The sequence below is a fragment of the Duganella sp. OV510 genome, from assembly GCF_900100205.1.
Taxonomy (GTDB): domain Bacteria; phylum Pseudomonadota; class Gammaproteobacteria; order Burkholderiales; family Burkholderiaceae_D; genus Rugamonas.
This window is the reverse complement of sequence record NZ_FNEQ01000003.1, coordinates 1-228962: the sequence shown is the minus strand read 5'-3', so window position 1 is coordinate 228962 and position 228962 is coordinate 1. Positions and strand designations below refer to the sequence as shown.

Annotated in this window: 202 protein-coding genes, 1 tRNA gene and 2 pseudogenes (1 of these 205 running past the window's edge); 124 read left to right on the top strand and 81 right to left on the bottom strand. The window is 64.1% G+C overall.

Annotation, left to right across the window (positions count from 1 at the left end):
* The 3 genes from BLS51_RS10860 to BLS51_RS10850 all read left to right on the top strand — a co-directional run.
* Nucleotides 1-1178: the 3' portion of a lipase family protein gene (locus BLS51_RS10860; RefSeq protein WP_090182875.1), read on the top strand. It extends 364 nt beyond the left edge of the window; 1178 of the gene's 1542 nt are visible here — the last part of the coding sequence; the start codon falls outside the window, past its left edge; the stop codon is at nt 1176-1178.
* A gap of 175 nt (nt 1179-1353) precedes the next feature.
* Nucleotides 1354-2730 (top strand): SGNH/GDSL hydrolase family protein, encoded by a 1377-nt coding sequence (locus BLS51_RS10855; protein WP_090182878.1) that lies wholly within the window; start codon nt 1354-1356, stop codon nt 2728-2730.
* A gap of 73 nt (nt 2731-2803) precedes the next feature.
* Nucleotides 2804-3487 carry an OmpW/AlkL family protein gene (locus BLS51_RS10850; protein WP_090182881.1) on the top strand — a complete coding sequence of 228 codons (684 nt, stop codon included), beginning with the start codon at nt 2804-2806 and terminating at the stop codon, nt 3485-3487.
* Nucleotides 3488-3567: 80 nt separating this feature from the next.
* On the opposite strand, the gene BLS51_RS10845 is transcribed toward BLS51_RS10850, so the two are convergent.
* Both BLS51_RS10845 and BLS51_RS10840 read right to left on the bottom strand, forming a co-directional pair.
* Nucleotides 3568-4752, bottom strand: a complete 1185-nt coding sequence (locus BLS51_RS10845) for an acyl-CoA dehydrogenase (protein ID WP_090182884.1) — start codon at nt 4750-4752, stop codon at nt 3568-3570.
* Between the two features lie 92 nt (nt 4753-4844).
* Complete coding sequence (locus BLS51_RS10840; RefSeq protein ID WP_090183503.1) at nt 4845-5348, bottom strand: flavin reductase family protein; 504 nt, start codon at nt 5346-5348, stop codon at nt 4845-4847.
* A gap of 100 nt (nt 5349-5448) precedes the next feature.
* On the opposite strand from BLS51_RS10840, the gene msrA reads away from it, so the two are divergent.
* Nucleotides 5449-5982, top strand: a complete 534-nt coding sequence (gene msrA / locus BLS51_RS10835; RefSeq protein ID WP_090182887.1) for a peptide-methionine (S)-S-oxide reductase MsrA — start codon at nt 5449-5451, stop codon at nt 5980-5982.
* Here msrA and BLS51_RS10830 read toward each other — a convergent pair.
* Entirely contained in the window at nt 5951-7186 is a 1236-nt protein-coding gene (locus BLS51_RS10830) for an SAM-dependent methyltransferase (RefSeq protein ID WP_090182889.1), read from the bottom strand. The two genes, msrA and BLS51_RS10830, sit on opposite strands and share 32 nt — an antisense overlap.
* Nucleotides 7187-7259: 73 nt before the next feature.
* Nucleotides 7260-8495, bottom strand: coding sequence for a pyridoxamine 5'-phosphate oxidase (pdxH, locus tag BLS51_RS10825; RefSeq protein ID WP_090182891.1), 1236 nt, complete (start codon nt 8493-8495; stop codon nt 7260-7262).
* 60 nt (nt 8496-8555) lie between these two features.
* Between pdxH and BLS51_RS10820 the strand changes: the two genes are divergently transcribed.
* The 5 genes and pseudogenes from BLS51_RS10820 (at nt 8556) to cysK (ending at nt 11548) form a co-directional block, all read left to right on the top strand.
* Entirely contained in the window at nt 8556-8846 is a 291-nt protein-coding gene (locus BLS51_RS10820; protein WP_090183504.1) for a nucleotidyltransferase family protein, read from the top strand.
* 28 nt (nt 8847-8874) lie between these two features.
* Nucleotides 8875-8958: pseudogene (locus tag BLS51_RS10815) on the top strand (HepT-like ribonuclease domain-containing protein); the annotation flags it as partial.
* A gap of 185 nt (nt 8959-9143) precedes the next feature.
* The gene (gene tcdA, locus BLS51_RS10810) at nt 9144-9983 is read left to right on the top strand and encodes a tRNA cyclic N6-threonylcarbamoyladenosine(37) synthase TcdA (protein WP_090182893.1); all 840 of its coding nucleotides are present in this window, start codon (nt 9144-9146) and stop codon (nt 9981-9983) included.
* A 48-nt stretch (nt 9984-10031) separates the two neighbouring features.
* A complete protein-coding gene (locus BLS51_RS10805; protein ID WP_229207537.1) occupies nt 10032-10553 on the top strand; it encodes an FKBP-type peptidyl-prolyl cis-trans isomerase in 522 nt (173 codons plus the stop codon).
* A gap of 62 nt (nt 10554-10615) precedes the next feature.
* On the top strand, nt 10616-11548 hold the full coding sequence (gene cysK, locus BLS51_RS10800) for a cysteine synthase A (protein WP_090182895.1): 933 nt from the start codon (nt 10616-10618) through the stop codon (nt 11546-11548).
* Here the strand turns inward: cysK and BLS51_RS10795 are convergent.
* The 5 genes from BLS51_RS10795 to BLS51_RS10775 form a co-directional block, all read right to left on the bottom strand.
* Nucleotides 11545-12543, bottom strand: coding sequence for a cation diffusion facilitator family transporter (locus BLS51_RS10795; protein ID WP_090182897.1), 999 nt, complete (start codon nt 12541-12543; stop codon nt 11545-11547). The genes cysK and BLS51_RS10795 overlap by 4 nt on opposite strands.
* On the bottom strand, nt 12540-12866 hold the full coding sequence (locus BLS51_RS10790) for an ArsR/SmtB family transcription factor (RefSeq protein WP_090183511.1): 327 nt from the start codon (nt 12864-12866) through the stop codon (nt 12540-12542). Before BLS51_RS10790 ends, BLS51_RS10795 begins: the two co-directional genes overlap by 4 nt.
* Before the next feature lie 105 nt (nt 12867-12971).
* Nucleotides 12972-13433 (bottom strand): hypothetical protein, encoded by a 462-nt coding sequence (locus BLS51_RS10785; protein ID WP_090182899.1) that lies wholly within the window; start codon nt 13431-13433, stop codon nt 12972-12974.
* A gap of 6 nt (nt 13434-13439) precedes the next feature.
* Nucleotides 13440-14180, bottom strand: a complete 741-nt coding sequence (locus BLS51_RS10780) for a P-loop NTPase family protein (RefSeq protein WP_090182902.1) — start codon at nt 14178-14180, stop codon at nt 13440-13442.
* Between the two features lie 65 nt (nt 14181-14245).
* Nucleotides 14246-14734 carry a CinA family protein gene (locus BLS51_RS10775; RefSeq protein ID WP_090182905.1) on the bottom strand — a complete coding sequence of 163 codons (489 nt, stop codon included), beginning with the start codon at nt 14732-14734 and terminating at the stop codon, nt 14246-14248.
* Between the two features lie 158 nt (nt 14735-14892).
* Here BLS51_RS10775 and BLS51_RS10770 point away from each other — a divergent pair, with 158 nt between their 5' ends.
* Complete coding sequence (locus BLS51_RS10770; protein ID WP_090182908.1) at nt 14893-17499, top strand: EAL domain-containing protein; 2607 nt, start codon at nt 14893-14895, stop codon at nt 17497-17499.
* Here BLS51_RS10770 and thiL read toward each other — a convergent pair.
* Together thiL and BLS51_RS10760 are read right to left on the bottom strand one after the other, a co-directional pair.
* On the bottom strand, nt 17484-18458 hold the full coding sequence (gene thiL / locus BLS51_RS10765; protein WP_090182910.1) for a thiamine-phosphate kinase: 975 nt from the start codon (nt 18456-18458) through the stop codon (nt 17484-17486). The genes BLS51_RS10770 and thiL overlap by 16 nt on opposite strands.
* 18 nt (nt 18459-18476) lie before the next feature.
* A complete protein-coding gene (locus tag BLS51_RS10760) occupies nt 18477-18875 on the bottom strand; it encodes a hypothetical protein (RefSeq protein WP_090182913.1) in 399 nt (132 codons plus the stop codon).
* Between the two features lie 307 nt (nt 18876-19182).
* Between BLS51_RS10760 and BLS51_RS10755 the strand changes: the two genes are divergently transcribed.
* The 8 genes from BLS51_RS10755 (at nt 19183) to BLS51_RS10720 (ending at nt 29310) form a co-directional block, all read left to right on the top strand.
* Entirely contained in the window at nt 19183-21501 is a 2319-nt protein-coding gene (locus tag BLS51_RS10755) for an NADP-dependent malic enzyme (RefSeq protein WP_090182915.1), read from the top strand.
* Nucleotides 21502-21673: 172 nt separating this feature from the next.
* Nucleotides 21674-22717 (top strand): GDP-mannose 4,6-dehydratase, encoded by a 1044-nt coding sequence (gene gmd / locus BLS51_RS10750; protein ID WP_090182917.1) that lies wholly within the window; start codon nt 21674-21676, stop codon nt 22715-22717.
* A gap of 14 nt (nt 22718-22731) precedes the next feature.
* Complete coding sequence (locus BLS51_RS10745; protein WP_090182919.1) at nt 22732-23637, top strand: GDP-mannose 4,6-dehydratase; 906 nt, start codon at nt 22732-22734, stop codon at nt 23635-23637.
* The gene (locus BLS51_RS10740; protein ID WP_175472550.1) at nt 23634-24800 is read left to right on the top strand and encodes a glycosyltransferase family 4 protein; all 1167 of its coding nucleotides are present in this window, start codon (nt 23634-23636) and stop codon (nt 24798-24800) included. Before BLS51_RS10745 ends, BLS51_RS10740 begins: the two co-directional genes overlap by 4 nt.
* A 5-nt stretch (nt 24801-24805) precedes the next feature.
* Complete coding sequence (locus tag BLS51_RS10735; protein WP_090182925.1) at nt 24806-25921, top strand: glycosyltransferase family 4 protein; 1116 nt, start codon at nt 24806-24808, stop codon at nt 25919-25921.
* A 33-nt stretch (nt 25922-25954) separates the two neighbouring features.
* Nucleotides 25955-26659: a winged helix-turn-helix domain-containing protein gene (locus BLS51_RS10730; protein WP_090182927.1), complete on the top strand. Its 705-nt coding sequence runs from the start codon at nt 25955-25957 to the stop codon at nt 26657-26659.
* Entirely contained in the window at nt 26652-28013 is a 1362-nt protein-coding gene (locus BLS51_RS10725; protein WP_090182929.1) for a sensor histidine kinase, read from the top strand. The genes BLS51_RS10730 and BLS51_RS10725 overlap by 8 nt, the downstream gene beginning before the upstream one ends.
* Nucleotides 28014-28092: 79 nt before the next feature.
* Nucleotides 28093-29310, top strand: a complete 1218-nt coding sequence (locus BLS51_RS10720) for an aminotransferase class I/II-fold pyridoxal phosphate-dependent enzyme (RefSeq protein ID WP_090182932.1) — start codon at nt 28093-28095, stop codon at nt 29308-29310.
* On the opposite strand, the gene BLS51_RS10715 is transcribed toward BLS51_RS10720, so the two are convergent.
* From BLS51_RS10715 to BLS51_RS10705, 3 genes are all read right to left on the bottom strand, one after another.
* Entirely contained in the window at nt 29307-30305 is a 999-nt protein-coding gene (locus BLS51_RS10715; RefSeq protein ID WP_090182934.1) for a response regulator, read from the bottom strand. The two genes, BLS51_RS10720 and BLS51_RS10715, sit on opposite strands and share 4 nt — an antisense overlap.
* The gene (locus tag BLS51_RS10710) at nt 30302-33673 is read right to left on the bottom strand and encodes an MHYT domain-containing protein (protein WP_090182937.1); all 3372 of its coding nucleotides are present in this window, start codon (nt 33671-33673) and stop codon (nt 30302-30304) included. The genes BLS51_RS10715 and BLS51_RS10710 overlap by 4 nt, the downstream gene beginning before the upstream one ends.
* Before the next feature lie 104 nt (nt 33674-33777).
* Entirely contained in the window at nt 33778-34473 is a 696-nt protein-coding gene (locus tag BLS51_RS10705; RefSeq protein WP_090182939.1) for a dienelactone hydrolase family protein, read from the bottom strand.
* A gap of 216 nt (nt 34474-34689) precedes the next feature.
* Here BLS51_RS10705 and BLS51_RS10700 point away from each other — a divergent pair, with 216 nt between their 5' ends.
* From BLS51_RS10700 to BLS51_RS10690, 3 genes are read left to right on the top strand one after another with little or no spacing between them, the layout of a single operon-like run.
* Nucleotides 34690-35931, top strand: coding sequence for an efflux RND transporter periplasmic adaptor subunit (locus BLS51_RS10700; protein WP_090182942.1), 1242 nt, complete (start codon nt 34690-34692; stop codon nt 35929-35931).
* Complete coding sequence (locus BLS51_RS10695; RefSeq protein ID WP_090182944.1) at nt 35928-36662, top strand: ABC transporter ATP-binding protein; 735 nt, start codon at nt 35928-35930, stop codon at nt 36660-36662. The genes BLS51_RS10700 and BLS51_RS10695 overlap by 4 nt, the downstream gene beginning before the upstream one ends.
* A gap of 16 nt (nt 36663-36678) precedes the next feature.
* Nucleotides 36679-37902, top strand: coding sequence for an ABC transporter permease (locus tag BLS51_RS10690; protein WP_229207538.1), 1224 nt, complete (start codon nt 36679-36681; stop codon nt 37900-37902).
* Between the two features lie 12 nt (nt 37903-37914).
* Here the strand turns inward: BLS51_RS10690 and BLS51_RS10685 are convergent, their stop codons facing one another.
* Nucleotides 37915-38376 carry a hypothetical protein gene (locus tag BLS51_RS10685; protein ID WP_090182946.1) on the bottom strand — a complete coding sequence of 154 codons (462 nt, stop codon included), beginning with the start codon at nt 38374-38376 and terminating at the stop codon, nt 37915-37917.
* Between the two features lie 113 nt (nt 38377-38489).
* Here BLS51_RS10685 and BLS51_RS10680 point away from each other — a divergent pair, with 113 nt between their 5' ends.
* On the top strand, nt 38490-39770 hold the full coding sequence (locus BLS51_RS10680; RefSeq protein WP_229207539.1) for a BNR repeat-containing protein: 1281 nt from the start codon (nt 38490-38492) through the stop codon (nt 39768-39770).
* 38 nt (nt 39771-39808) lie between these two features.
* On the top strand, nt 39809-41341 hold the full coding sequence (locus BLS51_RS10675; protein ID WP_090182950.1) for a S10 family peptidase: 1533 nt from the start codon (nt 39809-39811) through the stop codon (nt 41339-41341).
* 34 nt (nt 41342-41375) lie between these two features.
* On the opposite strand, the gene BLS51_RS30510 is transcribed toward BLS51_RS10675, so the two are convergent.
* Nucleotides 41376-41837 carry a glycine zipper 2TM domain-containing protein gene (locus BLS51_RS30510; RefSeq protein ID WP_090182952.1) on the bottom strand — a complete coding sequence of 154 codons (462 nt, stop codon included), beginning with the start codon at nt 41835-41837 and terminating at the stop codon, nt 41376-41378.
* A gap of 330 nt (nt 41838-42167) precedes the next feature.
* Here BLS51_RS30510 and BLS51_RS10665 point away from each other — a divergent pair, with 330 nt between their 5' ends.
* From BLS51_RS10665 to BLS51_RS10655, 3 genes are all read left to right on the top strand, one after another.
* The gene (locus tag BLS51_RS10665; RefSeq protein WP_090182954.1) at nt 42168-45257 is read left to right on the top strand and encodes a TonB-dependent receptor; all 3090 of its coding nucleotides are present in this window, start codon (nt 42168-42170) and stop codon (nt 45255-45257) included.
* 77 nt (nt 45258-45334) lie between these two features.
* Nucleotides 45335-46996 (top strand): GH35 family beta-galactosidase, encoded by a 1662-nt coding sequence (locus BLS51_RS10660; RefSeq protein ID WP_090182955.1) that lies wholly within the window; start codon nt 45335-45337, stop codon nt 46994-46996.
* Nucleotides 46997-47025: 29 nt separating this feature from the next.
* Nucleotides 47026-48372: an enolase C-terminal domain-like protein gene (locus BLS51_RS10655; protein WP_090182957.1), complete on the top strand. Its 1347-nt coding sequence runs from the start codon at nt 47026-47028 to the stop codon at nt 48370-48372.
* Here BLS51_RS10655 and BLS51_RS10650 read toward each other — a convergent pair.
* Together BLS51_RS10650 and BLS51_RS10645 are read right to left on the bottom strand one after the other, a co-directional pair.
* Entirely contained in the window at nt 48364-48645 is a 282-nt protein-coding gene (locus BLS51_RS10650; protein ID WP_090182959.1) for a hypothetical protein, read from the bottom strand. The two genes, BLS51_RS10655 and BLS51_RS10650, sit on opposite strands and share 9 nt — an antisense overlap.
* 77 nt (nt 48646-48722) lie before the next feature.
* On the bottom strand, nt 48723-49622 hold the full coding sequence (locus BLS51_RS10645) for a LysR family transcriptional regulator (RefSeq protein ID WP_090182961.1): 900 nt from the start codon (nt 49620-49622) through the stop codon (nt 48723-48725).
* A gap of 104 nt (nt 49623-49726) precedes the next feature.
* Here BLS51_RS10645 and BLS51_RS10640 point away from each other — a divergent pair, with 104 nt between their 5' ends.
* From BLS51_RS10640 to BLS51_RS10630, 3 genes are all read left to right on the top strand, one after another.
* Nucleotides 49727-50485, top strand: a complete 759-nt coding sequence (locus BLS51_RS10640; protein WP_090182963.1) for an SDR family oxidoreductase — start codon at nt 49727-49729, stop codon at nt 50483-50485.
* 2 nt (nt 50486-50487) lie between these two features.
* A complete protein-coding gene (locus tag BLS51_RS10635) occupies nt 50488-50844 on the top strand; it encodes a nuclear transport factor 2 family protein (RefSeq protein ID WP_090182964.1) in 357 nt (118 codons plus the stop codon).
* A gap of 95 nt (nt 50845-50939) precedes the next feature.
* Nucleotides 50940-51401 carry a VOC family protein gene (locus BLS51_RS10630; protein WP_229207540.1) on the top strand — a complete coding sequence of 154 codons (462 nt, stop codon included), beginning with the start codon at nt 50940-50942 and terminating at the stop codon, nt 51399-51401.
* A gap of 304 nt (nt 51402-51705) precedes the next feature.
* Here BLS51_RS10630 and BLS51_RS10625 read toward each other — a convergent pair.
* A tRNA-Leu gene (locus tag BLS51_RS10625) sits at nt 51706-51790 on the bottom strand.
* A 175-nt stretch (nt 51791-51965) separates the two neighbouring features.
* Between BLS51_RS10625 and BLS51_RS10620 the strand changes: the two genes are divergently transcribed.
* A complete protein-coding gene (locus BLS51_RS10620; protein ID WP_090182967.1) occupies nt 51966-52337 on the top strand; it encodes a hypothetical protein in 372 nt (123 codons plus the stop codon).
* Here the strand turns inward: BLS51_RS10620 and BLS51_RS30435 are convergent.
* Nucleotides 52327-52461: a hypothetical protein gene (locus tag BLS51_RS30435; protein ID WP_255369058.1), complete on the bottom strand. Its 135-nt coding sequence runs from the start codon at nt 52459-52461 to the stop codon at nt 52327-52329. The genes BLS51_RS10620 and BLS51_RS30435 overlap by 11 nt on opposite strands.
* 2 nt (nt 52462-52463) lie before the next feature.
* Nucleotides 52464-54362, bottom strand: coding sequence for an AAA family ATPase (locus BLS51_RS10615; protein ID WP_090182970.1), 1899 nt, complete (start codon nt 54360-54362; stop codon nt 52464-52466).
* A 377-nt stretch (nt 54363-54739) separates the two neighbouring features.
* Between BLS51_RS10615 and BLS51_RS10610 the strand changes: the two genes are divergently transcribed.
* A complete protein-coding gene (locus tag BLS51_RS10610) occupies nt 54740-55129 on the top strand; it encodes a hypothetical protein (protein WP_090182972.1) in 390 nt (129 codons plus the stop codon).
* A gap of 11 nt (nt 55130-55140) precedes the next feature.
* Here BLS51_RS10610 and BLS51_RS10605 read toward each other — a convergent pair whose 3' ends face one another.
* The 8 genes from BLS51_RS10605 to hutC all read right to left on the bottom strand — a co-directional run bounded on the left by BLS51_RS10605 (nt 55141) and on the right by hutC (nt 65709).
* Nucleotides 55141-55872, bottom strand: a complete 732-nt coding sequence (locus tag BLS51_RS10605) for a substrate-binding periplasmic protein (protein ID WP_090182975.1) — start codon at nt 55870-55872, stop codon at nt 55141-55143.
* Between the two features lie 59 nt (nt 55873-55931).
* A complete protein-coding gene (locus BLS51_RS10600; RefSeq protein ID WP_090182978.1) occupies nt 55932-57656 on the bottom strand; it encodes an ArnT family glycosyltransferase in 1725 nt (574 codons plus the stop codon).
* Between the two features lie 100 nt (nt 57657-57756).
* Nucleotides 57757-58026, bottom strand: coding sequence for a type B 50S ribosomal protein L31 (locus BLS51_RS10595; protein WP_090182981.1), 270 nt, complete (start codon nt 58024-58026; stop codon nt 57757-57759).
* A gap of 166 nt (nt 58027-58192) precedes the next feature.
* Complete coding sequence (gene rho / locus BLS51_RS10590) at nt 58193-59455, bottom strand: transcription termination factor Rho (protein ID WP_090182983.1); 1263 nt, start codon at nt 59453-59455, stop codon at nt 58193-58195.
* A 121-nt stretch (nt 59456-59576) separates the two neighbouring features.
* On the bottom strand, nt 59577-59903 hold the full coding sequence (gene trxA / locus BLS51_RS10585) for a thioredoxin TrxA (RefSeq protein ID WP_090182984.1): 327 nt from the start codon (nt 59901-59903) through the stop codon (nt 59577-59579).
* 198 nt (nt 59904-60101) lie between these two features.
* Nucleotides 60102-60506, bottom strand: a complete 405-nt coding sequence (locus tag BLS51_RS10580) for a response regulator (protein WP_090182987.1) — start codon at nt 60504-60506, stop codon at nt 60102-60104.
* 1 nt (nt 60507) lies between these two features.
* Nucleotides 60508-64782 carry a PAS domain S-box protein gene (locus BLS51_RS10575; protein WP_229207541.1) on the bottom strand — a complete coding sequence of 1425 codons (4275 nt, stop codon included), beginning with the start codon at nt 64780-64782 and terminating at the stop codon, nt 60508-60510.
* A 204-nt stretch (nt 64783-64986) separates the two neighbouring features.
* The gene (gene hutC / locus BLS51_RS10570) at nt 64987-65709 is read right to left on the bottom strand and encodes a histidine utilization transcriptional repressor HutC (protein ID WP_090182992.1); all 723 of its coding nucleotides are present in this window, start codon (nt 65707-65709) and stop codon (nt 64987-64989) included.
* Between the two features lie 127 nt (nt 65710-65836).
* Between hutC and ada the strand changes: the two genes are divergently transcribed.
* Nucleotides 65837-66898: a bifunctional DNA-binding transcriptional regulator/O6-methylguanine-DNA methyltransferase Ada gene (ada, locus tag BLS51_RS10565; RefSeq protein ID WP_090182994.1), complete on the top strand. Its 1062-nt coding sequence runs from the start codon at nt 65837-65839 to the stop codon at nt 66896-66898.
* Nucleotides 66891-67805: a 2OG-Fe(II) oxygenase gene (locus BLS51_RS10560; RefSeq protein ID WP_229207542.1), complete on the top strand. Its 915-nt coding sequence runs from the start codon at nt 66891-66893 to the stop codon at nt 67803-67805. Before ada ends, BLS51_RS10560 begins: the two co-directional genes overlap by 8 nt.
* Nucleotides 67806-67894: 89 nt before the next feature.
* On the opposite strand, the gene msbA is transcribed toward BLS51_RS10560, so the two are convergent.
* The gene (msbA, locus tag BLS51_RS10555; protein WP_090182996.1) at nt 67895-69736 is read right to left on the bottom strand and encodes a lipid A export permease/ATP-binding protein MsbA; all 1842 of its coding nucleotides are present in this window, start codon (nt 69734-69736) and stop codon (nt 67895-67897) included.
* Between the two features lie 97 nt (nt 69737-69833).
* Here msbA and BLS51_RS10550 point away from each other — a divergent pair, with 97 nt between their 5' ends.
* The 9 genes from BLS51_RS10550 (at nt 69834) to BLS51_RS30180 (ending at nt 83361) form a co-directional block, all read left to right on the top strand.
* On the top strand, nt 69834-71495 hold the full coding sequence (locus BLS51_RS10550; RefSeq protein ID WP_090182998.1) for an amidohydrolase: 1662 nt from the start codon (nt 69834-69836) through the stop codon (nt 71493-71495).
* Between the two features lie 76 nt (nt 71496-71571).
* Complete coding sequence (hutU, locus tag BLS51_RS10545; RefSeq protein ID WP_090183000.1) at nt 71572-73275, top strand: urocanate hydratase; 1704 nt, start codon at nt 71572-71574, stop codon at nt 73273-73275.
* A gap of 95 nt (nt 73276-73370) precedes the next feature.
* Nucleotides 73371-74909, top strand: coding sequence for a histidine ammonia-lyase (gene hutH, locus BLS51_RS10540; RefSeq protein ID WP_229207544.1), 1539 nt, complete (start codon nt 73371-73373; stop codon nt 74907-74909).
* A gap of 12 nt (nt 74910-74921) precedes the next feature.
* Complete coding sequence (gene hutG, locus BLS51_RS10535) at nt 74922-75704, top strand: N-formylglutamate deformylase (protein WP_090183004.1); 783 nt, start codon at nt 74922-74924, stop codon at nt 75702-75704.
* Entirely contained in the window at nt 75701-77095 is a 1395-nt protein-coding gene (locus BLS51_RS10530) for a formimidoylglutamate deiminase (RefSeq protein ID WP_090183006.1), read from the top strand. Before hutG ends, BLS51_RS10530 begins: the two co-directional genes overlap by 4 nt.
* Nucleotides 77092-77667, top strand: coding sequence for a HutD/Ves family protein (locus BLS51_RS10525; RefSeq protein ID WP_090183009.1), 576 nt, complete (start codon nt 77092-77094; stop codon nt 77665-77667). The genes BLS51_RS10530 and BLS51_RS10525 overlap by 4 nt, the downstream gene beginning before the upstream one ends.
* Before the next feature lie 25 nt (nt 77668-77692).
* The gene (gene hutI, locus BLS51_RS10520) at nt 77693-78904 is read left to right on the top strand and encodes an imidazolonepropionase (protein WP_090183011.1); all 1212 of its coding nucleotides are present in this window, start codon (nt 77693-77695) and stop codon (nt 78902-78904) included.
* Nucleotides 78905-78964: 60 nt separating this feature from the next.
* Nucleotides 78965-81625 carry a zinc-dependent metalloprotease gene (locus BLS51_RS10515; protein ID WP_090183013.1) on the top strand — a complete coding sequence of 887 codons (2661 nt, stop codon included), beginning with the start codon at nt 78965-78967 and terminating at the stop codon, nt 81623-81625.
* Nucleotides 81626-81627: 2 nt separating this feature from the next.
* On the top strand, nt 81628-83361 hold the full coding sequence (locus BLS51_RS30180) for a glycine betaine ABC transporter substrate-binding protein (protein ID WP_229207545.1): 1734 nt from the start codon (nt 81628-81630) through the stop codon (nt 83359-83361).
* 122 nt (nt 83362-83483) lie between these two features.
* Here the strand turns inward: BLS51_RS30180 and BLS51_RS10500 are convergent, their stop codons facing one another.
* Both BLS51_RS10500 and BLS51_RS10495 read right to left on the bottom strand, forming a co-directional pair.
* Nucleotides 83484-83975 (bottom strand): GNAT family N-acetyltransferase, encoded by a 492-nt coding sequence (locus BLS51_RS10500; RefSeq protein WP_090183015.1) that lies wholly within the window; start codon nt 83973-83975, stop codon nt 83484-83486.
* A 5-nt stretch (nt 83976-83980) separates the two neighbouring features.
* Nucleotides 83981-84883, bottom strand: a complete 903-nt coding sequence (locus tag BLS51_RS10495; protein ID WP_090183017.1) for a DMT family transporter — start codon at nt 84881-84883, stop codon at nt 83981-83983.
* 164 nt (nt 84884-85047) lie between these two features.
* On the opposite strand from BLS51_RS10495, the gene BLS51_RS30430 reads away from it, so the two are divergent.
* The gene (locus tag BLS51_RS30430) at nt 85048-85182 is read left to right on the top strand and encodes a hypothetical protein (RefSeq protein WP_255369057.1); all 135 of its coding nucleotides are present in this window, start codon (nt 85048-85050) and stop codon (nt 85180-85182) included.
* Here the strand turns inward: BLS51_RS30430 and BLS51_RS10490 are convergent, their stop codons facing one another.
* Nucleotides 85183-85620 carry an Mpo1 family 2-hydroxy fatty acid dioxygenase gene (locus BLS51_RS10490; RefSeq protein WP_090183019.1) on the bottom strand — a complete coding sequence of 146 codons (438 nt, stop codon included), beginning with the start codon at nt 85618-85620 and terminating at the stop codon, nt 85183-85185.
* A gap of 70 nt (nt 85621-85690) precedes the next feature.
* Between BLS51_RS10490 and BLS51_RS10485 the strand changes: the two genes are divergently transcribed.
* Together BLS51_RS10485 and BLS51_RS10480 are read left to right on the top strand one after the other, a co-directional pair.
* Nucleotides 85691-86188, top strand: a complete 498-nt coding sequence (locus tag BLS51_RS10485) for a DNA-deoxyinosine glycosylase (protein WP_090183021.1) — start codon at nt 85691-85693, stop codon at nt 86186-86188.
* 168 nt (nt 86189-86356) lie between these two features.
* Entirely contained in the window at nt 86357-88057 is a 1701-nt protein-coding gene (locus tag BLS51_RS10480) for a DUF4214 domain-containing protein (protein ID WP_090183024.1), read from the top strand.
* Here the strand turns inward: BLS51_RS10480 and BLS51_RS10475 are convergent.
* The gene (locus BLS51_RS10475) at nt 88048-88734 is read right to left on the bottom strand and encodes a GNAT family N-acetyltransferase (RefSeq protein WP_090183026.1); all 687 of its coding nucleotides are present in this window, start codon (nt 88732-88734) and stop codon (nt 88048-88050) included. The two genes, BLS51_RS10480 and BLS51_RS10475, sit on opposite strands and share 10 nt — an antisense overlap.
* A gap of 89 nt (nt 88735-88823) precedes the next feature.
* Between BLS51_RS10475 and BLS51_RS10470 the strand changes: the two genes are divergently transcribed.
* Nucleotides 88824-89201, top strand: a complete 378-nt coding sequence (locus tag BLS51_RS10470) for a Rossmann-fold NAD(P)-binding domain-containing protein (protein WP_090183028.1) — start codon at nt 88824-88826, stop codon at nt 89199-89201.
* 68 nt (nt 89202-89269) lie between these two features.
* On the opposite strand, the gene BLS51_RS10465 is transcribed toward BLS51_RS10470, so the two are convergent.
* The 4 genes from BLS51_RS10465 to BLS51_RS10450 all read right to left on the bottom strand — a co-directional run bounded on the left by BLS51_RS10465 (nt 89270) and on the right by BLS51_RS10450 (nt 95368).
* A complete protein-coding gene (locus BLS51_RS10465) occupies nt 89270-91879 on the bottom strand; it encodes a BACON domain-containing protein (protein ID WP_090183030.1) in 2610 nt (869 codons plus the stop codon).
* A 102-nt stretch (nt 91880-91981) separates the two neighbouring features.
* Nucleotides 91982-93178, bottom strand: coding sequence for a tetratricopeptide repeat protein (locus BLS51_RS10460; RefSeq protein WP_090183032.1), 1197 nt, complete (start codon nt 93176-93178; stop codon nt 91982-91984).
* A gap of 117 nt (nt 93179-93295) precedes the next feature.
* Entirely contained in the window at nt 93296-94483 is a 1188-nt protein-coding gene (locus BLS51_RS10455) for a hypothetical protein (RefSeq protein WP_090183034.1), read from the bottom strand.
* A gap of 18 nt (nt 94484-94501) precedes the next feature.
* Nucleotides 94502-95368: an HDOD domain-containing protein gene (locus tag BLS51_RS10450; RefSeq protein WP_090183037.1), complete on the bottom strand. Its 867-nt coding sequence runs from the start codon at nt 95366-95368 to the stop codon at nt 94502-94504.
* A 184-nt stretch (nt 95369-95552) separates the two neighbouring features.
* Here BLS51_RS10450 and BLS51_RS10445 point away from each other — a divergent pair, with 184 nt between their 5' ends.
* A complete protein-coding gene (locus BLS51_RS10445) occupies nt 95553-96131 on the top strand; it encodes a DNA-3-methyladenine glycosylase (protein WP_090183039.1) in 579 nt (192 codons plus the stop codon).
* Here the strand turns inward: BLS51_RS10445 and BLS51_RS10440 are convergent.
* Entirely contained in the window at nt 96030-97703 is a 1674-nt protein-coding gene (locus BLS51_RS10440; protein WP_090183041.1) for a methyl-accepting chemotaxis protein, read from the bottom strand. The genes BLS51_RS10445 and BLS51_RS10440 overlap by 102 nt on opposite strands.
* 13 nt (nt 97704-97716) lie before the next feature.
* The gene (locus tag BLS51_RS10435; protein WP_090183043.1) at nt 97717-98163 is read right to left on the bottom strand and encodes a cache domain-containing protein; all 447 of its coding nucleotides are present in this window, start codon (nt 98161-98163) and stop codon (nt 97717-97719) included.
* A gap of 132 nt (nt 98164-98295) precedes the next feature.
* Here BLS51_RS10435 and BLS51_RS10430 point away from each other — a divergent pair, with 132 nt between their 5' ends.
* The 4 genes from BLS51_RS10430 to BLS51_RS10415 are packed head-to-tail and all read left to right on the top strand — an operon-like array spanning nt 98296 to nt 102909.
* Nucleotides 98296-99660 (top strand): KamA family radical SAM protein, encoded by a 1365-nt coding sequence (locus BLS51_RS10430; protein WP_090183044.1) that lies wholly within the window; start codon nt 98296-98298, stop codon nt 99658-99660.
* Entirely contained in the window at nt 99657-101105 is a 1449-nt protein-coding gene (locus tag BLS51_RS10425) for an MFS transporter (protein ID WP_090183047.1), read from the top strand. Before BLS51_RS10430 ends, BLS51_RS10425 begins: the two co-directional genes overlap by 4 nt.
* A 4-nt stretch (nt 101106-101109) precedes the next feature.
* Nucleotides 101110-102021 carry a 2OG-Fe(II) oxygenase gene (locus BLS51_RS10420; protein WP_229207547.1) on the top strand — a complete coding sequence of 304 codons (912 nt, stop codon included), beginning with the start codon at nt 101110-101112 and terminating at the stop codon, nt 102019-102021.
* Between the two features lie 33 nt (nt 102022-102054).
* Entirely contained in the window at nt 102055-102909 is an 855-nt protein-coding gene (locus BLS51_RS10415) for a fumarylacetoacetate hydrolase family protein (RefSeq protein ID WP_090183050.1), read from the top strand.
* On the opposite strand, the gene BLS51_RS10410 is transcribed toward BLS51_RS10415, so the two are convergent.
* On the bottom strand, nt 102884-104224 hold the full coding sequence (locus BLS51_RS10410) for an aspartate aminotransferase family protein (protein ID WP_090183054.1): 1341 nt from the start codon (nt 104222-104224) through the stop codon (nt 102884-102886). The two genes, BLS51_RS10415 and BLS51_RS10410, sit on opposite strands and share 26 nt — an antisense overlap.
* Before the next feature lie 98 nt (nt 104225-104322).
* On the opposite strand from BLS51_RS10410, the gene BLS51_RS10405 reads away from it, so the two are divergent.
* Nucleotides 104323-104889: a carboxymuconolactone decarboxylase family protein gene (locus tag BLS51_RS10405; protein ID WP_090183057.1), complete on the top strand. Its 567-nt coding sequence runs from the start codon at nt 104323-104325 to the stop codon at nt 104887-104889.
* 45 nt (nt 104890-104934) lie between these two features.
* On the opposite strand, the gene BLS51_RS10400 is transcribed toward BLS51_RS10405, so the two are convergent.
* The 3 genes from BLS51_RS10400 to yjgA are packed head-to-tail and all read right to left on the bottom strand — an operon-like array spanning nt 104935 to nt 106845.
* A complete protein-coding gene (locus BLS51_RS10400) occupies nt 104935-105600 on the bottom strand; it encodes an alpha/beta hydrolase (RefSeq protein WP_090183059.1) in 666 nt (221 codons plus the stop codon).
* 8 nt (nt 105601-105608) lie between these two features.
* Nucleotides 105609-106244, bottom strand: coding sequence for a molybdopterin adenylyltransferase (gene mog / locus BLS51_RS10395; protein WP_090183062.1), 636 nt, complete (start codon nt 106242-106244; stop codon nt 105609-105611).
* Nucleotides 106234-106845, bottom strand: coding sequence for a ribosome biogenesis factor YjgA (yjgA, locus tag BLS51_RS10390; RefSeq protein WP_090183065.1), 612 nt, complete (start codon nt 106843-106845; stop codon nt 106234-106236). The genes mog and yjgA overlap by 11 nt, the downstream gene beginning before the upstream one ends.
* Before the next feature lie 94 nt (nt 106846-106939).
* On the opposite strand from yjgA, the gene pmbA reads away from it, so the two are divergent.
* The gene (pmbA, locus tag BLS51_RS10385) at nt 106940-108292 is read left to right on the top strand and encodes a metalloprotease PmbA (RefSeq protein WP_090183067.1); all 1353 of its coding nucleotides are present in this window, start codon (nt 106940-106942) and stop codon (nt 108290-108292) included.
* Here pmbA and BLS51_RS10380 read toward each other — a convergent pair.
* The 4 genes from BLS51_RS10380 to BLS51_RS10365 all read right to left on the bottom strand — a co-directional run bounded on the left by BLS51_RS10380 (nt 108289) and on the right by BLS51_RS10365 (nt 112310).
* Nucleotides 108289-108678, bottom strand: coding sequence for a hypothetical protein (locus BLS51_RS10380; protein ID WP_139168686.1), 390 nt, complete (start codon nt 108676-108678; stop codon nt 108289-108291). The two genes, pmbA and BLS51_RS10380, sit on opposite strands and share 4 nt — an antisense overlap.
* 214 nt (nt 108679-108892) lie before the next feature.
* Nucleotides 108893-109981 (bottom strand): hypothetical protein, encoded by a 1089-nt coding sequence (locus tag BLS51_RS10375; RefSeq protein WP_090183072.1) that lies wholly within the window; start codon nt 109979-109981, stop codon nt 108893-108895.
* Between the two features lie 96 nt (nt 109982-110077).
* Nucleotides 110078-111208 carry a M14 family metallopeptidase gene (locus BLS51_RS10370; RefSeq protein WP_090183075.1) on the bottom strand — a complete coding sequence of 377 codons (1131 nt, stop codon included), beginning with the start codon at nt 111206-111208 and terminating at the stop codon, nt 110078-110080.
* Nucleotides 111209-111338: 130 nt separating this feature from the next.
* Complete coding sequence (locus BLS51_RS10365) at nt 111339-112310, bottom strand: PaaX family transcriptional regulator (RefSeq protein WP_090183079.1); 972 nt, start codon at nt 112308-112310, stop codon at nt 111339-111341.
* 147 nt (nt 112311-112457) lie between these two features.
* On the opposite strand from BLS51_RS10365, the gene paaA reads away from it, so the two are divergent.
* The 12 genes from paaA to paaZ all read left to right on the top strand — a co-directional run bounded on the left by paaA (nt 112458) and on the right by paaZ (nt 124652).
* Nucleotides 112458-113438, top strand: a complete 981-nt coding sequence (gene paaA / locus BLS51_RS10360; RefSeq protein ID WP_090183081.1) for a 1,2-phenylacetyl-CoA epoxidase subunit PaaA — start codon at nt 112458-112460, stop codon at nt 113436-113438.
* An 11-nt stretch (nt 113439-113449) separates the two neighbouring features.
* On the top strand, nt 113450-113734 hold the full coding sequence (gene paaB, locus BLS51_RS10355) for a 1,2-phenylacetyl-CoA epoxidase subunit PaaB (RefSeq protein WP_090183082.1): 285 nt from the start codon (nt 113450-113452) through the stop codon (nt 113732-113734).
* 10 nt (nt 113735-113744) lie between these two features.
* Nucleotides 113745-114497, top strand: a complete 753-nt coding sequence (gene paaC / locus BLS51_RS10350) for a 1,2-phenylacetyl-CoA epoxidase subunit PaaC (protein ID WP_090183085.1) — start codon at nt 113745-113747, stop codon at nt 114495-114497.
* 12 nt (nt 114498-114509) lie between these two features.
* Complete coding sequence (paaD, locus tag BLS51_RS10345; protein ID WP_090183086.1) at nt 114510-115202, top strand: 1,2-phenylacetyl-CoA epoxidase subunit PaaD; 693 nt, start codon at nt 114510-114512, stop codon at nt 115200-115202.
* Nucleotides 115203-115207: 5 nt separating this feature from the next.
* Nucleotides 115208-116290 (top strand): 1,2-phenylacetyl-CoA epoxidase subunit PaaE, encoded by a 1083-nt coding sequence (gene paaE / locus BLS51_RS10340; protein WP_090183088.1) that lies wholly within the window; start codon nt 115208-115210, stop codon nt 116288-116290.
* Nucleotides 116291-116303: 13 nt separating this feature from the next.
* Complete coding sequence (gene paaG, locus BLS51_RS10335; RefSeq protein ID WP_090183091.1) at nt 116304-117104, top strand: 2-(1,2-epoxy-1,2-dihydrophenyl)acetyl-CoA isomerase PaaG; 801 nt, start codon at nt 116304-116306, stop codon at nt 117102-117104.
* A gap of 1 nt (nt 117105) precedes the next feature.
* Nucleotides 117106-118797, top strand: a complete 1692-nt coding sequence (locus tag BLS51_RS10330) for a 3-hydroxyacyl-CoA dehydrogenase (protein ID WP_090183092.1) — start codon at nt 117106-117108, stop codon at nt 118795-118797.
* A 151-nt stretch (nt 118798-118948) separates the two neighbouring features.
* A complete protein-coding gene (gene paaI / locus BLS51_RS10325; RefSeq protein WP_255369060.1) occupies nt 118949-119380 on the top strand; it encodes a hydroxyphenylacetyl-CoA thioesterase PaaI in 432 nt (143 codons plus the stop codon).
* 14 nt (nt 119381-119394) lie between these two features.
* Nucleotides 119395-120705 carry a phenylacetate--CoA ligase PaaK gene (gene paaK / locus BLS51_RS10320; protein ID WP_090183094.1) on the top strand — a complete coding sequence of 437 codons (1311 nt, stop codon included), beginning with the start codon at nt 119395-119397 and terminating at the stop codon, nt 120703-120705.
* 10 nt (nt 120706-120715) lie between these two features.
* Nucleotides 120716-121927, top strand: coding sequence for a 3-oxoadipyl-CoA thiolase (pcaF, locus tag BLS51_RS10315; RefSeq protein WP_090183097.1), 1212 nt, complete (start codon nt 120716-120718; stop codon nt 121925-121927).
* A gap of 2 nt (nt 121928-121929) precedes the next feature.
* Nucleotides 121930-122541: a phenylacetic acid degradation protein PaaY gene (locus BLS51_RS10310; protein ID WP_090183099.1), complete on the top strand. Its 612-nt coding sequence runs from the start codon at nt 121930-121932 to the stop codon at nt 122539-122541.
* Nucleotides 122542-122603: 62 nt separating this feature from the next.
* Complete coding sequence (paaZ, locus tag BLS51_RS10305; protein WP_090183101.1) at nt 122604-124652, top strand: phenylacetic acid degradation bifunctional protein PaaZ; 2049 nt, start codon at nt 122604-122606, stop codon at nt 124650-124652.
* Nucleotides 124653-124726: 74 nt separating this feature from the next.
* Here paaZ and BLS51_RS10300 read toward each other — a convergent pair whose 3' ends face one another.
* The 3 genes from BLS51_RS10300 to argH all read right to left on the bottom strand — a co-directional run bounded on the left by BLS51_RS10300 (nt 124727) and on the right by argH (nt 129998).
* Complete coding sequence (locus BLS51_RS10300) at nt 124727-125953, bottom strand: M24 family metallopeptidase (RefSeq protein WP_090183104.1); 1227 nt, start codon at nt 125951-125953, stop codon at nt 124727-124729.
* Between the two features lie 68 nt (nt 125954-126021).
* Nucleotides 126022-128499: a M4 family metallopeptidase gene (locus BLS51_RS10295; RefSeq protein WP_090183108.1), complete on the bottom strand. Its 2478-nt coding sequence runs from the start codon at nt 128497-128499 to the stop codon at nt 126022-126024.
* Between the two features lie 104 nt (nt 128500-128603).
* Nucleotides 128604-129998 carry an argininosuccinate lyase gene (gene argH / locus BLS51_RS10290; RefSeq protein WP_090183111.1) on the bottom strand — a complete coding sequence of 465 codons (1395 nt, stop codon included), beginning with the start codon at nt 129996-129998 and terminating at the stop codon, nt 128604-128606.
* Between the two features lie 95 nt (nt 129999-130093).
* Between argH and BLS51_RS10285 the strand changes: the two genes are divergently transcribed.
* Entirely contained in the window at nt 130094-130519 is a 426-nt protein-coding gene (locus tag BLS51_RS10285; RefSeq protein WP_229207548.1) for a GNAT family N-acetyltransferase, read from the top strand.
* Here the strand turns inward: BLS51_RS10285 and BLS51_RS29300 are convergent.
* From BLS51_RS29300 to BLS51_RS10275, 3 genes are all read right to left on the bottom strand, one after another.
* Nucleotides 130455-130694 (bottom strand): hypothetical protein, encoded by a 240-nt coding sequence (locus BLS51_RS29300; protein WP_139168685.1) that lies wholly within the window; start codon nt 130692-130694, stop codon nt 130455-130457. The genes BLS51_RS10285 and BLS51_RS29300 overlap by 65 nt on opposite strands.
* A gap of 117 nt (nt 130695-130811) precedes the next feature.
* Nucleotides 130812-132209: a YfcC family protein gene (locus BLS51_RS10280; protein ID WP_090183115.1), complete on the bottom strand. Its 1398-nt coding sequence runs from the start codon at nt 132207-132209 to the stop codon at nt 130812-130814.
* Entirely contained in the window at nt 132206-133345 is a 1140-nt protein-coding gene (locus tag BLS51_RS10275; protein ID WP_090183118.1) for a succinylglutamate desuccinylase/aspartoacylase family protein, read from the bottom strand. The genes BLS51_RS10280 and BLS51_RS10275 overlap by 4 nt, the downstream gene beginning before the upstream one ends.
* Before the next feature lie 161 nt (nt 133346-133506).
* Here BLS51_RS10275 and BLS51_RS10270 point away from each other — a divergent pair, with 161 nt between their 5' ends.
* The 5 genes from BLS51_RS10270 to BLS51_RS10250 all read left to right on the top strand — a co-directional run bounded on the left by BLS51_RS10270 (nt 133507) and on the right by BLS51_RS10250 (nt 141124).
* Nucleotides 133507-136245 (top strand): TonB-dependent receptor, encoded by a 2739-nt coding sequence (locus BLS51_RS10270; protein ID WP_229207549.1) that lies wholly within the window; start codon nt 133507-133509, stop codon nt 136243-136245.
* A 106-nt stretch (nt 136246-136351) separates the two neighbouring features.
* On the top strand, nt 136352-137671 hold the full coding sequence (locus BLS51_RS10265; protein ID WP_090183120.1) for a cyanophycinase: 1320 nt from the start codon (nt 136352-136354) through the stop codon (nt 137669-137671).
* Between the two features lie 55 nt (nt 137672-137726).
* On the top strand, nt 137727-139022 hold the full coding sequence (locus BLS51_RS10260) for a cyanophycinase (RefSeq protein WP_229207550.1): 1296 nt from the start codon (nt 137727-137729) through the stop codon (nt 139020-139022).
* 133 nt (nt 139023-139155) lie between these two features.
* Nucleotides 139156-140565, top strand: a complete 1410-nt coding sequence (locus BLS51_RS10255) for an IgA Peptidase M64 (RefSeq protein WP_090183122.1) — start codon at nt 139156-139158, stop codon at nt 140563-140565.
* Between the two features lie 91 nt (nt 140566-140656).
* Nucleotides 140657-141124 (top strand): hypothetical protein, encoded by a 468-nt coding sequence (locus BLS51_RS10250; protein WP_090183124.1) that lies wholly within the window; start codon nt 140657-140659, stop codon nt 141122-141124.
* 105 nt (nt 141125-141229) lie between these two features.
* Here the strand turns inward: BLS51_RS10250 and parC are convergent, their stop codons facing one another.
* The gene (gene parC / locus BLS51_RS10245; RefSeq protein ID WP_090183529.1) at nt 141230-143545 is read right to left on the bottom strand and encodes a DNA topoisomerase IV subunit A; all 2316 of its coding nucleotides are present in this window, start codon (nt 143543-143545) and stop codon (nt 141230-141232) included.
* Nucleotides 143546-143908: 363 nt separating this feature from the next.
* Entirely contained in the window at nt 143909-145906 is a 1998-nt protein-coding gene (locus BLS51_RS10240; protein WP_090183126.1) for a DNA topoisomerase IV subunit B, read from the bottom strand.
* Between the two features lie 210 nt (nt 145907-146116).
* Here BLS51_RS10240 and BLS51_RS10235 point away from each other — a divergent pair, with 210 nt between their 5' ends.
* Together BLS51_RS10235 and BLS51_RS10230 are read left to right on the top strand one after the other, a co-directional pair.
* Nucleotides 146117-146407, top strand: a complete 291-nt coding sequence (locus tag BLS51_RS10235; RefSeq protein WP_090183129.1) for a hypothetical protein — start codon at nt 146117-146119, stop codon at nt 146405-146407.
* Between the two features lie 37 nt (nt 146408-146444).
* Entirely contained in the window at nt 146445-147194 is a 750-nt protein-coding gene (locus tag BLS51_RS10230) for a TorF family putative porin (protein WP_090183131.1), read from the top strand.
* On the opposite strand, the gene BLS51_RS10225 is transcribed toward BLS51_RS10230, so the two are convergent.
* From BLS51_RS10225 to dapA, 3 genes are all read right to left on the bottom strand, one after another.
* Nucleotides 147191-147862: a hypothetical protein gene (locus BLS51_RS10225; protein WP_090183134.1), complete on the bottom strand. Its 672-nt coding sequence runs from the start codon at nt 147860-147862 to the stop codon at nt 147191-147193. The two genes, BLS51_RS10230 and BLS51_RS10225, sit on opposite strands and share 4 nt — an antisense overlap.
* Before the next feature lie 190 nt (nt 147863-148052).
* On the bottom strand, nt 148053-148643 hold the full coding sequence (locus BLS51_RS10220; protein ID WP_090183137.1) for a hypothetical protein: 591 nt from the start codon (nt 148641-148643) through the stop codon (nt 148053-148055).
* Complete coding sequence (gene dapA, locus BLS51_RS10215) at nt 148640-149755, bottom strand: 4-hydroxy-tetrahydrodipicolinate synthase (protein WP_229207551.1); 1116 nt, start codon at nt 149753-149755, stop codon at nt 148640-148642. The genes BLS51_RS10220 and dapA overlap by 4 nt, the downstream gene beginning before the upstream one ends.
* 193 nt (nt 149756-149948) lie before the next feature.
* Here dapA and BLS51_RS29975 point away from each other — a divergent pair, with 193 nt between their 5' ends.
* The 7 genes from BLS51_RS29975 to kdpE are packed head-to-tail and all read left to right on the top strand — an operon-like array spanning nt 149949 to nt 158459.
* The gene (locus BLS51_RS29975; RefSeq protein WP_217636440.1) at nt 149949-150041 is read left to right on the top strand and encodes a potassium ABC transporter ATPase; all 93 of its coding nucleotides are present in this window, start codon (nt 149949-149951) and stop codon (nt 150039-150041) included.
* Complete coding sequence (gene kdpF, locus BLS51_RS10210) at nt 150038-150127, top strand: K(+)-transporting ATPase subunit F (protein WP_072786137.1); 90 nt, start codon at nt 150038-150040, stop codon at nt 150125-150127. The genes BLS51_RS29975 and kdpF overlap by 4 nt, the downstream gene beginning before the upstream one ends.
* Nucleotides 150127-151920 (top strand): potassium-transporting ATPase subunit KdpA, encoded by a 1794-nt coding sequence (gene kdpA / locus BLS51_RS10205; protein ID WP_090183140.1) that lies wholly within the window; start codon nt 150127-150129, stop codon nt 151918-151920. The genes kdpF and kdpA overlap by 1 nt, the downstream gene beginning before the upstream one ends.
* Nucleotides 151921-151929: 9 nt before the next feature.
* Entirely contained in the window at nt 151930-154167 is a 2238-nt protein-coding gene (gene kdpB / locus BLS51_RS10200; protein WP_373994424.1) for a potassium-transporting ATPase subunit KdpB, read from the top strand.
* A 10-nt stretch (nt 154168-154177) separates the two neighbouring features.
* Entirely contained in the window at nt 154178-154765 is a 588-nt protein-coding gene (kdpC, locus tag BLS51_RS10195) for a potassium-transporting ATPase subunit KdpC (RefSeq protein WP_090183143.1), read from the top strand.
* Nucleotides 154766-154783: 18 nt separating this feature from the next.
* Nucleotides 154784-157768: a DUF4118 domain-containing protein gene (locus BLS51_RS10190; protein WP_090183145.1), complete on the top strand. Its 2985-nt coding sequence runs from the start codon at nt 154784-154786 to the stop codon at nt 157766-157768.
* The gene (gene kdpE / locus BLS51_RS10185) at nt 157761-158459 is read left to right on the top strand and encodes a two-component system response regulator KdpE (protein WP_090183148.1); all 699 of its coding nucleotides are present in this window, start codon (nt 157761-157763) and stop codon (nt 158457-158459) included. Before BLS51_RS10190 ends, kdpE begins: the two co-directional genes overlap by 8 nt.
* A 4-nt stretch (nt 158460-158463) precedes the next feature.
* On the opposite strand, the gene BLS51_RS10180 is transcribed toward kdpE, so the two are convergent.
* The 3 genes from BLS51_RS10180 to BLS51_RS10170 are packed head-to-tail and all read right to left on the bottom strand — an operon-like array spanning nt 158464 to nt 161083.
* Nucleotides 158464-159633 (bottom strand): vWA domain-containing protein, encoded by a 1170-nt coding sequence (locus BLS51_RS10180; protein WP_090183151.1) that lies wholly within the window; start codon nt 159631-159633, stop codon nt 158464-158466.
* The gene (locus tag BLS51_RS10175) at nt 159633-160238 is read right to left on the bottom strand and encodes a GNAT family N-acetyltransferase (RefSeq protein ID WP_090183154.1); all 606 of its coding nucleotides are present in this window, start codon (nt 160236-160238) and stop codon (nt 159633-159635) included. The genes BLS51_RS10180 and BLS51_RS10175 overlap by 1 nt, the downstream gene beginning before the upstream one ends.
* Nucleotides 160235-161083 carry an AAA family ATPase gene (locus BLS51_RS10170; RefSeq protein WP_090183157.1) on the bottom strand — a complete coding sequence of 283 codons (849 nt, stop codon included), beginning with the start codon at nt 161081-161083 and terminating at the stop codon, nt 160235-160237. Before BLS51_RS10170 ends, BLS51_RS10175 begins: the two co-directional genes overlap by 4 nt.
* A 201-nt stretch (nt 161084-161284) precedes the next feature.
* On the opposite strand from BLS51_RS10170, the gene BLS51_RS10165 reads away from it, so the two are divergent.
* Entirely contained in the window at nt 161285-161623 is a 339-nt protein-coding gene (locus BLS51_RS10165) for a c-type cytochrome (RefSeq protein ID WP_090183159.1), read from the top strand.
* Complete coding sequence (locus BLS51_RS10160) at nt 161620-161967, top strand: c-type cytochrome (RefSeq protein ID WP_373994327.1); 348 nt, start codon at nt 161620-161622, stop codon at nt 161965-161967. Before BLS51_RS10165 ends, BLS51_RS10160 begins: the two co-directional genes overlap by 4 nt.
* A 75-nt stretch (nt 161968-162042) precedes the next feature.
* On the opposite strand, the gene BLS51_RS10155 is transcribed toward BLS51_RS10160, so the two are convergent.
* Together BLS51_RS10155 and BLS51_RS10150 are read right to left on the bottom strand one after the other, a co-directional pair.
* On the bottom strand, nt 162043-162468 hold the full coding sequence (locus tag BLS51_RS10155; protein ID WP_090183162.1) for a DUF1841 family protein: 426 nt from the start codon (nt 162466-162468) through the stop codon (nt 162043-162045).
* Nucleotides 162469-162524: 56 nt separating this feature from the next.
* A complete protein-coding gene (locus BLS51_RS10150) occupies nt 162525-163154 on the bottom strand; it encodes an RNA pyrophosphohydrolase (protein WP_090183165.1) in 630 nt (209 codons plus the stop codon).
* 202 nt (nt 163155-163356) lie between these two features.
* Between BLS51_RS10150 and BLS51_RS10145 the strand changes: the two genes are divergently transcribed.
* Both BLS51_RS10145 and BLS51_RS10140 read left to right on the top strand, forming a co-directional pair.
* Nucleotides 163357-165093: a proline--tRNA ligase gene (locus BLS51_RS10145; protein WP_090183168.1), complete on the top strand. Its 1737-nt coding sequence runs from the start codon at nt 163357-163359 to the stop codon at nt 165091-165093.
* Nucleotides 165093-165689 carry a lytic transglycosylase domain-containing protein gene (locus BLS51_RS10140; RefSeq protein ID WP_090183170.1) on the top strand — a complete coding sequence of 199 codons (597 nt, stop codon included), beginning with the start codon at nt 165093-165095 and terminating at the stop codon, nt 165687-165689. The genes BLS51_RS10145 and BLS51_RS10140 overlap by 1 nt, the downstream gene beginning before the upstream one ends.
* 90 nt (nt 165690-165779) lie before the next feature.
* Here the strand turns inward: BLS51_RS10140 and BLS51_RS10135 are convergent, their stop codons facing one another.
* Complete coding sequence (locus tag BLS51_RS10135; protein ID WP_090183172.1) at nt 165780-166151, bottom strand: SWIB/MDM2 domain-containing protein; 372 nt, start codon at nt 166149-166151, stop codon at nt 165780-165782.
* Nucleotides 166152-166320: 169 nt separating this feature from the next.
* Nucleotides 166321-167688, bottom strand: a complete 1368-nt coding sequence (gene ffh / locus BLS51_RS10130; RefSeq protein WP_090183538.1) for a signal recognition particle protein — start codon at nt 167686-167688, stop codon at nt 166321-166323.
* Nucleotides 167689-167941: 253 nt separating this feature from the next.
* On the opposite strand from ffh, the gene BLS51_RS10125 reads away from it, so the two are divergent.
* The 13 genes from BLS51_RS10125 (at nt 167942) to BLS51_RS10065 (ending at nt 184422) form a co-directional block, all read left to right on the top strand.
* Nucleotides 167942-169123: an efflux RND transporter periplasmic adaptor subunit gene (locus BLS51_RS10125; protein ID WP_090183174.1), complete on the top strand. Its 1182-nt coding sequence runs from the start codon at nt 167942-167944 to the stop codon at nt 169121-169123.
* Nucleotides 169120-171378 carry a MacB family efflux pump subunit gene (locus tag BLS51_RS29970; protein ID WP_229207552.1) on the top strand — a complete coding sequence of 753 codons (2259 nt, stop codon included), beginning with the start codon at nt 169120-169122 and terminating at the stop codon, nt 171376-171378. Before BLS51_RS10125 ends, BLS51_RS29970 begins: the two co-directional genes overlap by 4 nt.
* A gap of 179 nt (nt 171379-171557) precedes the next feature.
* Entirely contained in the window at nt 171558-172526 is a 969-nt protein-coding gene (locus BLS51_RS10115) for an ABC transporter substrate-binding protein (RefSeq protein ID WP_090183177.1), read from the top strand.
* Nucleotides 172526-173356 carry an ABC transporter permease gene (locus tag BLS51_RS10110; protein WP_090183179.1) on the top strand — a complete coding sequence of 277 codons (831 nt, stop codon included), beginning with the start codon at nt 172526-172528 and terminating at the stop codon, nt 173354-173356. Before BLS51_RS10115 ends, BLS51_RS10110 begins: the two co-directional genes overlap by 1 nt.
* A complete protein-coding gene (locus BLS51_RS10105; RefSeq protein WP_090183181.1) occupies nt 173356-174147 on the top strand; it encodes an ABC transporter ATP-binding protein in 792 nt (263 codons plus the stop codon). The genes BLS51_RS10110 and BLS51_RS10105 overlap by 1 nt, the downstream gene beginning before the upstream one ends.
* A 22-nt stretch (nt 174148-174169) precedes the next feature.
* Complete coding sequence (locus BLS51_RS10100) at nt 174170-174973, top strand: cytochrome C assembly family protein (protein ID WP_090183184.1); 804 nt, start codon at nt 174170-174172, stop codon at nt 174971-174973.
* The gene (locus tag BLS51_RS10095) at nt 174970-175275 is read left to right on the top strand and encodes a PP0621 family protein (RefSeq protein ID WP_090183187.1); all 306 of its coding nucleotides are present in this window, start codon (nt 174970-174972) and stop codon (nt 175273-175275) included. Before BLS51_RS10100 ends, BLS51_RS10095 begins: the two co-directional genes overlap by 4 nt.
* Nucleotides 175276-175290: 15 nt before the next feature.
* Complete coding sequence (locus BLS51_RS10090; RefSeq protein WP_090183190.1) at nt 175291-176970, top strand: sensor histidine kinase; 1680 nt, start codon at nt 175291-175293, stop codon at nt 176968-176970.
* The gene (locus BLS51_RS10085) at nt 176970-178367 is read left to right on the top strand and encodes a sigma-54-dependent transcriptional regulator (RefSeq protein ID WP_090183193.1); all 1398 of its coding nucleotides are present in this window, start codon (nt 176970-176972) and stop codon (nt 178365-178367) included. The genes BLS51_RS10090 and BLS51_RS10085 overlap by 1 nt, the downstream gene beginning before the upstream one ends.
* Nucleotides 178364-178975, top strand: a complete 612-nt coding sequence (ampD, locus tag BLS51_RS10080) for a 1,6-anhydro-N-acetylmuramyl-L-alanine amidase AmpD (protein ID WP_090183196.1) — start codon at nt 178364-178366, stop codon at nt 178973-178975. The genes BLS51_RS10085 and ampD overlap by 4 nt, the downstream gene beginning before the upstream one ends.
* Nucleotides 178976-179145: 170 nt before the next feature.
* Entirely contained in the window at nt 179146-182070 is a 2925-nt protein-coding gene (locus BLS51_RS10075) for a ribonucleoside-diphosphate reductase subunit alpha (protein WP_090183199.1), read from the top strand.
* A 69-nt stretch (nt 182071-182139) separates the two neighbouring features.
* The gene (locus BLS51_RS10070; protein ID WP_090183202.1) at nt 182140-183249 is read left to right on the top strand and encodes a ribonucleotide-diphosphate reductase subunit beta; all 1110 of its coding nucleotides are present in this window, start codon (nt 182140-182142) and stop codon (nt 183247-183249) included.
* Between the two features lie 147 nt (nt 183250-183396).
* Entirely contained in the window at nt 183397-184422 is a 1026-nt protein-coding gene (locus BLS51_RS10065) for a PDDEXK nuclease domain-containing protein (RefSeq protein ID WP_090183204.1), read from the top strand.
* Here BLS51_RS10065 and BLS51_RS10060 read toward each other — a convergent pair.
* The gene (locus tag BLS51_RS10060) at nt 184411-185889 is read right to left on the bottom strand and encodes an FAD-dependent oxidoreductase (RefSeq protein ID WP_090183207.1); all 1479 of its coding nucleotides are present in this window, start codon (nt 185887-185889) and stop codon (nt 184411-184413) included. The genes BLS51_RS10065 and BLS51_RS10060 overlap by 12 nt on opposite strands.
* Nucleotides 185890-185955: 66 nt before the next feature.
* Between BLS51_RS10060 and BLS51_RS10055 the strand changes: the two genes are divergently transcribed.
* From BLS51_RS10055 to BLS51_RS10045, 3 genes are all read left to right on the top strand, one after another.
* Nucleotides 185956-186441, top strand: a complete 486-nt coding sequence (locus BLS51_RS10055; protein ID WP_229208061.1) for a MarR family winged helix-turn-helix transcriptional regulator — start codon at nt 185956-185958, stop codon at nt 186439-186441.
* A 928-nt stretch (nt 186442-187369) separates the two neighbouring features.
* Nucleotides 187370-188437: a hypothetical protein gene (locus BLS51_RS10050; RefSeq protein ID WP_175472549.1), complete on the top strand. Its 1068-nt coding sequence runs from the start codon at nt 187370-187372 to the stop codon at nt 188435-188437.
* 81 nt (nt 188438-188518) lie between these two features.
* Nucleotides 188519-189052: a YggT family protein gene (locus BLS51_RS10045; RefSeq protein WP_229207553.1), complete on the top strand. Its 534-nt coding sequence runs from the start codon at nt 188519-188521 to the stop codon at nt 189050-189052.
* Between the two features lie 33 nt (nt 189053-189085).
* Here the strand turns inward: BLS51_RS10045 and BLS51_RS10040 are convergent, their stop codons facing one another.
* From BLS51_RS10040 to BLS51_RS10005, 9 genes and pseudogenes are all read right to left on the bottom strand, one after another.
* Complete coding sequence (locus tag BLS51_RS10040) at nt 189086-190024, bottom strand: carbohydrate kinase family protein (protein ID WP_090183211.1); 939 nt, start codon at nt 190022-190024, stop codon at nt 189086-189088.
* Nucleotides 190025-190033: 9 nt separating this feature from the next.
* Nucleotides 190034-191554, bottom strand: a complete 1521-nt coding sequence (locus tag BLS51_RS10035) for a DUF3426 domain-containing protein (RefSeq protein WP_229207573.1) — start codon at nt 191552-191554, stop codon at nt 190034-190036.
* 108 nt (nt 191555-191662) lie between these two features.
* Nucleotides 191663-191731 (bottom strand): annotated as a pseudogene (locus BLS51_RS30425) (MJ0042-type zinc finger domain-containing protein); the annotation flags it as partial.
* 9 nt (nt 191732-191740) lie between these two features.
* Nucleotides 191741-192673, bottom strand: a complete 933-nt coding sequence (gene prmA, locus BLS51_RS10030; RefSeq protein ID WP_090183218.1) for a 50S ribosomal protein L11 methyltransferase — start codon at nt 192671-192673, stop codon at nt 191741-191743.
* A 16-nt stretch (nt 192674-192689) separates the two neighbouring features.
* Complete coding sequence (accC, locus tag BLS51_RS10025; RefSeq protein WP_090183220.1) at nt 192690-194069, bottom strand: acetyl-CoA carboxylase biotin carboxylase subunit; 1380 nt, start codon at nt 194067-194069, stop codon at nt 192690-192692.
* 109 nt (nt 194070-194178) lie between these two features.
* Nucleotides 194179-194643: an acetyl-CoA carboxylase biotin carboxyl carrier protein gene (accB, locus tag BLS51_RS10020; RefSeq protein ID WP_090183222.1), complete on the bottom strand. Its 465-nt coding sequence runs from the start codon at nt 194641-194643 to the stop codon at nt 194179-194181.
* Between the two features lie 87 nt (nt 194644-194730).
* A complete protein-coding gene (gene aroQ, locus BLS51_RS10015; RefSeq protein WP_090183546.1) occupies nt 194731-195168 on the bottom strand; it encodes a type II 3-dehydroquinate dehydratase in 438 nt (145 codons plus the stop codon).
* A gap of 84 nt (nt 195169-195252) precedes the next feature.
* On the bottom strand, nt 195253-195807 hold the full coding sequence (locus tag BLS51_RS10010) for a TlpA family protein disulfide reductase (RefSeq protein ID WP_090183224.1): 555 nt from the start codon (nt 195805-195807) through the stop codon (nt 195253-195255).
* Nucleotides 195804-196430 carry a hypothetical protein gene (locus BLS51_RS10005; RefSeq protein ID WP_090183226.1) on the bottom strand — a complete coding sequence of 209 codons (627 nt, stop codon included), beginning with the start codon at nt 196428-196430 and terminating at the stop codon, nt 195804-195806. Before BLS51_RS10005 ends, BLS51_RS10010 begins: the two co-directional genes overlap by 4 nt.
* Nucleotides 196431-196514: 84 nt before the next feature.
* Here BLS51_RS10005 and mpl point away from each other — a divergent pair, with 84 nt between their 5' ends.
* The 8 genes from mpl to corA are packed head-to-tail and all read left to right on the top strand — an operon-like array spanning nt 196515 to nt 204518.
* Entirely contained in the window at nt 196515-197879 is a 1365-nt protein-coding gene (mpl, locus tag BLS51_RS10000; protein WP_090183229.1) for a UDP-N-acetylmuramate:L-alanyl-gamma-D-glutamyl-meso-diaminopimelate ligase, read from the top strand.
* Nucleotides 197879-198457: a YqiA/YcfP family alpha/beta fold hydrolase gene (locus BLS51_RS09995; protein WP_090183232.1), complete on the top strand. Its 579-nt coding sequence runs from the start codon at nt 197879-197881 to the stop codon at nt 198455-198457. The genes mpl and BLS51_RS09995 overlap by 1 nt, the downstream gene beginning before the upstream one ends.
* A gap of 23 nt (nt 198458-198480) precedes the next feature.
* Entirely contained in the window at nt 198481-199047 is a 567-nt protein-coding gene (locus tag BLS51_RS09990; protein ID WP_373994328.1) for a chorismate--pyruvate lyase family protein, read from the top strand.
* Complete coding sequence (locus BLS51_RS09985) at nt 199044-201059, top strand: ribonuclease catalytic domain-containing protein (RefSeq protein WP_090183238.1); 2016 nt, start codon at nt 199044-199046, stop codon at nt 201057-201059. Before BLS51_RS09990 ends, BLS51_RS09985 begins: the two co-directional genes overlap by 4 nt.
* A 32-nt stretch (nt 201060-201091) precedes the next feature.
* Complete coding sequence (locus BLS51_RS09980; protein ID WP_090183240.1) at nt 201092-201979, top strand: TonB family protein; 888 nt, start codon at nt 201092-201094, stop codon at nt 201977-201979.
* Between the two features lie 4 nt (nt 201980-201983).
* Nucleotides 201984-202802 carry a shikimate dehydrogenase gene (gene aroE / locus BLS51_RS09975; protein WP_090183243.1) on the top strand — a complete coding sequence of 273 codons (819 nt, stop codon included), beginning with the start codon at nt 201984-201986 and terminating at the stop codon, nt 202800-202802.
* On the top strand, nt 202799-203503 hold the full coding sequence (gene mtgA / locus BLS51_RS09970) for a monofunctional biosynthetic peptidoglycan transglycosylase (RefSeq protein ID WP_090183246.1): 705 nt from the start codon (nt 202799-202801) through the stop codon (nt 203501-203503). Before aroE ends, mtgA begins: the two co-directional genes overlap by 4 nt.
* A 49-nt stretch (nt 203504-203552) precedes the next feature.
* Nucleotides 203553-204518: a magnesium/cobalt transporter CorA gene (gene corA / locus BLS51_RS09965; protein ID WP_090183250.1), complete on the top strand. Its 966-nt coding sequence runs from the start codon at nt 203553-203555 to the stop codon at nt 204516-204518.
* Here corA and BLS51_RS09960 read toward each other — a convergent pair whose 3' ends face one another.
* Nucleotides 204519-205022, bottom strand: a complete 504-nt coding sequence (locus BLS51_RS09960; protein ID WP_090183252.1) for a hypothetical protein — start codon at nt 205020-205022, stop codon at nt 204519-204521.
* Nucleotides 205023-205157: 135 nt separating this feature from the next.
* On the opposite strand from BLS51_RS09960, the gene BLS51_RS09955 reads away from it, so the two are divergent.
* The gene (locus BLS51_RS09955) at nt 205158-206888 is read left to right on the top strand and encodes an ABC transporter permease (RefSeq protein WP_090183254.1); all 1731 of its coding nucleotides are present in this window, start codon (nt 205158-205160) and stop codon (nt 206886-206888) included.
* A 10-nt stretch (nt 206889-206898) separates the two neighbouring features.
* Complete coding sequence (locus BLS51_RS09950) at nt 206899-208224, top strand: ABC transporter ATP-binding protein (protein ID WP_090183256.1); 1326 nt, start codon at nt 206899-206901, stop codon at nt 208222-208224.
* Between the two features lie 73 nt (nt 208225-208297).
* On the opposite strand, the gene hemL is transcribed toward BLS51_RS09950, so the two are convergent.
* Together hemL and BLS51_RS09940 are read right to left on the bottom strand one after the other, a co-directional pair.
* A complete protein-coding gene (gene hemL / locus BLS51_RS09945) occupies nt 208298-209590 on the bottom strand; it encodes a glutamate-1-semialdehyde 2,1-aminomutase (protein WP_090183257.1) in 1293 nt (430 codons plus the stop codon).
* 17 nt (nt 209591-209607) lie between these two features.
* Nucleotides 209608-210471 (bottom strand): bifunctional hydroxymethylpyrimidine kinase/phosphomethylpyrimidine kinase, encoded by an 864-nt coding sequence (locus tag BLS51_RS09940; RefSeq protein ID WP_090183260.1) that lies wholly within the window; start codon nt 210469-210471, stop codon nt 209608-209610.
* A gap of 52 nt (nt 210472-210523) precedes the next feature.
* On the opposite strand from BLS51_RS09940, the gene BLS51_RS09935 reads away from it, so the two are divergent.
* From BLS51_RS09935 to BLS51_RS09910, 6 genes are all read left to right on the top strand, one after another.
* Nucleotides 210524-210715 (top strand): rubredoxin, encoded by a 192-nt coding sequence (locus BLS51_RS09935; RefSeq protein WP_301547057.1) that lies wholly within the window; start codon nt 210524-210526, stop codon nt 210713-210715.
* Nucleotides 210716-210794: 79 nt separating this feature from the next.
* Nucleotides 210795-211190: a response regulator gene (locus tag BLS51_RS09930; RefSeq protein WP_090183262.1), complete on the top strand. Its 396-nt coding sequence runs from the start codon at nt 210795-210797 to the stop codon at nt 211188-211190.
* A 19-nt stretch (nt 211191-211209) separates the two neighbouring features.
* Nucleotides 211210-211575 carry a response regulator gene (locus tag BLS51_RS09925; protein WP_090183265.1) on the top strand — a complete coding sequence of 122 codons (366 nt, stop codon included), beginning with the start codon at nt 211210-211212 and terminating at the stop codon, nt 211573-211575.
* A gap of 2 nt (nt 211576-211577) precedes the next feature.
* Entirely contained in the window at nt 211578-212117 is a 540-nt protein-coding gene (locus BLS51_RS09920) for a chemotaxis protein CheW (RefSeq protein ID WP_090183267.1), read from the top strand.
* Between the two features lie 29 nt (nt 212118-212146).
* Entirely contained in the window at nt 212147-214447 is a 2301-nt protein-coding gene (locus tag BLS51_RS09915) for a methyl-accepting chemotaxis protein (RefSeq protein ID WP_090183270.1), read from the top strand.
* An 18-nt stretch (nt 214448-214465) separates the two neighbouring features.
* Nucleotides 214466-220219 carry a hybrid sensor histidine kinase/response regulator gene (locus tag BLS51_RS09910; RefSeq protein WP_229207555.1) on the top strand — a complete coding sequence of 1918 codons (5754 nt, stop codon included), beginning with the start codon at nt 214466-214468 and terminating at the stop codon, nt 220217-220219.
* Here the strand turns inward: BLS51_RS09910 and BLS51_RS09905 are convergent.
* The gene (locus BLS51_RS09905) at nt 220203-221639 is read right to left on the bottom strand and encodes a cryptochrome/photolyase family protein (RefSeq protein ID WP_090183272.1); all 1437 of its coding nucleotides are present in this window, start codon (nt 221637-221639) and stop codon (nt 220203-220205) included. The two genes, BLS51_RS09910 and BLS51_RS09905, sit on opposite strands and share 17 nt — an antisense overlap.
* A 154-nt stretch (nt 221640-221793) precedes the next feature.
* Here BLS51_RS09905 and BLS51_RS09900 point away from each other — a divergent pair, with 154 nt between their 5' ends.
* The 6 genes from BLS51_RS09900 to BLS51_RS09875 are packed head-to-tail and all read left to right on the top strand — an operon-like array spanning nt 221794 to nt 226385.
* The gene (locus BLS51_RS09900; RefSeq protein ID WP_090183275.1) at nt 221794-222453 is read left to right on the top strand and encodes a YqgE/AlgH family protein; all 660 of its coding nucleotides are present in this window, start codon (nt 221794-221796) and stop codon (nt 222451-222453) included.
* On the top strand, nt 222454-222843 hold the full coding sequence (gene ruvX, locus BLS51_RS09895) for a Holliday junction resolvase RuvX (protein WP_175472548.1): 390 nt from the start codon (nt 222454-222456) through the stop codon (nt 222841-222843).
* Nucleotides 222840-223346, top strand: a complete 507-nt coding sequence (gene pyrR, locus BLS51_RS09890; protein WP_090183278.1) for a bifunctional pyr operon transcriptional regulator/uracil phosphoribosyltransferase PyrR — start codon at nt 222840-222842, stop codon at nt 223344-223346. The genes ruvX and pyrR overlap by 4 nt, the downstream gene beginning before the upstream one ends.
* A gap of 4 nt (nt 223347-223350) precedes the next feature.
* Nucleotides 223351-224316: an aspartate carbamoyltransferase catalytic subunit gene (locus tag BLS51_RS09885; RefSeq protein ID WP_090183281.1), complete on the top strand. Its 966-nt coding sequence runs from the start codon at nt 223351-223353 to the stop codon at nt 224314-224316.
* Entirely contained in the window at nt 224313-225626 is a 1314-nt protein-coding gene (locus BLS51_RS09880) for a dihydroorotase (RefSeq protein ID WP_090183284.1), read from the top strand. The genes BLS51_RS09885 and BLS51_RS09880 overlap by 4 nt, the downstream gene beginning before the upstream one ends.
* 9 nt (nt 225627-225635) lie before the next feature.
* A complete protein-coding gene (locus BLS51_RS09875; RefSeq protein WP_090183287.1) occupies nt 225636-226385 on the top strand; it encodes a lysophospholipid acyltransferase family protein in 750 nt (249 codons plus the stop codon).
* Nucleotides 226386-226414: 29 nt separating this feature from the next.
* Here the strand turns inward: BLS51_RS09875 and BLS51_RS09870 are convergent, their stop codons facing one another.
* Entirely contained in the window at nt 226415-227287 is an 873-nt protein-coding gene (locus tag BLS51_RS09870) for a symmetrical bis(5'-nucleosyl)-tetraphosphatase (protein ID WP_090183291.1), read from the bottom strand.
* A 92-nt stretch (nt 227288-227379) separates the two neighbouring features.
* Here BLS51_RS09870 and rfbB point away from each other — a divergent pair, with 92 nt between their 5' ends.
* Complete coding sequence (gene rfbB / locus BLS51_RS09865) at nt 227380-228450, top strand: dTDP-glucose 4,6-dehydratase (protein ID WP_090183293.1); 1071 nt, start codon at nt 227380-227382, stop codon at nt 228448-228450.
* Nucleotides 228447-228962 (top strand): sugar nucleotidyltransferase (locus BLS51_RS09860; RefSeq protein ID WP_175472547.1); only part of this gene is annotated, 516 nt, incomplete at its 3' end. The genes rfbB and BLS51_RS09860, both read left to right, overlap by 4 nt.

Here is a 228962-nt window from a genome sequence, read left to right as displayed (position 1 = left end):
CGGATCCAGCCTGCCAGGGTGCTCGCCCGGTGATGCTGTACGCGCACGGCACCTCGGTACAGAAGAGTTTCGACATGGCGAAGCTGACTTCCAACGAGCCACGCCTGATTGCCGCACTGTTTGCCGCCCAGGGCTATATCGTGGTGGCGCCGAACTACGTCGGCTATGCCGGCTCGAACGCCGGCTACCATCCCTACCTGGACGCTATGCAGCAATCGGCCGACATGATCGATGCCTTGCGCGCCGCCCGCAGCGTGTTCGGCAGCATCAACGCCGGCGCGTCCAGCCGGCTGATGGTGACTGGCTACTCGCAGGGCGGTTTCGTGGCGATGGCCACCCAGCGCGCCATGCAGACCCAGTTCGCCAGCGAATTTGCAGTGACGGCGGCGGCGCCATTGTCCGGCCCGTATGCGCTGACGCTGTTCGGCGACGGCATCTTCAACGGCGCGCCGACCATCGGCTCGGCAGGCTTCATCCCGATGCTGATCAATGCCGGCCAGCGCGCCGGCGCCGGGCTGTACGCCAGCACCAGCGATATCTACGAACCGAAGTACGCCAGCGGCATCGACAACCTGCTGCCCGGCACGCAAAGCCTGAGCGAGCTGGTGGCGGCAGGCAAGCTGCCGAACGATGTGCTGTTTGCCGCCGATTCGCTGCCGCAGGCGTCGGGCTACCGCAGCTTCTTCGGCGCCGATCACCTGATCAAGACCAGCTACCGCGACAGCTATCTGGCCGACCTGCAAGCTAATCCCTGCAACGCCGGCAGCGTGACGCCGCTGAACTGCAAGCCGGCCCAGGCGCTGCGCCAGTGGCTGCTGAAGAATGATTTGCGCACCTACACGCCGAATGTGCCAATGTTGCTGTGCGGCGGCGACGCCGATCCGCTGGTGCCGTACACCAATACCACCTCCGCTGCCGCCTATTTCCGCGCGCAAAACGTCGCCGGCCTGCAATTGACGGTGCTGGATGTCGATGACAGCGCGCTCAGCGGTCCCTACCTGTCGACGCGGGCGCAGTTTGCCGCTGCCAAGGCGCTGGTGCGGCGCGCCGCCATCGAGGGTGGGGCGACCTCGGCGGCGGCCGACAAGGCGGTCAAGGACGCGTATCACGCCGGACTGGTGGCACCGTTCTGCCTGCGCGAGGCGCGCGCCTTCTTCGATTCTGCACCATCCCGATGACTCAGGATTTGACATAGCTTAATAAATGCCGAGCAAGCGTTCTTTTTTGCTCACAAACCCTGCTTTTTAGTGGCGTTCCTCTATACAAGAGTTGTTGGTACTGGCATATTAGTTGGGTTGCGAATAGCACGGCCGTTCGTATAACAAGCCTAAAAAAAAATTTTGAGGAGACAACATGCGTCATACTAAACTTGCACTTGCTGCAATGGCTCTGGCCGTCCTTGCGGGTTGTGGCGGCACCGATCCAGCCCCAGGTGATCAATCCCTGAAAGTCAAATACGCATCCCAGGTATCGTTCGGCGATAGCCTGTCGGATGTCGGTTCCTACAATGTCGGCACCGTCGCTGCGCTGAAGGGCGGCAAATTCACCATCAACGGCGACAATACTTCGATCAACGCTACCCTGACCGGCAAGAACTGGACCGAGTTGATGGCCGCCCAGATCGGCGTGGCCGCACCTTGCGCCGCCGTCACCGGCCTGGATGGCGACGCCACCAAAGGCTTCTCGGTGCCGGCCAAAGCCAATTCCGGCTGCTACGGTTACGCCATGGGCGGCTCGCGCGTGACCAATCCGGTCGGTCCGAACAACAAGCTGACCGGCAGCGCGCTGGGCGCACTGACCTATCCGGTCGCCACCCAGATCGCCAACCACCTGAAAGCCGTCGGCGGCAAATTCAAGGGCGACGAGCTGGTGCTGGTGATGGCTGGCGGTAACGATGCGCTGTTCCAGCTGGGCGCCTTGAGCACCGCCGCCACCGCTGCCGGCACTGCCGCCGCTGGCCCGGCCTACCTGGCCAGCCTGATTCCACAACTGGCCGCTGGCGCCACCAATCCGCAAACGGCGGCTGTCGCGATCACCACCGCAGCGCAAACCGCTGCGCAGAGCGGCGCAACCCAGACCGTCATCACCCAGGCCGCGATCGGCGCTGCGGCGGTTCAGCCAGGCAACTCGGCCGTTGCCCAAGCCAGCGTCTACGGTCCGATGGTGGCCAAGGCTACCGCTGACGCCACTGCCGCCGGCCAGAAAGCCGGCGCCGCCTACGCCACCACCCACGGTCCTGAACTGGTCGCCGCCATGGGCCAGGCTGGCACCGAACTGGTGGCGCTGGTAAAGAGCCAGCTGCTCGCCAACGGCGCCAACTACGTGGTGGTCAACAACCTGCCTGACGTGGCCACCACGCCAGCCGGCCGCGCCAAGGATGCCTCGACCCAGGCGCTGATCAACGCCATGGTGAGCGCCTTCAACACCGCACTGACCAGCGGCCTGTCGAGCGAAGCCAAGGTAGTGGTGGTGGACGTGTTTGCCGTCAGCCACGACCAGGCCACCAATCCTGGCCCATACGGCCTGACCAATGTGTCCGAGACGGCCTGCAACCTGACCGATACCACCAAGAACCCGCTGGGCAGCTCGCTGACCTGTAACGGCAGCAACCTGGTGTCGGGCGATGTCAGCCACTACTCGTTCGCCGACGATGTGCACCCAACCCCGTACAACAACCTGCTGCTGGCGCGTTATGTGTCGAAAGCGCTGGTGACCAAGGGCTGGCTGTAATTCAGTCGTCGCAGGCCGCCGCGTCCACGCAGGGCGCGGCGGCCGGACTAACAAAACAATATCTGGAGACGATATGAAGAACACGGTAAAACTGCTGGCGCTGGCCGCCGCAATGACGGTAGCTTCGGCTGCCTCGGCACAACAAGGCGCGGGTACCTGGATCGGTACGCTGGGCGTCAATAAAATCACCCCGAAAGTGGAGTCGGGCGACGTTTCGGCGCCGGCCCTGCCTGGCACCAAAACCGATGTCGGCACCGACACCAAGCCACGCTTCACCATTGCCTACATGCTGACTGACAACGTGTCGACCGAGCTGGACCTGGGCCTGCCGTACAAGCACGACTTGCATGGCGCCGGTTCGATCGAAGGCACCGGCAAGCTGGCGACCGCCGAAGTGCTGCCGCCGACGGCTTTCATCCAGTACCGCTTCTTCCAGCCGGACGCGGTGGTGCGTCCGTATGTGGGCCTGGGCTTTACCTACGCCATGTTCCAGAAGGAACGCGGTTCGGGCCAGCTGACGGCGATCCTGAATACCGGCAGCAGCTCGGGCGCGACCTTCAAGCTGGATAACAAGGCTGCGGTCAGCTTCCAGATCGGTGGTACGGTGAAGATCAATGAGAAGTGGTTCCTGGATGCGTCGGTCATCAAGACCAAGCTGAAAACCAAGGCCCACTATTCGACGGGCCAGGTGCAGGATGTGCGCCTTGATCCGCTGGCGGTCAACGTCAGCGTAGGCTACAACTTCAAAGGCTGGTAAACCCGCCCCAGCGAACCGGAGACCTAGGGTCTGATCCCGTACGTACGGGGTCAGACCCTTGCCGCAGTGCAGGTTCAGTGTTACTGGAAGGCTTGAATGCCGGTCTGGGCGCGGCCCAGGATCAGCGCGTGGATGTCGTGCGTGCCTTCATAGGTGTTCACGACTTCCAGATTCACCATGTGGCGGATGATGCCGAACTCATCCGAGATGCCATTGCCACCCAGCATATCGCGCGCCATGCGGGCGATGTCCAGCGACTTGCCGCACGAGTTGCGCTTCATCATCGAGGTGATTTCCACCGCCGCCGTGCCCTCATCTTTCATGCGGCCCAGGCGCAGGCAGCCTTGCAGGCCCATGGTGATTTCGGTCTGCATGTCGGCCAGCTTCTTCTGGATCAGCTGATTCGCGGCCAATGGACGGCCAAACTGCACGCGGTCCATCACATACTGGCGTGCCGTGTGCCAGCACGATTCCGCCGCGCCCAGCGCGCCCCAGGCGATGCCGTAGCGGGCCGAGTTCAGGCAGGTGAATGGACCCTTCAGGCCGCGCACATCCGGGAAGGCGTTTTCTTCCGGCACAAACACATTGTCCATGACGATTTCGCCGGTGATCGAGGCGCGCAGGCCGAACTTGCCGTGGATGGCAGGCGCGCTCAGGCCGGCCATGCCTTTTTCCAGCACGAAGCCACGGATCGCGCCTTCGTCATCCTTGGCCCAGACCACGAATACATCCGCCACCGGCGAATTGGTGATCCACATCTTGGCGCCGCTTAGTGCATAGCCGCCCGGCACTTTCTTAGCGCGGGTAATCATCGAGCCCGGATCGGAGCCGTGATTCGGCTCGGTCAGGCCGAAGCAGCCGATCCACTCGCCGGTGGCCAGTTTCGGCAGGTATTTCTGTTTTTGCGCCTCGGTGCCGAACTCGTAGATCGGCACCATCACCAGCGACGACTGCACGCTCATCATCGAGCGGTAGCCGGAATCGACGCGTTCGACTTCCCGCGCGATCAGGCCATAGGCTACGTAGTTCAGGCCGGGGCCGCCATATTGCTCGGGGATGGTCGGGCCCAGCAGGCCCAGCTCGCCCATCTCGCGGAAGATGGAGGTGTCCATCTGTTCATGGCGGAAGGCTTCGAGGATGCGCGGTTGCAGCTTGTCCTGGCAGTAGGCGGCGGCGGCTTCGCGCACCATGCGTTCGTCATCGGACAGCTGCTGGTCCAGCAGCAAAGGGTCATCCCAGTGGAATTGGGCGCGGGCTTGGCTCATAGATAGTCTCTCATTATGGTGATGAATGCTGCCAGCATTCTATGCCGCCGCCCCGGTGCCGGCTTTTCAAAGAGCGACACCAATTTCCGTTTTTAGCCCAGGCCGGCGAATTGGCCACTGTGGTAAATCAGCGGCGGGCACGGCGAAAACGCGCAGAATTCCACTTCGCCGACAAAAATCACATGGTCGCCTTCAGGATAGCGGCTACGGTTATGACACTCAAACCAGGCCGACGCGCCTTTCAGGATGGGCTGGCCGGTGCGCGACAGTTCATACTCCACGCCTTCCCACGGATTGATGCCACGGGTGGCAAAGCGCTTGGCCAGGTGCGCCTGCTCGGCGTTGAGCACATTGATAACGTAGTGCGAGTTGCCGGTAAAGATAGGCATGGAATTGGCGCCATTGGCCAGGCTCCACAGCACCAGCGGCGGGTCCAGCGACACCGAGTTGAAGGAGCTGGCGGTCAGGCCACGGAAGGTGCCGTCGGCCAGACGGGTGGTAATAATGGTCACGCCGGTCGCAAACTGGCCCAGCGCCTGGCGGAAATGGGCGGTGTCGAAGCTGCGCTCTTCGGCGCGTGGAGAATTCGTGTTCATGTAGCTCATTATGCCAAAGATTTGTAACGTCATAGCAGATTGGTCTGGTTTGCGTTACAGTGGGTATCACGGGGGTGAGTCTTCTACGCAAGGGGGAGTCATGGCGGGCAATACTGAAACAGCGATACTGGGCGGCGGCTGCTTCTGGTGCACCGAGGCGGTGTACCTGGAGGTCAAAGGCATCGCGTCCGTCGAGTCCGGCTACATGGGCGGCCACGCCGAACACCCTAGCTATGAGCAAGTCTGTGCCGGCACCACCGGCCATGCCGAAGTAGTAAAGCTGCAATATGATCCGGCTGTCATCAGCTACCGCGACCTGCTGGAAATCTTCTTCACCATCCACGATCCGACCACGCTCAACCGCCAGGGCAACGATGTCGGCACGCAGTACCGTTCGGTGATCTTCCACCAGTCGCCGCAGCAGGAAGCGACGGCGCGCCAGGTGATTGCCGAGATGGCCCATGTGTGGGACGCGCCCATCGTCACCGAGCTGGCCCCGGCCCAGGCTTTCTACAAGGCCGAGGATTACCACCAGGATTATTTCCGCCAGCATCCGCTGCAGGGCTATTGCGCTTTCGTGGTGGCGCCCAAGGTCGACAAGTTCAAGAAGATATTTGCCAGCCGCCTGCGCTAGCTTGCGGATACATATGCTGGCGCGACCACGGCAGCACCGCTGAACGCTGGCCCGCCTTGCGGCCGACAATCTGGTACAGGCTGATCCAGTCCTGCTCGAACGCATAGCTGCAACCGGCCAGGTAGACATGCCAGATGCGGTAGCGCCGGTCGCCCGCCAGTTCGCGCACGCGTTCGCCGTGCGCCTCGAAATTATCGGTCCAGATGGCGCAGGTGCGGGCGTAGTGGCGGCGCAGGTTTTCCACGTCGGTGACTTCCAGCGTGCCTTGCTGCATGGCTTTCAGCACATTGCCGATGTGGGCCAGCTCGCCGTGCGGGAACACATACTTTTCGATGAACTCGCCGCCGCCGTAGGGCGTCTCGCCGTTGTTCGGATCGGTGCTGGTGATGCCGTGGTTCATGACGATGCCGTCGGGCGCCAGCAGCCGGTTGATGGCGCCGAAGTATTCCGGCAGGTGCTTCAGGCCCACATGCTCGAACATGCCGACGCTGGTAATGCGGTCGAACTGGCCTTGCACATCGCGGTAATCCTGCAAGCGGATCTCGACCAGGTGCGCCAGCCCGGCTTCGCGCACGCGCTGCCGCGCCAGCGCATACTGGTTTTCCGACAGCGTGACGCCGACGCAGCGGGCCTTGTACTGCTGCGCCGCGCGTATCACCAGCGCGCCCCAGCCACAGCCGATGTCAAGCAGCGTCTGGCCCGGCTGCAATTCGATCTTGCGCAGGATGTGGTCGATCTTCTTCAGCTGCGCGGTGGCCAGGTCTTCGTCGCCGTTCTCGAAGTAGGCGCAGGAGTAAACCATGTGCGGGTCGAGGAACTCCTGGTAGAAGTCGTTGGAAACATCGTAGTGATAGCGGATCGCCTCGGCGTCCTTCTGCTTGCTGTGGGTAAAGCTGCGCACCATGCGGGCGAACTTGCCTTCCGCCTTCAGCGAGGTGCGGGCCAGCGCATTGACCACGGCGATCATGTCCTTGGCCTTGCCCCTGACCTCGATCGCCCCTTCCACGTAGGCGGCGCCGAGGTTGGACAGCGACGGCGTCAGCAGGTAGCGCGCCGCCGCCACGTTGGGCAGCTTGATGGTGACGCGCGGCGTTTCGCTGGACAGGTCGACCTGCTGGCCGTTCCACAATTCGATGCGCAGGGGCAGCGTCAGCTGCTGGCGGATGCCGTCGATCCAGTGACTGAGTTGATTCTGTACGAACAAGATATCCTCCCGATGTTCAGAAAACAAAAAGGCCATCGCACGGCGATGGCCCGGGAGGTTGGCGGCGTCCTGCTTACGGTTGCAGGCGTTCCTTCACCCAGCTGCCATCAGCTTGCTTCACATACACGATCCGGTCGTGGAAACGCGAGCGGCGTCCCTGCCAGAATTCAATGCGCTGCGGATCGAGGCGGTAGCCGCCCCAGTGCGCCGGCCGCAGCGGATGCTCGCCGCTGACTGCCGCAGCGGCGTCGTAATTGCTTTCCATCTGTTCGCGGTTGGCGATGGGCGCGCTCTGCTGCGAGGCAATCGCAGCGATCTGGCTCTTCACCGGCCGGCTGTAGAAATACTTGTCGCTTTCCTCGGCGGCGGTTTGCACCACCTTGCCTTCGATCCTTACCTGTCGTTCCAGTTCACTCCAGAAGAACAGCAGCGCCGCATGCGGATTGGCGCGTAGCTGCTGGCCCTTCTGGCTGTCGTAATTGGTGTACCATGTGAAGCCGCGCTGGTCGTATTGCTTGATCAGCACGATGCGCGAGGTCGGCTTGCCGTCGGCATCGACGGTGGCCACGCTCATCGCGTTGGGTTCGTTGACCTTCGCATGCATGGCTTCTTCAAACCACTTGCCGAACTGATCGATCGGATCGTCCAGTACATCGTTTTCCGTCAGGCTGGCGCGGCCGTAGTCGAGCCGCAAGTCGGCCAGCACTACGCCATCGGCGACGGTATTGTCGACGGCTTGGGTGTGCTGCTCCGGCACCTGGCTGGTGGGCAGGACGGGGGAGATGCCGCGCCGTACCTGCATCGCACTGCCGAGTTGCGCCATTTGTTCCGGGCTGAACAGACGCTTGGCCATGGGGGCGATATTGCCTTCCTCCACCACCATGTGGGCGGCGTAGGTGTCGCAGAAGCGCGTCACATCGTCGGCCGACAGGGCAGCACTGCTACCGTTGGCGATTTGTTCAAGTTGCGACTTCAGTATAGACCAGTCTCTATCCATTTGCTCGTGACCGGCCAAAATGCCGGGCGCCAGCTCTTGCAGAAGAGAGGCATCGGCGTCGCGCGCTGTGGCGTGCAGCATCGGCAGCAGGTTCTGCTCCTCGTCCTGGTGGTGCAGGTGGGCCGCATTGTTGAAGTATTTCAGCACCGCTTGTGCGGCTTTCTGTGCATCAACATCGGCGCCATGTTGCGGCAGGTGGTCGAGCAGTTTCTGCATCGTTTGCAACTGCTTGCGGATGCGGTCGTGGCAATGTTTCAGCACGGCGATCGGCTGGCTGAAATCAGGGGCGGTATCGAACAAGGTATTGCTCATGGCGTGGGCTCTGGCTGTTAACAAGCGTATTCTAGGATACTTCGCCAAATGGAGGTTTTAGTGAAACCATCGGAGGCCTTGCGCCGTCATCGTCACGCTATTCGACATATCGTCGAGGCACATCGCGCAGGCAACGCGCGAGTCTTTGGCTCGACCGCTCGCGGCGAGGATCAGGACGGAAGCGATCTCGATATCCTGGTTGATCCCTCGGCGGAAACCACACTGTTTGATATCGGTGCCATTCGTCACGAATTGCTGGAGTTACTAGGCATACCTGTCGATGTACTAACGCCGAGCGCTTTGCCGGAAAAATTTCGTTCGGAAGTCGTAGCACAAGCGGTGCCGATATGACTCTGTCCCCCCGGAAGCTGGCAGATTATCTGGAGCATATCAGATGCGTAACGTCATTGCTCATGGCTACTTTCAGTTGGACTTCCGCATAGTATGGAGAACAGTGAAGTAAGATTTGCCTGGTATGCGTGATGAGCTTATTCGCCAGGGCTATAGTTAAATCGCTCTTTTCCAGCGTTAGGAGGCATCTGGCGGAAGGATTTTTTTGGCCTTTACCCGCCAAACTTCAATGTGCATTGTTTTCATCTTTAATCTTTTGACCATATTCACGTTGCCGTAGTCCGGTAAAATGCCGGGATGAACAGTATTACTTCTCCTGATTTTGATGACGTCGACTTCGAGCGGCGGTTTGGCGGCATTGCTCGCCTGTATGGCGCGCATGCGCTGGCGCGCTTTCGCAGCGCGCACATCTGCGTGGTCGGCGTCGGCGGCGTCGGCTCGTGGATCGTCGAGGCGCTGGCGCGCAGCGCGATCGGCGAGTTGACGCTGATCGATCTGGATAACGTCGCCGAGTCGAATATCAACCGCCAGATCCAGGCGCTGAGCAGCACCGTCGGCATGGCCAAGATCACCGCGCTGGCCGAACGCATCGCGCAAATCAATCCCTTCTGCAAGGTCAACCAGATCGAGGACTTCGTCGACCCGGACAATGTCGCGCAGATGATCGGCACCGGCAAGTACGATTACCTGATCGATGCCACCGATTCCGTCAAGGCCAAGGCCGCCATGCTGGCCTGGGCGCGCCAGCACGACCTGCCAGTGATTACCATCGGCAGCGCCGGCGGCAAGACCGACGCCGCGCAGATCTCGGTGCGCGACCTGGCCAGGACCGAGCAGGAGCCGCTGCTGAAGAAAGTGCGCAAGATCATGCGCGCCCAGTACGGCTTCCCGCGCGGCGAAAAGACCAAATTCCATATCGATGCCGTGTTCTCGACCGAACCGCTGATGTATCCGGAAAGCGGCGAAGTGTGCGCGGTCGATGGCGACGATCGTGGCGGCGGCGTGACCGGCCTGAATTGCGCCGGCTTCGGTTCGGCCATGGTGGTCACCGCCACCTTCGGCATGGTGTGCGCCGGCCACGCGCTGCGCAAGCTGGCCGATGGCGCACTGACAACAACAGCCCCGGACGCTGCCTAGTTTGCTATCATGGCAAGCTGTCGACCGACCTCATTGAAAGAAAACCACATGAAGCGTAGTTCCGTTTTCGTCGCCATGCTGTTTGCCGCTGCTGTCGCCCACGCGCAAGAATCAGCGTCACCACAGGCTCCACAACAGGCACCACAGCCGGCGCAAGCAGACGCACCAGCAGCCCCGGCCGCTCCGGTTGTCGTAGGTTCCGCCACGCCAGGCCCGGCTGCCGAGCAGCTGATCGTCACCGACACCAAGGTCGGCACCGGCAAGGAAGCCACCGTCGGCGCCACCGTCTACATGCACTACACCGGCTGGCTGTACCGTCCGCTGGCCAAGAATATGCACGGCAAGCAGTTCGACTCGTCGATCCCGCGCAACGAGCCGCTGGACTTCGTGCTGGGCGCCGGCCGCGTCATCAAGGGCTGGGACCAAGGCATCGCCGGCATGAAAGTGGGCGGCAAGCGCACGCTGATCATTCCGTCGGAGCTGGCGTATGGCTCGCGTCCATCGCCGGGCAGCGGCATTCCGCCGAATTCGGCGCTGATCTTCGACGTCGAACTGGTCGACGTCAAGTAAATGGAAACCGCCGTGCGAACAGGGGTAGACTAGCAGTTCTCTCCCTCTTCGCCGGAGGTTCCATGAAAGTAGCAAACGACGTTACTGAACTGATCGGCCGTACCCCGCTGGTACGGATCAACCGGCTGGCCAAGGGCAGCACCGCCCAGGTGCTGGTCAAGCTGGAATACTGCAATCCCGCGCACAGCGTCAAAGACCGCATCGGCCTGGCCATGATCGAAGCGGCGGAAGCGGCAGGACAGCTGCGCCCCGACACCATCATCCTCGAACCCACCAGCGGCAACACCGGCATCGCCTTGGCCATGGTATGCGCCGCGCGCGGCTACCGCTGCACGCTGGTCATGCCGGACACCATGAGCCGCGAGCGGCGCATGCTGCTGCGCGCCTATGGCGCCGAACTGGTGCTGACGCCCGGCAGCGAAGGCATGCTGGGCGCGATCCGCCGCGCCGACGAGCTGGCCGCGTCCGACCCGCGCTACCTGATGCCGCAGCAATTCAACAATCCCGCCAATCCCGAGGTGCACCGGCGCACCACGGCGGAAGAAATCTGGAACGATACCGATGGCCGCGTCGACATCCTGGTGGCTGGCGTCGGCACCGGCGGCACGATTACCGGCGTGGGGGAAGTCATCAAGGCGCGCAAGCCTGAGTTTCGCTGCATCGCGGTGGAGCCGGAAGCGTCGCCGATATTATCCCAGGGGACCAAGGGACCGCATCCGCTGCAGGGCATCGGCGCCGGCTTCGTGCCGGCCGTGCTGAACACCCAGGTGTATGACGAAGTGGTATGCGTCAGCAACGAGGACGCGTTCGCGACTGCGCGGCAGGCGGCCAGCCAGGAAGGGCTGCTGGTGGGAATCTCCTCCGGCGCCGCGCTATGGGCCGCGTTGCAGGTGGCGCAGCGGCCGGAGCATGCCGGCAAGATCATCGTCACGGTGATCCCATCGTTTGGCGAGCGCTATCTCAGCACCGCCCTGTACGCCAACCTGGCGGATTAGTGCGCGTGCTTGTGCGCCGGCGCGGCGGCCGGTGCTGGCGCTTGCAGGCAGCATTCCACCTCATTGCCGCCCAGCCGCACTTGTAGTGTGCTGTGCTGGATGGCGTAGTCTTCGCGCAGTGCCTTGCTGATGGCGTCGATGGCGGCGTCGCCCGGATAGCCGGCCGGCATCACCAGCTGCACGGTCAGCGCGTTCTCGGTGGTGCTCATGGCCCAGATGTGCAGGTCATGCAGCGCGCTGACGCCGGGCTGCTGGCGCAGCCAGGTTTCGATGTTGGCGCGGTCGACATTGTCCGGCACCGCCGCCATCACCAGCCGCAGCGACTGCTTCATCAGGGCCCAGGTGCTGAGCACGATAATCACCACGATCACCATGCTGACCGCCGGGTCGATCCAGTTCCAGCTGGTATAGCCGACGATGACGCCAGCCACCAGCACGCCCAGCGAAATCGCCGCGTCGGCCGCCAGGTGCAGGTAGGCGCCGCGAATATTGATATCGTCCTTGCTGCCGGCCATGAACAGCCAGGCCGAGAAACCGTTGATGAGGATGCCGATGCCCGCCACGATGGACACGATAGTGCCGGCCACAGGATCGGGATGGATCAGCTGCTGTACCGCTTCCCAGGCGATACCGCCGCAGGCTGCCATCAGCAGCATGGCGTTGAACAGCGCAGCCAGGATGGACGAGCTGCGCAGGCCGTAGGTATAGCGGCTGGTCGGCACGCGCTTGGCCAGGATGGCGGCGCCCCAGGCCAGCATCAGGCCCAGCACATCGGACAGGTTATGGCCGGCGTCGGCCATCAGCGCGGTGGAGTTGGCCAGGAAGCCGTAGAAGAATTCGACCGCCACGAACACCGAGTTGAGCACGATGGCGATGACGAAGGCGCGGCCCATGGTGTTGGGATCGCCGTGATGATGATGGCCGTGCGCGTGGCTGTGGTCATGCCCGTGATGGCCATGGTCGTGATGATGATCGTGATCGTGGTGCTTGCTCATGCTTCGTTCCCGATGGAAGGTTCGGCGATATGTTCCAGCATATCGTTGAGAACGCCGCTGATATGCGCATCGGCGACGGAATAGAAAACCTGCTTGCCCTGGCGCTCCGACTTGACGATGCGGGCGGCGCGCAGCAAGCGCAGGTGGTGGCTGACGAGCGAGCTGCTCAGTTCCAGTGTCGCCGCGATCCCGCTGACAGCAATCGGCGCCGCCACGCAGGCGAGGACGATGCGCAAGCGGGTCGGATCGCCCAGCAAATGAAACAAATCAGCCAGCTGCGCGATTTGCGGATCGCAAAAAGAATGGTCGTGTAAGCAGCTCATCATCACCAACATATGAATAGGTGTTCACATGTTAGCACAAAATCCGGGGTCAGTTCTGCCAAACGTACACAAGCTCATGTACATTTGGCAGAACTGACCCCGGATTTATTTTTGTAGCTCGGCCTGGAGTTGGGCGCGGGTGGGGGCGTCGAGTTTTCGGATGGCTTGTTCGAGTTTGGCGGCGCGCTGCAGCGCTTGCTCCTGCTCGGCGCTCAGGCCGGGCTTGCGGAACGCGGCCTGGCCGCCGAGGACCACCAGTGCACTGAGCAGGGCGATGGCGGCGGCGGCGCCCAGCAACCGCAGTTCGCGCGGTGTGACCATCGGCGATTGCGTCGAGATCGGTCGGACCGGGCCGGCGGAGGGCGTGGGGACGTAGCCGGGCGGGTGGCCGCCGGCCAGCTGGGCCGTCAGCGCTTGCGAGGCGGCGTCGATGCGGGCGATGTGGCGTTCCACCGCGTCTTCCAGCACCGCTTCGTTCAGCGCCACCAGCGCGAAGACCGGGTCGTCGACGTCGATACGGACGCCGGTCTTTTCAAATACCAGGGCACGCAGCTTTTGCTGATCCATGGCCGCTTACCACTGCACTTTGTCGAGTTGCTCGAACAGGTCGCGGAATACTACCTTGATGCGCTGCTTTTCCATGACGTTGAATTTGTCGCTCTCGCGCACCTCGGCCGCCGTCAGGCGCGCGGTGTTCATTTTCTTCAGGTCGGCGCCGAAGGTGTCGGCGTTGCGCGCCGCCAGCACCACGCGGCCGATCACCCGCGCGGAGTTGTCGGCATAGGTCTGCGAGTCGACGAATTGCTTGCCGGCCGCCGATTGCAGCAGGCCGAAGTGCTCGTTTTCCCACAGCACCAGCGGTACATTGGTGGCCTTGGCGGTGGAGACGAAGCCGGTGGCGGTGTCGTGCAGCGTGTCGCCGCCGCCGACAATGGTGTGGATGTAGACCTTGCGCCCGGATTCCTGCAGCAGCGAGAAGCAGTCGTTCTCGATCAGGTAGCCCATCAGCGGCGAGAAGGTGTTGGCGCCGTTGTCGATGACGCAGTTGCCTTCTTCTTCCAGCAGGTCGATCATCAGCGCGTCAAAACGCTTGGGGTCGATGGTGCGGCTGTCGGTCATCACCGGCACGTGCTTGACGTTCATGGCCTTGTAACGCGAGAAGGTCGGGTTCTCCTGGTCGGTGTCGTAGCAGCGCAGCGGCTGCTGGCCTTCGGCGATATCCTTGCTGGCGATCCACTGCGCAAGAATGGTCGACACCAGCGTCTTGCCGATGCCGCCTTTGCCCTGAAGAATAAAATGTACCGTGTTTTGCATCAACCACTCCCAAACGCATTTTTTTCAATGCGTCGAGAGTAATTGTTTTATGGCTCGAAGGCAACCTAGTTGATGAAGCGGAGCAGGCCTTGCAGCGCGTGGATCACGGTTTGCTCGCGCACCGCGCGGCGGTCGCCGGTGAATACCAGCCGTTCGGTATGCACGGTGTCGGCATTCGCCCAGCCAAAGCAGACCGTGCCCACCGGCTTGCCGGGCACCGCGCCGGTCGGCCCGGCGATGCCGGTGGTGGAGACAGCAATGTGGGCGTTGCTGGAACCGAGCGCGCCGGCGGCCATGGCGCCGGCCACTTCTTCCGAGACGCTGCCCATCTGCGCGATCAGCGCCGCCGGTACTTCCAGCATTTCGGTCTTGGAGGCATTCGAGTAGGTGACAAAGCCGCAGTCGAACCAGCCGGTGGAGCCGGCGATTTCGGTGATCGCCTGGGCCACGCCGCCGCCGGTGCACGATTCCGCCGTGGCCAGTATCAGCCCTTTGTCTTGTAACGCTTTGCCGACTTGCGCGGCCAGGTCGAGGATGGTGTCGCTGTTGCTCATGGCTTCTCCTTCTCGGTATGAGGGGCTGTAGGGGCTTGCTATCACTGTACCATGCAGTTTGCCATCGTCGCAACGCCACAAAAAATTACCCAGCCGTGCGCCACTGTTTGCGAAGACTGGTAAGCTTATTGAAGAGTATGTACCCATTCGGAGGCGCAATGATCAGCCAGACCGACATCCACCACGCCCGCATCCTGATCGTCGACGATCAGCCGGTCAATGTCGAATTATTGGAATACCTGCTCACTTCCACTGGCTATAAAGATGTCAGCGCCACCACCGATCCGCGCGTGGTGGCTGCCTGGCATGCCGACCAACACTACGATCTGATCATTCTTGACCTGCAAATGCCGGGCATGAGCGGCTTCGAGGTGATGGAGGCGCTGAAGCCGCTGGAGCCGGACGGCTGGCTGCCGGTGCTGGTGGTCACCGCCCAGCCCGACCACAAGATGCGCGCCTTCGAGTCCGGCGCGCGCGATTTCATCAGCAAGCCTTTCGATCCGATAGAAACGCTGATGCGCATCAATAACATGCTGGAGATGCGCCTGCTGCATGCGCGCGAGCGCAGCTATAACGCCCGGCTGGAGCAATGCGTGCGCGAGCGCACCGCCGAATTGCAGCGCTTCCGCAGCGCCATGGACGCCACCGCCGACGCCATCTTCCTGTTCGACGCTGCCAGCGCCGATCTGGTCGACGTCAACGAGGGCGCCTGCCGCATGCTGGGCTATGCGCGCGGCGAGATGCTGGGCCAGAGCGCCAGCCGCCTCGGCCTCGGCACGCCGGACGCCTTGCGTGCGCAAGCGGAGCGGCTGGCCGACTACGCCGCTGCCGTCGGCCCGGCGCGCTCGCCGGAACTGAACGAACTGGAGCTGATGCGCAGCGACTTGATCACCGTGCCGGTCGAGTTGTACTGGCAACTGCTGCAACGTCCAGGACAGCCGGCCGTGATGCTGGGCGTGGCGCGCGACATCAGCGAACGCCGCCAGGCGGAAGAACTGCTGCAGCACATGGCCCACTACGACAGCCTGACCGGCCTGCCGAACCGCACGCTGTTCTTCAAGATCGTCGCCGATGCCATCGCCGTGGCGCAGGACAAGTCATGGCGCATCGTGGTGCTGATGATCGGCCTGGACCGCTTCAAGAACATCAACGATTCGCTCGGCACCGCGCTTGGCGACGACCTGCTGCGCCAGTTCAGCAACCGGCTGGTGCAGACCGCGCGCATCCGCGACACGGTCGGCCGGGTTGGCGGCGACGAGTTCGCCCTGATCCTGACCATGAGCCGTGACCAGCAGGACGGGGTGCAGGCGGCCCACGATGTGCGCGAGGTGCTGCGCCAGCCGTTCGAACTGGATGGCCATCAGGCCATCCTCAGCGCCAGTATCGGTATCTCGGTCTATCCGGACGACGCCATCGATCCGGAAACCCTGGTCAAGTATGCCGACACCGCGATGGAGCGCGCCAAGCAGGCTGGCCGCGACGGCTACCGCTTCTTCACCGCCGGCATGAATGTGCAGGTGCTGGCGCGGCTGGACATGGAGCTGGCGCTGCGCCGCGCCTTCGACAACAATGAGCTGCTGCTGCACTTCCAGCCCAAGGTCAACCTCAACACCGGCAAGTTCTGCGGCGTGGAAGCGCTGCTGCGCTGGCAGCGGCCCGGTTTCGGCCTGGTCTATCCGGCCGAGTTCGTGCCGGTGCTGGAGGATACCGGGCTGGTGGTACGCGTCGGCGCCTGGATCATCGACGCCGCCTGCAAGCAAATCGTCACCTGGCTCAACGATGGCACCGGGCCGGTGCGGGTGGCGGTCAACGTCGCCAGCCGCCAGTTTGTCGAAGGCGACCTGGAAGCTGTGGTGCGCGAAGCGCTGCAACGCAACAAGACGCCGCCGGAACTGCTGGAACTGGAGCTGACGGAAACCGCGCTGATGGTCAATGCCGAACGCACCATCACCGTGCTGAAGAACCTGAAAGCCATCGGTATCAAAGTGGCGATCGATGACTTCGGCACCGGCTATTCGTCGCTGTCCTATCTGCAGCGCTTCCCGATCGACAAGCTGAAAATCGATATCGCCTTCGTGCGCGACATCACCACCAATCCGAATGACGCGGCAATCGCACTGGCCATCATCAGCATGGCGCACAGCCTCAAGCTGCAGGTGATCGCCGAGGGCGTGGAGACGCGCGCGCAACTGGAGTATCTGCGGCGCAGCCGCTGTGATGAGGTGCAGGGCTATTTCTTCAGCAAGCCGCTGGCGGCGGACGCGCTGGGCCAACTGGTGCAGTCAGGCCGCAGCCTGCCGCCGGCGCCGGGCGCGGCCAGGCAACCGGCGCAGACCTTGCTGATTGTCGATGACGATGTGAATGTGCTGTCGTCGCTGCACCGGCTGTTCCGCCGCGACGGTTACCAGATCCTGACCGCCACCTCGCCCACCGAAGCGTTCGAGATGCTGGCGCTGCATGCGGTGCAGGTGATCGTCTGCGACCAGCGCATGCCGGCCATGAGCGGCACCGAGTTCCTCAGCAAGGTCAAGGAGATGTATCCCGACACCATCCGCATCATCCTGTCCGGCTACACCGGGCTGGAGGCGGTGCTGGATGCGATCAACCGCGGCGCCATCTACCGCTTCTACACCAAGCCCTGGGACGACACGCAATTGCGTGACAACATCCGCCTGGCTTTCCACCACTACTGGCTGATGAATGGCAGCGGCATGCGGGTGGGGCAGCCGGACGAGGATGTGACCGCGATTCAGGACGTGAAGTGATCGAAGCTGGCGAGCTGGAGGTCGAGCGGCGCGCCGCTGGCGTCGACCAGCTTCAGGCCGCCACCGGCATCGATGCTGCCGACGCGCGTGACCGGCGTGGCAACGCTGTCTGCCGCCGCGAGGACGGCGGCGCGCGCTGAGGCCGGCGCAGTGAAGCACAGTTCGTAATCATCGCCACCGGCGGCGGTGTAGGCGCGCCGCAGCGGCGTTGCCTGCGTGGCGAGGATGTCGCCGGCCGGCAGCGCGTCAACGTCCAGCGTGGCGCCCACCTGCGACAGCTTGAGGATGTGGCCGAGGTCGCCGATCAGGCCATCGGAAATATCGATCGCCGCGTGGGCGATGCCTTGCCCGGCCAGCAGCACGCCCAGTTCAACGCGCGGCACCGGCGTATGCATGCGCACGGCGGCAGCGCGCTGGCTGGCGGCGTCCAGCTGTTGCGGCAGTTCCAGGCGGTAGCCGGCCAGCGCCAGGCGGGCGTCGCCCAGCGTGCCGGAAATCCAGATGTCGTCGCCCGGCTTGGCGGCGTTGCGGCGCAGCGCCTGGCCCGGCTTCAGTTCGCCAAACACGGTGATGCAGATATTCAGCGGGCCCTTGGTGGTGTCGCCGCCGATCAGTTCGATGTTGAAGGCGTCGGCCAGCGCGAACAGCCCTTGCGAAAAGCCTTGCAGCCAGGCGCGGTTGGCCTCCGGCAGCGCCAGCGCCAGCGTGAAGCCGACCGGGCGTGCGCCCATTGCCGCCAGGTCGGACAGGTTGACCGCCAGTGCCTTGTGCCCCAGCCGCAGCGGGTCTTCGTCGGCGAAGAAATGCCGGCCTTCGACCAGCATGTCGGACGAGATGGCGGTCTGCATGCCGGGCGTGGGCGCGATCAGCGCGCAATCGTCACCGATGCCCAGCACGGCGCGGCTGGCATGCTGGGGACGCTGGAAGTATTCCTTGATGAGGTCGAATTCGGAGAGCATGGCGGTATTGTACCGCCGCTAGGCTATCCTTTTTTGCAGACTTTCCATGCCCAGCGCCGGCAGCGATTCGTCGGACAGGAACAGCCAGTCATGGTTGGCCAGCCGCACCGCCACGCCGTTGACGTGGAAGCGGCTCAGCAGGTTGGGGGTGAAGAATAGCTGCGGCCCGGCTTCGTAGGAGGCGCCGGCCAGCACGATGTACAGCTTGCTGCTGCCGGCCTCGATGGTGGTGGCGTCCAGCGTCAGCTGCTCCAGCCGGCCCTGGCCGGTGTGGATCAGGCCACCCAGCGAGCGGGTGTAGACGAAGGCCAGCGGCTGACTATTTTCATGCCAGCGAAGCAATTGTTGCCAGGCGGCACCCTGCAATGAGGCGCCGGCCGGCTCAGGCAGGCGGGCGGAAACGATCAAGTCGGACATGGCGTTCTCCCAGCAGCGTTGGTGGCTATAGCTTAGTCCAAATCAGCCTGCGTCCGCTTCGCATAGTGAAATATTGATAATTTCAATTAAATTTCATCGATTGATAGCTAAACGTAATTAGTTCGAAAAATTGATTATATTGGCTCTATCTGGGGTTGATTAGCCTAAAAATTCGGCTAACCCCCGAGTTGCTCATAAAAAATGCTGATAACCCTTCTTGCTCTGCGTGAAAATACCTACTTATGTGCAAGAACTGGTCTGCTAAAATCACAGGCCTTCGATCGTAGATATGGGAAGGCTGTACAGCATGGATTCGTCACCTGAGAAAAAAGAAGCAATTCGTCAACAACTGCGCGCTTCCGCGCTGGAATACCACGAGTTTCCGACACCGGGCAAAATCAGCGTAACGCCGACCAAGCAACTGACCAACCAGCGCGACCTGGCGCTGGCCTACTCTCCGGGCGTGGCTGCGCCATGCGAAGAGATCGTCATCGATCCGGCCAACGCCTATAAATATACCGCGCGCGGCAATCTGGTTGCCGTCATCACCAACGGCACCGCCGTGCTGGGCCTGGGCAATATCGGCCCGCTGGCCGCCAAGCCGGTGATGGAAGGCAAGGGCGTGCTGTTCAAGAAATTCGCCGGCATCGATGTGTTCGACATCGAAATCAATGAGTCGGACCCGGACAAGCTGGTGGATATCATCGCCTCGCTGGAGCCGACGTTCGGCGGCGTCAACCTGGAAGACATCAAGGCGCCGGAGTGCTTCACCATCGAGCGCCAGCTGCGCGAACGGATGAAGATTCCGGTCTTCCACGACGACCAGCACGGCACCGCCATCATCGTCGGCGCGGCTATCCTGAACGGCATTTCGCTGGTCGGCAAAGACATCAAGAAATGTAAGCTGGTCGTCTCCGGCGCCGGCGCGGCCGCGCTGGCCTGCCTGGACCTGATCGTCGACCTCGGCTTCCCGCTGGAAAACATCTACGTGACCGACCTGGCCGGCGTGGTCTACAAGGGCCGCACCGAGCTGATGGACCCGGACAAGGAGCGTTTCGCCCGCGAAACCGACGCCCGCACGCTGGCCGAAGTCATTCCGGACGCGGATATCTTCCTTGGCGTCTCGGCCGGCGGCGTGCTGAAGCAGGACATGGTCAAGGCCATGGCGCCTAATCCGCTGATCCTGGCGCTGGCCAATCCGAATCCGGAAATCCTGCCGGAAGACGTCAAGGCCGTGCGCGGCGACGCCGTCATCTGCACCGGCCGTTCGGACTATCCGAACCAGGTCAACAATGTGCTGTGCTTCCCGTATATCTTCCGTGGCGCGCTGGATTGCGGCGCCACCACCATCACCCGCGAAATGGAAATCGCCGTGGTGCACGCGATCGCCGAGCTGGCCCACGCCGAGCAGTCGGACATCGTTGCCACCACCTACGGCTTTACCAATCTGTCGTTCGGCCCGGAATACCTGATCCCGATGCCGTTCGACCCGCGCCTGCTGACCAAGATCGCGCCGGCCGTGGCCAAGGCTGCCGAGGATTCGGGCGTCGCTACCCGTCCGATCAAGGATCTGGTCGCCTACGAAGAAAGCCTGCAGCAGTTCGTCTACCGTTCGGGCACCTTCATGAAGCCGCTGTTCGCGGTGGCCAAGAAGGCGCCGCTGGATGCCAAGCGCATCGTCTACGCCGAAGGCGAGGAAGAGCGCGTACTGCGCGCGGTGCAGGTGGTGGTCGACGAGAAACTGGCGCGTCCGATTCTGGTGGGCCGTCCGGCCGTGCTGGAGACGCGTATCGCCAAGTTCGGCCTGCGCCTGAAGCTGGGCGTGGATTTCGACGTCATCAATCCGGACCACGACGACCGCTACCGCGACTACTGGAGCACCTACTACGAGCTAACCGCCCGCAAAGGCGTGACGCAAGAGTACGCCAAGCTGGAAATGCGCCGCCGCCACTCGCTGATCGGCGCCATGATGATCAAGAAGGGCGACGCCGACGGCATGATCTGCGGCACCTTCGGCACCACCCAGCTGCACCTGCACTATATCGACCAGGTGCTGGGCCGCCGCGAAGGCGCTTGCGTGTACGCCGCCATGAACGTGCTGGTGCTGCCGCAGCGCCAGCTGGTGATGGTCGACACGCACGTCAACGAAGATCCGGACGCCAACGAGCTGGCCGCGATCACCGTCATGGCTGCCGACGAGATGCGCCGCTTCGGCCTGTCGCCACGCGCCGCGCTGCTGTCGCACTCCAATTTCGGCTCGTCCGACAGTGCCTCGGCCCGCAAGATGCGCGCCGCGCTGGAACTGGTCAAGCAACGCGATCCATCGCTGGAAGTAGATGGCGAGATGCACGGCGACACCGCGCTGGACTCGAAACTGCGCAACGCCATCATGCCGAACTCGACCCTGACCGGCGATGCCAACCTGCTGGTGATGCCGAACATCGAATCGGCCAATATTGCCTACAACCTGGTGAAGACTTCGTCCGGCAACGGCATCGCGGTCGGTCCTATCCTGCTGGGTTGCGCCAAACCGGTGCACATCCTGACGCCGTCGGCCACTGTGCGCCGTATCGTCAACATGACCGCGCTGTGCGTGGTCGACGCGGTGGCCCAGCGCAAGGCCTAAACTGAAGAATCGAGGCCGGTCGCCCGCTCAGCGCGGGTGACCGGCTTTTTTATTTCTTCTGTAACAAGATGTAAGTGATGTAAAACGAGGATTTTCGTTAGAAATGCTCATGTTTCGGTCTGTTACAATATCGGGCTACTAAGATTCCCCACGATTTGGATTGTCATTCATCATGCAGAAAACAAAAAAAGCCCTGGTTACGGGCATCACCGGCCAAGACGGCGCCTATCTGGCGGAATTGCTGCTGGAAAAAGGTTATGAAGTCACCGGCACCTATCGCCGTACCAGCTCGGTAAATTTCTGGCGCATCGAAGAACTCGGCATCCAGTCGCACCCGAACCTGAAACTGGTTGAATACGATTTGACCGATCTCGGCTCCAGCATCCGCCTGATGCAAACCGCGCAGCCGGACGAGGTATATAACCTGGCGGCGCAGAGCTTCGTCGGTGTGTCGTTCGAGCAGCCGGTGACCACCGCTGAAATCACCGGCGTCGGCCCGGTCAACCTGCTGGAAGCCATCCGCATCGTCAATCCGAAGATCCGCTTCTATCAGGCGTCGACCTCGGAGATGTTCGGCAAGGTGCAAGCCGTGCCGCAGAAGGAAGATACGCCGTTCTACCCGCGCAGCCCTTACGGCGTGGCCAAGCTGTACGCCCACTGGATGACGGTCAACTACCGCGAGTCGTATGGCATCTTCGGCGCTTCCGGCATCCTGTTCAACCACGAGTCGCCACTGCGCGGCCGTGAGTTCGTCACCCGCAAGATCACCGACTCGGTGGCCAAGATCCATCTGGGCCAGCTGGACGTGCTGGAACTGGGCAACCTGGACGCCAAGCGCGACTGGGGCTTTGCCAAGGAATACGTCGAAGGCATGTGGCGCATCCTGCAGGCCGACCAGCCTGACACCTATGTGCTGGCCACCAACCGTACCGAAACCGTGCGCGACTTCGTTTCGATGGCCTTCAAGGCAGTCGATGTGGCGCTGGAGTGGAGCGGTTCGGCCGACAATGAAATCGGCACCTGCAAGAAAACCGGCAAGGTGCTGGTACGTGTGAATCCGAAGTTCTACCGTCCGGCGGAAGTGGAACTGCTGATCGGCGATCCGGCCAAAGCCACCAGGGAACTGGGCTGGAAGCCATCGACCACGCTGGAGCAGCTGTGCCAGATGATGGTGGAAGCTGATCTGCGCCGCAACAAAGCCGGCTTCTCGTTCTGATCCAGGGAGTACCCATGGCTGCTGAAGGTGCGGGCAAGCGCGCCCTGATTACCGGTTTGTCCGGCTTCACCGGCCATTACGTCGCGCAGGAACTGCGCGCGGCCGGTTATCAAATCTTCGGCACCATCACGCCCGGCCACACGCCGGGCGAAGGTGAGTTCGCGGTCGACCTGCTGGATCGCGCCGGCCTGGCCGCCGTGATCAGGGAGGTGCAGCCGGATGTGGTGGCGCATCTGGCAGCGATTGCCTTCGTCGCCCATGGCGACGTCGAGCAGATTTATCGCGTCAACGTGGTCGGCACGCGCAACCTGCTGGAAGCGCTGGCGGCGGCCGAAAAGAAACCGTCGGCAGTGCTGCTGGCGTCCAGCGCCAATATCTATGGCAATACCGATGTCGGCGTGATCGACGAGAGCGTCCCGGCGGCGCCGGCCAACGACTACGCGGTCAGCAAGCTGTCGATGGAGTACATGGCGCGCCTGTGGCAGGACAAGCTGCCGCTGATCTTCGTTCGTCCCTTCAACTACACCGGTGTCGGCCAGGCGGAAAACTTCCTGCTGCCGAAAATCGTTGCGCATTTCCGCCGCAAGGCCAGCGACATCGAGCTGGGTAACCTGCACGTGTGGCGCGATTTCTCCGACGTGCGCATGGTCGCGGCCAGCTACCGCAAGCTGCTGGCCGCGCCGGCGGCGCTCGGCGGCACCTTCAATATCTGCTCCGGCCATGCTTATTCGCTGGGCGAGGCGCTGGACATGATGGCCGATATCGCCGGCTACCAGATCAACGTTCACGTCAACCCGGCCTTTGTGCGCGCCAATGAAGTGGTGCGCCTGACCGGCGACAACCGCCGCCTGATCGCTGCCACCGGCCCCCTGGCCGGCGTGCCGCTGGCCGACACGCTGCGCTGGATGTATTCCGCTTGAACACGCAGACCGCCTTGCGTGCCGGCCTGTCCGTCACGACCGCCGAACCGCAGCTGACCGGTGGCCGCCTGGACGGCCTGGGCGTCTACAGCCGCGCGCTGCTGGAGCATTTGCCCGGCGCCGGCGTCGAGGTGTTGCCGCTGTCTTTCGCACCGCATGGCGATGCCCGCAAGGTGCAGCTGGGCCGCGCGCTGCCGCTGTCCTTTCCGCTGGCGACACTCGGCGACCTGATCCTGCCGGCATCGGTGCACCTGAGCACCCAGGTCGCGCTGGGCAAGGGCGCGGCGCCGCTGGATATCTTCCACGCCACCGATTACCGCATCGTGCGCATGGACTGCCCGGTGGTGGCGACGCTGCATGACGCGCTGCCGATTTCGCATCCCGAGTGGGCCAGCCCGAAACTGCGCAAGCTGAAGAACTGGCTGCAGGCCAAGGCCGCGCGCAAGGCGCAGCATGTGATCACTGGCTCGCATTACTCGATCCGTGAACTGGTCGCGCATTTCGGCGTCGATGAAAAGCGGATCAGCGTGGTGCACCACGGCGTGGCCGCGCACTGGTTCGAATCGCCGTCCACCGGTGAGCGCGACGTCACGCTCGGCCTGCATGGCCTGCGCGAAGGCTACTTCCTGTTCGTCGGCACGCTACAGCCGCGCAAGAATGTCGAGCGCCTGCTGGACGCTTATCTCGGCCTGCCGCCCGTGCTGCGTTCGGCACGCCAGCTGGTGATCGTCGGCCAGCCGGGCTGGCGCAGCGAGGAACTGGTCAAGCGCCTCAAGGATGCGCAGCAGCGCGGCGAGAATGTGCTGTGGCTGGACCAGCTGACCGATGACCGTCAGCTGCGCCACATCTACGCTGGTGCCGGCGCCTTCATCTTCCCGTCGCTGCACGAAGGCTTCGGCCTGCCGCTGGTGGAAGCCTTTGCCGCCGGCGTGCCGGTGGCCTGTTCCAATACGACCTCGCTGCCGGAAGTGGCCAGTGGCGCGGCGCTGGAATTCGATCCGCTGTCGGTGGACGACATCACCGCCGCCATGACCACGCTGGCGCGCGACGACGCCACGCGCCAGCGCTGCATCGCCGCCGGCCAGCGCCGCGCGCTGGAGCTGACCTGGGATCAGGCGGCGCGCCGCACCGCCGACGTTTATCAAGCAGTCCTGTCTCACTGAATACCATGCGCGTCCTCCATTTTTTCAAGACTTATTATCCCGATAGCTGGGGCGGTATCGAGCAGGTGATACGCCAGCTGTGCGTGGGCACCGGACGCCTGGGCGTAACCAATGAAGTGCTGACGCTGAGCCCCAGCGGCCCGTCCGAAATCCAGATCGACGGCCACACCGTGCACCGTGCGCGGCTGGACTTCGAGGTGGCATCGACCGGCTTTTCGTTTTCCGCCATCCGCAAGCTGGCGCGCCTGGCGCGCGACGCGGACGTCATCCACTACCACTTCCCGTGGCCGTTCATGGACATCGCGCACTTCGCCGCGCGCATCAACAAGCCTAGCGTGGTGACCTACCACTCGGACATCGTGCGCCAGAAAAACCTGCTGCGCGTGTATAGCCCTTTGAAACGCCGCTTCCTCGCCAGCGTCGATACGGTGGTCGCCAGTTCGCCCAACTACATGGCCTCGTCGCCGGTGCTGAAGCGCTTCGCGCACAAGACCCGCATCATCACCTATGGCCTGGACAAGGCGGTCTACCGCCAGCCGTCGGAGCAGGTGAAGGACAAGTGGCGCGCCCAGTGCGGCGAGCGCTTCTTCCTGTTCATCGGCGTGCTGCGCTACTACAAGGGCCTGCACATCCTGTTGGACGCCATGGCCCAGGTCGATTACCCGGTGGTGATCGCCGGCGCCGGCCCGATTGAAAAAGAACTGAAAGAGCACGCAAAGCGCCTCGGCCTGACCCACGTGCAGTTCATCGGCGCGGTGGACGAGGAAGACAAGGCGGCGCTGCTGGAACTGAGCTATGCGATGGTGTTCCCGTCGCACCTGCGCTCGGAATCGTTCGGCATATCGCTGCTGGAAGGCGCGATGTTCGGCAAGCCGATGATCTCCAGCGAGATCGGCACCGGCACCACCTACATCAATATCGACAACGACACCGGCCTGGTGGTGCCACCGGACGATCCGGCGGCGCTGGGCGTGGCGATGCGCACGCTGTGGGAAAATCCGGAGATGGCGGCCGAGATGGGCCGCCGCGCCGAGGCGCGCTACTGGGAACTGTTCACCGCCGACAAGATGGCCGAGAACTACCATGCGCTGTACCGCGAGCTGCTGGCCAAGCCAAGGTAGAATACGCGCTTACACTGAATTCTGGAGACTCGCGTGCGCTGCCTGGTGATTGAAGACGAAGCCGAAACCTCCAACTACATCTGCAAGGGTTTGCGCGAGGCCGGCTATGTGGTCACCGCTGCCGCCACCGGCCCGGATGGCCTGGACTACGCCACCAGCGAGGAATGGGACATCATTATCCTCGACCGCATGCTGCCGGGCCGCATCGACGGCCTGTCGATCGTCGACAAGCTGCGCGCACTGGGCAAGCACACGCCGGTCATCATCGTCAGCGCGCTGACCACCATCGACGCCCGCGTCACCGGCCTGCGCGGCGGCGCCGACGATTACCTGTCCAAGCCCTTTGCCTTCTCCGAACTGCTGGCGCGCGTGGAAGCGCTGCTGCGCCGCAGCGCCCCCGGCGCCGACAGTACACAATTGCAAGTGGCCGACCTGCGGCTCGACCTGCGCACGCTGCGCGTCACGCGCGGCAACAAGGTCATCACGCTGCAGCCGCGCGAATACCGCCTGCTGGAATACCTGATGCGCAACGAGAACCAGGTGGTGACCCGCACCATGCTGCTGGAATCGGTGTGGGACTATCACTTCGACCCGCAGACCAATGTGATCGATGTACAGATCTCGCGCCTGCGCGCCAAGGTCGACAAGGACTTCCCGGTGATGCTGATCCATACGCTGCGCGGTGTCGGCTACCGCATGGGCGTGGCGCCGCCGGAAGAGGTGGAGCAGGGTGCTTAAAATCCGCGGCTCCATCGTCGCCAAGCTGGTGCTGGGCTACGGCCTGCTGGGCATCGCCTCCATCGTCGCGGTGTCCATCGTGTTTTACAGCGGCACCATCGGCGTGATCGACCAGAACATCGACGGCAAGATCACCGAACAGACCGAACACCTGCTGGACAATGTCGCCGATGGCGGCCAGGCCGCGCTGCGGGCCGAAGTGAAGCGCCTGCTGAGCGACGGCATCGACAACGACCGCGAAATTTTCCAGATCGTCGATGCCGACGGCGCGCCTGTCGCCGGCAACCTGTCGTCCTGGCCCAGCCTCGATGAAGCGCCGGACATGGTGACCTCGGACGTGCTGCGCAACGGCCGCGTCGCGCCGGCGCGCCTGTATCTGCGGCCGCTGGTGCTGGGCGGCGTGCTCATCGTCGGCCGTGACCTCAGTGAGGAAGAGGCGGTGCGCGAAGTGATCTGGCGCGCGCTGCTGGCTGGCGCCTGCGTGTCGCTGATGCTGACCATCGCTGGCGCCATGCTGTTCCGCCGCAGTATCGAGGCGCGGCTGGGCGAGATCCGCCGCACGGCGGCGCAGATCGAGGCCGGCGATTTGAGCCGCCGCATCCCGGTCACCGGCAGCGACGAATTCGCGCTGCTGAACCGCGACATCAACCGCATGCTGGACCGCATCGAACTGCTGATGGAAGGTATCCGCAACGTCTCCAACGCCATCGCCCACGACCTGCGCACGCCGCTGAGCCGCATCCGCGGGCGGCTGGACGACGCGCTGCGCCACGAAGCGACGGTGCCCAGGCTTTCCAGCGCCGCGCATGACGCCATCGACGATATCGATGACCTGATACGCCTGTTCGAGCGCCTGTTGCAAATCGCCGAGGCGGAAGCCGGCATGCGTGCACGCTTATTCGAGCGGCTCGACCTGGGGCGGGTGGTGGCCGATATCGGCGAAATGTACGAGGCCATCGCCGAGGACAGCGAGATCACGCTGACCGTGGACGCGCCGGCGTCCCTGTACGTGGATGGCGACCGCAACCTGCTGGCCAGCGCCATTTCCAGCCTGATCGAGAACGCCATCAAGTACGCCGGCGCTGGCGCCGTGATCCATGTGCGCGCCGGCCTGCATCACGGTGAAGCGTCGATTTCGGTGCATGACAATGGTCCCGGCATTCCCGCAGCGGAGCGCGACAAGGTGACGCAGCGCTTCTACCGTGTCGACAAGAGCCGCCACCTGCCGGGCAATGGCCTGGGCCTGTCGATCGTCAGCGCCACCGCCAAGTCGCATGACGGCCAGCTGGTGCTGGAAGACGGCGCACCGGGACTGATCGCGCGCATCGTGCTGCCGCTGGCGCCGGCCAGCTAACCAACTCGTAATGTGACCGCAAGCTTGTGGAAAGCCGCACAGCTCTAAGATGGGCTGATACTATTTCGGCGCCCACACCATGCATGACTTAAGCGACATCGCCAGCTGGCTCAAACACCATCCCATCCATCACGACTCGTCGGTGCACAGCACGCTGCCCGATCCGACCTTCGTCACCGAAGGCGAGACGGTGGTTTCCTTCAGCACCAACAACTACCTGGCATTAGCCAACCATCCGCGCCTGGTGGCGGCGGCCAAGCAGGGGCTGGACCGCTATGGCGTCGGCAACTGCGAATCGCGGCTGCTGGGCGGCGACCTGGAAGTCTACCGCGAACTGGAACGCCGCCTCGGCGCGCTCAAGCACAAGAGCGACGCGGTGCTGTTCGTCACCGGCTACATGACCAATATCGGCGTGCTGTCGTCGATTGTCAAGGCGGCCACGCTGGCGCGCCTGCATGGCTTCCGCGCCCGCACGCGCCACAAGTATGCCTACTACTCGGACGAGTTCAATCACATCTCGATCCGCGAAGGCATCCAGATGTCGGGCGCGCTGCGCTACAACTACCGCCATTGCGATATGAACCACCTGGAGTCGCTGCTGCAGGCCGGCGCCGTCGACGGCACCACGCCGATCATCGTCAGCGACGGTGTGTTCAGCATGGAAGGCACGATCGCGCCGCTGCCAGAGCTGGTGGCGCTGGCCGAGCGCTTCGGCGCGCTGCTGTACATCGATGACGCGCACGCCACCGGCATCCTCGGCGCCAACGGCGGCGGCACGTCGGAGCACTTCAACTGCTACAGCGCCAATATCATGCAGATGGGGACCTTGAGCAAGGCGCTCGGTTCGATCGGCGGCTTTGTCGCGGTGGAGAAAGACGTGGCGGACGTGATCCGCCTGACCAGTTCCGCGTATGGCTTCACCTGCCCGCCGCCACCGGACCAGGCGGCGGCGCTGCTGGCCGCACTGGATATCCTGGAAGAAGAACCGCAGCGCCGCCAGCGCCTGTGGGACAACCAGCGCTACTTCATCGAGCAGATGGAACCGCTGGGCTACACCATCATCTCGACTGCCACGCCGATCCTGCCAGTGCTGATCGGCGACGCCGAAACCTGCCAGCGCTATGCGATCGCGCTGCGTGCCGAAGGCGTGCATGTGGACGCGATCCAGTTCCCGGCGGCGCCGGTGGGGCAGGCGCGTTTGCGCTTCATGATGAACGCCGGCCACACCAGGGCGCAGATCGATCACGCGGTCAGCGTGATGGCGCGCCTGGCGGGCCGCAGCGCGCGCCTCAACTAACGCTCTGCCCAGCGCTCCTTGACTTCAAGCAGCGCGGGCATCTGTTTCAGGAAGAGGTCGACCAGGCGGCCTTCGAAATGCTGGTCGCGCTGCGCCAGCATGTGTTCGACCGCCTTTTCCACCGGCCAGGCTTCCTTGTAGGGACGCGCCGACGTCAGCGCGTCGAACACATCGGCGATGGCGATGATGCGGCCGACCAGCGGGATCTCGTCGCCTTGCAGGCCGTTCGGGTAGCCGCTGCCGTCCCATTTTTCGTGGTGGGTCATGGCGACGTCGTAGGCCATGGCCAGCATGCCGTGCGGGTGCTTGCCGATGATGTCGCCACCGATGCTGGCGTGGGTCTGCATGACTTGCCATTCGTCGGCGTCGAGCGGTCCCGGCTTGCGCAGGATGTTGTCCGGGATGCCGATCTTGCCGACGTCGTGCATCGGCGCCGCATGCAGCAGGTCTTCCGCTTCCGCTTCGGTCATGCCGATTGCCAGGCCGAGGATCTGCGCGTAATGGCTCATGCGGATCACGTGCAGGCCGGTTTCGTTGTCCTTGTATTCCGCCGCCAGGCCGAGGCGCTGGACGATTTCCAGCCGGGTCTTCTTCAGCTCATCCACGCCGACCAGTGACAAGTGGTTGCGCACGCGCGCCCGCACGATGGGTGGACTGACAGGCTTGGTAATGTAGTCCACCGCGCCGGCTTCAAAGCCGATCACTTCATCGTCGGCGTCGTTCAGGGCGGTGACGAAAATCACTGGGATGGCGGCGGTGACTGCTTCGGCCTTCAGCAAACGGCAGGTTTCGTAGCCGGTCATGCCCGGCATCATCACGTCCAGCAGGATCAGCTGCGGCTGTTCGGAACGCGCCAGTTCGAGTGCGCGCGGGCCGTCCTTGGCGAACAGCAGGCGGTAGTGGTCTTGCAGGATGTGACGCAGCAGTTGCAGGTTGCTGGCTTCGTCGTCAACCACCAGGATCTGTGGCTGGTGGGGTTGGTGCGTGGTTATCATGGGTTCTCCGTGGTCAGGCTGGCCTGTAGTGCTTGCAGGGCAGCGTGGGCCTGCGGGAAATCAAAATCGTTCAGCGCATCGAGTACGGCGCTCAGTTGTTGCGTCAAGTCGGGCGGGGCGCCGGTGAGGGCGGCTTGCAATGCGGTGAGGGCGGCGTCGTTGAGGGCGCCCTTTTGCAGCGATGGTAACAGAGCGGCGGCTTTGTGGCGCGCTATTGCCAGGTCGAACACGGCGGCCGGCGGCGGCGCTTCCAGTCGGGAGCCGGAGCCGCGCGGCGGCGCCAATGCGTGGATGGCGCTCAGCGCGGCGTCCAGTTGCGCCGCCAGCGTGCGCTGTGCCTGTGCCAGTTCGGTTTGCAGCGTCCCGCCATCCCGCTGCGGCGAGCCACACAGCTTTTCGATCTGCGCCAGCGTGGCAGTCAGCTGTTCGAGGCCGATGTTGGCGGCGACGCCGCGCACCTTGTGGCACCAGGCTTGCGCTTCGGCCAGCCGCAGTTCGCTGAGGTCGGCCAGCAGCTTGGCCAGCGTGGCGGCGGCGGTGCTGTAGTCGGTGACGAAGCGGTGCAGCGCCTGTTGGTAAGTGGTTTCGTCATCGCCCCAGCGCGACAGGCCGGCCTTGTTATTCAGTACGCGCTGGCGCGGCGCTTCGGCTGGCGGCGGCGCGGTGGGCACCGGTGCCAGCTTGAGCACCTTGGCGATCTCGTGCGACAACGCGTGCCAGTCGACCGGCTTGGAAGCAAAGCCATTCATGCCGGCGGTGGCGGCGGCCTCGCGGTGTGCCGCCAGCACGCTGGCGGTCATGGCGACCACCGGCAGCTGCGCCGTGCCGCCTTGCTGTTCGCGCGCGCGGATGGCGCGGGTGGCGGCCAGGCCGTCCATCAGCGGCATTTGCATGTCCATCAGCACCACATCGTAATGGCGGGCGGCGCTCCTCTCGACCGCCTGTGCGCCATCATGCGCCACGTCCAGCGTGTGGCCGCGCCTGGCCAGCAGCAGCGACAGCAACTCCAGGTTCTGCGGCACGTCATCGGCGGCCAGGATGTGCAGTGGCGGCAGCGGATAGTCGAAACGCTCGCTGCTCTGCTGCTGGCCGTTGCGCGCCGGTTCCAGCGGCAGCAGCACGTGGAAAGTGGTGCCCTGGCCCGGCGTGCTCTCGGCCCAGATCTTGCCGCCCATCAGGCTGACCAGCTGGCGGCTGATGGTGGTGCCCAGGCCGGTGCCGCCGAAGCGCCGTGTCATCGAGGCGTCAGCCTGTGTGAACGGATCGAAGATGGCATTGATGCGCTCCGGCGCGATGCCGATGCCGGTGTCCTGCACGGCGATGTGCAACTGGCCTTGCTGCTCGCAGGCGCTCAGGCTCACCTTGCCGGCGGCGGTGAACTTGATGGCGTTGTCCAGCAGGTTGCCGAGGACCTGGCGCATGCGCAGCTCGTCGCCGTGCAGCCAGGCTGGCAGCGCTGGATCGTAGTTGATGTCGATCGCCAGTCCTTTGCTGCGGGCGTTGCTGCCAAAAGTGGAGGCCAGTTCGTCGATCAGGTTGAGCAGGCTGTAATCGTCCGGCTCCAGTTCCACCGCGCCTTTATCCAGTTTGGCCGTATCGAGGATTTCGTTCAGCAGGCGTAGCAGCGAGCGGCCTTCCTTGCGCACCGTGTCCAGGTGGCGCTGCTGCTCGGCGTTCAATTCGGTATCCAGCAGCACGTCGGTGAAGCCGAGGATGGCGTTCATCGGCGTGCGGATCTCGTGGCTCATGTTGGCGACAAAGCTGGCGCGCGCCGCTGCTGCCTGCTCGGCGGTTTCCTTGGCCTGGCGCAGCTGTTGCTCCATCTCGCGCCGCTCGCTGATGTCGAGGATGACGCCGTCGATCCAGCGGATGTCGGGATGGCTTTCATCCTGCGTCACCGCGCCGTGTTCCCACACATAGCGGCGGCTGCCATCGGCGTGCAGCATGCTGTATTCGATCTGATAGGCGGCCAGCTGGTCGATGCTGTGCGAAATCTCGCTGGCCACGCGTTCGCGGTCCTCGTCGCAGATCAGGGAACTCAGCGTGCGCTTGCGGCTGGCGCCGACGAAATCGGCGGCTGGATAGCCGGTCAGCTGCTCGATGTAGTCGCTGATGAACAGCGGCGGCGCATCGAACGCCATGCTGCTGCGGAAGGAGATGCCGGGAATGTTGCCGATCAGCGAGCGGAATTGCTGCTCGCTGTCGCGCAGCGCCTGCATGATGGCCCGGCGCTCGGTGATATCGGTGACGAACATGACGAACAGGTCGCGGTCGGCCATGCGCGCGTAGCCCATGGCGCGGCGGATCGGCACCTGGCTGCCGTCCTTGCGCACAGCGATCACTTCACGGCCCTGGCCAGGTTCCGACGACTGTTCGCTGCGCAGGTAGTTCAGCAGGCCCTCGCGCTCCGACTGCTCGACGTCCTCCACCACCAGGCGGATGTTGCGGCCGATGATTTCATCGCGGGTCCAGCCGAAGATGCGTTCCGCCGAGGCGTTGAATTCGTGGATCACGCCGGCGCGGTCGACCGTGATGACACCGTCGATGGTGGTGGTCAGCAGTGCGCGCATCCAGGCCTGGCTCTCGGCCTGCTGGCGATACATCTCGCGGTAGCGCAGCATGCCGTTGGCGGCCATGACGAAGGCGGTCACCGCCACCGTGATGACGGCAATCGCCAGCGCCACGAACAGCGAATTCTGTTCCGGCGAAGCGTCCACCGGCATCACGCCGACGAAGCGCGCCGCCGCCATGCCGGTGTAGTGCATGCCGGCGATGGCGCAGCCCATGACGATGGCGCTGATGCTGGCGATGATGGCGCGCGGCAGGCGCAGCACGCGCAGGCCGAAGCGTATCCACAGCGCCAGCGTGGCCAGCACCACGGCCACCACGATGGACAGGCCGAACATGAAGGGATCGTAGTACAAGCTCAACGCCGTGCGCATCGCCGCCATGCCGGTGTAATGCATGGCACCGATGCCGGCGCCGACCAGCACACCGCCGCTGATCAGCGAGAAGGCACTGAGGCGGCGCATGCTGATGATGTACAGCGCCACCCACGACGCCGCAAGGCTGGGCAGCACCGACAGCAGTGTCAGGCCGTGGTCGTAGTCGGTGTCGATGCACAGGTCGAAGGCCAGCATGCCGATGAAATGCATGGCCCACACGCCGCAGCCCAGCGCCAGGCTGCCGGTGGCCAGCATGGCGGTGCGCAGCGCGCGCGTGCCGGCCAGGCGCGCCTGGCCGGCGACTTGCAATCCCATCCATGATGAGAAGATGGCAACGAGTATCGAGAGAATAACCAGCAGCGGCGAGTAGGTGCCGTAGTGGAGCAGGGACGGTGTGTCCGGCGGCGTAAAAAGTTCCATCATGGTAACGGAACCTTAACACATAAAAAAACCGCCCGTAGGCGGTTTTTATGCTCAGGCTTTGGCGAAATGCCTTGATCGTTTTGCTCGGACAGGGTGTTCTCCCCTTACAGGTGTTGTTTAAAGAATGCGTCGGTGCGGGCGTTGGCCAGTGTGGCGGCAGCGGTGTCGTAGTGGTTGCCGCCAGGACGCGCGAAGGCGTGGTTGCAACCAGGGTAGCTATGCAGTTCGATGTGCGGGTTGGCACGGAAGGCGGCGCTGATGGTCGCTTGCGCTTCCTTGCCGATGTATTCATCTTCTTCTGCCAGGTGGTACAGCAGCGGCTTGCCGACCTTGCCTGCTTCGGCAGCGTATTTTTCGGTGCCGCCGCCGTAGTAGGCGACGAAGGCGTCGGCGTCGGCGCGGGCGGCGGCCAGATAGGTCATCAACCCGCCAAGGCAGTAGCCGGTGACGCCGACCTTGCCCGATGCGCCATGCAGCGTGCGCGATTCCGCCACCACGGCGGCGATGTCGTTGACGCCGCCATCAAAGTCGTAAGCGCTGTACAGCGCGAAGCCGCGTGCCCAGTCGCCCGGCTCGTCTTCCGACATGTCGAGGCCGGGATCGGCGCGCCAGAACAGGTCCGGGGCAACCGCGATATAGCCCTTGGCGGCGTAGTCGTCGGCGATGCTGCGGATGCCGGCGTTGACGCCGAAGATCTCTTGCAGAACCACCACCACTGGTGCGCTGGCGGCGTTGGCGGGACGCGCCACGTAGCAGCTGAAGCTGCCGTCGGCGACCTTGATGGTAAGCGTTTCTGACATGGTGTCCTCCGTGTTTGGAGCAGCCATCTTAGGGAGGAAAGCGCGCCGTGAGAACGGACAAAGCTGCAAAGTTACATTGCAATTTTGCATATCCCACAGCCTGGGTATCGGCCCCTTCCCCGGAAGAGGTAGTATTGCTTAAAAGATAAATCTGTCTGATACTTGCCGGGTTGGCCCGCACGTCGTCGGGCCTCACTACGGAACATATTGATAACAATGGCTTTTTTGACAAAGAAGAAGATTGCGCTGGCCATCGGCCTGCTGGTGATCGCTGGCGCTGCCGGCTCTTACTATTCCAAAAGCAGGACCCCTGTGGTGGAGGCGCCACGCTTCCGCACCGCAGCCGTCGATACCGGCAATATCACGCAGACGGTGACGGCGACCGGCACCATCAATCCGGTGGCGCTGATCAATATCGGTTCGCAAGTGTCTGGCACGGTGAGCGAGCTGAAAGCGGATTTCAACGACCGCGTGACCAAGGGCCAGGTACTGCTGAAACTCGACCCGACCATCTTCAACGCGCAGATCCGTCAGGCCGATGCACAGCTGGCGTCGGCCAAGGCGTCGCTGCGGCTGGCGCAGGCCACCTATCAGCGCAACCAGTCGCTGCTGGCGCAAAATTATTTGTCGCCGCTGGCGCTGGACCAGTCCAAGCGCGAGGTTGATGTGGCGCAGGCGAACATCCAGCTGGCGCAGGCGCAGCTGGCGCGGGCGCAGGCAGATTTCGATAACTCGGTGATCCGCTCGCCGATCGATGGCGTGATCATCAAGCGTACCGTGGACCTGGGGCAGACGGTGGCGGCGTCGTTCACCACGCCGCAGCTGTTCCAGATTGCGCGTGACCTGACCAAGATGCAGATCGACACCAGCGTGTCGGAGGCGGATGTCGGCTCGCTGAAGGAAGGCCAGGAGGCGCGCTTTGTGGTCGACGCCTATCCGGACAAGGAATTCAATGCGCGCATGCGCCAGTTCCGTTTGGCCGCCAATGTGGTGCAGAACGTCGTCACCTATAACGTGGTGCTGGATGTCGACAATCAGGACGAGCTGCTGAAGCCGGGCATGACGGCGCAGGTGCGGCTGCTGGTCGGCAATCGCCAGAATGTGCTGCGCGTGCCGACCGCCGCGCTGCGCTTCCGCTTGAGCGACGAGGAAATCGAGAAGCAGAAGAAGGCTGCTGCCGCCGCCAAGGCGGGATCGGCCAGCGCGAGTGCCAGCGCCGCCGCCGCTGCCGCCGCCGCCGAGTCGCCGGCCGATGATGACGCTTCGTTCCGCACCAAGGCTGACCTGTCGCGTACCTTCCGCATCTACACGCTGGACGCCAAAAACCAGCCGAAAGCCACCGACGTGAAAATCGGCCTATCCAACTTCCGCTACACCGAGGTGGTGGGCGGCGAATTGAAGAAGGGCGATCAGGTCATCACCCGCGCCATCGTCAGTGGCCAGGAAGGTGGGCTGTGAGTGCGGCGGCCAATGAGCTGCTGATCGACATCCGCCAGGTCACCAAGAGCTACTTCTCCGGCAGCGTCGAAACGCAAGTCCTGCACGGCATCGACCTGGCCGTGCCACGCGGCGATTTCCTGGCGGTGATGGGGCAGTCCGGCTCGGGCAAGTCGACGCTGATGAATATCTTCGGCTGTCTCGATCAGGCCAGCGGCGGCAGCTATTTTCTTGACGGCGTTGACACGCTGACGCTGTCACGCAATCAGCTGGCCAGCATCCGCAACCGCACCATCGGCTTTGTGTTCCAGAGCTTTAACCTGATCAAGCGCATGAGCGTGGCGGAGAACGTGGCGCTGCCGCTGATCTATGCCGGCGTATCGCGCTCCAGGGCGCACGCCAAGGCGCTGATCGAACTGGAGCGGGTAGGCCTGGGGGCGATGGCCAAGCGCACGCCGAACCAGCTGTCCGGCGGCCAGCAGCAGCGCGTGGCGATCGCCCGCGCGCTGGTGGGCGATCCGCCGCTGATCCTGGCCGATGAGCCGACCGGCAACCTGGATACACAGACCAGCGAGGAGATCATGCGCTCCTTCCAGCAGTTGAACCAGGAACGCGGCATCACCATCCTGCTGGTGACGCACGAGCCGGATATCGCCGCCTACAGCAAGCGCCTGATGCGCCTGAAGGATGGCCGCGTGCTGTACGACGGCCCTGCCGCCGAAGGCTTGCAGCAACTGGCCATGAGTCATTGAAAACGGTATAAACAATATGAATTTATTACAGATCGTGGTAGAAGCGTTTCGCTCGATGCTGGCGAACCGGCTGCGCACGCTGCTGACCATGCTGGGCATCATCATCGGCATCACCTCGGTGGTGCTGTTGCTGGCGGTGGGCGACAGCATGAAGCGCTTTATCGGCAAGGAACTTGAACAGCTGGGTACCAATATGCTGTTCATCTCGCCCGGCGGCGACCGCGCGCAGCAGCAGCGCATGCGCAGCGGCGCGCAGCCGGCGTTGACGGTACGCGACGCCGAGGCGCTGAACCAGCTGCCGTCGCTGTCGGGCGCGGCGCCGGTGCTGCAAGGCAGCTTCAATCTGTCGGTGGGCAACGAGAACGCCGGCAAGACCGTGCACGGCGTATCGCCGGCGATGTTCAAGATCCGTGGCTGGAAGATCGACAAGGGCAGCGCCTTCAGTGATGCCGACGTGCGCGCGTCCGCCCGCATGGTGGTCATCGGCCGCAAGATCGCCGACCAGTTCTTCTACAAGCAGGACCCGCTGGGCAAGTACATCCGCATCGAGAACGTCTCGTTCCAGGTGGTGGGCGTGCTGTACGGCGAGGGCAAGCAGGTGGATGGCGGCGACTTGAGCGAATATGTCATCGTGCCGATCACCGCTGCTGCCGCCAACCTGGTGAAGATGCAGTTCCCCGGCAATGTGCACTATGTGGTGGCGCAGGGTAAATCCGGCGGCAACCTGCAGGATGCCATCCTCGACATCGGTGAAACGCTGCGCGACCGCCACCATATCAAGATCGACCAGCCGGACGATTTCCGCATCGATAACCTGGCCTCGTTCGCCGAGACGGCGCAGAAGATCAGCGCCGGCATCGCCGCGCTGCTGGCGCTGATCGGCGCGATCTCGCTGGTGGTGGGCGGCATCGGCATCATGAATATCATGCTGGTGTCGGTGACCGAGCGCACCCGCGAAATCGGCATCCGCATGGCGATCGGCGCCAAGCCGCGCGACGTGCTGCTGCAGTTCCTGACCGAGGCGGTGGTGATCTGCCTGGTGGGCGGCATCTTCGGCATCGTGCTGGCCAGCCTGGCGGCGGCCGGCATCACGGCCACCGGCAAGTTCGATGTCGACATTACCTTGCAGGCGGTGATCGTGGCGTGCGGCTTTTCCAGCCTGGTGGGCGTGTTCTTCGGCTTCTATCCGGCGCGCCGCGCATCGAAACTGTTGCCGGTTGACTGCTTGCGCTACGAATAATCACGAAGTTGATCAGTATTCGAATTTCTTGCTGCGGCCGGTCGCCTTGAAGTAAATGGTGTGCTCTTCACGCTCCTGGCGCACCTGTTCGCGGCGTTCGCGATTGGCGCGGCGCCGCTCCTCGATGCGGGCGTTTTGCTCGTCGATGCGTTGCTGGGTTTTCAGGCCCTGCTTGCTGTTTTGCAGCAGCCCGGCCTTTTGCCGCATGGCGGCCGCCCACAGCAGGAACACCAGGATCAGCGACAGCAGGTAGGCGGACTGCCAGATGCCGTAGTTCTGGCTGATGAAGGGGAAGATCGGCGCGGCTTTTTCCAGCCAGCCCTGGCCCAGGACGCCCAGCCCGGCCGCTAGCGCGCCCAGGCAGATGGTTTTGACGATCATCCAGCGGCAAGCCCGTATCCGCGATTTCCAAAAACTATGCGGATCGTCGTGCAGCTGATCGAGGTAGGGGGTATGGTCGTGTTCGGTGGTCATAGCGACAATTTTTTAGGGCGCCAGTTTTACGGCAGGAATTATCTCATATTTTCCACCTGGAAATTGTTGAGGTATTGATCTATATCTGTGGTTTGCGTAGCATGAATTGCATGATGAAACGACTTCTCCTGGCGGCCTTGGCGGCTGCGTCCCTTCAGGCGGCTGCGGCGCCGGTGTTGTCCACCGTTGGCGATGGCTGGGCCAATAACTCGGTCAACGCGGTGGTGTTCCGCAAGAATTCGCTGGTGACGCAGGGCGATACGCAGTACGTCGCCTACTACGACGCCGAGCGCTATCTGGTGCTGGGCAAGCGCAAGCTGGGCAGCAGCCGGTGGACTGTGCGGCGCAGCGCCTGGCAAGGCAATGCGGCCGACGCGCACAACACCATCAGCATCATGGCCGATGGCGCCGGCTATCTGCATGTGTCGTGGGATCACCACAACAATCCGCTGCGCTATGCGCGCAGCGTGGCGCCGGGATCGCTGGAACTGGGGCCGAAGCAGGCCATGGTCGGCAGCGACGAAGACGAGCTGTCCTATCCCGAGTTCCACCGCCTGCCGGATGGCAGGTTGTTGTTCTTCTATCGCCTGGGCGGCTCCGGGCGTGGCGACCTGATGATCAACCGCTACGATCCGGCCACGCAGAAGTGGACGCGGCTGCACAGCAATCTGATTACCGGCGAGGGCAAGCGCAACGCCTACTGGCAGGCATTTCTCGATCATCGCGGTACGCTGCACCTGTCGTGGGTGTGGCGCGAATCGCCGGACGTGGCCAGCAACCATGACATGGCGTATGCGCGCTCGCGCGACGGCGGTGTGACGTGGGAACGCTCGGACGGCACGCCGTACACGCTGCCGGTCAGCGCCGCCAGCGCCGAGTATGCGCTGCGCATTCCGCAGAACAGCGAGTTGATTAACCAGACCTCGATGGCGGCCGACCAGCACGGCCGTCCCTACATCGCCAGCTACTGGCGCGACGCCGGCGCCAGCGTGCCGCAGTACCATGTGATCTATCACGACGGCGCGGCCTGGCAAGTGCGCGCGCTGGAATTCCGCAAGACCTCGTTCTCGCTCAGCGGCCAGGGCACCAAGCGCATTCCGATCGCACGGCCGCAGATCATGGTCAACGATGGCGGCGCGTTGCTGGTGTTCCGCGACGAGGAGCGCGGCAGCAAGGTGTCGGTGGCCAGCACCGCTGATATCGCGCGCGGCGCGTGGCAGGTGCGCGACCTGACATCGTTCAGCGTCGGCGCGTGGGAGCCCAGCTTCGACACCGAACTGTGGCGCCGCAACGGCACGCTCAGCCTGTTTGTCCAGAACGTACAACAGGTCGATGGCGAAGGGCAGGCAAGTGTTGCGCCGCAGTCAGTACAAGTGCTGGACTGGAAACCTTAGAACTTCTACTATAGGTTCTTTCCACCTTGAGAGATGCCATGAAATCCAAGCTTGCCCTCATTGCGCTGCTGGCTGTCAGCACCGTTACCCACGCACAGGACGCCGACAAGGCGCCCGCACTCAGCAAGGAACGCGCTGCGGAGCTACAAGCAAGCGAGCGTTTACTGAAAGCAGATTCACAGGTCAGCAAAACCGGGCAAGTCACCATCAAGGGCAAGGTGGTGCCGTACAAAGTGACTGCCGGCACGCAGCCGGTGTGGGACAAGGATGGCAAGGTGACCGCGTCGCTGTTCTACACCTACTATCAGCGCAGCGATGTCAGCGACAAGAGCAAGCGCCCGCTGGTGCTGTCGTTTAACGGCGGCCCTGGTTCGGCGTCGGTGTGGATGCACGTCGCCTACACCGGCCCTAAAGTGCTGAACCTGGATTCAGAGGGCTATCCGGTACAGCCTTACGGCGTGAAGGACAATCCGCATTCGATCCTCGACGTGGCCGACATCATCTACATCGATCCGGTCAACACCGGCTTCTCGCGCATCCTCGACGGCAAGGCCGACCGTGCGCGCTTCTTCGGCGTCAACGCCGACATTCAATACCTGGCCGAATGGGTCAGCACCTTCGTCTCGCGCGAGGGCCGCTGGACGTCGCCGAAATACCTGATCGGCGAAAGCTATGGCACCACCCGCGTGGCCGGCCTGGCGCTGGAACTGCAAAACGCGCAGTGGATGTACCTGAACGGCGTGGTGCTGGTGTCGCCGACGGAGCTGGGCCTGAAGCGCGATGGCGTGGTGGACGATGCACTGAAAGTGCCGTACTACGCCGCCACCGCCTGGTATCAGAAGGCGCTGCCGGCCGACTTGCAGGCGCGCGACCTGAAAGACCTGCTGCCGGAAGTGGAGGCTTTCACCACCGACGAACTGCTGCCGGCGCTGGCCAAGGGCGGCTTCCTCGATCCGCAGAAGCGGGTGCAGATTGCGGCCAAGATCGCGCGCTATTCCGGCTTGTCGCAGGAGTATGTGTTGCAGAATAATCTGTCGGTGCAACCGCAGCAGTTCTGGAAAGAGCTGCTGCGCAAGCAGGGCAAGACTGTCGGCCGCCTCGACTCGCGCTACCTCGGCATCGACAAGCGTGACGCCGGCGACAAGGTCGATTACAACGCCGAGCTGACCTCGTGGCTGCATTCGTTCACGCCGGCCATCAACCAGTACCTGCGCAATGACCTGGGCTTCAAGACCGACATCAAGTACAACCTGTTCGGCGATGTGCATCCGTGGGACTTCAAGAACGAGAACACCGGCGAGAACCTGCGCCTGGCGATGGCCGCCAATCCTTACCTGAAGGTGATGATACAGTCGGGCTACTACGATGGCGCCTGCACCTACTTCGACGCCAAGTACACCATGTGGCAACTGGACCCGAGCGGCAAGATGAAGGATCGGCTGCGCTTCGAGGGCTACCGCAGCGGCCACATGATGTATCTGCGTTCGGAAGACCTGGCGACCTCCAACGACGACCTGCGCGATTTCATCCGCTCTGCGACCCCGGCGCCTAACGCGCCAGCCAAGTACTGATGTAGCAAAGCCCGGCTCTCGCCGGGCATTTTTTTTATTGCTGCTGCTGGTTGCGTTTGGCAATTTCGTTGCCGGCGTAAGCGCCGCCTACCGCGCCGGCAACCGTCGCCAGCTTGCGGCCATTGCCGCTGCCGACCTGGTTACCGAGCAGGCCGCCGACCACTGCACCGATGCCCATGCCCAGCGGGCTGTTTTGCGCGACCGGAGCGGGAGCGGGCGCCGGGGCTGGCGCTTGCGCATAGCTGTGATGTACCACAGTTTTATGTTCGACCACACGGCGCGGGGCTGGCGCGGGAGCGGCAGGCTTGGCAGAAGCAGAAGGCAAGGGCGACGCGGCAGGTACAGCGGCTTGCGCGGCCACCGGCGCCGTCATCTCGTTCTGCTTTGCCTGCGAATTAGGCAGAATGCCGGCAATGGAAGCGGCGCCAAGCAGGCTGACCAGGGTTACCGAGGTGGCGGCCACAATCATCATCGGGTGCATGCGGGAATTTTCCATTTGATTTCTCCTGAATACGCCATCAGTGGCGCTTTCCCCTACAACGCAGCGGCCGACACAAGCGGTGACCTAAAAAGTGTTTCGATCGTAAGCAGTTGTTACGCCGCCACACCTGTCCTTTTCCTCCCCCAAACGTGTTTCCCCTCTGGACATGCGCCTGTTGCGATAGCACTTTAATATCAAATGGTAGCGTATAACATTTTGCGATTAATTTTGGTTGACAATAACTTTTAAAAACTTTTACACTCAAATGATCGCGCAACCATTTATGCAGCAAGTTGCGTGATTCATAACAATAACCACGGTGATCTACCCCGAAGGAGACTGGCAATGTTAGTTAAACAACACAAATCCCGGCATGCTGGCCGGAAAGTCGCGTTCACCCTGACCGTCATGGCAGGTTTGATAGCGCAATCATACGCTCAGGAAGCGCCACAAGCCGCTGCGCCAGCGGCACAAGACGCTGCCGTGCAGGATGACGCCGGCATGACCGTCGTCAAGGTCAGCGGCTACCGCAACTCGCTGCTGTCGTCGGCCAAGGACAAAAAAGAGTCCGTTGGCTTCCAGGATTCGATCAACGCCGAAGACATCGGTAAATTCCCGGACAAGAACATCGCTGAATCGCTGAGCCGCATCCCAGGCGTTGGCGTGTCGCGCGACATCACCGGCGAAGGCGCCACCATCCAGATCCGTGGCCTGGGTTCGAGCTTCACCAAGATCCTGCTGAACGGCGCGCCGGTGGCCGTGGCATCGTCGGGCCCGATCGACGGCGCCAACACCAACCGCGAGGTCGACCTCGACCTGCTGCCAACCGACCTGTTCACCAAGCTGACCGTCAGCAAGAGCCCGACCGCCGGCATGATCGAAGGCGGCGCCGCTGGTGTGGTCAATCTGCGCAGCGCCCGTCCGTTCGACAAGGAAGGCAAATACGTCAGCGCCAGCTACACCGCCACCAAGCAGAAGATCGCTGACAAGACCGGCGGCCGCGGCTCGATCATCGCCAGCCAGACTTTCGGCAACTGGGGCATCCTGGGCGGCATCGCCCTGTCGCGCCAGCAAATCCACACCACCGGCTGGGAAACCGTCGGCTACACCAACGCCAACCTGTCGGCTGCGCAAAACACCGGCCCTGGCCGCAACAGCACCGGCGGCGGCAACTGGACCATCCCTGCCACCGTGCCAGCTGGCGCCGGCAACGGCCTGGTCACCGGCGAAGTGATCGACCAGGCATGGCTGCTGGCGCACAACCCGGGCCTGACCATCGACCAGATCAACAAGGGCATCGTGCCGCGCCTGGGCCGTACCATGGATTACTACGGCACCAAGGACAAGGGCTCGGCGATCTTCAGCGCCGAATACCGTCCGTCGGACGCGCTGCACTTCTACCTGGACACCATGTACAGCAAGCGCGACGACAACATGACGCGTATGGACTACGACTGGTCGGTGCGTAACGGCGGCATGATCCCGCTGAACATGACGGTCGACAAATCCGATTGCAGCAACGGTTGCACGGTCACCGGCGGCACCTTCGCCAACACGCAGAACTTCTTCGAGCACGGCTACCGCCGCGACAAGGTCGACATGCTCGGCATCAATCCGGGCATGGAGTGGAAGATCACCCCGACCCTGAAACTGGATGCGCAAGTCAACTACACCAAGAGTAAGTTCAGCCACGAAGCGCCGACGGTTTACCTGATCACCGCACCGAACAGCGGCAACACCGTCACCTACGCCAACAACGGTGGCATTCCGTCGATCGTCTCCAGCACCGATCTGAACAACCCGGCCAACTATGTGTGGAACACCGGCCGCGTCAACATCCAGAACGAGTTCCGCGACACCAAGACCAAGGGCTTCCACAGCGATCTGACCTGGGGCGACGAGAAGTTCAACCTGAAGGGCGGTATCGCTTACGACGACATCACCCGCACCATCCGCGCCTCCGACAACTCGGCCGCATGGCAAGCTGCGGTGTGCGGCAACAATCCTAGCGTGTTCCTGCAAGGCCCGAACGGTGCACCAGCCTGTAACGGTGCGTCGACCCCGGGCGCCAGCGCTGCTGCGCTGTATCCAGGCTACGGCACCGGCTACACCGCCGGCGCCACCACGCCGCTGACCTACGGCGGTTCGCTGATTCCGCAAAGCGCGCTGGCTAGCTACATCGTGCCTGGCCCGTATGGCAAGGTGGTCGTGGACTGGGACCGGTTCGCCAAGGATTCGAACTATCAGTCGTTCTATAACAACGCACCGGCCAGCGGCGCGTCGTCGACCGGCGCCAGCTCGGGCTTCATCGGCGAGAAAACCACCGGCCTGTATTTCGAAGCCAACGGCAAGACCGAACTGGCCGGCTTCCCGACCCGCTACAACGCCGGCGTACGCTACGTCCGCACCAAGCAGTCGGTGGGCTCGCTGAACTCGATCGCCGATCCGCGCAACGCCAGCCTGACGCTGAACGGCAGCAAGTATCCAAACATGGATCAGTGGGTGTATCAGGAAACCACCTACAACAACACGCTGCCATCGGGCACCATCGCTGTCAATCTGCGTGAAAACCTGGTGGCGCGCGCCGCCCTGTCGCGCAGCATGACCCGCGCCGACCCGAACGCGCTGCGTCCTGGCGTGAACTTCTCGTCGGTCTCGGCGGACATCGGTTCGGTCGGCAATCCAGCGCTGAAGCCTTACCTGTCGGATAATATCGACCTGGGCATCGACTGGTACACCGGCCGCGAAGGCTACGTCAGCCTGACCGTGTTCCAGAAAAACGTTGAAGGCTTCACCATCAACGAGAACGTCACCGCGCCATTCAGCTCGCTGGCCGCCTACGGCATCAACTACGGCACGCTGACGCCTAACCAGCAGACCGCGATCAATTCGCGTGGCGGTCCTGACGCTGCCACCGTGGTGCTGACCCGTGCCCGCAACGCCGATGGCGACCTGCGTATCCGTGGCCTGGAGCTGGGCTGGGTGCAACCGCTGGACAAGATCCTGCCTATCCGTGGCTTCGGCATCAGCGAGACGGCAACCTTCATCAACCAGCGCGCCAGCGGCGAAGGCTCGGCCGGCTTCGTGGCCCTGGGCGTACCTAAGCGTACCAACAACTTCTCGATCTACTACGAGAACCACGGCTACATGGCGCGCCTGGCGCACACCTTCTCGAAAGGCAGCCAGAACGCCTCGGCCAACCAGAACGGCATCACCCAGGCCGCGCTGTATGGCAACGACTACAAGCAGCTGGACTTCTCGTCGAGCATCGACCTGGCGGAAGTGTTCGACAAGGACAACTGGCCTACGCTGAACTTCGACATCGTCAACCTGGGCAACAATTCGCGTAGCGGTTACTTCCAATACTCGAACGCGCTGTTCACGCAGTACTCCCCAGGCCGTACCTACTCGCTGGGCCTGCGCGCCAAGTTCTAAATCGTCTGGCCCCCCCGTCTCCCTGCGGGGCCTTTTCCGCCCGCCCCTTTATGGGGCGGTTTTTTTTAGGAGCAGCCATGCATGCACCGACCCGCAAAGTACGCGCCGCCGCTTGCGCAGTCGCTGTCGCCTTGCTGGGCTGGACGGCCATCAGCGCCGCCAATGCCGCCAATGCCGCCACGCCGCCGCACCTGCGCAAGCAGGGCAGCGCCACCCAGCTGATCGTCGACGATCAACCGTTTTTGATTCTTGGCGGGGAGTTGAACAACTCGTCCGCTTCCCAGCCTGAATACCTGAATACCTTGTGGCCGACCTTGAAGGCGGCCGAAGTCAACACCGTGCTGGCGCCGGTCGAGTGGGACCAGATCGAGCCGGTCGAAGGGCGCTTTGATTTCAGCGTACTGGATGGCATGCTGAAACAGGCGCGCGCCAACAACACCAAGCTGGTGCTGCTGTGGTTTGGCGCGTGGAAGAATTCCATGTCGACCTATGTGCCGGCCTGGGTGAAGAAAGACAGCCAGCGCTTCCCGCGCGCACGCACACGCGCCGGTGTCGCGCAAGAGATCCTGACGCCGTTCGCGCCGGCCACGCTGGCCGCCGACACCGCTGCTTATCGCGCGCTGATGGCGCACCTGAAGCAGGTCGACACGCAGCACACGGTGCTGATGGTGCAGGTGGAAAATGAAATCGGCATGCTGCCGGAAGTGCGCGACTACAGCGCTGCCGCCAATGCCGCCTGGCGGGAGCCGGTGCCTGCCGCGCTGACCAGCTATCTGGCCGCCAACCGCGCCACCTTGCAGCCAGCGCTGAAAGCGGCGTGGGAGTCGCGCGGCGCACGCGCCTCGGGCAGCTGGGCGGACGTGTTTGGCGACACCATCGAGACCGAGGAAGTGTTCCAGGCCTGGCACTATGCGCGCTTTGTCGAATCGCTGACCGCCGCAGGCAAGGCCGTGTATCCGCTGCCGATGTATGTGAACGTGGCGCTGCCACGGCCGGGCAAGCGGCCGGGCGAGTATCCGAGCGCCGGTCCGCTGCCGCATCTGTTCGATGTGTGGAAGCCGGGCGCGCCGTCGGTGGACGTGCTGTCGATCGACATCTACTTCCCTAACTTCGCGCACTGGGCCAAGCAGTTCAAGCGTCCGGACAATCCGTTGTTTGTCCCGGAAGGCAACCAGGCCGACCGCAGCGATGCCGGCGCCGATGCGTTCTACGCGATCGGCGAGCACGACGCGTTTGGCTTCTCGCCGTTTGCCATCGATGAGGTCAAGGACGGCAGCTATTCGCTGCCACAGGCCTATCGCGTGCTGAAGCAGATCGCGCCGGTGATCAACCAGTACCAGGGCAGCGGCAAGATCCGCGGCTTCAAGGCGCCGATGTCGTTTGAGGGCGAAGTCGATACCGCGCCGCAGACGGTGCAGCTGGGCGGCTACACGCTGACCGTCAGCTTCAACGCGCCATGGGAAAAACTCAAGCCTGCCGAAGTGCAGACGCGCGGCGGCCTGGTGATCCAGACCGGCGACGATGAATTCCTGGTGGCGGGCAAGGGCCTGACCTTTGTTTTCGGCGGCAGCGACGGTTCGCTGGCCGGTATCGAGAAGGCGGTCGAGGGCACGTATGAAAAAGGCCGCTGGAAGGAAGGGCGCTGGCTGAACGGCGACCAGACCCACCAGGGCCGCCACATCAATTTGCCGGGCGATGGCTACACCATGCAGCGCGTGAAGCTGTACCGCTATCGCTGAAATGAACTGAACTTATCTGGAGTAGAACCATGAGCAATTCCCCTGTCATCACCGCCATGCGCGTCGTCCCGGTAGCGGGCTACGACAGCATGCTGCTCAACCTGTGCGGCGCGCACGCGCCTTATTTCACGCGCAACCTGGTGCTGCTGACCGACAGCGCCGGCAATACCGGCATCGGCGAAGTGCCGGGCGGCGCCGGCATCCTGGCGGCGCTGGAGCGCTCGGTGCCGCTGGTGGTGGGCACGCAGATCGGCCTGTACAACCGCACGCTGAACGCGATCCGCGCGGCGATCGGCGGCCACCATCAGGTGACGTCGGCGGCCGAAGCGGAAGTGCTGAAACAGCCGCACGAAATCAATCTGCGCCTGGATAACGTGGTCACTGCCGTGGAAGCGGCGCTGCTCGACCTGCTGGGCCAGCACCTGGGCGTACCGGTGTGCGAACTGCTGGGCTCCGGCCAGCAGCGCGACAGCGTGCCGATGCTGGCTTACCTGTTCTACATCGGCGACCGGCAGCGCACTGACCTGCCGTATCAGGCCGGCGAAGGACAGAGCGGCTGGTACAAGCGCCGCAACGAAGAGGCAATGACGCCAGCCGCCATCGTCGAACTGGCGGAAGCCACGGTGGAGAAATACGGCTTCCAGGATTTCAAGCTGAAGGGCGGCGTGATGGCGGGCGCGGTGGAAATGGAAGCCATCGCCGCGATCAAGAAGCGCTATCCGGATTCGCGCGTGACGCTGGACCCGAACGGCGCCTGGTCGCTGCGCGAGGCGATCGAGATCTGCAAGGGCCAGGGCCACATCATGGCGTATGCCGAAGATCCCTGCGGCCCGGAGAATGGCTACTCGGGCCGCGAAATCATGGCCGAGTTCCGCCGTGCCACCGGCATCCCGACCGCCACCAATATGGTCGCCACCGACTGGCGCCAGATGGCGCATTCGCACCTGTTGGGCGCGGTGGATATTCCGCTGGCCGATCCGCACTTCTGGACCATGCAGGGTTCGGTGCGCCTGGCGCAGCTGTGCGAACAGTGGGGGCTGACCTGGGGCTCGCACTCGAATAATCACTTCGATGTTTCGCTGGCGATGTTCACCCACGCGGCCGCTGCGGCGCCGGGCAACATCACCGCCATCGATACGCACTGGATCTGGCAGGAAGGCCAGGAGCGCCTGACCAAGGAACCGCTGCAGATCGTCGGCGGTGCGGTGCAGGTGCCGCAGAAGCCGGGCCTCGGCATCGAGCCGGACCTGGATCGCATCGAAGCGGCGCACCAGCTGTACAAAAAAGTCGCCACCACCGCGCGTGACGATGCGATGGCGATGCGCTACCTGGTCCCAGGCTGGACCTACTCGCCAAAGCGCCCGAGCTTAGGTTAAGCGCAGCAACAAAGCTGCAATCAGCGATGATTGCAGGATGCCGACACTGACGACCCACTTGATGATTTCGGTCCGGGTGTCGGCGATCTTCGCTTCCAGTTCTGCTTTGAGAACGGCGAGCTTGTCGTCCGTACGTTGCAGGCGCGAGTCCAGCGCCTGCAACGCTCTCATGACGTCCGCCGTCATTTCAACGTGAATGTCTGCGAGTGCTGGCGACATGCCTGCCTCGGTTAAGCGCATTGCGTATTTGCGGTTATCGAAACTAATGTTCATGATGGCGCTCCTGCGGATGAGCTCTCATCCTGTTCCCTCATCCATTGCAAGCTTTGATCTGGCTCAAAGGTGCGGCCTCACAATCGCTGCGGGAAGCTCTCCAGCAGCCAGTCGATGAAGACGCGCAGGCGGTGCGAGACATGGCGGTTCTGCGGATAGACGACGTGGAACGGGTAGGGCGGCGGCCGCCATTTCTTCAGGATCTCGACCAGCGTGCCATCCTTCAGCGCGGGTGCGGCTGCGTAGGCGAAAGTCTGGATGATGCCCAGTCCCGCCAGGCCGGCCGCCATATGGCCATTGCTTTCGTTGACGCCGACCCGGTGCTCGACCTTGATCTCGGTTTTTTCGCCGGCGTGGAAAAAGCGGAACGGCACTGCGCGATTGCTCTGCGCCAGCATATAGGCAACCAGGCGGTGGCCGTTCTTCAGCTCGTCCGGATAGGCCGGCACACCATACTGCTTCAGGTAGGCCGGCGTGGCGCAGGTCACCATCGCCGCCTGGCCGATGGGGCGGGCGATCAGCGAGGAATTGTCCAGCGGGCCACCGCGTATCACGCAATCGACGTTATCGCTGATCATGTCGACCGATCGGTCCGACACGCCCAGATCGATGCGGATATCCGGGTAGCGCGCCAGGAACTCCGGCAGCGCCGGAATCAGTACATCGCGCGCCGTTGAACCGCCGACATCGATGCGCAACTGCCCGCGCGGCTTGCTCTGCGCGATATTGAACGAGCTGTCGACGTCCTCCAGCGTGCGCAGGATCAGCGCCGTCTTCTCGTAGTAATGCTGGCCTTCCGGCGTGACCGTGACGCGCCGCGTGGTCCGCTGCAGCAGGCGCACGCCCAGATGCGCCTCCAGCTCCTGCACCAGCTTGCTCAGCGTGGCATTCGGCATGTCGAGCGAATCGGCGGCGCGCGTGAAACTGCCCGCCTCGACCACGCGGGCAAACGCCCGTATCGCCAGCAACTGATTCATCGATTATTCCTCTGTATGGATAGTGATTTTAATTTTACACGGTTTATAAATAAACCGCGCGGCGTTAAAGTTCACCCATCCCAACTGACTTCAAGGAGTAAATCATGAACAAGCAACTGCACCAACTGAACGGCAAAATCGCACTGGTCACCGGCGGCACCTCGGGCATCGGCCTGGCCACCGCGCAGGAACTGGCAGCACAAGGCGCACGCGTCTTCATCACCGGCCGCCGTCAGGCCGAGCTGGACGCCGCAGTTGCCACCATCGGCGCCGCCGCCACCGGCATCCGCGCCGACGCCTCGGTGCTGACCGACCTGGACACGGTCTACACGCAAATCGCCAAGAGCGCCGGCAAGCTGGACATCCTGTTCGCCAACGCCGGCGGCGGCGACATGATGCCGCTGGGCGCCATCACCGAAGAACACTTCGACCGCATCTTCGGCACCAATGTACGCGGCGTGCTGTTCACCGTGCAGAAAGCCCTGCCGCTGCTGGTGGATGGCGCCTCGGTAATCCTGACCGGTTCGACCGTCTCGATCCAGGGCACGGCCGCGTTCAGCGTCTACAGCGCCAGCAAGGCCGCCGTGCGTAACCTGGCGCGTTCGTGGGTGATGGATTTGAAAGACCGCCGCATCCGCGTCAACGTCGTCAGCCCAGGTCCGATCCGCACGCCTGGCCTCGGCGGTCTGGTGCCGGACGAAGCACGCCAGGGCCTGTTCGACGCGCTGGCTGCGCAAGTACCGCTGGCACGCCTCGGTGAGCCGGAAGAGATCGGCAAGGCCGTCGCCTTCCTGGCGTCCGACAACGCCGCGTATATCAACGGCATCGAGCTGTTCGTCGATGGCGGCATGGTGCAGGTGTAAGCATGGACATCGCCATCGTACAACAGCTGATCGACCGTCATTTCGAGATATGGAATGACACCGACGCGGCGCGCCGCAACGCCAGGTTCGCGCAGGTTTATACCGACAACTTCTACGTCGCCGACTACGACGGCGTGGTGACCGGCTACGCGGCGGTGACCGCGCTGATCGACAAGGTGCAGGGCGGCCACGCCGGCTTCGTCTTCACACCGGAGCCGGTGGCGTGGAACCACGATATCGGCCGCGTGACCTGGGGCTACGGCCCGCGCGACAAGCCCAACCTGATACGCGGTGAGGACATCTTCACCATCCGCAACGGCAAGCTCGCCAGCGCTTACGTGTTTATCGACAAAAAATAAGGAGTGTCATCATGAAGATTATTGCAGCGGTATTTACCGCCATCGTGCTCAACCTCGGCGGGGCCGCACAGGCGGCTGGCATCTAGACGGCGGGCGTGGATCACGTCGGCGTCAATGTGCCGGACCTGGCGCAGGCCAAGGCGTTCTTCGCCTCCACCTTCGGCTGCGAGCCGGTGACGCAGATCGGCCCGTTCAGCATGGCACCGCGCGCCGAGAGCGTCACGCTGGCCATGCTCCGCTGTGGCAATGGCTCGAACATCGAACTGTTCGAATACAAGAACTCGACCGGCAGCACCATCATGCCGAAGATCGAAGACATCGGCGCCTCGCACATCGCCTTCTACACCGATGACGTACACGCCGGCGTGGCCTACCTGAAGTCGAAAGGCATCACCATCATCGGCGAACCGATGACCATGACCAGCGGCGACACCGCCGGCGAAACCTGGGTGCACTTCCTGTCGCCATGGGGCTCGGAACTGGAACTGGTGGGCTATCCGAACGGCAAAGGCTACGAGAAGACGTCGAAAGTGAAGCTGTGGCGTCCCGCTAACTGATCGCTATCGTTCCGGGCATACACATAGGGTTGTCCCTCCCGGGTGAATGCCTATTTTCGCCTGAAATCGCCTGCTCAATGCCTATTTTTTCAGGCGCTTTTACGTGGGCTTCCCTCTGGCGCAGGCGGATTCGCTGTTACAAATGCAGGCATTTCTCAGGCCATTTCAGGCGAAAATAGGCATTAGCTGGGAAGGGCAAACCCTATATGTATGCTCAAGCTTATAGCCAAAACAAAAAACCCGCGTTCTCTTATGGAAGAATCGCGGGTCATTGGACCTTGCTGAACATTGTAATACCAACTGTTGGTGCCCCGGGCCGGAATCGAACCGGCACGCCTTGCGGCGGCGGATTTTGAGTCCGCTGCGTCTACCAATTCCACCACCGAGGCAATGGATATTGCAATGCGACCCGCATTATCACCGATTTGCAGGCACGCCGCAACCCTGCAGGCCAAGTTAAATTTTTTTGCAGATTCCAGGCCGCCAAGGCAAAGTTTGACCAGGCTCAATTGGAACACTGCGGTTGCGGGCGGATAATCGATCCTCTACACATGGAGGTGTGCCATGGAGCTGGTCGAGCGGGTGGAGTTGCTGGAAGAACGCTTTGAAGAGTTGAACAAGCTCGTCAAAAATAAGCATGATGGCATGCTCGACAGACATAGCGAGCAGCTGGTGGAATTACGCAAGGATGTGGCGATGTTCACCGCGAAGATTGCCTTCCTTGAGGAGCGAGTGAAATTTTTGGCGGAACGAGTCGAATTGCTTGAGAAGCGCATCAATGCATTGGAACAACGCATCGACGCGCTGGTGCAAAAGACCGAGAAGATGGAGATGCGCCTAAGGCGCGTCGAACTACAGCAATGGGCGGTGATCGCGCTGCTTGTGCTGGTCGTGCCGCAGGCACTGGTTTTCTACATGCGCCTGATTAACCCTTGAGATGGCTCACCTTCCGCAGCAAATAGTTCTGCAACAGCCGCATATTGCGTTGCCGGGTATGGCGCAGCATGGCGCGGGCGTCGCGCTTGGCGGTGAGGACGCGTGGTGGCTTGGTGGTAGTCATCTTCAGGCTGCCTTTTTCAATGGTTGTTGCTGCTCCAGCAGCGCAAAGATCTGGTCTTTCGACAAGACATACTGTTCCATCAGCACGCCCTTCAGTTCCTCGATCTGCCCGCGATAATCGGCGATGGCCTGCAAGGTATAGCTGTACAGCTCATCCGCCTTGGCTTCGACTTCGCCCAAGCCGGCTTCCTTGTCCTTGAACTGGCTGTGGTCGATCTTCGAGCGCGAGTACATCGACAGTTTGTTGACCATCAGGTCCAGCATCGAGGTGGCTTTTTCGATGTCGTTCTGGCTGCCGACCGAGATGCCGCGCGCGCCGTAGAACAGTTCTTCCGCCGCCACGCCGCCGTACAGCTGGATGACGTCGCGTTCCAGTTCTTCCAGCGTGCGCAAGGCCATGTCATCCGATGCCGACAACACGTAGCCAAGCGCGCCCAGCTTGGATACCGACTCGGTCGAGATCTTCAGGAACGGCGAACGCTCCTTCACCTCCGCCAGCGACAAGCCTTCGCGCAGCCACGGGTCGATCTGCATGAAGAAGTGGCCCAGCTCGTGCAAGGCGACGCGCTCGCGCTGACGGGTCTTCTCGGCCGTGGTGGCGCGGTCGGTCAGGCCGATGGTGGCGCGTTCAAAGGCGCGGAACATCAGGTCGGTATTGATGACCTGTTTCTCCTGGATCGACAGCATGCTGGCGCGCTCAACCACCGTTTGCAGCAGCGCCGGGCTGAGGTTGGCGGTAATCTCGGCCACGTGGTCGAGATTCAAATCCTGCCAGTCGACGCAACCCTCCGCCTTGCGCGACAGGAAGGAGCGCAGCAGCTCGCGCCGTTCGTTCTTGTTCGGCAGGCGGAAGTTGATCTTGACCGAGAAACGCCGCAGCATCGCTTCGTCCATGCGCGTCGACGCATCGTCGAAGTTGGAGGCAACCACCCAGATCACGCCTTCGCCCTTGTCGCTGCGCACGCCGTCCAGCAAGCCCAGCAGCGTGTTGGCGGTGTCGTCTTCCCATTTTTTCTCGCCACGGCCGCGCGGCATGAACAGGCTTTGCGCTTCGTCGAGGAAGATGATGCACTGGCCGCGTGCGCAGGCCTTGCGGTGCAGCGCGTGCAGCGCTTTCGAGCCGCCGCCGATGTAGCCGGATTCCAGCGCCGAGCCGGACGCCTGGATCAGCGGAATGTTGAGGCGCTTGGCCAGGTAGCCGGCCAGCTTGGTCTTGCCGGTGCCCGCCGGCCCCGTCAGCATGACGTTGAACGGCTTGTCGATGTCGTGCTCTTTGTACAGCGCACGGTTGCGTATCATGTCTTCCAGGTGCAGCACTTCCTGCTTGATGTCTTCCATGCCGATCAGGTCGTCCATGCTGCCGCCCAGCTGGTCCGGCGTCAGCACGGTGGCGTTGACGCCCATGCCCGGCAGGCCGTTACGCAGCAGGAACAGCGCCAGCACGATCAGCAGGATGTCCAGCGCATGCCGCACGATGAAGGCGCCGCTGCGCGCCAGCAGGCTGACCTCGTCGTCCTGCATCACTGCCTTGTGCGAAGCGAGGTAGTCGTCGCGCGCGATGGCGTAGGGAATGTTATTGCGCAGCAGGACTTCACGCTCCAGGCTCAGGTGGGTGGTGCCCGGCACCTTGACCACGTACAGCTTGTTGTCGTTCTTCAGCTTGAACACATAGCGCGGCGTCTCCGACTGCGGCGCGGCGATCAGCAGGTAGTCCAGCTGGGCGCGCTTGGCCGGCAGCGCCGTGATCTGGGCGATGTCCTGCGTGCGCAGGATGGGCGCGGGATCCTGCGGCACCTCGGCACGCAGGCCGAGCACCAGCATCAGGGTGACAGTCGCCGCCAGCAGGACGGCACGGACGTAGTTATTGCGCAGCGCAGTTTGAAGTTTGTAAAGAGTGAACATAATGCACCATCGGGAGCATGATGCCGGGGCTGAGCGCGAGGGTGGGGCGCAGCAGCCAGGGCCGCCGTGACCGGGAGCGCGAACTGGAGGCGCCGCCGGGAGATATTCAGATTGCTGCCGTAGGGCAACTCATTGCGCCACTATAGACCGGTTGGCGCCGTTTGTATCACATGGCCCCCACAAAAAGCCGTGGCGTGCAACAGATGCCGGCTGGCGCGCCGTTTGTCGCGTTTTTTTGCAGTTGGAGACCGCGCTTTTGCCGCTCGTCGCATACGCCAGATGTTTGCAGAAAGCTTTGTTAATCTGCACATGTCCCCGCTGCATTCCATACACAGCGTGGCTCCCTGCAATGCCTACAACCTTATTAGGAGCACACCATGAAAACCATCCTGCTTGGCGTCGTCGCCGCGCTTGCCCTGACCTCCCTGCCTGTCGTGCACGCTGATGACAGCGTGCATATCGAACGTCCACACGCCACCCGCTACCATATGGACGCCTCGGAATTCCGCAGCTTCAGCAACCGCTACGCGCTGAGCAACGGCCAGGAAGTCGCCTTCAAGCAGACGATGAGCCAGCGCTATGTGCAGCTGGATGATGGCCAGTATATGCGCATCTATGCCACCTCGCCGAAAACCTTCGTCACCGACAGCGGCGTGCGTTTCGAGTTCCGCGATGAGGGAGAAACCGTGGCCATCACCGACTTCGCCAGGCTGCCGCTGGCCAAGGCGAATGGCAACAGCCCGCTGATGATGGCGGCGCGTCGTTGATGCGGACGGGGCTATTTGCCCCAGTTCTCGTATTTGCGGTCCAGCCTTGTCAGCGTGCCATCGCGCCGCATGTCGGCCAGGGTGGCGTTCAGCCTGTCGATCAGCGCATCCGGCACCGACGGATGGCAAGCCAGGTAGACCTTGATGCGGTGGAATACCATCAGCGGCACCACCTTGTCCGACCAGTCGAACTGGCCCGGGCCGCTGCCGCCATTGCGGATCGCCACTGCCCACAGGTCGATGCGGTCGAGCAGCAGCTTTTGCGGGTTGATCAGATCATTGCTGACGGCGTCGACCTGGAAGCCGCGGTTGCGCAAATACTCGTCGCGGGCGTCGCCGATATAGGTGCCGATCCGCAGCCCGCGCGCATCCTCCAGTGTGTCCAGCTTGAAGGTGTGATCGGCGCGCCCCCAGAACTGCCACTCTGCCTCGTCGGTCGGCCCCACCCATTTGAACAGCGCCTCGCGCTCCGGCGTGCGCGAGGTTGAGTAGACGCAGGTGTGCTGCTGCGTTTGCGCCATCAGCAGCGCGCGCTTCCACGGTAATTGTTCGATACGGTAGCCGGTGCCGGTGCGCGCCATCAGCTCGCGCACCTTGTCGGTGGCGCGGCCGGTGATGGCGCCGTCCTCGCCGCGCATGCTGGATGGCGGCGAGTGCTCGGTGGTGATGTGCAGCGACGCTGCCGTCACGACGGCGTGCAGGCTGCTCGCCAGCAGGAATATTGTCAGGATAGTCAATCGCATGGGCTGGCCGCTTTCTGCTTGAAAGCATAGCAGCATTGCCAGCCCGGCGGCGCTGACTTTTAGTCGGCGCGGCGGAACAGGCGGAAGCGTTCCTGGCGGTCGGCAGGACGGCGGCCCTCCCACAGCAGCACCCATTGCTTGCCGCGATGCTGCGGCAGGATTTCGCGGTTGTCGCGCAGCTTGATGCTATCTTGCAACAGCAGCAGATCGCAGCGCTCGCCTTCGACGCCGGCAAACGGCAGCTGCGCATAAATCGCGAACGAGGCGCGCTGCGCCGGGCCGACATTGGTTTCAATGCAGCGCGTGCCCGGCGGCAGCTTGTCGGCGATCTGCCGCGCCACGCTGGCGTAGCTCTTGCTGTAGTTCAGCTCCGGCAGGAACAGCGTCATCGACAGTATCCAGACCAGGATCAGGCCGCCCGACGACAGCACCACCGCGCGCCACAGCACCGCCGGCCGGCGCGATACGCGCCAGTGCACCAGCACAAACCAGCCCAGCGTGGCGGCCAGCGCGACAAAGAACGCCACCCAGCCGACTTCCGGCGTATAGCCGGGCACCAGTTTCAGCACATTGCGGGCGGCCTTGGCCGGCCAGCCGATCAGCTTGGCGAAGTAGAAGATCCAGATCACCGCCGCGCACAAGGTCAGCGCCATCACCGAGAACCAGTCGATGGCGTTGATGGCGCCACGCTTCATGGTCAGCAGGCCGAAGGCGGCCATGATGGCGAGCGGCGGCAGCAGCACCAGCAGCTGGCCCTGGTCGGGCTGCGGATTGCACAGCGTCAGCAGCAGGCCCATGACGACGAAGGCCAGCGGCACCACGATGTGCAGCACGCCGCGCTGGCGGCGCCAGGCCCACACCGCCCAGAAGGCAAACGGCCACGCCGGCCAGAAGAACCAGACGCCGACGCGGAAGAAGAATTTCACCGCTGCCCAGTCCGGCCAATCCAGCTGCAGCCAGTTCCAGCCCAGCCAGGCGTTCAGCGGCTGCTGGTGATAGGGCTCCAGCAGCTGCGCTGGGATCAGCCACAGCGCGGTGACGGCGCCGCCAACGGCGATCATCGCGCCCAGGTCGCGCACCGCGCGGATCGCCGGCTGTGCCAGGAAGCGCGTGCAGGCAAACAGGCCCAGCATCAGGAACACCGGTGCGATCCAGCCGCCGCTCAGCGTCATCAGGCCGATCGCCAGGCCGCTCAGGCCGGCATTGCGCAGCGACGGTTTTTCCACGTAGCGCACGGTGCGGTACAGCAGGAAGGCGGTGCTGGCCACTTGCAGCGCGTCCGGCGTGGTTTCATGGCTGTGTTGCAGCAGGCCGAGGCAGCCGAGGTAGATCAGCACGGCGGCGTCGGCCAGCGTGCGGCCGAAGTCGTCCGGCTCCGGCTGGCCGCCGAAGGCCAGGCGCAACGGTTGCGCATCCTGGCGTCGGCCCAGATGGAAGGTGGCGTACCACAGCGACAGCACGCCCAGCAGGAAGATGCCGATGGTCGACACGCGCGCCGCCAGCACATCGCCCAGCAGCCAGCCGAACAGCTTGATCGCGAGCGCGCCCAGCCAGAACGCCAGCGGGCCTTCGTCCGGCGTCGACAGGCCGGCGATATTCGGCCATAGCCAGTCCTGCCAGCTGCCGTGCGCCATGGTCCACATGATGCCGAAGCTGGCAGCGTCGTCGTTCTTCCACGGCTCGCGGCCAATCAGGCCAGGCAGGATATACAGCAGGCCAAGGGCATACAAGGCCCAGCGCGGCAATGCCAGGGTAGCGGCGGCGGGAAGACGGACTGGCTTCATCGATGATCTGTTTTATGAGTAGAACCGGAGTATGCCGCAAATTGGGGCATCCAACAAAAAAAGCAGCCAGAGGCTGCTTTTTTGCGCGGAGCGGCGGAAATTAGCCTGCTGCGACAGCGGTTTTCGAACCAACCGAACCGAACTTCTGGCGGAATTTCTCAACGCGGCCAGCGGTGTCGACGATTTTGTGTTTGCCGGTGTAGAACGGGTGCGATTCAGCCGATACCTCGATCTTGATCAGCGGGTAATCCTTGCCTTCGAAATTGATGGTTTCGCGGGTGCCGATGGTCGAGCGGGTGATGAATTTGAAATCGCACGACAGATCGTGGAAAACAACTTCGCGGTATTCTGGGTGACCTTCTGGTTTCATTTTGTAGCCTCGGTTAGTTTGGTAGCCAAACAGCACTTCGTCGATCTGTACTACTTCCTGATCCGATTGCCGCTCACTTGCCAGGGTTAAATTAATGCGATCGAGGATTATACCGGTGTAAACGCAAACAGGCAACCGGAGTTGCCTGTTTGTTAAGGCTGACTGATTAGCCGCCTCTGCGCATCATGTCGAAGAACTCAGTGTTGTTCTTCGTTGCGCGCATCTTGTCGAGGATGAACTCCATCGCCTCGATCTCGTCCATCGAGTACAGCAGCTTGCGCAGTATCCAGATCTTCTGCAGCTGGTCCGGCTTGATCAGCAGTTCTTCGCGGCGGGTACCCGATTTGTTCAGGTTGATTGCCGGGTAGACGCGTTTCTCGGCCAGGCGGCGCTCCAGATGCACCTCCATATTGCCGGTACCCTTGAATTCTTCAAAGATCACGTCGTCCATGCGCGAACCGGTTTCGATCAGTGCGGTGGCGATGATGGTCAGCGAGCCGCCTTCCTCGATGTTACGGGCGGCGCCGAAGAAGCGTTTCGGACGTTGCAGCGCGTTGGCGTCGACACCACCAGTCAGCACCTTGCCGGAGGCCGGGATCACGGTGTTGTAGGCGCGCGCCAGACGGGTGATCGAATCCAGCAGGATGATCACGTCTTTCTTCATTTCCACCAGACGCTTGGCTTTTTCCATGACCATTTCGGCAACCTGCACGTGGCGGGTGGCTGGCTCGTCGAAGGTCGATGCGACGACTTCGCCGCGTACCGAACGCTGCATCTCGGTGACTTCTTCCGGACGTTCGTCGATCAGCAGCACGATCAGCGTGCAGTCGGGATGGTTGGCGGTGATCGCATGGGCGATGTGCTGCAGGATCACCGACTTGCCGGATTTCGGCGACGCCACCAGCAGGCCGCGCTGGCCTTTGCCGATCGGCGCGATCAGGTCGATGATGCGGCCGGTGATGTTTTCCGTGCCGTTGATGTCACGTTCCAGGCGCAGCGGCTCGTTCGGATGCAGCGGCGTCAGGTTCTCAAACAATATGCGGTGTTTCGACGCTTCCGGCGATTCGCCGTTGACCTTGTCGACCTTGACCAGCGCGAAATAGCGCTCGCCGTCTTTCGGCGTGCGTACTTCGCCCTCGATCGAGTCGCCGGTGTGCAGGTTGAAGCGGCGGATCTGCGATGGCGAGATATAGATGTCGTCGGTCGACGCCATATAGCTGGCGTCCGGTGAGCGCAGGAAGCCGAAGCCGTCCGGCAGCACTTCCAGGGCGCCGTCGCCGAAGATCTGCTCGCCCGACTTGGCGCGCTTTTTCAGGATTGCGAACATCAACTCTTGCTTGCGCAGACGCGCCGCATTGTCGATATCCAGTCCGATGGCCATTTCCAACAACGCCGAAACGTGTAAGGCCTTCAATTCAGATAGATGCATATTGTTGAGTATCCCGTGACGGGAAAGTAAAGGTAGGGGAGGGAACTACGTGGGTTGTCTCATTTTATTCAGCGGCAGCCACGGGCGCGGCGCCGCTGGTACAACGTAGCGATATCTTATCTTAGATATTGCTGTCGATGAAAGAGGTCAGTTGGCCTTTTGCCATCGCGCCGACCTTCTGTGCGGCAGCAACGCCGTTTTTGAACAGAATCAGGGTCGGGATGCCGCGGATGCCGAACTTGGCTGGTACAGCCTGGTTCGAGTCGACGTCCATCTTGGCGATCTGGATCTTGCCTTCGTATTCCTTGGCGACTTCTTCCAGGATCGGGGCAATGCTCTTGCAAGGACCGCACCATTCGGCCCAGAAATCGACCAGCACTGGGCGGTCGGACTTCAGCACGTCGGCGTCAAAGGAAGCATCGGTAATGTGTTTGATATTTTCGCTCATATTTTCCTCAATCGAGGTGATGTAAGTAATAACGCCTGGGGACGGGCCTCAAACGCTGCATGGGCAGCAGTTGGGTGCCATTTGCACGATTTCAATGTCTTTGAGGGGATGGCAACAAGGTCGGCAGGCGAGGGATGGCGTAAATAATAACCCATTTTTTAAAAATGTGCGGTGCTTTGTCGCCCCGGCCTGACTTTCTTAACTATTCTTTAAACTATTTAGCTGGATTGCCATGGTATCGGCCCGCTGCAGCAGCGTGGCCAGCGTTTCGCTGCCGAGCGGCTTGGTACAGGCGTCCAGGATGGCCAGGCCCTGGGCCTCGGCGACGCGGCTGGCGGTGCGCAGCACGCCGCTGTCGACGCCCGATAGCAGCACCACGCAGCCGCTGTATTGCTGCGCCGCCGCCAGCCGCAGGAAGTCCATGCCATCCATCACCGGCATCGCCAGGTCGCAGATCACCAGCTGGGGCGGGCGCAGGCGCAGCTCGATCAGCGCGCGGCGGCCGTCGGTTTCGCGCAGCACGGTGTGCTCGCCCAGGGCGGCGATCATGTCGGCCAGCAGTTCCAGCATGAAGGCATCGTCATCCAGCAGCAGTATCCGCATCTTAGTTGTCGTCGGCGAAAGTCGTATTGGTCATGATTTGCTCGGTGATCTGTTCCAGCAGCGGCCACAGTTTTTGCAGCAGGGCCTGGGCGTGCTGCTGGTTGTCGGCGTCGCTGGCCTCGGGCGGCAGCTTTTCCATTTCCAGCAGCAGCTCGCCCATGCCCAGCGCGCCGACGGTGCGCGCCGGCGATTTCAGCTTGTGGCCCAGTTCGCGCAGCGCGGCCAGGTCGCCCCGGCCCAGCGCCGCTTCCATCTGGTTCAAGCCATCCTGCGTATTTTGCAGGAATTTGAAGGCGAACTTGCGCACCTTATGCGGATGGTAACCTAGCAATTTGGCCAAGATGGACAAATCGATCACGGCCGGGTCGCCACCCAGCGTGGTCTTGAACGCCGGCCGCAGCGGCTTGGCCAGCGGCGGTGGCGGGCTGTCATGGTCGCGCGCCGGCAGCCAGTTGGCGATGGTCTGGTACATCAGCGCCGGCTGGATCGGCTTGGAAATGAAATCGTCCATGCCGGCCTCGATGCAGCGTACCCGGTCTTCGCTGGTGGCGGTGGCGGTCATCGCCAGCACCCGCATGTCGGCCAGGCGCGGATCGGCGCGGATGCGGCGCGTGGCTTCCAGGCCGTCCATCAGCGGCATCTGCACGTCCATCAGTACGCAGTCGAAGGCGGCCTGGCGCAGCAGCTCCAGCGCCTCCATGCCGTTGGCCGCCAGGCATACCGACGAGCCGACATCCTCCAGCATTTCCAGCGCGATCTGCTGGTTGAAGGTATTGTCCTCCACCAGCAGGATGCGGGCGTTCTTCAAGGCCGACATGACGGCGGCGCTGCGCGACGACGCCAGCAGCTCGGCGGCGGCGCCCTTGACGCGGTCGATCAGCTCAGGCACCGAGGCGCTGCTGATGCCCAGGCGCGCGGTGAACCAGAAGGTGCTGCCCTGGCCGGGGCGGCTGCGCACGCCGACCTCGCCGCCCATCAGCTGCGTCAGCTGCTTGCAGATCGCCAGCCCCAGGCCGGTGCCGCCGTATTCGCGCGTGGTCGAGGTGTCGGCTTGCTGGAAGGACTGGAACAGCTTGTCGATTTCCGCCTCCGACAGGCCGATGCCGCAGTCGCTGACTTCAAAGCGCAGCAGGCAGCTGCGGCCGTCGCCGACCACCTGGCGCACGCGCACCTCGATGCGGCCCTTCTCGCTGAACTTGATGGCGTTGTTGGCATAGTTGATCAGCACCTGGCCGAGCCGCAGCGGATCGCCGCGCAATACCTTCGGCAAGGTCGGATCGAGGTCGTACACCAGCTCCAGCTCGCGGCTGGCGGCCTTCGGCGCCACCACCGTGTTGAGCGTCTGGATCACATGGTCGAGCGCAAAATCGAGCTGCTCGATTTCCAGCTTGCCTGCTTCGATCTTGGAGATGTCGAGGATGTCGTCGATGATGCCCAGCAGGTGCTCGCCGGCGAAGCGTATCTTTTCCAGGTAGTCGCGCTGGCGCGGATCCAGCTCGGTCTTCAGCGCCAGGTAGGCCATGCCGATCACGCCGTTCATCGGCGTGCGGATCTCGTGGCTCATATTGGCCAGGAACTGGCCCTTGGTCTGGCTGGCTTCCTCGGCCACCAGGCGCGCGTGATCGAGTTCGCGGGTGCGCATCTCGACCCGTTCCTCCAGGTGTTCGTTGAGCTCGCGCAGCGCGTCCTCGCCGCGCTTGCGGTCGGTGATGTCGGTCAGGCTGGCCACCACCAGCTGCACCGCGCCGCTGTCGTCGGGAATGGCCTCGACATTCACCGACAGCCAGCAGCACGTACCGTCGTGCTGCGTCAGGCCCATCACCACGTCGCGCACCGGCATGCCGGTGACCAGCGCCAGCTGCACCGGATGGCTGCTGCCGTCGAACGGCGTACCGTCCTCGCGCACGCCGGCCCACAGCCCGCCGGGGCTCAGCTCCTCGCTGTGTGCCAGCATGCGCGCCGCTGCCACATTGCGTTCCAGGATGGCGCCGCCGCTGTCGATCATCACCAGGCCGTTGGTGACGGCGTTGAAGATCGACGCCAGGCGCTGGCTGGAATCGTGCAGCGCTTCCTCCACCTGGCGGCGCGCGGTGATATCGGTCAGCATCGCCAACGTGCCGGCGTAGTGGCCGGAGTCGGCATTCATCACGGTGGTCGACAGCAAACACCAGACGGTGCTGCCGTCGCTGCGCAGGAAGCAGACGTCGTCCTGGCCAGCCTGGCCCGACAGACGCCGTTGCAAATGCTGCTTCAGCAGCGCGCGGCCGGTGTCGTCCATGAACTCGGTCATGGCGCGCCCCGTCATCTGGTCGACCTCATAATCCAGCATGCGTGCCAGCGTCGGATTGACAAACGTGGTGCGGTCGTCGGCATTGGTCATCCAGATGCCTTCGGCGGCGGTCTGCACGATCTGCCGGTAGCGTTCCGACGACGCCTGCAACGCTTCCTCGGCGCGCTGGCGCTGGGTCATGTCGCGCAGCGCCATGATGATCAGTTCCTGCCCGCCCAGTTCCACCGGCGCCAGGTGCACCATGGCCGGGAAGCTGCTGCCGTCGGCGCGGATGGCGCACAGCACGCGGCCTGGCAGGCGCGGACGCGAGAATAGTTCGCGCACGCCGCCGTTGTTGCGCATCGCCTCCGGCGCCAGCTGCTCGATCGAGCGGCCGGCCATATCGCCTTCGTAGCCGAAACTGTGGGCACAGGCCGGATTGGCGTGGCGCACGCGGCCGCTGCGCTCGGCCACCAGCACCGCGCCGGGCGTGGCGTCCACCACCGCCCACATGCGCGCTTCCTCGGCGGCGGCGTGCTGGTTGATGTCGGCCATGGTGCCGGCGGCGCGCAGCGGCAGGCCGCTGGCGTCGCGCTCCAGTATCATGCCGCGCGCCAGCATCCACTTCCAGCTGCCGTCGCTGGCGCGCATGCGGTGCTCGCTGTCGATATGGCCGGTGGCGTCGCTGGTGCTGGTCAGGTATTGCTGGATCTCGCGTTCCAGGCGCGGACGGTCGTTCGGGTGTACATACGTGATCCACTCGTCCAGCGTCGGGTGGAATTCGGCGGGAGTGTAGCCCAGCAGCGCGCAATAGCGCGGCGACAGCGTCAGCTTGCCGCTCAGCAGATGCCATTCCCAGGTGCCTTCGCCCGAGCCTTCCAGCGCCAGGCCGGCCATGCGCTCGGCGCTGCCCAGTTGCGCGCGCGCCGCCCGCAGTTCGCGGCCTTGCACGCGCAGGCGCCAGGCCAGCGAGAACGCGGCCAGCAGCACCAGCGCGCCGGCCAGTACGCCGCCGTGGCGCAGCAAAGGATTGACGCTTGGCGGCTGATACAGGAAACCGTCGAGATTGAAATTCTTCGGCAGCATGCCCTGTTCGGCATAGGCGCGGGCGATGGCGCGCCAGCGTTCCGGGTTGCTGTAGCCCGGCTCGATCAGCGGCTGTTCCAGCAGTTCGGCAATGCCGCGCGCCTCGAACATCAGGTGTTCGCGGCTCTTGCGTTCCGGGTAGCGGGCGCGTATCAGGTCGGCGATTTCGCCCGGATGCTGCATCGCGTAGACCCAGCCGCGCAGCGTCGCTTCGCGCACCGCCTGCGCGCGCGCCGGATGCTCGCGCAATTCGCTTTCGGAGGTGTACAGCACATCGCCATAGAAATCCAGGCCGTGCACGCGTGGCGACAGCAATTCGTATTTGAGGTTGAGGCGTTCCAGCACATACGGCGCCTCGGTGTTGTAGACCGACATGGCGTCGACCCGGCCTTCCAGCAGGTCGTCGAAATTGTAGCTGTGCGGGACCTGATAAATGGCGTCCATGCGCACGCCCTGTTTTTTCAGGAAGACTGTCAGTTCCTCGTTATTCGGCGCTATCATCAGCCGCGCGCCGGGCCAGGGACGCGGCTTGCCGTCGGCGTCCAGCCGGCGCAGCAGCGTGGCGCCGGAGTGCTGAAATACGGAAGCCAGCACCACCACCGGCTGGCCGATGCCGCGCGCCAGCAGCAGCGTGGTGTTGCCGACGCCGTACTGGGCCTGGCCCTGCATCACGGTTTGCAGCGGATCGCTGCCGGGACGCGCCTCCAGCAGCGTCACATCGAGGCCGGCGTCGCGGTAATAGCCCTGGTCCTGGGCGGCGTAGTAGCCGGCGAACTGGAACTGGTGCTGCCACTTGAGCTGGATGGTTACCTTCTCAGCTGCTACCGCCGGTATCACACACAGCGCAAGCACAGCCGCCGCCATCCTGTGCGACAGACGTTGCCAGCGGGGCTGGCGCAAGCGCAGACGGCAGTGAAACAAGGAACTTCCTTTGCGGTGGAATAACGTGCTGTACCGCAGCAACTATAGCATCGATGCCATTGGGTTAGACATGCAGGGGGCAAGAAAACGATTGCATCTTGCGCGAGCACAAAATCGCGCCAAATTTAACATTTGAAGGCGATTTTCGTGACATTCGGTGAGAAAGTCGGCGGCCGGGTGGCTAGCGTGGTGCTAGCCTGACTTCTACTGGTTGAAGCTGCCGGCGAACTGATAGCGGTGGCCGGGGTGCCACATGGTCACCAGCGAGGCGATCAGGCCGGCCGAGAAAGTCTGGCGCTTCAGCACCAGGCAGGCCTGTCTGGTATCGATCGCCAGCATGTCGGCGATGTCGCGCGGCGCCGCCAGCGCTTCGATGCTGTAGGTGGCGCCTTGCAGCGGTGCGGCCTGCATCAGGTATTCATTCGGCGTCAGGTGGGTGAAGTCCTGCTCCATGTAATCCGGCGCGCATTGCGGGTTGACCCAGCGGTCCTCGACCTGGATCGGCACGCCGTTTTCAAAGTGGACGATCACCGAGTGGTAGAGAGGATGGCCGGGCGGCAGGTCGAACTGCTTGGCCATCAGGTCGCTGGCCTTGACCCGTTCCAGCTGCTGCAGGCTGCTGCGGTGGGCGTGGCCGCGCGCGCGCACTTCATCGGCAATGGACTTGATCTCCAGCAGTGTGGCCTGGTATTTTTGCTGGGCGACGTAGGTGCCGGAGCCCTGGCGGCGGGTCAGCACCTGTTCGGCGGTGAGTTCGCGCACGGCGCGGTTGACGGTCATGCGCGAGACGCCGAATTGCTTGACCAGCGCCTGCTCGGACGGGATCACGTCTCCTTCTTTCCAGGTGCCGGCGGCGATTTCGGCCAGCAGGTAGTCTTTGATGCGCTGGAATATAGGGGTGCTGTCTTGCGTAATCTGTTCGTCCAAACGGCTGTCTCCTGGTGAGTAGTCATTCTAGCATCGCATGCTTGTACAATTCAAAAGCAAGAGGCGGAGTGCGTCGCTTTTTGACGCTGGCTAAGATGGTCGCATTCCCCCTGTGACGGAGTCTGAAATGGGCAATTACAGCAATGATGAGCAGCGCTGGGCCGCCGTGCAGCAGCGCGACGGCAGCGCCGACGAGGTGTTCTGGTATTCGGTGCGCAGCACCGGGGTGTACTGCCGTCCGTCGTGCGCGGCGCGGCCGGCCTTGCGCAAGAACGTAGCGTTTCACGACAGCCGCGCGGCGGCCGAAGGCGCCGGTTTCCGGCCCTGCCTGCGCTGCAAGCCGGACCAGCCGCCGCTGGCCGAGCGCCAGGCCGCGATCGTGGCGCAGGCCTGCCGCCTGATCGACGAAGCCGACGCCGATGCCGTGCTGGATCTGGACCGCCTGGCGCTGGCGGTGGGCGTCAGCCGCTTCCACTTCCACCGCATGTTCAAGGCGGTGAGCGGGATTACGCCGAAAGCCTACGCCAACGCGGCGCGCGCCCGGCGCGTGCAGCATGGCCTGGCGGCGCAATCGTCGGTGACCGATGCGATGTATGCGGCCGGCTTCAACTCCAGCAGCCGCTTTTACGCGCAATCGCCGGCGGTGCTGGGCATGAAGCCAAGCGCGTTCCGCGCCGGCGGCGCCGGCGAGCAGATACGCTTCGCGATCGCCGAGTGCTCGCTGGGGCCGATCCTGGTGGCCAGCACGCAGCAGGGCATCTGCGCGATCCTGATCGACGATGATCCGGATTTCCTGGTGAAGGATTTGCAGGACCGCTTCCCCAAGGCCGAATTGATCGGCGCCGAGCCGGAATATGAGCAGGTAGTGTCGCGCGTGGTCGGCATGGTCGAACGGCCGTCGGTGGGGCTGGAGCTGCCGCTGGATGTGCGCGGCACCGCATTCCAGCAGCGCGTGTGGCAGGTGCTGCGGGCGATCCCGTCCGGCCGCCGCGTCACCTACGCCGAGCTGGCGGAACTGGCCGGCGTGCCGCGCGGCGCACGCGCCGTCGCCAGCGCCTGCGCGGCAAACGCCATCGCGGTAGCGATACCGTGCCACCGCGTGGTGCGTAACGACGGCAGCATCTCCGGTTACCGGTGGGGCGTCGACCGCAAGGCGGCGCTACTGAACAGGGAGGCAGGCAATGAGTAACAGCGAACTGGATTTCGGCGACACGGCGGCGGAGCGCAAGCCGCGCACGACGCCGCCGTTGGCGCCAGCCCGGGTTGCCGCAGACGCGACCGCACCGTCCAGCGCCGCTGCACCGCAGCCAGGCGAGCGCAAGACGGCGGCGCTGCCGCAACCCGCTGCCGATCCGCAACTGGCCGCCCGCCGGGCTGTCGGCGCGGCGGCAGGCATCGCCGTGCATGTGGCGGGGCTGGACTGGCAGGCCATCGGCGACGAGCTGAATGCGCAAGGCTACGCCATCCTGCCCGGCATGCTGGGCGCCGAAGAATGCGCGGCGATGGCAGCGCACTATGCGCAGCCTCAGATGTTCCGCAGCCGCGTGGTGATGTCGCAGCACGGCTTCGGCAGCGGCGAGTACCAGTATTTCCGCTACCCGCTGCCATCGATGATCGCCGCGCTGCGCAACGCCCTGTATGGCCCGCTGGCCGTCATCGCCAACCGGTGGCACGAACTGATGGACCTGCCCGAGCGCTTTCCCGCCGAGCACACCGACTTCCTGGCCCGCTGCCACGCCGCCGGCCAGCAGCGCCCGACGCCGCTGCTACTGCAATACCAGTCCGGCGACTACAACTGCCTGCACCAGGACCTGTACGGCGACCACGTCTTCCCCTTGCAAGCCGCCGTGCTGCTCAACCAGCCCGGCAAAGACTTTGAAGGCGGCGAATTCGTGCTGACCGAACAGCGGCCGCGCATGCAATCACGCGTCGAAGTCGTACCGCTGAAACGCGGCGACATGGTCATCTTCGCCGTCAACCACCGTCCCGTGCAGGGAACGCGAGGCATCTACCGCGTCAACCTGCGGCACGGCGTCAGCCGGCTGCGGGCCGGAACCCGCCACACACTAGGCATCATCTTCCACGACGCCAACTAAACAAAACCGGGGTCAGTTCTGCCAAACGTACACGAGCTCAGCTGCAAGGCAGCTGAGCTCGTGTACGTTTGGCAGAACTGACCCCGGTTTTAGGTCTGGATGGTTTTTTGGGTTTGGTAGAGGCGGGCGTAGATGCCGTTTTGGGCCAGCAGGGCTTCGTGGCTGCCGGATTCGGCGATCTGGCCGCGATCCATCACGACGATGCGGTCGGCGTTTTCAATCGTTGACAGGCGGTGGGCGATGACCACCGTGGTGCGGCCTTTCATCAATACTTCCAATGCTTGCTGCACCAGGCGCTCGGACTCGGTGTCCAGCGCGCTGGTGGCTTCGTCGAGGATCAGGATCGGCGCGTTCTTGTACAGCGCGCGGGCAATCGCCAGGCGCTGGCGCTGGCCGCCTGACAGGCGCAAGCCGTTTTCGCCGACCGGCGAGTGGTAGCCTTCCGGCTGGCGGACGATGAATTCATGCGCATGCGCGGCGCGCGCGGCTGCTTCGATGCGTTCCATCGACGGCTGCGGATCGCCATAGGCGATATTCGCCGCCAGCGTGTCGTTGAATAGCACCACGTCCTGCGACACCAGCGCGATCTGCTGGCGCAGCGAGGCCATGGTGTAGTTGCGCAGGTCAACGCCATCCAGCTGGATGCTGCCACCGCTGACATCATAGAAGCGCGGCAGCAGGCCGGCCAGCGTGGTCTTGCCGCTGCCCGAGCTGCCGACCAGCGCGACGGTTTCGCCGGCAGCGATGTCCAGCGACACATGGTCCAGCGCAGGACGCGCATCCGGCGCCAGCAGCGCGCCGTCGGCGCCGCGATAGTGGAAACTCACGTCCTGCACCGACAGCTGGCCGGCCGCGCGCGTCACCGTGTGGCGTCCCTGGTCGGCTTCCGATTCCATGTCTATCAGGCTGAACACCGACGAGGCGGCAGCCAGCCCGCGCTGCATCGGCTCATTAATCTTGGTCAGGTTCTTGATCGGCGACTGCATCGCCAGCAGCGCCACCAGGAAGCCGACAAAGTCACCCGCCGACAGCGCGCCAGCCTGGTTGCGCAGCAGTGCGAAATAAATCACCGACGACAGGGTGATACCGAGCAGCAGCATGATCAGGCCCGAGTTCAACGCCGACGTGGCCGAATGCTTCACCGCCAGATGGCGATTCAGCTTGACCACCTGGTCGAAGCGGGCCTGCTCATATTGCTGGCCGCCGAAGATCTTCACCACGCGCTGGCCGCTGATGCTTTCGTCCAGCACATTGGTCAGCTCGCCCATCGCCGCCTGCGCGCTGCCGGCCAGCTTGCGCATGCGGCGGCCGGCGAAAATGACGATGCCGGCCACCAGCGGCATCAGGCAAAGGCAGTACACCGACAGCTGCCAGTCCGCCAGGAACATGGTGATCAGGTAGCCCACCACCAGCACCGACTCGCGCACTGCCACGGTGAACACGGTCAGGCCGGCCTGCGCCACCTGGGCGGCGTCGAAGGCCACGCGCGACAGCGTGGTGCCGGTCGAGGTCTGGTCGAAATAGCTGTTTGGCAGGCGCATGATGCGGGTGAACATCAGTTCGCGCAGATTGGCTTGCACCCGGCTGCTGAGCCACGCGCCGCCGTATTCGCCGGCAAAGCTGGACACCATGCGCAGCATCGCCAGCGCCAGGATCGTCACCGGTATCGCCCACAATGCTGCTTGTCCGGCACTCTGCGGCGCCAGCTTGCCCAGCAGCGCCTGCACGTTCGCCATCATGCCGTGCGCCGGCGCCTTGGCCATGCCCAGCGCCTGGCCCTGGCCCAGGGTGTCGACCACGTTCTGCAACTGGTTCAGCAGCAGCACGTCGGTCAGCGCCGCCACGCCGATCGCCAGCAGGGTGACGACGGCGATCCACGCGTAGGGACGAAATTCCTTGATCAGGCGGAGGTAAAGGAGGCGGCTGGACACTGTTTGTTCACATGGGAGAATGCTGGAAGCCTGCATTGTACCTGTCCCGCAACTGAATTCCCGCTGTTTGCCTGATACACTCTGAATCTTGCACCGAATGGAGAACCTGATGCGCCACACCCTGTTGATCGCCGCCCTGCTGGCGGCCCTGCCAGCCTATGCCGACACCATTATCGACCGTGCCAACGGCTACACGCTGAATGGCGCCGGCCAGCTGCAGCGCTTTACTTCGCTGGCGTTCGATGACCTGGGCCGCATTGTGGCGGTGGGCAGCGAGAAGGAGACGGCGGCGGCGCTGCCGAAGGCGGATCACATCGACGTGCAGGGCCGCACCGTGCTGCCAGGCCTGATCGACGCCCATGGCCATGTGTTCGAACTGGGTGAAATCGCTTCCGGCGTTGAGCTGTACAGCCCGAACTCGCTCAATAGCGCGGTGCGCACGGTGGCGGAATTCGCCCGCAGCCACCCGAAAAACGCCTGGATCGTCGGTTTTGGCTGGAACCAGGAGAACTGGAAACTGGGCCGCTTCCCGACCGCCGCCGAGCTGGATGCGGTGGTCAACGACCGGCCGGTCCTGCTGCACCGGGTTGACGGCCACGCCATCTGGGTGAATACCAAGGCGCTGGAAATGGCCGGCGTCACGCGTGACACGCAGGATCCGTCCGGTGGCAAGATCGAGCGCGACGCCAGCGGCAAGCCGACCGGCGTGCTGGTCGACGCGGCAATGGAACTGGTCAACCGCGTGGTGCCGCTGCCAACGCCGGCCGAGGCGCGCGCCACGCTGGACGTGGCGCTGCAATCGCTGGCCAAGGTCGGCCTGACCAGCGTGCACGACGCCGGCATCAAGGTGGCGCAGGACGATATCTACCGCGACTACGCCGATCACGGCAAGCTGACCACCCGCGTGTACGCGATGATCGGCGACACCGCCTCCGATTTCGACGAGCTGTCCAAGGACGGCCCGTTGCAGTCGTATGCCAATGACGTGTACGCACTGGCCGCCGTCAAGCTGTATTCGGACGGTGCGCTGGGCAGCCGTGGCGCGGCGCTGCTGGCGCCATACTCCGACATGCCGTCGACCCAAGGCCTGCTGTTCTACCCGGACGCCGAAATGCGCGCCAAGATGAACAAGGCGATGAAGGCCGGCTACCAGGTCAACATCCACGCCATCGGCGACGCCGGCAATCACCAGATCCTGGACGCCTACGCGCAGCTGATCCCGCAGTACAAGAACATCGCGCTGCGCCACCGCATTGAACATGCGCAGGTGGTGACGCCGGAGGACATCCCGCGCTTCAAGCAGCTGGGCATCATCCCGTCGATGCAGCCGGCCCACGCCACCTCCGACCAGAACATGGCCGAGCAGCGCGTCGGCCACGAACGCATCAAGGGCGCCTACGCGTGGCGCACCTTCCTTGACCAGGGCTCGAAGATCGCCTGCGGCTCGGACTTCCCGATCGAATCGCCGAATCCATTTGAAGGCCTGCACGCGGCAGTCACGCGGCAGAACAATGCCGGCGTGCCGGTCGGCGGCTGGTACAAGAACCAGGCGATGACGTTGACCGAAGCCTTCCGCTGCTTCACGCTGGACGCCGCCTACGCCGCCAACCAGGAAAAGGTCATCGGTTCGCTGGAAACGGGCAAGTGGGCCGACTTCATCGTGCTTGACCGCGACATCTTCAAAATTCCATCGGAGCAACTAGGCAAGACCCAAGTGCTGCAAACCTGGATGGGCGGCAAACGGGTGTACAAAAAATAGGCAGCGCAACGGGTTGACTTGGTTGTCTATACAACTTATGCTGTGATGATTCCCATTCATCGCAGCAGGAGACCTTATGAGCAGCCAATTCGACAACGATCCCCGTTACGACGCCAGCCGCGATATCCGCGCGCCGCGTGGCCCTGAACGCACCTGCAAGAACTGGGGCGCGGAGGCAGCCTACCGCATGATCCAGAATAATCTGGACAAGGAAGTGGCGGAGAATCCCAAGCACCTGGTGGTCTATGGCGGCATCGGCCGCGCTGCCCGCAACTGGGCGTGCTACGACCAGATCCTGGCCTCGCTGCGCGAGCTGGAAGACAATCAGACGCTGCTGATCCAGTCCGGTAAGCCGGTCGGCGTGTTCCAGACGCACGAGGATGCACCGCGCGTGCTGATCGCCAATTCCAACCTGGTGCCGAAGTGGGCCAACTGGGAACACTTCAATGAACTGGATCGCAAGGGCCTGTTCATGTACGGCCAGATGACGGCCGGTTCGTGGATCTACATCGGCACGCAAGGCATCGTGCAAGGCACCTTCGAAACCTTCGCCGAAGCGGGTCGCCAGCACTTTGGCGGCGACCTGAAAGGCCGCTGGGTGCTGACTGCGGGCCTGGGCGGCATGGGCGGCGCGCAGCCGCTGGCCGCAACCATGGCCGGCGCGGTGTCGCTGACCATCGAGTGCCAGCAGAGCAGCATCGACTTCCGCTTGCGTACCCGTTACCTCGACAAGCAGGCCGCGTCGATCGACGAGGCGCTGGAGCTGGTCAAGCAGCACAAGGCGAATGGTGACGCGATCTCCATCGGCCTGCTGGGCAATGCCGCCGACGTGCTGCCGGAACTGGTACGCCGCGCGCAGGCCGGCGGCCTGGTGCCAGATATGGTGACCGACCAGACCTCGGCGCATGACCTGATCAACGGCTATCTGCCACAAGGCTGGAACGTGGCCGAGTGGAAGGCGGCGCAGCAGGATGTGTCGCGTCACGCGGAACTGAAGGCCGCCGCCACCGCTGGCTGCGCGGTGCACGTGCAGGCGATGCTGGACTTCCAGGCGCTGGGCGCCAAGGTGGTCGACTACGGCAACAACATCCGCCAGGTGGCGTTTGACCACGGCGTGAAGAACGCGTTTGATTTCCCCGGCTTCGTGCCAGCCTATATCCGCCCGCAGTTCTGCGAAGGCCGTGGCCCGTTCCGCTGGGTGGCGCTGTCCGGCGATCCGGAAGATATTTACAAGACCGACGCCAAGATCAAGGAGCTGTTCCCGCACCACGCGCAGGTGCACCGCTGGCTGGACATGGCGCGCGAGCGCATTGCCTTCCAGGGCCTGCCGGCGCGCATCTGCTGGCTGGGCCTGGGCGAGCGCCACATCGCCGGCCTGGCGTTCAATGAGATGGTGCGCAACGGCGAACTGAAAGCGCCGATCGTGATCGGCCGCGACCATCTGGACACCGGCTCGGTCGCCAGCCCTAACCGCGAAACCGAGGCAATGAAGGACGGCACCGACGCCGTCTCCGACTGGCCGCTGCTGAATGCCTTGCTGAACACCGCCGGCGGCGCCACCTGGGTGTCGCTGCACCATGGCGGCGGCGTGGGCATGGGCTACTCGCAGCACTCCGGCGTGGTGATCGTGGCCGATGGCACCGACGCCGCCGCCAAGCGCCTGGCGCGCGTGCTGGTCAACGACAGCGGCTCAGGCGTGATGCGTCACGCCGATGCCGGCTATGAAACCGCAGTAGCCTGCGCCAAGCGCAATGGCCTGAACCTCCCTATGGTCCGATAGGACGGGAGGGCGCCCCTGCATGGTCGCCCCGTTCCGCAGGCGGGCGGCAGGCCGCCCGAATTCCCTGCTCCACCTATGATTAAATGAGTTTGACTATGAACCTGATTCTGAAACCTGGCGCGATGACGCTGTCTGAACTGCGCTCCGTCTGGACCTCCGCCGCGCCGCTGTCGCTGGCCGCCGAAGCCTATCCGGTCATCGAAGCATCCGCCGCCGCTGTGCGGGCGATTGTCGCCAAGGGCGATGCCGCCTACGGCATCAACACCGGCTTCGGCCTTCTGGCCAAGACGCGCATCCCGGACGAGAAGCTGGAGCAGTTGCAACGCAACCTGATCCTGTCGCACTCGGTGGGCACCGGCGAGCTGATGTCGGACGCCGTCTGCCGCCTGATTCTGCTGATGAAGATCGGTAGCCTGGCGCGCGGCTATTCGGGCGTGCGCCCGCTGATTATCGACACGCTGATCAAGTTGTACAACGCCGGCATCATGCCGGCGATTCCGGCCAAGGGTTCGGTCGGCGCCTCGGGCGACCTGGCGCCGCTGTCGCACATGACGCTGGCCATGCTGGGCGTGGGCCAGGTGCGGGTCAATGGCGTGCTGATGGAAGCGGTGGACGCGCTGAAAGCCGCCGGTATCGAGCCGGTGGTGCTGGCCGCGAAAGAGGGCCTGGCGCTGATCAACGGCACGCAGGTATCGACCGCGCTGGCGCTGCATGGCCTGTTCATGGCCGAGCGCCTGCTGGAAGCCGGCATGGTGGCTGGTGCGTTGTCGCTGGATGCGGCCAAGGGCTCGGATTCGCCGTTCGACGCGCGCGTGCATGAAGTGCGCGGCCAGCCGGGCCAGATTGCGGCCGCATCGATTTATCGCCAGCTGGTGTCCGATAGCGCGATCCGTGCATCGCACCTGGTTGGCGATGAGCGCGTGCAGGACCCATACTGCCTGCGCTGCCAGCCGCAAGTAATGGGCGCTTGCTGGGACATCATCAACAACGCCGCGCGCACGCTGCTGATCGAGGCGAATGCGGTGACCGACAATCCGCTGCTGTTCAAGGATGGCGAGTTATCGATCGTGGTCTCGGGCGGTAACTTCCACGCCGAGCCGGTGGCCTTTGCCGCCGATACGCTGGCGCTGGCGATTGCGGAAATCGGTTCGATCTCGGAGCGCCGCGTATCGCTGCTGATTGATGCGACCTTGTCCGGCCTGCCGCCGTTCCTGGTGCGTGATCCGGGCTTGAACTCGGGCTTCATGATCGCGCACGTCACCGCTGCTGCGCTGGCGTCGGAGAACAAGTCGATTGCGCATCCGGGCAGCGTGGATACCATTCCGACCTCGGCCAACCAGGAAGACCATGTCAGCATGGCGACCTACGCGGCGCGCCGGCTGGAAGACATGGCGCAGAATACCGCGACCATTGTCGGCATCGAGCTGCTGGCGGCGGCGCAGGGCATCGATTTCCACCGTCCGCTGACAACCTCGCCACACCTGGAGCATGTACATGCGCAGTTGCGCGCGAAGGTGCCGTTCTACGAGGAAGACCGTTTCTTCGCGCCGGACATCGAGGCGGCCAAGGGCATGGTGTTGCGCGGCGAGTTGAGCGCATCGTGCAAAGAGTTGTTCACGGCGCTGCATCCGTAAGGAGAACCGGGCATGGATTATCAGTTCAAAGCAGGCAGCATTCCCTTGCTGGTGTCCATGCCGCACGTGGGCACCGATATTCCCGACGATGTGCTGGCGACGATGACGCCTGACGCCGTCGACAAGCAGGACACCGACTGGCATCTGGTGCGCCTGTATGAATTCCTGGGCGAGATGGGCGCGTCAACGCTATCGGCGCGCTGGTCGCGCTATGTGATTGATCTGAATCGCCCACAGGAGAATACCAATCTGTATCCGGGGCAGGACACGACTGGCCTCTGCCCGGTCGATACCTTTCATCGCGAACCGCTGTATCTGGAGGGCCGTACGCCGGACGAGGCAGAGGTGCGGCGCCGCTTGCAAGCGTACTGGAAGCCGTATCACGACCAGCTACGCGCGGAGCTGGACCGCCTGCTGGCGCTGCACGGACGCGTGGTGCTGTGGGATGCGCATTCGATCGCATCGCACGTGCCGCGCTTCTTTGACGGCAAACTGCCGGACCTGAACTTCGGCACGGCGGATGGCAAAAGCTGCGCGAGCAGCCTGACCGACGCCGTGGTGGCGCGCGTGGATGGCGGCTATACGGTTGCCGTTAACGGCCGCTTCAAGGGTGGCCATATCACGCGCTTCTACGGCGAGCCGGCAAAGGGCGTTCACGCGATTCAGCTGGAAATGTGCCAGTCCACTTATATGGATGAAGATGCGCCGTATGGTTATCGCGCCGATCTGGCCGCGCAGGTGCAGCAGCCGCTGCGCGCGATGATGCAGGCCGCCGCCGACTGGGTGCGCGCATGAACAAGCTGTTTGCGCGCTACGCCTTGCTGCCTGATGGCTGGGCAAAAGATGTGCTGATCGAATGGGACGCCGCCGGCGCCATCACGGCGGTAACGCCTGGCGCCACAGCCGAGACGGGCATTGCGGCGCCTCCGGGCGGGGCCGCCGGCGCGGAGACGGTCGAGTATGCGCTGCCCGGCATGATTAACCTGCACTCGCACAGCTTCCAGCGCGCGCTGGGTGGTCGCACCGAAAAAGCCGGCGACAGCAAGGACAGTTTCTGGACCTGGCGCGACCTGATGTACCGCTTCGCGCGCAACATCACGCCGGAACATATCGAAGCGATTGCCGCGCAGCTGTTCAGCGAATGTCTGCGTTACGGCTATACCTCGCTGTGCGAATTCCATTACGTTCAACGCGCGCCGGATGGGGCGATGTATCCGCGTCCGGCGGAAACGGCCGAACGGGTGATTGCCGCCGCACGGTTGACCGGAATCGGCGTGACCATGCTGCCGGTGTTGTATAGTTATTCCGGCTTTGGCGAATTGGCGCTGAAACCGGAGCAGCAACGCTTCAAGACCGATGCCCAGGATGTATTGCGCATCATGGAAGCGCTGGAGCCGCAGCGCGATGCGCAGGTGGAAGTCGGCTTCGCGCCGCACTCGCTGCGTGCGGCCTCGGTGGCGCAAATTGACGAGGTGCTGGCGACGCTGCCGAAACAGCGCCCGGTACACATCCACATCGCTGAGCAGCAGGGCGAAGTGCAGCAGTCGCTGAGCTGGAGCGGGCGCCGGCCGGTGCAATGGCTGCTGGAGAATGTGCATGTGGACCAGCGCTGGTGCCTGATCCATGCCACGCACCTGGCGGACGATGAAGTCAGCGGCATTGCGCAAAGCCGGGCGGTGGCGGGCCTGTGCCCGACCACGGAAGCGAATCTTGGCGATGGGCTGTTCCCGCTGGAGAGCTTCCTGGCGCAGGGTGGCGTGTGGGGCATCGGCAGCGACAGCCATGTGTCGCAAAGCGCTGTGGAAGAATTACGCTGGCTGGAATATGGGCAGCGCCTGCAACATCAGCGCCGCAATATCGCGGTGTCCGATGGGCAGCGCAACGTGGCGGACTTCCTGTGGCAGGGTGCCTTGCGCGGCGGCGCGCAGGCGGCGGGACGGCCGGTCGGCGCGCTGGCGCCGGGCCATCGCGCCGACATTCTGATATTGGACGACACGCATCCGAATATGTTTGGGTTGGCGCTGGACGAGGTACTCGGCAGCTTTGTCTTCAGCGGCAACGACAATCTGGTCAAAGACGTCATGGTCGGCGGCCAGTGGGTAGTGCGCAACCAGCAGCACGTGGCGCAGCAAGCGATCGCTGCGCGCTTCAAGCAGACCTTGGCCGAACTGAGGGAGTTCCGATGACCCAGCTGATCCAGTATGCAAGCCTGCGTGCCGCGCCGTGGAAAAACGGCGGCGGCAGCACCACCGAAATCGCCATCTCGCCAGCCGGGACTGGCTTCGAAGATTTCGACTGGCGTGTCAGTCTGGCCACCATTGCGCAGGATGGCCCATTCTCCGTATTCCCCGGCATTGACCGCTCGCTGGCGCTGGTCGACGGGGAGGGCGTGTTGCTGGATTTCGGCGACGAGCGCTTTGTGCTTAGCCCGAGCGAGCCGTTGATCGAATTCGCCGGCGAGGACGCGGTGCACGCCACCGTCACCGGCCAGCACACCACTGACTTCAATGTCATGACGCGCCGTGGCCAGTGCCGCCACCGGCTGGAACTGCTGATGGTGAAGGGCACGCAGGCGCTCAAGCGCCGCGCCGGCACCACGCTGCTGTTCCTCGCCGACGGTGAAAGCCTGACGCTGAGCAGCACGCGCGAACGCATCGCCATGGTCCGCTACGATACGGTGGTGCTGGAGGCGGACGAAGACTGGACGCTGGAAGCGCAACAGGCCACCGTGCTGGTGGCCGATATTATCCGTAACTGAGCATCCGCAATTGAGAAAGCAAAGCATGTGGGACGTGTTGTTTACGAATGTCCATCTGGCTACGATGGTCGATGGGTATGGCGAAGTGCGCGATGCGGCCATCGCCGTCAAGGATGGCCGCATCGCGTGGCTGGGGCCACAGGCTGAACTGCCGCAAGGCGCGCAGGCGGTTACGGTGCATGATGGCGGCGGCAGCTGGCTGACGCCGGGACTGATCGACTGCCACACCCACATCGTCCACGCCGGCAACCGTAGCGACGAATTCGAGGCACGCCTGAACGGCGCCACCTATGAAGATATTGCCCGCGCTGGCGGCGGCATCATGTCCACCGTGCGCGCCACACGCGCGGTGTCGGAGGACGAGCTGCTAAGGCAAAGCCTGCCGCGCGTTTTCAGCTTGCTGGAGGAAGGCGTTACCACGCTGGAGATCAAATCCGGTTACGGCCTGACGCTGGAATCGGAAGCCAACATGCTGCGCGTGGCGCGCCGCATCGGCCGCGAACTGCCGCTGCGCGTTTCTGCCACTTTCCTTGGCGCGCACGCGCTGCCGCCGGAGTTTGCCGGCCGCGCCGACGACTATGTCGACGCAGTCTGCAAGATGATCGCGCCGCTGGCCGCCGAAGGGCTGGTCGACGCGGTGGATGCGTTCTGCGAGCGCATCGGCTTTTCGCATGAACAGACTGAGCGCGTGTTCAAGGCCGCGCAGACGCATGGCTTGCCGGTCAAGCTGCATGCGGAACAGCTGTCCGACCAGCGCGGCGCGGAGCTGACGGCGCGCTACCAGGGCCTGTCGGCAGACCATCTGGAACATCTGACGCAAACCGGCATCGATGCCATGGCCGCTGCCGGCACGGTGGCGGTGCTGCTGCCCGGCGCCTACTACTTCCTGCGCGACACCACGCCGCCGCCAGTAGCGGGCTTGCGCGCGGCCGGCGTGCCGATGGCGGTATCGACCGACTGCAATCCCGGTACCTCGCCGATGACGTCGCTGCTGCTGGCGATGAATATGGCGTGCACGCTGTGGCGCCTGACGCCGCAGGAGGCGTTGGCTGGCGTGACGCTGCACGCGGCGCAGGCGCTGGGGCTGCACGCGGAAATCGGCAGCCTTGAAGTGGGCAAGCGCGCCGACTTTGCGCTGTGGCGCATCGCCCGACCGGCCGATCTGTCGTATGCCATTGGCCTGAATCCATGCCGTGGTGTCGCCAACGCCGGCAAATTGCGCTCGCCGGTCATCTAAAATATCTTCGCTTCCTGGTTGTTTCGGTTACATTAACCGGATGTCATCCAAGGAAGCATTATGTTCGTCCTGAATTCCCTGCGCGCCGCTGTGCTGGCGGCGCTGAGTGTGAACGCGCTGGCGCAGGAACCCACGCCGCCGACGCCACCGGTTCCGCCTGCGCCGGATGTGCCGGTGGTGGCCACCGCGCCGCTACAGGCGCCTGCCACGCCAACGCCGGTGCCAACGCTGGTGCTGCCAACGGCGGCGCCACGGCCGTTCATCGACCTGGTGCGCGGCGCCGCGCATTTGCCGGGCTTCCTGGGTTTGTACCGGAAAGACGAGAAGGTGTGGATCGAGCTGCGGCCGGAGCAGTTTGACCGTCCGCTGTTCATGTCGGTGAACATGCCGAACGGGATCGGTGAGCGCGGTATCTACGGCAGCCAGATGGGCCTCAGCCAGGTGGTGATTTTCCACCGCATCGGCAACCTGGTGCAGATGATCGCCAAGAACGTGGACTTCAGCGCCAAGGGTGGCACGCCGCAGGCGCGCGTGGTGCAGCAGGCATTCTCAGACAGCCTGCTGGCGGTGGCGCCGGTGGTCAGTGGGCCGCATCCGCAATCGAAGGCGATCCTGGTGGAAGCCAATGCGCTGCTGCTGGGGGATATCCCATCGATGACCACGCGGTTGGAGACGGCGTTCCGTATGCCATATGCGATGGATGCGCGTAACAGCAGCTTCATGACCATCCGCGCTGACGACAACATGACCGGCTTGCAGGTCAACGCGCACTTCTTCGTGCCGCGCATTGCAGCGCGGCCGGCGGTGGTGCCGACGGTGCCGTTGCCGATTGCCTCGCCGCCGACCACGCTGCCCGATCCGCGCAGCATGTTCCTCGGCTTTTATTACAGCTTTATGCCGCTGCCGGCGCAGGCCATGCACAGCCGCCGCGCGGACGACCGCATTGGCCATTTCGTCAGCACCAGCCAGGATTTTTCCGACGATGTGACGCCGACGACGGCGGTACATTTGGTCGAGCGCTGGCGGCTGGAGAAGAAAGATCCAGCGGCAGCCGTATCGGAGCCGGTGCAGCCGATCACCTATTGGATCGATGCCAATGTGCCGGAGAAGTACCGCGAGTCGGTGCGGCAGGGCGTGCTGGCCTGGAACGACGCCTTTGAGCGCATCGGTTTCAGGAATGCGATCGTGGTGAAGCAGCAGGCAGCCACCGATACCTTCGACACCATGGATGCGCGCCACGCATCGATCCGCTGGTTTGTCGGCGCCGATGTTGGCTTTGCCATCGGTCCGAGCCAGGTCGATCCGCGCAGCGGCGAGATTCTCGATGCCGACATCGGCATGTCCGATGTGTTTGCGCGCGGCGCGCGGCGCATGGTGGGTGAGGACAGCTTCGATCTGTCACCACCGCCAACCGGCGAGGCGCGCTGCGATTACATGCACGAATCGGCGCAGGAGATGGGCTTTGCGATGGATGTGCTGGAGGCGCGCGGCGAACTGGAAATGGGCAGCCCGGAGGCGGATGCGGTAGCGCAGGCATATGTGAAGTCGGTCATCATGCACGAGGTGGGGCATACGCTGGGCCTGCGTCACAACTTCCGTTCGTCGACCATCTACACGCTGAAGCAGTTGCAGGATCCGGCGTTCACCAGGAAGAATGGCCTGGCTGGTTCGGTGATGGATTACACGCCGTTCAACCTGTCGCTGAAGGGCGAGAAGCAGGGCGAGTATGTGCCGTCCACGCTGGGGCCTTACGATTATTGGGCGATCGAGTATGCCTACAAGCCTGTCGATCCGGCGCATGAGAAGGAGGAATTGGCGAAGATCGCTTCGCGTTCCAGCGCGCAGGAGCTGGCCTTCGGCACCGATCAGGATGCCAACGGCTTCAATATGGACCCGGACGTGAATGTGTTCGATTTGGGCAGCGATCCGCTGTCCTACTTCCAGCGCCGGCTGACGATATCGCGCGAGCTGTGGGACCGTGTGCAGACGCGCACGCTGAAGCCGGGCGAAAGCTACGAGGTGCTGCGCCGCAGTTTTGATTATGGCTTCCAGCAGTTTGCGCGCACCTTGCCGGTGGTGGTCAAGTATATCGGCGGCGTGACCTATCTGCGCGATCACGCCGGCACAGCGCGTGCGACGTTCACGCCGGTGTCGCTGCCGCGTCAGCGCGAGGCGTTGCAGATGCTGACCAGCAGCTTGTTCAAGGCGGACAGCTTCCAGTTTTCACCGGAGACCATCAGCCGACTGGGTGCCGACAATTTCACGCCGCGCCTGCGTCAGGATGTCTCGGTCGGCACGCGTGTGCTGTCCTTGCAGGCGGCTGCGCTGGATCAGTTGATGTCGGATGGCGTGGCGGTGCGGTTGATCGATTCGCAGGAAAAGCTGGCGGATCGCAAGCTGGCCTTGAGTCTCGCCGAGCTGTATGGCTCGGTGCAGCAGGCGGTGTGGAGCGAGCTAACATCCGGCAAGGATATTGGCGGCATGCGGCGCAATCTGCAACGCGAGCATCTGAAGCGGCTGGTGGCATCGCTGGTGCGCGTGTCGGTGCCGACACTGGCCGATGTGCGCAGCCTGCAACGCGAGAATGCCTTGCAGCTGCAACGCGATGTGCGCGTGGCGATGGGCCGGCCGATGAGCCGCGAGGCGAAGGCGCACCTGTCGGAGACATATGAATCGCTGACGCAGGCGCTGAAGGCGTCGATGTTGCGCGCGGGGGCTTGACGATGGTGCGACGATGGTTGGCCGTGCTGGCCTTGTTGTGGGCTGGTGCGGCGGTGGCGGCAGATACACTGCATATCGGTTCCAAGCGTTTTGCAGAGTCCTATATTCTGGGCGAGATGCTGAAGCAGGTGGCGGCGCCGCATGCGCAGGTCGAGCATTTGCAGGGACTGGGCAATACGGCGATCGTGCTGGCTGCTTTGCAGGCGGGGCGCATCGATGTGTATCCGGAGTATGTGGGGACGATCGACCTGGAGATTCTGAAGCACGCGCAGCCGACTTCCATGGAGCAGATCCGCAAGGAGCTGGCGGTCATGGGGCTGGGCGTGGCGGTGCCGCTGGGCTTTAACAATACTTATGCGCTGGCGGTGCGCGGTGGGACGGATGCGCCGCGCAAGCTGAGCGAGCTGGCCGGACGCGATCTGAAGTTCGGGCTGTCGCATGAATTCATCGGCCGCGTGGATGGGTGGCAGGGGCTGGCGCAGCGCTATGGCCTGGCGCAGCGGCCGGAGGGGCTGGATCATGGCATCGCTTACGAGGCATTGAAGCGCAAGCAGGTCGATGTGATCGATGTGTATTCGACCGAGGCGCGCATAGCGCAGTATGGCCTGCGGGTGCTGGAGGATGATCGTAGCTATTTCCCGCGCTACGATGCGGTGCTGCTGTACCGGCTGGATGCGGCGAAGCGCTTTCCGGCGGCATGGAAGGCGATCGGGCAGCTCGAAGGATGTATCAGCGAGCAGGACATGATTGCGATGAATGCGGCGGCCGAGATCAATGGCGTGAGCTTTGACCGCGTGGCGCGCGACTGGCTCGCCGCGCATCCGCTGCCGGGCGCTGATGTGGCGAATGCACCGGCTGCCGCAGCTGCTGCGGCGACGGAGCGCGCCAGCATGCGAACTGCCGTCGTTTCTGCGGAGTCGAAGCGTGCAGCCAGTGTGCCTGCCGTCGTTTCTGGGGAGTCGGAGCGCGCAGCCAGTGCGCCTGCCGTCGTTTCTGCGGTGTCGGAGAGCGCAGCCAGTTTGCCTGCCGTAGCGTCGGAGCGCGACGCCAGCGCATCCTCGCCAGACGGCGGCGTCGCGCCGGCCGCGCGCGCGAGCCTGCTGGCGAAGATCTTCGATCAGAACCTGTGGCGGCTGACGCGTCAGCATCTGACGCTGGTGCTGCTGGCTGTCGCATTGGCGTGCGTGATCGGCGTGCCGCTGGGCGTATTGGCGGCGGCGTTGCCGCGCCTGCGGCAGTTCGTCCTCGGCCTGACCGGCGTGCTGCAAACGATTCCTTCGCTGGCCCTGCTGGCGTTGCTGATCCCGCTGCTGGGCACCATCGGCACCGTGCCGGCCTTGGTGGCGCTGGTGGTGTACGCGCTGTTGCCGATCGTGCGCAATACCTGCACCGGCTTGCTGCAAGTCTCGCCCGGCCTGATGCTGGCGGCGAAAGCGCTCGGCCTGCGGCCGGCGCAAAGGCTGATCCATATCGAATTGCCGCTGGCGTTGCCAGTGATACTGGCCGGCGTGAAGACGGCGGCGGTATTGAGTGTCGGCACCGCCACCATCGCCGCCTTCATCGGCGCCGGCGGCTACGGCGAACGCATCACCATCGGCCTTGCATTGAACGACAACGATATGCTGCTGGCTGGGGCTATCCCCGCAGCAATATTGGCATTGCTGACACAAGGCCTGTTCGAGTTGCTCGAACGCACGGTGATTAACAGACAGCGGCTTTCTGTAAAGTCGCCGTAATGATTTGTAAGGTGTGCCGCAGGCGCCAGAACGGCGGGATATAGTGAATCCGTTGATTCAATCTCCCTCCCACTGACAACGGGTTTCAGCCCATCCAGCGCGTGCCGCTGGGTGGGATTTTTTTACGCCTGCGCCGACAGCTGCGCCAGCGCATCGCCGGTAACGCGGCAGATGCGCCAGTCCGGCATCACGGTTGCGCCCATGCCTTCGTAGAACTTGATGGCATTGGCATTCCAGTCCAGCACCGACCATTCGAAGCGGCCGCAGTCGCGCTCCACCGCCAGCTGCGCCAGCGCCACCAGCATCTGCTTGCCGTAGCCCTTGCCACGTTGCGCCTGCTGCACGTACAGGTCTTCCAGGTACAGGCCTTTCTTGCACAGGAAGGTGGAGAAGTTGTGGAAGAACAGCGCGAAGGTGACCACTTCGCCGCCGGTCTCACCGACCAGCGCCTCGCACATCGGCTTGTCGCAGAACAGGCTGTCGTGCAGCATGGCTTCGTTGGCGACCACCATGTGCTCCAGCTTTTCAAACACGGCCAGCTCGAAGATCATGCCGAAGATGGCAGGGATGTCGGCCGGCGTCGCCGGGCGGATGGTCAGTTCGGAAGTACTCATCAGGTCTATGTGGTAGTGGAAGAAGTGGGTTGCAGCGCCCAGGCGACGCTGGACAGGCAGAGTATCATGCCCAGCCATTCCATGGCTCCGGGGCGATAATGTTCCAGCTGGATCGACAGCAGTACGGAAATCACCGGCGTGACGACGCCGATGTAGACTGCCTTGTCCGAGCCGATGCGGTGGATCAGCGTAAAGTAGGCGGCAAACGCGATCACCGATCCCAGCAGCGACAGCCACAGTAGGCCGGCCCAGTATTTGGCGGTGGATGGCATGACAAAATGCTGGCCGGTAAGCAGCACGTACAGCGCCACCAGCATGCTGCCCCACAGCATCGACCAGGCCATGGTCAGCAGCACGTTATCGGATTGCTGGCGCACCTTGACCACCACCAGATTGCCGACCGAACTGGCGATGGTGGCGCACAGCGCCAGGATCAGGCCCAGCAGGAAATGGCCGTTGCCGCCGCTGTTGATCTCGGCCCAGGCATCATGGATGGCGTGGAAGAACAGCAAGGTTACGCCGCAGATGGCGACGCCGCCGGCGGCCCAGGTGCGCCAGCCCAGCGCGTTGCCGAAGACCAGGCGGTTGAGTAACGGATTCCAGAATACCATCAGCGCGAACAGCACGGCCACCAGGCCGGACACCAGGTATTGCTCGGACGTGTAGGTGCAGATGTAGCTGAGCGCGAAGGTGGCAGCACCCTGCAACATCATCCAGCGCTGCGCGCGCCAAGGCAGCAGCAGGCGGTCGCCGCGAATGGCGCACCAGGCAAACAGCACGGCCGAGGCCAGCGCAAAGCGGTAGACCACGGATACCGCTGGCGCCACATCGCCCAGTTGCAGCGTGATGGCGAAGAAAGTGGAGCCCCAGATCAAACAGGCGATGGTGAATAGCAGTGGAGAGGACATCGAACGAGTATAGCTGGGTGGGGTGTATCTTGCCTAGCGGCTAATATTTTGTTGCGACGCAACAGCTTGTAGATAAAGTTGTATCGGAAGTGTAAATTCAGCGGTGCATGCAGAAAGTCCAAGTATAGTGAAATGACACCTTATTCTTTTTGCCGGAGAGCGTCATGAGCACCGCGCTGCAAATCAAAGTCGTCACGCTGTTGGGCTACGTCGCCCTGAGCACCGCTTTGGTGCTGATGCTGTCGGACGACCAGATGCAGGGCGCGGCGCACGCCCTGTTCTACGCCTGGTTCCACTAATCAATAGGCCAGGTGCAGGCGGCGATACAGAAAGCTCAGTACGAACAGCGGCCCGATCAGCAGGAAACGCAGGTCTTCAAAGAACGACGGCTTCTTGCCCTCGATCTTGTGGCCGATGAACTGGCCTATCCACGCCAGCACGAAAATCGCAAGCGACAGCGGCAGGATGGCTGCCTGCGGTAGCGCGGCCAGGATCGACAGCATCACCGCTGCCATCATGAACATGCCTACCGCGAACGGCTTCGACAGCCGCAGGTAGTACCACATCGAACCGGCGGCAAAGGCGAAGGCGACCAGCGGATGCAGCGACCATAGCAGGCCGAGCAGGGTGAACATGATGACCGGCACGCAGACGAAGTGGATCAGTTCGTTGGTGGGATGGAGGTGGCTTTCGCTGTACTTGGCCAGCAGCGTATCGATGGTACGGTGTTGCGGCATGGTGGTCTCCTGTCGTTATGGCGCGGTCTGTGCCGCCAGCAAATTCTACACCTGAACGCTACAATGGGGCATGAATGCCACTCCCTCCACTTCCACTGCGCTGACCGGCCTGGCGCCAGTGCTCAACGCACAGACGCGCATCCTGATACTGGGCAGTTTCCCTGGGGCGGCATCGCTGGCGGCACAGCAATACTATGCGCATCCGCGCAACCTGCTGTGGCCGATTCTGTCGGTGCTGACCGGCGAGCCGCTGGCGGATCTGCCGTATGCAGAACGCCTGCCGCGCCTGCTGGCGCATGGCTTCGGCTTGTGGGATGTGCTGGGTGCCTGCGAGCGCGAAGGCAGTCTGGACTCCGCCATCCGCAAACCCGCCGCCAACGATTTCGCCCGCCTGCGCGAGCTGTGCCCGCTGCTGGAGACGGTAGGCTTCAACGGTCAAACCTCCGGCAAGTTCGCCCCGCAGTTTGCTGCCCAAGGCTACCGTACGCTGGTGCTGCCGTCGACGTCACCCGCTTACGCTTCGCTGACATTGGCGCAGAAACTAGAGTGTTGGAAACTGCTGCTTTAGTTTGCCTGTGCCACCTTGTCTGCGTCAAAGTGCATTTGCATGTCTGCCCATCAGGTTTGTTTTTTACCAAGTCTAGCTGAAGCAAGATATGTCAGTCGACATGAAACTTGACGGGATAATTATTTCCATGCGTTAATATGTCATTCTTGATAATATGCGGAGCAACACATGTGGAATGTGGCCGTCAGCTACGATGATCCCGGCAACTTCATGGCCGACAAGGCGCTGTTCACCGGCGCGATTCAGTCGGTCATCGGCTATCTGAACCAATTCATCGTTGGCAATACCACGCTGAATGTGGCGGTGTCGGTCAGCGCCACCTCCACCGGGCGCTTTGCCGGCAATGGCGCGGTCACGCTGGATTACACGGCGGATGGGTTGAACTATCTAGTTGCGCAGGCGGCCAAAGAGCTGGCAGTCGGCAGCAACCTGAATGGCAGCGCGGCGGACCTGACCATCTACGTCGATCCCGGCAGCAGCTACTTCCAGGGACTTAGCTTTACCACCGCCGCCTATGACAGCGCACGGACCGTGCCGTCCGATAAAACCGATGGCATGTCGGTACTGCTGCATGAATTAATGCATGGACTGGGCATCAATTCCTATCGCGATCACCAGACACTGGAATTCATCGACAAGAACCGCATGCTGTGGGACAAGTATGTGTACCAGCAAAACGGCAAGCTGTATCTCGACTCGCCGTCGCTGGCCGCGCATGGCATTGATGCGCTGGATGTCACCAGCACCTCGGCGACGCAGAACGTGTCCCACATCGGCGATGCCAGCAACCTGCAAGAGGGCTATCTGGACGACATCATGAACGGCCTGTATTTCTACCTGGGCCATCAGTACCGGATCAGCCAACTGGACTTGTTGATCCTTCAAGACCTCGGTTACGCCGTGACCATTCCCGACGGCCTGGCCTTGTCTGACTCCAGCCTGACCGGGAAAGGCGTGATTGTACCCAGCGTGGCGGCCGACGCGGCGCGTGCCGCGCTCACAGGCAATGTGCTGCACCTGAGCGGCACGGCGGCGGCCGGCGCCACCACCAGCGTGCTGGAGCACAATACCTTGCTGGCGCAAACCAAAGCGGACGCTAATGGCAATTGGACGCTGGATGTGGTGATCGATCCGTCACGCGCAAGCAGCACGCTGGTGGTGCGCGACGGCAGCCATGTGGCCGACAGCGCGCCGGTGGCTGTGGTGCGCAGTGGCGACACCGGTTTGCAACTGAGCAGTTCCAAGCTGTATACCCATCTGCTGGGCGGCGCCCACGATGATGTCCTCACCGCCGCCGTGCGCGGCCTCAGTATGGATGGCGGTGCCGGGCTGGACCGGGTGGTGTATGCGGAAACGCGGGCCGCCAATACGATTGTGCAGCAGGCCGATGGCAGCTTCCGCGTGGCTCACGGTGCGGCCAGCGATACCCTGACCGGCATCGAGCGGGTGCAGTTCAGCGACACCATGGTGGCGCTGGATACCGGCGTGGACGGCATTGCCGGGCAGGCTTACCGGATTTACCAGGCGGCCTTTAACCGCACCCCGGATACTGACGGCCTCGGTTTCTGGATCAATGTGATGGACCATGGCGCCACGCTGGCCCAGGTGACGCAATCGTTTGTCGCTTCGGCGGAATTCCGCGACCTGTACGGCGCGCAGCCGAGCAATGCCGAGATCCTGACGCGCTACTACCAAAACGTGCTGCACCGCGCGGCGGATCAGTCCGGCTTCGATTACTGGCTGGATGTGATGGATCACCGCGGCGGCAGCGCCGCCGCCGTGCTGGTCGACTTCGGCCAGAGCGAGGAAAACGTCGCCGCGCTGGTGGGCGTGCTGCAGAACGGCGTCAGCTACACGCCTTACGGTTGATCGGCCACCACTACGCGGACCGTGGATTCCAGATAATCCTGGAATCCCATGTCCAGGTAAAGCTGGCGGGCGGGGTTGGCGCGCATGACGTGCAGGAACGAGCGGTCGCCAAGCTGCTGGTGGCGGTGCAGCAGCTTGCCGATCAGCTTCTTTGCCAGTCCGCGCCCCTGGTAGTCCGGGTGGGTGCAGACTCCGCTGATTTCGCAGTAGCCTGGCGCGCGCAGGCGTTCGCCGGCCATGGCCATCAGCCGCTCGCCGTCGAAATAGCCGAAGTAATCACCCAGCTCGATGGTGCGGATGCCGAACGGGCCGGGCTTGCACAGCGTCGCCAGTGCCAGCGCCTGCTGCGCGTGCTCGGGACCTAGCGGGCGGGCATCGGGCGCCGGATCTGCCGCCGGCGTGGCGCCCGCCCACAGCATGCGGAACATGGTGGTTTCGGCGTCGATGCGCCAGCCGGGCGGGACGGCGCCGCGCCAGCCGTCGCAATAGAAGGTCTCGCCCGGCGTCACCCAGGGCGCCAGCGCGGCCAGGTCCGGTGCTGCCGGATCGGCGAAAGCGATGATGGGCGAGAAGCCGTGGGTGTAGCGGCGGATCGTGTCGGTGCCGCTGGACCATTGCCGGTGGGCGCCATCGAGGGCGTGCCAGAAAATGTTGTCCATGACCGAAGCTTGATCCATCGCCTTGCCTTGTGTGTTGGTTTGTGGGATGCTTGATTGTCAATCTAATAATTGACGATCACAGTGTAGCTAAAAAACCGGAGGAACAGGTGGACAATCAAAAAATCGCTATCATCGGTCTGGGCCGTATCGGCTCGGCTTTCTTGCGTAATCTGCTGGCGCGCAGCGGGCGTGGTGTCGATGTAGTCGGTGTCGCGGAAAGTGGCGATACGCCCGGCCGCAAGCTGGCGCTGGACGCCGGCCTGAAGATCGCCTCGCTGGACGAGATCGTGGCGCTGGGCAGCGGCATCGACATCCTGTTCGACCTGACCGGCTTGCCTGCCGTGCGGCGCGAGATCCGCGAGAAGCTGATGGCGCAGGACAATCACCACACGGTGGTGGCGTCGGAAACCATCGCCCGCCTGATCTGGGCGCTGACCAGCGATGACGAGTTGCCGGTGATCGCCGGCCGCAGCACCGGCTACTGAACCGTCACGCGGAAAAAACGCCGCCGCAGCGCAAGCTGCCGGCGGCGTTTTTTATGGCGGCGCAGGATTTACGGGCCGATCGGCAGGAAGTTCAGCACGCCGTCTTCGGTGATGCCGGCCAGCACCCAGCCGTCACCGGAGATCGCCAGCTGGCGCGCCAGCAGCTGCTTGCCGCTGCTGCTCAGCTTGTACTGCTGCAGCACCTTGCTGCCGGCGCTGTCGTACATATAGATGTCGTTGCTGGTGGCCTTGGCGGCGCCGGCGCAGAAGATGCGGCCGTCGATCGCCACTTCGATGTTGTTCGGCGTGGCGTCGCCGATCGCCATATAGCCCTGGATGCCGAGGTCGTCGCCGCTCATGATGGTGCACGACTTCGGCGTGCTGGAAGCGCTGTAGATGCGCTTGCCGTCGCTGCTGACCCAGACGTCCTGGCCCAGCGTGCCCGGGCTGCCATGGCTGGCGGCCGGCAGCCTGGCGGCGTACAGCGTGCCGTTGTTGAGCGCGCTGTAATCCAGCGTCACCGTGGTGTGCTGGATGCTGCTGGCGTTTTCGCTCTGCTGCACCACGCGCTTGCCGTCGGCGCTGGTGGCCAGCGTGCCACCGGTGGTCAGTGGCAGGCCGGTCAGGCGGGTGCTACTGGTGTTGTTGCCGGTCAGGTAGGCCTGGCCGTCGCTGAGCAGCATCATGGCGACGCCGTTCGGGCGCACCAGCTTGAGGCGGGTGGCGCGCGTGCCGGCCACCGCCAGCGGCAGCTGCGCGCTGATCAGGCGGGTGCCGAGGTCGACGGTGGTAATGCGGGCGTTGTTGATGTCGACCACATACAGCGCGTCGCCGTTGGGTGTAACCGCCATGTCGCCCAGGCCGGCCGAGAAGCCGGTGATGCTGGCTTCCTTGCGGCCGGTGTAGACGTTGTAGACGTCGATGTAGGCGCCGCCGTTGTGCACGTAAGCGTAGGGGCGGGCCGGATCGGTGACCAGGTTGGTGTAGGTCAGCGCGGTCTGGCTGGCGGTCTTCGGCGTTTCGCTGCCATTCCACAGTGCCACGCGGATCACTTCCGGCGCGCTGGCGTCCGGATCGGATGCCTTGATGGTGATGGTGGCGGTGCTTAGCGTGTCATTCAGCAGCTGGCTCGGGTCGGCGGTCAGGATCAGCTTGTCGGCGCTGACGCCCACCACCAGCCAGGCGGCGTCGCTGGTGGCGCTCATGCCGGCGAAGTTGTTGAAGTTGTCGCTGACGGTGATGGTGCGCGTCAGGCGCACCCAGCCAGGCGTGCTGACGAAGGCCACGGCGGTTTCCGATGGCAGCAGCTTGTGCTGGTCCTTGTTGATGGCCAGCACCAGGTCGGCCTGCACCGAGTCGCCATTCACCTTGGTCACGGCGCTCACCAGACGCGAGCTGACACCGACAGCGGCCTGGTCCGGCTTGGCCTTGAAGGTGGTGCTGGCGCCGGCCTGGTTGACGGTGCCGGCGGCAGTGTTCACAGTGGCCCAGTCCGGCAGGCTGGAGAGTTGCCACGGCCAGCTGTTGGTGCTGGTGTTGAGCGTCAGCGTCCAGTTCTGGCTGCTGCTGAAGTCACGGCCGTAGACGCCGCCCAGCGTCATGGTCTGGGTCGACGCCTGCAGGCTGGCGCGGCGCAGGTCCAGTGTGACTGGCAGCGTGCGTTCGGCCAGGCCGGTCGGCGTGATGGTGATGGCGCCGGTGTAGACGTTGCTGGCCAGCGTGCCGATAGTCGGGTCGACCGTCAGCACGGTGGTGGCCGGCGTGCTGCCGGCCGTTGGCGACACACTCAGCCAGCCGGCGTTGCTCCTGGCGGTCCAGGCGGTGGTGATCTTGTTGTCGGTGTCGAGCGAGACGATCTGGCTTGGGATCGGCGCGCCGTTGATGGCGGTGAAGGTCACGCTATTGCTGCCCAATACCAGGCCCGGCGGCAGCACGGTGAGCGCCACCGGCAACACCGCGCTCTGGCCGTCGTTGGCGCTAATCGTCAGCGTGGTGCTGTAGTTGCCCTGCGCCAGGCCGCTGACGTCGTAGCTGACGGTCAGGCGGGCGTCGCCGCTGCCGCTGGCGGTGCCGAGCTTGAGCCAGCTGGCGCCGCTGACGGCGTTCCAGCTGCGGCCGGCGGCGCTGATGGCGACGTCGACGCTGGAGGGCGCGGCGCCGCCTTGCTGGCCGGTGGCGCTCAGCGGCATGGCCGGCACGGCGCTGAAGGTGGCGCTGCCGGCTGGCGTAACGGTGATGTTGTAGGGCAGCGCCACCGGCGAACCGGGGAACTGGCTGGCGCAGGCGCTGTCGCGGCACAGGCGCACGCTGAAGCTGTTCTGGTAGCTGCCGGCCGCCAGCGTCGGCGCGGTTTGCAGCACTGCGTGGTACTGGGTGTCGCTGTCGCGCACCAGTTGCACATTGGGCAGCAACACGCCGTTGTTGTCGACCACGCTGGCAAACACCGTGGTCGCGTTGGCGAAGTCGGATGGCCGGACGACGCTGGCGATGACGTTGGTGGTCAGCGAGTTGCCGGCGCTGACGGTGCCAGTGACGGTGGCCGGCGCGAAGGTCAGCGCCGGGGTGACGGCCGGCGGGGTGGCGCCGCCACCTCCACCGCCACCACCACCGCCGCAACCGGCCAGCAATGCACTAATGAGGAAGGGGACGGCGGCGTGGGCGGGCCTGAGTCTCGGCATGACGGAATCCTTGTGGTATGAGCGGCTTAATCTACTTGCAATTGTTGCGCGAACGCAACTAAGTGTCAAGCGAAAGCCGATCCAGCATACCACCGTGTCCGGCTATTTGTTGCGTTGCTGGGCCTCGTAGGCGCGAATGCGGTCCAGCTTGGCCGAATACAGGTCGTGGGCGCTGCGCGTCGTGCTGTTTTGCATGGCCCGCGCCATGTAGTTGTCCGCCGCGCGCAGGTTGCCCAGCTGGTAGTTGGCCACCGCCAGCCAGAAGTACACTTCATGGTAGTCGGGCACCCGTTCCAGCTCGCGTTCAAACAGCTTGCGGGCGCGCGCATAGTCGCCCAGCTTCATCGCTTCCTGCCCGAGGTGGAAGAAGTGGAATGGCGGGTAGGGCTCCAGCTGCGCCAGCCGCACGCGCAGCGCCGCCGCCTCGTCCAGCTTGTTCTGGTTTTCCAGTGTCTGCGCCAGGTTGGACAAATAGATGGTGTTGTCGGGCGCCTGCGCGTGGGCGTAGCGCAGTACCTGCTCGGCCGCCTCCAGGTTGCCGCGGTGCTGGTAGATCACGCCCAGTGTGTTGTAGGCGTTAAGGAATAGCGGATCGGCTTCGGCCGCCTTGCGCGCAGCCCAGTAGGCGTCGTCGATGTGGCCGGTCGACAGCAGCTCGGCGGCGCGGTTGTTGAGGTACATGGCCAGCACCGTGCGTTCGTCCAGCGGCTTGGCGGTTTCGCGCGCCTTCGGCGGCACCGGGATGAAGTCGACCGTCAGCGCGGTGGCGTCGTCCATATTGTAGGTGGTGTAGGGATTGCGGTCGCTGCGCGGCCGGCCCAGCGCCAGGTTGACGTGGTTGGCGGCGAAGTACAGATTGCCGGCGCGGCTCCACACTTCTTCGACATCGATCTGCTGGAACAGCACCGGCATATTGAGCTCGCGCGCCAGGGCGGCTGTCATGATGGCCAGCGACAGGCAGTTGCCGGCGCGCGCTTCAAAGGTTTCAGCGGCGTTACGGGTGACGGCAGCGTCGTATTCAAGTTGCAGCTTGTCGCGCCGGTACAGCGCGTCGAACAGCATGCGGCGCACGTCCTTGCCGGGCGAGGCGGTGCCGATTTCATGCCGCACGTAGTCGCGCATCGCCGGACTGGCGGCGAACACCTGCCGGACGTCGATCGGCGTGGCCGGCGGCTGGAACAGCTGATCGTGGAAAAGTTGCTGTGCGGGGGCGATGCGCGCCCCTTGCTGGCTGGCGCAACCGCTGAGGAATGCGGCGGCGCACAGCGCCGTACAGATGCTACGGGCCCATGGTTTCATGACAGTCTCCCTTTGCTGCGGAGCACAAGCCGGCGCCGCACCAGGCAGCGGAATCTGCGTTCCGCGTTCTGGAAAGTATCCTCGGCTAAACCGGGACTGTCAAACAGGAAATCGCTTTCAGGAAAGCGGGTCTGCCGAGACCGAGATGTCGGTGACGCCAAGGCTGGCGAGGGCGTCGGCCAGGTCTTCCAGCGCCAGTGCCAGGTCGGCGGCTGGATCGAGCGGCTTGCCGGCGGCGGCCAGTGGGGTGCCGCCCAGCGACAGTTGCACCAGCAGCAGCGGGTCGTCTTCGTCTTCCGCCGGGGCGATGACGGCTTGCACCTGCGCCGGGTCATGGCCTTGCAGTGCCTGGTTCAGCGTCGACAGCAGGTGCAGCATGTCGTGCTCGGACTGGCCCTGCGCGCGGGCGCCGAAGAACAGGTCCTGGTACAGGAAGTTCAGCGTCAGCGCCGGGTCGGCGCCGCGCGCGCGGCCGAGGCAGCGGGCCACCAGCGGCGCGTAATCTTCGGTCCATTTCTGGTAACGCTCGGCGCGCTGGGCGAAGTAGGCGTCGGCCGCCTTGTCGCCGGCCGGCACCTTGTAGAAGGCGTCGTCGGTGCGCTTCAGCGCGAAGCCGAGCAGGAAGCGCAGCTCGACCGCAGTGTCGTCCGCGCTGAAGCTGGATGGCGACCAGCCGGCCGCCATGCTGCGCTCCAGCGCTGGCGCGGCGGCGATTTTTTTATCGGTCAGCGATTGCGCGGCTTCGCGCACCATCGCTTGCAGCTGGCCGTAGTTGATGCGTTCGATCTCGTCGAGGTCATAGGCGTGGCTGACCAATACTACCTGCGCTTTCGGGCTTTCCAGGCCGGCGTCGGTGATGCTGTTGAGCAGGGCCTCGTAGGCGTCCGGGTCCTGGAAGTCGGCGGCCGGATCGAGGCCGCCCTGGCTGTGCACGAACACCGGGATGGCGAAGGCGTCGATCTCCAGGTCAGGCGCGTTGTCGCGGCGCAGGATCAGGTTGGCCGCGCCTTCCTCGGCGGCGGTGCGCAGATAGCGGTAAGCCTCCAGCGATTCGTCGCGTGCCATCTCGATGGCGCCGTACAGCACTTCGTTCTTGCCTTGCGCCAGCAGGCGGCGCAGCAGGCGCTGGAAGTCGATGTGCTTTTGCGCCAGCTCGGCGCGGGTGGCGGCGGAGATGATGTCGCCGCTGGCCGATTCGTCGGCCAGATCCAGCGCCAACGCACACAATTCGGTGGTTTGTTGTTCGTCTTTGACTTCGGGGGAATTGGCGGATTTGCGCGGTACGGGGCGCTTATTTTTAGGCATGCTTGATTGGACTTCTTTTTATCGTTCGGTGTGGAAGGTTTCGTTCAGCTCGTCGAGCAGGTCTTCGGTTTCATCCTCGGTCAGGCCGAGGTGGCGGCAGGCGCTGTCGCCGCCTTTTTCCCATTCGTAGGACATCGTGCGGTTGTGCAGACGCTGGATGCCTTTTTCGGCCAGCAGCGACAGCGCCACCAGCGAGCGGATGGCGTCGTCGGTCGACGGGTCTTCCAGCACGCGGTAGTCGTGATGCAGCAGGATGGCCCACGAGACGTCCGGCGACAGGCCCCAGTTGCGCGCCAGCAGGCAGCCGATGGCGGCATGGTTGGTGCTGTAGCGGGTGTCCTCGATGGCGGTGAAGACGCCGCTGGCGTCGTTGCAGGCGCGCTCGTAGGTGTCATTGTAATCGTCGAAACGGTTCATCAGCAGCGGCACGCCGATGTCGCAGAACAGGCCGAAGGTATGGGCGATGTCCGGCGGCGCCACGCGCAGCTTGCGCGAGGTGAACACTAGCGCCTGCGCGCGGCGCGCGGAAATTTCCCAGAAGGCGTTGAGGTCGGCCTCCTTGCCTTCGATGGCCTGGCGCGCCAGCAGCCCGGTCAGCAGCGAGGCGCACTGGTTAATGCCGAGGAAATTGATCGCCTGTTCAACCGACTTGGCCTTGCGGGCGGCGCCGAAGAACGGCGAGTTGGCGAGTTTCAGCAGCGCGCCGGACATGCCGACGTCGTTGGCAATGATGCGGGCGATCTGGCGTGGCGATGGATCGTGCTGGCCGAGTTCGCGTTGCAGGTCGACGAGCAGGCTGGGCCGCGGCGGAATACGGATGGAACGCATCAGCGCGTCTTCCACCGCGTTTTCTGTTGGCAAGGCTGGGGCAGCTACTGTCGTCATTGTGATCTTTGGGGCAAAAGGCAATCTTATCCTCGATTATCGCCGCATAAGGGCGAGGATTGCGCGAATTTGTGGTGATTTTCTGAGCACAGCGCCATATTTTGTCGTGAATTGCGTGGGATCGATAACTATTTTGCACGACTTTTGTCGTCGAGCCGTCCAGATTGGCATTTAGAATAGACGCATGATGACGACACTCGCAGGGATTGATTTCAGCGCACCTTCGCACGTGGTGGCGCCGCAGCTGATCGGCGTGACGCTGCTGCTCAACGGCGTCGGCGGGCGCATCGTCGAGACCGAGGCCTACGACCGCGAGGAGCCGGCCTCGCATTGCTATATCGGCGAGACGCCGCGCAATTTCGCCATGTTCGGGCCGCCTGCGCGCAGCTATGTGTACCAGTCGCACGGCATCCACTGGTGTCTGAATTTTGTCTGCCGCGAACAGGGCCACGGCGCCGGCGTGCTGATACGCGCGCTGGAACCGGTGGAAGGGCTGGAGACGATGCGCGCGCGGCGTGGCCTGGACGATGAGCGCCTGCTGTGTTCCGGGCCGGGGCGGCTGGGCCAGGCGCTGGGCGTGACGCGCGAGTTCAACAACCGGCCGTTGTCCGAGGCGCCATTCCTGCTGCTGCCGCGCGACCCGGCGCGCGAGGTCGAGGTGCTAGCCGGCCCGCGCATCGGCATTTCCAAGGCGGTGGAGCTGCCTTGGCGTTTCGTGGAAGCCGGCTCGCGCTTTTTGAGCAAGCCCATGCGGCGGCTCTAACTTGAACACCGAGACCGCCTGCGACAGGTGGCCGGCCTGGTCCTGCAGGCTGGCTGCTGCGGCGGCGGCCTGTTCGACCAGCGCGGCGTTCTGCTGCGTCACATCATCCATCTGCCCGACCGCCTGATTGACTTCGGCGATACCCTGCGCCTGCTCGGCGCTGGCGGTGCTGATGCGGGCGATGATGTCGTTCACCTGCTGCACGGCGGCGACGATGCCGCCCATGCGCTCGCCGGCCTGCTGCACCGAGGCGCTGCCGCTGTCGATGGTGGCCACCGAGGCGGCGATCAGCGTCTTGATTTCCCTGGCGGCGGCGGCCGAGCGCTGCGCCAGCGTGCGCACCTCGGCTGCGACGACGGCGAAGCCGCGTCCCTGTTCGCCGGCGCGCGCCGCTTCGACGGCGGCGTTCAGCGCCAGGATATTGGTCTGGAAGGAGATGCCGTCGATGACGGCGATGATGTCGACGATCTGCCGCGAGCTGGCGCGGATCGAGGCCATGGTCTGCACCGCGTCGTCCATCGCCGCGCCGCCGTGCAGCGCCAGGTCGCTGGCGCCGGCGGCCAGCTGGCAGGCCTGGCGCGCGTTGGCGGCGTTGGCCTGCACTGCCTGCGTCAGGCTGGCCATGGCGCTGGCGGTCTGCTGCAGCGAGCTGGCCTGCATTTCGGTGCGGGTCGACAGGTCGAGGTTGCCGGTGGCGATTTCGCGGGCGGCGGTGTCGATCGAGCGCACCGCGCCGAGGATGGTGGTCAGCGTGTGCGTCAGCTGGGCCATGGTCTGGTCGAGCATGCGCGCGGTGTCGGCGATTTCATCGCGTCCTTGCGGGCTGCGGCCGGCGGCAAGGTGGCCGGCCGCCAGCGCGATCACCACGTCGGCGATGGCGCGGATGTCGCGCAGCATGGCGCTGCGCACCGCCATCGTCACGCCCAGCGACAGCGCGATGGACAGCAGCACGATGATGGTCATGCTGGTGTTCAGCGTGCGGAAGTCCTGCTTGGCTTGCGCGTGCGCCTGTTCGCTCAGTTGTTTTTCCTGTGCCGCCAGTTGCGCCAGCTGGTCGTTCAGCAGCAGGAATTGCTTTTCGGCGCTGGCCATGGCGTTGGTGGCGATGCTCTGGTCCATCTGCGCCATGTCCATGGTCTGCTGCACGGCCTTGCGGTACGCCGCCAGCGTTTGCAGCGCTTGCGCGACGATCTGGCGTTCGCTGGCGCTGGTGCTGGTATCGGGCGGGCCGGCTGCCGCCGCGCTGTCCTGCTGGTCCAGCTGGTGCAGCTGCGTGGCGATGGCGGCGTGGCGGGTGCGGATGTCGCGCGCCAGCGCATCCAGGCGCGGCTGGGCAAAGCTGCCGTTGACCCAGGCCAGCAACTGGTAGATGTGGGCGTGCGCGTAGCGCGCTTCGCCGCTGACGTCGGCCGCCAGTTTGAGGCGGGCGGCGCGTACCTGCACCAGGTTTTCCAGCGACGCGTTCTGGCGCACCATGCCGGCGTAAGCGGCAGCGGCGGTGGCGATCAGCAGCATCAGCACCAGCATCGGCGCGAGCAGCAGTTTGGGACCGATACGCAGTTGGTTCAGCATGGCGCCCTCCGACTTATTTTTTGTAGATGCCGGCTTCCAGCACCACCTCGCCGACCCGCAGGATGTAGGTGGTCTTGGGCTCGATCTTGCCGGTGGTGGGATTCTTGTACTGGTAGTCGACCCAGCCGTGGCCTTTTTTGGCAGCCAGTTCGATGATCTCGCGGCGGTATTTCTTGCCGCTGGCGTCGGGGATGTCGGTCAGGTCCTTGCCGACGATGGAAGGGTTGACCGGGTGCGCCAGCACGATGCCGGTCTTGATGTCGCGCACGTCGACGTACAGCGAGCCTTGCAGGTAGTCGGGATCTTTGGCGGCGATCTTTTTGATGAAGGCGTCCTGGCCGTTGGCCTTGATGTAGGCGGCGCCTTTTTCGGCCATGGCGATGGCGTCTTTTTCGGTGGGATCGGCAGCCAGCGCGGGCAGCGCCAGCATAGCAGTGGTGAGCAGGGCGAGGGTTTTCATGAACGGACTCCTGAAGTGTGGGTGACGCAGTCAACTCTACGCCGGCGGCAATTTCACGAATTGCGTTGCCGCAAGATCTTGCAACGCGGCACGGCCTAGCATGGGGTTTTCCGACCCGACCGAGGACTTGCAATGGATACGCCCAAATTCAAACCGTTCATCCGCCAGACGATTTCGCATTCGCGCCAGTGGGAGTGGATACCGCCGGACTTGCAGGAGGCGGTGCAGGTGGTGTCGCATGTGCTGCCGTTTCGCACCAACGCGTATGTGCTGGACCATCTGATCGACTGGAACAATATTCCTGATGATCCGATTTATCGCCTGACCTTCCCGCACCGGGACATGCTGGCGCCGGACGACTATGCGCGCCTGCGCGAGCTGGTGCTGGGCAAGGCCGACCAGCCGGCGCTGGTGGAGCTGGTGCGGCGCATCCGCCTGCGCATGAATCCGCACCCGGCCGGGCAGATGACGCACAACGTGCCGCGCGTGAACGATGCGCCGCTGAAGGGCTTGCAGCACAAGTACAAGGAGACGGTGCTGTTCTTTCCCAGTTCGGGGCAGACCTGCCATGCGTATTGCACTTTCTGTTTTCGCTGGCCGCAGTTTGTCGGCATGGAAGAGATGAAGTTCGATGCCAGTGAATCGCACGAGCTGGCGTCGTATCTGCGCCTGCATCCCGAGGTGACCGATGTTCTGATTACCGGCGGCGATCCGCTGGTGATGAATACGCGTTCGCTGGAGGCGTACATCGCGCCGCTGTTGACGCCGGAGCTGGCGCATATCCAGAACATCCGCATCGGCACCAAGTCGGTGGCGTATTGGCCGCAGCGCTTTGTGTCGGATCGCGATGCCGATGATTTGCTGCGGCTGTTCGAGCGGGTGGTCGCGGCGGGCAAGAACATGGCCATCATGGGGCACTACAACCATGCGGTGGAGCTGCGGCAGGAGGTGGCGCAGCAGGCGGTCAAGCGCATCGTCGGCACCGGCGCCACCTTGCGCATGCAGGGACCGCTGATACGGCATATCAATGAGGACCCGGCGTCGTGGGCGGAGTTGTGGCAGACCGGCGTGCGGCTGGGGGCGATTCCGTACTATATGTTTGTCGAGCGGGATACCGGGCCGCGCGAGTATTTCCAATTGCCGCTGGCGCGGGCGCATGCGGTGTTTCAGGCGGCGTACCAGATGGTGTCCGGCCTGTCGCGCACGGTGCGTGGGCCGTCGATGAGTGCTTTTCCGGGCAAGGTGGTGATAGACGGGATTGCGCAGATTGGTGGTGAGAAGGTGTTTGCCTTGCAGTTCCTGCAGGCGCGTAATCCAGACTGGGTGCGCCGGCCGTTTTATGCGAAGTTTGATCCGCAGGCGACCTGGATGGATGAGTTGAAACCGGCGTTTGGCAAGGAGAAGTTCTTCTTCGAGGAGGAGGGTGGCAGCCGCAGCGAATACGGCGCCGAGCCGCCCGGCGCGCGCAAGGTGATTCCGCTGATGGCCGCGCGATGACGCGCGATGCGCCGCCCGCTGTCGTCGCGCCGTCTGCCGCGCAGGCGGCCGTTGCGCCGTGCGCCTCTGCGGTTGTCTGCGAGGCGCTGCCGGCGGCGCTTTCTGGGCGGGCGGTGTTTGTGTTGGTGTTCTTGCCGTTCGCGCTCGGGCATTTCCTGTCATGCCTGATCCGCACGGTGAATGCGACGCTGGCGCCGCAGTTGGTGGCGTCGTTGGCGCTGACGCCCGGCCAGCTTGGGCTGCTGACTAGCGCTTACTTTCTGGCGTTTGCCCTGGCGCAGCTGCCGGTCGGCATGGCACTGGACCGCTGGGGACCGGCCAGGGTGCAGTTGCCGATGCTGCTGCTGGCTGGCGTTGGCGCGCTGGCGTTCGCCGGCGGGCAGGACTTCGCGCAACTGCTGGTGGCGCGTGCGCTGATGGGCCTTGGACTGGGCGGCTGCTTCATGTCGGCGGTGAAGGCGATCTCCACCTGGATCGCGCCGGCGCGGCTGCCGTCAGTACAGGGCTATCTGATTGCCGTCGGTGGGCTGGGTGCGGCGGCGGCGACGCTGCCGGTGCGCCTGGCGTTACAGTATATGGATTGGCGCGCGCTATTCCTGTGGCTGGCGTTGGCGGCAGCGCTGACCGGCCTCCTGATCCGCGCGCTGGCGCCGCAGCAGCCGCTTCCGGCATCGCAGCCGCACCCCGCGCAGCAGCAGCCGCTTCCGCCATCGCCGTCGCACCCCGCGCAGCAGCAGCCGGCGCTATTGCAGACCGTGCTACCGTCGCCCGACGTGCGCAAGCCGGCCATGCTGGCGGCGATGCGTGAGGTCTGCCGGCATCCGGCTTTCCGCGAGGTGGTGGCGCTGGTGCTGTTGCCGCACACGGTGTTCTTCGGCGTCCAGGGGCTGTGGATAGGCCGCTGGCTGAGCGACGTGGCGGGCTACAGCGAGGCGGCGGTTGGCTATCTGCTATATCTGGGCATGGCGGCGGTGATCTTCGGCGCCATCGCGGTTGGCATGCTGACCGAGTGGGCCGGCCGGCGTGGTGTGCGGCCGATCAGTGTGGCGGCGGTTGGCGTGGCGCTGTTTGTCACGGTGCAGGCTGGCTTTGTTTGCGACTGGCGGCCCAGCTATCCGTTGCTATCGGTGCTGTTCACGCTGGTGGGCACGGTCACCGGCATCGAGTACGCCATCGTCGCGCAAAGCCTGCCCGGCGCGCTGACCGGGCGCGCGGCGACTTGCCTGAACCTGCTGATCTTCCTTGGCGCTTTCGCGGTGCAGGCAGGCTTCGGCCTGGTGGTGGGCTGCTGGCGGCCGGACTGGCAGGAGCATTATCCGCCGGCCGCCTACCGGACGGCCTTCGGTGCGCTGCTGCTGTTGCAGCTGCCGGGACTGGTCTGGTTTGTGCGGCGGCGCGGACGCAATCCGGTAGAATGGGATTCCCATCCGACCAGCCCCCGATGATGCGATGAAGCCATCCGATAATGTGTTTGCCTCCCTGCCGCTGACCTGGCGCGAGTGGATCATGGACAATCTGGCGCGCGCCTGCAGCCCGCTGGACATGGCCAACAGCATGGCGCGCTCGGGACAGTACAGCATGGCGGCTGCGCGCGCGGCGATCGACGAGGCGGTGCAGCTGCGCGCCGGCGGCCAGACTGATGCCGGTGCGCCGGCACCGGCGCTGGCACCGGCAGCGCATCAGGCCAGCGCTTTTTCGGCGCCGCGTGACATGCCTTTCATCGATACCAGCAGCAACCGCATCGTGGCGCCGGACCGCGAGATCGACGTGCTGTTCGTGCTGAAGAAACCACAGGTGATCCTGCTCGGGAATGTGCTGAGCGAGGAGGAGTGCGACGCCATCGTTGCCCATTGCGGCACGCGCTACACGCGCTCCACGGTGACGGCGGAAGCCGACGGCGCCAGCGTGGTGCACGAGGGCCGCACGTCGGAGATGGCGTTCATCCAGCGCGGCGAGGCGGAGGTGGCCGAGCGCATCGACCGCCGGCTGGCGGCCATCGCCCACTGGTCGCCCGAGTGCAGCGAGCCGTTCCAGTTGCAGAAATATGGCCAGACGCAGGAGTACCGCCCGCACTACGACTGGCTGGATCCGGACAGCGCCGGCCATCGCGCGCATCTGGCGCGCGGCGGCCAGCGGCTGGCGACCTTTGTGCTGTACCTGTGCGATGTGGAGCAGGGCGGCGGCACGGTGTTCCCCAACCTCGGGCTGGAGGTGTTTCCGAAGAAGGGCAGCGCGCTGTGGTTCCTCAACACCGACAGCAACCACCAGCCGGACCCGCAGACGCTGCACGGCGGCGCGCCGGTGGTCAGCGGCACCAAGATCATCGCCAACAAGTGGCTGAGGCAGGAGCGCTACGGTTAAAATGCGGGATGACTGTTTAACCGAGGGTGAGGTATGAGATTAGTGCGCTATGGCCGTCCAGGCAAAGAGAAACCAGGCTTGATCGATGACGAGGGCAAGCTGCGCGACCTGTCCGGCGTGATCGCCGACATCGATGCGGCAGTGCTGGCGCCGAAGTCGCTGCGCAAGCTGGAGAAGATTCCGCATGCGTCGCTGCCGCTGGTGCGCGGCAATCCGCGCTTCGGCGTGCCGCTGGCGCGGGTCGGCAAGTTCCTGTGCATCGGCCTGAATTATTCGGACCACGCGGCGGAAGCCGGCATGCCGGAGCCGAAGGAACCGATCATCTTCACCAAGGCGATTTCGGCGCTGAACGGCCCGGATGATCCGGTCATGCTGCCGCCAGGCTCGAAGAAGACCGACTGGGAGGTTGAGCTGGGCGTGGTGATCGGCGCGCGGGCGCAGCAGGTCAGCGAGGCCGATGCGCACAAGTTCATCGCCGGCTACACGGTGGTCAACGATGTGTCGGAGCGCGCATATCAGCTGGAACGCGGCGGCACCTGGGACAAGGGCAAGGGCTGCGATACCTTCGGCCCGGTCGGCCCGTGGCTGGTGACGGCGGAGGATATCTATGACGTGCAGGATCTGGATCTGTATCTGGACCTGAACGGCAAGCGCATGCAGACCGGGAATACTTCGACCATGATTTTCACGGTGGCGCAGATTGTCAGCTATGTGTCGAAGTTCATCACGCTGGAGCCGGGCGATGTGATCGCCACCGGCACGCCGCCGGGCGTGGGCATGGGGCGCAAGCCGCAGCGCTTCCTGAAGAAGGGCGATACGCTGCGGCTGGGTATCGCCGGCCTGGGCGAGCAGCAGGCCGACGTCATCGCCTGGAAGGCGTCGAAGTAAGCGCTGCCTGTAGCGAGTCGGCGAGGCGGCTGGTGATTTCCGCCAGCTGCGCTTCCGTGGTGATGAAGGGCGGGGCGAGCAGCACGTGGTCGCCGTGGCGGCCGTCGATGGTGCCGCCCATCGGGTAGACCATCAGGCCGCGCGCCATCGCTGCTTCCCTGATGCGGGCGTGCAGCGCCAGTGCCGGGTCGAATGGCGCTTTGCTGGCGCGGTCGCGCACCAGTTCCAAGCCAATCAGCAGTCCGCAGCCACGGATGTCGCCGACGTGCCGGTGTTCGTCCAGCGCGGCGTGCAACATGCCGGTGAACGCGGCGCCGCGCGTGGTGACAGCCTGCAGAAGGCCATCGCGCCGGATCACCTCCTGCACCGCCAGCGCGGCGGCAGCGGCCACCGGGTGGCCCATGTAGGTGTGGCCGTGCTGGAAGGCGCCGCTGCCGTCGCGCAGGCGCTGCACGATGGGCGCGCGTGCCAGTACCGCGCCGATCGGCTGGTAGCCGGCGCCCAGCCCCTTGCCCAGCACCACCAGGTCGGGTAGCACGTCCTCCTGTTCAAACGCGTACAGCGTGCCGCTGCGGCCCATGCCGCACATCACTTCATCGAGTATCAACAGCAGCCCATACTGATCGCACAGCGCGCGTACGCCACGGAAGTAGCCGGGCGTCGGCGGCACCGCGCCGGCGGTGGCGCCGACCACGGTTTCGGCGACGAAGCCGATCAGCGTGTCCGGGCCGGCAGCAAGGATGGCTTGTTCCAGCTCATGCAGCAGGGCGGCGGTGTAGTCGTCCTGACGCTGGCCGTCGGCGCGGTCGCGGTACTCGTAGCAGGGGGCGACGCGCGGCACGTCCATCAGCAGCGGCGCGAACGGCGCGCGGCGCCAGGCGTTGCCGCCGACCGCCAGCGCGCCCAGCGTGTTGCCGTGATAGCTCTGGCGGCGCGCGAGGAAGGTGCTGCGCTGCGGCTGGCCGGCTTCCACCCAGTACTGGCGTGCCAGCTTGAGCGCGCTCTCCATCGCTTCCGAGCCGCCGCTGACCAGGTAGACCTGATCGAGGTCGCCAGGGGCGTCGGCGGCCAGGCGGGCGGCCAGTTGTTCGGCGGCGTCGCTGCTGAAGAAGGCGGTGTGGGTGTAGGCGTTGCGGTCGATCTGTGCGTGCATCGCGGCCAGCACGTCGGGATGGGCGTGGCCGAGCGAGGAGACGGCGGCGCCGCCGCTGGCATCGAGGTAGCTGCGGCCGGCGCTGTCGGTGATGGTGATGCCGGCGGCGTGGGCGGCGAGCGGTGGCGCGTGGCGCAGGTTGCGGTGGATGAGGTGGCTCATGGCGTCCTTTCGTGGCGAGGGGCAGACTGCCGACGATAGCCGCGTTTTGCCGGCGGCTTATTGATGTATGCCATGATGAGGTCTTTCAGGGAGGCGGCATGGGTGATCGTGGTGAGGACCGGCTGGGGCCGTTGCCATTTGCGCAGATGAGCGCCAGCCAGCAGGTGGCGGCGCAGGCGGTGATCGATGGGCCGCGCGGGGCGCTGTACGGGCCGTTCGTGCCGCTGATACGCTCGCCGGAGCTGATGGCGGCGGCGCAGCGCATGGGCGAGTACCTGCGCTACCGCAGCGCCATCGGCACACGCCTGACCGAGCTGGCGATCCTGGTGACGGCGCGGCACTGGAGCCAGCAGGTGGAATGGGCGATCCATGCGCCGATCGCGCGCGATGACGGCATCAGCGATGCGGTGATTGCGGCGATTGCGGCGCGACGGCGGCCAGAGGGCTTGTTGGCGGACGAGGCGCTGGTACACGATTTCTGCGTGCAGCTGCATCAGCGCCAGCGGGTCGACGATGCGACTTATGCGGCGGCGCTGGCGGCTTTTGGCGAGCAGGGCGTGGTGGACCTGATGGGTATCAACGGCTACTACACGTTGCTGGCGATGGTGATGAACGCGGCGCAGACGGCCGTGCCGCCGTCCAGCGCGCCGCCGCTGCCGGATTGAGACGCGCTTTTGACCCGGTAAGGCGCCGCCTTGCGGGGCGGGGCGCTACGCTAGGATGCGCTTCAGCCAGGCGCTGATGTGGTCGACTTCTTCCTGGCACAGCGAGTGCTGCATCGCGTATTCATGCCATTCGACGTTGTAGCCCCAGCCCACCAGCAGGTCGCGCGAGGCGGTGGCGCGGGCGATCGGGATCACCGGGTCCATGCGGCCGTGCACCAGGAAGATCGGCGTGGCCTTGCTTTCCGGCGTGTGTTCGGCGGCGGCCTTGTCGGCGATCGGCACGTAGCCGGACAGGCACATCAGGCCTGCCAGCGGGGTTTTCTGGCGCAGGCCGGTTTGCAGCGTCATCGCGCAGCCTTGCGAGAAGCCGGCCAGGATGATGCGTTCATTCGGGATGCCGCGCGCGTTTTCACGGGCGATCAGCGCTTCCACCTTCAGCTGCGAGGCGCGCAGGCCGGCTTCGTCTTCCTGGCGGCCGAGGTCGGTCACGGCGATGTCGTACCAGGCGCGCATCACATAGCCGCCGTTGATGGTGACCGGCATGGTTTCCGCGTTCGGGAAGATGAAGCGGATCGGCGGCAGGCCGGCCAGGTCGAGCTCGCGCAGCATCGGCACGAAGTCGTTGGCGTCGGCGCCCAGGCCGTGCATCCAGATGACGGCGACGCTCGGGTTGGCGCCGGTTTCTTTTTCGATGGTTTGCAGCAGGCTCATGCTTGTATTTATCCTTGCGCTTGGGGACGGATGGCGGATTTCGGGCGGAAGGCCTTGCACACGGCCGGCTCGGTTTCCATATAGGGACCGCCGATCAGGTCGATGCAGTAGGGCACGGCGGCAAAGATGCCGCCAACCAGCGTGTTGCCGTCGGCGTCCTTGAGGCCGCCCAGCGTTTCGGCGATGGCTTTCGGCTGGCCCGGCAGATTCAGGATCAGCGCGGCGTGGCCGTCGATTTCACGGATCACGGCGGTCTGGCGCGACAGGATGGCGGTTGGCACGAAGTGCAGGCTGATCTGGCGCATCTGTTCGCCGAAGCCGGGCATTTCCTTGCTGCCGACCGCCTTGGTGGCTTCCGGCGTGACGTCGCGGCGCGACGGGCCGGTGCCGCCGGTGGTCAGGATCAGGTGGCAGCGGGCGACGTCGGCCAGCTCGGTCAGCGTGGCTTCGATCTGCGGCTGCTCGTCGGCGATCAGCCGGGTTTCGACGCGGAACGGCGTGCTTAGCGCGCGCGCCAGCCAGTCCTGCAGCGCCGGCAGGCCCTGGTCCTGGTAGACGCCGCCGCTGGCGCGGTCGGAGATCGACACCAGGCCGACCAGCAGCGGCGCTTCGGCAGCGCCGGCCGGCGTGGCCTTACTCGTCATCTTCTTCGCTGTCGGCGTCAGCGTCGGCCTCGTCGGCGCCGGCGGCCTTGCGCTTGTCGGCTGCCAGCTGCTTGAGGATCTGGAAGATTTCGCGGTAGGCTTTCGGCGGCTTGTTCTCGGCCTGTTCCTTGCGGGCGTTGCGGATCAGCGTGCGCAGGTGCTGCACGTCCAGTTCCGGATGCTCGGACAGCAGCGCGGTCAGGGCGTTGTCGTCGGCCAGCAGTTTCTCGCGGCGGCGTTCCAGCGCGTGCATGGCCGAGGTTTCGGCCTTGGAGGCGCCTTTCCAGCCGTCGATGGCTTTCTGGATCAGCGCCACTTCGTTTTCATCCAGCGTGCGCATTTTCTTGCCGACAAACTGCATCTGGCGGCGGCGGCCTTCGTGGTTGGTGATTTTCTGGCATTCCAGGATGGCTTCCAGCACGTCTTCCGGCATCGGCACTTTTTTGACGCGGTCGCGCGGCGCCTCGACCAGCGCCTCGCCCAGCTTTTGCAGGGCGTTGGACTGGCGCTTGGCCTCGGATTTGGACGGGCGCTCGTATTCGTCTTCGAATTCGGCCGAGCTGAAGCCTACGCCGCCGGTGCTGCGGTTGGGATTTACCATAATATTAACTTTTCTGCGGGCGCTTGGCTGCGCCCTTAAACTGTAAACGACTGCTATGATAACTGTTTTAGCGCCCACCCGAAGAAAACAGCCCATGAGCAATACCCACTTTACCCACACCCAGGACCAGTTGAAGCAGCTCGCGCGTGATGTGCTGGGCTATGCCAAAGCCCAGGGCGGCACCGATTGCGCCGTCGAAATCAGCGAGGGCAGCGGCCTGTCGGTGTCGGTGCGCAAGAGCCAGATCGAGACCATCGAGCAGAACAAGGACAAGGGCATGGGCGTGACCGTGTTCATCGGCCAGCGGCGCGGCAATGCGTCGACCTCGGACTTTTCGCCGGCGGCGCTGCAAGCCACGGTCGAGGCGGCCTACAACATCGCGCGCTTCACCGCCGATGACGACTGCGCCGGCCTGGCCGATGCCGACCAGCTGGAGATGGATCCGCGCGATTTGCAGCTGTTCTATCCATGGGATATCTCGACCGCCGACGCGGTGGCGCTGGCGCAGCGCGCCGAGGCGGCGGCATTTGCCGTTGACCCGCGCGTGACCAATTCGGAAGGCGCCGGCGTGCACGTGCAGCAGTCGCATTTTGTCGCTGCCAATTCGCGCGGCTTTATCGGCGGTTATCCATTCTCGCGCCACACGCTGTCGGTGGCGCCGATTGCCGGCAAGGGCAAGCATATGCAGCGCGACGACTGGTATTCGTCGGTGCGTGACGCGTCGAAGATGTCGACGCCGGAGTCGATCGGCCGCTATGCGGCGGAACGCGCGCTGGCGCGCCTGAATGCGCGCAGCATCGATACCCGCACTTGCCCGGTACTGTTCGAGGCGCCGCTGGCGGCCGGCCTGCTGGGCGCGTTTGTGCAAGCCACGTCCGGCGGTGCGCTGTATCGCAAGTCGTCGTTCCTGCTGGATACGCTGGGCAAGCAGGTGTTGCCTGCCCACGTGCAGATTCATGAAGATCCGCATGTGATCGGCGGCGTTGGTTCGGCGCCATTCGACGAAGAGGGCGTGCGTACCGTCAAGCGCGATGTGGTCAAGGATGGCGTGGTGCAGGGCTATTTCCTGTCGACCTATTCGGCGCGCAAGCTGGGCATGAAGACCACCGGCAATGCCGGCGGCTCGCATAACCTGTCGCTGACGTCGACGCTGACCACGGCTGCCGATGATTTTGCCGGGATGTTGCGCAAGATGGGTACCGGCCTGCTGGTGACTGAGCTGATGGGCCAGGGCACCAATTATGTGACCGGCGATTATTCGCGCGGCGCGGCTGGTTACTGGGTGGAGAATGGCGTGATCCAGTATCCGGTGGAGGAGATCACCATCGCTGGCAATATGAAGGATATGCTGGCGCAGATCGTTGCGGTCGGCAATGATGTGCTGGTGCGCGGCACCAAGCAGACCGGCTCGATCCTGATCGAGAATATGGTGGTGGCCGGTTCTTAATCGGTGCTGCGGCGGGCGCGCCGTCGGCGGTTGATGCCGGGGTGACGCGCGGCGCCAGCGCGCAAGTCGCTGGCGTGCGTCCACGGTTCGCGGTAATTGCGGCGGACGCAGATGTCGCGCCAGGCGTTGCGCACGCTGCCACATACTTCTGTCGCCCACGAGCTGGGAGTGACTATTTTTCCGTCGGCCATCAGCAAGTTGCCCTCCACTTGCGCCATGTAGCCGTGGCCGCGATGGATGATGCGCAGCCTTGTGCCGTGCGGCAGGAACAGGTCTTTCCATTGGTAGCCGCGATCGGTCGGCTGGCCGTATTCTCGCGCCATCCATTCGCGTAGCGCGATCAGCATGATTTCCTCCTGCGAGCGCAGATCTTCGCGCTTACGCATCTGAAAATATAGCTCCATATATACAGGGTGGGTTGTGTCCATGGTGATTGCCTATTTCCGCCTATTTCTGCCTAAAGATTGCCTACATTTGTAACTGTTAGACCTTGCCGCTCATAGGGGAGTTCCACGTGAGAGCGAAAAAAAATAGGCATTCAATAGGCGAAAATAGGCAGAAATAGGCATCGACGGTGAAGGACAAACCCTATGTATATGCTCAGATACATAGCCTGCTGATTGGCTGGCCGCAGGCGATGAGGCGGCCGACGTCGGGATTGCTCAGGTATTCGAGGTGGGCAGCGTCGGGCCGCTCCAGCAGGCCCAGCCATGTCGGCGCGTTGGAGACCAGGATGTTGTAGACAGTGACGCCTTCCTGCGCGTACTTGCGCTCGTCGAGCGTGAACGACAGCAGATCGTTGGGATCGGTGAAGGCAAGCAGCGTCAGGTTGCGGTCCGGCGCGCGGCGCTGGTTGCCTTGGCGTTTGCGCAACAGCAGTTGCAGGCTGTCTGGCCGCGCTTCTGCCGTTGGAAGCAAAGGCTGATCGGCCAGCGACAGCAGCGGGATCTGATTGGCGGCCATCACCAGAAAGCGCATGCGGTCGATCGCCTGCATGGCCAGCTGTGGCGCTGGCGAATCTGCTGGTTCCTCCGTCATGCGCAGCAGCGTGTCGAACAGGATCTTGCTGCCCATGCTGTGCGAGATCACCACCAGCGGCGTCTCAGCCGGTGCGGCGGACATCACTTGCAGGATGGCCTCGCGCATGTGCCGCTGGATGCTATCGCGCGCCACACCCTGATAGATCAGCGCGTCCGGCAGGCAATCATCGATCAGATAATCCTTGAGGCGGGCGTTCAGCCGGGCGCGCTGGTAGGGATAGGGCGGAGTGCCGGCGCAGATGGCGGACTTGTCGCTTTGGTCGTAGCACAGCTGGCGCTTGAGGGCGGTGGTCAGCGGCGACCAGATCAGCGCGTCGAAGCGCAAGCGGCCGGCAGGCGTCTCCACGATGCTGGGCACGATTTCCACTGTGCCAGAGGCGGCGGCCTGAGCCGGGACCGGGCGCGCGGTGGCGTCGCGTACAGCCCGCGTGAGCTGCGGCACCACTTCGTTGGCCCAGCTGGCGTCGTGGGTGCAGATGCCGTGCACCAGCAGCACATCGGCCACGTGTGGCGAGGCCTGCGCGGCCAGATCGATCAGGCCGGGAAATTGGGCTGGTGGCAGTAAGGGCGGCCGGTAAGGCGTGCTGCAGGCGGGCAGCAGGGCGCAGAGCAGCAGCGCGGTGTACCTTGTGGCAAGGAAGGGATGCATGATGGACCTCCGGGTGCGGCGCGTGGATGCGCCGCCTGAGGTCCAGTGTATTTTTCCCTGCGGCAGCCACCTTGCGGCACCGCAGGGACTGGTGGCTTACTGTTGCGCCAGCAGCGATTGCAGCACAGGCTGCAGGATCGCCTTGCCCAGCTCGGCGGAGCGGGCGCCGTTCCAGCCGGTGTCCGGGTCCGGATCGTTGGCGTTGTCCTTGAACGGCATTTCCAGCGTCAGCGACAGGCAGCCGAAGGCGTGGGTGATGTGCGGCGAACCCATGGTCAGCGTTTCCGGCGTGTACGGTGTTTCGCCGTAGCCGAATTCGTCCTGGAAGTCCGGGCTGGCGATCAGGAAATTATCGATGAAGTACTGCTGCGCTTCCGCCTGATCCGGCGTGAAGTTGGGCAGCGACTCGCTGCCGGCCACGAACACGTAAGGCAGGCCCTCGTCGCCGTGGATGTCCAGGCACAGGTCGACGCCGGTTTCGTGCATCTTCTGCTTGACCAGGAACACTTCCGGGCTGCGTTCCATGGTCGGATTCAGCCACTCGCGGTTCAGGTTGGCGCCGGCAGCGTTGGTGCGCAGGTTGCCGCGCACCGAGCCGTCCGGGTTCATATTCGGCACCACGTAGAACACGGCTTCCTTCAGACACTGGCGGCCGAACGGATTGGCCGGATCGAGCAGCGCTTCGACGAAACCTTCGACAAACCACTCGGCCATCGTCTCGCCAGGGTGCTGGCGGGCGATGACCCAGACTTTCTGTTCCGCTTCCGGATCGCCGATGACCAGCATGTTCAGGTCGCGGCCGTCGATGGTGTTGCCCAGGTCTTCCAGCTTGACCAGCGGCGACAGCTGGGCGTTGTCCAGCAGCGCCAGATGGCGTTCCCACGAATACGGCTCGAAGTAAGCGTAGTAGACGCTGTCGTGCTCGGGCGTGTGGTTGATGGTCATGGTCTTGCCATCGTAGGAGGTCGGCACGCGGAACCAGCTGTCGCGGTCGTAGCTGGCGACGGCCTGGTAATCCTTCCAGCCGTCCGGGTAGGCGGCGCTGCCGGCGTTGAGGAAGTTCATCGTCAGCGGCGTGCCCTGCGCGCCCTGTACGCGGTAGTAGAACCACTGGGTGATGTCGGCGTGGGAATCCTTGCGGATGTTCAGGTCGATGGCGGCCGGATCGTCGGCGCGGACCACCTCGATGGCGCCAGCGTCGAACTGCTGGCTGATTTTGATAGGCATGGCGGAATCCTGGTGAATTCGATGGAAAGAGTCACTCGCGCTTGTGGCGCGGAGCCGACATGATACAGGCTTGTCCGCCGCACCGCGCGGATTTCCGCGTCACGCCGCCCGCCAGCGGCGCCGCAACGCGCTAGGCGAGGCCGCCGAAGCGGTCGAAGAAGGCGGCTTCGGCGGTGGGGGCGGCAGCGTCTTCGCGGCGCAGCGCGCTGTCGATGTGCTGCTCGGCGGCGGCGTAGACCAGCAGATAGATGGCGCGCGCCAGCTCGTAGGCGAGGGCGCCAGGCCACGGCGTCGGCAACAGCTCGACCGGCAACTGCGGATCGTGCAGCTGCACGCGGCGGTAGGCGTGCACCAGCAGCGTGCGCACCACAAAGGCTTTCTCAGGCGTCAGCGGCGCGTCGCAGGCGTGCTCAGCGGCCGAGGTGGCCGGCAGACCGCCGGCCACCTCGGCGGTGGCGTGCAGCGCCGCCAGCAGCGGCTGGAACTGGGCGATGAATCTGGTGTAGCCGTCGGCCACCGCCGCCACATCCCAGCCCTCGGCCACCAGGTCGCTGAGCGGGCGGGCGCTGACTTGACGCATCGCCTTGCCCTGCACCACAAACAGCTTGCCGGCCACGCCGAGACGGGTCAGCAGCTCGTCCAGCGCAGCGGCGTCGGCGGCCGGATGGCCCATGATGCCAGGCGCGATCACGCTATAACCTTCCCACAGCAGCTCCTTGCGCACGGCCGCCCGCTCGGCCGCGTTGAGCGCGCCGTCGCCGTTCAGCACCAGCGTCCAGCTGCCGTCCCAGTGCACATTCGGCGGCGCGTAGATGCGCCGGTAGGCGTGGACGAAGCGCGCCATCGCATCCGGCGTGATCGCATACGATGCGCGTCGGCCGTCGCGCTGCGCGCCCAGCCAGCCCTCCTGCGCCAGCCGGAACACCGAAGTGCGCAACAGCCGGTCGTTGACGCCAAACGGCGCCAGCAACTCGATCAGGCTGCCCAGCCAGACCATGCCGCCATGCGGCAAGATGGCGTCGCCAAATATGGTCACCAGCAGCGATTTCGAGCGCGGCGGGTCGCTGGCCAGGAATCCGGCTATCCAGTCGTTGCAATTCATAGGCGGCTTACTAAGCTGTACAAGGAAACAATAGTTTACTTTGCCGCGCGCCAAAATATTACGCGACGCATTAAAATAATATGACACAAGAAAACTGTAGCTAAATAAAAATACGTATCGTATTATGTGGAAAACGAGGAGACAGCCATGTACGCACAACTGGTGGATACCGGCCTCAAGCAAGTTCTCACGGCCGCCGACATGAGCGCCGACGAGCAGGCCTTCCAGGCCCGCATCGACGACGGCATCCGCATCGAGGCCAAGGACTGGATGCCGGAGGCTTACCGCAAGACGCTGATACGCCAGATCTCGCAGCACGCGCATTCGGAGATCGTCGGCCAGCTGCCCGAGGGCAATTGGGTCACGCGCGCGCCGACGCTGAAGCGCAAGTCCATCCTGCTGGCCAAGATCCAGGACGAGGCCGGCCACGGCCTGTACCTGTACAGCGCCGCCGAAACGCTGGGCGTGTCGCGCGACGAGCTGCTGGCGGCGCTGCACAGCGGCAAGGCCAAGTATTCCAGCATCTTCAATTACCCGACCCTCAGCTGGGCCGACATGGGCGCCATCGGCTGGCTGGTGGACGGCTCGGCCATCATCAACCAGATCCCGCTGTGCCGCTGCTCGTATGGCCCGTATGCGCGCGCCATGATCCGCGTGTGCAAGGAAGAATCGTTCCACGCGCGCCAGGGCTACGACATCATGCTGGCGCTGGCGCGCGGCACGCCGGCGCAGAAGGCCATGGCGCAGGATGCGCTGAACCGCTGGTGGTGGCCGTCGCTGATGATGTTCGGGCCGTCGGACGCCGAATCGGTCAACAGCGCGCAATCGGCGCAATGGCGCATCAAGCTGTTCTCCAACGACGAGCTGCGCCAGCGCATGGTCGACCAGACCGTGCCTCAGGCCGAGTACCTCGGCCTGACCGTGCCGGACCCGGACCTTCGCTGGAACGCCGACACCGGCCACTACGAGTTCGGCGCCATCGACTGGGCCGAATTCCATAACGTTTTGAAGGGCAACGGCCCGTGCAACCGCGAGCGCCTGCAAACCCGCGTCAAGGCCTGGGATGACGGCGAATGGTTCCGCGACGCGCTGGTTGCCCACGCCGACAAACACCGCGCCGCCGCATAAAGGAGACAAGCATGAGCAAGGAATGGCCATTGTGGGAAATCTTCATCCGCAGCCAGCACGGGCTGGCGCACAAGCATGTCGGCAGCCTGCACGCGCCGGACGCCGGGATGGCGGTGAATAACGCGCGCGATGTCTACACGCGGCGCAACGAAGGCGTCAGCATCTGGGTGGTGCGCGCGGCCGACATCGTCGCCAGCAGCCCGGCCGACAAAGGTGCGCTGTTCGAGCCGTCCAACAGCAAGGTGTACCGCCACCCGACCTTCTTCCCGATGCCGGAAGAAGTCAAGAACCTGTAAGGAACGCGCCATGGACCACAAAGTCAATTACCTGCTGCGCCTGGGCGACAACGCCCTGATCCTCAGCCAGCAGCTGTCGCAATGGTGCGGCAAGGGCCCGGCGCTGGAGGAAGACATGGCGCTGACCAACGTCGCGCTCGACCTGCTGGGGCAGACGCGCCTGTGGTACGAATACGCGTCCGAGCTGGAGGGGGCGGGCCGCGACGAGGACGCGCTGGCCTATCTGCGCGACGCCCACGATTTCAAGAACTGCCTGCTGCTGGAACAGCCGAACGGCAATTACGCCGACACGCTGGTGCGCCAGTTCTACTTCGACACCTGGCACTACTTCCTGATCGATGGCCTGACGCGCAGCAGCGACGCGCGCATCGCCGCCATCGCCGAGAAATCGCTGAAGGAAGTCACCTACCACCTGCGCCGCAGCGGCGACCTGATCGTGCGGCTGGGCGACGGCACGGAACTGAGCCACGCACGCACGCAGGCGGCGGTGGACGCACTGTGGATGTATAGCGGCGAGGTGTTTGCGTATGACGCGGTGGACGAGGCCATGGTCGCCGCCGGCGTCGCGCCGGATGCCGCCGAACTGCGCGCGCAGTGGCTGGCGCATGTGGCGGAGATTCTGGCCGAAGCCACGCTGACCGTGCCGCCGGCCGATGCCTGGATGCAGAAGGGTGGCAAGCAAGGCCGCCACAGCGAGCATCTTGGCTACATCCTGGCCGAGATGCAGTTCCTGCAGCGCGCCTATCCTGGCGCGGTCTGGTAACAGCGAGCCGCCATGAAAGCCGCCGCCATCACCGCCATCGCCGCCCCGGCCACCATCGCCCCGGCTGCCGACGTCATCCCGGCGAAAGCCGGAGCCCATGCCGCGCAAATATGGACCTGGCTGGGCGACATCCCAGATCCCGAAATCCCGGTCATCAGCATCGTCGACCTGGGCATCGTGCGCGACGTGCGCGTGGCTGCCGACGGCGCATGCGAGGTCACCATCACGCCGACGTACTCCGGCTGCCCGGCCATGCAGGTCATCGCCGATGCCATCACCGAAGCGCTGCACGCACACGGCGTCAAGCAAGTGCGCCTGCATAACCAGATCTCGCCCGCCTGGACCACTGACTGGATGAGCGACGCCGGCAAGGCTGCGCTGAAAGGCTACGGCATCGCCCCGCCGGCGCAGCAGGTGATCGACATCAGTGGTCTGCGGGCGCCGGCGGGAGCGGCTGCACGGCGTGGCGCCGCCCGCGCAGAGAACGCGGCCGGCGCGCCTGGCGGCGCCGCCACCGCCACCGCTACCGTCGCAGCCGCAGCCGCAGCCATCTCGCGCCGTGTGCGGCCCGTGCTGACGGTCGCCTGTCCGCGCTGCGGCTCGCGGCACACGGAAATCACCAGCCAGTTCGGCTCCACGCCCTGCAAGGCGCTGTACAAATGCCTGGACTGCCGCGAACCGTTCGACTACTTCAAGTGCCACTAAACGCCATGAGCAAATTCCACCCGCTGACCATCGCCCACGTGCGCCACGAAACCCGCGACACCATCGCCGTCACCTTCACCGTGCCGGCCGAACTGCGCGACAGCTTCCAGTACCAGCAAGGCCAGCACCTGACACTGCGCGCGCAGATCGGCGATGAAGACGTGCGCCGCTCCTACTCGATCTGCTCCGCCGTGCAGGACAGCGCGCTGCGCGTCGCCATCAAGCGCACGCAGGGCGGGCTATTCTCCTGCTGGGCCAACGACACCCTGCAAGCCGGCCACACCATCGACGTCATGCCACCGATGGGCCACTTCAACGTGCCGCTGGACGCCGCCAACCGCAAGCACTACCTGGCCTTTGCCGCCGGCAGCGGCATCACGCCGATCCTGTCGATCATCAAGACCACGCTGGCTGCCGAACCGCATAGCAGCTTCACGCTCTTTTACGGCAACCGTGCCTCGTCGTCGGTGATCTTCAAGGAAGAACTGTCCGACCTGAAGGACGTCTACCTGGAGCGCCTGAAGATCGCCTACGTCATGAGCCGCGAGCAGCAGGACATCGAACTGTTCAACGGCCGCATCACCAAGGACAAGGCCGCGCAGTTCCTCAAATACTGGGTGCGCGCCGAAGACATCGACACCGCCTTCATCTGCGGCCCGGAAGACATGATGCTCGGCGTTTCGGAAGCGCTGCAGGAAGCCGGCATGCCCAAGGCCAGCATCAAGGCTGAACTGTTCGCCGCCAGTATCCCGAAGCACGCGCATCAGCCGCGCACAAGCGCTGCAGCCAGCGCCACGCACCAGCACACCGAAGTCACCGTCATCATGGACGGCAACGCCGCCAGTTTCAGCATGGAGCAGGACAAGGAATCGCTGCTGGACGCCGGCCTGCGCGCCGGCCTCGACATGCGCTACTCCTGCAAGGGCGGCGTGTGCTCGACCTGCCGCTGCAAAGTCATCGAAGGCAAGGTCGACATGGACGTCAACTACGCGCTGGAAGACTACGAGATCGCGCGCGGCTATGTGCTGAGCTGCCAGAGCTTCCCCACCACCGCCAAAGTCGTCATCGACTTCGATCAGGCGGAATAAAAACGGAGACACCATGGACTACCAGAACATCCTGTTCGACATCAGCGACGGCATCGCCACGCTGACGCTCAACCGCCCGGATAAGCTGAACAGCTTCACGCAAGCCATGCACGAGGAAGTGCGCCACGCGCTGCGTCGCACCGCCACGGCAGCCGGCGACGGCACGGCGCGCGTGCTGGTGCTGACCGGCGCCGGGCGCGGCTTCTGCGCCGGCCAGGACCTGTCCGACCGGACGGTGGAGCCGGGTGAGTGGTCGGTCGACCTGGGTGACTCGGTGGAAAAGAATTACGCGCCGCTGGTGCAATCGCTGCGCGCCTTGCCGCTGCCGGTGATCGGCGCCATCAACGGCGTGGCGGCTGGTGCCGGCGCCAATATCGCGCTGGCCTGCGACATCGTGCTGGCGACGAAATCGGCCAGCTTCGTCGAAGTATTCTGCAAGCTTGGCCTGATCCCCGACACCGGCGGCACCTACTTCCTGCCACGCCTGGTCGGCAGCGCACGCGCCATGGGGCTGGCGCTGCTGGGCGAAAAGCTGACGGCCGACAAGGCCGAAGCCTGGGGCCTGATCTGGAAGGCCATCGCCGACGAAGACTTCGCCGCCGAAGTGCAGGCGATGGCAGGCCACTTCGCCAGCGCGCCGACCAAAGGACTGGCCTTCACCAAGCAAGCCTTGCACGCCAGCGCGCACAACAGCCTGCAACAGCAACTGGCGCTGGAATGCGGCATGATGAGCGAACTGGGTCGGAGCGACGATTACCGCGAAGGCGTGGCCGCCTTCATGGAAAAGCGTGCACCGCAGTTCAAGGGGCGTTGAGATGGCGGCCCTGCATATTGATCGGTTGGTTGCCGTCATCGGCAGCGGCGCCATGGGCGCTGGCATCGCCCAGGTGGCGGCGGTGGCCGGCTACACGGTGCGGCTGTACGACACGCGTGCCGACGCCGTCGCCAAGGCGATCTCCGATATCGCGGCCGCGTTCAACAAGCTGGTCGCCAAAGGGCGCATGGATGCCGTAGATTGCGCCGCCGCTATCGCGCGTCTACAGGCTGCCGTCACGCCGGCCGATGTGGCCGATGCCGGACTGGTGGTGGAAGCCATCGTCGAGAACCTGGAGGCCAAGCGCGGGCTGTTCGCGCAGCTTGAGACGATCGTCGCGGACGACTGCATCCTGGCCACAAATACCTCGTCGATTTCGGTCACCGCCATCGGCGCTGGCCTGCGCGTGCCGGGCCGGCTGGTGGGCATGCACTTCTTCAATCCGGTGCCGCTGATGGCCTTGTGCGAAGTGGTTAGCGGGCTGGCCACCGATGCCGCCGTGGCGCAGACTGTGTACGATACCGCTGCCGCTTGGGGCAAGAATGCGGTGCATGCCAAATCGACGCCGGGTTTTATCGTCAACCGGCTGGCAAGGCCGTTCTATGCCGAGGGCTGGCGGCTGCTGAACGAACAGGCGGCCGATGCGGCCACCATCGATGCGGTGATGCGCGAGGCGGGCGGTTTCCGCATGGGGCCATTCGAGTTGATGGACTTGATCGGGCATGACGTCAACTTCGCTGTCACGCAATCGGTCTTCAATGCGTATTTTGGCGATCCGCGTTTCACGCCGTCGGTGCAGCAGCAGGAGCTGGTCAATGCCGGCTTCCTTGGCCGCAAGGCGGGGCGCGGCGTTTATCGTTACGGTGACGCGCCAGCCGCCGGTGTGAGCGGCGCCGGCCATGCCGACGCGGGCCAGCCGGCGGAGAAAGTGGAAAAGGCGGAGAAGGCGGAGAAGGCGGAGAAGGCGGAGACGCCGCCTGTTGGCGGCGCGGCGTGGGCGTTCTGCGAGGCGCCGCAAGCGAAGCCGGAGTACGTCAGCTATACGACTGAGCAGGGCACGGCGTCGCAAGCTGTTGGCGGCGCGCTGGCGGATTCCCTGGCGGCGCGGCTGCGCGCGGCCGGCATCGCGATCTCGCATCGCACGATGCCGGAGACCTTCCGACACGCCGGCCCGCACGACGATGCACCGGCCTTCCACTGCAACGGCGCCGCCGTCTATCTGACCGATGGCCGCAGCGCCACCCAGCGCGCGCGTGACAACAACCACCAGGATACGGTGCTGTTCGACCTCGCACTGGACTACGGCAGCGCCAGGCGCATCGCCATCGCCCGCAGCGACCAATGCTCGATGGCGGCGTATGACGCCGTGGTCGGCCTGCTGCAAGCGGCCAGCTTCGTGGTCACGCGGCTGGACGACTTGCCCGGCATGGCGGTCATGCGCACTGTCGCGATGCTGGCCAACGAGGCGGCCGACGCGGTTAATCAAGGCGTCTGCAGCGCAGCGGCAGCCGATATCGCAATGCAGAAAGGCGTCAACTACCCACGCGGCCCGCTGGCGTGGGCGGACGCTGTCGGCATCGAGCATATTGTGCGTGTGCTAGGCAACCTGGCGGCCAGCTATGGCGAGGAGCGCTACCGCGTGTCGCCGCTGTTGCGCCGCAAGCAGGCCAGTGAAGGGCGCTTCCATGAATAAGCTGAATGACGCGGTTGACGGCGTGCTGACGCATCACGCTGCCCCCGTACGCCACGCAGGCGCTTCGGCGGTCGCCGCGCAGAGCGAGCTACCGGGCGATGCGGCGACGCGTGCGTTCGATGCGGCTCCGGGCGGCAGAGCGGCAACGCCACTGGTGCACCATACCGATCCGCAGGCGTTGGCGGAGGCGGTGGGTGCGGCAATGTATGCGCGCGATCCGGCCTCGCAGTCGCTGGGCATCACGCTCGACGCCATTGCGCCCGGCCGCGCGCGCATGTCGATGCCGGTACGTGCCGACATGCTGAACGGCCACGCCACCTGTCACGGCGGCTTCATCTTCACTTTGGCCGACAGCGCCTTCGCTTTTGCCTGCAACAGCCATAACCACGTTACCGTGGGGGCCGGGTGCACCATCGACTATCTGTCGCCGGGCCGTGAAGGCGATGTGCTGACCGCCACCGCCACCGAACAGACGCTGGCCGGCAAGACCGGGATCTACGACGTCCAGGTCAGCAACCAGGACGGCCGCGTAATCGCTGTGTTCCGCGGCAAATCGCACCGCATCAGCGGCGAAGTCATCTAAGGAGGAGACACCCGATGGTCCAACGCAGCCCCGCGCCAGCCGACCTGGAAGCGATAGAATGCGCCAGCCGCGACGAACTGCAAGCGCTGCAACTGCAACGCATGCAATGGTCGCTGCGGCACGCCTACGAGAACGTGCCGCACTACCGCGCCGCCTTTGACGCCGCCGGCGTGCATCCGGACGACCTGCGCACGCTGGCCGACCTGGCCAAATTCCCCTTCACCACCAAGAAGGAGCTGCGCGACAACTATCCCTTCGGCCTGTTCGCCGTGCCGCAGGACCGCGTGGTGCGCGTGCACGCGTCGAGCGGAACCACCGGCAAGCCAACGGTAGTCGGCTATACGCAGAGCGACATCGATACCTGGGCCAACGTGGTGGCGCGCTCGATCCGTGCCGCCGGCGGACGGCGCGGCGACATGGTGCACATCTCCTACGGCTACGGCCTGTTCACCGGCGGCCTGGGTGCGCACTATGGCGCCGAGCGGCTCGGCTGCACGGTGGTGCCGATGTCCGGCGGCCAGACCGAAAAGCAGGTGCAGCTGATCCAGGATTTCAAGCCCTCCATCATCATGGTAACGCCGTCGTATATGCTCAACATCATCGAGGAATTCCAGCGTCAGGGACTGGATGCGGCGGCCAGCTCGCTCAAGGTCGGCATCTTCGGCGCCGAACCGTGGACCGACGCCATGCGCGCCGAGATAGAGCAGCGCGCCGGCATCGATGCGGTCGACATCTACGGCCTGTCGGAAGTGATGGGTCCTGGCGTCGCCAGCGAGTGCATCGAGAGCAAGGACGGCCCGGTGATCTGGGAAGACCACTTCTACCCGGAGATCATCGATCCCGAAACCGGCGAAGTGCTGCCGGACGGCGAGGAGGGCGAGCTGGTATTCACTTCGCTCAGCAAGGAAGCGCTGCCCATCGTCCGCTACCGCACGCGCGACCTGACACGTCTGCTGCCGCCGACCTCGCGCAGCATGCGCCGCATCGGCAAGATCACTGGCCGCTCGGATGACATGCTGATTATCCGTGGCGTCAACGTCTTCCCGACGCAGATCGAAGAACTGATCTGCAAGATGCCTGCGCTGTCGCCGCAGTACCAGCTGGTGGTCACACGTGACGGCCACCTGGACCAGCTGGAGGTACTGGCCGAGTTGAGGCCCGAGACGGCGGCCGTTGACAGCGCAGCGCTGGCGCGCGAACTGGAACAGCGCATCAAGACCCATGTCGGCGTCAGCACCAGGGTGACACTGCTGCCGCCCAACGGCATCGAGCGTACGCTGACCGGCAAGGCCCGCCGCGTGGTCGACAAGCGCCCGAAAAACTAAAGGAGACACTGTGAACGAAGCCTATATCTGCGACGCCATCCGCACCCCCTTCGGCCGCTACGGCGGCGCGCTGGCAGGCGTGCGTACCGACGATCTGGCGGCGCTGCCGATCGCCGCGCTGGTCGCGCGCAATCCCGGCGTCGACTGGGCGCGTGTCGATGATGTCTACTACGGCTGCGCCAATCAGGCGGGCGAGGATAACCGCAATGTCGCGCGTATGGCGGCGCTGCTGGCCGGCTTGCCGGTCGATGTCCCGGCCAGCACCATCAACCGCTTATGCGGCTCGTCGCTGGATGCGGTGGGCATGGCGGCGCGCGCCATCAAGTCAGGCGAGGCACAGCTGGTGATTGCCGGCGGCGTCGAGAGCATGACGCGCGCGCCTTTCGTCATGGGCAAGGCCGACAGCGCCTTCTCGCGCACGGCCAAAATCGAGGACACCACGATAGGCTGGCGCTTCGTCAATCCCTTGATGAAGGCAGCGCATGGCATCGACTCGATGCCGGAGACGGCCGAAAACGTCGCCCAGGAATTCGGCATCAGCCGCGCCGACCAGGATGCGTTTGCGCTGCGTAGCCAGCAGCGCTGGGCGTCTGCCCATGCGGCCGGCGTGTTCCGCGACGAGATCGTGCCCGTGACACTGCCGCCCGCGCGCCGCGCCGCCGCGCCGCAAGTGGTCGATACCGACGAACATCCGCGCCCGGACACTACGCTGGAATCACTCGCCAAACTGAAGGGTGTGGTGCGTCCGGACGGCACGGTCACCGCCGGCAACGCTTCCGGCGTCAATGACGGCGCCTGTGCGGTGCTGCTGGCCTCCGCGCAAGCGGCAGAACAATACGGCCTGCGCAAGCGCGCTCGCGTGCTGGGTATGGCGACCGCCGGCCTGGCGCCGCGCATCATGGGCTTCGGTCCGGCGCCGGCGTCGAAGAAAGTGCTGGCGCAACTGGGCCTGTCGATTGCCGACATGGATGTCATTGAATTGAACGAAGCCTTTGCTGCGCAAGGGCTGGCAGTGACGCGCGAACTCGGACTGGCCGACGACGCGCCACACGTCAATCCGAACGGCGGCGCCATCGCCATCGGCCATCCGCTGGGCGCTTCGGGCGTGCGCCTGGTGCTGGCGGCACTGCACCAGTTGGAGCGCACTGGCGGCCGCTATGCGCTGTGCACCATGTGCATCGGCGTCGGCCAGGGTATCGCGCTGGTGATCGAAAGGGTATAGACATGGTCAAGGTCTATGAAATCAATGGCGTCACGCCGGTGGTTGATCCCACCGCGTATGTGCACCCGAGCGCGGTGCTGATCGGCGACGTGATCGTCGGGCCGCGCTGCTATATCGGCCCGCTGGCCGCGCTGCGCGGCGACTTCGGCCGGCTGATCCTGGAGGAGGGCGCCAACTTGCAGGACACCTGCGTGATGCATGGCTTCCCCGGCTGCGACACGGTGGTCGAGCGCGATGGTCACATCGGCCACGGCGCCGTGCTGCATGGCTGCCGTATCGGCCGCAACGCGCTGGTCGGCATGAACAGCGTCATCATGGACAATGCGGTGGTCGGCGCCGACAGCATCGTCGCCGCCATGAGCTTCGTCCGCGCCGGCATGGAGATACCGCCGCGCAGCCTGGCGATGGGATCACCGGCCAAAGTGGCGCGCGCGTTGAACGATGACGAAATCGCCTGGAAGTCCGGCGGCACCGCGCAATACCAGGAACTGGCAGTGCGCTCGATGCAGACCATGCGCGAAACCGAAGCGCTGGCCGCACCGGAGCCGGACCGCAAACGCATCGAATGGGACAGCGCGCTGCCGCTGCATCTGCACAAGAACGCCGGCGCCTAGCCGGCCCGCCCCGCTGCGCCGCCGGCCGGCCCGCTTCAACCAACCATCACGGAGACCGCACAATGCTTCAACCAACTCTGCAAAGCCTGATCGCCGGCCGCTGGATCGGCAGCGAGGCCGCCACGCCGCTGCACAGCGCCCTGACCAACGCTATCATCTATCACACGCATGCCGACCGCATCGACTTCGACGAGGCTGTCACCTACGCCCGCAAGACCGGCGTACCGGCGCTGATGCAGCTGAACTTCCAGCAGCGCGCGCAACGCCTGAAGGCATTGGCGCTGTATCTGCTGGAGCGCAAGGAAGAGCTATACACCATCTCGCACCAGACCGGCGCCACCCGCGCCGACAGCTGGGTCGACATCGAAGGCGGCACCGGCACACTGTTCGCCTACGCCAGCATGGGCAGCCGCGAATTGCCGTCGTCGAATGTGCTGCACGAAGGCCCGGCGATGGCGCTTGGCAAAGGCGGCGGTTTTGCCGGCACCCACATCCTGGTGCCACGCGGCGGGCTGGCGGTGCACATCAACGCTTTCAATTTCCCGATCTGGGGCCTGCTGGAGAAATTCGCCCCGAGCTTCCTGGCCGCCATGCCGTGCATCGGCAAACCAGCCAGCGCCACCAGCTACCTGACCGAAGCGCTGGTGCGCATGATGCACGAATCCGGCCTGCTGCCGGAAGGCGCGCTGCAACTGGTGATCGGCAGCACCGGCGATCTGCTGGATCGCCTGGGCGGCGCCGACGTGGTGACATTCACCGGCTCGGCCGATACGGCCGCCAAGCTGCGCAGCAACCGCAACCTGATCGCCAACTCGGTGCCGTTCACCGCCGAAGCGGATTCGCTGAACTGCGCCATTCTGGCGCCGGACGTCACGCCGGACAACGTAGAGTTCGATTTGTTCGTCAAAGAAGTGGCGCGTGAGATGACCGGCAAGGCCGGGCAGAAGTGCACCGCCATCCGCCGCATCATCGTGCCCGAGAATATGGTCGATGCGGTGGGCACGCGGCTGCGCGAGCGGCTGGCGAAAGTCACTATCGGCGATCCATCGGTGGAAGGCGTGCGCATGGGCGCACTGGCTTCGCGCGATCAGCAGCGCGATGTCGCCGAACGCGTCGAGCAACTGGCGCGCGGCAACGAGGTACTGTTTAGCGCCCGCGATGGCTTCAAGCCTGTGGGCGAGGGCGTGGCCGACGGTGCCTTCTTCGCGCCGACACTGCTGCTGTGCCGCGACGGCCTGCACAACGACGCGGTGCACGATGTCGAAGCGTTTGGCCCGGTCAGCACCATCATCAGCTACAAGGGCATCGATGAAGCGCTGGCGCTGGCCGCGCGTGGCAAAGGCTCGCTGGTATCGACGCTGGTGACAAAAGAGCCGGCCATCGCCGCCTATGCCGTGCCGATGGCGGCCGCCTCGCATGGCCGCGTGCTGGTGCTGGACCGCGTCGCGGCGGTCGATTCCACCGGCCACGGCTCGCCTTTGCCGCAACTGAAGCATGGCGGGCCTGGACGCGCCGGCGGCGGCGAGGAACTGGGCGGCATCCGCGCGGTGCGGCACTTCCTGCAGCGCGCGGCGGTGCAAGGTTCGCCGACCATGCTGGCTGCTGTGACGGGCGAATACGTGCGCGGCGCGGCGGTGCAGGAAAGCGAAGTGCATCCGTTCCGCAAACACTTCGAAGACCTGGCCATCGGCGACTCGCTGCTGACGCACCGCCGCACCATCAGCGAGGCGGACATCGTCAACTTCGGCGGCGTTTCGGGCGACTACTTCTACATGCATTTCGACGAAGTGGCGGCGAGGGACACGCAATTCGGCCAGCGCATCGCGCACGGCTACTTCGTGCTGTCGGCGGCAGCGGGCCTGTTCGTTTCGCCGGCGCCCGGCCCGGTGCTGGCCAATTATGGCCTCGACAATCTGCGCTTTATCGCACCGGTGGCGATCGGCGACACCATCCGCGCGCGCCTGACCTGCAAGCGCAAGGTCGACCGCAACCGCACCGACGACAAGGGCGTCGGCCAGGGCGTAGTCGCCTGGGACGTACAAATCACCAATCAGCGTGACGAACTGGTGGCCAGCTACGACATCCTCACCCTCGTGATAAAACGCACATAAACATCGGGGTCAGTGCCGACATTCGGACATTTCGTTATCGAAATGTCCGAATGTCGGCACTGACCGCGAATTTTTTAACGCTTCAGGCCGAACGGGTCGTCGATGCTGTGGGCTGGTTCGGTGAACCACTTCGGACCGTTTTCGGTCATGTAGAAGTGGTCTTCGTGGCGCACGCCGAACTCGCCGGGGATGCAGATCATCGGTTCGTTGGAGAAGCACATGCCGACGTCCAGTGGCGTTTTGTTGCCGCCGACCAGGTAAGGCCATTCGTGGATGTCGAGGCCGATGCCGTGACCGGTGCGGTGCGGCAGGCCAGGTAGCTTGTAGCCGGGGCCGAAGCCATCGGCTTCCAGTGAACGGCGGGCGGCGGCGTCCACTGCTTCGCACGGTACGCCCAGCTGGGCGGCGGCAAAGGCGGCGGCTTGCGCTTTCTTCTCGCTGTTCCACACGGAGCGCTGGCGCTCGCTGATCGGGCCGTAGACGTAGGTGCGGGTGATGTCGGAGATGTAGTTGTGCAGCTTGCAGCCGGTGTCGATCAGCACCGTGTCGCCGGCCTTCAGCGTCTGCACGTAGCTGACGCCGTGCGGGTAGGCGGTGGCTTCGCCAAACAGCACGATGACGAAATACGAGCCGGCCGCCGCACCGACCTTGCGGTGCGCGCGGTCGATGAACTCTTCCACTTCCTTGGTGGTGATGCCTTCGCGCAGCATGCTGGCGGTGGCGACGTGCACCGCCATGGTCATGTCCTTGGCGCGTTGCATCAGGGCGATTTCGGCAGCCGACTTGCGCGTGCGGCAGTGGGCGGTGACCTTGCTGGCATTCTCCAGTGCGTAGCCGTCGGCCAGCGGGTGGATGCCGTCGAAGATGAAGAAGGCGGCGCTCTCGCAGATGCCGACGCGCGGCGGCTGTGCCGGATTCGGCGCGATGCCGAGGCGTTTCAGCACAACGATGAACAGCGCGTACGGGCTTTCATGTTCGTCCCAGCAGTTGACGTGGCCGTCGACCAGCATGAAGTCCTTCAGCGTACTCTCTTCAAAGCCCGGTGCAATGTATTCGACCTGGCCTTGCGCCGGCAGGATGGCGCCGACCATGCGCTCGCTGGCGTGCCATTTGGTGCCGGTGAAGTAGGTCAGGTTGGCGCCGGCGTTGATATAGATGGCGGCGATGCCCTGCGCCTGCATATACGTCTGCGCACGGGCGATGCGCGCCAGGTGCTCGTCCTTGCCGATCGGGACCGCGCCTGCGGTCATGTCCGACAGGGAGGCCAGTGCTTGTTCGATAGTCTTTCCGCCTATGGTCATTTTTATATCCTGATGGTGAGCTGCGTCGAGCCTTCGATGATAGCAGGTCACGCATCAGGCGGCGATGATCATTTGGTCAGCAGGCTGACCTGGTCGAGCACGAAGGAGGTCTGCCTGGAACGGTCTTCGCGCATGGCGAAGCTGAGCGTGACGGTCTGGCCCTTGAACAGCAGCAGATCGAAGTTATGCAGCTGGTAGCCAGCGGCCGGCGTCAGATTGGTGTAGGTGGCCAGCGTGGCCAGTACAGGCGCGGTGCTGCCGGACGCGCGCAGCGTTACCGTCAGCGTGTCGTAGACGGTGTTGCTGATTTCGGCGGTGTCGATGTGCAGCGCGAAGCTGAGTTGCACGCTGCTGGCGTTGGCGGGGATCTGCACCTGCTGCGTCAGCGTGGCGCTGCTGCGGCGGCCGTTGCCGCCCAGCCAGGCGAAGCGCGTGCCTTCATATGGCGTTTGGCCGCTGCGCGCGCCGATCACGCTGGTGTTGCCGCGCCAGCCGGTGACGCCGTTTTCAAAACCGCCATTGCTGATCCGCTCGACCGCGTCGCCACCGCCGCCACCGCCACCGCCACCGCCACCACTTTCTTCATCGATGTCGGCGCCGACGTTGATGGCGGCGTAGGCGCGCTGCACGGCGATGGCTTCCTTCGACGTGGCGCCATACAGCTCCTGCGCTGATTGCAGCACCTTGTTGCGTGCGTCGGCGTAGTTGGTGGCCGAGGTGAACTTGGTGGTCAGCGCCTTGAACCAGATGCGGTAGGCCTTGTCGTTGCCGATGCCGGTCATCGCGGCCGGCGTGCGCGTCAGGAAGGGGCTGTGGTATTCGCCAGCCGGATCGGCCTTGGAGCCTTGCGACAGGAAGTAGTACATGCGGTTGTTCGGGCCGCTGGAATAGTGGACGTCGAGGTTTTTCAGGTTGGCGTTCCAGGCATCCGGGCTGCTGCCGTCCTTGCTGGGCTTGAACATCCAGCGCAGCGGCTGGCCGCTCTTGCTGATCTCCTTGCCAACCATCCAGTCGTTGCCGGCGCCGGGGATCAGCGGGCCGGCGCCGCCGTTGCGGGCATAGGCTTCGACCATTTCGCCGCCGATGTCGGAGGCCGATTCATTCAGCCCGCCGGATTCGCCGGCGTAAATCAGGTCCGCCGTGGCGGCAGTGACGCCGTGCGACATTTCGTGGCCGATGACATCGACCGCCCCCAGGCTGGTGAAGCTGTTGCCGTCGCCGATGTACATGCACTGGCAGCTGTCGTCGTAGAAGGCGTTGTCGTAGGCGGTGCCGATGTGGGCGGCGATATAGGTGGCGGTGTTGTTGCCGTCCAGCGATTGCCAGCCCAGCACGTTCTTGTTGGTATCGTAGGTGTTCATCAGTCCCCACAGCGCGTTGACGGCAGCGGTCTGGCCGTTGGCGGTGGTGGTGCCGCCGCCGTTGTATTGCTGGCCGTCGCCCCAGGTGTTGCTGCTGTTGGTGTAGATGTTGCCGGGATCGGGGCTGTTGGGCGAGCTGTGGTTGGCGTTGGTGATGGCCATGGCGCCGTGGCGGCCGCCGGTGCCGCGCGCGCTGTCCAGCATCTGGAAGCCGCCGCTGGTGGCCGAGGTGCTGATCGGCACCACGCCGTTGTACTGGCTGTTGCCGCTGCCGATCACCGTTTGCAGCGCCGGCCATTGGGTGATGATGTCGCCATTGTGGGCGTTGACCACCACATCGTAGTAGATCAGCTTGCCGTCCTGCGCCATGCGCAGCTTGACCAGGTAGGCCAGCTCGTAGCGGTCCACCACTTCTTCGAGGTCGAGCGCGTTCAGTTGTTCGTCCGGCTTGCTGATGGCGTTGACGCTGCGCACGGTTTTCATGATCGGGTAGATCAGCAGTTCGGCGCGTGGCGGCCAGCGGTGGCTGGCGGCGGGGGCGACGTGTTGCACGGCGACGCGGATGGCGTCATCGCTGGCCAGTGTCGGCGTCAGGTCGGCTGGCGTGGGCGGCGTGGCTGGCGCCGGGCGCGGTGCGGAAGTGGGCGGGGTGGCGGGCACGGATGGTGTCGCGGGAGCCGGCGGTGTGGCGGACGACGGCGGCGGGATCGGCACCGATGGCGTGGCGGGAGCTGGCGAGGTGGCTGGTGCAGGCGTCGCTGGCGCGGGGGGCGGGGCCGGGGCAGGTGGCACGGCCCGCTCTGGCATGGGCCTTGGTTCGCCGCCGCAGGGCATGCAGGTGCCCGGTGCGCTGGCGGGGCGGCGGTCGGCGCTGGCGACGCTGAGGATCTCGCCGGCGCTGTCGGTGACCACCACCGATTCCGAGCCGAACACGCGCAGGTTGCGGTAGGTGTGCTGGGCGCGGACGATCTTCTGTCCGACCAGGCCGGGATGCTGGCTGCTGATGCGGAAGCTGTATTCGGCGGTCAGGCCGGCGCGCGCGTCCAGCGCGACCAGGCGTGCCACCAGCGTGGCGTCTTGCTGCGGCGTGGCCGGCGCCACCGGAGCGGACATCAGCTGGACAGCGCTGGCGTGCAGCGCGGCAAGCGCCAGGCAGGCGGCGAGCAGGGGTGTGCGTGGGTTCATGTCATCCTCCTGTGGTAGATGACTTCACGCTAAACGCTGCGGTGGACGCGGTTCTGTGCCAGATCAATAAGCGGACAGATCGGCGCCGCCGCAGCGGCAGGAGCTTACTTCAGTTGCTCGCGTACACGGACGATGGCTTGGCGCACCTGGTTGGGCGCGGTGCCGCCGACGTGGTCGCGCGCGGCCACCGAGCCTTCCAGCGTCAGCACGGCAAACACGTCGTCGTCGATCAGCGTCGAGTAGGCGCGCAATTGCTCCAGCGACATGTCGGCCAGGTCGATCTTCAGGTCGTCGCAGCCGCGCACCGCGTGTGCCACCGCTTCGTGGGCGTCGCGGAACGGCAGGCCTTTCTTGACCAGGTAGTCGGCCAGGTCGGTGGCGGTGGCGTAGCCTTGCAGCGCGGCGGCGCGCATATTGTCCGGCTTGACGGTGATGCCGCCGGCCATGTCGGCAAAGATGCGCAGCGTGTCGACCAGCGTGTCGACCGTGTCGAACAGCGGCTCTTTGTCTTCCTGGTTGTCCTTGTTGTAGGCCAGCGGCTGGCCTTTCATCAGGGTCAGCAGGCCCATCAGGTGGCCGAACACGCGGCCGGTCTTGCCGCGTGCCAGTTCCGGCACGTCCGGGTTTTTCTTTTGCGGCATGATCGACGAGCCGGTGCAGAAGCGGTCGGCGATGTCGATGAAGCCGACGCGAGGGCTCATCCAGATGATCAGCTCTTCCGACATGCGCGACACGTGCATCATCACCAGCGAGGCGGCGGCGGTGAATTCGATGGCGAAGTCGCGGTCGGACACGGCGTCCAGCGAGTTGTGGCAGACGTCGTCGAAGCCCAGCGTTTTGGCCACGCGCACGCGGTCGATCGGGAAGGTGGTGCCGGCCAGCGCGGCAGCGCCCAGCGGCAGGCGGTTGACGCGCTTGCGGGCATCGGCCATGCGCTCGGCGTCGCGGCCGAACATTTCAACATAGGCCAGCATGTGGTGGCCGAAGGTGATCGGCTGCGCCACCTGCATGTGGGTGAAGCCCGGCAGGATGGTGTCGGCATTCTTTTCGGCCAGGTCGGTCAGCGCGCCGCGCAGCGCCTGCAGCAGCTGCAGCACGTCGTCGATGGCGCTGCGCACGTACAGGCGGATGTCGGTGGCCACCTGGTCGTTGCGCGAGCGGCCGGTGTGCAGGCGCTTGCCGGCGTCGCCGACCAGCTCGGTCAGGCGTTTTTCGATGTTCAGGTGGACGTCTTCCAGGTCGAGCAGCCATTCGAAGCTGCCGGCGTCGATTTCGGCGCTGATCTGCGCCATGCCGCGTTCGATGTCGGCGCGGTCCTGCGCGCTGATGATGCCTTGCGCGGCCAGCATTTCGGCGTGCGCCAGCGAGCCCTGGATGTCGGCCTTGGCCAGGCGCTTGTCGAAGAATACCGAGGCGGTGTAGCGTTTGACGAGGTCCGAGACCGGTTCGCTGAAGCGGGCCGACCAGGCTTCGGCTTTTTTGGAGAATTGTGAAGTCATAGTCAAATAAGGGAGGGTCGCTGAAGATCAACAGAGATTATAAACCGCAAGCTGCCCTAAAATACGTCAACATTATCTTTATGACTACGGAAAACATGGCTCAATTGCATATCAGCACCGATCCGGCGCTGCTCGACCTTACCTTGATTCATCAATTTTTGTCGGAGCGCTCGACCTGGGCGTTGGGGATACCGCGCGCCACCGTGGAGCGGGCGATCGCCAATTCCTTGTGTTTTGGCGCCTATCTGGACGGTCGGCAGGTGGGCTTTGCGCGCGTCACCACCGACCGCGCGACGTTTGCCTACCTGGCCGATGTGTTTGTGTTGGAGGCGGAGCGCGGCAAAGGCGTCAGCAAGGGGCTGATGGCGGCGGTGCTGGCGCATCCGGAGTTGCAAGGGCTGCGTCGCTTCATGCTGGCCACCAGTGACGCGCATGCGCTGTACGCCCGCTACGGCTTCACGCCGCCGGCCCGCCCGGCGACGCTGATGGAGCGTTATTTTCCGAATATTTATGCGAACTGATAATCGCTGGCAGTGTCGATGCGTCGGCGATCCAGCTGGCGTATTCGTCGCGCGTCATGCCGAGAAATTCGTGTAGCGCTTGATTGCCGGGGGCGTCATGCCACTGGTCGATGTAGTCGTCAATGTCCTCCAGCGAAGCTTGGCGTGACAGGCATTTCTGAACAAAGTTAGACATCGATTTTCCTCCCCGGAACGGCGGTTTTGATAAAGACACCAGCGGGGCTAAGTTAGCACTGGATGCTTCGTGCGTTTTGAGGTGGATCAGAGGCCACCACTTATTTCGCCCACATGGCTACTGCCAGTTCATCAGGCATGGCGGCACCAGCAGCGCCAGCGCGAGGACGGCGTAGATCAGTTGCAGCGGGATCATCCACTTGGCCCAGGTGATCCACGGGATGCGCGCCAGCGCCAGTACGCCGACGGTGATGCCGGAGGTCGGTATCATCGGCGTGGTGAATTCGCCGAACTGGAACGCCAGGATCGCCGTCTGCCGCGTGACGCCGACCAGGTCGGCCAGCGGCGCCATGATCGGCATCGTCAGCGCCGCCTGCCCGCTGCCGGAGTGGATGAAGAAGTTGATCACCGTCTGGATGCCGAACATCTTCCACGCTGCGAACACCGGGTGCGACGATTGCACCAGCGGCATCAGGTGATGCAGCATGGTGTCGATGATGTGGGCGTCGCGCGCCAGCACCAGCGTGCCGCGTGCCAGCGCGATCACCAGCGCCGTGCCGACCAGGTCGCGCGCGCCCTGCATGAAGCCTTCGACGATCTGGGTCGAATCCAGCCGCCCGACCAGGCCGATGACGATCGCCATGGTCAGGAACAGCGCGGCGATTTCGTCGATATACCATTCGTAGTGCACCACGCCAAACACCATCACCGCCAGCGCGCCGGCAAAAATCCACAGCACCGCCTTGTGGCGGCCGGTCATGCCATGGAAATCCTGCACGCCGCCGGGCGGCAGCTCCTTGCGCTTCTCGATGTCCAGCGCATAGGTCGGGCTCAAGCTCGGATCGCGCTTGACGCGCGCCGCGTACCACATCAAAAACAGCACCGTCACCGTGGTGGCGATGGCCCAGACGATCAGCCGGTAGCCCCAGCCGGAGAACACCGGCACGCCGGCAATGCCCTGGGCGATGCCGACGTTGAACGGGTTCAGGAAGGCCGCCGAAAAGCCCACCTGCGAGCCGAGAAACGGAATCGAGACGCCGGTCACCGTGTCATAGCCCAGCGCCAGCGCCAGCGGCACGAAAATCAGGATAAACGGTATCGCCTCCTCGTTCATGCCAAACGTCGCGCCACCAATCGAGAACATGGTGACAAATACCGGAATCAGCGCGCGCTGGATGAACCTGGAGCTGGCGTGCGCGCGCGCCAGCGACTTGATCATCGAATCGATCGCCTCGGTCTTTTGCAGCACGGCAAAGGCGCCGCCGACGATCAGCACGAAGCCGATGATCTGGCCGGCCTCGACAAAGCCCTTGATCGGCGCCTTCATCAGCGCCACCAGCCCCTGCGGATTGCTGTCGATGTAGTGGAAGCTGTCCGGGTTGATCAGCTGCTTGCCGTTGACCAGATGCGTCTCGTATTTGCCGCCGGGGACCAGCCAGGTGGCTGCCGCGATCAGCGCCAGAATGATGAACAGCAGGACAAAGGTGTGCGGGAGTTTGAATTTTTTAGTCATCATGCGCTCAGCAGATCGCCGTCACGGTAAGCCTTGGCGCCGGCGACCTTGCCGACGTTCATGCCGCGTATCACGTGGCGGTGCGCGCTGCGGGCGAAGAACACGCCGTCGACGGCGGCGCGCAGCACCGTGGTGTCGCCGCTGACCGGGTCGATCAGGTCGGCGATGGCGTCGCCGGCCGCCACCCGCGCGCCCAGCTCGCGGGTGTAGACCAGGATGCCGGCGTGCGGCGCATACAGCGGTTCGACGCCTTCCAGCGGCGTCGCCTCGCACAGCGGCGCCGGCAGCACGGCGGCGGCGGCCTGGGCAGCGGCGTCATCCGCGTTCAGCACGCCCTGCAAGGTCAGGAACTGCAGCAGGCCGGCAGCGTCCTTGCGCGCCAGCTCGTAGCTGACTTCTTGCTCGCCGCGCAGCTCCACCGTGGTCGACAGGCAGGCGGCCGGGATCGGGAACTGGTGCTTGAAATGTTCATCCAGGTCCCACCACAGGCGGCTGCAGGCCTCGTCGAACGGCTCGCCGCCAGCCTCGTAGGCCAGCAGCGTGGCGTGCGAGCCGAGGATGGCCGACAGCGGCGCGATGCCTTCGGCCAGCGGCGTGCCGGCGTAGATGTGCAGCACCGCCTCGTTGTCGCAATGCAGGTCGAGCACGATGTCGGCATCGATCGCCAGCGTCATCAGGGCTTTTTTCAGCGTTTCAGCGTCGGTCTTCGGCTGCCAGTCGGCAATCGAGGCGCGCGCGTGTTCGCGTATCAGCGCCACATTGGCCTGCGCGTCGGCACCCAGCTTGCCCGCCAGCGATTGCTTCAGGTCGGCGGCCACGTGCTTGTAGGCGCGGTTGAAATTGACGCCGGTGGTCAGGTCGAAGCGGCCGAAGGCTGCGCCGTGGATGGCTTGCGCCAGGCCGATCGGATTGGCGGCCGGCACCAGGATGATCTCGCCGCTGATCTTGCCGGCTGCTTCCAGCGCTTCCAGCTCGCGGCGCAGAAATTGCGCCACCAGCATGCCGGGCACCTCGTCGGCGTGCAGCGAGCCCTGGATGTAGACCTTCTTGCCGCTGCCCGGCGTGCCGAAATGCAGGCTGGTCAGCGTGTAGGCGGCGTTGGTGTACGGGCCGGAGAGGGAATATTTGGTTGCGTGCATGGCGGGTCCGGAGTTTCGGTGAAGGATTGAGTATGTAGCAGTATTTTCACAAAGTAAATCGCCCAAGGGCGAAACGGGCGCGGCTTTCTTGAGTTTTCCGCTGCATGTGCGTACAGTTAGTTTAAATGAATTATTTATATATCGAATATCGGGGAGAGAATATGCAAGCAGCACCCAACACCACCATGATGCGCGCCGTCCGGCTGGCGCTGAGCGTCGGCGCGGCGGCCGGCCTGATCGGCCAGGCGGCAGCCCAGGATAGTGCACCGGCGCCGCTGGCGCGGGTGGAAATCACCGGTTCGGCGATCAAGCGCATCGAGTCGGAAACCGCGCTGCCGGTGCAGGTCATCACGCGCGAGGAAATCGACAAGGTGGGCGTCACCACCGCTGCGGAAATCCTGCAGCGGCTGTCGGCCAACGTCGGCGGCCTGACCGACGCCGGCAGCATCAGCGACGGCAAGGACCAGCGCGGCTTCAACAGCGCCAACCTGCGCGGCATCGGCACCTCGTCGACCCTGGTGCTGCTGAACGGCCGCCGCATGGCCAACTTCGCCTCGCCCGGCGACGATACCGGCGTCGACCTGAACAACATCCCGGCAGCTGCCATCGCCCGCGTCGAAGTGCTGCTGGACGGCGCCTCGGCGCTGTACGGCACCGACGCCATCGGCGGCGTCATCAACTTCATCACCCGCAAGGATTTCCAGGGCCTGGAGCTGAACGTCTATGGCCTGAAGACCGAGGAGGGCGGCGCCGGCAAGCGCACCGCCAGCATCAGCGCCGGCACCGGCGACCTGGCCAAGGATGGCTACAATGTCTTCATCGTTGCCGATGTGCAGCGCACCGGTGCGCTGAGCACGTCGCAGCGCGATTTCGTCAACGACCTGCACATCGCCGAGCGCCTGCCGCACCTGCTGTCCGGCTACACTTCGCCGGGCAATATCCGCCTGACCGGCGCCCAGCGCGACTACCTGAACGAGCAGGGCTTCACCATCAACGGCAAGCCGCTGACCAACCGCACCATCAATCCTAGCGTGCCGACCTGTAACGGTCCGGCCAACGTCTACCTGCCGAACGGCACCGGCGGCGTCGACGCCTGTACCTATAATTACATGGGCGACACCGAGCTGTATCCGAAATCGGAAAAGGCCAACATCCTGTCGCGCGGCGTGCTGCAGCTGAATCCGGAAAACCAGCTGTACGCCGAGGTGGCGCTGAGCCGCTCCAAGACCTGGTACGCCGCCTCGTCGGCGCGCGTCACCGGCTACCTCGATTACCGCAAGATCCCGGCGCTGGCCGGCTATGACCTGCTGTCCGACGAGGCCAGCGCCGACGACGACATCCCTGGCGAAGTGCAGGTCAACGCCCGCCTCAGCGAAGCCGGCCGTCGCACTTCGGAGCTGATCAGCGAGAGCCAGCGCTATGTGGTCGGCTGGAGCGGCAGCCGCAATGGCTGGGATTATGATGTCGGCCTCAACCACAGCGTCAACGTCATCAAGGACCGCGACACCCACGGCTATCTGCTGTACGACCAGTTGATGCAGGGCATCGCCGACGGCGTCATCAACCCGTTCGGCCCGTCCAGCCAGGCCGGCCGCGACCTGATCAACAGCATCCAGGTCAACCAGGAAGTGCGCCACGCGCGCGGCACCATGGATTCGGTCGACTTCAAGGTGTCGCACGCGGTTGGCACCTTGGCCGGCGGCGACGCCGCGCTGGCCGTCGGCGGCGAGTTCCGCCGCGAGAAGACCGAGTACAACCCGTCCGAGCTGCTGATGAGCGACAACATCAACAACGATAGCGCGCCGGACGGCGGCCAGGCCACCAGCTACAGCCGCAAGATCAAGGCTATCTATGGCGAGCTGCTGCTGCCCGTGACCAAGCAGCTGGAGGCGCAGCTGTCGGCGCGTTACGACCATTACGACGTGGTCGGCGGCGCCGCCAGCCCGAAAGTGGGCCTCAGCTATATGCCGGCCAAGACCATGCTGTTCCGCGCCTCGGCCGGGCGCGGCTTCCGCGCGCCGTCGATGACCGATCTGTACCGCCCGACCCAAACCAGCGCCACCGCCACGCTGCCGGACCCGGTCTATTGCGCCACGGTCGACAATAATTACGCCGACTGTGCCAACAACTGGGAAACCCACCGCTATTCGAACGCCAACCTGAAGCCGGAGAAGAGCCGCCAGTTCTCGCTGGGCATGGTGCTGCAGCCGAGCAAGCAGGTGCTGCTGTCGCTGGACTACTGGAATATCAAGCGCACCGACCTGATCGCCGAGATCGGCGACGATGTGCTGCTGGCCAATCCGGTCAAGTACGCCAGCCTGATCCACCGCGACGATGACGATTACATCGATCACATCGACCTGTACAAGGAAAACCGCGGCGCCCAGAAGGCCGCCGGCCTCGACCTGACCATCGACTACAAGGGCGTGCAGACCTGGGCCGGCCGTTTCGGCGGCCGCCTGAGCGGCACCTATGTGACCGATTCCAAGATCCAGAACGAGAAGGATGCGCCGTATGTCAGCAACCTGGGCCGCTTCGTCACCGACGGCGTGGTGCAGCGCTGGCGCCACACCATCACGCTGGACTGGGACAACGGCCCGTTTGCCGCCAGCCTGTCGAACACCTTCTCCAGCGGCTATGAGGACCAGAACTCGGCGATCAACACCGACGACGGCTCGGTGGTGGCGGCCAACCGCGTCAGCTCGTATTCGCTGTGGGACCTGACCGGCGCCTGGCAAGCCACCAAGGAGCTGAAGCTGCGTGCCGGCATCCAGAACCTGTTCGACAAGGCGCCGCCATTCTCGAATCAGGCTTATCATTTCATTTCGGGCTATGACCCGACCTATACCGATGTGCGCGGCCGCCGCTTCTACGCTAGTGTAAATTACGCCTTCAAGTAATGCGTTTTTAAGCAATAGCTTGGTATCATCTGGCAGTCGGCAGTAACAAGCAGCAATAAACGGCGCCCGGCCACAGCCCGGCGCCGGTTTTCATCGGAAGGGCAACATGAATTTAACTGGTTTTACGCTCCAGGGGCTGTGCATGCGGCTGTGCATGCTATGGCTGCTGGCGCTGGCAGGCGCCGCGCAAGCTGCCGCAGCCACGCCGGTGCCCAAGGTCCAGGTGCCGGGCAAGACCAGCAAGCCGGCCAAGGCCGTGCCGCCACCCAAGCCGGTGCTGGCGCCGCCAGCCGGCAATCTGGTCATCATCGGCGGCGGACTGCGCACGGAAAACGCCGAAGTCTGGCAGCGCATTGTCATGCTGGCCGGCGGCAAGGGCGCGCGCATCGGCGTGTTTGGCGGTGCGTCGATCAACCCGGAGGCAGCCGCCCAGGCTACCGTCAACCGCCTCAACCAATATGGCGCGCAGGCGTTTGCCATTCCGCTCGGCGTGACCTGGCCGAACAGCGATTACCGCAAGGCGGCCGAGGACCCGGAGACGGTGGCGATGATCCATTCGGCCACCGGCATCTATTTCACCGGCGGCGACCAGGCGCGCATCACCCGCGCGCTGGTGCGCCCGGACGGCACGCACACGGCGGCGCTGGACGCGGTGTGGGACGTCTACCGCGACGGCGGCGTGGTGGCCGGCTCCAGCGCCGGCGCGGCGATCATGAGCACCACCATGTTCTACGACGCCAAGTCGACGCTGGACATGCTGAAGGCCGGCGTCAACGACGGCCACGAGATTTCCGCCGGCCTCGGTTTCATCGGCGAGGATGTGTTCATCGACCAGCACTTGCTGGTGCGCGGCCGCTTTGCGCGCATGATTCCGGTGATGCTGAAGAAAGGCTATCAGATCGGCCTGGGCATCGATGAGAACACTGCCATGGTGGTCAACGCCAGGCGCGATGTGGAGATCATCGGTTACAGCGGCGCGCTGCTGCTGGATCTGTCGGCGGCGATCACCGACCGTGGCATCAAGGGGTTTAATATTTCCAACGCCACCATCAGCTATCTGGACCGGGGCGACAAGTTCAACCTGGTGTCGCGCGAGTTCACGCCGTCGCCGGACAAGGCCGACAACAAGCTGGACCCGAACCAGCCGGACACGCGCGAGCCGGTCTATACCAACGATATTCTTGGCAACAACGCGGTGCTGGACTTGATGGTCAACCTGATCGACAACGCCCAGCAGGACGCGATCGGCATCGCTTTCGGCAATCCGCGCGATTTCAACCCGGAGCTGGGCTTCGAGTTCCGCTTCTCCAAGACCATCAACAGTGTCGGCTATGCCGGCACCGAGGTCGAGGCGTATTCGGTGCTGAAGTTGCGCATGGACATCCGGCCGATCCAGCTGCAGCAGCCGCTATATCGTTACCGCTAGCGCGGCTTCAGGTATATTAACGGGACAGTGTCCCGTTTTTTCTTTGGAGCGTACGATGCGCATGCTGTTTCGCTGGCTGTTTCCCTTGATGCTGGCCATGCCGCTGGGCGCGGCCCACAGCGGCGGCGCGCAGTCGCCGGCCAAAGCGGCGCGTGCGGCGCAGACCGAGCCTGCCGTGCCGCTAGCAGTGGCGCCGGCGCCGGCCGCCGACGGCCCGAAAGGCGCGCTGGTGATCATCGGCGGCGGGCTGCGGCCGGACAATGACGCGGTGTGGCAGCGTATCGTGCAGCTGGCTGGCGGCAAGGGCGCACGCATCGCGGTGTTCGCGTCGGCGGCAGCCGATCCGGCGCCGGTGGCGGCTGCCATCGTCGACTACCTGAAGCGCTACGGCGCCGACGCTTTCCAGATCCCGCTGGCGGTCAAGCTGGCCGACAGCGATTTCCGCAAGGCCGCCGAGGACCCGTTGCTGGCCGATGCCGTGCGCGGCGCCGGCGGCGTGTTCTTTTCCGGCGGCGACCAGGCGCGCATCACGCAGGCGCTGGTGCGCGAGGATGGTAGCCGCAGCGCCGTGCTGGAGGCGGTGTGGGAGGTCTACCGCAAGGGCGGTGTGGTGGCCGGCAACAGCGCCGGCGCGGCGGTGATGAGTGCCACCATGTTTTATGCGCCGAAGACGGTGTTTGCTACGCTGCGCGGCGGCGTCCGCGATGGCGAGGAGATCGCGCCCGGCCTGGGCTTCATCGGCGACGATGTGTTTGTCGACCAGCATTTCCTGGTGCGCGGCCGCTTCGCGCGCATGATCCCGGCGATGCTGAAGAAGGGTTACAAGTACGGCCTGGGCATCGACGAGAACACTGCCATGGTGGTCGATAGCCGGCGCCGGGTGGAGATCGTCGGCAGCAAGGGCGCGCTGCTGGTTGACCTGTCGCGCGCTACCACCGATGCCGCCAGCGCCGGTTTCAATATCTCCAACGCGGTCATCAGCTACCTGGATAACGGCGATCTGTATGATCTGGGCACGCACAGCTTCACGCCGTCGCAGGCCAAGGCCGGGCGGCAGCTGAAGCCGCACAAGGATCTGGTGGCCGATCCGGTATTCTCGCCGGATATCCTGGGCCGCAACGCGCTGGTGCAGCTGATGGAGAGCCTGATGAACAACCGCCGCAGCGAAGCGATCGGCATCGCCACCAGCGGCCGCAATACGCCGCTGCCGGAGCTGGGCTTCCAGTTCACGCTGAGCAAGACGCGCGACAGCGTCGCCTACGCCTCGGCCGCGCCGCAAAGCTACTCCATCCTCAACATGCGCCTCGACATCCGCCCGCTCGACATCGGCCAATCGCTGCGCACCGAATAATCGGCCCGCCCGCCGCCCGCCGCCCGCCGCCCGCCGCCCGCCGCCCGCCGCCCGCCGCCCGCCGCCCGCCGCCCGCGTCCGCGCCCGCCGCATTACAATGTCGCTCACCTCAATTGACCGTCAGGACCACCACATGCTCCGCCGCCTCATCTCCCTGCTGGCGCTTTTCGCCTGCATCGTCCCCGCGCTGGCCGCGCAACCCGCCACCATGCGCCTCGACTACCTCCACAGCGGCAACGCCCTCGATGAGCACTACGCCATCGAACGCGTGGTGATCGAGCCGCTGCCGTGGCCCGGCAACCTGACCCAGACCATCGACCAGACCAACCGTGGCAACAACCTGGTGGAAGTGGTCGACGCCAAAACCGGCAAGCTGCTGTACTCGCGCGGCTTCTCGACGATTTTCGCCGAATGGCGCACCACCGACGAGGCCACCCGCGCCAATCGCGGCTTCCAGGAATCGGTGCGCTTCCCCAGGCCGGAGCAGCCGGTCAAGGTGCGCATCCTGAAGCGCGATGAACGCAATCTGTTCTCGGTGGTGTGGACCGCCAGCGTCGATCCCAACGCCATGGAGGTGATCCGCAAGCAGCCGCCGGCGCCGGTCAAGCCGCTAGGCATCCGCGTCAACGGTCCGTCCGAGGACAAGGTTGACCTGCTGATCGTCGGCGACGGCTACACCCAGGCCGACATGAAAAAATTCGAGGCCGATGCGCGCCGCCTGGCCGATCACCTGTTTACCACCTCGCCGTTCAAGGAGCGCGCCAGCGACTTCAACGTCTGGGCCATCGCCCGCCCGACCAGCGAGTCCGGCGTGTCGCGCCCGTCGACCGGCGCCTACAAGGAATCGCCGCTGGGCACCCGCTACGATATCTTCGGCAGCGAACGCTATGTGCTGACCACCGATAACCGCGCCTTGCGCGAGCTGGCGCAGTATGCGCCGTATGAGTTCATCGAGATCCTGGTCAACAACGATACCTACGGCGGTGGCGGTATCTTCGGCCAGTTCAGCACGGCGGCGGCCGGCAATGACTGGGCCAACTACCTGTTCGTGCACGAATTCGGCCACCACTTCGCCGGCCTGGCCGACGAGTACTACACCTCGCCGGTCGCTTACGCCACCGGCGGCGAGCGCCGCGAACCGTGGGAACCCAATGCCACCGCGCTGCACGATCCGGCCAATCTGAAATGGAACAGGTTTGTGAAGCAGGGCACGCCGCTGCCGACGCCGTGGCCGAAGGATGCTTACGAAACCGCGTCGCGCGCCTACCAGAAGGAGCGCGCCGCGCTGCGCGCCAACAACCGGCCGGAGGCGGAAATGAGCGCCTTGTTCACCCGCGATTTGCAGCAAAGCAGCGCGCTGTTCTCGCGCGATCCGCATGTGCATACGGTCGGCGCATTCGAGGGCGCCAACTACGAAGCCACCGGCTACTATCGCCCTGAAATGCAGTGCATCATGTTCGACCGCAGCGAGAAATTCTGCTCGGTGTGCGCCGAGGCGATCACCACCATCATCGATCTGTATTCCCGGCCGGCAAGGCAATAAGGCGATTTAGTACGCTAGCGTACAGAGTGTGCGGCGGCGTGAGCATACAGTGTGTCTCACGCACTCCAACAACACCGAAAGGGATAAAACCATGAACAAAATTATCGCCACTCTGATCGCCGGCCTGTTTGCCACCGCTGCTTTTGCCCAGACTTCGGACGTCGCCAAGGCGCAGCACGAAGCCGGCAAGGATATCGCCAAGGCTGAACAGAAGGAAGCCAAGGCTGATGCCAAGGCCGACAAGAAAGCCAACAAAGCCATCGCCAAGGCTGACAAGGTGCACGAAGAGCAGCAAGCCAAGGTAGGCGTGGAACAAGCCAAGGCCAACGAGAAGGTCGCCAAGGCCGATCCTGAAGACAAGGCCAAAGCTGCCGCCAAAGGCGATAAGGATGTCGCTAAAGCGGTAGAGAAAGCCGAGAAAAAATCGGTGAAAGCTGACGCCAAAGCAATCAAGGCTACCGTTGACGCCACCGAAGACAAGGCGCTGGCCGCCAACAAGACCGCTGCTGTTAAAGCCAAGGCTGACGCGGAAGTCAAGGAAGCCGCTGCCAAGCACTAATCACGTCACGGCTGCGGCCGTGCAATGAAAAAGGCGGGCATGCCATCAGCATGCCCGCCTTTTTTGCGTCCGCGCCGCGCCGCGCCGGGGCGGCAAGCGCGGCCTTTAAACGATCGGCGTCAAGCCGCTTGGCTTGATCTTGGTGGCCAGCTCCTTGCCCTTGCGGGCGCGCTTGCCGAAGTGGACTGCCAGCGCCGATGCCGACAGCCGCTCTTCCTGCGCCTTGCCGCCACGGCCGCTGCCAAACACGGTCACGCCTTTCTGGCTGATCGGCTTGGCCGCCAGCAGCGTTTCCTTGTCGCCCAGCTCCATCAGGATCACGCCGCGGCCGCCGTTGGTCAGCACCTTCATTTCGTCCATGCCGAACACCAGCACCCGCGCACCCGACGATAGCGTTGCCACCGCGCTGGCGGTCTCCGGGATCACCGTCGGCGGCAACACGCTGTCGTTGTCGTCCAGCGTGATGAAGGCCTTGCCGCTCTTGTTGCGGCTGACCATGTCGCCCGCCTTGCTTTCAAAGCCGAAACCGGCGCTGGTGGCCAGCAGCAGGCGCGTGTTGCCGTTGCCGGCAAAGTAGTGCAGCAGGCGGGAGCCGGACGCCAGGTCGATCAGCGTGGTCACCGGTACGCCGTCGCCGCGCGCGTTCGGCAGCGCTGCCACCGGCACCGAGTAGATGCGGCCGTTGCTGCCGAAGGCCAGCAGGTGGTCGATCGTGCGGCATTCGAAGGCGCCGTACAGCGCGTCGCCGGCCTTGAAGCTGAATTGCGCGGCGTCGTGGCCGATGCCGCTGCGTGCGCGTATCCAGCCCTTTTCGGAGATGATGACGGTGACCGGCTCGTCAACCACCTTCTGTTCGACCACCGCTTTCTGCGCTTCTTCGATCAGCGTGCGGCGCGCGTCGCCATAGGTCTTGGCGTCGTTGTCGATTTCCTTGATGATGGCGCGCTTCATCGACGACGGGTTGTCCAGCAGGTCTTGCAGCAGCTGCTTCTCTTTGCGCAGCTCGGCCAGTTCCTGTTCGATCTTGATCGCTTCCAGCCGCGCCAGCTGGCGCAGGCGGATTTCCAGGATGTCTTCGGCCTGGATGTCGCTCAGCTTGAAGCGTTCGATCAGCGCCGCCTTCGGTTCGTCCGAGTTGCGGATGATGTGGATCACTTCGTCGATGTTCAGCAGGATGGTCTGCCGGCCTTCGAGGATGTGGATGCGCGCGTCCACCTTGCCCAGCTTGAACTGCGTGCGGCGGGTGACGGTGGCGAAGCGGAAGGTGATCCATTCCTGCAGGATGTCGGTCAGGCCTTTCTGGCGCGGACGGCCATCGCCGCCGATCATCACCAGGTTGATCGAGGCCGATGATTCCAGCGAGGTGTGCGCCAGCAGCAGCAGCATGAATTCGCTCTGGTCCTGGTTCTTCGACTTCGGCTCGAACACCAGGCGCACCGGCGCCGCGCGGCCGGATTCGTCGCGGATGGTGTCCAGCGAATTCAGGATCAGCGATTTCAGGGCCAGCTGCTCCGGCGTCAGTGCTTTCTTGCCCAGTTTGACCTTCGGGTTGGTCAGCTCTTCGATCTCTTCCAGCACTTTCTGCGACGAGGTGCCCGGCGGCAGTTCGGTCACCACCGCCTGCCACTGGCCGCGCGCCAGTTCTTCGATCTTCCAGCGCGCCCGCACTTTCATCGAGCCGCGGCCGGTCGCGTACATGTCGGCGATCTGCTGCGCTGGCGTGATGATCTGGCCGCCGCCGGGGAAGTCCGGGCCGGGGATCATGGCCATCAGCTCGGCGTGGCTGATTTTCGGGTTGCGTATCATGGCGACGGCAGCCGACGCCACTTCGCCCAGGTTGTGCGACGGGATTTCCGTCGCCAGGCCGACCGCGATGCCGGAGGCGCCGTTCAGCAGCACCATCGGCAGGCGCGCCGGCAGCAAACACGGTTCTTCGGTCGAGCCGTCGTAGTTGGCCTGGAAGTCGACCGTGCCCTGGTTGATTTCGTCCAGCAGCACCTTGGCGATCGGCGTCAGCCGCGCTTCGGTGTAACGCATCGCTGCCGCGCCGTCGCCGTCACGCGAGCCGAAGTTGCCCTGGCCGTCGACCAGCGGGTAGCGCAGCGAGAAGTCCTGCGCCATGCGTACCATGGCGTCGTACACCGACTGGTCGCCGTGCGGGTGCAGCTTGCCCAGCACGTCGCCGACCACGGTGGCCGATTTGCGCGGCTTGGCGACGCTGTTCAGGCCCATTTCGTTCATCGCGTACAGGATGCGGCGCTGCACCGGCTTCTGGCCGTCGCAGACGTCCGGCAGCGCGCGGCCCTTGACCACCGAGATCGCGTAGTCGAGGTAGGCGCGTTCGGCGAAGGTCGACAGGGTCAGCGCGTCGCCGCCGTCGCCATCATCGCCGTTGCCACCGCCGGGGGGATTGCCGAACATGCCGCCGCCATTGCCGCCATTGCCGCCATTGCCGCCATTGCCGCCGCCGGCGTCGCCGGTAGCGTCGGCAGCGCTGGCAGTACTGGCAGCATCGGCAGCATCGGCGCCGCTGGCGGCGTGCAGGGCGCCGCCGGCGCCGGCGCCGGCACCATCGTCAGCGCTGTCGCTGGTGGTTGGCACGGGCTGGCCGTGGGCGTGCGCTGCGGCAGCCGCGTGGGCGGCGGCGTCGGCAGGCAGGTGCACCGGATGGTCGGAGGCGCCGGGCGTGGCGGCGTTGGGCGCCGAGGCTGGCGCGGGCGCAGGCTTGCTGTCGTCCGGCGCCGCTTCGTCAAAGAGGTTTGCTTGAGTCATGGTGGTGTTCTATCAGATATCTGCGTCGGCTTCGTTGCCGTGTTCTTCGATCCAGGCGCGGCGCGCGGCGGCTTCGCCTTTGCCCATCAGCATATTGAAGCGGGCGGCCGATTCGTGCAGGCCGTAGCTGCCCAGCGCCACCGGCAGCAGGCGGCGCGTGTCCGGATTCATCGTGGTTTCCCACAGCTGCTCGGCGTTCATCTCGCCCAGGCCCTTGAAGCGGCTGATCGACCAGGCGTTTTCCTTCAGGCCGTCCTTGCGCAGCTTGTCTTCGATCGCGGTCAGCTCGCCGTCGTCCAGCGCGTACAGCTTCTGGATCGGCTTCTTGCCGCGCGCCGGCGCGTCGACACGGTACAGCGGCGGCCGCGCGATGCAGATATTGCCGTTGGCGATCAGCGCCGGGAAGTGGCGGAAGAACAGCGTCAGCAACAGTACCTGGATGTGCGAGCCGTCAACGTCGGCATCGGACAGGATGCAGATCTTGCCGTAACGCAGGCCGGACAGGTCGGGCGTGTCGTTGGGCGTGTGCGGGTCGACGCCGATCGCCACCGAGATGTCGTGGATCTCGTTGTTGGCAAACAGCCGGTCCTTGTCGGTTTCCCATGAGTTCAGGACCTTGCCGCGCAGCGGCAGAATCGCCTGGAATTCCTTGTCGCGGCCCATCTTGGCCGAGCCGCCGGCCGAGTCGCCCTCGACCAGGAACAGTTCGGTGCGCTCGACATCGGTCGATTCGCAGTCGGTCAGCTTGCCTGGCAGTACGGCGACGCCGGAGGATTTCTTCTTCTCGACTTTTTGCGCCGAGCGCAGCCGCGACTGCGCCTGCTTGATGACCAGCTCGGCCAGCTTCTTGCCGTAGTCGACATGGTGGTTCAGCCACAGTTCCAGCGCCGGCTTCGAATAGGTCGATACCAGCCGCACGGCGTCGCGCGAGTTCAGGCGCTCCTTGATCTGGCCCTGGAATTGCGGGTCCAGGACCTTGGCCGACAGCACAAACGAGGCGCGCGCAAACACGTCTTCCGGCAGCAGCTTGACGCCCTTCGGCAGCAGCGAGTGCATTTCGACGAAGTTCTTCACCGCGCCGTACAGGCCGTCGCGCAGGCCGGATTCGTGGGTGCCGCCGTTCGGCGTCGGGATCAGGTTGACATACGATTCGCGGACAATGGCGCCTTGCTCGGTCCACGCCACCACCCACGACGCGCCTTCGCCCTCGGCGAAGCCTTCGGCGTCCGGGCCGGCAAACTGCTCGCCTTCAAACAGCGGGATCAGCGTTTCGCCATCGGTCGATTGCGCCAGCGCCTCGGTCAGGTAGCCGCGCAGGCCGTCGTTGTACTGCCAGGTCTGCGACTCGCCGGTCTTGCCGTTGGCCAGCGTGACCGACACGCCCGGCAGCAGCACCGCCTTGGAGCGCAGCAGCCGTTGCAGCTCGGTCTGCGAGATGGCGGCCGAGTCGAAATATTTGGCGTCCGGCCAGACGGTGACCCGGGTGCCGGATTTCTTGCCGTCGCGCGGCGCCACCACCGAAGTCAGTGGCTCGGTGACGTCGCCGTTCTCAAACACCAGGTGGTGCAGGCCGGTGCCGTTCGGCTCCTTGCGCCAGACGGTGATTTCCAGCCGCTTCGACAGCGCGTTGGTGACCGAGACGCCGACCCCGTGCAGGCCGCCGGAAAACGCATAGGCGCCGCCGCTGCCCTTGTCGAACTTGCCGCCGGCGTGCAGCCGGGTAAACACGATTTCCACCGTCGGCACGCCTTCTTCCGGGTGCAGGCCGACCGGGATGCCGCGGCCGTCATCCTCGACGGTGACGCTGCCGTCGGCGTTTTGCGTGACGATGATGTTATTGCAATTGCCGCCCAGCGCTTCGTCGGCGGCGTTGTCGATCACTTCCTGGATGATGTGCAGCGGATTCTCGGTGCGGGTATACATCCCCGGGCGTTGCTTGACAGGTTCCAGTCCCTTCAGGACCCGGATGGATGATTCGCTATAGTCGGAAACGGGTTTTTTGGTGGCCATACGTGAGCAGCTTGTGTTTTTGATACTGGGTTTATGTACAGTTCGCAGATTGTTTGCGTATTCTATCCTCAACTGCGGCAGAAGGCGGCAAAAATTGCGCAGTGCGCAATTTATACACGATGTTTACAGGGCAAGCCTACCTTTTTAGACCGTTTTTACGACGCCGTCGCTAAGCTTTCCGGTATCGAAACGCTGACCCGGAGCTTAGTCATGCATGCTTTTTTCCATCCCAGGCCGCCGCGTGGCTGCCTGCTGCAGCTGACCGTCGACGTGGCCGCGCTGAGCGAGTTGCGCACGTTGGTGACGCGCACTTGCGGCGATGCCATGCGCTTCATGCGGGTCGAGGCCTGCGACCACGGCGCCCGCGTGCGGGTCTGGCTGTGCCTGTCGCGGGCGCTGGCCGGGCAGGTGATGGAAGCGGTGATGCGCGCCCTGCCGGGCGCCGAATTCGGCCGCCTGACGCCGCTGGCGCAGCGGACGGCCTCCACGGGCGTGCTGTAACTGTCGCCCGCCATTTCAACCACTGATAGGAAGTTTTATGAAAAAGTTTGTACTCGCCGCTGCCGTTGCCGCAGCTTTTGCCACCCACATCGTCCACGCCGACGAGGCGGCGCCGGCCGCCGCCGTGCCGGAGAATACGCTCAGCTTCAATGTGGCGGCAATCAGCGACTACCGCTATCGCGGCATTTCACAAACACGCTTGCAACCTGCCTTGCAGGGCGGCGCCGACTACGTCAACAACCCGACCGGTTTGTATGCGGGGGCCTGGGCGTCCACCATCACCTGGATCAAGGATGCCGGCGGCGATGGCAGCGTCGAGCTGGACCTGTATGCCGGCAAGCGCGGGCAGCTGTCTGCAGAGGTATCGTATGACGTCGGCGTGCTGACCTATGTGTATGCCTCCAATGCGCTGCCGGTCAGCGCCAATACCACCGAGGTGTATGGCCAGCTGGGTTATGGACCGGCGTATCTGAAATATTCGCACGCGGTGACCAATCTGTTTGGCTTCGCCGACAGCAAGAACAGCGGCTATGTGGACCTCGGCGCCAACCTCGACGCCGGCGACGGCTATACCATCAACCTGCACGCCGGCCGCCAGGACGTCAGGCATAACGACGCCGCTTCCTACACCGACTGGAAGCTCGGCGTGAGCAAGGACTTCGGCGTACTCACCGGCGCACTGGCCCTCATCGGCACCAACGCCAACGAATCGGCCTACACCTCGGCCGCCAACGGCAAATTCCTCGGCAAGAACGCGGTGCAGCTGACCGTCAGCAAAGTGTTTTAAGTTGATGGCTCCGGCGCCGCAGCATGCTGCTTGCGGCGCTTGTGCCTTGCAATACCGGACGGCAGGAACGACCTGAAGACCTCGCACGGCGTTGGCTGTGCCAATTTCGCTGATTGCGTCAGCGACGTCGCAGTGGTGCGCTTGGCGTGCTTGGCTTGCCTTGCTTGCCTGAGTGGCTTGGGCGTAGCGATGTTTTGTGGCGTTTCAATACCATCGGCGGCGCCGAACAGGCGTGCGATCGCGGTTTTCTGTTTGCTGCGGCATACGTCGGCCAGCACCCATTGCTCATTGCCCGGAAAGCGCAGCCAGACAGCTTTCCAGGCGTTACGGTTTCCGCTGCCACGCAGATTGGCGAAGGCCGAAGGCGTCAGTGCGAGGTCGCCAAACTTGATTTCCATCCCTTTGACGATGGCGAAGTAAGGTTCACGGCCGAATGAGGCGCGCAAGCGGGTGCCTTCTGGCAGGAATACCTGCTTCCATTGGTAGCCCGCGTCAGCATCAGCCGCCATCGGCTCGTAATTGCCCGGTTTGGGGGGATTCATATAGGCGCGTATGGCATCGCAGATGATGGGCTCCAGTTCCCAACTGTTCCAGTGATGGCCGGTGAGGTCGCCCAGTTCGACGAGTATGTCGGATGGCAAGCGGACGGAAGCGCGGAGGATGTCCATGCGGGTTCTCCTGAAAAGTGGTTTTACTAAAATCTGCTAGCTACTACGATGTAGTGCTAGGGCGCTCTGACACATACTAAGGTTAGAGTGCTCGTCCGGGATTTGGTTCCCGTATAAAGTAGTACAGCATAGGAAATTTTAGTAAAACGCGAAAAAAGCAACCCGCCGGCCTGTGTCCTCCGGGGGGGGGCTACAGCGCGCAGGCCCTGGGGATCAAGGCGCTGAAGTGAGGCGCGCGGTCGCGGTCAGGGAAGATTTCGCGGTAGAGATGGCGCACTTCGGGGGCGCACAGCTTGTGGTCTTGTTTGTAGGCTTGCGGTTCCAGTTCGCTGTGGCGGGAGTGGTAGGTGTCCTGGCCGTCTTCGAGGACCAGCGTGTCGGCCAGGCGGGCGTGCTGCAACTGGGCGACGAAGACCAGCACGCAACCGGTTTGATGGGCAGTCAGCGGGCGGCGGCCGTGGGCCACCGTCACCAACACGCGCGCTGACGGATTGGTGCCTTGCACAACCTTCAGGCGCGCCAGCAGCTCGTCGCAGCCATCGCGCTCCAGCGCTTCGGGACGGAGCAGTGCCAGTATCACGCCGGCGCCCGCCAGTGCCGCGTCCTGGCTGCGCAACGAAGCGTCGATCAGCAGATCATCAAACAACTGCGCATCATAGGCGCAAGGGTGCGGCGACACCAGCAGCACGCGCTTGCCGGCCGCCACCCGCAGCATGGCCAGATCCTCGGCCAGATCGGCGACGGCGCTATCGCCGTCCACGCCGGTGACAGCGACGATCATAGCGCGGCCCTCGCATGTGCCAGCGAATAGCGCGTACCGGCATCGTTCGCCAGCCCGGCGCCACCTGCCGAGCCAGCATCCGCATGAGCACCAGCACCAGCACCAGCACCAGCACCAGCATGAGCGCCAGCACCAGCGTGAGCGCCAGTGCCAGTGCCAGTGCCAGCGTGAGCGCCAGTGCCAGCACCAGCGCCAGCAGCAGCGCCAGTGCCAGTGCCAGCGCCGGGCGGACGGTAGCGCGGGATAGCGTCGAGCGCTTCAAGAGCTGCTGCCAGCAGACTTTTGCAAGCGGTGGTGGCCGGCACCATCGGCAGGCGCAACTCATCGCGCAGCAGGCCCTGGATGCTGAGCGCCGCTTTCAAGGGCGCCGGATTCGGCTCGGAGAACAGCAGCTGCATCATCGGCAGCAGCCGCGCCGCCAGTGCACGCGCCTCGTCCAGCCGCTGCGCGCGCACCAGATCGAACAGCTGCACATACAAATCCGTGCGCAAATGCGCCGACGCCGAGATCGCCCCATGCGCGCCGCCGCACAGCGCCGCGAACAGCAGCGGATCGTCGCCGCACAATACCGCCAGCGGCGTGTGCTGTAGCAGATCAGTCATCTGCCGCAGGCTGCCGCCGGCCTCCTTGATGGCAGCGAATTGCGGCCGCTCCGCCAAGCGCTGCGCGGTGGCCAGCTCCAGCTGCACGCCGGTACGCGCCGGCACGTTGTACAGCACGATTGGCCGGTCGGTGGCATCGGCAATCGTCTCGAAATGCCGCAGCAAGCCTTGCTGCGACGGCCGCACATAGGCCGGCGTGGAGACCAGATAGCCGGCCAGTCCGGCGTCATCGAATTCCAGCACGCGGCTGGCGCCGGCAAAGGTGTCGCTGCCGCCGATGCCCATCAACACCGGGCAGCGCTTGCGCGCCACCTCCAGCACCGCCGCCAGCGCCGCGCTCTGCTCGGCCAGATCCAGCTGCGGCGCCTCGCCGGTGGTGCCGCACACCACCAGCCCGTGGGCGCCGTCGTCGATCAGGCGTTCGGCCAGCCGTTGCAGGCGTGACAGATCCAGCTCGCCGTGATGCATGGGCGTCACCAGCGGCACCCAGATGCCGTGTAAAGAAGTCATGATAGTCCAAGGTCGTTGCGATACAGGCAGCGTAGCCAAGGCCCGGTAAAAATGTGCTAAAGAGTCGCGCCCTGCGCGTAAACAAACCGTAAATTTTTACGCTTTGTTTACACCCGGCCGGCAAGTCTTTACAAAATCTTTAGACCGATCTGGCTAAGCTTCCCCCTATCAAAACAAGACCTGTGAGGGTGTGATGGACTTAGTATTTATCGGCGCCACGGCGCTGTTCTACCTGCTGACGGTGGCGCTGGCCGCCGGCTGCGACAAGCTGGGAGGCCAGCCATGAACACGTTCTATGTCATCGGCGCCATCGCGGCAGCCGGCCTGCTGGTCTACCTGGTGGTCGCACTGCTGAAAGCGGAGGACCTGTGATGACTGCACAATCGCTGATTCTGCTGACCGTCTTCCTGGCGGTGCTGCTGGCGCTGGCCTGGCCGCTGGGCAAGCTGCTGACCCGCGTGGGGGAGGGCGCGGGCTGCCGCATCCCCGGCATGGGCTGGCTGGCCCGCGTCGAACAGCTGATCTACCGCGTGGCCGGCGTCAACCCGGCCGAAGGCCAGGGCTGGAAAGCCTATGCCGCTTCGCTGCTGCTGTTCAGCGTGATCGGCGCGCTGGTCACCTACGGCCTGCAACGGGTGCAAGCCTGGCTGCCGCTGAATCCTCAGGCGATGGCCAACGTCAGCCCGGATTCCGCCTTCGACACCGCCGTCAGCTTTGTCGCCAACACCAACTGGCAGGGCTACAGCGGCGAGCAGACGATGAGCTACCTGACGCAGATGCTGGTGCTGGCCGGCCAGAACTTCTTCTCGGCCGCCACCGGCATCGCGGTCGCCTATGCGCTGATCCGCGGCTTCGCCTCACGCTCGGCCAAGTCGATCGGCAATTTCTGGGTCGACCTGACCCGCTCGACCCTGTACGTGCTGCTGCCGCTGTCGCTGCTGCTGGCGGTATTCCTGATGGCGCAGGGCGTGATCCAGAACTTCCAGCCCTACCAGCAGGTCCAGCTGCTCGACCCGGTCAGCTACAGCCAGCCGAAAACCGGCGCCGACGGCCAGCCGCTGAAGGACGCGCAGGGGCAGCCGGTGCTGGAAAATCTGAGCACCAGCACGCAGACCATCGCCATGGGCCCGGTCGCCTCGCAGGAAGCGATCAAGATGCTGGGCACCAATGGCGGCGGCTTCTTCAACGCCAACTCGGCCCACCCGTATGAAAATCCGACCGCGCTGTCGAATTTCGTGCAAATGCTGGCGATCTTCCTGATCCCGACCGCGCTGTGCTTCGCCTTCGGCCGCATGGTTGGCGACCAGCGCCAGGGCTGGGCGGTGCTGGGCGCGATGACGGTGCTGTTCGTCATTTGCACTTGCGTGGTGATGGGCGCCGAGCAGACCGCCCATCCGGGCCTGCAGGCGCTGAATATCGACCAGAGCGCCGGCTACATGGAAGGCAAGGAGACCCGCTTCGGCGTGTCGGCGTCGGCGCTGTTTGTCGCCGTCACCACGGCCGCCTCGTGCGGCGCGGTCAACGCCATGCACGACTCGCTGACGCCGCTCGGCGGCCTGGTGCCGATGCTGCTGATGCAGTTCGGTGAAGTGATCTTCGGCGGCGTCGGCTCCGGCCTGTACGGCATGCTGGTGTTTGCCATCATGGCGGTGTTCATCGCCGGCCTGATGATCGGCCGCACGCCGGAATACCTGGGCAAGAAAATCCAGTCGCACGAAATGAAGATGACCGCCATCGCCATCCTGGTGACGCCGACGCTGGTGCTGGCCGGCACCGCCATCGCCGTGCTGTGCGAGGCTGGCAGGGCCGGCATCGCCAATCCCGGCGCGCACGGCTTCGCCGAAATCCTGTACGCCTTCAGCTCGGCCGCCAACAACAACGGCAGCGCGTTTGCCGGGCTGTCGGCCAACACGCCGTTCTACAACACGCTGCTGGCCATCGCCATGTGGTTTGGCCGCTTTGCCATGATCGTGCCGATCCTGGCCATTGCCGGCTCGCTGGCCGGCAAGCAGCGGCTGGAGGCCAACGCCGGCACCATGCCGACCCACGGCGGCATGTTCATCGGCCTGCTGTGCGGCGTGGTGGTGCTGGTCGGCGTGCTCAATTACGTGCCGGCGCTGGCGCTCGGCCCGGTGGTCGAACACCTGCAGCTGTATGCACAATAAGGAATCATCATGTCACAAGCAAGCCAAAAAGAAATGACACTGTTCACCAATCCGCCAGCCCGCACGCTGCGCATGTTCGACACGCAGCTGCTGCTGCCGGCCATCGCCGACGCTTTCCGCAAGCTGCATCCGCGCACCCAGCTGCGCAGCCCGGTGATGTTTGTCGTGTATGTCGGCAGCATCATCACCAGCCTGCTGGCGGTGCAGGCGCTGGGCGGCCACGGCGAGGCGCCGGCCGGCTTCATCATTGCCACTGCCGTCTGGCTGTGGTTCACCGTGTTGTTTGCCAATTTCGCCGAAGCGCTGGCCGAGGGCCGCAGCAAGGCGCAGGCGGCCTCGCTGCGCAGCCTGAAGCAGAGCGTCAGCGCCAAGAAGCTGGCCACGCCCAAGCATGGCACGACCTGGCTGCCGGCGCCGGCGCTGGACCTGCGCAAAGGTCATTACATCCTGGTCGAAGCAGGCGACGTGATCCCGATTGATGGCGAAGTGATCGAAGGCGTGGCCTCGGTCGATGAAAGCGCCATCACCGGCGAATCGGCGCCGGTGATACGCGAATCGGGCGGCGACTTCTCCAGCGTCACGGGCGGCACGCGGGTGCTGTCGGACTGGCTGGTGGTGCGTGTCACGGCCAATCCCGGCGAGACCTTCCTCGACCGCATGATCTCGATGGTGGAAGGCGCCAAGCGCCAGAAGACGCCGAACGAGATCGCGCTGACCATCCTGCTGGTGGCGCTGACCATCGTATTCCTGGTGGTGACGGTGACGCTGCTGCCGTTCTCGCTGTTTTCAGTCAGCGCCGCCGGCAGCGGTGCGCCGGTGACCATCACCGTGCTGATCGCGCTGCTGGTGTGCCTGATCCCGACCACGATTGGCGGCCTGCTGAGCGCCATTGGCGTGGCCGGCATGAGCCGCATGATGCAGGCCAACGTGATCGCCACCTCGGGCCGCGCGGTGGAAGCGGCTGGCGACGTCGACGTGCTGCTGCTGGATAAAACGGGCACCATCACGCTGGGCAACCGCCAGGCCGCCGCCTTCGTGCCGGCGCCGGGCGTCAGCGCGCAGCAGCTGGCCGACGTGGCGCAGCTGGCGTCGCTGGCCGACGACACGCCGGAAGGGCGCAGCATCGTGGTGCTGGCCAAGCAGAAGTTCAACCTGCGCGAACGTGAGATGGCGGCGCTGAACGCGGTGTTCGTGCCATTCAGCGCGCAGACGCGCATGAGCGGCGTCGACCTGCCGGCAGGCGCCAGCACGGCGGAAGGCGCGGGCGGCGCCGCTGCCGGTGGCGCTGCTGCTGCTGCTGCCGCCGCTGCTGCTGCTGCCGCTGCCGCCGCCACGCCTGCGATGGCCGGCGCTGCCTCCGGCGCAGTGCGCGCCATCCGCAAGGGCGCGGCCGACACAGTGCGCCAGTACGTCGCCGCGCTGGGCCAGCCGTATCCGAGCGAGATCGCCCGCAGCGTCGACGATATTGCCCGTCGCGGCAGCACGCCGCTGGTGGTGGTGGACGATGGCCGCGTGATGGGCGTGGTCGAGCTGAAGGACATCGTCAAGGGCGGCATCAAGGAGCGTTTCGCCGAATTGCGCCGCATGGGCATCAAGACCGTGATGATCACTGGCGACAACCGCCTGACTGCCGCCGCCATCGCCGCCGAAGCAGGCGTCGACGACTTCCTGGCCGAAGCCACGCCGGAAGACAAGCTGAAACTGATACGCCAGTACCAGGCCGAAGGGCGGCTGGTGGCGATGACCGGCGACGGCACCAACGACGCGCCGGCGCTGGCGCAGGCCGACGTCGCGGTGGCGATGAACTCCGGCACGCAGGCGGCCAAGGAAGCCGGCAATATGGTCGACCTGGACTCGAACCCGACCAAGCTGCTGGAGATTGTCGAAATCGGCAAGCAGATGCTGATGACGCGCGGTTCGCTGACCACCTTCTCGATTGCCAACGACATCGCCAAATACTTCGCCATCATCCCGGCAGCGTTTGTCGGCACCTACCCGCAGCTGAAGGCGCTGGACATCATGCAGCTGGCCAGCCCGGCGTCGGCCATCATGTCGGCGGTGATCTTCAACGCGCTGATCATCGTGGTGCTGATTCCGCTGGCGCTGAAGGGCGTGCAGTACCGGGCGATCGGCGCGGTGGCGCTGCTGCGCCGCAACCTGCTGCTGTACGGCGTCGGCGGCATCATCCTGCCGTTCATCGGCATCAAGGCCATCGACCTGCTGCTGGCCGCATTCAATCTCGTCTAAGGAGGCCGTCATGGCATCGCAACTTCGTCCCGCCCTCACCATCTTCGCCGCGCTGACCCTGCTATGCGGCGTGCTCTATCCGCTGGCCGTCACCGGCATCGGCCTGGCTGTGTTCCCGGCGCAGGCCGGCGGCAGCATCGTCGCGGTCAACGGCAAGGCGGTCGGCTCGTCGCTGATCGGCCAGGCGTTTACGTCGCCGCAGTACTTCTGGGGCCGGCCATCGGCCACCGCGCCGATGGCCAACAACGCCGCCGGTTCCGGCGGCGCCAACCAAGGCCCGACCAATCCGGCGCTGCTGGACGCCGTCAAAAGCCGCATCGACGCGCTGAAGGCCGCCGATCCGGCCAACACGGCGGCGATCCCGATCGACCTGGTGACCGCCTCGGCCAGCGGCCTCGATCCCGAAATCAGCGTGGCTGGCGCGCGCTACCAGGCCGGCCGCGTGGCTGGCGCGCGCAAGATCAGCCACGAACAGGTGCTGGCGCTGATCGCGCAGCACACGCAGCCGCAGTGGCTGGGCTTCTTCGGCGAAGCGCGGGTCAACGTGCTGGCGCTGAACCTGGCGCTCGACCGGGCATCGCCGCACAGCCCGCAATAAGACGGGTACAATCCGCGCATGGCCAATGACGACAACCTCCGCCGGGAGCCCGTACGCCCCGACCCTGACGCGCTGCTGGCGCAGGTGCAGGCGCAGCAGCGCAAGGCCGCGCGCGGCAAGCTGCGCATCTACTTCGGCGCCTCGGCCGGCGTCGGCAAGACCTACGCCATGCTGGCTGCCGCCCGCAAGCTGCAGGAAGCCGGCCAGCCGGTGCTGGTCGGCGTGGTGGAAACCCACGGCCGCGCCGACACCGCCGCCATGCTGGCCGGGCTGCCGCAACTGCCGCCGCGCCAGGTCGCGCACCGCGGCAAGCAGTTGCAGGAATTCGACCTGGATGGCGCACTGGCAGCGCAGCCGGCGCTGATCCTGATGGACGAACTGGCGCACAGCAACGCGCCCGGCTCGCGCCACCCGAAGCGCTGGCAGGACGTCGAAGAGCTGCTGGAAGCCGGTATCGACGTCCTCAGCACGGTCAACGTGCAGCACCTGGAAAGCCTGAACGACGTGGTGGGCGGCATCACCGGCATCCGCGTCGGCGAAACGGTGCCCGACACCGTGTTCGACCAGGCCGACGAAGTGGTGCTGGTCGACTTGCCGGCCGACGAACTGCTGGCGCGCCTGCAGGGCGGCAAGGTGTACCAGGCGGCGCAGGCCGAACGGGCGTCGAAAAACTTCTTCCGCAAGGGGAATCTGATCGCGCTGCGCGAGCTGGCGCTGCGGCGCACCGCCGACCGCATCGAAGACGATGTGCGCGCATACCGCGTAGAAAAATCCATCGCCGACATCTGGAAGACCGGCGCCGCGCTGCTGGCCTGTGTCGGCCCGCGCGCCGATGGCGAGCACACGGTGCGCAGCACGGCGCGGCTGGCCAGCCAACTGGGCACCGGCTGGCACGCAGTGTATGTCGAAACGCCGGGGCTGCAACGGCTGCCGGCGGCGCAGCGTGAACAGATATTGAAGCACCTGAAGCTGGCCGAAGAACTGGGCGCCAGCACCGCCGTGCTGTCCGGCGCCGACATCGCGCTGGCGGCGCTGGACTACGCACGCAGCCACAACCTGTCCAAGCTGGTGCTGGGCCGCGCTCACCGTGCCGCCTGGCCGCAGCCGTGGCGGACGCCGCACATCAAGCGGCTGGCGCAGCACGCGCCCGACCTCGACCTGATCGAAATCGGCGTCCCGCGCAATCCCCCTGCCGAACGCGGCAGGGCCGGCATGCGCGACGGCGCCGGCAGCTTGTGGCCGGGCAGCTGGAGCGATGACGCCAACCACGGCAGCGCGAGCGCTGGCCACCTGCATGGCGACCATGACGGTGGCCAGCGGGATAACGCCACCAGCGCCACCAGCGCCACCAGCGACGCCGGCGGGCCGCGCGGCAAGCGCCGACGCGTGGTTGGCTACCTGGTGGCTGGCGCCGCCAGTCTCGCCACCGCGCTGGCGGCGCTGCCGATGCTGGCGTGGCTGGACCTGGCCAACCTTGCCATGCTGTTCCTGCTGGTGGTGGTGCTGGTGGCGGTGCGCTACGGCCGCGGGCCGTCGGTGCTGGCCACTTGCGTCAGTGTGGCCAGCTTCGATTTCTTCTTCGTGGCGCCGCGCTACACCTTCGCCATCAGCGACTTCCAGTACCTGATTACTTTCGGCGTCATGCTGGCGGTGGGCCTGATCACCGGCCACCTGACGGCCGGGCTGCGCTTCCAGGCGCGGGTGGCAGCGCAGCGCGAGCGGCGAGCGCGGGCGCTGTACGAGTTTGCCCGCGAGCTGTCCGGCGCGTTGCAGACCGAGCAGATCTTCGACAGCACGCAAAGCGTGATCCAGCAAGCCTTCCGCGCGCGCGCCACGCTGCTGCTGCCGGACGACGATGGCCGCCTGCTGCCGCCGGCCGGCACGGCTACCGGCGCCGGCGGCGGGCCGACTGCCGGCAGCGCAAGCCATGGCCATAGCCATTCCAGCGGCAACGGCAACGGCGACGGCGACGGTAACGCCAACGCCAACGGCAGCGACCACACCGCGCGGCTCGACCTCGGCATCGCCCAGTGGGCCTTCGACCGTGCCGAGCCGGCCGGGCTGGGCACTGACACGCTGCCGGCCAGCCGCATCTTCTACCTGCCGCTGGTGGCACCGATGCGCACGCGCGGCGTGCTGGCGATCGAACCGCAGCAGCGGCGCTGGATGCTGATCCCCGAGCAGCGGCAGCAATTGGACACCTTCGCCGCGCTGGCCGCCATCGCGCTGGAGCGGGTGCACTACATCGGCGTGGCGCAGGACGCGCTGGTCAGCATGGAATCCGAACGGCTGCGCAACTCGCTGCTGGCGGCGCTGTCGCACGACCTGCGCACGCCACTGACCTCGCTGGTCGGCCTGTCCGAATCGCTGGCCGGCTCCAAACCGCCATTGAGCGCCGCGCAGCAGGACAGCGCCCGCGCGCTGCACGACGAAGCACGGCGCATGAGCACCATGGTGGCCAACCTGCTGGACATGGCGCGCATCCAGAGCGGCGACGTCACATTCAACCTGCAATGGCAGCCGCTGGAAGAAGTGGTGGGCAGCGCGCTGCGCGCCAGCGGCGCCGCGCTGCAAGGCCACCAGCTCAGCACGCGGCTGCCGCCCGACCTGCCGCTGCTGCGCTACGACGCCGTGCTGATCGAACGGGTGCTGGCCAACCTGCTGGAAAACGCCGCCAAATACACGCCGGCCGGCGCGCACATCCAGATCAGCGCGGCGCTGCACGGCGCCTGGCTCAAGGTCACGGTGGCCGACGACGGCCCCGGCCTGCCGCCGGGGCAGGAAGACACGCTGTTTGAAAAATTCACCCGTGGCGAGCGCGAATCGGCCAAGCCCGGTGTCGGCCTTGGGCTGGCGATCTGCCGCGCCATTGTCGAAGCGCACGGTGGCCGCATCAGCGCCGCCAGCGGCCGGCCGGCCACGCCGCTGGGCGGCGCCGCCTTCACCTTCACCCTGCCACTGGGCACACCACCGGCGCTGCCGGACGAGGAAGCATATGCATGACACCGCGCCGACCGCGCTGCTGGTCGAAGACGAACCGCAGATCCGCCGCTTCGTGCGCGCCGCGCTGGAAGAAGAGGGCTGGCAGGTGCATGAAGCGCCCGGCCTGCAGCGCGGCCTGATCGACGCCGGCACGCGCAAGCCCGACCTGATCGTGCTCGATCTGGGGCTGCCGGACGGCGACGGCATCGACTTTATCACCGACCTGCGCAAATGGTCGGCGGTGCCGGTGATCGTGCTGTCGGCGCGGGTCGGCGAGGACGACAAGATACGCGCGCTGGACGCCGGCGCCGACGACTACCTGACCAAGCCGTTCGGCACCGGCGAGCTGCTGGCGCGGGTGCGCGCGACGCTGCGGCGGCAGCGCCAGCCGGCCGCCGGCAACAGCGGCCTGGTGCAGTTTGGCGAAGTGGTGGTCGACCTGCAGAACCGCCGCGTCACGCGTGGCGGCGCCCATGTGCACCTGACGCCGACCGAATACCGGCTGCTGGCGGTGCTGGTGGCGAACGCTGGCCGGGTGATGAGCAACCCGCAGCTGCTGCGCGCCGTGTGGGGGCCGTCGCAGGCCGAGAACGGCCATTATCTGCGCATCTACATGGGCCATCTGCGCCACAAGCTGGAAGACGACCCGACCCAGCCGCGCTACCTGCTGACCGAAACAGCGGTCGGCTACCGCCTGCAACTACCGGTGTAAATGGCTACTTGCTGAGCGTGCGCATCGCCTGTTCCAGGCCGTTGATGGTCAGCGGGTACATGCGGTGGTTCATCAACTGGCGGATGATGGACACCGACTGGCGGTACTGCCACACGCCCTCCGGCTCCGGGTTGAGCCAGACGAATTTCGGAAACGCGCTGGTGAAGCGCGCCAGCCAGGCGCTGCCGGCCTCCGGATTGTTGTACTCGACCGAGCCGCCCGGCTGCAAAATCTCGTAGGGGCTCATGGTGGCGTCGCCAACGAAAATCAGCTTGGTATCCGGCGGATACTTGCGCAGGATGTCCCAGGTAGGGAAGCGCTCCGCATGGCGGCGGCGGTTGTTCTTCCACAGATAGTCGTACACGCAGTTGTGAAAGTAAAAGAACTCCATGTTCTTGAACTCCGACTTGGCGGCCGAGAACAGCTCCTCGGTGCGTTCGATATGATCATCCATGGTGCCGCCGACATCGAACAGCATCAGCACCTTGATATTGTTCTTGCGCTCCGGCTGCATCCTGATATCGAGGTAGCCGGCGTTGCTGGCGGTGGCGCGGATGGTGGCGTCCAGCGCCAGTTCCTCGGCGGCGCCGAGGCGGGCGAACTTGCGCAAGCGGCGCAGCGCCAGCTTGATGTTGCGGGTGCCGATCTCGCGCTCGCCGTCGTAGTCCTTGTAGCTGCGCGCCTCCCACACCTTGACCGCAGTGCGGTTGCCGCCCTTGCCGCCGATGCGCACACCTTCCGGATTGGTGCCGCCATGGCCGAACGGCGAGGTGCCGCCGGTGCCGATCCACTTGCTGCCGCCCTCGTGGCGCTCCTTCTGCTCCTTCAACAGTTCGCGCAGGCGGTCCATCAGCTTGTCGTAGCCGAATTTCTCCAGCGCCGCCAGCTGCTCCGGCGTCAGCTCGCGCTTCATGCGCTGCACCAGCCAGTCGAGCGGCACGCTGCCCTGTTCATCGAAGGCGGCGCTGACGCCCTTGAAGTACAGGCCGAAGGCGCGGTCGAACTTGTCGAAGTGGGCCTCGTCCTTGACCAGCGTGAGGCGCGCCAGATAGTAGAAATCGTCAAGCGAATGCGGGATCACCTGCTTCTGCATGGCTTCCAGCAGCGTCAGGAACTCCTTGATCGACACCGGGATTTTGGCGTCCTTCAGCGTGAAGAAGAAATCGATCAGCATCAGCGCACTCCGTGGCGCGCCAGCCGGTCGCGCAGGTGGGCCTTGATCTCCGGCCACTCGCCGGCGCTGATGCTGTACATGACGGTGTCGCGCACGCTGCCGTCGCGGCGCAGCGCATGGTGGCGCAGCACGCCATCCTTTTTGGCGCCAAGCCGTTCGATGGCCGCCTGCGACGCGTAGTTGAAATTATCGGTGCGCAGGCCGACCAGCGCTGCGCCCAGCGTCTCGAAGGCGTGCGTCATCAGCAGCAGCTTGCAGGTGGTGTTGACGTGGCTGCGCTGGTGGCTTTTGGCGTACCAGGTATAGCCGATCTCCAGCCGGCCGATGGCCGGCACGATGTCGTGGAAGCTGGTGGTGCCGATCAGCGCGCCGCTGGCGATGTCGGTCACGGCAAACGCCAGCCGGGTGGGGCGCTGTTCGATGGCCTTGAAAATATACGCGTCGACCTCGTGCGGCGCCGGCACCGAAGTGACGCGCAGCTGCCACAGTTCGCCATCGGTGGCGGCCGCGCGCAGGCCGTCGGCGTGGTGCGGGCCGAGCGGTTCCAGCCGCACGCCGTGCAGTTCCAGCGTCAGCGGCAGCGGCGTGTCGAAGGCGGCGCTCATCGGTTGGCCCGCACCATCTGGATCAGGCGCTCGAACAGGTGGATGTCCTGCTCGTTCTTCAGCAGCGCGCCGTGCAGCGGTGGCACGATGGCCTTGTGGTCCTGGCTGCGCAGCGCCTCCGGCGGGATGTCCTCGGCCATCAGCAGCTTCAGCCAGTCGAGGAATTCCGAGGTAGACGGCTTCTTCTTCAGGCCCTGGACGTCGCGCAGCTCATAGAAGGTTTGCAGCGCCTGCGCCAGCAGCTCCTGCTTCAGCTGCGGATAGTGGACCTGGACGATCTGCGCCATGGTGTCGCGGTCGGGGAACTGGATGTAGTGGAAGAAGCAGCGGCGCAGGAAGGCGTCCGGCAGCTCCTTCTCGTTATTCGAGGTGATGATGACCAGCGGCCGGTGCACGGCGCGCACCATCTCGCGGGTTTCGTAGACATAGAACTCCATGCGGTCGAGTTCGCGCAGCAGGTCGTTGGGGAACTCGATGTCGGCCTTGTCGATTTCATCGATCAGCAGCACCACCGGCGCCGGCGCGGTAAAGGCCTGCCACAGCACGCCCCTGACGATGTAGTTGTGGATGTCGCGCACGCGCTCGTCGCCCAGTTGCGAATCGCGCAGGCGCGAGACGGCGTCGTACTCGTACAGGCCCTGTTGCGCCTTGGTGGTCGACTTGACGTGCCATTGCAGCAGCGGCATGTCCAGTGCGGCCGCCACCTCCTCGGCCAGCATGGTCTTGCCGGTGCCGGGTTCGCCCTTGATCAGCAGCGGGCGTTGCAGGGTCAGGGCGGCGTTGACCGCCAGTTTCAGGTCGGCGGTGGCGACATACTGGTCGGAGCCTTCGAAGCGTGCTTGCATGGTTGCGTATCCGGGGAAGAAAAGAACAAACAGTATAGAAGGAAAGCGTAGAGGAGGGGCTCGGTAGCGCGCACGGCATCGTGTTGTTTATAAAAAATACTTAGGTTAGAATCCTTGAACAAGTAGAGCAAAAGTCAATAGAATTGACCCGTGGTAGAAGTATCCGAGATCGCAGTATCCGATTACTTACTTAGAGACACCATGAAAAAACTCCCCGCACTCCTCGTGCTCGCAGGCCTAGCCCACGTCGCCGTCGCTGCGGAAGTTGTGGGCAATGCCCAGAACGCCAAAGCCAAGATCGAAATGTGTATCGGCTGCCATGGCATCCCCGGCTACAAAGCCACCTTCCCTGAAGTGTTCCAGGTGCCGATGATCGGTGGCCAGTCGGCCAAGTACATCGAAAGCGCGCTGCAGGCCTATAAAAAAGGCGAGCGCAAGCATCCATCGATGAAGGGCATCGCCAGCAGCCTGTCGGACCAGGACATTGCCGACGTGGCGGCATTTTATGCACAGCAGAAGCGTAGCGGGGAGAGCAAATGAAGACAGCACACTGGATCGCCGCAGCCGCCTGCCTGCTGGCCGCGATGGGCGCGCAAGCGGCTGGCAGCGTCACCGCCGGCAAGGCGCTGGCCGACAAATACGCCTGTTTCAGCTGTCACGGCAAGGACTTCAACACGCCGATCGACCCCAGCTATCCGAAGCTGGCCGGCCAGCACAAGGACTACCTGGAGCACGCGCTGAAGACCTACAAGCGCGGCGACGCCGCCAACGGCCGCAGCAACGCCATCATGACCGGCCAGGTCAAGCCCTTGAGCAACCAGGACATCAAAGACCTGGCCGCCTACCTGCACAGCCTGCCAGGCACGCTCGCCACGCACCGCTAAAAACCCGGGGTCAGTTCTGCCAAACGTACACGAGCTCATGTACGTTTGGCAGAACTGACCCCGGAGTTTAGGAGTTTAGAGGCGGCGCTTGATGGCTTCGATGTAGGCGATGCCGTCGGGCGGGGTGCCGGTGCGCTGGGCGTTCCAGATCATTTCGCCCAGGCATTCCATGATGGCGTGCTGCGCGGCGTGGGCGTCGTCCAGCTTCAGCGTCAGCTCGGTCGCCAGCGCGCGGATGCCGGGCGGCTGGTCGATCGAAATCTGCTCGTCGATCGACAGGTGCATCGACAGGTGCAAGAACGGGTTGGCTTGCGCGCCTTCGACCTTGTAGTCGCGCGTCAAGGCGGTTTCGACATCCTGCAGCACGTCGTGGTATTCGGGATGGTGGCGGATCCAGTCGGCCGCCATGGCTTCGAGTGGCGTCAGCGGTTCGCGCGCCTGTTGCTTGCGGTAGGCGTCGCAGAAGAAGCGGCGCACATCGTCGGAAGAGGGATTAAACATAGGCCGCCATTGTACGTAAAAAAACCGGGACCGTCAGACGGTCCCGGTTTTTTGCCTCATGCGCTGTCTTTGTGCTCCGCCGTGGGTTCGGCGCAAGCACAGTCGTCCGTGGTGGGCGGCAGGGGCTTGGGCGCCGGCGTCGCGCTGTTGCGCGGCGCGTGCGGCTGGCGCAGGTAGCGCGAGCCGTGGTGGCGGCGGTCATGGCCATTGGCCGGCCAGGTCAGGAAACGCGACAATTCCTGCAGCGCGCGCTGGTAGACGTCGCGCTTGAATTCAATCACCACGTCCAGCGGCACCCAGTAGTCATGCCAGCGCCAGGCGTCGAATTCCGGATGGTCGGTCAGGCGCAGGTTGACGTCGTTATCGCGGGCGCACATCCGCAACAGGAACCAGATCTGCTTCTGGCCACGGTAGTGGCCGCGGATTTCCCGCTTGATGAAATGGTCCGGCACCTCATAGCGCAGCCAGTCGCGGGTGCGACCGACAATCTTGACGTGCTCGGCCCGCAGACCGATTTCCTCTTCCAGCTCGCGATACATCGCCTGCTCTGGCGTCTCTCCATACTTGATGCCGCCTTGCGGAAATTGCCATGAGTGCTCGCGCACCCGCTTGCCCCACCACACCTCGTTCTGGGCGTTCAGCAGGATGATGCCGACGTTGGGCCGAAACCCTTCACGATCGAGCATATTGCACCTCAAACTTTCTGCGGCTGTGCTCCCTGCTTATATTTTTGCCCACAAAACGGCACGCCGGCAGCGTTTTCGCGGTACGAAAACGGCCGGAGGGCCCTGATTTGAACGCATTTGTATAAAGTATGGGTGCATCAGCCAGCTAATCCTTTAAAATTAGGTTGATTATAACTCTCTCTTTTTAAAAAGAATTCACCGTATGCGCGCGTCACGTTTTTTTATTTCCACGCTTAAAGAAGCTCCTTCGGATGCCGAGATCGTCAGCCATCAGTTAATGATGCGCGCCGGCATGATCAAACGCCTGGGTTCGGGCATTTATACCTATATGCCGATGGGCCTGAAGATCATCCGCAAGGTTGAAGCCATCGTCCGCGAGGAGATGAACCAGTCGGCCGCCATTGAGCTGTTGATGCCGCTGATCCAGCCGGCCGAGCTGTGGCAGGAGACCGGCCGCTGGGACAAGATGGGCGCCGAACTGCTGCGCATCAAGGACCGTCACGGCCGCGAATTCGCCTTCCAGCCGACCGCCGAGGAAGTGATCACCGATGTTGTTCGTTCGGAAATCAAATCCTACCGCCAGTTGCCGTTGAATTTTTACCACATTCAAACCAAATTCCGCGACGAGCGCCGTCCACGCTTCGGCCTGATGCGCGGCCGCGAGTTCACCATGAAGGATGCGTACTCCTTCGACCGTGACCTGGCCGGCATGCAAGCCTCGTACAAAATCATGTACGACGCCTATGTACGCATTTTCAACCGTTTCGGCTTGAAGTTCCGTGCGGTAGCAGCCGATAACGGCGCGATTGGCGGCACCGGCTCGCACGAATTCCACGTCATCGCCCATACCGGCGAAGATGCGGTGGTGTACTGCCCGACCTCCGACTACGCGGCGAATATGGAAGCAGCCGAGGCGCTGCCAGTCAACGCCAGCCGTCCTGCCGCCGCGCAGGCGCTGAGCAAGGTGGCGACGCCGGACGCCACCAAGTGCGAACTGGTGGCCGAGCAGCTGAAGCAGCCGCTGTCGCAGACCGTGAAGACGCTGGCGCTGACCGTCGAGAACGAGCAGGACGGCAAAGTCACTAAACAGTATTTCATGTTGTTGTTGCGTGGCGACCACGAACTCAACGAAGTCAAGGTCGGCAAGGTGGCTGGCTTGGCGGCACACCGCTTCTCGACCGAGGCAGAAATCCTCGAAGTCTACGGCACCGTGCCGGGCTATCTGGGCCCGATCGGCACCAAGGCCCCGGTCACCGTGGTGGCTGACCGCACGGTGGCCAATATGGCCGACTTCATCTGCGGCGCGAACGATGCCGGCTACCACTACACGGGCGCCAACTGGGGCCGCGACACCGCCGAGCCGGCCGTCGTGGCCGACCTGCGCAATGTGGTCGAGGGCGACGCTTCGCCGGACGGCCAGGGCGTGCTGGCGATCGAGCGCGGCATCGAAGTGGGCCACGTGTTCCAGCTGGGCACCGCCTATTCGGAAGCGATGAAAGCCACGTTCCTCGACGAAAACGGCAAACCGGCGCCGCTGCAGATGGGGTGCTACGGCATCGGCATCACCCGCATCCTGGGTGCTGCGATCGAGCAGAACTTCGACGACAAGGGCATCATCTGGCCGACGTCGCTGGCGCCGTTCGAGCTGGTGCTGTGCCCGATGGGCATGGACCGCAGCGAAGCGGTCAAGGAAACCGCCGAGAAGCTGTACGCCGACGCGGTGGCGGCCGGCATCGATGTCATCCTCGACGACCGTGGCCAGCGTCCGGGCCAGATGTTTGCCGACTGGGAGCTGATCGGCGTGCCGCACCGCGTGGTGATCGGCGACCGTGGCCTGAAGGAAGGCAACCTGGAATACCAGGGCCGCCGCGACACCGAAGCGACTGCCGTGCCGGTAGCCGAGGTGCTGGCCTTCATCCAGGGCAAACTGGCGCAGTGATGAAAGCGCTGCGGCCGGCGTGGGCGGCATTGCTGCTGGCGCTGGCCAGCATGCCGGCGCTGGCCGGCAACCAGAAGGAAGAAGCGCTGGCCGACTCGGTGCGGCTGGCGCTGTCAAACGCCATCAAGGATGCGACGCCGCCGACGCCGAGTTTCCGCAATCCTTCCGACCAGGCGCGCTATCAGAACTGGCTGGAAAGCATGTCCTACCGGCTGCAGCGCAAGCTGCCGGACCAGCAGACCCGCCATGAATTCCTCGCCACCGTCTGGTATGAAGCGCGCCGCGCCGGGCTCGATCCGGGCATGGTGCTGGGCCTGATCCAGGTGGAATCGGCCTATCGCAAGTACGCGGTGTCGATTGCCGGCGCGCGCGGTTATATGCAGGTGATGCCGTTCTGGACCAATGTGATCGGCGACCGCAACCGGCGCGCGCTGTTCGACATGCAGACCAATCTGCGCTACGGCTGCGCGATCCTGCGCATGTATATCGACATGGAGGCGGGCAACCTGTTCCTCGCGCTGGGCCGCTACAACGGCAGCCGTGGCAAGCCCGACTACCCGAACGCCGTCCTCAAAGCCTGGAACAACTGGAAATAAAAACCGGGGGTCAGTTCTGCCAAACGTACACGAGCTCGTGTACGTTTGGCAGAACTGACCCCCGGTTTTTCGCGCGGGCGCGCGGGACGCTTATTTCAGGTGGTCGGAAATGAGCTTGGTCATTTCGAACATCGAAACCTGGGCTTTGCCGCCGAAGACTGCTTTCAGCTTGTCGTCAGCGTTGATGTTGCGGCGGTTGGCCGCATCTTGCAGATCGTGTTTCTTGATGTATTCCCACACTTTCTTGGTCACTTCGGTGCGCGGCAGAGGCGCTGCACCCACGACGGCAGCCAGGGAGGCGGATGGCGTCAGCGCTTTCATGAAAGCGGCGTTAGGTTTGCGTGCTGCGGGTGCTTTTTTCACTGCTGGTTTAGCTGCTGCTTTGACTGGTGCTGCTGCTTTCTTCACGGCAGGTTTTGCTGCCGGTTTCTTAGCAGGTGCTGCTTTTTTGGCTGTTGCCATATTCGAGCCTCCTTAACGAACACATAGAAAAATTGCGCAATTGATCGCACCGGCTAATATTGGTGGGGATTTAAGCAGTACGCAAGTGTTTTTCGCGTTTTTTCCCGGAAACACGACGTAAACACGGGGCTAGACCGGTGTTTACGTGGTTTGCCGCGCTTTCGGGCGTTTAGCGCAGCCCTGGCATCATGCCCTTCATCGAGCGCATCATCTTCATCATGCCACCGCCGGACAGCTTTTTCATCATGGTCTGCATCTGCTCGAACTGGTTCAGCATGCGGTTGACTTCCTGCACCTGGACGCCGGCGCCAGCAGCGATGCGGCGCTTGCGGGTGGCCTTGATCAGCTCCGGCTTGGCGCGTTCGGCTGCCGTCATCGAGTCGATGATGCCGACCATGCGGCGCACCTGTTTGTCGGCCTGGTCCATATTGGCGTTGCCGGCCGCCTGCTGGAACTGCGCCGGCAGCTTGTCGACCAGGCTGGCCATGCCGCCCATTTTCTTCATCTGGCCCAGTTGCGCCTTGAAGTCGTTCATGTCAAATTTGCCACCCGACTTGACCTTGTTGGCCAGATCGGCGGCGGCCTTGGCGTCGACGCCCTTGCGCGCTTCTTCGACCAGCGCCAGGATGTCGCCCATGCCCAGCACGCGGTTGGCCATGCGGGTCGGGTCGAAGGCTTCCAGGCCGTCCAGCTTTTCCGAGACGCCGGCAAACTTGATCGGCTTGCCGGTGATGTGACGCACCGACAGCGCGGCACCGCCGCGCGAGTCGCCATCCAGCTTGGTCAGCACGATGCCGGTCAGCGGCAGCGCGTCGTTGAAGGCCTTGGCGGTGTTGATGGCGTCCTGGCCGAGCATGGCGTCGACCACAAACAGCGTTTCGACCGGTTTCACCGCGCCGTGCACGGCGGCGATCTCTTTCATCATTTCTTCATCGATGCCGAGACGGCCGGCGGTGTCGATAATCAGCACGTCATGGTAGTGCTTCCTGGCCCAGTCCAGTGCGGCCAGCGCGATGTCGACCGGCTTGTCCTGCGCGGTGGACGGGAAGAAGTCGGCGCCGACCTGGCCGGTCACCGATTGCAGCTGGGCGATTGCGGCCGGACGGTAGACGTCGGCCGATACCGTCAGCACTTTCTTTTTCTTTTCTTCTTGCAGGTACTTGGCCAGCTTGCCGACGGTGGTGGTCTTGCCCACACCTTGCAGGCCGGCCATCAGGATGATGGCGGGCGGCTGCTGGGCAAAGCTCAGCTGGGTCGCTTCGGCGCCGAGGTCGGCGCCCATCAGGGCGGCCAGCTCGCGCTGCACCACGCCGACCAGCGCCTGGCCCGGCGACAGCGAGGAAATCACTTCCTCGCCAAGGGATTTTTCCTTGACGCGGGCGATGAATTCGCGCACGGCCGGCAGGGCGACGTCGGCCTCCAGCAGCGCCATGCGCACTTCGCGCAGCATCTCGGCGGTGTTGGCTTCGGTCAGGCGGGCCTCGCCGCGCATGGTCTTGACGACCTTGGCGAGGCGTTGAGTCAGATTATCTAGCATGGTGATCGGTCTATGGGTGGTGACGCCGGCCGCACGGCCGGACAATGGCCGCCATTTTACCTCAGGTCGTGCAGGCGGCGGCGCCGTGGCGGATTGCAAAGAGGCTAACGCTGCGGTTAGAATGAGAACAGTTCTTATTTGCAGCCTTGCGCCGCCCGTTCCCGCCCTCGCCAGCCACTCCTCCTAGCCAGCTTCGTCGCCGCCTTACGCGGCGCTGCGTGGTGGCGCATCTATTCTGATCAAGGAGTGATGGATGTTTGGTGGATTTTCGCGCCGCGCCGGTATCGGTGCGGCAGTGGCGGTGGCGCTGGCCGCCGCTGGTGGTGGGGCCTGGCTGCTGCGCAAGCCGGCCGTGGTGTATCAGACGGCGCCGGTCCAGCGCGCCAGCATCGAGGCCAGCGTGACGGCGATCGGCACCTTGCAGCCGCAGCGGTATGTGGATGTCGGCGCGCAGGTGTCGGGCCAGATCACGCGCCTGCATGTGGCGCCGGGCAGCAGCGTCAAGCAGGGCGCGCTGCTGGCGGAGATCGATCCGAGCGTGCAGCAGGCAACGGTGGACGCCGGCCGCGCGGCGCTGGCCGGCCTGCGCGCGCAGCTGGCCGAGCATCAGGCGCAGCACCGGCTGGCGACCCGCCAGCATCAGCGCCAGCGCATGATGGCGGAATTCGATGCGACCTCGGGCAGCGATCAGGATATCGCCCAGGCGACGCTGGAGTCGGCGCTGGCGCGCATCGACAACCTGAAGGCGCAGATTGATCAGACCCAAGCCACGTTGAAGGCCGATGAGGCGCGGCTGGGCTACACCCGTATCTATGCGCCGATGGCTGGCACCGTGGTCAGCCTGGATGCGCGCGAAGGGCAGACGCTGAACGCGACCTATCAAACGCCGAACCTGTTGCGCATTGCGGACCTGGCGGCGATGACGGTGTGGACCGAGGTGTCGGAGGCGGATGTGCGGCGCGTGCGGCCGGGCATGGGCGTGTATTTCACCACGCTGGGTGGCGATCAGCGGCGCTGGAACGGCAAGGTGCGGCAGGTGCTGCCGGCGCCGCCGGTGGCGGGTGGTGTCAACGCGGGTACGGCGTTGGCGCCGTCCTCCAGCAAGGTGATTCTGTACACGGTGCTGTTTGAGGTGGACAACGCTGATGGCGAGTTGATGCCGCAGATGACGGCGCAGGTGGTGTTTGTGACGGCGGCCGCCAACAATGTACTGGCGGTGCCGCTGCCGGCGCTGAAGCCGGCAGGCGGCGAGGGCGCCAAACGCGGCCAGTTCACGGCGCGGGTGATCGCCGATGATGGCAGCGTGCAGACGCGCGAGGTCAAGCTCGGCGTGCGCAATCGCCTGAGCGCGGAGGTGCTGGAGGGCTTGCGCGAGGGCGAATTGCTGGTCACCGGCGAGCAGGTGGCGGAAGGCGTCAGCAGGTTCCAGCTATGAGCGAGGCGGATGATTTCGGTGCGCAGCGCGCGGCTGATGCGGCGGCGGTCGGCGATGGCGCGCGGTCGGCGGCGGCGGAGGACGGCGCGGTGCGTGTGGCCGGCGAGGGCGCCGTTGCCGCTGCCGGTGCTGGTGAGCCGGCGCTGATTGCGCTGCGCGGCATCCGCAAGCGCTATGGCGGCCAGCATGGTGCGCCGGCGGTGGAGGTGTTGCGCGGTGTCGATCTGGCGATACGCGCGGGCGAGTTTGTGGCGATCGTCGGCGCTTCTGGCTCGGGCAAGTCAACGCTGATGCATATGCTGGGTTGCCTGGATCGGCCAAGCGAAGGCAGCTATCTGTTTGCCGGCAAGGACGTCGCCGGCATGAACGCCGATGAGCTGGCGTGGCTGCGGCGCGAGGCGTTTGGCTTCGTGTTCCAGGGCTATCATTTGATTGCCACCGAGTCGGCGCGCGAGAACGTCGAGGTGCCGGCGCTGTATGCCGGCATGCCGGCTGCCGAGCGCCATGCGCGCGCGGTGCAACTGCTGGAGCGTCTTGGCCTCGGCGAGCGGCTGGACAACCGGCCGAGCCAGATGTCCGGTGGCCAGCAGCAGCGGGTGTCGATTGCGCGGGCGCTGATGAACGGCGGCCGCATCATCCTGGCCGACGAGCCGACCGGCGCGCTGGACAGCAAGAGCGGCGCCGAAGTAATGGCGCTGCTGGGCGAGCTGGCCGACGCCGGCCACACCATCATCCTGATTACCCACGACCGCAAGGTGGCGGCGCAAGCCCGCCGCGTGATCGAAGTCAGCGACGGCCTGGTGGTCGCCGATTCCGGCCCGCTCGCGGCGACGCCGTCCATGGTGCCGCCATCGGCGCCAACATCGGCACCAATATCGGCACCAATATCGGCACCAACATCGGCACCAACATCGGCGCCAGCAGCGGCGCCAACATCGGCACCAACATCGGCGCCAGCAGCGGCGCCAGCGGCGGCGGTCAGCGCCGCCGCCGCCGCTGCTGCTGGCGGGCCGGCGAGGGTGCTGCCGCCGCTGGATCTGTCGCGCGCCAAATTTGATCGCGGTGCGTCGCTGTGGTCCGAGCTGGCCGACGCCACGCGCGCCGCCTGGCGGGTGTTGTGGATCAACCGCTTCCGCACCGGCCTGACGCTGCTCGGCATCATCATCGGCGTCGCCTCGGTGATCGTCATGCTGGCCATCGGCCTGGGCACGCGCCAGCAGGTGATGGCGCAACTGGGCGCGTTCGGCTCCAACCTCTTATATATGTCGTCGCGCGGCGAGAGTTCGCGCATCCCCGGCCGCAGCATCACGCTGGGCGACCTGGAAGCGCTGGCCGACGTCCCCGGCGTTGCCCACGTGCTGCCCAACGTCACCGGCAACAAAGTGGTCCGCCACGGCAACCTGGACGTGCAGACCTATGTGCGCGGCACCGGCCCCGAACTGCCGCGCATCCAGACCTGGCCGGTGGCGCGCGGCGGTTTCTTCACCGAGCAGGACGAGCGCGAAATGGCCACCGTCGCCGTGCTGGGTTCACGGCTGGCGGAAAAGCTGCTGCCCGATGTCGCCAACCCGGTCGGCCAGACCATATTGATCGGCAACGTGCCGTTCCAGGTGATCGGCGTGATGAGCGCCAAGGGCGCGCTGACCGGCGAGCAGGACCAGGACGACGTGCTGCTGCTGCCATTCTCCACCGCCGGCATCCGCGTGTTCGGCCAGCGCGAGCCGACCTACACGGTACTGGCGGCGGCCGACGTGACGCGCGTGGCGGAAGTGGAAAAGGCCATCGACGAGGTGTTGTTCGCGCGCCACCGCATCCGCGACTACGGCATCGGCAATGCTGCCGCCGCCATCGCCGCCGAGGCGCGCGCGCAGGACAATATGACCGTGATGCTGAGCCTGATCGCGGCGGTATCGCTGGTGGTCGGCGGCATCGGCGTGATGAATGTGATGCTGATGACGGTGCGCGAGCGCACCCGCGAAATCGGCATCCGCATGGCCACTGGCGCGCGCCGGCGCGACATCCTGCGCCAGTTCCTGACCGAGGCGGTGCTGGTGTCGGTGGTTGGCGGCGTGGCCGGCATCGTGGTCGGCGTGGTGTTTGCCAGCCTGCTGCTGGTGTGGGCAGTGCCGGTGATCTTCTCGCTGAGCGCCATCGCCGGCGCCTTCGGCTGCGCGGTGATCACCGGCCTGGTGTTCGGCTACATGCCCGCGCGCAAAGCCTCCGCGCTGGACCCGGTGGTGGCGCTGGCCGGCTGACGCCTGGTTTGGTCGTCGCCGCCCGGCACCCGCAGGCGCGCCTTGCCATCGGTGTCGATCAAATAGATGCTGCCGTTGGGTGCGCATTTGCGTGATCAGTGTCACAAAAAACACAACGTTACATTTTTTGCAGCGACGCTGGTATGATTTCCTGAACAAAACACCTGGAGGAGAGACGGATGAAACTGAAAGCGATGTGCACGGCGGTGATCCTGGCTGCTACGCTGGCCCCGGTTCAGGCGCAGGAAGTTGTACGCCTGGGAAATCTCAAGTTCGCCCATTACGGCGCCGTCTCGTATATCAAGGAGATTGCCCCCAAGTGCGGCATCAAGGTTGAGGAGCGGGTGTTCGCCAAGGGGCTGGATGTGATGCAGGCCATCATCGCCGGCGAGCTGGATGTCGGCACCACCGCCTCGGAGGCGGCCATCTCCGGCCGCGCCGGCGGCGCGCCGATCTATGTGGTGGCCGGCTTTGCCAAGGGCGGTGCGCAGCTGGTCAGCCGCGCCGACCTGAAGCTGAAAACCGTCAAGGACCTGAAGGGCAAGAAGGTTGGTGTCACCCGTGGCGGCATCCAGGAAGTGCTGTTGCTGGCCGAGTTGCAGCAGAACGGCCTGACCGTCTCCGACCAGCCGGGCAAGGATGTGCAGCTGGTATTCCTCGCCTATGCCGACTTGAACCAGGCGCTGCTGGGCAAGCAGATCGATGCCATGATGCAGTCCGAGCCGCAATCGTCGCAGGCGATCAACAAGGGCTTCGGCACCGAGATCATCAAGCCTTACGATACGCCGATCGGCGAGCCGGTGCGCACCATGGTGATGACCGAGAAGTTCTATAAAGAGAAGCGCCCGCTGGCCGAAAAGTTCATGAACTGCTTCGTGCAGTCGACCAAGCTGTTCATCGAGAACAAGGCGGTGGCGGAGAAGTATGTGCGCGAGGTGGTCTTTAAAAACCAGATCACCAAGGATGACTTCGACGACGCCATCGGCAACTCGCCGTACAGTTACGACATCACGCCGGAACATATCCAGATCACCACCGATGTCATGGTCAAGACCGGCGTTGGCCGCATGAGCAAGCCGCCGGTGGCGAAAGACTGGGTCAAGACCGACCTGCTGGACGCCGCCAAGAAGAACCTGGGCGTCAAATAATGGCTGCCGCGGCTTCGTCGTCGTGGCGGCAGATCGGCATCGGGATGGTACTGCCGGCGCTGGTGGTGGCGCTGTGGCAGACGGTGGCTGCCATGGGCTGGGTCAATCCGCAGGTGCTGCCGTCGCCGCTGGCGGTGGCGGAGAAGTGGGTGGCCTACCTGCTGCCGCTGACGCCTTACGATCCGGCGGCCGGCAGCTGGCTGCACTGGGCCGTCTCCGGCGAGCTGATCACCGATTCGCTGAGCAGCTTGTACCGGGTGGTGCTCGGCTTCCTGATCGGCGGCGGCCTGGCGCTGCCGCTGGGGCTGGCGATGGGCATGAGTACCCGCGTCTATGACTGGTTCAACGTGCTGGTGCAGATGGTGCGGCCGATTCCGCCGATCGCCTACATTCCGCTGTCGATGCTGTGGTTTGGCCTCGGCAATCCGCCGGCAGTGTTCCTGATCGCGCTGGGCGCCTTCTTCCCGGTGCTGATGAATACCATCGCCGGCGTGCGCCAGGTGGACGGCATATATATCCGTGCGGCGCGCAACCTCGGCGCTTCCGGCTATACCCTGTTTAGCCGGGTGATCCTGCCAGCGGCGGTGCCGTACATCCTGTCCGGCGTGCGGATCGGCATCGGCACCGCCTTCATCGTGGTGATCGTGGCCGAGATGGTGGCGGTCAACAACGGCCTCGGCTTCCGCATCCTGGAAGCGCGCGAATACTTCTGGTCGGACAAGATCATCGCCGGCATGATTACCATCGGCCTGATCGGCCTGGCGATCGACGTCGGCATGAACAAGCTGAATAACTATCTGCTGCGCTGGCACCGCGGACTGGAGAACTGATGAGCCACATCCTGGTTTCGCAAGTCAACAAGGTGTTCCAGACCGCCGAGCGGGAAGTGGTGGCGCTGAAGGACATCAACCTGGAAATCCCGCAAGGGCAGTTTGTCTGCCTGCTGGGACCGTCGGGCTGCGGCAAGTCGACCTTGCTGAACGCGGTGGCCGGCTTTGCGCCGCCATCGTCCGGCAGCATCACCGCCGATGGCAAGCTGGTCACCGCGCCCGGCCCCGAGCGCGGCATGGTGTTCCAGGAGTATGCGCTGTTCCCATGGATGACGGTGGCCGAGAATGTCGCCTTCGGGCTGCAGATCAAGGGCCAGCCGAAGGCGCAGATCGCTGCCACCGTGGAGCAGCTGCTGACCATGCTGTCCTTGCAGGATTTCCGCAACCGCTATCCGAAGGACCTGTCCGGCGGCATGCGCCAGCGGGTGGCGATCGCCCGCGTGCTGGCGCTGGATTCGCCGATCATGCTGATGGATGAGCCTTTCGGCGCGCTGGACGCGCTCACCCGGCGCAATCTGCAGGACGAATTGCTGCGCATCTGGGCCGAGCTGAAAAAGACCATCATCTTCGTTACCCATTCGATCGAGGAGGCGATTTACCTGGCCGACCGCATCGTGGTGATGACCTACCGCCCCGGCACCGTCAAGCGCGACATCCTGGTTGATCTGCCACGATTGCGCGACCCGGCCGCCGCCGAGTTCAATGCGCTGAAGCGCGAACTGGGACAGCTGGTGATGGAAGAACAGCAACGTCATCACCACGATGAGCTGCGCATGGCAGCCGTGGACTGAGGCGATGGTGTAAACTGCGGGGATGCAGATCTATTCTCTTATCGCAGCCATCGCGCTGTACATTCTGTGCGCCGCCCTGCCATCGCGCCGGGGAGGGCTGATTTCGGCCGTGACGCTGGTGGCCTGGCTGCTGCATGGACTGGGCCTGTGGGCCGAGATCGCCGGCAGCGGCGAGCTGCGTTTCGGCTTTGCCGCCATGCTGTCGTCGGCGCTGTGGGTGTCGGTGGCCGCGTACTGGATAGAAAACCAGAATTTCAGCCTGGACGGCCTGCGCCGCCTGGTGATGCCAAGTGCGGCGCTGGCTGCCGCGCTACAGACGGTTTTCCCCGGCAATCTGGTGCCGCTGGGGGGCAAATCGCCGCTGTTCGGCTGGCATATCGCCATCGCCACCATGGCCTACAGCACGCTGACCATCGCCGCCTTCCATGCCGTGCTGATGGCGTTGCAGGAGTCGCGCCTGCATGCGCGCAGCGATAAAAAATCCTTTCTGTCCGGTGCGCTGGACCAGCTGCCGGCGCTGCTGACCATGGAAAAGCTGCTGTTCCGCATGATCGGTTTCGGCTTCACGCTGCTGAGCCTGACCGTGCTGTCGGGCATCGTGTTCTCCGAGCAGCTGTTTGGCCAGGCGCTGAAATGGGACCATAAATCGGTGTTTACCTTGCTGTCGTGGCTGTTGTTTGCGGCGCTGCTGGCCGGCCGCCGTTTCCGTGGCTGGCGCGGCAAGACCGCGCTGAGTTTCACGCTGGCCGGCTTTGCAACGCTGGCGCTGGCCTATGTCGGCAGCCGGTTTGTGTTTGAAGTGGTTTTACATAAGGGTTGGGCATGACGAAGCTTTTAGTATGGCTGGCATTGGCCGCGCTGGTGATCTTTGCAATCCGCAGCAAGTTCCGCCAGGCGCAAAAGCGCTACCAGGACCAGTTCCGCCAGCAGCAGCAGCAGCAGCAGGCGCAAGCGCAGCCGCAGCCGCAGCAGACCTACAAGGCGCGCGCCGCCGCCCAGGCCGCCAATGATGCTGAAGTGATGCTGCAATGTGCGCATTGCGGCGTGTTTTTCCCGGCGTCGGAAGCAGTGCAGGCCAACGGTCGTGACTATTGCAGCGCGGCGCACGCCGCCCTGCCATCGGCGTAATTTCCGCAGCGCGTCATGATCGCGCGCCTGCAAGCCCTGTCGGCCGGATCGCGCGCAACCTTCTGGCGCTCGCTGCAGACGCTGAACGCCACCCGCGTGGTGATCGCGCTGGTGCTGCTGGTTTACCTCAGTTTCGGCAGCCGCAGCCTGTACCTGGGCGGCGCCAGTTTCTACCTGCAAATCTGCCTGCTGTACCTGGCGCTGGCGATCGGCTTCGCGTTATCGGCGGTATTCGCGCAGCGCCGCTTCGCGCTGCAACTGCTGTCGCAGATTGCCTGCGACCTGGCCATCATCTCAATGCTGTACCTGGCTGGCGGCGGCATGCGCAGCGGGCTGGCCATCCTCTACCTGTTCCCGCTGGCCGGGCTGGCCATCCTGGCGCCGCTGGTGGTGGCGCTGTTCTGCGCCTCGCTGGTGACGCTGTTCCTGCTGGGCGACAGCACCTGGCAAATCTTCCTCACCGATAGCGACCGCGATGTGATGCAGGCCGGTCTGTACGGCGCCGCCTTCCTGGCTGCCGTGCTGGTGGTCAACCGCATGGCTGCCAAGCTGATCGGCCAGGAGGAGCTGGCCAGCCAGCGCGGCGTCGAGATCAATCTGCAGCAGGCGGTCAACCGGCTGGTGATGGCGAATATCGGCGACGGCATCCTGGTGGCCGACCCGGACGGGCAGGTGTATGCCGGCAACCCGGCGGCGCAGCAGATGCTGGGGCTGGTCGGGCTGGAGATGAAATTCCGGCTATCGGCGGCGGTGGCGCTGGCGCCGCTGGCGCAGGCCTACGCCGAATGGCGCGCCGACGCCAGCCGCTCGACCGTGGTGCTGACCATCCGCCCGTTCAACGACGCTGCGCTGGAAGGCGTGACCGCCGCCTGGAGCGCGCGGCGCGAGCTGACCGCCCATCTGAAGGTGCGTTTTGCCGCCGCCGACATGGCGGGATCGGGCCTGGGCGCCGAGCGCTGCGTGATCTTCCTGCAGGACGTTACCAGCATCGAGAACCAGGCGCAGCAACTGAAACTGGCGTCGATGGGGCGGCTGACCGCCAGCATCGCGCACGAGGTGCGCAATCCGCTGGCGGCGATCGGCCATGCGACCGCGCTGCTGGCGGAGGAGATCGGCGAGCCGATGCAGCAGCGCCTGCTGACCATTGTTGGCGACAATGTGGCGCGCGTCAACCGCATGGTGGAGGACATCCTGCAGCTGTCGCGCAAGGCGCAGGCAAACAGCGAGCCGCTGGCGCTGGACGTCTTGCTGGCCGAACTGCGCGCCGAGTTCGTCGAGACGCACAGCCTGGCGCCAGAGGTGGTCGGCATCGCAGTGGCGCCCGGCACGCGGGTGCGGTTTGACGCGCTGCACTTGCGCGAAGTGCTGCTCAACCTGCTCAGCAACGCGGTGCGCTACGCCAGTGGCGGGCCGGGCTCGATCCGGCTGGAGGTGGTGGGCGAGCCGGCCCAGCGGCTGGAACTGCATGTGCAGGATGACGGCCCCGGCATCACGCCCGAGGTGCGCGCCCACCTGTTTGAGCCGTTTTACACCACATCCAGCAAAGGCACCGGGCTGGGGCTGTATCTGGCGCGGGAATTGTGCTTGAATAACGAAGCGCGCCTGGATTATGAATACCGTTTCAATAGCCAGGCCGGCGCCGATGGCAGCCCGTCGCTGAGCGGGCGGTTCGTAATCACCTTAAAGGCTGCTTGATGAGTGCTCGTTCCCCGCGTGTCCTTGTCGTTGACGATGAAGCAGACCTGCGCGAGCTGCTGGAACTAACCCTGGTCAAAATGGGGCTGGACGTCGATAGTGCCGCCTCGCTGGCCGAGGCGCGCGCGCTGCTGGCCGGCACAGAGTATCAACTGGTGCTGACCGATATGCGCCTGCCGGACGGCCTCGGGCTGGAACTGGTGCGCGAAGTCACGGCCGCCTGGAAGAATACGCCGGTGGCGGTGGTCACCGCCTTCGGCAGCGCCGACAACGCGGTGGTGGCGCTGAAGGCCGGCGCCTTTGACTACATCTCCAAGCCGGTGGCGCTGGACCAGTTGCGGCTGATGGTGCAATCGGCGCTGCGCCTGAACAGCGCGCCGGCGCCGGCCGCCACGCCCGCGCCGAGCCGGCTGCGCGGCGAGTCGGCGGTGATGCAGGCCTTGCGCGCGCAGATCGGCCGGCTGGCGCGCTCGATGGCGCCGATCGCCATCCACGGCGAATCGGGCAGCGGCAAGGAACTGGCGGCGCGCGAGATCCACGCGCAAAGTTCGCGTGCGGCCAAGCCCTTCATTGCCGTCAATTGCGGCGCCATCCCCGAGACGCTGATGGAGGCCGAATTCTTCGGCTACCGCAAGGGCGCCTTTACCGGCGCGACCGACGACCGCGACGGCTTCTTCCAGGCGGCCAACGGCGGCACGCTGATGCTGGACGAGGTGGCCGACCTGCCGCTGGCGATGCAGGTCAAGCTGCTGCGCGCCATCCAGGAACGGCGCGTGCGCAAGCTCGGCGCCACCGCCGAGGAGCCGGTCGATGTGCGGATGATCAGCGCCACCCACAAGAACCTGGCGCAATGCGTGGAGCGGGGCAGCTTCCGCCAGGACCTGTTTTACCGCCTGAACGTGATCGAGCTGGGCGTGCCGCCGCTGCGCGAACGGCTGGACGACCTGCCGCTGCTGACCGCCGCCATCCTCGACCGTCTCGGCACGCTGGAACACCGGGTGACGCTGGGGCCGGGCGTGCTGGACGCGCTGCGCGGCTATTCCTTTCCGGGCAATGTGCGCGAACTGGAAAACATCCTGGAACGGGCGCTGGCCTTTGCCAACGGCGGCGTGATCCAGGTCGACGACCTGTCGCTGAAAGGCACGCGCCTCGCCACGCCGACGCCGTCGCCGACCTCGACACCGCTGCCGGTAGCCTCGGCGGTACCGCCGCCCAACCCGGACACGCTGCCCACCAGCCTGCCCGAGTACCTGAACCAGGTGGAACGTGAGATCATCCTGCGGGCGCTGGCGCAGACCCAGTTCAACCGCACGCAAGCCGCGCAGCTGCTGGGCATCAGCTTCCGCCAGCTGCGCTACCAGATGCAGAAGTTGAATATCCAGGAGCCTGAAGCTTGACTTGTTTTGATGGCTGGCTGCCGCTGGCGCAGCGCTACGACAGCCCGAATTTCGACGCCCGTCCCGATCCCGCCGATATCACGCTGCTGGTGGTGCACAACATCTCGCTGCCGCAGGGCTGCTTCGGCGGGCCGCATGTGTCCGACCTGTTCAGCGGCCGGATCGACTATAATGCTGACCCCTCGTTCGCCGACCTGCGCGGATTGAAGGTCTCCAGCCACTTTTTTATTCGCCGCGACGGCCGCCTGATCCAGTATGTTTCTGCCAACGACCGGGCCTGGCACGCGGGCCGTTCCTGCTTCCAGGGACGCGAAAAATGCAATGACTTTTCAATCGGCGTAGAGCTGGAAGGCAGCGACCTTGTGCCGTTCGAGGTGGCCCAATATGTGGCGCTGGCCGGCCTGACCGTCGCGCTCCGCAGGCATTATCCGTTGACTGACGTACAAGGCCACCAACACATCGCGCCCGGCCGCAAGACCGATCCGGGTGCCTGTTTCGACTGGGTTTTCTACCAGAATCTGCTGAATAAAAAGGCAACGGAACAGCCAGCGTTAGTGGCCGCTATCGCAGGATTGCGCGTGGTAAAAGGCCTTCCGCAAAGTCAATAGAAAAATTGCCGTAAACGACAAAATTTCCCCTTGCACGGGTCCAGAGCGCCTACTACAATCAGTGGATCGGGTTAGTCCTGACACTAGATCTAGTGGTTGCACTGACACTAATTCTTAACAAACATATACGCGGCGCAGCAATGACTGCACGTTGTAACCGGGGAGCTTAAATGCAATCTACTCAAGACATCACCATCAATCCAGCGCTGGTCCCATCGGCCGCTGCGAGCACCGCCAGCAGCCCAGCCGTCGCTGCCAGCGCACTCGGTGACTACCGCATCATCCGCCGTAACGGCGCGGTCGTCGCGTTTGAACCGTCGAAAATTGCAGTCGCCATGACTAAGGCCTTCCTGGCGGTCAACGGCGGCCAGGGCGCAGCATCGGCCCGCATCCGCGAACTGGTCGAAGAACTGACCAACAACGTGGTCACCGCGCTGGTGCGCCGCCAGCCATCCGGCGGCACCTTCCATATCGAAGACGTGCAGGACCAGGTGGAACTGGCGCTGATGCGTTCGGGCGAACACGACGTGGCCCGCGCCTACGTGCTGTACCGCGCCAAGCAGATGGAAGAGCGCCGCGCCGCCAAGGAAGCATCCGGCGCCACCACCATCGCCGCGCCGCAAATCAATGTACTGGAAAACGGCGAGCGCAAGCCGCTGGAACTGTCGCGCGTGACCAACCTGATCAGCGCAGCCTGCATCGGCCTGGAAAAACACGTGGATGCCGACGCCATCGTCGCTGAAACGCTGAAAAACCTGTACGACGGCGTGCCGGTTGAAGAGCTGCACAAATCCGCCATCCTGGCTGCCCGCGCGCTGATGGAAAAGGACCCTGCGTACTCGCAAGTGACCGCCCGCATCCTGCTGCACACCATCCGCAAGGAAGTCTTCGGCAAGGAAGTGGCGCAAGCCAACGCCGCCGCCGAGTACGTGACCTACTTCCCGCAGTACATCGCCAAAGGTATCGCCGCCGAGCTGCTGGATACCAAACTGGGCGAGTTCGACCTGGCCCGCCTGGCGAAAGCCATCGTTGCCGACCGCGACCTGCAATTCGGCTACATCGGCCTGCAAACCCTGTATGACCGCTACTTCCTGCACATCCGCGACGTCCGCATCGAAATGCCGCAGGCGTTCTACATGCGCGTGGCGATGGGCCTGGCGCTGAACGAGAGCGACCGCGAAGCGCGCGCCATCGAGTTCTACAACCTGCTGTCGTCGTTCGACTTCATGTCGTCGACCCCGACGCTGTTCAACTCGGGCACGCTGCGCTCGCAGCTGTCGTCGTGCTACCTGACCACCGTGTCGGACGACCTGGAAGGCATCTACGACGCCATCAAGGAAAACGCGCTGCTGGCCAAATTCGCCGGCGGCCTGGGCAACGACTGGACGCCGGTGCGTGCGCTGGGCGCCCACATCAAGGGCACCAACGGCAAATCGCAAGGCGTGGTGCCGTTCCTGAAAGTGGTCAACGACACCGCCGTGGCGGTCAACCAGGGCGGCAAGCGCAAGGGTGCAGTCTGCGCCTACCTGGAAACCTGGCACATGGACATTGAAGAGTTCCTGGACCTGCGTAAGAACACCGGCGACGACCGCCGCCGCACCCATGACATGAACACCGCCAACTGGATTCCCGACCTGTTCATGAAGCGCGTGATGGAAAAAGGCGCGTGGACGCTGTTCTCGCCATCCGACACTCCGGACCTGCACGACCTGGTCGGCAAGGCCTTCGAGAAAGCCTACCTGGGCTACGAAGCCAAGGCCGCCGCCGGCGAAATCCGCGTGTTCAAGAAGATCGAAGCGCTGGACCTGTGGCGCAAGATGCTGTCGATGCTGTTTGAAACCGGCCACCCATGGATCACCTTCAAAGACCCATGCAACATCCGTTCGCCACAGCAGCACGTCGGCATGGTCCACAGCTCGAACCTGTGCACCGAGATCACGCTGAACACCGGTCCGGACGAAATCGCCGTCTGCAACCTGGGTTCGGTCAACCTGCCGGCCCATATGAAAGAGGGCAAGCTGGACCACGTCAAGCTGCAGAAAACCATCCGCACCGCGATGCGCATGCTGGATAACGTGATCGACATCAACTACTACGCTGTCGACAAGGCCCGCAATGCCAATATGCGCCACCGTCCGGTCGGCCTGGGCGTGATGGGCTTCCAGGACTGCCTGCACATGATGCGCGTGCCGTTCTCGTCGATGGAATCGGTGCAGTTCGCCGACACCTCGATGGAAGCCGTCTGCTACTACGCCTATCTGGCGTCGACCGAGCTGGCCGAAGAACGTGGCCACTATGCGTCGTACAAGGGTTCGCTGTGGGATCGCGGCATCCTGCCACAGGATTCGATCAAGCTGCTGGCCGAAGAGCGCGGCGGCTACCTGGAGCAGGATCTGTCGGCGGCGATGGACTGGACCCCGGTGCGCGAGCGCATCGCCAAGTTCGGCATGCGTAACTCGAACTGCGTGGCGATCGCGCCGACCGCAACCATTTCTAACATCATCGGCGTGTCGGCCTGCATCGAGCCGACCTTCCAGAACCTGTACGTGAAGTCCAACCTGTCGGGCGAATTCACCGAGATCAATTCCTACCTGGTGCGTGACCTGAAAGCGCGTGACCTGTGGGACGAGGTGATGATCGCCGACCTGAAATACTTCGACGGCTCGCTGGCCAAGATCGACCGCATCCCGAACGACCTGCGCGATATCTACGCCACCGCGTTCGAAGTGTCGCCAAGCTGGCTGGTGGAAGCCGCTTCGCGTCGCCAGAAATGGATCGACCAGGCGCAATCGCTGAACATCTACATGGCTGGCGCTTCGGGCAAGAAACTGGACGAGACTTACAAGCTGGCCTGGCTGCGTGGCCTGAAAACCACCTACTACCTGCGTACCACCTCGGCCACCCACACCGAGAAGTCGACCTCCAAGACCGGCGCACTGAACGCCGTGGCCGTGGATGGCGGTATGTCGGCAAGCGCCAAAGCCGCCGCACCGGCGCCGGTGGCAGCCGTTCCGGCCGCAGCGGAAGCCGATGGCGAAGCCTGCTACCTGCGTCCGGGCGACGACGGTTTCGAGGAATGCGAAGCCTGCCAGTAAGTTAAGCATCGCGCCGCTGCCGGCTGACCGGCGGTGGCGCATCACCACATATATATAGAGGAATTGAATATGTCGCTGTCCTGGGACGAAGAGGCCGCACCGGCCAAACAAGCTGCCAATCACGCTGCCGTCGAAAGCGAAGGCACGGCTGAGCAAGTCGCGCTGCGCGTCAACGCCGATGACAAGCGCATTATCAACGGCAAGACCGACGTCAACCAGCTGGTGCCGTTCAAGTACAAATGGGCCTGGGACAAATACCTGGCCGGCTGCGCCAACCACTGGATGCCGCAGGAAGTCAACATGCAGCGCGATATCGAGCTGTGGAAGAACCCGAACGGCCTGACCGACGACGAGCGTCGCCTGGTGAAGCGCAACCTGGGCTTCTTTGTCACCGCCGACTCGCTGGCCGCCAACAACATCGTGCTGGGCACCTATCGCCACATCACCGCCCCGGAGTGCCGCCAGTACCTGCTGCGCCAGGCGTTCGAGGAAGCGATCCACACCCACGCCTACCAGTACATCGTCGAGTCGCTGGGCCTGGACGAGCAGGAAATCTTCAATGCCTACAATGAAGTCAAGTCGATCCGTGACAAGGACGAGTTCCTGATCCCGTTCATCAACACCCTGACCGACCCGGCGTTCACCACCGGCACCATCGAAAACGACCAAAAGCTGCTGAAATCGCTGATCGTGTTCGCCTGCCTGATGGAAGGCCTGTTCTTCTACGTCGGCTTCACCCAGATCCTGGCGCTGGGCCGCCAGAACAAGATGATGGGCGCCGCCGAGCAGTACCAGTACATCCTGCGCGACGAATCGATGCATTGCAATTTCGGTATCGATCTGATCAACACCATCAAGATGGAAAATCCGCTGCTGTGGACCCCGGCCTTCAAGGAAGAGATCAAGGCGCTGTTCCTGGAAGCGGTGGACCTGGAGTACGCCTACGCCGAAGACACCATGCCGCGCGGCGTGCTGGGTCTGAACGCCACCATGTTCAAAGGCTATCTGCGCTTCATCGCCAACCGCCGCGCCACCCAGATCGGCCTGGAAACGCTGTTCGACCAGGAAGACAATCCATTCCCATGGATGAGCGAGATGATCGACCTGAAGAAAGAGCGTAACTTCTTCGAGACCCGCGTCATCGAATACCAGACCGGCGGCGCGCTGAACTGGGATTAATCTCTCTCTATATTAGTAGCTCCCCAAAGCCCGGCTCTTGCCGGGCTTTTTCATTTGCATAACTGTATTCGTTCGCTGTTCAAGATCAATACCGGCTGTCGAGATAGGTCGAAAGTCGACTCTGGCCCATCAACCGGAGGAACGATCATGGATAAAGCAGAGGTAGTGATGACGAACGCGTTGGAGTCTTTGCATACGGAATTACGTGCTCTGATTGTCTCCAGCCGCCAGCGCTTGGCAGCAACCGTTAACGCGGAATTGAGCCAGCTTTATTGGTCGGTGGGGCGCCGTTTGTCGATAGAAGTGTTGGCCGGCGAGCGCGCCCAGTACGGCGCCCAGCTGATGAAACGCCTGGGAGAGCGCTTAACGCAGGAGTTTGGCCGAGGGTTTGAAGTCAATAATCTGCGCCGCATGGTGCAATTTGTTCAAGCGTTTTCCAACGCGGAAATTGTCGCGACACTGTCGCGACAATTGAGCTGGAGCCATTTTGTGCTTCTGATCCCTTTGAAGACCGCAGCGGGGCGCATGTACTATGCCCAGCAGGGGGCTACCGAATGCTGGAGTGTCAGGGAGTTGCGCCGGCAGATTGATCGGAAAGCGTACGAACGCTGTTCGGTCGCCAGTATTGAATCACCTTCATTTCCAGATGCACCGTCTGCCGGGATTTTCAAGGATACGTATTTTTTAGACTTTCTTGGTTTGCGCGATGGTTATGACGAGGCGGATCTTGAGAGTGCGATTCTGCTCCAGTTGAAAGCCTTCATCCTGGAGCTGGGTGGCGGTTTCGCCTTTGTCGAGCGGAAGAAGCGGATGATCATCGATGGAGAAGACTTCTACCTCGATCTGCTGTTCTTTCATCGTCGCCTGCGGCGGCTGGTGGCGATTGAGTTGAAGCTTGGGCGGTTCAAGGCCGCGCACAAGGGACAGATGGAGCTGTATCTCCGATGGCTGGACAAGTTTGATCGTCAGCCCGGAGAGGAGACGCCCATCGGTTTAATTCTCTGTGCCGAGTCCCGCCATGAGCAGGTCGAGCTGTTGGAGATGCATAAGGACGGCATCGCCGTTGCCGAATACTGGACCGAACTGCCACCCAAGGCGGAGCTGGAGCGCCAGCTGCGCTCGGCGCTGGCCGCAGCGCGTGAGCGGCTGGCGCGACGCCGGCTAGGCCAATAGGCGGTCAATGTATTTCGCCAGAGCCGGGCTGTATTCGTCGTGGGTGAGGGCGGCGAGGTAGCCGTCGGGGCGGATCAGGGCGATGTCGCCGGCGGTGAAACCGTAGGCGGCGCGCAGGTGGCCGGCGTGGTCGCGCAGTTCGGCGTGCTGGCCGACGGTGATGATGCGCAGCCCACGGCGCGGCGCGATCGCCGCTGCACCTGCCGGCTCATAGCGCAGCAATATCCAATCTGCTGATTTCAATAGCGAAAACAAACGCAGCGGCTGGCCGCCGGCGCCGATGCATGGCGCGTCCGGCGCGCGGTAGCCGGCGCGCACGACGGCGTCGTCGCCACGCTCGTCCAGCGACAGCGACGATGCCGGGTAGCCGAGGTCCAGCTGCTGCTGTTCACGCCCGCGACGAAGGTCGCCACGCTCGCGCGCCGCGTCCAGCAGCCGGGTCGACATGCCCAGCATATCGGCGGCGACTTCGCGGCGCTCTTCTTCATAGGTGTCGAGCAGCGCTTCATCAGCGCCGCGCAGCACCGCCGCCAGCTTCCATCCCAGATTCCAGGCATCCTGCACGCTGGTGTTCAGACCCTGGCCACCAGTCGGCGGATGCACATGCGCCGCATCGCCGGCGATGAACACGCGGCCCACTCGATAGCGGTCTGCTAGGCGCGCACTCATCGCATAGTCGGAACGCCAGTGCACCGCGTGGACCTGGATGTCGGCGCGGCCGGTGCGCGCGGTGATCGCCGCGGCGATGCCGGCATCGGACAGATCGAACTCGCCGTCGAGCGGGATCGGCATCTGCAACTGGAACAGCGTCGTCCCCTGCAAAGGGCATAAGCTAATTTGCTGGCCACCTTTGCCCCAGCGATGCCACACCTCGCGCGTCAAACCGCTGAGCGACAGATCGGCCACCACCGCGCGGGCGTTGAGCGATTCGCCGGGGAAGCCGATGTCCAGCGTTTTGCGCACGAAGCTGCGGCCGCCGTCTGCGCCGACCAGGTAGCGTGCGCGGATGTCATGCTCGCCGACGGGGGAGTGCACGTGCGCTGTCACGCCGCTGTCATCTTGCGTGAAGCCGACCAGCGCATGGGCGTAGCGCGGCGCATGGCCCAGCTCCGCCAGCCGTGCGCGCAGCATGCCGTCGGTCAGGTGCTGCGGCAGCATCAGCGGTTCACCATATGGTTCGGCCGGCGTGGCGGCGCTGGCAGCCACCGTTGGCTCGTCATGATGGCTGCCGTCGGCGGCGTAGTGGCGCTGCGAGGGATAGCGTCCGCCGGCGGCGATCATGCGGTCGGCGACATCCAGCGCCTCGAAGATTTCCAGCGTGCGTGGCTGGATGCCCTTGCCGCGCGAACCGGCGAACGGCGCCGCAGCCTGGTCGATCAGCAGGAAGGAAACGCCGCGTCGCGCCAGGTCGATTGCCAGCGTCAGTCCGGCCGCGCCGGCGCCGCAGATCAGAACGTCAGTGTCCATGGAATACTCCTTGATATGTGTATTTTGCACATATTATTCCGAGTCGAAAATCATGTCAATAATTATGTGTATAATGCACATATGAATAAAGATATCCGCGATTTGCATGACGCGCTGCTCGACATCGTCGGCTTCATGAGCCGGCCCGAGCCCGACGTCGCCCTGATGTCCGACATGGCCATGCCATTGGAGCGCGCGCTGCTTCCACTGCTGGTGCGGATCGACCGGCGCGGCCCGATCGGCGTGGTGGAGCTGGCCGACCTGGTCGGACGCGACTACACCACCGTCAGTCGCCAGGTCGCCCGCCTCGACGAACTGGGGCTGGTGGTGCGTCGCGCCGGCACGCGAGACAAGCGGGTGCGCGAAGCCGAGGTGACGGAGCTGGGACGCGAGATGGCGGACGCCGTCGACCGCATGCGCGAGGAACTGGTCGGCGAATTGATGGCCGATTGGACCAATGCCGAGCGACGCGACCTCGCCAGACTGCTCAAGCGGATGGCTGTCGACATGAACGAATGGGTGGTCCGACGTAAGTCGGAGGACACCGAGTAAGACCGCCGCACATTTCAAACGCCGCCTGTCGTGGCATGCCTTAACGCCGATTTACAGCAGCGCGCGCCCGGCACTTTTCATCTTCACCGCATTCGATCACGCGCTCTAAAACGCAGGCGCGATGCGGCGCACCGCTGTATTCCGCTTGCTATTCGTCTTACTCTGTCTCATAATCGCGACGAATTAAAAACAGCGAGCAGTGGCGGTGCGCAGACGCAGCGCAAGCGCTCTCGGATTCGGAAGCGGGCGACGCGAAATTCAAGCCGACGACGGCGGCATCGCAGAAACCCAGGCAGCATAAGGCTTACTTTGAAGTGCGATTTTCCGGCGCGATGCGCACGGCACTTCCCGAACCTGATTGAGCGCGCGTTGAGCATGCGCGATGAAGCAAACCGGCAGCTTGAATCAGCATGCGTATGTGAGTTGGCGAGCGTAAGCGGCAAAAAAAGCGCGTGAATATCTAACGTGCCGGTTGCGCATCGATAAGGTTTTCGTGTACTTTACGAACTTGAAAATACGTGTTTTAAAAAATGCGTTGAAATTTCTGAAGTACGCACCACGTAGTGAAGACCGAGCAGTGAAGACCGAATACGGGATACAGATTCACACCATATGCACAAGACCACGTCGTCGTTTTTATTCAACCGTCTTGCCTGATTGAGTTCAGGCCGGGCGGTTTTTTGTTTAAAAACGAAAACCGCGACGTGGCTGCGACGCAGGTTCCAGGAGCTGAGTACACGCCCGGACCACCGCAAAACGTCGCGACAAGATTTGTATCTGCACGCCGCTCCGGCTTCGGAGGGCGGGTGGATCGATGGCTGAAGCGCTGCACTTGTGAGGAGATGCAGCAGTTCAGCTAGTGCCGAATTCATTAGCGCAAACCGCTTCAGTTTGTGCCGATGAATAATTCGCCTGGCCCAATCCCGGGTTGGACGGGTTTAAATCTTGTAAACGAATTTTTCCCATCCCCGATGAAGGAGAACTAAACATGGCTACCGCCGCAAAGAAACCAGCAGCTAAGAAAGCTGCCGCACCAGCAAAGAAAACCACCGCCGCCAAACCAGCTGTGAAAGCAGCTGCCAAGCCAGCAGTGAAAAAAGCAGCTGCCAAGCCAGCCGCTAAACCAGCTGTGAAAAAAGCCGCTGCTAAACCAGCAGCCAAGCCAGCAGTGAAAAAAGCTGCAGCGAAACCAGCAGCCAAACCAGCTGTGAAAAAAGCAGCCGCTAAACCAGCAGCGAAGAAAACCGTCGCTAAAGCAGCAGCCAAGCCAGCAGTGAAAAAAGTCGCCGCTAAACCAGCAGCGAAAAAAGTAGCCGCTAAACCAGCAGCGAAAAAAACCGTCGCTAAAGCAGCAGCCAAGCCCGCAGCGAAAAAAGTCGCCGCTAAACCAGCAGCTAAAAAAGTAGCAGCCAAGCCAGCAGCGAAGAAAACCGTCGCCAAAGCAGCCGCTAAACCAGCCGCTAAAAAAGTAGCCGCCAAGCCAGCAGCGAAGAAAGTCGCTGCTAAACCGGCCGCTAAAAAAGCTGTCGCCAAGACCGCCGCCAAGCCAGCTGCTAAAAAAGTCGCTGCAAAACCAGCCGCAAAACCAGCAGCCAAAAAAGCTGTCGCCAAAAAACCAGCAGCAAAAGCAGCAGCCAAGCCAGCTGCAAAGGTAGCGGCTAAGCCAGCAGCAAAAAAGCCGGTTAAGGCAGCCGCTAAGCCAGCAGCTGCCAACAAGCCAGTAGCTAAAAAAGCTGCTGCTAAACCAGCTGCCAAGCCAGCTGCCAAGCCAGCCGCCGCTCCGGCAGCGCCAGCAGCAGCCGCTGCGCCAGCCGCCAAGCCAGCTGCTAAAAAAGCTGCGCCGAAAAAAGCTGCGCCAAAAAAGGAAGCCGCTAAACCAGCAGCCGTCGCCGCTCCAGCAGCAGCGCCAGCCGCTCCGGCCGCCGCGCCAGCAGCAAAAACCGTACTGGCTCCGGCTGCCGCATGGCCGTTCCCAACCAGCACCCGCCCTTCCTAAGCCTTAAACGCTTAGCCTGTTGAGGCGCAATGGCCGCTGTGTGAGACAATCACACAGCGGCTTTTTTATTGGAGGGGTTCCGTGCTGATTAGTATTCTGAAGTTGATTGTCGACGCCATCGCCGTCCTGCTGGGCGGAGCCTTGCTGCTGCGTTTCTGGATGCAGGCGATCCGCGTGCGGCCGCCGTCGTCGGTGGCGCAGTTCACTTTCCAATTGTCGGACTGGCTGGTGCGTCCATTGCGCCGCATCGTGCCGGGCGTCGGCGGGTATGACTGGGCCAGCCTGATCGGCGCCTTCCTGATCGTGCTGGCGGCAACCTCGGTGCTGTTCCTGGCTGGCTGGCCGGCGTCTGCCGTGCTGCTGGCGGCCTGCCAGCGCTTCCTGGAATGGATACTGTACGGCTTCATGGCGCTGCTGGTGATCGAGGCGATCTTCAGCTGGGTCAACCCGCATGCGCCGCTGGCGCCGTTTGTGCGCGCGCTGAACGAGCCGCTGCTGCGGCCGATCCGCCGCGTGGTGCCGCTGGTGGGGAATCTGGACTTGTCGCTGCTGGTGGCGCTGATCCTGCTGCAGATAGCGCAGCTGCTGCTCGGCGTGGCCTTCACCGGCCGCTAAAGCAAAAAAGCCGGTCACCCGGCTTTTTTGTTTTTAGAAGCGGTAGCCGAAGGCTGCTTCGAACTGGTCGGCGATTTCCGCCGCTGTGAAGTGGTGGTTCTGCGCACCCTTGTGGGCGATCTTGATCGCGCCCAGCAGGCTGGCAAGGCGGCCGGTGGTTTCCCAGCTCCAGCCATTGGTGATGCCGAACAGCAGGCCGGCGCGGTAGGCGTCGCCGCAACCGGTCGGATCGAGTGCGTCCGCCACCGGCACGGCCGGGATGTCGATGCGCTGGCCCTTGCTATGAATCTCCGAACCCTGCTCGCCACGCGTGACGATCAGCGCGTCGACGCGGCTGGCGATGTCCGCCAGCGTCAGGCCGGTGCGCTCGATCAGCAGCTCGATTTCATAGTCGTTGGTGGTGACGTAGGTGGCTTTGTCGATGAAATCGATCAGCTCTTCGCCATTGAACATCGGCAGCTGCTGGCCCGGATCGAAGATGAACGGGATGTTCAGCTTGGACAGGTCATCGGCGTGCTTCTTCATGCCCAGGTGGCCATCCGGCGAGATGATGGCCAGGCGCGCAGGCCCGGCCTTGGCGATCTCGTTCTCGTGCGCGAACGACATGGCGCCAGGGTGGAAGGCGTTGATCTGGTTGTTGTCCTGGTCGGCGGTGACGAAGCACTGGGCGTTGTACGCCTCGTGCTTGATCAGGATATTGTCGGTGGCCAGGCCCAGCTTGCGGAAGCGCTCCATGTAGGCGGCGTTGTCCTGGCCCATGACGCCGACGATGCGCGGCGAGCCGCCCAGCAGCTTCAGGTTGTAGGCGATGTTGGGCGCGCAGCCGCCGAATTCGGTGCGCATGGTCGGCGCCAGGAAGGAGACGTTGACCTTGTGCAGCTGGTCCGGCAGCAGGATGCTGTCGAAGCGGTTGGGGAATTGCAGGATGGTGTCGATCGCGATCGAGCCGCAAATCAAAGAGGTCTGGGTCATGATAGGTCTTTATGGATAGAAGACTGCGATGTGATAGCCGGATGCTTTCAGATCGTGAAGCTCAAAGTACAGTTTAACGGCTTGTTCCGTGTGCGGGGCAAATCCTTTGTCGAGCGCGACATCGGCGCCCAGGTAGTCGCGCGGTGTGAACACGCGGCGCAGGATGCGTTTGTCGTTGGCGTCGTCCAGCGTCAGCTCGATCGACGGCCAGGCTTGCGCGGTGCGACTCTGGTTGCGCAGCAGCGTGGTGAAGGAGAAGGCGGTGTCGCTCAGCGTTTGCAGCTCGCCCTGTTCGATGACCAGGTCGTCGATCTGCGTCGGCAGTTCGATCTGGCAGCCGAGGGCGTTGCAGGCGGCGGTCAGCGCCGGTTTCAGCGGCGGCATGGCGGCGGCCAGCGTGTTGCGGAAGGTGGTGATGGCCTGGCCGAACAGGGCCAGTACCAGCAGCACCGAGCCGAGGATCATGCTGATGGTGGCGGCCTTGCCGTACTTGCGGCGCAGGCGGTCGCGCTTGACGAAGCCGGGTTCTTCCGGCTCGGCGTGGGCTTCGTGCGCCGGGGCTTCTTCGGCGCTGGCGGTGTGCAAGTAGGTGGGCGCGCGGGTGGCCAAGGCTTGCGACATGCCGGCGCTAGACAGGTGGAGCAGCGCTTCCTCGTCCACTTCGTCGAGTTCGTCGTCGCGCGGCGGGCGCGCTGCCGGTTCGGCTTCGGCAGTTGTCGGCTCTTTGTCGTCGCTGGCGCTGAAGCTGGCCAAGTTGGCGTCGATGCCGGCGCGCTGGCCGGCTGGCGTTTCCTCGTCGGCTGAGAAGATGGCGTCGTCGGCGGCGGCGAAGGCGCGCTCCAGGGCAGGGCCGCCACCGGCTTGCGGTTCGTCCAGCGATGATTCGTCCCAGGTTGGTTCGCGGCGGTCGTTGCCGTTGGCCGGTTCGGCGCCGGTGTCGTGCGGGATGTCGGCCAGCGATTGTTCCATGACGGCCAGTTCGGCTTCCAGCGCGGCTTCCAGTTCGTCGTCGTTCAAGGCGTCGACCGGGATCACGGCATCGTCGGTGATCGGTGCGGCGGCGATTTCGGGCTCGATGCTGGCTTCCAGGTCGGGCTCGGATTCCATGTCCAGGTCGAGGTCGAACAGCGCTTCGTGATCGGCTGGCAGGACGGCAGGTTCGGCGGGCAGAGGGAAGTGCGTTGGCGCAGACTCCGGTTCGGGCGCGAACTCGGGCACTGATTCTGACGCCAACTCTGGCTCGGGCTCCGATTGCGGCTCAGGCTCAGGCTCTGGCGCTAGTTCGGGCGCTGATTCTGGCTCCAACTCTGGCTCCGGCTCCGGCTCCGGCTCCGATTGCGGCTCAGGTTCAGGTTCAGGCTCAGGTTCAGGTTCGCGCTCAGGTTCAGGCGCTAGTTCGGGCTCCAGCTCCGGCGCGGTTGATGGCATGGCTGGTGGCGCCGGGACGTCGGTGGACTCTTCGTCCAGCGTATCCAGCTCCAGCACCGGTTCGGCTTGTACTGCGGCGGCGCGCGTGTCGAGCGCGGCCATTTTCTGGTCGAACGGAATGGATGCAGGGAGGGGCTTCGGCGGCTCCAGCAGGGCCGCGTTGCCATCAAAGACTTCATTGCAGGAGCCACAGCGCACTATGCCCCCACGTAATTTCAGCTGGTCATGGGCGACCCGAAATACCGTGTTGCAGTGGGGGCATTTAGTGGCGAGCGCCATTTATGCGGATTAACGTGCAGCCGGAACGGTATCGCTACCGAGGCGGCCATGCAGCGCCACCCAGCCTTCTTGCTCGGCCCATACGCCCAGCTTGATGAACGGCGCATACGCCGCCGCCACTTCTTCCGCCTGGCGCGCCAGCACGCCGGACAGGATCAGCGAACCACCGTCGGCAACGCGGCCGGACAGCATCGGCGCCATCAATTTCAATGGGCTGGACAGGATGTTGGCGACCACGGTATCGAAACGCTGCGTCGCATGCTGCGACTCGGCGAAGCTGTCCGGCAGGAAGTAGGTGATCTCGCAGTTGTTGCGGGCTGCGTTGGCGGCCGCCGATTCGATCGCTTGCGGATCGATGTCGACGCCCACCACTTCGCCGGCGCCGGTTTTCTTGGCCACCATGGCCAGGATGCCGGAACCGCAGCCGTAATCGAGCACGGTTTTGCCTGGCTTCGGATTGGCTTCCAGCCACTCCATGCACAGACGGGTAGTCGGATGGCTGCCGGTGCCGAAGGCCAGGCCCGGATCGAGTTCCAGGATCAGCGCGTCCGGATTCGGCGCCTCGTGCCATGACGGCACGACCCAGATGTTCTTGCCGATGTGGATAGGCGCGAACTGCGACTGGGTCAGACGCACCCAGTCCTGTTCCTCCACCTTGCGGGTGGTGAACTTCGGCAGCGTGGCCAGGCCGATCTGGCCGGCGGCGGCGGCAACGATGACGGCCTGGTCGTCCGCTTCGTCGGTCAGTGCCACCACGCGGCTATGATCCCAGGCCGCTTCGGTAGGCTCCATGCCCGGCTCGCCGAACAGCGGTTTTTCCGCGTCCGTGCCTTCGTCCGCGTCTTCCACGGACACCGACAGGGCGCCCACGTCCATCAGGGCCTCCGACAGTGCTTCCGCGTGGTCGCGGGCGATTTCGATGACGATTTCAGTCCAGCTCATTGTTTCAACCTTTGAATTACGCTTTGTTACCCAGGCTTAGTTTGTTCAAGTCCGGCATGTCCGCCAGCTTGTGTTCCAGGTAGTGAATATTGGTGCCGCCTTCAATGAAGCGGGCATCGACCATCAGCTCGCGGTGCAGCGGGATGTTGGTGGAAATGCCTTCGACCACCATTTCCGACAGCGCTATCTGCATGCGGCGGATCGCCTGCTCGCGGGTGGCGCCATAGGAAATGACCTTGCCGATCATCGAATCATAGTGTGGTGGCACATAATAACCCGCATACGAGTGCGAGTCGACGCGCACGCCCGGACCGCCCGGCACGTGCCAGGCAGTGATGCGGCCTGGCGACGGCGTGAACTTGAACGGGTCTTCGGCGTTGATGCGGCACTCGATGGCGTGGCCGGACAGCATCACGTCACGCTGGCGGAAGCGCAGCTTCTCGCCGGCGGCGATGCGGATCTGCTCCTGCACGATGTCGATGCCGGTGATCATTTCGGTGACCGGGTGCTCAACCTGCACGCGGGTGTTCATTTCGATGAAGTAGAACTCGCCATTTTCGTACAGGAACTCGAAGGTGCCGGCGCCACGGTAGCCGATCTTGCGGCAGGCTTCAGCGCAACGCTCGCCGACTTTTTCGATCAGCTTGCGTGGAATGCCTGGCGCCGGTGCTTCCTCGATCACCTTCTGGTGGCGGCGCTGCATCGAGCAGTCGCGTTCGCCCAGCCAGACGGCGTTCTTGTGTTCGTCGGCGAGAATCTGGATTTCCACGTGACGTGGATTTTCCAGGAACTTCTCCATGTAGACTTCCGGATTGCCGAATGCGGCGCCGGCTTCGGTCTTGGTCATCTGCACGGCGTTGATCAGCGCGGCTTCGGTGTGCACCACGCGCATGCCACGTCCACCGCCACCACCGGCGGCCTTGATGATGACCGGATAGCCAACACGGCGGGCGGTCTGCACGATGACTTTCGGATCGTCCGGCAGGGCGCCGTCCGAACCAGGCACGCATGGCACGCCGGCCTTGATCATGGTCTGCTTGGCGGTAACCTTGTCGCCCATCAGGCGGATCGAGTCGGAACGCGGGCCGATGAAGACGAAGCCGGATTTTTCCACGCGCTCGGCGAAGTCGGCGTTTTCCGACAGGAAGCCGTAGCCTGGGTGAATCGCTTCAGCGTCGGTGACTTCCGCCGCGCTGATGATGGCCGGCATGTTCAGATAGCTCAGCGCTGATGGCGCCGGGCCGATACATACCGATTCATCGGCCAACTTCACGTATTTGGCGTCTTTGTCTGCTTCCGAGTGAACGACAACCGTCTTGATGCCCAGTTCGCGGCAGGCGCGCTGGATACGGAGGGCGATCTCGCCGCGGTTAGCAATGAGGATTTTTTCAAACATGATAGGGTCGCTATGTCTGTGAGCGCCGATGAAGGGCTGCGTCAGGTGAGGAGGGATTGCGGACCAGGAAAGGCGCGCCCGTACCGGCGGGGCAGGGCGCTGACCTTTCTTAGCCGATCACAAACAGCGGTTGGCCGAATTCGACCGGCTGGCCGTTCTCGACCAGGATCTGGGTGATGGTGCCGGACTTGTCGGCGTCGATTTCGTTCAGCAGCTTCATCGCTTCGATGATGCACAGGGTGTCGCCTTCCTTGACGGTGGCGCCGACTTCAACAAACGCAGCGGCGCCTGGAGCGGACGAACGGTAGAAGGTGCCGACCATCGGCGATTTGACGATGTGGCCGGTTGGCTCGGCGGCGGCGGCTGGCGCGGCAGCAGCAGCTACCGGCGCACCAGCAGCAGCTGGTGCGCTGTATTGTGGGATGGCTTGCGGCTGCATCATGACCATCTGATTTTGCGGCAGGGCCGACGATTTGACGATGCGAACTTTGCTTTCGCCTTCGGTCACTTCGAGTTCGGCGATATCGGATTCTGCGACCAAATCAATCAAGGTCTTCAGCTTGCGTAGATCCATGTAACCCCCAGGAATGTCTTGTTTGTGTGATATTGCGGTGGCGCCTTGTGGGCGGAACCGGTCTGAAATAAGCGCAGATCGCGTAGGTTATCGCTTTTTAAGGACAAAGTCGATGGCAAACCGATATCCATCGATGCCCAGTCCGCAGATAGTCCCTATTGCGATCGCGCTCAGGAATGAGTGGTGGCGAAACGACTCGCGCTGGTAAATATTCGAAATATGCACTTCCACAAACGGGATGGCCACCCCAGCCAAGGCGTCGCGCAAGGCGACGCTGGTATGGGTCAGCCCCCCCGGATTGATGACGATGGCGTCCACGCCTGCCGTTTTGGCGGCATGGATGCGGTCGATCAGTGCACCTTCGTGGTTACTCTGAAAGCAGGACAAGCTCGCACCCGCTGCCATGGCCTGTGCCTGGGCAGCGTGTTCGATGTCGGCCAAAGTGCTTGCGCCGTAGACCTCGGGCTCACGGCTTCCCAGCAAATTCAGGTTGGGTCCGTTGAGCAGTAGGAGGTTTTTTGCCATGATTCCTGAGCCTTCTCCGCGAAAGATCCGCATTTTGACGCCAACTGCTGGCATTTGGCAAGAGAAAAAAACTTGTGAAACTATTTATAGAGTTGCCAAATCTTTGCGCAGCTCGTCGAACTTCAGTTTGCCAAGATAGGTCTTCTTGACCTGGCCGTCGGCGCCGATCAGCACTGTGAAGGGCAGGCCGCCCTGGCTGTTGCCAAACTGGCGCGACAGCTCGGTGCCGTTCATGCCGGACACGAAGACCGGGTAGGTGATCTTATATTTGTCGCTAAATTCTGCGATATTTGATGGCGAATCGATACCGATGCCGATAACTTGCAGCTTCTTGCCTGCTTCTCCCGAGGCCAGCTCGGACAGCTCCGGCATCTCCTGCACGCACGGCGCGCACCACGTGGCCCAGAAATTCACCAGCATGGCCTTGCCTTTATATTGGGCCAGCGCAGTCGCTACGCCCTTGGCGTCCGGCAGCGTCTCTTTATACAGGGCGTCAACCGGGCCGGTCACGCCGGCCGGCTGGGCGGTGGTCACCGGCGCCGGCTGCGGCGCATGTTGTTTTTGATAACCGACGTAAGCGCCCGAGGCGGCAAACAGCAAGCCGACAACAATATAGGCTTTCAGGTGTTTTGGATTCATGGTGTGGTGGGATGAGTACTGTTAACTAATAGGGCACGCACGGAGGCGATGTCGGCGCGGGCCGGTTTGCCGTCCTTGTTTTTGACCGCGCCGCGCAAGTCGTCCAGCTCATACAGCGCGGCGTGCACGCCTTCCTTGTGCCACATGAAGCTGACCGTTTCGACCATGCCGTAGCGCGGACCCTTGAAGTGCGGCGTCTCGGAGATGTCGATTTGTACATTCCGGTTCAGCAGGAAGATTTCCACTTCCTTGGCGCTGTCGGCGAACAATTGCAGGTGGATGTCGTCATGCGGGCCGGCTGTGCCATGTAATACCGTGCCGGTCAGGAAGGGCTGGAATTTTTCCAGGCCTTCCATGATGTCGACCGCCAGCGTGCGCAGGCGGAACAGCCGGGCCGGCTGGGTATTGGCGTGGAATAGCGACTGGTAGATGCGTACTTCGGCCTCGATCTGCGCATTGTCCGGCAGCAGGTTCAGCGGCGGTTGCGTGTCGCCCAGGATCTGCCGCGCGGCCTTGCGCTTGGCCGTGTTGTAGTCGGCTCCATCCTCGGCGATCAGGCGCGCGGCGGCCGCCGCGATCTCGGCACGCAGAAGCTGGAGTTCTTCGTTCACATTGGAAGTCATGGACGAGATAATACTCTGAACCGGGAAAAGCGCGCCGGCTCAGGTAAAATCGCGTATTCAGTCAGCTGTCATCGTCTTATTACTATGCACATTCACATCCTCGGTATTTGCGGCACCTTCATGGGCGGCCTGGCCGTTCTGGCGAAAGAAGCGGGTCACCGCGTCACCGGCTGCGACGCCAATGTTTATCCGCCGATGAGCACACAGCTGGAAGCGCAGGGCATCGAACTGATTACCGGCTACGGCCCGGAACAGATCGAACTGAAGCCGGACCTGTACGTCATCGGCAACGTGGTCACGCGCGGCAATCCGCTGATCGAGGAAATCATGAACCGCGGCCTGCCGTATGTCTCCGGCCCGCAGTGGATAGGCGACCATATATTAAGAGACAAATGGGTGCTGGCCGTCGCCGGCACGCACGGCAAGACCACCACCACCGCGATGCTGACCTGGATACTGGAAGACGCCGGCTATGCGCCCGGCTTCCTGATCGGTGGCGTGCCGAAGAATTTCGGCGTCTCGGCACGCATGCAGGGCGACAAGGACTCGATCTTCTTCGTCATCGAGGCGGACGAATACGACACCGCCTTCTTCGACAAGCGCAGCAAGTTTGTCCACTACCACGCCAAGACCGCGATCCTGAACAACCTGGAATACGATCACGCCGACATCTTCCCCGATCTGCACGCGATCGAAACCCAGTTCCACCACCTGGTGCGCACCGTGCCGGGCATCGGCCGCGTCATCTACAACGGCGATGAAGAACCGCTGCAGCGCGTACTCAAGCGCGGTTGCTGGAGCGAGCAGGAAAGCTTCGGCCGCACGGATGGCGCCGATTGGGCGCTGAATGAATACGATGACGGCAGCTTCGATGTGATTTTCCAGGGCGCGGTACAAGGCCGCGTCGAATGGTCGCTGACCGGCAAGCATAACCGCGCCAATGCGCTGGCCGCGATTGCCGCCGCCCGCCATGTCGGCGTGCCGATCGCGCAGGCGGCCAAGTCGCTGGCGACCTTCGAGAACGTCAAGCGCCGCATGGAAGTGCGCGGCGTAGTCAACGGCATCACCGTCTACGACGATTTCGCCCACCACCCAACCGCCATCGCCACCACGGTCGGCGGCCTGCGCCAGAAGGTCGGCAAGGGCACCCGCATCCTGGCGGTGCTGGAACCGCGCTCCAACACCATGAAGCTGGGCACGATGAAAGACGCGCTGCCGGGCAGCCTGAGTGACGCCGACCTGGTATTCGGCTTTGGCAGCGAGCAGGCGCTGGGCTGGAACCTCGGCCAGGCGCTGGCGCCTATCGGTGAAACGGCCAGCGCCTACGAAGACATCGACGCGCTGGTGGTGGCCGTGGCCAAGGCCGCGCAACCTGGCGACCAGATTATTGTGATGAGCAACGGCGGCTTCGGCGGCGTACATGACAAGATACTGAAAGCGCTGGCGTAATGATTCTGTATCTGCACGGGTTCCGCTCCTCGCCGACATCCATGAAAGCCCGCGTGGTTGGCGAGCGCATGGCAGCGCTGGGGCTGGCCGGCCAGGTGATTTCCCCGCAACTGCCGGCTTCGCCCAAGCTGGCGATCGAACTGGCGCTGGCGGCGGTAAAAGATGTGCCGGCCGAAGAACTGAGCATCGTCGGCTCCTCGCTGGGCGGCTACTACGCCACCTGGCTGGCCGAGCGGCTAGGCTGCAAAGCCGTGCTGCTGAACCCGGCCATCGTGCCGCGCGTGAACCTGGACCAGCACGTCGGCGTCACCACGCAATACCATTCGGACGAGCCGTTCGAGTTCAAGCGCGAATATATTGATGAACTGCGCGCGCTGGAAGTAGCGCAGATCAGCAAGCCGGAACGCTATTTCCTGATTGCCGCCACTGGCGACGAAGTGCTGGACTACCGCGACATGCTGGCCCACTACGCCGGCGCGCGCCAGCATCTGATCCAGGGCAGCGACCATGCGATCTCCGAGTTTCCGCAATACGTGGACGAAGTGCTGGCCTTCTGCGGCGTCGAGGCACGCGCTTGAGCGCGCCGCCGAGAAGCGCCTCGCTGCGCCAGGCGCAGTGGCAGCCGCACGTGCTGGCGCTGAACGCACCGGAAGCCTATGTACCGTGGCTGACCGAAGGCGGTTCGCTGACCGCGCGGCTGAAAGCACACAGTCATAATTTCCGCGTACAGTGCCTGCATCAGCGCATCGATCGCTGCCTCAGCGACGAGGCGGTGGCAATCGGCATGCACCGGCCCGGCCGGGTCTGGGAAAGGGAAGTGCTGCTGAGATGTGATAATACGCCTGCGGTGTTCGGTCACACCGTGGTGCCGATGTCGGCCAACGCCAGCGATTGGCCGCTGTTCAGCACCCTGGGCGAGCGTTCGCTGGGCACCACGCTGTTTGGCGATCCGCTGGTCCGGCGCGGTGTGTTGGAATTTGCAAGGTTGCGAGAAGGGCATCCTTTGGCGCAGCGCGCACGCGCCGCGCTCGGGGCGGCTGCGCCACGGGATCAAATATTGTATGCGCGGCGCTGTTTATATCAGCGCCGTCAGGGTACGCTGCTGGTAACCGAAGTATTCCTGCCGTCTGTGCTGGAACTGATTAAAACGAACACGAATAAACGATGAATGTATTTTTTGAAGAATCCGGCGATTTCAAAGTCGGCAGCGTAATGACCCAAGCCGGCGAGGCCTATCAAGTCGAGATGGCCAGCGGCAAGCGCACCAAGGTCAAGTCCAAGGACGTGCTGCTGCAGTTCGACAAGCCGGCGCCAGCTGAACTGATGGAGCAGGCCAAGGCCATCTCCGCCGAGGTCGACCTTGAATTCCTGTGGGAAGTGGCCGGCGAGGAGGAGTTCGGCTTTGCCGAGCTGGGCGCCGAATACTTCGGCCATGCGCCGCAGCCGGCCGAAGCGGCTGGCCTGATCCTGAGCCTGCATTCGTCGCCGGTCTACTTCTACAAGAAGGGCCGTGGCCGCTACAAGGCGGCGCCCGAGCAATCGCTGCGCGCCGCGCTGGCCGGCATCGAGAAGAAAAAGCAGCAGGCGCTGGTGCAGCAAGGCTATGTGGATGAATTGAAGGCCAACCAGCTGCCGGAATCGATGCAGAACATCGTCATGCAACTGCTGTTCAAGCCGGACAAGAATTCGATCGAATACAAGGCGCTGGATGCCGCCTGCGCCGAGCTGCACACCAATCCGCAACGGCTGATGCTGGCGGTTGGCGGCGTGACGTCGCCGAAGGCGCTGCACATGGCCAAGTTCCTGTTCGAGAACTTCCCGAAAGGCGCCGGCTTCCCGGACGTGCCGGTGCCGTCCGCGCCGGCCAATCTGCCGCTGGCCAATGTTGAAGCGTTCTCGATCGATGACGTCACCACCACCGAGATCGATGACGCCTTCTCGGTCACCAGGCTGGATGACGGCAACGTCAAGATCGGCATCCACATCGCCGCGCCGGGCCTGGGCATCAAGCCGGATGACGCGGTCGACAAGCTGGCGCGTGGCCGCATGTCGACCGTCTACATGCCGGGCGACAAGATCACCATGCTGCCGGATAACATCGTCGAGGCGTTCACGCTGGCCGAGGGCAAGACCTGCCCGGCGCTGTCGCTGTATGCCACCTTGAACCCGGCCGACTGGTCGGTGCTGGCCACCGAAACGCGCGCCGAGATGGTGCCGATCGCCAACAACCTGCGCCACAACGACCTGGATGACCTGGTCAATGAAGAAACGCTGGCCAGTGGCGAGGGCGATTATCCGCGCAAGGAAGAACTGGGCCTGATCTGGCAATGGGCGCAAGTGCTGGAAGCGGCGCGCATGGTCAAGCGCGAGGGCTTCGGCCTGAAGCCGGAGCAGAACAACCGCGTCGATTTCAACTTCTACGTCGAAGACGATGTGGTCACCGTGTCGCGCCGCAAGCGCGGTGCGCCGCTGGACAAGATCGTCGCCGAGCTGATGATCTTCGCCAACAGTACCTGGGGCAAGCTGATGCACGATAACGGCGTGCCAGGCATTTACCGCAGCCAGGGCCGTGGCGTCGGCGGCTGGAATGCCAAGATGCAGGTGCGCATGCTGACCCATGCGGCGCCGCACGAAGGCCTGGGCGTCGATCAGTACGCGTGGAGCACCTCGCCGCTGCGCCGTTATACCGACCTGGTCAACCAATGGCAGATCCTTGCCTGCGCCGAGAAGGGCGTGATGGCGCCGCTGGTCGCGCACTTCAAGCACAAGGATGCGGAGCTGTTCGCGATTGTGTCGCAGTTTGACGCCGCCTATGGCGCTTACGCGGATCACCAGTCGAACATGGAGCGCTACTGGTGCCTGCGCTGGCTGGGCCAGGAGAATGCACGCCAGGTCGAGGCGGTGGTGCTGAAGGACGAAGTGCTGCGCCTGACCGATATTCCGCTGATTATCCGCCTGCCGGGCATGCCGTCGGTGGCGCGCGGCGCGCAGGTCAAGCTGGATATCCTGCGTTGGGACGAGGTGGATCTGACCATCGAAGCGCGCATCCTGGAAATCCCGACCGACGCGGCGCCAGCCGATGTCGACTTCGAGGACGAGGTGGAAGACGCGCCGGAGGAATCGGTCGACGCGCCGGAAGTGGCGGTCGAGACTGCCGCCGAGCAGCCGCCGGCGGTGTAAAATCAGCCACATCTCATTAGTCCGGCCATCGAGTGAAGTCTTTTAAAGAAAATCGCTTGCTGTACATCGCCCTCGGCTTGTCGCTGGTGGCGCATGCCGCCATGCTGGCGGTGCGCTTTGTGGCGCCGGCGCCCGCGCCGGTGCAGGCGGCCGATCCCGGCCTCGAAGTCATCCTGGTCAACGCCAAGCACAACAAGGCGCCGCTGAAGGCGGATGCGGTTGCCCAGGCCAACCTGGACGGCGGCGGCACGGTCGACAAAGGCCGCTCCAAGTCGCCGATGCCGGACATGCGCAAGACCGAAACCGGCGACAGCGTGCAAGCCAGCAAGCGCCGCATCGTCGAACTGGAAGAACGCCAGAAGCAGCTGATGACGCAGGTGAACTCGTCATCGAAGGTGGCGGCGCCGCCGGTCACGGAAAAACTCAAGCCGGACCCGACGCCCACCGGCACCGACCTGCTGGAATCAAGCAAGGCGATCGCCCGCCGCGTGGCGGAAATCAGCGAAACCATCGAGGACCAGAACAAGCGGCCGAAGAAAACCATGATCACGCCAAGCACGCGCGAAGCCGGCTACGCGATCTATTACAAGACCATGCAGAAGCGCATCGAGGACATCGGCACGCTGAATTTCCCGAATACGAACGGGCGCAAGCTGTATGGCCAGCTGATGCTGTCGATCCCGGTCTTCCAGGACGGCACCATCTACGACAAGGAAGGCGGTATCAAGGTCGAGCGCAGCTCCGGCAATCCGGCGCTGGACGAGGCGGCGATGCGCATCGTGCGCCGCTCGGCGCCGTTCGGCAAATTCCCGCCGAATATGCTGTCAAGCGACCGCGATGACCTGTGGGTGATCATCACCACCTTCAAATTCACCCGCGACGATAAATTACAAGCCGATATGAGCGGCGGAGGACGTTAACAATATGGACCGCTACTGCGTGTTCGGCAACCCGATTGCCCATAGCAAATCGCCGGAAATCCATGCCGCCTATGCGGCGCAGACCGGCCAGCAAATGGAATACGAACGCCGCCTGGCGCCGCTGGACGGCTTCGCCGAGGCCGTGCGCGCCTTCATCGCCGAAGGCGGCAAGGGTGCCAACGTCACGGTGCCGTTCAAGCTGGAAGCGGTCAAGCTGGCGCAGGCGCTGACCATCCGCGCGCGCGCAGCCGGCGCGGTCAACACGCTGGTGTTCAGCGACGAGGGCATCATCGGTGACAACACCGATGGCGCCGGGCTGGTGGCGGACATCGTGCAGAACGCCGGCGTGCCAATTGCCGGCAAGCGCGTCTTGCTGCTGGGCGCGGGTGGCGCGGTGCGTGGCGTGGTGCTGCCGATCCTGGAGCATCGTCCGGCCAGGCTGGTGATCGCCAACCGTACCGTGGCCAAGGCCGAGGAACTGGTTGAACAGTTTGCCGCGCTGGGCGGCGAGGGCGTGGTGTCGGCCTGTGGCTTTGACGGCATCGAGGGCGAGTACGACATCATCATCAACGGCACGGCAGCCAGTTTGAGCGCGGAGCTGCCACCGATATCGCCATCGGTCTTCGCGGCGGGATCTTTGGCTTTGGACATGATGTACGGAGCCTCCCCCACGGTATTCTTGCAGTTCGCGGGCCAGCACGGCGCACAGTTGCGCGACGGCCTGGGCATGCTGGTCGAGCAGGCCGCCGAAGCCTTCCACTTGTGGCGTGGCGTGCAGCCGGCCACTGGCGACGTGTTGCAGACGCTGCGTGCCAAGCTATGAGCAAATCGTCCGGCAAATGGCGCTGGGTGAAGTGGATCTTCATCCTGCCGATCCTGTTGTTCCTGGCGGTGCAGCTGTATTTCTTCCTGCAGATCTGGTGGTGGGTTGACCATAACCCGTCGATGACCAGCTTCATGCGCCAGCAGCAGGCGGCCATCCAGGAAAAGAATCCCAAGGCAAATATCCAGCAGGTGTGGGTGCCATACAAGCGCATCTCCAACAACCTGAAGCGGGCGATCATCGCCTCGGAAGACGCCAACTTCTCCGAGCATGAAGGTGTCGACTGGGAAGCCATGCAAAAGGCCTACGAGAAGAACACCAAGAAGAAAAAGGTGGTGTCGGGCGGCTCCACCATCACCCAGCAGCTGGCCAAGAATCTGTTCCTGTCCGGTTCGCGCAGCTATCTGCGCAAGGGCGAGGAGCTGATCATCACCTACATGCTGGAAACGCTGATGGACAAGGAACGCATCTTCGAGATCTACCTGAATGTGGTGGAATTCGGCACCGGCACCTTTGGCGCCGAGGCGGCGGCACGGCATTACTACGGCGTCAGCGCAGCCAACCTGAGCGCCGTGCAGGCCGCCAAGCTGGCGGTGATGCTGCCGAATCCGCGCTATTACGACAAACACCGCGACTCCAACTACCTGGCCCGCCGCACCGGCGTGATTTTGCGCCGCATGGGCTCCGCCGATCTACCTTAAACCGGGCTTTGCGGGTACACTTGCGCTGTTTCCAAAGGTGCGTTTACCCATGATTAATGTTTTCGTTCTCCAGAATGGCCGGCTTAACCAGGTTCCTATCGACACCCGCGAAGACCTGGAAAAGGTCGAGCCTGTCTGGGTCGACCTGACCGACCCGACGGATGACGAACGCGCCTGGGTCCGCACCATCTACGGCGTGATCCTGCCGGGCGAGGACGAAGTCAAGGACATCGAAGCCTCGGCCCGCTACTACGAGGCGGAAAACGGCGACCTGCACCTGCGCACCGACTTCCTGCTGGAAGAAGAGGACGGCCCGTCGCGCATCGTCACGGTGGCGTTTATTTTGGCGCGCAAGATCCTGTTCTCGGTGCATACCGACGACCTGCCGGTGTTCCGCCTGGTGCGCATGCGCGCGCGTTCGCGCCCGGGCTCGATCGCCGACTACATGGACGTGCTGCTGGACCTGTACGCCACCGACGCCGAGTATTCGGCGGACGCGCTGGAAGGCATCTACCAGCAGCTGGAAGAGGTCAGCGGCCGCGTGCTGCAGAAAGAATTCACCGACCAGGACGCAGCCGCCGCGCTGAACGCCATCGCCCACGAGGAAGACTTGAACGGCCGCATCCGCCGCAACATGATGGATACGCGCCGCGCGGTCAGCTTCCTGATGCGCGGCCGATTGCTGAATTCCGACCAGTTCGAGGAAGCGCGGCAGATTCTGCGCGACATCGAATCGCTGGACGGCCACACGTCCTTCCTGTTCGATAAGATCAACTTCCTGATGGACGCTACGGTCGGTTTCATCAACATTAACCAGAACAAGATCATCAAGATCTTCTCGGTGGCCTCGGTCGCCTTCCTGCCGCCAACGCTGATCGCCTCGATCTACGGCATGAACTTCAAGTGGCTGCCGGAACTGGAGTGGGAGCTGGGCTACCCATTCGCCATCGGCCTGATGATCACCAGCGCGATCGCGCCCTTCCTCTACTTCCGCCATCGCGGCTGGCTCAAGTAATCACACCGGCTGCGGGCTGAATTCGAGTGTCAGCGTGCTGTAGAACGGCGCGTTGTTCCATTGTTCGTTCAGCGCCAGCGCGCGGTCATACAGCGTGGTCTTGAGGTCGACAGCCAGGATGCCGAAATCGAATGGCAGCTTGTTGCGGGCGGTGCAGGCGGCTGCTGCGCCTTCCATGAACGCGGCTTCGTCGAAGGCGCCGGACCAGAGCTGTGCCTGCAAGCCCTCTACTATCGCTTCCGCCTGAACGGCCTCGGTCTCCACGTTGGGATTGCTTTTGTCATGGACCGATTCCATGACGAATTGCGCGTCGGCGCCGCGCGCCAGCAGGCTGAGAAAACCATGCCGTAACGGCAGCGCCGATTCCACCACGTAGTGCACCAGATCATGCGGCAGGATGCCCTGACGCGGCATCAGCGCCTCGGTGCAGCTGCCGTTGTTGCGCACAAAACGCAGCACGTCGTATTTGTCGGTCTTCGACCGCTTTTCGGCAATCAGTTTCATAACTAGCAATTATATAGCTTTCACGACCGTAATATAGTCGTGCGCGTTAACCTATTAGAATGTCGAGCGGCGCTGTTGCGCTCCCTTCCTTCGCTCCACGCGGCCTTTCCTCGCCGCGCCAGAGAAAGACATACTATGAACAAGAAACGGCAATTTTTCCCCCGTCAGGTGGTGGAAGCCGGCGGCAACCGCTGGGATTGGGCCTTGCTGCCCATCGTGCTCGCGATCTTCGTGCTGATGGCCTACGGCAGCCAGCAGATGGCGCGCCCCTATGAACTCGGCCAGGCCTTGCCGCTGTCGCTCGACCCGGCCAACCTGCCTTATTACCTGTTGCGCACCACGCTGCGGATGTTCATCGCCATGGGCGCGTCGGTGATCTTCAGCTGCCTGTTTGCCGCGCTGACCACCAAGTACCGGCTGGCCGAAAAGGTGATGGTGCCGCTGCTCGACATCCTGCAATCGATCCCCATCCTCGGCTTCCTGTCGATTACGGTGACGGCGTTTATCGCGCTGTTCCCCGGCAATCTGCTGGGCGTCGAGTGCGCGGCCGTCTTCGCCATCTTCACCTCGCAGGCGTGGAATATGGCTTTCTCGGCCTACCAGGGCTTCCGCTCGGTGCCGGCCGAATTGTCGGAGGCGGCGCAGGTGTTCCAGCTGTCGGGCTGGCAGCGCTTCTGGCGACTGGAGCTGCCGTTCGCCATGCCTGGGCTGCTGTGGAACATGATGATGTCGATGTCCGGCGGCTGGTTCTTCGTGGTGGCGTCGGAGGCCATCATGGTGTCCAACCAGACCATCAAGCTGCCCGGCATGGGTTCCTACATTGCGCTGGCCATCGAACAGAGCGATCTGGGTGCGATCGGCTGGGCCATCTTTGCCATGCTGATCGCCGTGCTGCTGTATGACCAGCTGTTCTTCCGTCCTTTGCTGGCATGGGCCGACAAGTTCCGCTTCGAGGAAACTGGCGGCGATACCGCGCAGTCTTCGTGGCTGCTGACCTGGCTGCGCCGCACCGAACGCACGCAGCAACTGGTTGAATGGTTTGCCCACCAGCTGTCGCGCTCCATTGCCGTGTTCCGGCTGTCGCATGACGGCACCTCGATCCGTGCGCGCAAGGACCAGCCGTCGCTGGTGCCGCAACGCGTGTGGGACGCGGTGATCGCCGCCGTGGTGTTTTACGCGCTATGGAGCCTGGTGCACTTCATCCGTACCGAAGTTGGCTGGAGCGAAGTCGGGCACGTGGTGCTGCTGGGCGTGTACACCATGCTGCGCGTGGTGGTGCTGCTGGCGCTGGCGGCAGTGATCTGGGTGCCGGTCGGCATCTGGATCGGCATGAACCCGCGCTGGGCTTCGCGCACGCAGGCGGTGGCGCAGTTCCTGGCGGCGTTCCCAGCCAACCTGGTGTTCCCGGTTGCAGTCATCATCATCGTGCGCTACCACCTGAATCCGGATATCTGGCTGTCGCCGCTGATGATACTCGGCACGCAGTGGTATTTGCTGTTCAACGTGATCGCCGGCGCTTCGACCATCCCGACCGAATTGCGTCACGCGGCCAAGAACTTCGGCCTGACCGGCTGGCTGAAATGGCGGCGCTACCTGCTGCCGGCGATCTTCCCGAGTTTTGTCACCGGCGCGATCACCGCATCGGGCGGCTCATGGAACGCCGCCATCGTTGCGGAATTTGTCAGCTGGGGGCCGACGACGCTGAAGGCGCACGGCATCGGCAGCTACATCGCCGAGATGACCGCCACCGGCGATTTCCCGCGTATCGCGCTGGGCATCGGCATCATGTGCATTTTCGTGATGGGCTTTAACCACTTCGTCTGGCGCCGTTTGTACACCATGGCCGAAAGCCGGCTGCATTTCTAGGAACCGAATCATGAGCACTCCTATCGTTGAACTGAAAGCCGTTGGCAAACACTTCCGCGCCGCCGATGGCTCCGCGCGCTCGGTGCTGGAAGGTGTCGACTTCACGCTGCGCGAAGGCGAGATTGTCGCGCTGCTTGGGCAATCCGGCTCCGGCAAATCGACCATGTTGCGCATCATGGCGGGATTGATCCAGGCCGACGAAGGCCAGGTGCTGTATCGCGGCATGCCCTTGTATGGCACGGCGCGTTGCATCCGCATGGTGTTCCAGTCGTTTGCGCTGTTCCCGTGGCTGACGGTGCAGAAGAATGTCGAACTGGGGCTGGAGGCGCAGGGCATGGCGCCGGAAGAACGTGCGCGCCGCGCCGAGAAGGTGATTGATTTGATTGGCTTGTCCGGCTTTGAGGGCGCGCTGCCACGCGAACTGTCGGGCGGCATGCGTCAGCGGGTCGGCATTGCCCGCGCGCTGGTGATGGAACCGGAAGTGCTGTTGATGGACGAGGCGTTTTCCGCGCTGGATGTCTTGACCGGCGAGCGTCTGCGCGAAGAAATCCTGGAGCTGTGGCAGTCCGGCCAGATTCCGACCAAGGCGATCCTGGTGGTGTCGCACAATATCGAAGAAGCGGTGATGATGGCGGACCGGGTGTTGATCTTTGCCAGCGATCCGGGACGCGTGCGTGCCGAGTTGCCGATCTCCCTGCCGCAGCCGCGCAAGGCCGAAAGCGCCGAAGTGCGCCACCTGATCGACAAGGTCTATGAACTGATGACGGCCAGCGCCGGCCGCCGTGGCAACAGCGGCAATGGCCTGATCAGCGAACGTGAAGTGAAGCTGCAACTGGGCGACCGCCTGCCGCAAGCCGGCATCGCACACATGGAAGGCATCCTGGAGCTGCTGGCCGAAGAACCCTTCCACGGCCGCGCCGACCTGCCGAAGATCGCCGACGAGACGGAGCTGACCGATGCCGAACTGCTGGAAGTGCTGAACGCGCTGATCCTGCTGGGCTTCGCCTACCTGACCAATGGCGACATCCTGATGACGGAACTGGGTGGCCACTACGTCAAGGCCAACAACACCGAACGGCAGGAGATGTTCGGCAAGCAGTTGCTGGAACATGTACCGCTGATTGCCTATATCTGCCACGGGCTGCAACAGGACAAGTCAGGCGACCTGCCGGAAGACCTGTTCCTCAAACTGCTGCGGTTTACGTTGAGCGAAGAAGAAGCCGAACGCGCGCTGCGCGTCGCCATCGAATGGGGCCGCTACGGCGACCTGTTCGAATACAACTTCAACACCGGGGTGATACAACGCTCCGACGACGGTGTGTCCGAGGTGGCTTAGTGGTGATGCGGGCTTTTGCCCCGCACGGCGGCATGCAGGGTCTGACCCTCTCGTCTGGGGCTGGTGCCGTCGCTCAAGCAGCCAGGGTTTTGAAGACGCGGCGGGCGGCGGCGATGGTTTCGTCGATCACCTCGTCGCTGTGCTGCGCGGAGACGAAGCCGGCTTCAAAGGCGGCTGGCGCGAAGTAGACGCCTTCGTCCAGCATCGCGTGGAAGAAGACGTTGAAGCGCTCGCGGTTACCCGCCATCATTTCGGCGTAGTTGTTCGGCGGCGTCTCGCTGAAATACAGGCCGAACATGCCGCCTACCGAATCCGCGCAGAACGGGATGCCGGCTTCTTTGGCTGCCGCAGTCAGGCCGTCGGCCAGGCGCTTGGCGGTGGCGCTCAGCTTGTCGTAGAAGCCCGGCTGCTGGATCAGCTTCAGCGTGGTCATGCCCGCTGCCACTGCCACCGGATTGCCCGACAGCGTGCCAGCCTGGTACACCGCGCCCACCGGCGACATATTGCTCATCAACTTGGTGCTGCCGCCGAAGGCCGCCACCGGCAGACCTCCGCCGATGACCTTGCCCAGCGCGGTCAGGTCCGGCTTGATGCCGTACAGTTGCTGCGCGCCGCCCAGCGCCACGCGGAAACCGCACATCACTTCGTCGAAGATCAGCAGCGCGCCGTGCCTGGTGCACAGGTCGCGCAGCGCTTGCAGGAAAGCTTCCGAGGCCTTGATCAGGTTCATATTGCCAGCCACCGGCTCGACGATCACGCAGGCGATCTCGTCGCCGAAGTTGGCGAACGCGTCTTCGATCTGCTGCACGTTGTTATAGTCCAGCACCAGCGTGTGCTTGACGAAGTCCTCCGGCACGCCGGCCGAGGTGGGATTACCAAACGTCAGCAGGCCGCTGCCCGCTTTCACCAGCAGCGAATCCGCGTGGCCGTGGTAGCAGCCTTCGAATTTGACGATCTTGTCACGGCCGGTGGCGCCGCGCGCCAGGCGCAGCGCGCTCATGGTCGCCTCGGTGCCGGACGATACCAGGCGCACCTGTTCCAGCGACGGCACCAGCTTGACGATTTCCTCGGCCATCTCGACTTCGCCCTCGGTCGGCGCGCCGAACGACAGGCCGCGCGTGGCGGCTTCCTGTACCGCCTTCACTACTTCGGGATGCGCGTGGCCGACAATCGCCGGGCCCCACGAGCCGATGTAGTCGATATAGCGCTTGCCGTCCGCGTCCCAGAAGTACGGGCCTTCGGCGCGGGTGATGAAGCGCGGCGTGCCGCCCACCGAACGGAAGGCGCGCACCGGCGAGTTGACGCCGCCCGGCGTGGTTTTCTGGGCGCGCTCGAACAGCTGGTCGTTCTTGGAAATCGTGGTCATCGTGGCATCTTTCTTTGCTACTGCAGGTCCGCTGCGGACTGCAAATGGAAAAAACGGTTGGGCACAAACTTGCCCATGCCGTAACGCTGCGCGTGCGCCAGCGCGCCGACAGTGTACTCCTGTGCCGCCGCCACGGCTTCCGGGACGTCGGCGCCGCGCGCCATGAAGGCGGTCAGCGCGGCCGACAAGGTGCCGCCGGCGCCGATGAATGGTCCGGCCAGGTGCTGCCAGGCGTCGTGGCTGATGACGCCGTCGGCGCCATACAGGGTGTTGGCCAGCGTGTTGGGCGCGGAGGCATCGCCGGAGGCGCTGCCGCCCGGCGTGCCGGTCACCAGCACGAATTCGCAGCCCAGGGCCAGCAGGTGCTCGACATCCGATTCCAGCGTGCCGTCGATCTCGGCGCCGTCGACGCCTTCGCGCCAGGTTTCGGCCAGCCGGCCCAGCTCCACCTGCGACAGCATCAGCAGCGTGGCCTGTGGCACCAGCAGCTGGCGGATCGCGGTGTGCAGTTCTTCGGCGTCGTCATCGGACGGCGCCGGCAGGCGCGAGCTGAAGGGATCGAGGATCAGCGGCGCGTCCGGGTAGTCGGAGAGGATTTCGGCAATCGCTGCCACCTGCTCGATATTGGTCAGCGCGCCGACCTTGAAGGCGGCCATGGTCATGTCTTCCAGCACCACGCGGGCCTGGTCGGCCACCCAGTCGGGATCGATGTCCTGCAGGTCTTCGATACGGGCGCTGTCGCCGATCAGCAACGCGGTGGTGACCGCCAGCCCGGTACAGGACAGCGCGGAAAAAGCTGCCAGGTCGGCCTGGACACCAATGGCGCCAGCCGGATCAGCGGCGCCAAAGCTTAGAATGAGGGGAGAAGTTTGGTTTTGCACGGCGGGTAGATTAAGATACCTAATTCAGCATTTTACTTGAGGGTGGCAAAACGTGAGTAGCAACGAAACAACGCAGGAATTCCAGACCTGGATGTGCCTGATCTGCGGCTGGATCTACGATGAGCAAGCCGGCCTGCCGGACGAAGGCATCGCTCCCGGTACCCGTTGGGCTGACGTCCCGATGAACTGGAGCTGCCCGGAATGCGGCGCCCGCAAGGACGATTTCGAGATGGTAGCGATCTGACAAGATCGTCATCCGGCACCGCCGCGCCAGCGCAGAGGCGGCATATGCTATGGTGTAGCCTCATCTTAGCGGACCTATTATGACCTCTACGCCCCTGAAAATCATGGTGATCGACGATAGCAGCACGATTCGTCGCTCCGCCGAGATCTTCCTGAGCCAGGCCGGCTACGACGTGGTGCTGGCCGAAGATGGCTTCGATGCGCTGGCCAAGATCAGCGACCACCATCCGGCGCTGGTCTTTTGCGACATCCTGATGCCGCGCCTGGACGGCTACCAGACCTGTGCGCTGATCAAGAAAAGCCAGCAGTTCCACGCCACGCCGGTGCTGATGCTGTCCTCCAGGGACGGCCTGTTCGACCGGGCGCGCGGCACGATGGTCGGGGCGGTGGCCTATCTGACCAAACCTTTTACCAAGGACAGCCTGCTGGCCGCAGTACGCGAGCATACCGGCGGCGCTGTCGCCTCACCAGAATAACAAAGCCGCAGAGGGAAATATGGCCATACAAAGAATCCTGATCGTCGACGATTCGCCCACGGAGCGCTACTACCTGAGCGATATCCTGTCGAAGAATGGCTATACCGTGGCGGTGGCCGAAAGCGGCGAGGAAGCGCTGCTGAAGATCAAGGAAGACAAGCCGCAGCTGATCCTGATGGATGTGGTGATGCCTGGCGCGAACGGCTTCCAGGTGACGCGCTCGATCGCGCGCGACCCGGCACTGCAGGATGTGCCGATCATCATCTGCTCCAGCAAGAGCCAGGAAACCGACCGTATCTGGGCGCTGCGCCAGGGTGCGCGCGACTACCTGGTCAAGCCGGTTGATCCGGGCCAGCTGCTGGAAAAAATCGCGGCGCTCGGCTAGGCATGAGCAGCCCGGCCGCCACCGAACGCCGCAGCCGCCTGCGCCAGTACCAGGTGCAGCTGCTGGAGCGCATGCAGGCCGCCAAGAGCGGCGCGGCGGTCGGCGGGCGCGAACTGGGCGTATTGGTCGGCGGCCGATTGTGCCTGCTGGACCTGACGCAGATCAGCGAGATCGTGCTGCTGCAAACAGCGGCGCCGGTGCCGCTGACGCAGGACTGGTATCTGGGCCTGGTGAATATCCGTGGCCACCTGACCGGCGTGATCGACCTGGCGCGCTACCAGGGGCAGGGCGCCGGCGACAGCGCGCCGGCTGAACGGCGCCTGATTAGCTTTGCGCCGGGCCTCGGTTTCAACTGCGCGCTGCTGGCCGAGCGCGTGCTGGGCTTGCGCAAGCTGGCTGACATGACGCAGGCGCCTGCCGATGACGGTGCGCCGGCATGGAGCAGCCAGCAGTTCCGCGATGGCGACGGCCAGCAATGGACGCGCATCGACCTGGCATTGCTGGTGCAGGAATCCCGTTTTTCGCATGTAGGGCTGATATAGCAGGCAAACACTGATCCGGAGAGGGTGTAATGGCTTTCAAGTTGGGGTTTTTCTCGCGCGGCGACCGGAGCGCCGCCCAGCAGGCGGCGCCGAATTCGGAATTCGGCGATTCGCAGTTTCTGCACACGCCCACGCCAGCCGCTACGCTCAATCACGGTGACGAAGGCGATGCACCGCTGCGCCTGCGCGATGCACTGGGCCGCCGCCGTGGTCAGGCCGCCGTCGCCGAACCGGCGCTGGCGTTCAAGCTGCCGCTGATCGGCCACCTGCCGGCGCAACGCCAACTGAGCATCCTGTCGTCGGCGCTGGGCGTCTGCCTGGGCGCCAGCGCGGTGTTTGTCGCGCTGAATAATATGCACAGCGCCAACCGTTCGGCGCAGACCCAGGTGGCCAGTGACGCGCTGATGCATTCGCAGCGCATCGGCAAGGCCGCGCCCAACGCGGTGCAGGGCAGCGCCGAAGGCTTTCGCCAGCTGGAGGAAAGCCGCAAGGAACTCACTGAAGACATCAACCTGATGACGCGCGGCGGCAAGTACCAGGGCCGCGCGATCGGCGAGCCGCGTTCCGACCTGGCCACCGTGGTGGCGGCGGCGCGCAAGCAGTGGAATGCCACCGACCTCGCTGCTGGCACCATCCTGGCACTGAAAGCGGACCTGAGCGGCATGGATAAAACGCTGCAAAAGCTGAACGAGATGTCGCCCGACCTGCTGGTGCGCACCGAGGACATCATCGGCATCAAGCTGCAACGCGGTTCGTCGGCGCGCGAGATCGCGGCGCTGGGCAAGCTGACCATGCTGACGCAGCGCATGAACCGTGGCGCGGCCGAATTCCTTACCGCCGGCGGCATCAGCTCGGAGACCGCGTTCCAGCTGGGGCGCGACACCACGGTGTTCCGCAATACCATCGAGGGATTCCTGAATGGCAGCGTGCCTTTGGGCCTGGCCGCCGTGCGCGAGCCGGAGTTGCGCGCCAAGTTCAGTGCGTTGCAAACGGAATTCGAGGAATATCAGAAACTGGTGACGGCGGTGCTGGACAAGCTGGATAAGTTCACCGCCGCCAAAGCCGCCGAGCAGCTGATCTTCAGCGACAACGAGGCACTGCGCCAGCGCCTCGGCACCTTGCAGAAGGCCTATCGCGAGGATCAGGATTCGCTCGGCCTGACCTTCTGGCTGATGGTCACTGGCGGCATGCTGACGCTGGTGGCGGCGGCGCTGATCGGCCGCGTGCTGCTGATGGATTCGTATAACCGCACGCGCGGCGCCGAGCGCCGCCGCAACGAAGCGGAGGCCATGCGCCAGGAGTCCAAGCGCCTGGAGGAAGAGGCCAAGGCGATGAATGACCAGAACCAGGCCGCCATCCTGCGCCTGATGAACGAGCTGCAGGAAGTGGCGGACGGCGATTTGACGGTGCATGCCACGGTGTCCGAGGATATCACCGGCGCGATCGCCGATTCGGTCAACTACACGGTGGAAGAATTGCGCGGCCTGGTGGGCCGGGTGACAGCCACCGCCGAGCAGGTGACCAGGGCGTCCACCCATGCACAAAGCATTTCCAGCGACCTGCTGCTGGCGTCGCAGCAGCAGTCGCGCGAGATCCAGGACGCGTCGTCGACCGTGGTGAAGATGGCCAATGAGATTACCGATGTATCGCGCTCCGCCAGCGAGTCGGCTGATGTGGCGCGGCAGTCGGTGGCGGCGGCGCGGCAGGGTTCGACGGCGGTGGAAAATGCCATCAAGGGCATGCACGAGATCCGCGAGCAGATCCAGGATACCTCCAAGCGCATCAAGCGGCTGGGCGAGTCGTCGCAGGAGATTGGCGAGATCACCGAGCTGATTTCCGACATCACCGAACAGACCAATGTGCTGGCGCTGAACGCCGCCATCCAGGCCGCGTCGGCCGGCGAAGCGGGGCGCGGCTTCTCGGTGGTGGCGGAGGAGGTGCAGCGGCTGGCGGAGCGTTCGGCCGAAGCGGCCAAGCAGATCGGCGCGCTGGTGCGCACGATTCAGACCGACACGCATGACGCGGTGGCGGCGATGGAGAAATCCACGCAGGGCGTGGTGGAGGGCGCGCGTTTGTCCGACGCGGCCGGCGCGGCGCTGCATGATATTTCGCAGGTGTCCAACCGCCTGGCGGAGCTGATCTCCGGCATGTCGCAGGCGACCGGGCAGCAGGCCACGTCGGCGACCGGCGTGGCGCAGAACATTCAACATATTTTGACGGTGACCCAGCAGACGCAGGATGGCACCCAGCAAACCGCTCAATCGATACACAAGTTGTCCGTGCTGGCGCAGGAGTTGAAAAACTCGGTGGCGCGGTTCAGGATCACTTAATACAAGGCCGAGAAAAGCATGACCAAGAACGATTTTTCGATTCCCCAGCCAGCGCAACTGGATACCGGGCCCCTGTCGTGGGTGATGGTGGAGATCCGCGAGTCGCTGGCCCGTTCGCGCACTGCGCTGTTCGAGGCGGGCGGCAGGGAACCGGAAGATCAGGCGACGCAGCTGCAACATGCAAAATCGCATTTGCATCAGGCGCATGGCGCCTTGCAGATGGTGGACCTGGACGGTGTGAGCCTGATGACCGAGGTTGCCGAGGCGGCGCTGGACCGCTTCAAGGCCGGCACGCTGAAGTGCAGCACCGATAACGCACAGGCAGTGGCGCAGCTGTATCAGGCATTGGTCGAGTATCTGGAGGAATTGCTGGCGGGCGCGCCGTCGCAGCCGGCCAGGCTGTTCCCGTACTATCGCGCGGTGCAAGAGATGCTGAGCGTGGAGCGCGTGCATCCGGCCGACCTGTTCTTCCCGGACCTGTCGCAGCCGGTGGACCTGCCGCATGCGCCCACGATGGCCAGCAATCCGTCGGCCGATGCCGCCGGCGGCGCCACCGTGGCGAATGCTGCGCATGGCGGCTCCACCGTGGCGAATGCCGCGAACGGCGTTCCTGCCGCAGCGGGCGCTGCGCATGGCGTTCCTGCCGCAGCGGACGCCGCGCATGGCGGCCCATCGGCGCCGGACTACGCGGCCTATCGCCAGCGCTTCGAGCGCGCGCTGCTGCCGTATCTGAAGAGTGCCGATCCGGCGCAGCAGCAGGAGCATGCTGCCGCGCTGCTGGACGCGGTCAAGCTGGTGGCTGATACGCAGCAGGACGCGCAGGCACGCGCCTTCTGGCTTGCCATGCAAGGCTTCGCCGAACTGGTGGCCGGCGGCCAGTTGTCGGCCAGCCTGTACGTCAAACAGCTGTTTGGCCTGATTAACCTGCAAATCCGTCGCCTCAGCCAGGGCGCGGCGACGCAGCCGGAAGCGATGCTGCGCGACGCGCTATTTTTCGTCGCCACTGCCGGCGCGGATTCCGCCGCCGAGATCGTGCAGCAACTGCGCGCGGCCTACGCGCTGGACGGTCTGGCGCCAGCTGATTACGAAGCGCGCCGCTACGGCCAGATTGACGCCGAGGCGCTGGACGCCGCCAAAACCGCCGTCGCCAACGCCAAGGCCAACTGGGAACGCCTGGCCAATGCCGAAATCGATGCCGATCTGGATGCCGCTTTTGATGCATCCCTGACCGAAGCCTCGGCGCGTTGCGAGAAACTGAACTTGCCAGCGCTGGCGGCCCTGATGCGCCAACTGGCTTTTGTATCGCGCAAGGCCGTCACCGCTGGCCGCAGCGAAGAGCTGGCGCTGGAAATCGCCACCGCCTTGCTGTTTGCCGAACATGGCTTGCAGCATATCCGCCATCTGCCCGACGACTTTGCTGCGCATGCCGACACGATAGGCGCGCGGCTGGTGGCGCTGGTGTCCGGCGAAACGCCACCGGCGCCGGCGCAATGGCAGATGCAGCAGGAAGACACTGCCGTCGCGCTGGCGATGGAGATGAAGAGCGGCCTGCGCCAGGTAGAGAAGGTGCTGGACGATTATTATGCCGATGCCTCCAGGCGTCCTGCGCTGCACGAACTGGGACCAGTGCTGCACCAGCTGCAAGGCGCCTTGTCCGTGCTGGACCAGGAAGATGCAACCAGGGCGGTGCAGCAGGTGAAGGCGGCGGTGCAGGCGCTGGCCAGTGGCGAAGGTGATCCTGCGGCCGAGCCGAAGGCGCTGGATGATATTGCGCAGAACGTCGGCGCGCTGGGCTTCTTTGTCGATATGCTGGCGCAGAACGCGGCCGGTGCGCGCGAGCGCTTTGCGTTCGATGCGGAGCAGGGCAGTTTCCGTTCGGTGCCGTTCAAGAAGATGGCGTCTTCGGAGTCGATACCCGTGCTGGACGAGCAGGTACCGGCGCCAGCGCCAGTGGAGGCGCCGCCAACGGCCGCCAGCGATGCGGCGGTGGAAGAGGAACTGCTGGATGTGTTCATCTCCGAGGCGAAGGAGGTGCTGGCGTTTGTCGATGAGACTTTGCCGCAGTCGCGCAGCGAAGAGAACCTGACCATGTTGCGCCGCTCCTTCCATACCTTGAAGGGCAGCGGACGGATGGTGGGACTCGGCCAGTTTGCCAACGCGGCACATGCCATCGAGAAGGTAATGAATGTGTGGCTGGCGGAGCAGCGCCCGGCCTCCGATGCGCTGTTTGATCTGTTGAACATGGCCGCGCAGCAGATGAGTGCCTGGGTGGCGGAGTTCGCCACTGATGGCGTCTCGGCGCGCAGCGCGGATGCGCTGGTCGCTGCGGCGGCGCGCGTGCAGGATGGCGGCGACGCCGGAGGCACGGAGGCTGACGCGCCTGCCGTTCCTTCCGTTCCTGCTGAGGTGCCTGCCACGCCCACGCCTACTGCTCCTGTCGCCACGCCGGACCAGCCGGCGGTGTCGGCGCCGGTGGTGCCGCCGGTTGTCGCGCATGGCAATGTGATCGAGTTCCCGACCATTACGCCGAGCGTGCCGCGCGATGACAATGTGAAGCAGGTCGGTGGGCTGGAGATTCCTCTGCCGCTGTTCAACATCTATCTGCATGAATCGGATGATCTGGTGCGCAAGCTGGTGACGGATTTTGGCGAGTGGCGTCATGAGCCGCGCCGTCCGGTGAATCCGGAGGCGCTGGCGGCGGCGCATACCTTGGCCGGGACATCGGGCACGGTGGGTTTCAAGGCTTTGCGCGAATTGGCGCTGGCGTTGGAGTCGACGCTGGAGGCCTTGCTGCCGCCGGCGCCGCATCTGGACCAGGTGCAGCATGATCTGCTGGACTTCACCATGGAGCGGATACGCCAGATGCTGCAGGGTTTTGCGGCTGGCGACATGGCCGATGCGCAGCCGGAGTTGATCAGCGCCTTGCAGGGCTTGCGCGATGAGCTGGCGGCGACGCCGGCTGCGGCCAGCAATGAGATCGAGTCGCGGCTGGATGATCTGGTGGCCGAGACCATGGATGGCTTGAATGCGCCGGAGGTGGAGGAGGAGTCGGCGCTGGATAAGCTGTTCCGTGAGACTTACAACGCGATCAGTGGAACGGTGCCGGAGTCCGAGGCGCCGCACTCGCCGCCGCCGAAGAAGAAGGCGGAAGTGCATGTGGACGATGGCATCGACGATTTGTTCAACGCCGCGTTTGACGACGCGTTCGCCGAGCCACCATTGAAGATCGCCGAACCGCAGGCCCTCGTGCCGCAGCTGGCCGCCGAAGCCGCTCCCACCGAGCAGGACGAGCCAACCGAGCAAGACGAGCCAACCGAACCAGCCCCGCCCGAGCCGCCACCGCTCGCCGGCGAAGCCGAAACAGCCGTGCCGAACGAACTGACCGGGTCGGCCATGCGCGAGCCGCCACCGCTCGCCGGCGAAGCCGAAACAGCCGTGCCGGACGAGCTGATCGAGCCAGCCGCGCCCGAGCCGCTGCCGCTCGCCGGCGAAGCCGCACTTGTGGCCTCGCTGGACGACACCGCGCCGACTGAGCCGGCGCCGGTCGAGGCTTTCGTGCCCGAGACGCCGGTACCGGCGATCTTCAACGATGATCTGGATGCTGACTTGCTGCCGGTCTTCCTGGAAGAAGGCGCCGACCTGTTGCCGCAAGTCGGCGAAGCATTGCGCGCCTGGCAGCACACGCCTGCCGACCTGGCGCAAGCACAAAGCCTGCTGCGTCTTCTGCACACCGTCAAAGGCAGTGCGCGCATGGCTGGCGCCATGCGCCTCGGCCAGCACTGCCACGAAATCGAAACCCATATTGAAAACATGGTGCACGAAGGCACCGCGTCGCCTCAGGCTTTCGAAGAACTGCTGGCCCACTACGACCATGCCTTGCTGCTGTTCGAGCAATTACAGCACCCGCCAGCACCGCAGCCCGACGAAACCGCACCGGTGGATCCGCCCGTCATCGCCCCGGCCACCGACGACCAGCAAGCCACATCCAAATCCCCGCTGGTGCGCGTGCGCGCCGACATCCTCGACCGCCTGGTCAACCAGGCCGGCGAAGTATCGATTGCCCGCTCCAAGCTGGAAAACGAAGTCGACACGCTGCGCACCTCGCTGACTGATTTCTCCGACAACCTCGCCCGTCTGCGCCGCCAATTGCGCGAAGTCGAAATGCAAGCCGAATCGCAAATCGCCTCGCGCATGGCCGTCTCCAGTGACCGCGAATTCGACCCGCTCGAATTCGACCGCTTCACGCGCCTGCAGGAACTCACCCGCATGATGGCCGAAAGCGTCAACGACGTCGCCAGCTTCCACGAAAGCCTGAGCCGCAGCGTCGACAACGCTCACAACGACCTGGCGCAACAGGCGCGCCTGACCCGTGAACTCCAGCGTGACCTGATGCGCGTGCGCATGGTGCCCTTCGCCAGCATCTCCGAACGCCTGTTCCGCGTCGCCCGCCAGAGCGCCAAGGATGTCGACAAGCGCGTCAACCTCGATATTCGCGGCAGCGGCGTGGAGCTGGACCGCAGCGTCCTTGAGCGCATGTCCGCGCCATTCGAACACCTGCTGCGCAACGCCATCGCCCACGGCGTCGAGTCACGTGAAGCGCGTACCGCAGCCGGCAAGAACGAAACCGGTGAACTGCTGGTGCAAGTGGCACAGGAAGGCAATGAAGTCGTCATTGAATTCAGCGACGACGGCGGCGGCCTGGATCTGGAGCGCATCAAGGCCAAGGCGGTCAGCAGCGGCCTGTTGTCGGAGGACGACATGGCGACCGACGCACAAATCGCCGACCTGATTTTCGAGCCGGGCTTCTCCACCGCCGACACGCTGACCGAACTGTCGGGACGCGGCGTCGGCATGGACGTGGTGCAGTCGGAGGCGCAAGCGCTGGGCGGCCGCGTTGACCTGTACTCCGAGCCGGGCAAGGGTACGCGCTTCACCATCCGCCTGCCGTTGACGCTGGCCGTCACGCAGGTGGTGCTGCTGGCCGCTGGCGGCAAGACCTACGCGTTGCCAGCGATCCTGGTCGAACAGGTGGTGCAGATGAAAGACGCCGCGCTCGCCGAAGCCCGCGACAACGGCATGCAATACCTGCCAACGCTGCTGGGCGACGCCGCGCAGCCGCCGGAACAGCGCTCAACGCCGGTGATGATGCTCAAGAACGGCAACGAGCAGCTGGCGCTGCAAGTGGACGAGGTGCTGGGCAACCGCGAGGTGGTCATCAAGAACATTGGCTCGCAACTGGCGCGCATGGTCGGCATCGCCGGCGCGACGGTATTGGGTACTGGCGACATCGTGCTGATATTGAATCCGGTGGCGCTGGCGCAGCATCTGGCGCATCATCCGGAGCTGAAGGAGCAGTACGCGCAGGTGGCGGAAGACAGCCCGCCAGCACTGGCCGCGCTGGGCCGCATGATTATGGTGGTGGACGATTCCCTGACGGTACGCCGCGTCACCCAGCGCCTGCTGGAGCGCGAGGGCTACCGCGTGCTGCTGGCCAAGGATGGCGTCGATGCACTGGAACAGTTGCAGGAAACGCCGCCGGACCTGATGCTGGTGGATATCGAGATGCCGCGCATGGATGGTTTCGACCTGACGCGCAATGTGCGCAGTGGCGAGCGTACCAGGGACATCCCGATCATCATGATCACCTCGCGCAGCGCCGACAAGCACCGCAACGTCGCCCTGGAGCTTGGTGTCAATGCCTACTTCGGCAAGCCTTACCAGGAGGTAGTGCTACTGGAAGCGATCGAAGGTCTGCTCAAGCAGGCTTCTTGACCACCTCATAGCGCTCAAGCGTCAGCTTGCGCGCTTCATCGTGCATGACCACTGGCGGCCAATAGTCCGGCGCCAGCATGCGCGGCGCGTCCCATGGCGCGTGGATTTCCTTGTCGCTCAGCTGCTTCAGCTGCGGCAGGTAGCGGCGGATGAATTTGCCCTGCGCGTCGAACTTCTGCGATTGCGTCACCGGGTTGAAGATGCGGAAGTAGGGTTGCGCATCGCAGCCCGACGACGACGCCCACTGCCAGCCACCGTTGTTGGAGGCCAGGTCGAAATCGTTGAGGTGCAGTGCGAAGTACGCTTCGCCACGGCGCCAGTCGATGCCCAGGTCCTTGATCAGGAAACAGGCGGTGACCATGCGCAGGCGGTTGTGCATCCAGCCGGTCTGGTTCAGTTGCAGCATGGCGGCGTCCACCAGCGGATAGCCGGTGCGGCCTTCGCACCAGGCGGTGAACAATGCATCGGCTTCCGGCCCGGTTTCCCATTCGATGGCGTCGTAGGCCGGCTTGAACGCCGCGCCCACCACATGCGGATGGTGGTACAAAATCATCGCGTAGAACTCGCGCCAGATCAGTTCCGACAGCCATACCGCCGCGCCTTCGCCGCCGGCGCCGCGCTCCTGCAAATCCAGCACCGTTCGCACCAGGTGGCGCACCGACAGCGTGCCGAAGCGGAAGTGGACTGACAAATACGACGGCCCTTTCACGGCCGGGAAATCGCGTGCCACGTTGTAGTCGGCCATGCGCGGCAGGAAGTCCTCAAACAACTGCGCCGCGCCGGACATGCCGGTCGGGATCTTCAGCTCGGCCAGGTTGCTTGGCTCGAAACCGAGATCGGCCAGCGTCGGCAGCGGTGGCGCCTCGGCCGGTGCAGGCGCCAGCCGTGCAGCATGCGGCTCGATGTTGTACGGCGCCAGCACCGACGGATCGGCCGCCAACTTTTTCAGCCAGGCATTCTTGTATGGCGTAAATACCGAAAACACGCCGCCGGTCTGCGACAGCACTTCGCTGCGCTCGAAGATCACCTGGTCCTTGTAGCTGTAGAACTTGCGGCCGGCGGCTTCCAGCGCCTGCGCCACCGTGGCGTCGCGCGCCATCGCTTGCGGTTCATAATCGTGGTTGCAGAACACTGCCTGGACGCCCAGCTCAGCGGCGAGCGCCGGGATTTCCCGCACCGGATCGCCATGGCGCGTCAGCAGGTGGCCGCCCAGCTGTGTCAGTTCCGTGGCCACCTCGGCAATGCTGGCGTGAATAAAGTCGACCCGCCGGTCGCGGCGTGGCAGCGCGTCGAGTATCGTTGTATCGTAGACAAAAACACAATAGACTTTTTCGCTGGCGAGCAAGGCCTGATGCAGGGCGACGTGATCGAAAACACGCAGGTCGCGGCGCAGCCATACGAGGGAAGAAGTCAGTTTCATTGGGTCTGTATCAATCTTGTGGTGGACGCAATCATGGCCATCCCCGCGTTTCAGTGTAAACTACAGGGTAAACAGAGTTGCTAGCCGCGCGAATACTACAGTAATTGTCAGCAGCACAGAAAGAACCCGCACCCCAGCAGAGAGAGCAACTTGTATGAAGAAGAGCAAAATAGGCAAAACTCTAGCTGTACCCGGCCTGATGCAGGAAGAGGCGGGCGATCCTTTGGAGCCTCTCGGCGCCATCTCGGCGTCGGCCCTCAATCTGGCCAACCATTTCCTAATCGCAATGCCATCGATGCAAGACCCGGTGTTCGGCGGCACCGTGGTGTATGTGTGTGAGCACAATGAAAATGGCGTACTCGGCGTGGTGATCAACAAGCCGACCGACATGACCATGCACACGCTGTTCGAACGCATCGATCTCAAGGTTGAAGCCGGCCTGGAGGGCCATGACGAAGAGCCAGTGATGTTCGGCGGACCGGTGCAGGATGATCGTGGCTTCGTGCTGCACACGCCCGGCCATCGCTATTCGTCGTCGCTGACGGTGACCGACGAGGTAGCCTTCACCACCTCGATCGACGTGCTGGAGGCCGTGGCGGCAGGCGAGGGACCGCCGCGCATCCTGGTGTCGATCGGCTACTCGGGCTGGAGCCCCGGCCAGCTGGAAGATGAAATCAGCCGCAACGGCTGGCTGACCGTCGGCGCCGATCCCGAGATCCTGTTCAATATGCCGATCGAAGACCGCTACACCGCCGCCATGCGCCTGCTGGGCATCGATCCGCTGATGCTGACTTCCGAGGCGGGCCACGCGTAAATGAGCGGTATCGACACCCTGCTGGCTTTCGATTTCGGCGTCAAAAGAATCGGTGTTGCCATGGGCAACACCATGCTATGCCAGGCCGAGCCGCTCAAAGTCATCAACGCCATCGACAACGCCACCCGCTTTGCCGCCATCCAGAAGCTGCTGGATGAGTGGAAGCCGGCCCGGCTGATCGTCGGGCTGCCGATGCACCCGGACGGCAACGAGCACGAAATGACGGCGCGGGCGCGCCGTTTTGCCAATCAATTGAACGGCCGCTTCAACCTGCCGGTGGAGCTGGTCGACGAACGCTATTCTTCGGCCGTGATTTCGGCCAAGCGCGGCGAGGTCATCGACGACCGCGCCGCCGCCATCATTCTGCAACAATACTTCGACTCCCTATGACTCTGAATCCCAACCAACTCGATGCCGAAGCGCTGTACGCGACGCTGCTGGAAGATGTGAAAGCCGGCCTGGCCGGCGTGCCGGATGTGGCGATTGTCGGCATCCACTCCGGTGGCGCCTGGATCGCCGAGCGCCTCGCGGCCGACCTCGGCCTGTCGGCCCGCTGCGGCGTGCTGGACGTGTCCTTCTACCGCGACGACTACGCCAAGAAGGGCCTGCCGGCCGAAGTGAAGCCAACCAACATCACCTTCGACGTGGCGGCCGCCAACATCCTGCTGGTGGATGACGTGCTGTACACCGGCCGCACCACCCGCGCCGCGATCAACGAGCTGTTCGACTACGGCCGGCCGGCACGCATCATGCTGGCGGCGCTGGTCGACCGTGGCGAGCGCCAGCTGCCGGTGGCTGCCGATTTCGTCGCCGCCAACGTTGCTGTCCCTGCGGGCCAGGCGCTGGTGCTGAAACGCGCCGATGACAACAAATTCACGCTAACTATCGAGTAAGACCATGCTTAATCCGCAACTGAACAAACACGGCGAGCTGCAGCACTTGCTGTCGATCGAGGGCCTGCCGAAGGGCATCCTCAATCACATCCTGGACACCGCCTCGTCCTTCGTGGGCATCTCCGACCGCGATGTGAAGAAGGTGCCGCTGATGCGCGGCAAATCGGTATTCAACCTGTTCTTCGAGAACTCGACCCGCACGCGCACGACGTTCGAAATCGCCGCCAAGCGCCTGTCGGCCGACGTCATCAACCTGAACATCCAGGCTTCGTCGACCAGCAAGGGCGAATCGCTGCTGGACACCATCGACAACCTGGCGGCAATGCACGCCGATATGTTCGTGGTGCGCCACGCGCAATCCGGCGCGCCTTACCTGATCGCCAAGCATCTGATGGAGACCAAGCAGAACCACGTCCACGTGGTCAACGCTGGCGATGGCCGCCACGCGCACCCGACGCAAGGTCTGCTGGACATGTACACCATCCGCCACTACAAGAAGGACTTCACCAACCTGCGCGTGGCGATCGTCGGCGACATCCTGCACAGCCGCGTGGCCCGTTCGGACATTCACGCGCTAACCTCGCTGGGCGTGCCGGAAGTGCGCGCCATCGGCCCGCACACGCTGCTGCCGGGCGGCCTGGAGCAGATGGGTGTGCGCACCTTCACCAATATGGATGAAGGCTTGAAGGACGTTGACGTGATCATCATGCTGCGCCTGCAAAACGAGCGCATGAGCGGCGCGCTGCTGCCATCGGCCGGCGAATACTTCAAGAGCTACGGCCTGACGCCGGAGCGCCTGGCGCTGGCCAAGCCGGACGCCATCGTCATGCACCCTGGCCCGATGAACCGCGGAGTGGAAATCGATTCCGCCGTGGCGGATGGCGCGCAGGCGGTGATCCTGCCGCAGGTGACGTTTGGTATCGCCGTGCGCATGGCGGTGATGAGTATCGTAGCAGGAACGCAAGCATGAAGAACATTCACATCAAGAACGGCCGCGTCATCGATCCAGCCAATGGCATTGACGGCCTTAACGACGTTTATCTCGCCGATGGCAAGGTACTGGCGGTTGGCGTCGCGCCGGCCGGCTTCAGCGCCGACGAAACCATCGACGCCATCGGCTTGATCGTGGCGCCGGGCTTTGTCGACCTGTCGGCACGCCTGCGCGAGCCGGGCTTTGAATACAAGGCCACGCTGGAATCGGAAATGCAGGCCGCCATGCAAGGCGGCGTCACCAGCCTGGTCTGCCCGCCGGACACCGATCCGGTGCTCGACGAACCCGGCCTGGTGGAAATGCTGAAACACCGCGCCAACAAGCTGAATCAGGCGCACGTGCACCCATTGGGCGCGCTGACCGTCGGCCTGAAAGGTGAGGCGCTGACCGAGATGTCGGCGCTGACCGCCTCTGGCTGCATCGGTTTCTCGCACGCCGAGCAGCCGATCAAGGATACCAATGTGCTGCTGCGCGCCATGCAGTACGCCAAGACCTTCGGCTACACCGTGTGGCTGCGTCCGCAGGATGCGTTTATCGGCCGTGGCGGCGTCGCCGCGTCGGGCCCGCTGGCCTCGCGCCTGGGCCTGTCCGGCGTGCCGGTGATGTCGGAAACCATCGCCTTGCACACCATCTTCGAACTGATGCGCGCCAGCGGCGCCAAAGTGCACCTGTGCCGCATCTCGGCCGCCGCCAGCCTGGAGCTGATCCGCAAGGCCAAGCAGGAAGGCCTGCCGGTCACGTGCGACGTTGGCGCGCACCATATTCACATGACCGACACCGATATCGGTTTCTTCGACTCGAATGCGCGCATGGACCCGCCATTCCGCAGCCAGCGCGACCGCGATGCGATCCGCTTCGGCCTGCTGGACGGCACCATCGACGCGCTGTGCTCGGACCACACGCCGGTTGACGACGACGAGAAGCTGTTGCCGTTCGGCGAAGCGTCGCCGGGCGCCACCGGCCTGGAGTTGCTGCTGTCGCTGACGCTGAAGTGGGCGGACGACTATGCGGCACAACAGGACAGCGGCGCAGGCAAGGCTGCAATCAGCCCGCTGTCGCGCGCGCTGGCCCGCATCACCTCGGAAGCGGCGCGCGTGGCGGGCCTGGACGCCGGTACGCTGTCGGTGGGCGCGGTAGCGGACGTGGTGCTGTTTGACGCGGGTGCGCATTGGACGGTGGAAGCGTCGGCGCTGGCCAGCCAGGGCAAACACACGCCGTTCCTGGGCTACAACCTGTCGGGACAAGTGAAAACCACCATCGTGGCCGGCCACGTTGCTTACCAACGCTGATTCCGCTGCATGAAACTGTCGACGATATTCCGCCTGGTGCGGGTGCTGCTGCACGTATTCAAGGGCATGGCGATCTGCGCCACGGTGTTTCCGTGGATCGGGCCGGATCAGCGTAACGGCCATATCCGCCGCTGGTCGACCCGGCTGCTGGCGCTGTGCAATGTGAAGGTGCGGATGGCGCCCGGCAGCGCGCCGGTGCTGCCGTGTTCCATGGTGGTGGCCAATCACGTGTCGTGGCTGGACATCTTTGTGGTGCACAGCCTGTATCCGAGCCATTTCGTGGCCAAGGCGGAGATCCGCTCGTGGCCGCTGGCGGGATGGCTGGCGGAAAAGGCTGGCACGGTGTTCATTGCGCGTGGCAATCGCAAGGACTTGCGGCACATCTTCAAAGGGCTGGTGAGCAGCCTGGAGAATGGTGAGCGGGTGGCCTTCTTCCCGGAGGGGACCACGGCGGCGCAGGGCAACCTGCTGCCGTTTCATGCCAACCTGTTCGAGGCGGCCATCGACGCGAAAGTGCCGGTGCAGCCGTTTGCACTGACCTATCAGGATGCCAGCGGCGGATCGCATCCGTCGGTGGACTTCATCGGCGAGACCAGTTTTGCAGAGAGTATCGTGCTGATCCTGAACGGGCCGCCGGTGACGGCGCAGCTGGCGATCCTGCCGCCGCTGGCCACCGACGGCGCCCACCGCCGTGATCTGGCGGAAGCCTCGCACAAAGCCGTCGCCCACGCGCTTGGCGTGCCAGCCGCCGCCCCATAGCCCGGACGCGGGGTCTGCCCCGTGCGGGGTCAGCCCCCTGTGGCCGCCTTGCGGGGGGAAGGTTCCTTGAACTGCGGGCACTGCTCTTGCAGCAGCGCCCGGTCTTCCAGGCAGACGGCGGACAGCTGTCCGCCCCACACGCAGCCGCTGTCCAGCGCGATCAGATTCTTCTCCATCTTCAAACCCAGCGCTGACCAGTGGCCGAATACCACTGTCTCGCGCGCGCTGCGCCGGCCCGGCACTTCGAACCACGGCATCAGGCCGGTGGACGGATCGGCGGTGCCGCTTTCCTTCATCTTGAAGTCCATCACGCCGTCGGCATCGCAGAAGCGCAGCCGCGTCATGGCGTTGATGATGCAGCGCAGCCGGTCCGCACCCTGCAAATCATCCGACCACTGCGCCGGCTCGTTGCCATACATCTCGGCCAGGAATTCCTCGATGCCATCGCCGCGCAGCATGTCCTGCACCTCGCCGGCCAGCGCCATCGCCTGCGCGCCGGTCCATTGCGGCAAAAGGCCGGCGTGCACGAGGATGTGCTCGCCGGAGCGTATCGCCAGCGGACGGCGGCGCACCCAGTCGAGCAGTTCGTTGCGGTCCGGCGCGTGCAGGATCTCGGCCAGCGTATCGGACTTGTGCTCGGGACGGATGCCATAGGCCACCGCCAGCAGGTGCAGATCATGATTACCCAGCACGCTGTCGATCAGGCCGCCACTGGCCATGGACAGCCGGCGCACATGGCGCAGTGTGGACAGCGAATCCGGGCCACGGTTAATCAGGTCGCCTGCGAACAAAATGGCTGGCTCGGCCACGCCGTCGGCGGCCGCGTGTGCGCGTATGCGGTCGAGGATGGCCAGCGCCTGCTCATGGCAGCCCTGCAGATCCCCGATGACATAGGTTTTCATAGAATCGACTCTCACCTAATTTTTGCCCGAATATGGGTACTTCACATAAAATCACGCCTACGACTAATTAGACGCTTGCTGCGGGATACTAAATGATTTTTGTAACGGGTGGTGCTGGTTTCATAGGCTCGAACTTTGTCCTCGACTGGCTGGCGCAGTCGGACGAACCTGTCCTCAACTTTGACAAGCTGACCTATGCCGGCAATCTCAACAACCTGGCCTCGCTGAAGCAGGATGCCCGCCACACCTTTGTGCGCGGCGATATCTGCGACCAGGCGCAGGTGTTGGCGCTCTTCCAGCAGCACAAGCCGCGCGCCGTCGTGCACTTCGCTGCCGAGAGCCACGTCGATCGCTCGATTCTTGGTCCGGGCGAATTCATCAATACGAATATTAACGGCACCTTCAGCCTGCTGGAAGCCGCCCGCGCCTACTGGTCGGCGCTGCCGGAAGACGAGAAGGCTGCCTTCCGCTTCCTGCACGTTTCCACTGACGAGGTGTACGGCACGCTCGGCCCGGATGACGCACCCTTCACCGAGACCACCTCGTTTGCGCCAAACAGCCCGTATTCGGCATCGAAAGCTGCGTCCGACCATCTGGTGCGCTCGTACTTCCACACCTACGGCCTGCCGGTGCTGACCACCAACTGTTCGAACAACTACGGCCCGTATCACTTCCCTGAGAAGCTGATTCCGCTGATCATCGCCAACGCGCAAGCTGGCAAGCCGCTGCCGATCTACGGCGACGGCCAGCAGGTGCGTGACTGGCTATACGTCACCGACCACGCCTCCGCCATCCGCCGCGTGCTGGAAGCTGGCCGCCTGGGCGAAACCTACAACGTCGGCGGCTGGAACGAGATGGCCAACCTGGATGTCGTCCACACGCTGTGCGATATGCTGGACAAGCTGAAACCGAAAGCCGAAGGCAGTTACCGCGACCAGATCACCTTCGTCAAGGATCGTCCAGGCCACGACCGCCGCTACGCCATCGACGCGCGCAAGCTGGAGCGCGAACTGGGCTGGAAGCCGGCCGAAACCTTCCAGACCGGCATCGCCAAGACCGTGCAGTGGTATCTGGATAATCAGGCATGGGTGGCCGACGTGCAGTCGGGCAGCTACGCCAAGTGGGTGGAAACCAACTACTTCAAGCGCGAGGAACAGCAATGAGCAAGCGCAAAGGCATCATTCTTGCGGGCGGCTCGGGCACGCGCCTGTATCCGGTGACGATGAGTGTCTCCAAACAGCTGCTGCCGATCTACGACAAGCCAATGATCTACCATCCGCTGACTGTGCTGATGTTGGCCGGCATCACCGAAATCCTGCTGATTTCGACGCCGCAGGACACGCCGCGCTTCAAGGACCTGCTGGGTGACGGCAGCCAGTGGGGCATCAGCATCAGCTACGCGGTGCAGCCATCGCCGGACGGCCTGGCGCAAGCCTTCATCATCGGCAAGGAATTTGTCGGTGATGCACCATCGGCGCTGATCCTCGGCGATAACATCTATTACGGTAACGATCTTGACGCGCTGCTGCGTAGCGCCACCGAGCGCACCAGTGGCGCCACCGTGTTTGCCTATCACGTGTACGATCCCGAGCGTTACGGCGTGGTCGAATTCAACGAGCAGCGCACCGCCGTATCGATCGAGGAAAAGCCAAAGCAGCCAAAATCGAACTACGCC

Excerpts from the sequence above, each read along its gene's own strand:
- BLS51_RS10770 (WP_090182908.1), top strand. The coding sequence starts at position 14,893 with ATGATCAGCCAGACCGACATCCACCACGCCCGCATCCTGATCGTCGAC.
- BLS51_RS10705 (WP_090182939.1), bottom strand. The coding sequence starts at position 34,473 with ATGTCAGAAACGCTTACCATCAAGGTCGCCGACGGCAGCTTCAGCTGC.
- BLS51_RS10635 (WP_090182964.1), top strand. The coding sequence starts at position 50,488 with ATGGACATCGCCATCGTACAACAGCTGATCGACCGTCATTTCGAGATA.
- BLS51_RS10085 (WP_090183193.1), top strand. The coding sequence starts at position 176,970 with ATGAGTGCTCGTTCCCCGCGTGTCCTTGTCGTTGACGATGAAGCAGAC.
- paaE (WP_090183088.1), top strand. The coding sequence starts at position 115,208 with ATGAGCAAATTCCACCCGCTGACCATCGCCCACGTGCGCCACGAAACC.
- BLS51_RS10850 (WP_090182881.1), top strand. The coding sequence starts at position 2,804 with ATGAAGAACACGGTAAAACTGCTGGCGCTGGCCGCCGCAATGACGGTA.
- BLS51_RS10180 (WP_090183151.1), bottom strand. The coding sequence starts at position 159,633 with ATGCTGATCGATTTCTTCTTCACGCTGAAGGACGCCAAAATCCCGGTG.
- BLS51_RS09920 (WP_090183267.1), top strand. The coding sequence starts at position 211,578 with ATGAGCAGCCCGGCCGCCACCGAACGCCGCAGCCGCCTGCGCCAGTAC.
- BLS51_RS09950 (WP_090183256.1), top strand. The coding sequence starts at position 206,899 with ATGAGCACTCCTATCGTTGAACTGAAAGCCGTTGGCAAACACTTCCGC.
- paaZ (WP_090183101.1), top strand. The coding sequence starts at position 122,604 with ATGCTTCAACCAACTCTGCAAAGCCTGATCGCCGGCCGCTGGATCGGC.
- BLS51_RS10370 (WP_090183075.1), bottom strand. The coding sequence starts at position 111,208 with ATGCCTATCAAAATCAGCCAGCAGTTCGACGCTGGCGCCATCGAGGTG.
- BLS51_RS10525 (WP_090183009.1), top strand. The coding sequence starts at position 77,092 with ATGACCCAGCTGATCCAGTATGCAAGCCTGCGTGCCGCGCCGTGGAAA.
- paaG (WP_090183091.1), top strand. The coding sequence starts at position 116,304 with ATGGACTACCAGAACATCCTGTTCGACATCAGCGACGGCATCGCCACG.
- accC (WP_090183220.1), bottom strand. The coding sequence starts at position 194,069 with ATGTTTGAAAAAATCCTCATTGCTAACCGCGGCGAGATCGCCCTCCGT.
- BLS51_RS29300 (WP_139168685.1), bottom strand. The coding sequence starts at position 130,694 with ATGTCTAACTTTGTTCAGAAATGCCTGTCACGCCAAGCTTCGCTGGAG.
- BLS51_RS10805 (WP_229207537.1), top strand. The coding sequence starts at position 10,032 with ATGAAGCGTAGTTCCGTTTTCGTCGCCATGCTGTTTGCCGCTGCTGTC.
- BLS51_RS10375 (WP_090183072.1), bottom strand. The coding sequence starts at position 109,981 with ATGCATCCCTTCCTTGCCACAAGGTACACCGCGCTGCTGCTCTGCGCC.
- ffh (WP_090183538.1), bottom strand. The coding sequence starts at position 167,688 with ATGCTAGATAATCTGACTCAACGCCTCGCCAAGGTCGTCAAGACCATG.
- BLS51_RS10760 (WP_090182913.1), bottom strand. The coding sequence starts at position 18,875 with ATGTCCGACTTGATCGTTTCCGCCCGCCTGCCTGAGCCGGCCGGCGCC.
- BLS51_RS10715 (WP_090182934.1), bottom strand. The coding sequence starts at position 30,305 with ATGATAACCACGCACCAACCCCACCAGCCACAGATCCTGGTGGTTGAC.
- dapA (WP_229207551.1), bottom strand. The coding sequence starts at position 149,755 with ATGACTTCTTTACACGGCATCTGGGTGCCGCTGGTGACGCCCATGCAT.
- kdpA (WP_090183140.1), top strand. The coding sequence starts at position 150,127 with ATGACTGCACAATCGCTGATTCTGCTGACCGTCTTCCTGGCGGTGCTG.
- kdpB (WP_373994424.1), top strand. The coding sequence starts at position 151,930 with ATGTCACAAGCAAGCCAAAAAGAAATGACACTGTTCACCAATCCGCCA.
- BLS51_RS10160 (WP_373994327.1), top strand. The coding sequence starts at position 161,620 with ATGAAGACAGCACACTGGATCGCCGCAGCCGCCTGCCTGCTGGCCGCG.
- BLS51_RS10095 (WP_090183187.1), top strand. The coding sequence starts at position 174,970 with ATGACGAAGCTTTTAGTATGGCTGGCATTGGCCGCGCTGGTGATCTTT.
- BLS51_RS10780 (WP_090182902.1), bottom strand. The coding sequence starts at position 14,180 with ATGCAAAACACGGTACATTTTATTCTTCAGGGCAAAGGCGGCATCGGC.
- BLS51_RS10700 (WP_090182942.1), top strand. The coding sequence starts at position 34,690 with ATGGCTTTTTTGACAAAGAAGAAGATTGCGCTGGCCATCGGCCTGCTG.
- BLS51_RS10560 (WP_229207542.1), top strand. The coding sequence starts at position 66,891 with ATGAGTAACAGCGAACTGGATTTCGGCGACACGGCGGCGGAGCGCAAG.
- BLS51_RS10650 (WP_090182959.1), bottom strand. The coding sequence starts at position 48,645 with ATGAACATTAGTTTCGATAACCGCAAATACGCAATGCGCTTAACCGAG.
- BLS51_RS10435 (WP_090183043.1), bottom strand. The coding sequence starts at position 98,163 with ATGAAAACCCTCGCCCTGCTCACCACTGCTATGCTGGCGCTGCCCGCG.
- BLS51_RS10710 (WP_090182937.1), bottom strand. The coding sequence starts at position 33,673 with ATGATGGAACTTTTTACGCCGCCGGACACACCGTCCCTGCTCCACTAC.
- BLS51_RS10745 (WP_090182919.1), top strand. The coding sequence starts at position 22,732 with ATGGCTGCTGAAGGTGCGGGCAAGCGCGCCCTGATTACCGGTTTGTCC.
- BLS51_RS29975 (WP_217636440.1), top strand. The coding sequence starts at position 149,949 with ATGGACTTAGTATTTATCGGCGCCACGGCGCTGTTCTACCTGCTGACG.
- pdxH (WP_090182891.1), bottom strand. The coding sequence starts at position 8,495 with ATGAGCAATACCTTGTTCGATACCGCCCCTGATTTCAGCCAGCCGATC.
- BLS51_RS30180 (WP_229207545.1), top strand. The coding sequence starts at position 81,628 with ATGGTGCGACGATGGTTGGCCGTGCTGGCCTTGTTGTGGGCTGGTGCG.
- msrA (WP_090182887.1), top strand. The coding sequence starts at position 5,449 with ATGGCGGGCAATACTGAAACAGCGATACTGGGCGGCGGCTGCTTCTGG.
- BLS51_RS10150 (WP_090183165.1), bottom strand. The coding sequence starts at position 163,154 with ATGCTCGATCGTGAAGGGTTTCGGCCCAACGTCGGCATCATCCTGCTG.
- BLS51_RS09875 (WP_090183287.1), top strand. The coding sequence starts at position 225,636 with ATGAAACTGTCGACGATATTCCGCCTGGTGCGGGTGCTGCTGCACGTA.
- BLS51_RS10430 (WP_090183044.1), top strand. The coding sequence starts at position 98,296 with ATGGATACGCCCAAATTCAAACCGTTCATCCGCCAGACGATTTCGCAT.
- BLS51_RS10380 (WP_139168686.1), bottom strand. The coding sequence starts at position 108,678 with ATGCGTAAGCGCGAAGATCTGCGCTCGCAGGAGGAAATCATGCTGATC.
- BLS51_RS10610 (WP_090182972.1), top strand. The coding sequence starts at position 54,740 with ATGAAAACCATCCTGCTTGGCGTCGTCGCCGCGCTTGCCCTGACCTCC.
- BLS51_RS09915 (WP_090183270.1), top strand. The coding sequence starts at position 212,147 with ATGGCTTTCAAGTTGGGGTTTTTCTCGCGCGGCGACCGGAGCGCCGCC.
- tcdA (WP_090182893.1), top strand. The coding sequence starts at position 9,144 with ATGAACAGTATTACTTCTCCTGATTTTGATGACGTCGACTTCGAGCGG.
- BLS51_RS09880 (WP_090183284.1), top strand. The coding sequence starts at position 224,313 with ATGAAGAACATTCACATCAAGAACGGCCGCGTCATCGATCCAGCCAAT.
- BLS51_RS30435 (WP_255369058.1), bottom strand. The coding sequence starts at position 52,461 with ATGACTACCACCAAGCCACCACGCGTCCTCACCGCCAAGCGCGACGCC.
- BLS51_RS10855 (WP_090182878.1), top strand. The coding sequence starts at position 1,354 with ATGCGTCATACTAAACTTGCACTTGCTGCAATGGCTCTGGCCGTCCTT.
- BLS51_RS30430 (WP_255369057.1), top strand. The coding sequence starts at position 85,048 with ATGAGCACCGCGCTGCAAATCAAAGTCGTCACGCTGTTGGGCTACGTC.
- BLS51_RS10110 (WP_090183179.1), top strand. The coding sequence starts at position 172,526 with ATGGCTGCCGCGGCTTCGTCGTCGTGGCGGCAGATCGGCATCGGGATG.
- BLS51_RS10490 (WP_090183019.1), bottom strand. The coding sequence starts at position 85,620 with ATGCCGCAACACCGTACCATCGATACGCTGCTGGCCAAGTACAGCGAA.
- BLS51_RS10260 (WP_229207550.1), top strand. The coding sequence starts at position 137,727 with ATGCGCATGCTGTTTCGCTGGCTGTTTCCCTTGATGCTGGCCATGCCG.
- BLS51_RS10040 (WP_090183211.1), bottom strand. The coding sequence starts at position 190,024 with ATGACCCAGACCTCTTTGATTTGCGGCTCGATCGCGATCGACACCATC.
- BLS51_RS10515 (WP_090183013.1), top strand. The coding sequence starts at position 78,965 with ATGTTCGTCCTGAATTCCCTGCGCGCCGCTGTGCTGGCGGCGCTGAGT.
- BLS51_RS10225 (WP_090183134.1), bottom strand. The coding sequence starts at position 147,862 with ATGGACATCCTCCGCGCTTCCGTCCGCTTGCCATCCGACATACTCGTC.
- BLS51_RS10665 (WP_090182954.1), top strand. The coding sequence starts at position 42,168 with ATGTTAGTTAAACAACACAAATCCCGGCATGCTGGCCGGAAAGTCGCG.
- BLS51_RS29970 (WP_229207552.1), top strand. The coding sequence starts at position 169,120 with ATGAGCGAGGCGGATGATTTCGGTGCGCAGCGCGCGGCTGATGCGGCG.
- BLS51_RS10265 (WP_090183120.1), top strand. The coding sequence starts at position 136,352 with ATGAATTTAACTGGTTTTACGCTCCAGGGGCTGTGCATGCGGCTGTGC.
- BLS51_RS10615 (WP_090182970.1), bottom strand. The coding sequence starts at position 54,362 with ATGTTCACTCTTTACAAACTTCAAACTGCGCTGCGCAATAACTACGTC.
- BLS51_RS10250 (WP_090183124.1), top strand. The coding sequence starts at position 140,657 with ATGAACAAAATTATCGCCACTCTGATCGCCGGCCTGTTTGCCACCGCT.
- BLS51_RS10240 (WP_090183126.1), bottom strand. The coding sequence starts at position 145,906 with ATGGCCACCAAAAAACCCGTTTCCGACTATAGCGAATCATCCATCCGG.
- BLS51_RS09900 (WP_090183275.1), top strand. The coding sequence starts at position 221,794 with ATGAAGAAGAGCAAAATAGGCAAAACTCTAGCTGTACCCGGCCTGATG.
- BLS51_RS10690 (WP_229207538.1), top strand. The coding sequence starts at position 36,679 with ATGAATTTATTACAGATCGTGGTAGAAGCGTTTCGCTCGATGCTGGCG.
- BLS51_RS10330 (WP_090183092.1), top strand. The coding sequence starts at position 117,106 with ATGGCGGCCCTGCATATTGATCGGTTGGTTGCCGTCATCGGCAGCGGC.
- accB (WP_090183222.1), bottom strand. The coding sequence starts at position 194,643 with ATGGATCTACGCAAGCTGAAGACCTTGATTGATTTGGTCGCAGAATCC.
- BLS51_RS10500 (WP_090183015.1), bottom strand. The coding sequence starts at position 83,975 with ATGAGTACTTCCGAACTGACCATCCGCCCGGCGACGCCGGCCGACATC.
- hutI (WP_090183011.1), top strand. The coding sequence starts at position 77,693 with ATGTGGGACGTGTTGTTTACGAATGTCCATCTGGCTACGATGGTCGAT.
- BLS51_RS10070 (WP_090183202.1), top strand. The coding sequence starts at position 182,140 with ATGTCGCTGTCCTGGGACGAAGAGGCCGCACCGGCCAAACAAGCTGCC.
- prmA (WP_090183218.1), bottom strand. The coding sequence starts at position 192,673 with ATGAGCTGGACTGAAATCGTCATCGAAATCGCCCGCGACCACGCGGAA.
- kdpF (WP_072786137.1), top strand. The coding sequence starts at position 150,038 with ATGAACACGTTCTATGTCATCGGCGCCATCGCGGCAGCCGGCCTGCTG.
- mog (WP_090183062.1), bottom strand. The coding sequence starts at position 106,244 with ATGACGAGTAAGGCCACGCCGGCCGGCGCTGCCGAAGCGCCGCTGCTG.
- BLS51_RS10405 (WP_090183057.1), top strand. The coding sequence starts at position 104,323 with ATGGGTGATCGTGGTGAGGACCGGCTGGGGCCGTTGCCATTTGCGCAG.
- trxA (WP_090182984.1), bottom strand. The coding sequence starts at position 59,903 with ATGAGCGAAAATATCAAACACATTACCGATGCTTCCTTTGACGCCGAC.
- BLS51_RS10790 (WP_090183511.1), bottom strand. The coding sequence starts at position 12,866 with ATGAGCTGCTTACACGACCATTCTTTTTGCGATCCGCAAATCGCGCAG.
- BLS51_RS10155 (WP_090183162.1), bottom strand. The coding sequence starts at position 162,468 with ATGTTTAATCCCTCTTCCGACGATGTGCGCCGCTTCTTCTGCGACGCC.
- hemL (WP_090183257.1), bottom strand. The coding sequence starts at position 209,590 with ATGACCACGATTTCCAAGAACGACCAGCTGTTCGAGCGCGCCCAGAAA.
- BLS51_RS10845 (WP_090182884.1), bottom strand. The coding sequence starts at position 4,752 with ATGAGCCAAGCCCGCGCCCAATTCCACTGGGATGACCCTTTGCTGCTG.
- aroE (WP_090183243.1), top strand. The coding sequence starts at position 201,984 with ATGGACCGCTACTGCGTGTTCGGCAACCCGATTGCCCATAGCAAATCG.
- BLS51_RS10620 (WP_090182967.1), top strand. The coding sequence starts at position 51,966 with ATGGAGCTGGTCGAGCGGGTGGAGTTGCTGGAAGAACGCTTTGAAGAG.
- BLS51_RS10680 (WP_229207539.1), top strand. The coding sequence starts at position 38,490 with ATGAAACGACTTCTCCTGGCGGCCTTGGCGGCTGCGTCCCTTCAGGCG.
- BLS51_RS10230 (WP_090183131.1), top strand. The coding sequence starts at position 146,445 with ATGAAAAAGTTTGTACTCGCCGCTGCCGTTGCCGCAGCTTTTGCCACC.
- aroQ (WP_090183546.1), bottom strand. The coding sequence starts at position 195,168 with ATGGCAAAAAACCTCCTACTGCTCAACGGACCCAACCTGAATTTGCTG.
- BLS51_RS10425 (WP_090183047.1), top strand. The coding sequence starts at position 99,657 with ATGACGCGCGATGCGCCGCCCGCTGTCGTCGCGCCGTCTGCCGCGCAG.
- BLS51_RS10445 (WP_090183039.1), top strand. The coding sequence starts at position 95,553 with ATGATGACGACACTCGCAGGGATTGATTTCAGCGCACCTTCGCACGTG.
- BLS51_RS10720 (WP_090182932.1), top strand. The coding sequence starts at position 28,093 with ATGCATGACTTAAGCGACATCGCCAGCTGGCTCAAACACCATCCCATC.
- BLS51_RS09925 (WP_090183265.1), top strand. The coding sequence starts at position 211,210 with ATGGCCATACAAAGAATCCTGATCGTCGACGATTCGCCCACGGAGCGC.
- BLS51_RS09960 (WP_090183252.1), bottom strand. The coding sequence starts at position 205,022 with ATGAAACTGATTGCCGAAAAGCGGTCGAAGACCGACAAATACGACGTG.
- BLS51_RS10675 (WP_090182950.1), top strand. The coding sequence starts at position 39,809 with ATGAAATCCAAGCTTGCCCTCATTGCGCTGCTGGCTGTCAGCACCGTT.
- yjgA (WP_090183065.1), bottom strand. The coding sequence starts at position 106,845 with ATGGTAAATCCCAACCGCAGCACCGGCGGCGTAGGCTTCAGCTCGGCC.
- BLS51_RS10125 (WP_090183174.1), top strand. The coding sequence starts at position 167,942 with ATGTTTGGTGGATTTTCGCGCCGCGCCGGTATCGGTGCGGCAGTGGCG.
- BLS51_RS10220 (WP_090183137.1), bottom strand. The coding sequence starts at position 148,643 with ATGATCGTCGCTGTCACCGGCGTGGACGGCGATAGCGCCGTCGCCGAT.
- BLS51_RS10060 (WP_090183207.1), bottom strand. The coding sequence starts at position 185,889 with ATGGACACTGACGTTCTGATCTGCGGCGCCGGCGCGGCCGGACTGACG.
- BLS51_RS10310 (WP_090183099.1), top strand. The coding sequence starts at position 121,930 with ATGGTCAAGGTCTATGAAATCAATGGCGTCACGCCGGTGGTTGATCCC.
- BLS51_RS10640 (WP_090182963.1), top strand. The coding sequence starts at position 49,727 with ATGAACAAGCAACTGCACCAACTGAACGGCAAAATCGCACTGGTCACC.
- BLS51_RS10115 (WP_090183177.1), top strand. The coding sequence starts at position 171,558 with ATGAAACTGAAAGCGATGTGCACGGCGGTGATCCTGGCTGCTACGCTG.
- BLS51_RS10595 (WP_090182981.1), bottom strand. The coding sequence starts at position 58,026 with ATGAAACCAGAAGGTCACCCAGAATACCGCGAAGTTGTTTTCCACGAT.
- BLS51_RS09985 (WP_090183238.1), top strand. The coding sequence starts at position 199,044 with ATGAATGTATTTTTTGAAGAATCCGGCGATTTCAAAGTCGGCAGCGTA.
- BLS51_RS09885 (WP_090183281.1), top strand. The coding sequence starts at position 223,351 with ATGCTTAATCCGCAACTGAACAAACACGGCGAGCTGCAGCACTTGCTG.
- paaK (WP_090183094.1), top strand. The coding sequence starts at position 119,395 with ATGGTCCAACGCAGCCCCGCGCCAGCCGACCTGGAAGCGATAGAATGC.
- BLS51_RS10550 (WP_090182998.1), top strand. The coding sequence starts at position 69,834 with ATGGAGAACCTGATGCGCCACACCCTGTTGATCGCCGCCCTGCTGGCG.
- BLS51_RS10530 (WP_090183006.1), top strand. The coding sequence starts at position 75,701 with ATGAACAAGCTGTTTGCGCGCTACGCCTTGCTGCCTGATGGCTGGGCA.
- BLS51_RS10175 (WP_090183154.1), bottom strand. The coding sequence starts at position 160,238 with ATGAGCGCCGCCTTCGACACGCCGCTGCCGCTGACGCTGGAACTGCAC.
- BLS51_RS10465 (WP_090183030.1), bottom strand. The coding sequence starts at position 91,879 with ATGCCGAGACTCAGGCCCGCCCACGCCGCCGTCCCCTTCCTCATTAGT.
- BLS51_RS10600 (WP_090182978.1), bottom strand. The coding sequence starts at position 57,656 with ATGAAGCCAGTCCGTCTTCCCGCCGCCGCTACCCTGGCATTGCCGCGC.
- BLS51_RS09930 (WP_090183262.1), top strand. The coding sequence starts at position 210,795 with ATGACCTCTACGCCCCTGAAAATCATGGTGATCGACGATAGCAGCACG.
- BLS51_RS10065 (WP_090183204.1), top strand. The coding sequence starts at position 183,397 with ATGGATAAAGCAGAGGTAGTGATGACGAACGCGTTGGAGTCTTTGCAT.
- BLS51_RS10440 (WP_090183041.1), bottom strand. The coding sequence starts at position 97,703 with ATGCTGAACCAACTGCGTATCGGTCCCAAACTGCTGCTCGCGCCGATG.
- BLS51_RS10255 (WP_090183122.1), top strand. The coding sequence starts at position 139,156 with ATGCTCCGCCGCCTCATCTCCCTGCTGGCGCTTTTCGCCTGCATCGTC.
- mpl (WP_090183229.1), top strand. The coding sequence starts at position 196,515 with ATGCACATTCACATCCTCGGTATTTGCGGCACCTTCATGGGCGGCCTG.
- BLS51_RS09995 (WP_090183232.1), top strand. The coding sequence starts at position 197,879 with ATGATTCTGTATCTGCACGGGTTCCGCTCCTCGCCGACATCCATGAAA.
- BLS51_RS09905 (WP_090183272.1), bottom strand. The coding sequence starts at position 221,639 with ATGAAACTGACTTCTTCCCTCGTATGGCTGCGCCGCGACCTGCGTGTT.
- BLS51_RS10235 (WP_090183129.1), top strand. The coding sequence starts at position 146,117 with ATGCATGCTTTTTTCCATCCCAGGCCGCCGCGTGGCTGCCTGCTGCAG.
- BLS51_RS10135 (WP_090183172.1), bottom strand. The coding sequence starts at position 166,151 with ATGGCAACAGCCAAAAAAGCAGCACCTGCTAAGAAACCGGCAGCAAAA.
- BLS51_RS10580 (WP_090182987.1), bottom strand. The coding sequence starts at position 60,506 with ATGCGGATACTGCTGCTGGATGACGATGCCTTCATGCTGGAACTGCTG.
- BLS51_RS10840 (WP_090183503.1), bottom strand. The coding sequence starts at position 5,348 with ATGAACACGAATTCTCCACGCGCCGAAGAGCGCAGCTTCGACACCGCC.
- BLS51_RS10280 (WP_090183115.1), bottom strand. The coding sequence starts at position 132,209 with ATGATGACTAAAAAATTCAAACTCCCGCACACCTTTGTCCTGCTGTTC.
- BLS51_RS09910 (WP_229207555.1), top strand. The coding sequence starts at position 214,466 with ATGACCAAGAACGATTTTTCGATTCCCCAGCCAGCGCAACTGGATACC.
- BLS51_RS10775 (WP_090182905.1), bottom strand. The coding sequence starts at position 14,734 with ATGAGCAACAGCGACACCATCCTCGACCTGGCCGCGCAAGTCGGCAAA.
- rfbB (WP_090183293.1), top strand. The coding sequence starts at position 227,380 with ATGATTTTTGTAACGGGTGGTGCTGGTTTCATAGGCTCGAACTTTGTC.
- BLS51_RS10415 (WP_090183050.1), top strand. The coding sequence starts at position 102,055 with ATGAGATTAGTGCGCTATGGCCGTCCAGGCAAAGAGAAACCAGGCTTG.
- BLS51_RS10455 (WP_090183034.1), bottom strand. The coding sequence starts at position 94,483 with ATGCCTAAAAATAAGCGCCCCGTACCGCGCAAATCCGCCAATTCCCCC.
- BLS51_RS10170 (WP_090183157.1), bottom strand. The coding sequence starts at position 161,083 with ATGCAAGCACGCTTCGAAGGCTCCGACCAGTATGTCGCCACCGCCGAC.
- BLS51_RS10410 (WP_090183054.1), bottom strand. The coding sequence starts at position 104,224 with ATGAGCCACCTCATCCACCGCAACCTGCGCCACGCGCCACCGCTCGCC.
- ada (WP_090182994.1), top strand. The coding sequence starts at position 65,837 with ATGGGCAATTACAGCAATGATGAGCAGCGCTGGGCCGCCGTGCAGCAG.
- BLS51_RS10660 (WP_090182955.1), top strand. The coding sequence starts at position 45,335 with ATGCATGCACCGACCCGCAAAGTACGCGCCGCCGCTTGCGCAGTCGCT.
- BLS51_RS10190 (WP_090183145.1), top strand. The coding sequence starts at position 154,784 with ATGGCCAATGACGACAACCTCCGCCGGGAGCCCGTACGCCCCGACCCT.
- paaB (WP_090183082.1), top strand. The coding sequence starts at position 113,450 with ATGAGCAAGGAATGGCCATTGTGGGAAATCTTCATCCGCAGCCAGCAC.
- paaD (WP_090183086.1), top strand. The coding sequence starts at position 114,510 with ATGAAAGCCGCCGCCATCACCGCCATCGCCGCCCCGGCCACCATCGCC.
- BLS51_RS10105 (WP_090183181.1), top strand. The coding sequence starts at position 173,356 with ATGAGCCACATCCTGGTTTCGCAAGTCAACAAGGTGTTCCAGACCGCC.
- BLS51_RS10460 (WP_090183032.1), bottom strand. The coding sequence starts at position 93,178 with ATGAAACCATGGGCCCGTAGCATCTGTACGGCGCTGTGCGCCGCCGCA.
- BLS51_RS10275 (WP_090183118.1), bottom strand. The coding sequence starts at position 133,345 with ATGCACGCAACCAAATATTCCCTCTCCGGCCCGTACACCAACGCCGCC.
- BLS51_RS10005 (WP_090183226.1), bottom strand. The coding sequence starts at position 196,430 with ATGACTTCCAATGTGAACGAAGAACTCCAGCTTCTGCGTGCCGAGATC.
- ruvX (WP_175472548.1), top strand. The coding sequence starts at position 222,454 with ATGAGCGGTATCGACACCCTGCTGGCTTTCGATTTCGGCGTCAAAAGA.
- BLS51_RS09955 (WP_090183254.1), top strand. The coding sequence starts at position 205,158 with ATGAACAAGAAACGGCAATTTTTCCCCCGTCAGGTGGTGGAAGCCGGC.
- BLS51_RS10795 (WP_090182897.1), bottom strand. The coding sequence starts at position 12,543 with ATGAGCAAGCACCACGATCACGATCATCATCACGACCATGGCCATCAC.
- rho (WP_090182983.1), bottom strand. The coding sequence starts at position 59,455 with ATGCATCTATCTGAATTGAAGGCCTTACACGTTTCGGCGTTGTTGGAA.
- BLS51_RS10075 (WP_090183199.1), top strand. The coding sequence starts at position 179,146 with ATGCAATCTACTCAAGACATCACCATCAATCCAGCGCTGGTCCCATCG.
- hutG (WP_090183004.1), top strand. The coding sequence starts at position 74,922 with ATGGATTATCAGTTCAAAGCAGGCAGCATTCCCTTGCTGGTGTCCATG.
- BLS51_RS10785 (WP_090182899.1), bottom strand. The coding sequence starts at position 13,433 with ATGGATCAGCAAAAGCTGCGTGCCCTGGTATTTGAAAAGACCGGCGTC.
- BLS51_RS10090 (WP_090183190.1), top strand. The coding sequence starts at position 175,291 with ATGATCGCGCGCCTGCAAGCCCTGTCGGCCGGATCGCGCGCAACCTTC.
- pyrR (WP_090183278.1), top strand. The coding sequence starts at position 222,840 with ATGACTCTGAATCCCAACCAACTCGATGCCGAAGCGCTGTACGCGACG.
- corA (WP_090183250.1), top strand. The coding sequence starts at position 203,553 with ATGATTAATGTTTTCGTTCTCCAGAATGGCCGGCTTAACCAGGTTCCT.
- hutU (WP_090183000.1), top strand. The coding sequence starts at position 71,572 with ATGAGCAGCCAATTCGACAACGATCCCCGTTACGACGCCAGCCGCGAT.
- paaC (WP_090183085.1), top strand. The coding sequence starts at position 113,745 with ATGGACCACAAAGTCAATTACCTGCTGCGCCTGGGCGACAACGCCCTG.
- cysK (WP_090182895.1), top strand. The coding sequence starts at position 10,616 with ATGAAAGTAGCAAACGACGTTACTGAACTGATCGGCCGTACCCCGCTG.
- argH (WP_090183111.1), bottom strand. The coding sequence starts at position 129,998 with ATGACTTCACAATTCTCCAAAAAAGCCGAAGCCTGGTCGGCCCGCTTC.
- BLS51_RS10485 (WP_090183021.1), top strand. The coding sequence starts at position 85,691 with ATGAATGCCACTCCCTCCACTTCCACTGCGCTGACCGGCCTGGCGCCA.
- BLS51_RS10655 (WP_090182957.1), top strand. The coding sequence starts at position 47,026 with ATGAGCAATTCCCCTGTCATCACCGCCATGCGCGTCGTCCCGGTAGCG.
- BLS51_RS10495 (WP_090183017.1), bottom strand. The coding sequence starts at position 84,883 with ATGTCCTCTCCACTGCTATTCACCATCGCCTGTTTGATCTGGGGCTCC.
- hutH (WP_229207544.1), top strand. The coding sequence starts at position 73,371 with ATGAACCTGATTCTGAAACCTGGCGCGATGACGCTGTCTGAACTGCGC.
- BLS51_RS10100 (WP_090183184.1), top strand. The coding sequence starts at position 174,170 with ATGCAGATCTATTCTCTTATCGCAGCCATCGCGCTGTACATTCTGTGC.
- BLS51_RS10480 (WP_090183024.1), top strand. The coding sequence starts at position 86,357 with ATGTGGAATGTGGCCGTCAGCTACGATGATCCCGGCAACTTCATGGCC.
- BLS51_RS10285 (WP_229207548.1), top strand. The coding sequence starts at position 130,094 with ATGGCTCAATTGCATATCAGCACCGATCCGGCGCTGCTCGACCTTACC.
- BLS51_RS10605 (WP_090182975.1), bottom strand. The coding sequence starts at position 55,872 with ATGCGATTGACTATCCTGACAATATTCCTGCTGGCGAGCAGCCTGCAC.
- BLS51_RS10165 (WP_090183159.1), top strand. The coding sequence starts at position 161,285 with ATGAAAAAACTCCCCGCACTCCTCGTGCTCGCAGGCCTAGCCCACGTC.
- mtgA (WP_090183246.1), top strand. The coding sequence starts at position 202,799 with ATGAGCAAATCGTCCGGCAAATGGCGCTGGGTGAAGTGGATCTTCATC.
- BLS51_RS10475 (WP_090183026.1), bottom strand. The coding sequence starts at position 88,734 with ATGGATCAAGCTTCGGTCATGGACAACATTTTCTGGCACGCCCTCGAT.
- BLS51_RS10300 (WP_090183104.1), bottom strand. The coding sequence starts at position 125,953 with ATGACCATAGGCGGAAAGACTATCGAACAAGCACTGGCCTCCCTGTCG.
- kdpC (WP_090183143.1), top strand. The coding sequence starts at position 154,178 with ATGGCATCGCAACTTCGTCCCGCCCTCACCATCTTCGCCGCGCTGACC.
- BLS51_RS10755 (WP_090182915.1), top strand. The coding sequence starts at position 19,183 with ATGGATTCGTCACCTGAGAAAAAAGAAGCAATTCGTCAACAACTGCGC.
- parC (WP_090183529.1), bottom strand. The coding sequence starts at position 143,545 with ATGTTCGGCAATCCCCCCGGCGGTGGCAACGGCGATGATGGCGACGGC.
- BLS51_RS10365 (WP_090183079.1), bottom strand. The coding sequence starts at position 112,310 with ATGAATTGCAACGACTGGATAGCCGGATTCCTGGCCAGCGACCCGCCG.
- BLS51_RS09870 (WP_090183291.1), bottom strand. The coding sequence starts at position 227,287 with ATGAAAACCTATGTCATCGGGGATCTGCAGGGCTGCCATGAGCAGGCG.
- BLS51_RS10035 (WP_229207573.1), bottom strand. The coding sequence starts at position 191,554 with ATGGCCGCGCTCGACACGCGCGCCGCCGCAGTACAAGCCGAACCGGTG.
- BLS51_RS10685 (WP_090182946.1), bottom strand. The coding sequence starts at position 38,376 with ATGACCACCGAACACGACCATACCCCCTACCTCGATCAGCTGCACGAC.
- BLS51_RS10735 (WP_090182925.1), top strand. The coding sequence starts at position 24,806 with ATGCGCGTCCTCCATTTTTTCAAGACTTATTATCCCGATAGCTGGGGC.
- BLS51_RS30510 (WP_090182952.1), bottom strand. The coding sequence starts at position 41,837 with ATGGAAAATTCCCGCATGCACCCGATGATGATTGTGGCCGCCACCTCG.
- BLS51_RS10010 (WP_090183224.1), bottom strand. The coding sequence starts at position 195,807 with ATGAATCCAAAACACCTGAAAGCCTATATTGTTGTCGGCTTGCTGTTT.
- BLS51_RS10295 (WP_090183108.1), bottom strand. The coding sequence starts at position 128,499 with ATGAACCCACGCACACCCCTGCTCGCCGCCTGCCTGGCGCTTGCCGCG.
- BLS51_RS10420 (WP_229207547.1), top strand. The coding sequence starts at position 101,110 with ATGAAGCCATCCGATAATGTGTTTGCCTCCCTGCCGCTGACCTGGCGC.
- BLS51_RS10450 (WP_090183037.1), bottom strand. The coding sequence starts at position 95,368 with ATGACGACAGTAGCTGCCCCAGCCTTGCCAACAGAAAACGCGGTGGAA.
- BLS51_RS10270 (WP_229207549.1), top strand. The coding sequence starts at position 133,507 with ATGCAAGCAGCACCCAACACCACCATGATGCGCGCCGTCCGGCTGGCG.
- BLS51_RS10140 (WP_090183170.1), top strand. The coding sequence starts at position 165,093 with ATGAAAGCGCTGCGGCCGGCGTGGGCGGCATTGCTGCTGGCGCTGGCC.
- gmd (WP_090182917.1), top strand. The coding sequence starts at position 21,674 with ATGCAGAAAACAAAAAAAGCCCTGGTTACGGGCATCACCGGCCAAGAC.
- BLS51_RS10145 (WP_090183168.1), top strand. The coding sequence starts at position 163,357 with ATGCGCGCGTCACGTTTTTTTATTTCCACGCTTAAAGAAGCTCCTTCG.
- kdpE (WP_090183148.1), top strand. The coding sequence starts at position 157,761 with ATGCATGACACCGCGCCGACCGCGCTGCTGGTCGAAGACGAACCGCAG.
- BLS51_RS10645 (WP_090182961.1), bottom strand. The coding sequence starts at position 49,622 with ATGAATCAGTTGCTGGCGATACGGGCGTTTGCCCGCGTGGTCGAGGCG.
- thiL (WP_090182910.1), bottom strand. The coding sequence starts at position 18,458 with ATGCTCTCCGAATTCGACCTCATCAAGGAATACTTCCAGCGTCCCCAG.
- paaA (WP_090183081.1), top strand. The coding sequence starts at position 112,458 with ATGTACGCACAACTGGTGGATACCGGCCTCAAGCAAGTTCTCACGGCC.
- BLS51_RS10400 (WP_090183059.1), bottom strand. The coding sequence starts at position 105,600 with ATGAGCCTGCTGCAAACCATCGAAAAAGAAACCGGCGCCAACCCGAGC.
- pmbA (WP_090183067.1), top strand. The coding sequence starts at position 106,940 with ATGAGCAATACCCACTTTACCCACACCCAGGACCAGTTGAAGCAGCTC.